The organism is Arthrobacter sp. NPDC055585, assembly GCF_053619115.1.
Map to the genome: position 1 here is coordinate 580,437 of NZ_JBSHIT010000001.1, position 225,609 is coordinate 806,045.

Below are 225,609 nucleotides of genomic sequence, written 5' to 3' on the forward strand. Positions count from 1 at the left end.
CGTTGTGGAACCCTCACCCACGTCCCGGCGCTGGGGCGCTGTACTGTCCGCTGCGGCGATTGCCCCTTCGGTGGTGCACGGAGCGGTGATGGTGCTGGGCACCGTGCTTGCCTACACACAGCACAACCAGGCTTTGGAACAGACACTGGACGCAGCGGTGATCCCGCTGAGATGGATCATGGTCGCGGTGCCTGTCCTCCTGTTCCTGGTCCTCGTCTGGCGCATAAAACGCAGCGGCGCGGTCCGGGCACAGGGTGAGTCCGAAGGGTCTGTTGGGAAGTAACTGCGCGGGCGGCCACACGGCGTAACGTTCCGGGGTTTCTCCCAGATTCGGCCCATAGGGTGGACGCTCCACTCCGGCCACCAACACCGAAGGATCCCGATGTCCCCCGCTGCCACCGCAGAGACCACCAAGACCATCGACGCCCACACCCTGAAGTCCCTGCTCGAGGACACCCCGGCCCTCACGGTCATCGACGTCCGGAACCCGGCTGAGTTCGAGTCCGCACACATCCCGGGCTCCCACAACATTCCGCTGCCCATGCTTTCGGCGCACACTGTTGAGCTGGCCGCCCGGCTGGATGACGGCGTCGTACTGCTCTGCCAGTCCGGTGTACGTGCCAAGCAGGCACATGAGCGCCTCGCCGCCGCCGGGCTGCAGGGCGGGCAGGTGCTCACCGGCAGCGTGGACGACGTCGAGAAGGCCGGCGGTTCCGTGGTCCGCGGCAAGCAGGTCTGGGACATGGAGCGCCAGGTGCGCTTCGCTGCCGGAAGCCTCGTAGGCCTCGGCCTGCTCGCCGGACGCATCGCATCCCCGAAGTTCCGGGTGCTGGCCGGCGGCATCAGCGGCGGCCTGGTGTTCTCTGCCCTTTCCAACACCTGCGCCATGGGCAAGGCCCTGGCCTACCTGCCCTGGAACCAGGGCGCTACCGAGCCGTCCTGGGAAGAGATCCAGGCGAACCTGGACCGCTAGCGGGGGTTCGCGGCAGCTGCCGCAGCACGGTACCGGTCCAGGACTTCAGGGGCCGGCTCGGCAGCCACCGTGGCAGCACCGGCTAGCGGCCACTCGGGCCAGGCTCCGGACAGAGCCGCGGCCGCCTGCCGGGCAGCACCGTTGGCCACATATTCATCCGGAACCGGAACAGTGACCGGCTGGCCGAACACAGCCGAAATCGCCTGCTGCAGAGCTTCGGACCGGGCCGCGCCGCCCACCAAAATGATCCGCCGCACCTGTGTTCCGGAACCGGTGAGGGCAGCCAGCCCGTCCGCCAGCGAGCAGGCAATCGCCTCCACCGCGGCCCGGGCCAGGTTGGCCGGGGTGTAGTTCTGCAGCGTCATCCCATGCAAGGAACCCGTGGCGGTGGGAAGGTTGGGGGTCCGCTCGCCTTCAAAATAGGGAACCATAGTCAGGCCTCCGGCACCGGACGGCGCGGACAGGGCCAGTTCGGAGAACGCCGGCAGATCAACGCCGAGCAGCGCCGCCGTGGCATCCAGCACCCGGGAGCCGTTCAGGGTGCAGGCCAGCGGCAGGAAGTTCCCGGCAGCATCGGCGAACCCGGCCACCAGACCGGATGGATCCTGGGTTGGTGTGTCCGTCACCGCGAACACAGTGCCGGACGTGCCCACCGAAACGACGACGTCGCCCAGGTCCGCGCCGACGCCCAGTGCGGCACCGGCGTTGTCCCCGCTGCCGGCCGCAATGAGCTGGCCGGACGGAGTGCTCAGTCCCGACTCCAGCGGGTCCAGGACCCGGGGCAGCACCGGAACATGGCCAAGGATCCCTTTCAGGACCTCGGGCAGGTACTGGCCCAGGGCTGGAGACCAGTAGCCGGTGCCCGAAGCGTCGGAGCGATCAGTGCAGAGCTTTGCAAGGCCTTCAGCCCCGCTTCCCGGACCGAAGCCGGCGAGCCTCCAGCTGAGCCAGTCATGCGGCAGGCAGACGGCGGCTGCGCGGGCAGCGTTCTCCGGTTCGTTCTCGGCCAGCCAGCGGAGTTTGGCCGCGGTAATGGAGGCTACCGGAACCGTTCCCGTGGCCTGGGCCCAGTACCCGGCGCCGTCCATTCCGGATTCCCGCCCGGCCTCGGCGATCAGGCTGCGGGCGGCGTCGGCTGACCGCGTGTCATTCCACAGCAGTGCCGGGCGCACCACGGCGCCGTCCTCGTCCAGGCACACCATGCCGTGCTGCTGTCCGGATACCGCAATGGCTGCGGCGTCGTCGATTCCGCCCGCGGCCCCAACGGCTTCCTGCAGCGCATCCCACCACGTTTCCGGATCAACTTCCGTCCCGGGTGCGTGCCGGGCAGTGCCGCGGCGGAGCACCTCGCCGGTAGCCGCGTCGCGGATGACGACCTTGCAGGATTGGGTGGAGCTGTCCACTCCGGCGACCAGGGGCATGGGTGCACCTTTCGAAAAGGCAGAAACAGGCAGGAAAAAGCGGGCGGGCCGGCGGGAAACCGGAAAGGGCGTCAGGCCTTCGGCGGACGGCAGCGGATCGCTGACAGGGTGCCGGTCAGCTTCAGCTCACCGGCCGCGAAGGGCAGCAGAACCGTGTCACCGGCGGACAGCGGCCAGCTGCCCTCAGCGGTGGACAGTTCTCCCCCGCCGTCCAGTGCCACCAGGATGCTGAAGCCGGGCTCAAGCACGGTGCTGCTTTCGACGTCGATGCGCTCGGCACGGAAGTACGCTGCGGAAGAAGGTGCCAGGGTGGCGCTTCCCGATCCGCCTCGGACCACCAGGGCATCGACGTCGCCGGCGTCCAGTGCCCGGGTATCCGTGGCCTGCAGGGCCGTGTCGAAACCCAGCCCCAGGTGGCCCTGCGCGGGGCCATCAATGGCGAAGTCCTTCCATTCGAGCAGGATGGAAAGGTCCTCGGGTTCCTGGACCTCGACCAGGAAAATCCCCTCGCCGATTGCGTGGGGGCAGCCCGGCGGAACATAGACGCTGTCACCGGGGTTAACGTCCACCCGGTGCATGGCTGCCAGCATGGCCGGAATGTTCTGTTCATCCACCCAGCTGCGGAGTTCCTCGTCGCTGATTTCCCGGTTGAAGCCCAGGTAGACGGCGCCGCCCTCCAGGATGTACCAGGCTTCGGCCTTGCCGTGCCGGCGGTCCAGGTGCTCGGCAGCGAAGGCACCTTCAGGGTGCAGGTGGACGGGCAGCCGCTGCCCGGCGTCGAGCAGCTTCACCAGCAGCATGGTGTCCGCTCCGTAGCGGTTGACGTGCTCCTCGCCGAGCCAGGCGACGGGGTCGGCGGTGATCTCGTCGCGCAGCAGCCGGGCGGGTGCGGTTTCGCTCAGGCCCAGGACGGGCTCACCGAACAGGGTGGTGGTGGAACCTACCCAGTCCTCGGGGACCCGGTCTCCGGCGGCGGCAGTTCCTCGGAAGCCGCGGATCTTTTCGCCGCCACGGTAAAAGCGGTCGGCGGGCTGGTTGCTGGGAAGGAAAATTGGTGCAGTCACTTGGTTCCTGGGGTTGGTTCGTTCGGACGGGCAGGGTGGGTGCCGGTGCCGCGCTGCAGCAGCCGGGTGGGCAGCACCACCGTTTCAGGGGCAAAATCCTCGCCCCGGATTCTTCGAAAGAGCAGCTCGGCGCCCAGGGCTCCAAGCGCGTAGTTGTCATAGCCAACAACGGTCAGGGGCCGGGGCATCAGCTCCGAGAGGTAGAAGTCGTCAAAGCACACCAGCGGCTCGCCGCGGCCGTGGCTCCACAGTGAGCGCAGCGCGCCCAGGCCGGAGCGGTTGTTGCCGCAGAAGAAGGCGGTGGGCACGTCCTGCCCGGCAAGCACCGAGTCCATCCGTGCCTCGGCCTGTTCGGGGGCCCCGACGTTATGGATCACCGTGGCCTGGGCAAAGTCGAGGCCGCGTTCGCCATACGCCTGCCGGACACCTTCGAGGCGTTCGCTCATGGTGGTCATCTTCAGGGTGTCCACCAGGATCCCGAGCCGGGTGTGCCCCTGGTCCAGCAGCATTCCGGCGGCGGCACGGGCACCGCCGAGGTTATCCAGCACCACCGCATCCGCCGAGAGGCCTTCGGGGCGGCGGTCCAGGAACACCATGGGCGTTCCAAGGTCCATTTCAGTGCGGAGTCCGGCGTGGTCACCCGAGGTGGGTACGATCAGCACCCCGTCCACCCGGCGGCGGCAGAGGTCCTGGACGGCTTCGAGCTCCTCATCTGCGTTCTCTCCCGAGTGCGCCGTGATCATCTGGAACCCGTTCCGGCGGGCGACGTCGGCTGCCGCGGCGGCGATGGTCGAGTAGAACTCGTTGCGCAGGTCCTTGATCAGCAGCCCGATGGTGGCCGTGTGGCCTCCGGACCGCAGCACGGAGGCAGCGAAATTGGGACGGAAGCCCAGCTCCTCCGCCGCCTGGCGGACACGGGCGCTCAGTACCGGGTCCACGGTGGAAACACCGTTGACAACCCGGGAGACGGTTTTTAGGCTCACTCCCGCACGGCGGGCGACATCGGTCATGGTGGCACGGCGGTTCTGGCCAGGCGGTTCCTGCACCATGGCTGACTCCTTCCTTGCACTCTGCGACGAGGGGTGACGACGATGTTAGACAACGTTGTCTTACCTGTATAGCATTGCGAGACAACGTTGTCAGAATGGCGCAGATTACTTCGCACTCTTGGAACTGCTTTGGTTACGGAGCACCCGTGGACGAGCGGTCCGCTGCCCCAGGACACGTCAGAATGAGACTACAAAGGAGTATCTACATGAAGGCACTGAAAAGCGCCTCGCTGCTTGGGGCCCTGGCCCTGGCCGCGGTTTCCCTCTCAGCCTGCACCGAGGACCTGAACGCTTCTTCTTCCGGGGGCGAACAGAGCACGGAAGTTACCTCCGTTGGCCTTATGGTCCAGGACCTGGGCAACCCGTTCTTCGCCTCCATGAAGAACGGCGTGGAAAGCGCTGCCGAAGAACTGGGCGCCACCTTCACCGCACAGGACGGCCGCCAGGACCTCGCAGTTCAGAACGACCAGATTGATGCGTTCATCCAGCAGGGCATCGACGTCCTCCTGATCAACGCCGTCGACTCCGAGGGCATCGGCCCGGCCGTCCAGCGTGCACGTGACGCCGGCATCACCGTCGTCGCCGTTGACGTAGGAGCCAAGAACGCCGAAGCCACGGTCACCACCGACAACGTGCAGGCCGGCCGGCTCGCCTGTGAAAGCCTGATCGAGCAGATCGGCGGCAAGGGCGACATCCTCATCATCGACGGCACGCCCACCACCTCCATCCAGGACCGCGTGGCAGGCTGCGAAGAAGCACTCGCCGAAGCTCCTGAGGTGAAGGTTGTTGGCCAGCAGAACGGCAACAACGGCCGTGAGCGTGCCCTGACCCTGGCCACGGACATGATCACCGCTTCCCCGGGCATCGTCGGCATCTTCGGCGTCAACGATCCCTCTGCCCTGGGCGCCAACCTTGCCGCCCAGCAGGCCGGCAAGACCGACCTGATCATCACCGGCGTCGACGGCTCCCCCGAGGCCGTGGAGGAAATGGGCAAGGCCGCCTCCATGTTCAAGGGCACCGCCGCACAGGACCCGAACCTGCTCGGTTCCACCGCCCTGGAAATGGCCGTGAAGCTGCGCTCCGGAGAAACCCTGGAAAACGACACCGTCCTGGTGCCGAGCTCCATTGTTGATTCCTCCAACCTCGCGACTTACAAGGGCTGGCAGTAACCTCCGCGCCGGCGGCCGGATTCCGGCCGCCGGCGTTTCCCACCGCACCAACAAAGGCTGCAATGCAATGACTAATCCTTTACTGCGCATGAGCGGAGTCAGCAAGAAATTCGGCGGCGCCGTAGCCCTCGATGACGTCCACTTGGAACTCCATGCGGGCGAAGTTCACGCGCTGATGGGGGAAAACGGCGCCGGCAAGTCCACGCTCATGAAAATCCTCTCCGGCGTCTACACACCCGACGCAGGCACGATTGAGCTGAACGGCGAGCAGGTCTCCATCACCAGTCCCCGTGATGCCCTCTCCAAAGGCATCGCCATCATCCACCAGGAACTGAACACCGTTCCGGACATGACGGTGGCGGAAAACCTGTCCCTCGGCAGCGAACCGGGCCGCGGCGGACTCCTGGACCGGAAGGTGCTGCGCCGCTCCGCGCAGGAGAAGCTTGACCGGATCGGCGCGAACGTCCCGGTGGACCTGCCGATCGGCCGCCTCTCCGTGGGTATGCAGCAGATGGTGGAAATCGCCCGCGCCGTGGCGGAAGACGCCAAGATCCTGGTCCTGGACGAACCCACTGCCTCGCTCTCCCAGGCCGAAGCCGACCGGCTCTTCGAGCTGGTGGAGGACATGCGCGGCCGGGGCATGGCCCTGGCCTACATCAGCCACCGCATGGAAGAAGTCTGGAAGCTTTCGGACCGGATCACCGTCCTGCGGGACGGCCGCTGGGTTTCCACCACCAGCCGGGACGAAGCAACCCCGGCAGACATCGTGAACCGGATGGTGGGCCGCGACGTCGACAATCTTTACGTCCACGAGGACCGGGAAGCCGGCCCCACCGTCCTGTCCGTGCGCGGGCTGACCAACGGCCGGGGAATCGGTCCCGTGGACCTGGACATCCGCGCCGGCGAAGTTGTGGGCCTTGTTGGCCTGGTCGGCGCCGGACGCACCGAACTCGCACGCATGATCTTCGGAGCAGATCCCAAGACCGGCGGCACCATCAGCATCGATGGCGAAGAAGTGCGGATCAGTGAGCCGCGGGACGCCATCCGCCACCGGATCGGCCTGCTGCCCGAGAGCCGCAAGGAGCAGGCACTCTTCCTTGACATGTCCATCCGCGACAACGCCGCCATGACCACTTTCGGCCGCTTCAGCTCCGCCGGCGTCATCAAAAAGCGCCGGGTCCGGGATGCGGTCAAGAAAGAGGTCGCCTCACTGCGGGTGCGCAGCACTTCAATCGACCAGCTGGTGAGCGGCCTTTCCGGCGGAAACCAGCAGAAGGTTGTCCTTTCCCGCTGGCTGATGCTCGAACCCAAGGTGCTCATCCTCGACGAGCCCACCCGCGGCGTCGACATTGGCGCCAAGCAGGAGATCTACCGCATCATCGACGACCTGGTGGCCCAGGGCGTCGCGGTGCTGGTTATCTCCTCGGACCTGCCGGAGGCGCTGGGCATCAGTGACCGCGTCTTCGCTGTCCGCGACGGCCAGCTGGTTCAGGAATTCAGCCGGTCTGAAGCAACCGAACAGTCCGTGATGATGTACGCCACCGGCGTCGCCACCGAAGGATCCGCCGAATCCCAGCTTCTGGGGGAAAAGTAAAATGTCCACACTCACTAAGAACCCATCCTCCTCCGCACCCGTTGCCAAGAAGGGCCCCGACCTGCCCTGGCTCTGGGACCGCTACGGCATCCTGGCTGTGCTGGTCCTGCTTGTTGTGATGATGAGCATGTTCGCGCCGAACTTCCTCAGCGTCGACAACGGCCTGAACGTCGCCCGGGCGGTCTCCATCAACGCGATCCTCGCCGCAGGCATGACCCTGGTGATCCTCACCGGCGGCATCGACCTGTCAGTGGGATCCGTGGTCGCCCTGACCGGTGTCAGCTCCGTCCTGCTCTGGACCGCCGGAGCCCCTGCCATTGTGGCCGTCCTCGGCGGCATCGTCGTGGGCGCCGCAACCGGCCTGGTGAACGGCAGCCTGATCGCCTATCTGGGCCTCCCGGCGTTCATCATCACCCTGGGCGCCCTGACGTACATCCGCGGTTTCTCCTACTCCCTCACCGACGCCCAGCCGCTGATCGCCAGCGACCTCGGTTTCCGTGCCCTCGGTAACGGCGGTATCGCCGGCATCCCGACGCCGGTGGTCCTGATGCTTGTTGTCTACGCCGTCCTCTGGTTCGTCCTGGAACGCACCAAGTTCGGCCGGCACATCTACGCAATCGGCGGCAACCGCGAAGCTGCCCGCCTGGCCGGCATCAAGGTCAAGTGGACCCTGGTACGCGTCTACCTGATCATGGGCGCCTGCGCCGGCCTGGCCGGCGTTATCTTCGCCGCCCGGGTGGAGAGCGGCCAGCCCCGCGCCGGTGAAGGCTACGAACTGGACGCAATCGCCGCCGTCGTCCTCGGCGGCACCGCCCTTGCCGGCGGCCGCGGCCGGATTGTGGGCACCCTCATCGGTGCGCTGATCATCGGTGTGCTCAGCAACGGCCTGGTCCTGATGAATGTTCCGTTCTTCTGGCAGCTGGTCGTCAAGGGTGCGGTAATCGTCCTCGCCGTCGGCATTGACGGGCTGAAGAACTTCAAGCGCGCCTAACCCCGGCGTCCTGACCGCAGGCCTGTCCCCTGTTCCGGCAGGGGGCAGGCCTTTCGCACCCCCACGTTCAAGCCCCTTCGCCTCCGCGATCCTCCTCCCCCAGGACCTCCTCCATGAACCTTGAAGACAGCTACGTCATTGGTGTTGACTACGGCACCCTCTCCGGCCGGGCCGTTGTGGTCCGGGTTTCCGACGGCGCGGAACTCGCCGACGCAGCATATGAGTATCCGCACGCGGTGCTCACTGAGACCCTGCCCGGCGGCGGCGTGCAGCTGCCGCCCGAATGGGCTCTGCAGGTACCCGCCGACTACATCCAGGTGCTGCAGCGCGCCGTCCCCGAGGCTGTGCGCCGCGCCGGCATCGACCCCGCCCGGGTGATCGGGCTGGCCACCGACTTCACCGCCTGCACCATGGTGCCGGTAACCTCCGGCGGCGTGCCGCTGTGCGAGGTGCCGGAGTTTGCCGGCCGCCCGCACGCCTACGTCAAGCTGTGGCGCCACCACGCCGCCCAGGGCCAGGCGGACCGCATCAACGAGCTCGCCGCTGCACGCGGCGAGAAGTGGCTCTCCCGCTACGGCGGGCTGATTTCCTCCGAGTGGGAATTCGCCAAGGCCCTGCAGCTGCTCGAGGAAGACCCGGAAATCTACGCGGCCATGGACCACTGGGTCGAGGCGGCCGACTGGATCGTCTGGCAGCTCACCGGTTCCTATGTCCGCAACGCGTGCACCGCCGGCTACAAGGGCATCTATCAGGACGGGGCATATCCCTCAGCGGACTTCCTGCGCGAACTGAACCCGGACTTCGCCGGTTTCGTCACCGACAAGCTCGAGCACACGATCGGGCAGCTGTCCGGCCGCGCCGGCGCCCTGAGCTCGGAAGCCGCAGCCTGGACCGGCCTGCCCGCAGGCATCGCCGTCGCCGTGGGCAACGTGGACGCGCACGTCACCGCCCCGGCGGCCAAAGCCGTGGAACCCGGACAGATGGTCGCCATTATGGGCACCTCCACCTGCCACGTTATGAGCGCCGAGGGCCCGGCGGACGTCCCGGGCATGTGCGGCGCCGTCGACGGCGGCATTGTGGAAGGCCTGTGGGGCTACGAAGCCGGCCAAAGCGGTGTGGGCGACATCTTCGGCTGGTTCGTCCGCACCTGCGTGCCGGCGTCGTACGTCAGCGCTGCAGCCGAGCACGGCCTTGGCGTCCACGAATACCTCACCGAGCTGGCCGCGCAGCAGGCCATCGGCGAACACGGACTGCTGGCACTGGACTGGCACAGCGGAAACCGCTCCGTGCTGGTGGACCACGAACTCTCCGGACTGTTCGTGGGCCAGACCCTGGCCACCCGGCCGGAGGACATGTACCGGGCCCTGCTCGAGGCCACGGCCTTCGGCACCCGGGTGATCGTGGAAGCCTTCAATGACAGCGGCGTTCCGGTGCGCGAACTGACCGTGGCCGGCGGGCTGCTGAAGAACCCGCTGCTGATGCAGATCTACTGCGACGTGCTGAACATGCCGATCTCCGTCATCGGATCCTCCCAGGGCCCTGCCCTGGGCTCCGCGATCCACGCGGCCGTGGCCGCCGGAGCGTACCCGGACATCCGCACCGCCGCCGAAACCATGGGCAACGTGCGCCGCAACGCGTACCTGCCGGACCCGGACAGCGCCCGCGCCTACCAGCAGCTCTTCGACGAGTACCGCCTGCTGCACGACTACTTCGGCCGCGGCGGCAACAACGTTATGCATCGGCTCAAAGCCATGCGCCGCGCGGCGGTTGCCGGGCGGACCGCTTCACAGACGGGAGTCTCCTGATGAACACCGCATCATCCACCGCAGGCGTGCCCGCGGCTTTCCGCGACGACGTCGACCGCCTGAAGGCAGAGGTTGCCGCACTGCACGCGGAACTGGTTGCCAACGAACTGGTGGTCTGGACGGCGGGGAACATCTCCGCCCGCGTCCCCGGCGCAGACCTGATGGTCATCAAGCCCAGCGGCGTGGCCTACTCCGATCTCACCGCGGACGCCATGGTGGTAACCGACCTGTTCGGCACCCTGGTCGAAGGTGATTTCGCCCCCTCCTCGGACACGGCGGCACACGCCTACGTCTACCGCCATATGGAGGACATCGGAGGTGTGGTGCACACCCACTCCACCTATGCCACCGCCTGGGCGGCGCGGGCAGAACCCATCCCCTGTGTGCTGACCATGATGGGCGATGAGTTCGGCGGAGAAATCCCGGTGGGCCCGTTCGCACTTATCGGTGACGACTCAATCGGAGAGGGCATCGTCCAGACGCTTGCCGCCTCGCGTTCCCGGGCCGTGCTGATGCAGAACCACGGCCCGTTCACCGTGGGCAAGGACGCCCGGTCCGCGGTGAAGACCGCCGTCCTCTGCGAGGAAGTGGCCCGCACGGTGCACATCTCCCGGCAGCTCGGCGAACCCAAGCCGATCGAACCGGCCATGATCGATTCCCTGTATAACCGCTACCAGAATGTCTACGGCCAGCACTAGGAATTCTTCCTGGCGCCAAGGCGCAGAAGGAGCCCGGGGCACATGCCCCGGGCTCCTTCTCTTTTCCCGCTGTCCGCCCGGCCGGCGTTACCCGCCCGCAGACACGCCGGGCGGACGCACAGCCTGAACCGGCGGCGCCTGCCGGGCGAAGCCGGTGGCCTGTTCAAAGGCCCGCGCCACCTGGAGCAGTTCAAAGTCCTCGTTGTGGTTCATCACCATCTGCATGCCCACCGGCAGTCCCCCGGAGCTGAATCCGGCGGGCATGGAGAGCGCCGGCAAACCCGTGGCGGAAATGACGCACGCGGCACGCATCCAGTCCAGGTAGGTCTCCATCCGGACGCCGCTGACGGTGTCCGGCCAGCGCAGGCCGGCATCAAAGGGCAATACCTGGGCCGCCGGAGCCAGCAGGACGTCGAACCGGCTGAAGAAGTCCTGCACAGCCAGGTGCAGGCGGGTGCGGGCCGCAGCTGTGTCCGCCAGATCCTGCGCGGTCAGGGCAAGGCCTTCCTCCACATTCCAGTGCACCTCCGGCTTGACCGCTTCACCGTGTTCCCGGACCAGCGGGCCAAAGGCCTGGACGAATTCCAGTGCGCGGGTATTCCGGAACACCGTGTCCGCCTCGCGCAGGTCCGGGCAGGCCTGCTCCACGCGGGCGCCGAGCTGCTCGAAAACGGCCAGCTGTCCCTGAAGCACCTCCAGCACCTCAGGTTCCACCGGGATTCCCAGCCCGAAGTCCGGGGTCCACGCCACGCGCAGCCCGGTCAGGTCCCGGTCCAGCGGCCGCGCGAAGGCCCCGGCTTCCAGGGCGGCTTCAGGCGGCCGCCGCCGGTCCGGCCCGGCAACGGCGCTGAGCATCAGCGCGACGTCGGCCACTTCCCGTGCCATGGGGCCGCTGCGGCTCAGCCAGCTGTACACGTCCTTCACCGGCCAGGCAGGGACCGTGCCGGCCGAGGGGCGGAAACCCACCACGTTGCAGAACGAGGCTGGAATCCGCAGTGAACCGCCCATGTCGCTGCCGTCGCTCACCGCCTGGATCCGGGCTCCCAGCGCGGCCGCGGCTCCCCCGCTGCTGCCGCCGGCACTGCGGTCCGGCGCATACGGGTTTGTGGTGGTGCCGAAAACCTCGTTGAAGGTATGCGACCCCGCGGCGAACTCCGGCACATTGGACTTCCCGGTCGTGACAACGCCGGCTGCCTTGAGCCGCGCGATGATCAGCTCATCCTCGTCCGGCACGAAGTCGCGGAACAGCGGCGAGCCCTGGGTGGTGCGCAGTCCGCGGGTCGCGTGGGTGTCCTTGTGGGTCATGGGCAGCCCGTGCAGCAGCGGCAGCCCGTTCCCGCCCGTCTTTGCGGTCTGTTCGTCCGCGGCGCGCGCTGCCTGCCAGGCGGCGTCGGGATCCAGGGTGACAACGGCGTTGATCGCCGGGTTCACCGCCTCAATCTGCTCTAGGTGCGCAGCCAGCGCTTCCCGGGCGGAGAGCGTGCGGGCGCGGATGGCGGCGGTCAGTTCTACCGCCGACATCGCCTGGACCGACTCGGTGGACGGCGTAGGGGCCATGCCTACCCCTGCTCCGCCGTGCCGGTCCGGCCAAGGATCGCCGCCAGCGCAGCGGTAAGCCCGGTGCCGAGCGTCGGCTCAACCTCGGGAGCGAATTCCGGCGAGTGGTTTCCGGCCACTTCTTCGCCTGCTTCCAGCCGTTCCGCGCGGGTGGAACCGAACATCCAGTAGACGGAGGGCACTCCGATTGCCTCGGCCAGCAGGCCGAAGTCCTCGCTGCCCATGACCGGCGGCACCTCGCGGACGTTCTCCGCCCCCAGGGCTCCGCGCAGGGCAGCGGTTGCTTCGGCAGCGGCAGCGGGCTCGTTGTAGCACCGCGGGAAGCTGGAGATCTCCTCGATCACCGGTTCCGGTGCGCCCGACGCCGCTGCCTCCGCGGCGAGGATGCGCCGCAGTGCGCTGAGCACCTGCTCGCGGACCGCCGGTTCGAAGCTTCGCACGTTGAGCGTGAACTCGGCGCTGCCCGGGATGATGTTTTCCTTCAGGCCGCCGTGGAACGTGCCCACCGTGATGACTGCGGATTCACGGGCCGGCACTTCCCTGCCCAGGATGGTCTGGATCCGCACGATCATGTGCGCCCCCAGCACGATCGGGTCGATCGACTTCTCCGGCTGCGAGCCGTGCGCCTGCCGGCCCAGGACCGTGACCCGCCAGGAATCTGCCATGGCCATGGCGGTGCCGCTGCTGATTTCAATTCCGCCGGCGACGCCGGGCCACACGTGCTGGCCGTAGATCACCTCGGGCTTCGGTGCACGGTCCCAGAGTCCATCCTCGACCATCGCCCGGGCGCCGGCCGCAGTCTCTTCGCCGGGCTGGAAGATGAACACAACGGTCCCCGCCCAGGCGTCCGGGGTGCGGGCCAGCAGCTCCGCGGCTGCCAGGGCCACGGACATGTGTGTGTCGTGTCCGCAGCCGTGCATTACCGGCACCGCGGTGCCGTCTTCCAGCGTGCCGGTGGCAGTGCTGGCGTACTCCAGGCCCGTGTTCTCCTCGATGGGAAGCCCGTCGGTATCTGCGCGGTAGCCCACCACGGGACCGTCACCGTTGCGCAGGATGCCAACGACGCCGGTGCCGCCGCAGGTGAAGACCTCAAGTCCCAGCTGTTCCAGCCGTCCGGCCAGGAACCCGGCGGTCTCGGTTTCCTGCATGGACAGTTCCGGGTGGGTGTGCAGGTAGCGGTAGGTTTCATGCAGCTTCTGCTGGTCCTCGGCGCCGTAGCCGAGGGAGTCAAGCAGTGCGTTGGTGTCTGTGGATGCGGTGGTGCTCATGGAGATAAACCTTTCAGTTACGGGCGGTGGCCCGGTCAAATGCGGAGCCGGCCTACCGGCGTCGGGGGTCAGTTAACCAGTTCGGCTTTGCCGGCGGCAGCGTTCCGGTCCCGGACGAACCAGGCCAGCACGGCGGTGACCACCACGCTGATGCCGGTGGCCAGCTTGGCCAGGGCCGGAACAAGCGGAACCAGGACAAAGATGACCAGGAGCGCCACGCCTACGGCAACGATGGTGATGCGGGGCTGCTTGGCGGAAACCACCAGCTGCACGATCACGGCGCCGATGATGGCCGGGAAAATGTAGATGCGGGTGACTTCCATGACTTCCAGCGGAACCAGGCTCAGCAGCCAGGTGCCCAGCAGGCCCACGAAAATCAGCATGGACAGCACGTGCACCATGGCGGCGCCGCAGATGGCCATGATGGCGGAGAAGTCGGCCTTTTTGGTGCCGGACTTCGCACCGATGGTTGCCTGGGCAACCATCGCGGCGGGCAGCAGCTTGTTGGCCAGGTTCCCGATCATAAACGCCTGGTACATCGCGGCCGGTCCCAGCACCGGGTAGTAGGTGATGGGTTCAACGAACCAAAGCACAAAGAACGAGGCGCCGACGGCGAGGGCCGCCGTGAGCACCATGGTGCCCGTGACCCCGAGGTCGGCGAAGAATACAAGGTAGGCGGGGCCGGCCAGAGAGAGCAGCAGGGCTGCGGTCATGGTCAGCTGGCCCCACCGGGAGGTGGTGCGGTCGAATTCGGCGAGCGCGGAGGCCTGGGCGCCCGTGGCGGTGTTGGACATAAGCCGTTCTCCTTCGAGGGTGGGGGTAGTTAGGCGCCGGCGGTGTGGGCGAGGTAGGCGATGACCAGGCCCAGCACAATGGAGATGCCAAGTCCCCACTCACGAAGCCAGGGCGCCTGCAGCCGCTTGGCCAGGAACAGGCACATGCCCATGACGGCGGCGGACGCGGCGACGGTCAGCATATGCACGCCGCTCTTGGGCAGCTCAGCGACGCCCAGGCTGGCGAACGCGCCCAGCAGGGCAGCAGTGGGGATGATTGCCATCAGGCCCGGGTTTACCTTGCGCAGCTTGGTGTCACCGCGGCGAAGCAGCGGGGTGAAGATCAGGCAGCAGACCATCCACATGGCGCCGGACAGGCTCATGGCGGTGAAGGCCACCGCGTATACGGTCTGGGTGTAGTCCGCGCCGCCCAGTTCTGCGCCCATGGTGCCGGCGGCTATGGAGGCCGACGCCGTTTCGGTGGCGGCGGAGCCCACCAGCCCGATCCGGGTCAGGACGGCGGGGGTGCCGAACAGGGACAGCAGCGCAATGCTCACCAGCACCACAGCCAGCGACGGTCCGGTGGCGGCCACCGCTCCGGCCCGGAAGGAGGCACGCAGCTCGGTCTTGGAGATATCTGCTGCCGGTCCGGCCTTGGCTGCGGCCTTCATGTAGATCAGGCTCTGGATGATAACGACGGCGAACACTGCCAGCGCGAACACCCAGAGGATGGGAATGTTGGCGATGGCCAGGATGTCGGTCGAACTGCCGTCACGGGCGGGAACGAGACGCATGGGGGGGTGCTCCTTTAGGACGAGGCGGGTGACAGGTCGGTGGTGTCCAGGCGGACGAGGGTGTCTGCCAGGACCTGCACGCCGGTGGTGATCCGGTCGGTGCTGGTGAATTCCTCGGGACAGTGACTCCTGCCTCCGGCCGAGGGAACAAAGATCATGCCCATGGGGGCGAGCCGGGCCATGTGCACCGCATCGTGGGTGGCGCCGCTGGGGATCGGCGCCCATTCGATGCCGGCGGCGTCGGCGGCCTGTGCGGCCAGGTCCTGCACACTCTGCGCGGCGCGGACCACCTGATTGTCGGTGCTCCAGCTGAGGTCCGCCTCGACGCCGTGGTCTGCGGCCTTGGCTGCGATCTCGGCTGCCAGCCGGGCGCGGGTGCCGGCCAGCCAGGTCTCATCAACGCTGCGGACCTCACCGTGCAGGCGCACCAGGGACGGCACTACGTTCGGCGCGGGTGAGGCGTTCTCCAGCCGGGTGACCGTAGAGACACCGTGCTGGGGCGCCCCGCAGCCTTCCTGCCGGACGGCCAGCACTGCCTCTGCAGCAGCAACCATTGCGTCTCGCCGGTCCGTCATGGGCCGGGTGCCGGCGTGGTCCGGGGAACCGGTGAAGCTGGCAACCAGCCGCTCGATGCCGGTGATGGCGGTGACAATGCCCAGCGGCAGTCCGCGTTCCTCCAGGACCGGGCCCTGCTCGATGTGCAGCTCAACGTAGGCATGCGGACGGCGCTCGCCGGTCCAGGGCACGGCGGAGAGCAGCGCCGCGGGGTCGATGCCGAACGTCTCATAGGCGGCGGCCAGGGACCGCCCGCGGTAGTCGGTGCGCTCCAGGTCTGCGGCGGTGAGCTCTCCGGCCAGGGCCCGGCTGCCCAGGCAGCTGAGCCCGAACGGGTTGGATTCCTCCCCGAGGAAGTCCACCACCAGCAGGTCCCGCTGCAGTTTCACGCCCCGTTCGGCGAGCAGCTGCACGGCTCCCAGTGCCCCGAGGACGCCGACGACGCCGTCGAACCGTCCGCCGCCGTCCACCGTGTCGGTGTGCGAGCCGGTGACCAGGGCGGGTGCTGCCGGGTTGGTGCCGGGCAGCCTGCCCACCAGGTTGCCGGCCGCGTCCTGGTGGACTTCCAGCCCGGCCTTCCGCATCTGCCCCGCGGTCCAGGCCCGTGAGGCGCGGTAGGGCTCGCTGAACACTTCGCGGGTCCAGCCGGGCCTGTCACTGTCGCTGAAACCGGAGAGCTCGCCGACGGCGTTCTCCAGCCATGCGTCCAGGCCTACGGCCGTTGCGGCGTCGTGCATGCTTTTCCTCCAGCGTGGTAAATGCAATCGATTGCACAAACATTTCCAAAAAAGCCGGGCCTGCGGTGCCTGTGCTTGTCCGGCTCGGATGTGTTGCCACAGTTCCACGCCGGGACAATCCGCGTCCAGTAATTTTCCGGATATCGCCGAATATTTCCCGCATTATGTTGCGCCATGTAAATTCTTTTGATCAGAACGATTAACTGGCACCTGCCGGTCACCGACGCGGTTTACACTGGCCTGCATTCGGGAGCGCCGCGGGTGTCCCAGCGAGAGCCATCGGAGGCCAGGACATCAGCACCCAGAACGGTCCCGGGCAGCACCCGCCCAGCCTGCAGGACGTCGCCCGGCTCGCCGGGGTCCACCCCTCCACCGCGTCGCGGTCCCTGGCGGAGTCTCCGGTACGGATCAGCGCCGCCACCGTTGCACGTGTGCGCGCCGCAGCCCGGGATCTCGGTTACCGGCCGAATGCTTCGGCAGCGGCATTGCGGACGGGCAGCTCCCGGCTGATCGGGGTGCTGGTGCACCGGCTCACGGACCTGGCCCTGTCCACCATGTACGCCGGAGTGGATGCTGCTGCCACGGCCGCAGGCTACAGCGCAGTGGTTGCGAACGGACTCGATGATCCCGCGGTCCGCCATGAACGCGTGGACGCCCTGCTGGCGCGCGGTATTGACGGGGTGATCCTGGCTGATGCGCGGCTGGATGACACTGTGGCCGAGAGGCTTGAGCGCCTTGGCGTTCCCTACGTCCTGGCCATGCGCACCCTGCCGGGCCATGCCAGCGTCAGTACCAACGATGTGGAAGGCGGCCGGCTCGCCGCACGCCACCTGCTGGAACTGGGCCACCGCACCGCAGCCGTGGCTGCCGGCGACGCACTGACCAGCACCGGCCGGGACCGCACTGCCGGTTTCCGCCAGGCATTCGCCGACGCCGGGCTGCCGATTCCGGACCGCTATGTGGCGTCCACCGGGTTCGGCGTTGCGGCAGGACACCGGGCCGGGGAGCTGATCTGCCGGCAGGACCCGGCACCGAGCGCAGTGTTTGCAGTGGATGACCTCACCGCAGTGGGCGTGATCGGCGCACTCCGTGATGCCGGGCGCAGCGTGGGAACCGACGTCGCGCTGGTGGGCTACAACGACGTCGAGCTGGCGGCGGAGCTGCCGGTGCCCCTCACCTCGGTGCGCTCGGACCGGGACCAGATGGGACGGCTTGCAATGCAGCTGCTGCTGGACCGGATCGCTGGCCGGCCAGTTCCCTCAACCCTGCTGCCTCCGCTGCTGGTTCCCCGTGCGTCGACGCTGGGAGCCTCTGTGCCGGGCGTGACTCCGCCGGCCTGAGGGCGGGTTGGTTCGGCAGCCAGGCGCGGGGGCAGGCTCCCCCAGGGAGCCTGCCTCATCTGTTGCGCTGTCAGGCGGGCAGGTCTGCCGCGAAACCGGAACGCTTCACGTACCGGCCTCCGGGCGTGCCCTGGATTTCCCCGTCGCCGAAGACCCGGCTCCCACGCAGATACGTATCCGTCACGGCGGCGGTCAGCTCAAAGCCCTCGAACGGCGTGTAATCCTGCGTGGAGAGTGAATCTTCGGACCGGACCGTGTACTGCACCGTGTCATCGACCAGGCAGAAATCGGCGTCGAACCCGACGGCGAGGTCCCCCTTACCGGGCAGCCCGTAGCGCTCGGCCGGGTTGCGGGAGACCAGCTCGGCGATCCGGTTGTAGGACAGTCCGCGCTTGCGGCCCTCGGAGATCATGCCGGGCAGGAGGTACTCGGCGCCGCCGAAACCGGACTTGGCAAGGAACACGTCGTCCCGGGGATCGCCGAACTTCGTTTCGTCCTTGCAGCAGGCGTGGTCTGAAGTGACCCAGGAGAAGTTCCCGGCAAGCACGTGCTCCCAAAGCACTTCGACGTCTTCCGGCGAGCGCAGCGGGGGGTTGACCTTGCCGCCCATGTTCGCCGTGTTGTAGTCGGCCAGCAGGTGGCCCACCGTCACTTCGCGGCGGAAGTTGATGTGCGGGAAGGTCTGCTGCATCATCATGGCCGCTTCGATGGCCTTGCGGGAGGACAGGTGCAGCAGGTTGATGTTGGGCAGTTCAGTCTCATACGCCAGGTAGGACGCGATGGTGATTGCCAGTCCCTCCGAATGCGGCGGGCGGGAGGCGCTGTAGGCTTCGAGGCCCTTCAGCTGCCCTTCTGCCTGCACGATCTTGGTGTAGGCACGCATGATTTCCGCGGTCTCGCAGTGCAGGGAGAGGGAAATCTGGTCAGCGATGTCCGCGTACCGGGGATCCCGGCGGGCCTTTTCGATGGCCCGCATCACGAATTCGAAGTGCGCGTAGTCGTAGGAGTCTTCCGGCGGAATCATCAGGAACTTCCCCTGGTCGCTGGAGCTGCCGTGCAGTCCGTGGATGCCGTAGAACATGAAGATCTTGAAGGAGGGCACACCCATGTCCAGCAGGTCCGGGATCTCCTCGATGTGTTCCTTGAGGATCGGGGCGACGTGGAAACCGTAGTCGATGTACGCCCGTCCGTCGGCAGCTTCCAGGATCTCCGGGAAGATCTCCTTGTAGGGCCCGGACTTGTTGAGGTAGTAGGCGCCGGTGCGGATATACGTGATGCCGCTGGTGACGCCGCCCTGTGCGCTGGCCCGGCTTTCACTTTCCGTGTCCTCGCCCAGCTCGTTGTAGATGCCCCAGTGCTGGTGGACGTCCACCACGCCGGGGAACAAGTGCCGGCCGCCGCCGTCGAGCACCTCGGCGGCATCCGCTTCATTGAGTCCGGCCTGGATGACGGCAAACTTTCCGTCCTTGATACCCAGGTCCAGGGCCTCGGTACCGTCTCCTCCGGGGCGGACTACCTGAACGTTCTTTACCAGCAGGTCATACGCGCTCATCTTTTCCTCTTTCTTGTGCTGACAAACTCTTGGAAAAACTAGTGGTGTTCCGGGCTCTCGGGCGGGTGTTTCAGGCCGTTTCCGGGTCGATCCCCTGCAGGTCGCGGAACAGATCCCCCGTGTTGGTGCACTCCGGCAGGGAACGGCAGGCCTCCTGCAGCCGCTCAATCGCCTTTCCGCTGAGGGCGCGTTCTGCGTTGTCCCGGAACTTCCGGCCCAGGTCTTCGAAGTCCAGCGGACGGTCCGGGCCCCCGCGGGTGGTGAGTACTTTCTCCGTGACCGTACTGCCGTCGATGAGCCGGGCGGTGAGCACGGCGGGGAACTGCATCGGGAAGATGGCGGTGCACTCGTCGTCGGCGACCACGTCCACCTTGGCCATGATGGAGCGCCGCAGCTCCTCGTGCGCTAATTCGTCGGTGTAGTCATCCAGCCCCACTTCCAGACCGCTGCCGCCTACCAGCCCCGCGGCCACGGCGTATGGCCCGGAGAACTGGGCCATGTACCCGGTCTCGGGTTTCTGCTTGACTGCCAGCGGTTCGCCGATGGTGCGCAGGTTCGGTGCCGGCACGCCAAGCGTCAGGGATTCAATGTCCTCCGGCCGGATGCCCCGCCGGCGCAGGTTGGCCCCGGCGTCCACGGCGGCGTGGGTGAAGTGGTTCGCGGGATACGGCTTGAAGAAGATGCCCGGGATGGACCACTCCTCCCCAAGCCCCGAGGTGACGGCGTCCGGGTCATACTGTCCGTGCAGCCATGCCTGGAAGAAACCGAACCGGCCTTCGAGCACGGTGGGCGGCCCGGTGAGCCCGTACCGCACCAGTTCAACGGCAGTGACAGCCGAATGCGCCGCCCAGCCGCAGTGGATCCGCTTTACCGTTCCGCCGGTGCGGTTGGATTCGATGATGCCAGCGGCCATCGAGGCCGCCACGCCCAGCGCGTTGGTTACCAGTTCGGCGTTCTCTTCAAGGGCCGCGACGCCGGCGGCCGCGCCCATTGCACCGCAAATGGACGTGGCGTGCTGTCCGTGCTCAAAGAAGGTGGAGTTCCCGGCTTCCTCGTCATATCCGGCCATGCCCAGCCGAACGCAGATCTCCAGCCCGACGGCGATGCCGCGGATCACGTCCCGGCCGCCGTATCCCCCGGCCTGGGCAGCTGCCAGAACCGCCGGGACAACGGTGGCACTGGGGTGCAGCACCGACGGCAGGTGGGTGTCGTCATAGTCCAGTGAATGGGCCAGTACCCCGTTGACGAATGCCGACTGGCTCGCAGGCAGCAGGTCCGGCACTCCCACGGCCGAAGCCTGGGCAGTTCCGCCCTGCGCGGTGGCCCACCGCCGGGCAGCCCGGCTGGTGTCCAGCGACGCCGCGGCCGCCGCGATGCCCAGGATGTCCAGTACCCGGGCCGCCACGGAGTCCACTACTTCGGCGGGCAGGTCCTCGTACCGCAGGTCTGCGGCGAACCGGCCGATGCGCTGTGCCAGGGTTCCGTCCACGGTTCCCGGTGCGGGAGCTGCTGCGGTGCTCATGCGGACACCAGCGCCAGCGGGCGGACGGGGGAACCTGTGGCCCCGTAGATGTTCAGCGGTACCAGAAGGAACGTGAATTCGAGGATCCGGCGTTCGGAAAGTACTTCCAGGTCCATCGCCTCGATGATGTAGATGCCGTGCTCCACCAGGAAGACCCGGTGTGCTGGGAGCGTGGCGTGGCCGCCGCCGGGGGCGAGCCGTTCGAAGGCAATGGTGTCCGCGCCGGCGGCGTGGATGCCGGCGGAGGCCAGCCACTGGGCCGCGGATTCGCTGATGCCCGGAACTCCTGATTCCCCTCCCACGTAGGCACCTCCCTCCGCGAAGCGGCGGCCCCAGCCGGACCGGATGAGCACAACGTCCCCGGGACGCAGGTCCAGGCCTCCGGACTCGAGGCATCCCTTGAGGTCCTCCACGGTAATTTCGTAGCCGCCGTCCAGGATCTCCTGCCCCAGGTGCCGGGCGGCGTCGAGCAGGATGCCGCGGCGCACCATCGGTTCGATGGTGTGGACACCGTGTTCGACATACTTCCCGCCCAGGCAGGACTGCCCCGCGTCGGCTCCGCCGTGGAGTTTTCCGTCCTGGCTGACGTGCGCCAGCGCATCGATATGCGTGCCAACGTGGGTGCCGGTGCTGATCAGGTCATTGGCGGCGCTGCCGCCGTCCTTCCGGACCATGTCGCCATGCCGCCGCGGCAGCGTGTGCCAGAACTGGGGATGGTTCGGCGATTGGGGCATTCCCACCCTCAGCTGCCGCCCCAGGTCCACGGACACAAGTCCTTTTTCAACGGCTTCGAGCAGTGCATCACTCATTTGACGGTTTCGCTTTCCCTGAGACGTTCAATATCTGTTTCCCCGTAGCCGATCTCGCGAAGGACCGCATCGGTGTCCTCTCCCAGCCCCCGACCGGTGAAACGGATCCGGCCGGGCGTCCGGCTCATCCGGAACAGCACGTTGTGCTGCAGCACCGGCCCCAGGTCCTGGTCCTCGACTTCCAGAAGCATCCTGGTCTGCCGGATGTGCGGGTCTTCCACGATGTCCCGCGCGTCATACACGGCTGCCACGGCGGCACCGACGGCGGAGAAGGCCTCCAGCACGTCGTCCCGGTTCCGGTCCGCCACCCAGTCACCCACGTAAGCGTCCAGTTCATCCACGTGCTGCGCCCGTGTGCTTCCGGAAGCGAACCAGGGCTCGGTGATGACCTCCGGATGGCCCACCAGTTCCATGACTTTCTCCGCGATTCGCTGGGCGCTGGTGGACACTGCCACCCATTTGCCGTCCTTGGTGAGGTAGGTGTTACGCGGGGCGTTGTTGGTGGACCGGTTGCCATGCCGCTCGCCGATGACGCCCAGCTGCTGGTACATGGTGGGACCCGGGCCGACGGCGGTGAGGATGGGTTCCAGGATGCTGAGGTCAATGACCTGCCCCTCCCCGGTGGCATCCCGGTCCCGCAGCGCCATCAGCACGGCGGAGGAGGCGGCGATTCCGCAGATGCTGTCCGCCAGGCCGAAGGCCGGCAGCGTGGGAGGTCCGCCTTCCGGGCCGGTCAGGTGCGCGAAGCCGCTCATGGCTTCCGCGAGGGTGCCGAACCCTGCACGGGACGAGTAGGGGCCCTCCTGCCCGAAACCGGTCAGGCGCACCAGCACCAGCCCCGGATTCAGTTTCGCCAGGACCTCCGGTCCCAGGCCCCAGCGTTCCAGGGTTCCGGGACGGAAGTTCTCCACCACCACGTCCGCGGTGGCGGCCAGCCGCTTGAAGACCTCCGCGCCGTCGGGCCGGCTGAGGCTGAGCCCCAGAGTGCGTTTGTTCCGGGAGATTTCCTTCCACCAGATGGGCACACCGTCCTTGCTTTCACCGTGGCCGCGCATGCTGTCCCCGTACTGCGGGTGCTCAATCTTGATGACTTCTGCTCCGAAGTCGCCCAGGATCTGGCAGCACAGCGGCCCGGCCAGAATGGTGGAGGCGTCCAGGACCCGCAGTCCCGCCAGCGGCCCGCTGGATGCTGTCCCCTCCGGGCCGTCTGCGCCTCGCTCCGTGTTCTCTGTTTCCGCAGCTTCGCTCATGGTGCCTCGTTCCGTTCTTGGTGCTGATGTCTCATGCGTCGTGTCCGGCTGCCGTGCCGTGTAGCTCGGCGGCGTGTTCGGCGGCCAGCAGGGCCAGGCCGAGTGCGGGCAGCAGGCCGTTGCCGGCCAGGTAGCCGCCGGCCCCGTGCCCGGAGATGCCGTTGGCTGCTCCGCCGGAGGCGTACAGTCCTGGAATCGGCGTGCCGTCAGGGCGGACGACGGCGGCGTTGCCGTTCACGCGCAGCCCGCCCTGGGTGTGGAAAAGGGCCGGTTCGACGGCGACCGCCCCAAGCTCCCCTTCCAGCGGCGCTTCCCAGAAGGTGCGGCCAAACGGATCTCTTCCGTTCCCGCCGGCGACGAAGCTGACCGCATCGACGGTGCGGCGGAGCCCCGCTGCGTCGATCCCGGTGAGGGCCGCAAGCGCATCGGCGTCGGCGCCCCACTTCAGCCCGCCGGACTCAACCGTGTCCCGGAAGTCCTGGAAGCTCTGGCAGGCCTCGAAGATTCGCCGGTCCAGGATGATCCAGGCTTTGCCCCCCGCATGGCGCAGGGATTCGACCGCGTATTCGGAATAGCCCGTAGTCTCGTCGCCGAACCGCTCCCCGGACGCGTTGACCAGATAGCCGCCGTGCATCACGGTTGCCCAGCCGGCCAGGGTGGCTGAGGGCATGGCCAGGGCTGCATGCCCCTGGTAGGCGTCCAGGTAGGCGGTATCCGCGCCAAGTTCCACCCCGATGCGCAGCGCGTCACCGCGGGACTCTTCACTGCCGTAGTACTGGGCCCCGGCGATTTCCGGCAGGTGCTTTTCTACGAGTTCCCGGTTGTTGCCGAAACCGTTGGTGGCCAGCAGCACGGCACGTGTGGGGATCTCTTCCAGCCCGTCAGGCGTCTGAACGGTGACCCCGGCGACGGCGCCGTCCCGCACCGTAACGCCGGTGAGGCGGGCCGGTACATAGATATCGATGAGGTCTTCCTCGGCGACCCTGTCCAGCAAGAAGTCCAGCAGCGCGGTGCCTATGCGGCCGGGGATGGTGTGGCAGCGGTGGACGGAGTGGCCCGGATATTCGAAGTCGGTGACCACGTCCAGCGGAAGGGACAGGTCTTTCCCCATCCATTCCAGCAGCCGGCCGCTGACGCCGGCGAGGGTTTTGGCCAGTTCGGGATCCGCGGTGCCTCCGGTCTTCGCCATGATGTCCGCCTGGAACTGCTCGGGGCTGTCGGTGATGCCGGCTGCCGCCTGCCAAGACGTCCCGGCGCCGGGAATCATGGCGGTGGACATGGCGGTGTTGTTGCCCCGGCGGAAGTGTTCATTCGCCTCCACCACCAGGACGGACAGTCCCAGCTGGGCAGCCCGCAGCGCCGCGGCCAGTCCGCCTCCGGCACCGGCAACTACCAGGTCCGGTCCTTCCAGTGCTTCCTCGCTCATGTGGGATCTCCTTCAAATTGCAGGTCAGTGAAAGCGCCGGCGGTATCCGCGGCATCCGGCAGTCGGTGTACGACGCCGGCAACCCGCTGGGCGCTCCGGGCACCCAGGAGGGCGGAGAGTTTCGCCTGCACGCCGGCTGCGTCCAGCGGATGGAAGTCTGCGTCCCCGCGCGGGTTGGGGGATTCGGCACGCGAGACCCGGCCGTTCGCCCACCGGATCTCGAGGCAGCTGCGGCGCTCGCCGGGGAGCAGTGCGTCATACTCCGGTGAGGCCTGGACGGTGACTTTCTCCGCCAGCGTGCGTGCCGTGCCGGCACCCGGGTGCTCCGGGTCCATCGTTGCCGGGGTTACCTCGCCCTGCAGCAGCGCCACGGAGAGAACGAACGGGTAGGAGAACATGCCGGAAAGGCGGTTGTCCGGCTGGATGCCGAACAGGGGCGCAGCGAGCGAATGGGTGATAACCCGGATCTGGTCGATAGAGTCCGCGCTGACGGCTCCGCTGCGGTCTGCGGTTTCCTCCCGGAGTTCCAGCGCCAGATCCACGGCGCCGTGGGTAAAGGAGCAAGAGGAGTGCAGCTTGGAGTAGCCGCGGCTCAGCAGCCAGTCCGTCCCCAGGTCCCGGACCAGGGCTGTGGGTTCAAGCGTTCCGGCCAGCCCGCCCAGCACCGCGGCAGCTGCCCCGGAGTTGCCGACCACGCCGGCGGCGGAGAGCCGGGCGGCGTGCAGGCCGGCGAGGTTTGCGCCGCCGGCCCAGAAGTTGCGGGTGAAGTTTCCGTCCAGGACCAGCTGCCAGGGCGCAGCGTTGACCAGTCCCGCTGCGGCATCCATGGCTGCGGCCACGCGGCTGGCCGGCAGCCCGGAAATCAGGGCAGCGGCACAGGCTGCCCCGGTGGCGCCCCAGTGTCCGTGCGGATGCCAGTCCGGGTGCCTGGTCATGGCCTGCCCGAAGCGTGCGGCCACTTCATACCCGGCGGCCACCGCGGTCAGGAAACGCTGCCCGGAGACCGTTTCCCCTTGCAGCTGGGCGGCAGCCAGGGCGGCGAAGACCACGTGCACGGCGGGGTGTCCCTGGGCGTGTTTGTTCCCTTCGTCCAGTTCCAGGCAGCAGGCGCCGGCGGCGTTGAGCAGCGCTGCCTGTTCTGCGCCGAACGCTGCGTCGGTACCCAGCACGGGCCTTGTTCCGGGTTCGGAGCGCCAGGCGGCGAGCACGGCACGCATCTCCGGCGTGCGGTTGCCGGCGATGGTGACGCCGAGCAGGTCCGTGAGCATCACCGGGAGGCGGTCGAGCACCGGTGCGGGCAGCGTGTCATAAGTCAGTTCCGCGGCGAAACCTGCCAGCTGCCGGACCGCATCCTGCACCGTTTCGGCGCCGGCTGCAGCCGGAGCGCCGGCCGGCACCGCCGTCATGGTGTGGCCCCCGCCGGGGTTTCCCCCGCGCCAGCTCCGGCACCGGCCAGGACACCGATCAGCCGCAGGGCCAGGGCGGTTGGATCCACCAGTGCCGGTCCGCCGGCTGGCAGCTGTCCCAGGTTCACCGCTGAGCAGGCGTTGATGGCGTACCCGGCGGGCAGCTTCGGAAGGGCAGCCGCCACGGCGGCGGTCCAGGCGTCGTCGTCGGCGATGTCTTCCAGGGACAGTCCGAGGACCGTCACCGGCCCCACCCCCACGGGTCCGTATTCACCGGCCTTGCGCTGCAGTTCCCGGGCAATCGCCTGATTGCGGGCCACCGCGCTGATGCTCCCGCCGGCGCCGCCCAGGACACCGAGATTCAGCCGGAGCAGGCCCAGGACGGGCACCGGCAGGTCCGCGGTGCCGGACCCCACACCGGGGTCCAGCACGCAGTCGGGCAGGAACGCGTCGAATTCCTCCGCCTGGCCGTCGTCTACCGCGGAGCGGAACCAGCCGGTGACTGCTGCTTCGGAGGCGGCGACGTCGTCGTCGGTTTCCAGCGCGTGCGGCACCCCGGTGGGCCTGCCGCCCAGGTTGTGCAGCTGGACTTCCACGCCGGCCGGAGCCAGCGCGTCATACCGCCGCTGCCGGCGGAGCAGCTCCTGGTCCGGAACTGAAATCGGGGTGACTGCGAGGATGCGCACCGTGGTCCTTTCGTTAATGGGGTTCGGCTGCGGAATCACATGCCCAGATACGCTTTACGTACCTCCGGGCTGTCCCCGAGTTCGGCGCCGGTTCCTTCCAGGACAATCGAGCCGCTCTCCATCACGTAGGCGCGGTCGGAGATAGCCAGGGCCTGGGACGCGTTCTGCTCCACGATCAGGACGGTGACGCCGGTGGCCCGGATCCGGGTAATGGCATCCAGTACCTGCGCCACGAGGTTCGGTGCCAGCCCGATGGACGGTTCATCCAGGGTGAGGACGGCTGGCCGGGCCATCAGCGCACGGCCGATCGCGAGCATCTGCTGCTGGCCGCCGGACATGGTGTCCGCCCGCTGGGCCCGCCGTTCCTTCAGAATCGGGAACAGGTCATAAACCTGCGCCAACGAGTCCGCGATGGAGGATTTCGGTTGCGTGTAGGCACCCATGGTGAGGTTCTCGTGGACCTGCAGGTTGCCGAACAGCGCACGGTCCTGGGAAACATGCACCAGTCCCCCGCGCACAATCTGGTCTGCTCGGCGGTTGCCGGCCGGTTCGCCGCGGAAACGGATGCTTCCCCGGGATACCGGGATCAGTCCGGCCACGGCGCGGAGCATGGTGGTTTTCCCGGCACCGTTGGCGCCGATCACCGAGACGATCTCCCCCTCGTTTACCTCCAGGGACAGGTTGTGGAGGATTTCCAGCCGCCGGTAGCCGGCGCATACGTCGTCCAGTTCCAGGATCACGAGTAGTCCTCCCCAAGGTAGGCGTCGATGACCTGCTGGTCGGCAATGACTTCCTCCGGCTCGCCGAGGGCGAGCTGGCGGCCTTCGTGCATCACCAGCAGGCGCTGGGACAGCGCCATGACGGCCGCCATGATGTGTTCCACGAACATCACGGTCACGCCCTCGGCGTGGATGCTGCGCAGCAGTTCGATGATGGGGGCGCGTTCGGTAGGAACCAGCCCTGCCAGCACCTCGTCCAGCAGGATCATCCGTGGTTCCAGGGCCAGGGCGCGGGCCAGTTCCAGCCGCTTTAGTCCAGCGGTGGGCAGGGTCCCGGACATCGAATACATGTACTTGCCCAGTCCCACCCGTTCAATCACCTCCGCAGCATGCGCCCGGGCCTTCAGGGGGGAACGGTGCCTGGCGTGGGAAGCGATCGCCACGTTCTCCAGCACAGTCATGCTTTCGAACGGACGCATCAGCTGGAACGTGCGGACCAGTCCAGCGGCGGCCACCCGGTCTGCTGGCCAGCCGGTGATGTCCGTCCCGTCGAAGACGATGCGTCCCGTGGAGGGAGGCAGCTGGCCGGCAAGGACACTGAAGAGTGTGGTTTTACCGGCCCCGTTGGGTCCGATGATGCCGAAGAACTCGTTCTCGGTGATGCCCAGACTGGTTTCGCCCAGCGCCTTCAGCCCACCGAAGGACCGGGACACTTCTTCCAGGGTCAGGAGGCTCATTTGCGCAACCTTTCGCGGATGGTGCCATAAATGCCCTTAGGCAGGAAAATCACAATCACGATCAGCAGGACGGCGTAGACCGCCACATCCAGACCGCTGGTTCCCTGCAGGAACTCAAGGAAAGGCGGAGGGTTCCGCAGCACTTCGGCGACAATTTCGGACAGAGGGCCCACCACGGCGGCTCCGATCAGCGGGCCCCAGATGGTTCCGACGCCGCCAATCACCGCCGGGATGATCGCCTCGGTTGTGACGTGCAGGCCGAAGGCCTGTTCCGGGCCGACGAACAGGAAGTACTGGGCATAATAGGAGCCGGCAACGGCAGTGATGGCGCAGCTCAGGGCAACCGTGAGGAGGCGGTACTTCATGACCTTTACCCCGAGGGATTCTGCTGCTGTGGCATCATCCCGGATGGCCTGGGTGAACTGCCCTGCGCGGGAACCCGCGAACCAGATAGTCACCGCCATCGCCAGGCCCAGGATCCCCAGCGGAATCCAGAAGTAGAGCTTGGAATCCTGGTCAAACTGCAGCATCGCCCAGGATTCCTCCGGCAGCAGCGGAACGTTGATGCCGTCGGTCTTGTTCAGGAAACCCAGGTTCTGGCTGAGCAGGTAGAACATCTGCGCGAAGGCGAAGGTCGCCAGGGCGAAGTAGGAGCCGGCAAGCTTGTAGCGCAGGCAGAAATACGCGATCAGCAGCCCGACGCCTGCGGCCATGACGGCCCCGATGACCATGGAGATCCACGGGGAGACCCCGAACGCGGTCAGCAGATAGGCGTCGGTGTAGGCGCCGAGTCCGAAGAACACCGCATGCCCGAAGCTGAACATTCCGCCGTAGCCGCTCATGAGGTTCCAGCCCACGGCCATAATCGCGAAGATCAGTGTGCGTACCGCTACCGGGACAGCGGATTCGGGCAGGATATACGGGACGAAAAACAGTGCAGCCAGCACGATGACCAGCGCGATGTACTGCCGCCGTGTCCCGGTGCTGAACGCACCGGCCCGGCGAGGGAGTGCAGGTGCGGGGCTGGAGGCTTTGGTGGTGGTCATTGCTTGGCTCCGAACAGTCCCTGGGGACGCAGAAAGAGAATGAGGACGAAGATCCCGAAGACGAGGATCAGCGAGCCGCTGCCGGGCAGGTAGAGGGAACCGACCGTCTGCAGGATGCCAATGAACAGGCCGCCCACGAGTGCTCCGGGAATGCTGCCGAGACCGCCGAGCACCACGATCACGAAGGCCAACGTGGTGAACTGTTCTCCGGCCGACGGGACCAGCGTGGTGAAGGGCGTGATCAGTCCGCCGGCTACGGCCACGGAGGCCGCGCCCAGGCCGAACGTCAGCGCGTAGATACGGCGCACGTTGACGCCCACCAGTGCCGCGCCGGTGCCGTTGGCGGCGACGGCGCGGATGGCCAGGCCCATGGAGGTGCGGCGCAGGACCAAGGTGAGCGCTGCGGCAACCACCATGGCGCCGGCGAACGCGATGATCCGCTGGATGTCTGCCTGAGCGCCCAAGATCTGGATGTTCCCGCTGATCCCGGCGTCCACACTCTTGGGCCTGCCGCCGAAGATCATGAGCAGCACGTTCATGATCAGCAGGGACAGTCCCAGGGTGACCAGCAGGGGACGCTCATGGCTGACGTCCTCCGTAAGCCTATTCAGCAGCATCGACTGCACCAGCCAGCCAAAGCCGAACAACAGCGGGATGGTCAGCACCACAGCCACGTAGAGATTGATCCCGAGGTTTCCCTGCAGGACGTAGACCAGGTACATGGCAAGGGTAAGCATGGCGCCCTGGGCGAAGTTCACGATGCCCAGCACACCGAAGATGAGGGTCAGTCCCAGGGAGACCAGGGCGTACACCCCGCCGAGCAGCAGCCCGGAGACCAGATACTGGGTTACCAGGGCCGGAGGCCGGTCCCCCACCAGATAGACCAGCACCAGGCCGGCGACGGTCAGACCGGCCACGAGCAGTGCCTTGCGGGAGCTGCCGGACATGAGCGGGTTTGGCCGCTTGGCCGGGACTGCCGTGTCCGGGGAAGCGTGGGATGTAGCCATGGTGCCTGCTTCGCTCACTTGCCGCTGCCGGCAGGGAAGACGAGGTCAGCCGTGGCGAACTCGGTGGGGAAGACCTGCTCCACCTTGCCGTCGAGGACCTGCATCACGATCACGGTGGCGTTGACGTTCTGGCCGCGCTCATCGAATTCGATTGGGCCGTCAAAGGCCAGCAGCGGATCGTCCAGGCTCAGCCCGGCGATTGCTTCCCGCAGCTCCTCGGGGTCATCGGAACCGCTGGCTTCCAGCCCCTTGGCGATGGTTTCCACCGCCTGGTAGGACAGCATCGACGCGGTCTCCATCGGCTTTCCGTATTTTTCCTCGAACCGCTCACGGATGTCTGCAGCGCGCTCGCTGGTGGCGTTGTAGTGGTAGTTCGCGCTCAGCACCTCCGTGCCGGCGTCGCCCGCTGCTTCAGGGAAGGACGTGTCATCGAAGGCACCGCTGGCGATTCCGAACACGGCCTTGGTGTCATTGCTCATGGAGCCAAGCGCCTGTGCCACCAGCAGGTTGTCCGGGTAGTAGCCGGTGACGGCGATGATGTCCGGGTTGGTGGCCAGTGCCTCACTCACCTGGGTGGTGGCGTCGGAGAAGTTGGCCCCGCTGTAGGTGATCTCCTTGGTGATCTCGATGCCCAGGGTCTCGGCCTCGCGTTGGAAAGCGTCAAAGACGCTGTCTCCGAATGCGCCTTCGATGTGGATGTAGGCAGCAGAGTCGATCGGCTCTCCAGTCTCCTCCCCCATCGCGGCCAGGGCCTGGGCTCCGGACCGGCCCATGCTGCTGGCGTCAGGCTGGATGCGGAAGGTGTACTGGTAGTCCTGCTCCAGGATCTTGTCATCCACGGCGACGTCGATGACCAGGGGAACCTTGGAACGCTCGGCTACGGAGGCAACGTTCTGGGTGACGTCCGACTGATAGGTCCCCACCAGGGCGACGGCGCCCTCGCTGATCAGCCGCTGGGCTTCGCTCTGGCCCACCTGGGCCTGGCCCTGGCTATCGCCGTCGGCGAGCACCAGCTGCGCACCGCCCAGGGACTCGATTCCACCGGCGGCGTTGATGTCTTCGACGGCCATCTTGGCGCCGTCGTTCATGAGTCCGCCGACCCCCGCGAGATTGCCGCTGAGCGGGTGGACGGACCCGATGGTGATGGTTTCCACGTCTGCCTCAGTGCCGGAGTTCTCCGAGGAGCACGCCGTGAGCGCCACCATACCTACGGTGAGGACTACTGCGGCCAAAGTTCTCTTGTTCATTGGGGTGGTTCCCTTCGCTCGGACGGTGAGGGGTTCCGTCCAGCGGAACGGTTGTGTGGTTCGCTGTTCCGCTGGTCGGACCGAAAATCATGGGACTAGGTGCAGGTTTTGACCCATTCTGCATGGATGTGACGTGGATTACCAGCAAAACGATGAAATTAATTTGATAGAAACATTCCGCTCAGAGGAACACTCACATAGAGTGTGTTCCGGAAAGGACTACACATGCCCGTAAAAAACGCCGTTGAGCAGCCCAGCACCTCAGGAGGAACCGAAGCCGCCGACCGAGTGGCTGATGTGCTTCTGCTGTTCAGCCGGGCCGAGGCCCCCCTAGGCGTGTCACACATCGCCCGCTCCCTGGGCCTGAGCAAGGCCGTAATCCACCGCATCCTGCAGTCACTGAGCTCCCGGGGGCTCCTATCCACCACCGACGCCAGCGGCACCTATTCCCTGGGACCTGCTGCGATCGGCATGGGTAATCGGGCCTGGAGCCAGCTCGATTTCCGCACTGTGGCCGCACCTGTCCTCCGACAGCTGAGGGACGCCACCCGGGAGACGATCACCCTCTCCGTGCTGGCTAACCACTCCCGCATTTACCTGGACCAGTTCGAGTCCCCGCAGGAAATCAAAATGGTGGTGGACATTGGTGTACGGCACGCCCTGCATTCAGGGGCTTCCAGCCGCGCCATGATCGCGTTTCTTCCAGACGTGTATGTTCAGGAAGCGGCCGCGGAGCTGGCACGGCTGAAACCCGATTTCAACGAGGATGCCTACCGGGAACAGCTGGCCGGAGTCAGGGTCAACGGATATGCCACCTCGTTCAATGAACGCAATATCGGTGCTGCCTCGGTTGCCTGCCCGTTCTTCGACCGGGCCGGGAACGTCTTGGGCGCTATCAGCTGCTGCGGCCCGATCTTCCGGTTCACCGAGAAGGAAATCGCTACCCATGCAACGAAGGTCCTGGCTGCTGCGCGGCAGATCACGGACCTCCTAGCGAGGTAGGGCCGCCATGACTCCCCAGCCCGCTCTGCCCCGCTCCTTCCTCTATGTGCCGGGCAACCAGCCCGGTTTGTTCCCCAAGGCAGCCGCAGGAGCCGCGGATGCAGTGATCCTCGATCTGGAGGACGCAGTGCCTGCGGCGGAGAAGGAGTCCGCACGCTCCGCCGTCGGCCGCTGGCTCGCAGCGGAAGACGCAGCGGCCGGTCCGCAGTGGTGGGTCCGCGCAGCGCCTGAGAATCTTGAGCAGGACCTCACCTCCGTCGCTTCGGAGCACCTGAGCGGGGTCGTCCTGGCCAAGTGCAGTACCGCGGGGCTTCAGCATGCCGAAGAGCTGGTCCGCAAACTCGAGGACGCCGGGCGGCTGATTCCGGGGGCAGTTCGCCTCATCGGACTGCTTGAAGATGCCGGCGCATTGCTGGAAGCCGAAGCGATTCCGCAGCTTGGCCGGCTGGCCACGTACGGAATCGGCGAGGTCGATCTGCTGGCTGATCTGCGCATCGCCCGGCTCCCGGAAACCGATGGTGCCATCGATTCCCTGCGCACCCGTGTGGTGGTTGCCTGCGCGGCGGCAGGATTGGCCGCCCCTTTGGCTCCCACTTCCACGGACTTCCGGGATCTCGAGGCCTTTGAACACAGCGCGGTGCACCTGCGCAGCCTCGGGTTCCGCTCCCGTACCGCCATCCATCCCGGCCAGGTGCCAGTCATCAACTCCGTCTTCACCCCTGACGAAACGGACATTCAAGCCGCCCGGGAACTGCTGGAGCGTTTCACCGGAGCGGGCAGCGGTGTGGCAGTGGACGCCGAGGGCAGGTTCATCGATGCCGCGGTGGTCCGGGCCGCGCAGGAAACCCTGGACCGCGCCTAGCGCCAGCGGAGCCCCGGTCCCGCAACAATCAGCCTCAGATTGTTGAACAATCGAGCGTGATCGCGCACACTTGGAGGACCCCGTTCCCGAGGCACCAAAGGACTTGCCATGCCGATCATTGACCTGAACAGCGACGTCGGCGAATCGTTCGGCAACTGGGAAATGGGTGACGACGCCGCCGTCTTCGAGTCCGTTTCCTCCGCCAACGTTGCCTGCGGCTTCCACGCCGGCGACCCCTCCGTCATCGCTCAGACCTGCCGCGACGCCGTGGCAGCCGGCGTCACCATCGGCGCGCACGTGGGCTACCGGGACCTGGCCGGCTTCGGCCGCCGCTTCCTGGACTGCTCCCCCACGGAACTGGCCGACGACGTGCTCTACCAGCTCGGTGCCCTGCAGGCCCTGGCCCAGCACGCCGGCGCGGACATCCAGTACGTCAAGCCGCACGGCGCGCTCTACAACACGATCGTCCACCACGAACACCATGCCCAGGCCGTGGTTGACGCTGTGCGCGCCTTCAACAAGGAGCTGCCGGTCCTGCTGCTGCCCGGCGCAATCGCCCTGGACAAGGCCGCGGACGCCGGCCTGCGCGGCGTCGCGGAAGCCTTCGCGGACCGCAACTACAACCCGGACGGAACCCTGGTTTCCCGCCGCGAGCAGGGCGCCGTCATTCACGACGCGGACCAGGTCACGGCCAACATGATCCGGCTCGCCACCGAAGGCACGATCATCGCGGTGGACGGTTCCGAGATTCCGATGAACGCCGAATCCATCTGCGTCCACGGTGACACTCCGGGAGCCGTCGCGATGGCCCGCGCCGTGCGTGCCGGTCTGGAAGAAGCCGGCGTCACCATCCAGAGCTTCGTATGAGCGGCATGCACGCCGCAGATGCACCCGCCGGGACACTCACCGGCATCCGGCCGGCCGGCACCCGCGCCCTCCTCGTGGAACTCGGCTCGCTGACCGACGTCGTCGCCCTGCACACACAGCTCAAAGCGCATCCGCTTCCCGGCCAGGTGGACGCCCTCGCGGCAGCCACCACCGTCCTGGTGCGGTTCGCCAGCCGACGCGACGCCGTTGCCGGCCTGCCGGCGCTGCAGGCCTTGGACTTCGCCCACGCCGATTTCGGCGAACCGCGCACCGTGACCATCGAAACGGTGTACGACGGCGCCGACCTCGCCGAGGTAGCCCGCCTCACCGGCCTCTCCGAGGAAGCCGTGGTCAATGCCCACACCGGCACACCCTGGACCGGCGGCTTCGGCGGTTTTGCACCCGGTTTCACGTACCTCACCGGCGGCGATCCGGCGCTGAACGTCCCCCGCCGTTCCAGCCCCCGCACCGCCGTTCCCCCGGGTGCTGTGGCCCTGGCCGGGGACTACTCTGCGGTCTATCCCCGCGAATCCCCCGGCGGCTGGCAGCTCATCGGCCGTACCGCTGCCGCCATGTGGGACCTCAACCGTGAAAACCCTGCCTTGATCCTCCCCGGTGACTCTGTCACCTTCCACCCTGTCCGAGAATTCATCACCGCGACCATTCCCTCCCCCTCAACTTCAGGTGCTGAGGCCCTGGGCGATTCAGCGAGCGGTAGCGGCGATTCCGTGAGCCCCGCATCGCCGAGCGAGGAACGAGCGAACAGCGAAGGCTCAGGGTTCCCTCTCCGAGCTTGCGAGGAGGAGGGCGGAGCCGCAGCGCTAAGGGGCGATGGAATCGCCGCTACCGCCCTCGAGATCAGAAACCCAGGCCTCCAGTCACTGATCCAAGACCTCGGCCGCCCCGGCTATGCGGACCTGGGCGTCTCCGCCGCCGGCGCCGCAGATCCCCGTGCAGCCCGTCAGGCTAACCGGCTGGTCGGCAATCCGGCCAATGCCGCCGTCATCGAGAATCTCCTGGGCGGACTGGAGCTCACCGCCTGCGGCGATGCCGTGCTGGCCCTGACCGGTGCCGAGCTGCCCGCGAGCATCACCGATCCCGCCGGGGAGCGCAGCCGGCCCGCCCCGCACGCCGCACCGTTCGCCCTGCTGGACGGGGAAACCCTGACCCTCGGTATTCCGGTCCGCGGTGTGCGTGCCTACCTCGCCGTCCGCGGCGGAGTGGATGTGGACCCGGTGCTCGGCAGCCGCAGCACCGACTCGATGAGCGGCATCGGTCCGGCACCGCTGGCCGCCGGGACTCTCCTCCCGGTTGCTCCGGCCGCCGGAAACCTGCACGTCGGGGAGCCTGAGCCCCCGGTCCTGGCCGCTGCGGGCAGCCCGGGCAGCCTGGGGAACGGAACCGAACCGGCCCTGCTCCGGATCACTGCCGGCCCCCGGCAGGACTGGTTCAGCAAGGATGCCGCCGCCGCGCTGGCCGCCCAGACCTGGCTCACCACCAGCGAATCGAACCGGATCGGCGTCCGGCTGGCACTGGATCCTGAGGATCCGCAGGCAAGCCCGCTGGCCCGCAGCCGCGACGGTGAACTGCCCAGCGAAGGCGTGGTTGCCGGGTCGCTGCAGGTGCCGCCGTCGGGCCTGCCCGTACTCTTCCTCGCCGACCATCCTGTGACCGGCGGCTACCCCGTGGCCGCCGTCGTGATCCCGGAAGACCTGCCGGTGGCCGCCCAGCTGCCGCCCGGACACCCCGTGAACTTTATGTTTGTTGACCCCGATACCCTCGCCCCGAACACCGCGGAGCCAGCGGCCGGACTGTTTCCCGAAGGAACCGAATGAACACCCGCATGAAAAAGGTCCTGATCGCCAACCGCGGCGAGATTGCCGTCCGCGTGGCCCGCGCCTGCGCCGACGCCGGCATCTCCTCCGCCGCCGTGTACTCGGACCCCGACGCCGATGCGCTGCACGTACGCCTGGCCGACGAAGCGTATCCGCTCGGCGGTGCCTCCGGAGCCGACACCTACCTGAACATTCCCAAGCTGATCGACGCCGCCCGGCGCGCCGGTGCTGACGCCGTGCACCCCGGCTACGGGTTCCTTTCCGAGAACGCAGACTTTGCGCAGGCGGTGCTCGACGCCGGACTCACCTGGATCGGCCCGTCCCCGCAGGCTATCCGCGACCTGGGCAACAAGGTCACGGCACGGGAGATCGCCGTCCGCGCCGGTGCACCGCTGGTACCCGGTACCGAAGGTCCGGCGGAAAGCGCCGAACAGGTTCGTGCCTTTGCCGAGGAACACGGCCTGCCGGTAGCCATCAAGGCGGCCTTCGGCGGCGGCGGGCGCGGCATGAAGATTGCCCGCCGGATGGAGGACGTGGAAGACGCCTTCGAATCCGCGGTCCGCGAGGCCGTCTCAGCGTTCGGCCGCGGCGAGTGCTTCGCCGAACGGTTCCTGGACAAGCCGCGGCACGTGGAAGCGCAGGTGCTGGCAGACACGCACGGCAACGTCGTCGTCGTCGGCACCCGTGACTGCTCCCTGCAGCGCCGGAACCAGAAGCTCGTGGAAGAAGCCCCGGCCCCCTTCCTCACCGACAAACAGCGCACCACTATCCATGAATCCGCCAAGGCCATCTGCCGGGAGGCCGGCTACACCGGTGCCGGAACCGTGGAATACCTGGTCTCCCCCGACGGACTGATCAGCTTCCTGGAGGTCAACACCCGGCTCCAGGTTGAACACCCGGTCACCGAAGAGACCGCCGGCGTGGACCTGGTCCGCGAGCAGTTCCGCATCGCCGACGGCCTGCCGCTGTCCATCACCGAGGATCCGGCCCCGCACGGGCACGCCTTCGAGTTCCGGCTCAACGCCGAGGACCCGGCCCGCGGGTTCCTGCCCGGTCCCGGACCGGTGGAAGCCTTCGAACCGCCCACCGGCCCCGGCATCCGGATGGACACCGGGGTGCGTTCCGGGTCCGTGGTGCCCAGCGAGTACGACTCGCTGATGGCCAAGCTGATCGTCTGGGGCGAGGACCGTCCGCAGGCCCTGCGCCGCGCGAAGGCTGCACTGGACGAGCTGGTGATCCGCGGTGTTCCCACCGTGGTACCGTTCCACCAGGCCGTGGTCCGCTCCGAGGCTTTCAACCGCGAGGGCGAGCTGGGCGTCTACACCACCTGGATCGAATCCGAGTTCGCTGAGCCGCTGGCAGCCTCCCCGCACATCGCCGCTGCGGCCGGCACCGCCCGCGAAACCATCACCGTGGACATTGACGGCCGCGCCGTCGCCGTCGGCCTGCCCGCCGCGCTGCTGAACGCGCTGCGTTCCGGAGGCAGCGGCACCGCTGAGACTGCCTCCGGCGCACCGGACACCGCCGACGCCGCCCGGCTGGCCTCGCCGATGGCCGGGAACCTGGTCAAGTGGCTCGCTGAAACCGGCGCAGACCTGGCCGAAGGAGATCCGGTTGCCGTGCTGGAAGCAATGAAGATGGAAACCACCGTCCGCGCCCACCGGGCCGGCAGCTTCACCCGGGCTTCACTGGAACCCGGTGCCGCCGTCGGCCGCGGGGATGCCCTGGGCGAGATTGGCTGAGGCCATGTGTAACAGGGCCGGCGGGTACACCGCCGGCCCTGTCCAAACCGCTAGGTTGGATGGATGCTTCTGAACCTGGACGAATACGCCGCCCAGCGTGCCTCACACGCCAACATCACGCTCTGGGCTGCGGAAGTGCTGCGTGGACAGATTGCCGCCGGAGCACTGCTGCCCGGCACCAAGCTCTCTGAACAGCAGCTCGCCGCGACCCTGAACATCTCGCGCAACACACTCCGCGAGGCCTTCACGGTCCTCAGCAGCGAGGGTGTTGTCAGCCGGTATCCGAACCGCGGGGTCTTCGTCGCGTCGCCGGGTGAGGATGCCGTGCGCCGGATCTACCAGGTACGCCGGATGCTGGAACCGGCAGCGGTCCTGTGGGGTCCTGAGCTGGACCTCGAGAGGCTGGACAGCGTGATTGCCGCCGCGCGGGAAGCGAAGTCCCTCGGGTCCGTGCCGCAGATGGCGGCCGCGAACCAGGCCTTCCATGAGGCGGTCATCGCCATGTCCGGCAGCTCCCAGCTGCAGGAGATGATGTCCCGGGTGCTGGCGGAGATGCGCCTGGTCTTTTACGCCATGCGCAGCGAACCGGATTTCCACTCACATTATGTGGAACAGAACGCGCGGCTCGTGGAACTGCTGCGCGGCGGGAAGCGGAAGAAGGCAGCGGACATGCTGCTCGGCTACCTCGACGCCGCCGAGGCCGAGCTGCTGGAACACCTGGCAGCGGACGGCCGGTAGCCGCCCGCCGCACAGGCCGGATTCCGCTAGGGCACCAGGTAGGCGCTGTCCCGGGCGTCAGTGATCAGCATGTGCCCCGGCGCGTGGCCGATGGCAAGGGACGGCTTCGACTCCATAACCGCGGCCTGCGGTGTGACCCCGCAGGCCCAGAACACCGGCACGTGGCCCGCCGGGATGTCCACCGGGTCGCCGAAGTCGGGCCGGCCCAGGTCCGTAATGCCGATCTCGGCCGGGTTGCCCACATGCACCGGAGCGCCGTGCACAGCCGGGTAGCGGGACGTGATCCGCACGGCGTCGGCCACCTGGGAGGCGGGCACCGGGCGCATTGAAACCACCAGCGGACCGGCCATGTCACCGGCCGGTTCACAGCGCACCGACGTGCGGTACATGGGCACGTTGGTGCCCTGGTCGATGTGCGCGATCCGGATGCCGCCCTCCTGCAGCGCAGCCTCGAAGGTGAAGCTGCAGCCCACAATGAACGTGACCAGGTCATCACGCCAGTAGGCGGTGATGTCCGTCGGATCCGCGGTCTTCTCCCCGTCCACGTACACCGTGTACCGGGGCACGTCAGTGCGGATGTCACCGCCGGCCAGCAGCGGACCGCTGGTCTCCCCGGCGTCGAGCACCCCCAGAATGGGGCAGGACTTGGGATTGCGCTGAGCAAAGAGCAGGACGTCGAAGGCCTGCGCCTTGGGCACAATGATCAGGTTCGCCTGCGCGTTTCCCGCGGACCAGCCCGCCGTCGGCGTCACCAGCCCGTTCCGGAACAGTTCCCGCGCCTGCGCCGGGGACAGCGCTGCGGGATCTGCGACGGCCGGATTGGCGGCAGCGGTTTCGTTGGGCTGGTCCATGGGATTGTCCTTCCGTGGTGGGTGGGATGGGCCTACTGCCAGAGGGCAGCGAGGCCGGAGAGTGAGTTCCAGCCAAGGAACAGGGTCAGCGCCCACGCCAGCACACCGATGAACAGGAGCCATTTGGGGTAGTCGTAGCCGTTAAGCAGGTCACGGCGCCGCCAGGCTGCCCAGAGCAGGATGCCGAAGCCCAGCGGCAGGATCAGGCCGTTGAACGCGCCGGCGAAGACCAGCAGGGTCTGTGGGGCCTGGCCGAGCAGCAGGTACGCGGCGGTGCAGAAGGCAATGAATCCCACGGTGATCAGGCTGCGGGTTCGGTCCTTGGTAGCGGGGGTGGTGATGAAGGAAACCGAGGTGTACGCGGCGCCGATCACCGAGGTCAGTGCGGCGGCCCAGAACACAATGCCGAACATGCGCAGGCCGATTTCACCGGCTGCGTGGCGGAAGGCGTCGGCAGCGAGGTTGTCTCCGGCCAGGGTGACGCCTCCGGCCACGACGCCCAGGATGGCCAGGAACAGCAGCATGCGCATGACGCCGGTGACGATGATGCCCAGCAGCGAGACCCTGGTGATGTCCTTGACGTGGCCGGGCCCGGTGGTGCCGGAGTCCAGCAGGCGGTGCGCGCCGGCGTAGGTGATGTAGCCGCCTACGGTTCCGCCGATCAGCGTGGTGATGGTCAGGAAGTCCACCTGCTCCGGCAGTACGGTGTTCTTCAGCGCCTCACCGACCGGCGGTGCCGCGGAGATCGCTACGTAGATCATCAGCAGGATCATGACGGCGCCAAGCGCCACCACGATCCGGTCCAGGGCCAGTCCGGCTTTTTTGGACAGGAAGATGAAGATCGCGACGGCGGCGGAAATGGCCCCGCCTATCTTGGTGTCCATGCCGAGCATGGCATTCATGCCCAGGCCGGTGCCGGCGATGTTGCCAATGTTGAAGACAAGGCCGCCGATGAAGACCAGGCCGGCCAGCAGCCAGCCCGCACCTGGCAGCACCTTGTTGCCCAGGGTCTGGGCGCGCAGCCCGGAGACGCCGATGATGCGCCAGACGTTCATCTGGACCGCAATGTCCACCAGGATCGAGACCAGGATCGCGAAGGCGAAAGCCGCCCCGAGCTGAACCGTAAAGACGGTGGTCTGGGTGATAAAGCCAGGTCCGATGGCGCTGGTGGCCATCAGGAACATGGCTCCGAGGAGGGCCGTTCGCTTGGCGTTCGGCCGGACCTTCACTTTCGTCGGCGTGCTGTCCATGGATTGTTTCCGATCACTGGAGAAATGTGGGGGGCGCCACATGGGCTTCCAGCAGTCTAAGGGTTGTTGAACAATCCACCACCCTTTTTGTTCAACAATCTGGGGTTTCTTTACATGCTTTTAACATGTGTCACAGTGGTGTCATACTCGATGGCGCGCCTTCGGCCCCGGATTCTGAGGCTCAGGCCCACAGCTGACTGAGCCCGGCGAGCGAGTTCCAGCCGAGGAACAGGGTCAGCAGCCATGCCAGCACGCCGGCAATGAGCAGCACCTTCGGATAGCGGTATCCCTCCAGCAGGTCCCGGCGCCGCCAGGCCACCCAAAGAAGAATCGCGAACCCCAGCGGCAGGATCAGCCCGTTGAATGCACCGGCGAACACGAGGAGGGTCTGCGGCGGCTGTCCGGCCAGCAGGTAGGCCGCTGCGCACACAGCGATGAAAGCGACGGTCAGGAGATTTCGCACCCTGGGGCTCGTGCTCTGCCGGGTGATGAAAGTGACCGATGTGTAGGAGGCACCGATCACCGAGGTCAGCGCCGCGGCCCAGAAGACGATGCCGAACATCCGAATGCCGACCTCCCCTGCCGCAATGCCAAACGCCTCCGCGGCGAGGTTGCCGCTGCTCAGCTCCGCCCCGCCGGCAACCACGCCCAGGATCGCCAGGAACAGCAGCGTGCGCATCACCCCGGTCACGATCACGCCGAGCAGGGCGGCCCGGGTAATGGGGCGGATGTTGCCGAGGCCTGAGTTGCCGGCATCGACCATCCGGTGGGCACCGGCGTAGGTGATGTAGCCGCCCACGGTTCCGCCAATCAGGGTGGTGATGGCAAGGAAGTCCACCTGCTCCGGCAGTACCGTGTTCGGTCGCGGTCAGTGTACGGCCCCGGCCGTGAGCCGGGAAGCTACAAGCGGTCCGGAACCCTCCCATATCCGGGTTCTCCGGCCCAGCCTGCGCGCCCCCGTCCAGGCAAGACGACGACGGCGCGGGGCCGGCCGCGCGCGGACCGCGCCCGGGCGGTGTTCACCGCCTCCCGAATACCGATCCGCAGCGCCGGCCCGTGGCCCGGCAGCAGCAGCGAGGCGTCCAGCCGCGCCAGGGTGAGCATCGCGCGGTCCACGCCGGCGCCGTCGTGGTGGAACATGGTGTGCAGCAGCTGCGGACCGGTGCGGCCGCTGATCCGGTGGCCGGTCACCAGCGCGTCCCCGGTAATCACTGCCCGCGCTCCGGGCAGCAGGAAAGCAGTATGCCCCGGCGTGTGCCCGGCAGTCGGCACCGCCACCGGGCTGCCGGGCAGTTCAGCGAGACCGGCATCGGTCCAGGTCTGGGCCTCGGGAATCGCCACCGGGGTGAGCCCGCCGGCGCCGAGCACGTGGGCACTCCAGGCCAGCACCCGGGGACGCCAGGCACGGGCGAGCACCTGGCCGGGAGAAACCTGTGCCTTTTCCCGGCCGCGCAGCAGCGCGAGTTCGGCGGGACCGCAGAGCACCGGCGTGCCATACTCCCCGGCGAAGTGAGCGACCGCCCCGGTGTGGTCCACGTGGGCATGGGTGACCAGCACGGCCGAGGCCGCGGCCGGTTCCAGCCCGGCCTCGCGGATCGATGAGAGCACCAGATCCAGATCCCCCGGATACCCTCCGTCCACCAGCGTGAACTCGCGGTCCCGGCGCAGGATGACCCAGTTTGATGCCGGTCCCTGCGCAAAGACCACGTCCCGCGCGGGCTCGCTCAGTGTGTAACCTGGCTTGTTCCGCATGGCAGCCTTCCGTTCGCTTTCCCATCCCCGACCCGCATGAGCGTCGCACCGGGAACCGGTACGGTCAATGCCCGGCAACCGGCGGGCCACCGCCGCTATTCCCCTCCCCCGGTGCCGCAGACCGCCGGTATCCGCTGGGCGTAAAACCCAGCACCTCCCGGAACACCTCAGTTAGGTGCGCGTGGTCGGCATAGCCCAGCTCAGCAGCGACGTCAGCAATACCAAGGCCCGGACTGGTCCGCAGCCGCTCGGCCGCCTCCTGGAGCCGGTAACGGCGGATCATTGCCAGCGGCGGCAGCCCAACATACTTCCGGGCCAGACGCTGCAGGGTTCGTGCTGAAACGCCGAGCAGGGCAGCAGCCTGGTCCACGCGGGTCAGCGGCGGGTTCTGCTCGATCAGCTCCTCCAGCCGGTTGACCAGCAGTCCTTCCGGAGCGGGCTCCGGCACTGTGGCCTCCAGCCAGGCCGACGCCGCTGCAGCAGCCGCCGCGCGGTGCGTGCCGCCGTCGTCGTTTTCCTCCGCCACGGACATCGCGCGGGTGACGTCCTGCCGCAGCTCGGGCAGGTCCAGGGCTGTGCTGCTGTCTTTCAGCGCGCCGGGATCGGCACAGAGGAACGGAACGGCTGCCGGACGCAGCAGCAGGCCAACGGCCCAGCCGCTGCCGGTCAGGTCCCGGTAGGAACGGCGGGTCGAGGGACCGTAAAGCCGCACACCGTCCGGCTCCACCACCAGGTTCAGTGCGGGAAAGGGCAGGACCTCCTGCCGGGATGTCCGCCCGGGGGCCAGATCCCATTCCGGAATCCAGAACCATCGAACGCGGTCAGACAGCCCGGCCGGGGCGGGGATTCGGTGGAAGGAGGGTAGCCGGGCTGGATACAGCGGCCCGCGCCAATGCTCCTCCATCTGCATCTCCTCTGCCCACCGCGGGGAACCCTGTCGCAAATATCCAAGCCACGGGTCCGTGCCGGTTCCTAGCCTGAGTCCATGACTACAACCCAGAACCAGTCCCTCAACAACCAGCCCGGCGCCACCGGCAAATACACCACCGACGGCGTGCCCCACGGCCTGACCAGTCTCACACCGTTTGTTGCCGTCCCGCGAGCAGCTGACGCGATTCGTTTTTACCAGGACGTCTTTGGCGCCAGAGTCGTGGACGTGACCGAGATGAACGGCGTGACCGTCCACGCTGACCTGGACCTCGGCAGTGGGCACCTTCAGCTGGGCGAACCCAACCCGGATTACGGATTGGTGAACCCGCCGGAACCGGACGCAGCGTGTTATTCGCTGGGTTTCTACTGTGCCGACGCGGACGCTGTGGTGGCCCGGGCCGAATCCGCCGGAGCTGTCATCCGCGAGCCGCTGGCCACGTTTGCCTCCGGCGACCGGTTTGCCAGCATCCGCGATCCCTTCGGGATTCGGTGGACCATCATGACCAGGGTTGAGGACCTGTCAGAGGAGGAAAGCGCGGCCCGGGTCGCCCAGTGGGCGTCGCAGCAGGGCTAGGAAGACTCAGGCACCCACCCGGGCCGAGAGCATCCGCTCGATGCTCTCCGCGGAGAGCGCATACTGGATGGCCAGCACCGCGGCACCGCGCATCCCGGCGTCCAGCCCGGACACCGACTGCACTATCCGCAGATGCTGGGTGGCCAGGGGCATGGTGCGGGAGTAAACGACTTCCCGCACCCCGGCAATAAAGTGCTCGCCGGTCAGTGCCATTGACCCGCCGATCACGATCACGGCCGGGTTGATCATGGACAGGCAGGCGGAGAGGACCTCGCCCACGTCGCGGCCCGCCTGCCGGACTGCGTGGACGGCGTCGTGGTTACCCTGGTTCACCAGCGCCACCACGTCCCGGCCGTCCTGGGCCTGAAGTCCGGCTTCCTGAAGCTTCGCCGCCACTGCGGGTCCGGAGGCCAGCGCCTCGAGACAGCCGTAGTTCCCGCACCGGCAGAGTTTGTCCCCGCCGCCGCTGACCCGGATGTGGCCGATGTCCCCGGCTACGCCGTCGGCGCCGCGGAGCAGTTCGCCGTTGCAGATAATTCCGGCGCCAATGCCGGTGGCGACCTTCAGGAACACCAGATCCGCGACGTCGGGCCAGGCGGCCTCCCGCTCCCCCACTGACATCACGTTGACGTCATTGTCCACCACGACGGAAACGCCGAAGTGCGTACCCAGGTAGGCGGGCACATCAAAGCCGTGCCAGCCGGGCATGATCGGCGGGTTGATGGGCCGTCCGGTCCGGTGCTCCACCGGGCCGGGAACCCCGACGCCGACTGCGAGCAGGTCCCCCCGCGTCCTGCCTGTTTCGTCCAGCAGCTGATTGCCCAGCTGTGCCACGGTGTCCAGCACGGTTTCGGGTCCGGCGCTGACCTGCAGCTCCTCGGTGACCGCCGCCAGCGTGCTGCCCGAGAGGTCACAGATTCCCAGCCTCAGGTGGGAGGCACCGATGTCCACTCCAAGGACCACCATGTTTCCGGTGTTCAGGGCGAACCGTGAGGAGGGCCGGCCGCCGGTGGAGACGGCGTCCTCGACGGGAGCCACCAGTCCGATTTCCATCAGGGCTTCGAGCCGGAGCACGATGGTCGACCGCGCCACTCCCACGAGATCCGCCAGCTCCGTCCGGGTGCGGGGCTGCCCGTCGCGGAGCAGCTGGAAGAGTTCACTCGCTCCGGAGACCACGGAAGCGTTCCTTATATCGACCACCGAGCAATTCAAGCACAGGAATCGGCGTTACTGTGTCGCCCTGGTCCGGATCCGGCACCCGGCCGCCTCATATCGAGCCCTTCCGCCGGTTCCCCCGAACGGCGAACCGCTGCTGCAGCAGCACGGCCACCACAATGATGACCCCCTTGGTCACGTTCTGCACCGAGGTGTCCAGGTTGTTCTGGGTGAAGACATTGGTCAGGGTGGCGAACAGCAGGACGCCCAGGACAGTGCCGACGATAGTGCCGCGGCCGCCGACGAGCAGAGTCCCTCCGACCACAACGGCCGCAATGGCGTCCAGCTCATACAGCGTCCCGTGGGTGGACGTGCCCGCCGTGGTGCGGCCCATCATCATGATCGCTGCGATACCGACCGTGATGCCGGAGAGGACGTAGAGCCAGACGATGTGCCGCTTGACCTTGATCCCGGCGAGACGGGCTGCTTCCAGGTTGCCGCCGATCGCCACCGTGCGCCGGCCAAACGTGGTGCGGTTGAGCAGGAACCAGCCAGCGGCAGCCACGATCAAAAAGATCCAGATCAGCAGCGGAATGCCGAGCACGTTGGACCGCATCACAGAGGTGAAGTCCCGGTTGATGACAATCTGCGTGCTTCTCCCGGAAATCAGCTCCGCCAGGCCGCGCGCGGCCACCAGCATGGCCAGGGTCGCGATAAACGCCACTACGTTCCCGTAGGCGATGATCACGCCGTTGATCAGTCCGGCCAGTGCTCCAACAGCCAGCGCCACTGCCACCATCAGCAGCCAGCTGCTGTTGGTGGCGGCGGCCTGCACCGCCGCGAGGCTGGCCACCACGCTTGCCAGACCCATGACCGATCCCACGGAAAGGTCGATTCCCCCTGCCGTGATCACGAAGGTAACCCCAATGCAGATCACCCCGATGATCGAGGCCAGGCGCAGGATGGTCAGCATGTTGTCCACGCTGAGGAACTGCGAGCCGCCGGTTGCAGCGCCGACTGCAATCAGCAGTCCCAGTGCGATGATCAGGCCCAGGTTGCGGACCCCGGCTCCTCCCATCAGCTGCCGCACTCCGCGCTGCCGGGCTGCGGCGGTTGCGCCGCCGCCCTCTGAGGACGGCTGGAGCGTCGTTGTGTTTTGGTCGCTCACTGGGAGTTTCCTTTCAGGACGAGGTCAAGCACGGAATGCTCATCGATATCTTTCGCGTCGCTGACGGCCAGCATGCGGCCGGCGTCGAGCACCAGGATCCGGTCAGCGAGTCCAATGACTTCCTCGATCTCGCTGGAGACCACCACAATTGCCACCCCCCGGGCAGCCAGCCGGCGGATCAGGGCGTAGATCTCCGCTTTGGCGCCGATGTCCACCCCGCGGGTAGGTTCATCAAGCAGCAGGATCCGGGTCCCGTGGATCAGCCAGCGGGCCAGCAGGACCTTCTGCTGGTTGCCTCCGGAGAGGGTGCGGGCCGGGCGGTCAGTATCCGAAGGCGAAAGCTGCAGCGCGGCGGTTTGTTCCTGCGCGGCCCGTTTCTCACCGCGTTCGTTGAGCAGCCCGCGCCGGGCAAACCGGGCGAAGGTGGACAGGGTGGCGTTCTTATAGATCGGTTCATCCAGGAGCAGGCCCTGGCTTTTGCGTTCCTCCGGTGAGAGCCCGATCCCGGCCCGGATGGCGGCGGCCACGGATCCCGGCGGAAGCTTCCTGCCCTCCACACTCACGCTGCCGGCGGTGGCTTTGCGCGCCCCGTAAACGGTTTCCAGGATTTCCGACCGTCCGGAGCCGACGAGCCCGGCCAGTCCGAGGATCTCACCGGGCCGGACCGAGAAGCTGATGTCCCGGAAGGAACCCGCCAGTCCCAGGCCGTCCACCTCCAGCAGCGCGGGGCTCTCGGCAACCGGTTTCCGCGACGGGAACACGTTCACTGTGTCCCTGCCCGTCATCAGCTTCACCAGTTCTGTGCGGGACACCGACTTCACCGGCAGGGATGACGCGGTGCTCCGTCCATCCTTGATGACAGAGAGGCGGTTCCCGATTTGGTCTATTTCCTCCAGCCGGTGGGAAATGTAGACCACCGAGATCCCCTCCCCGGTGAGCTGGCGGATCACCCGGAACAGGTTGGCCACCTCACCGGAATCGAGGATCGCGCTCGGTTCATCCATAATGATCAGCCGCGCGTTGCGGGACAGTGCGCGGGCCATGCTCACAATCTGCTTGCCTGCCGCTGACAGGGTGCCGACTTCCGTGCCCGGGGAAAGGTCTTCATGGCCCAGGCGGGCCAGGAGTTTGCGTGCCTTGTCTTTCGCATCGCGCACCCGCAGCACACCGGCGCGGGCGTCCTCATGACCCAGGAAAATGTTCTCCGCCACATTCAGTCCGTCCACCACGTCCAGCTCCTGGTACATGGTGGCGATGCCCAGCTCATGGGCTGCGGTGGGATCCGCGAGCTGCACCGGCACGCCCTTCCACCGGATTTCACCGCCGTCGGGCTGATGGACTCCGGAGAGCGACTTGATCAGGGTGGACTTTCCGGCACCGTTCTGGCCGAGAACACAGTGCACTTCGCCGGGAAGTACCTGCAGATTGACACCCTGCAGGGCACGCACCCCGGCGAAACTCTTGCTCAGGTTCCGGACCTCAAGCAGCGGTTTTGCGGGTGCTGGGACATCACTGGCCATCGACATGGAACGGAGCTTACACACTTATGTCGATCGCTGACAGTATCTTGCAGTTTTTTCGACAGACTTCTGTTAGTGTGACGCCCATCACGACGAGGTGCGGGGCATTTCAGGTGCCGGCTGGCCTCTTGGAGAAGGAAAGATCATCAACAGAGGAGAAAACCATGCAGGCACTGCGCATGACGGGCCGGAGGCAGCTCGTAACCACCGCGGCGTTTATCGCCGTCGGCGGGCTCGTCCTCACAGGATGTTCCAGCGGCGGAGAAACCAGCAGCGAACCGACGAATAACTCCGTGGAAGGAAACGAGGCCGAGGGCGACACCGTCGTCATCGGCTTCTCCGGACCGGCTGCAGACCACGGCTGGCTCGGAGCGATCAACTCCGCGGCACTGGCCGAAGCGGAGAAGTACCCGGATGTGGAGCTCCGCGTGGCGGAAGGGACCAATGACGCCAACCTGCAGATCAGCCAGGTGGAACAGTTCATCAACGAGGGCGTGGACGCGATTGTGCTGCTTCCCACGGACGGCGCGGCCCTGACATCGGTGGCCATCCAGGCGATGGAAGCCGGGATCCCGGTCATCAACGTGGACCGCGAGTTCTCCAGCCCGTTCGCAGCGCGCACCACCGTCCTGGGCGACAACTACGGCATGGGCGTCAGCGCAGGCACGTACATCTGCGAGCAGGTGGGAGACCAGCCGGACGCAGTCGTCGCTGAAATCGCCGGCATTGATTCCCTGCCCCTCACCCAGGACCGCAGCGCCGGCTTCAAGGATGCGCTCGAGGGCTGCGGCCTGGAAGTCAGCAACCGGGTGGCTGCAGACTTCACCGTCCAGGGCGGTGAAGCAGCGACGTCCCAGCTGCTCGCCGCAGCTCCGGAGATCGACGCCCTCTGGAACCACGACGATGACCAGGGCATCGGCGTCCTGGCCGCCATCGACGCCGCCGGCCGCGATGAGTTCATCATGGTGGGCGGCGCCGGATCAGCCAACGCGATGCGCGAGATCCAGTCCGGTGACAGCGTGCTGAAAGCAACCATCATCTATCCCTCCACCCAGGCTGCAGACGGGATCCGTCTGGCCCGCCTGCTGGTGCAGGACAAGGCCATGAGCGACCTGGTGGAGATTGAAGTCCCCAACCGCGTGGTCCTGTACGCGCCGGTGGTCACCAGCGAGAACGTGGATAAGTACCTGCCCACTGCGTTCGAATCCTAGATCCGTCTGCTGCAGGGCGTCCCGGCCAACCCGGGTCGCCCTGCCGGGCGGAGTCCAGGAACCATTCCCGCCGCGGGAACCGCGGCAGCTAGGAGAAAGACATGAGTAAACCGCTGAGGATCGCACTGGTGGGACACGGGTTTATGGGGGCAGCGCATTCCCAGGCCTGGCGGGTGGCACCCCGGTTCTTCGACCTTCCGCTGCAGCCTGAAATGGCCCTCCTGTTAGGGCGCGATGCCGAACGCACCGCAGCCGCTGCCGGCAAATGGGGGTGGCAGGAGAGTTCCACGGACTGGCGCCGGGCGCTGGAACGGGATGACATCGACGTCGTCGACATCGTGACCCCCGGTTCCTCACATGCTGAAATCGCCATCGCTGCGCTGGACGCCGGCAAGCACGTGATCTGTGAAAAGCCGCTGGCCAACACCGTGGAGGAGGCCAGTGCAATGGCCGACGCCGCTGCCCGGGCCGCACGCTCCAGCGTCCAGGCGATGGTCGGGTTCACCTACCGGCGGCTGCCCGCCGCCACGCATGCGCACAATCTGGTGGCCGGAGGCGCGATCGGCGACGTCCGCCAGGTCCGTGCCTCCTACCTGCAGGACTGGCTGGTTGACCCGGACGCACCGCTGTCCTGGCGCCTGGAACAGGACAAGGCAGGATCCGGAGTACTGGGTGACCTGGGCGCCCACATCATCGATCTCGCCCAGTACGTGACCGGACGCAAGCTCGCGGAAGTCAGCGGCACCCTGGAGACCCTGGTTGACAGCCGTCCGCTGCCGGATTCAACCGGTACCGACGGAGGTTTGGGCGGCCCGCGGGGCACCGGCACGGACCGCGGCGCAGTGACCGTGGACGACGTCGCGCTGTTTGCCGGCCGCTTCGAAGACGGGGTGCTGGCCACCTTTGAGGCCACCCGGATGGCCACGGGACGCAAAAACGCGCTGCGGCTGGAAGTCTCCGGCACACGCGGTGCACTCAGTTTCGATTTGGAGGACCTGAATTTCCTGGAGTTCTACGATTTCACCGCGCCTCTTGACCGGCAGGGTTTCACCCGCATTATGGTCACCGAACCCGTTCATCCCTATGTGAGCGCCTGGTGGCCGCCCGGACATTCACTGGGCTATGAGCACGGCTTTGTTCACCAGGTACGCGATTTCGTGGACGCCGTGGCCTCCGGGAGCCAGCCCTCGCCGTCGTTCGCTGACGGCCTGCAGGTCCAGGAAGTCCTGGACTCAGTGACCCGCAGCGCCGCCAAATCCAGCATCTGGACCCCGGTGGGCTAAGGCCCCACCCAACCACTAGGCGAAGGAGCCTGCCATGTCACGACCGATTACGTTGTTCACCGGCCAATGGGCCGACCTGCCGTTTGAGGAGGTGGCCCGGCTCGCGTCCGAGTGGGGCTACGACGGACTGGAGATCGCCTGCTGGGGCGACCATCTTGATCCCTGGCGGTGGGATGAGGACGGATACGTCCAGAGCCGCCGCGACATCCTGGAGAAGTACAACCTCCAGGTCCACGCCATCTCCAACCACCTCAAGGGCCAGGCCGTCTGCGACGACCCGATTGATCAGCGGCACCGGGACATCCTGTCCGACCAGGTTTGGGGCGACGGCGATCCCGAGGGGGTCCGCCGGCGCGCGGCCGAGGAAATGAAACACACTGCCCGCCTGGCCGCTGCCCTGGACGTAAAGACCGTTGTGGGCTTCACCGGTTCCTCGATCTGGAAGTACGTCGCGATGTTCCCGCCGGTCTCAGCCGACGCCGTCGAGGCCGGCTACCGGGACTTCGCGGACCGGTGGAACCCGATCCTCGATGTGTTCGACGAGGTAGGTGTCCGGTTCGCCCACGAAGTCCATCCCAGCGAAATCGCCTATGACTATTGGACGACTGTCCGGGCCCTCGAAGCGATCGGCCACCGTCCGGCGTTTGGCCTGAACTGGGATCCCAGCCACTTCGTGTGGCAGGACCTGGACCCGGTGGGCTTCCTCTGGGACTTCCAGGACCGGATTTACCACGTGGACTGCAAGGACACGAAGAAGCGGATGACCAACGGGCGGAACGGCCGGCTCGGGTCCCACCTGCCCTGGGCTGATCCGCGCCGCGGCTGGGACTTTGTCTCCACCGGCCACGGTGATGTGCCCTGGGAAGACGCCTTCCGCATGCTCAACAGCATCGGCTACGACGGCCCCATTTCGGTGGAGTGGGAAGACGCCGGGATGGACCGGCTGGTTGGAGCCCCGGAGGCTCTGGCCTTTGTCCGTTCCCTGGCCATGGATCCGCCCGACGCCGCGTTCGACGCCGCGTTCTCCTCGCGGTAGCCGGCCCTGAGACGGTAACGGTCCCGCGGCTTTGAGCCGCGGGACCGTTTCTATGTGCGGGTTACGGCAGGCGCCAGTAAACGTCCTCGGCGTCCACAGCGAGGATCATGCGCAGGCCCAGCCGGCTGTCTTCGCCCAGAGCGCTGTCCGGAACGTCGAAGCACATCTCATGGGTCACCGAGTCGCCCTTGCTGAGCAGGTCCTGATCAGCTCCGCGCATGCTCAGCTCCACGGTGCAGCCCAGGACGGTGTAGATCCGGTTGTCTGATCCCACGAACTCCGGAGCGAGGTCCAGCCAGGGGCGGCCTTCTCCCTCGCCGTTGTAGACGGCGCTGAACCGGGCGATCACGTAGTTGTGGTCCGGATCCCCGGCGGAAGGTGCGCGGTCAAGGACCTCTGCGGTGGCATCCCGGTCCAGTTCGGTGAGGGTGACGGTGTAGTCGCCAACCGTCGTTTCTTCACCCGCGGCGCTGGCCGGTGCGGCAACAATCTCCGCGATGAAGTCTTCTGAGTACTCGTAAGTGTAGTCATTTTTCTCGGCTTCGGAGAGCTCCTCAGAGCCCTCGATGAACTCCTCGAAGGACTCTCCGCCAATTTCGGTACCCACCTCGGATTCAGCTTCCCAGAGACCCGCGTCCTGCAGTGAGTCGACGACGACGGTGTTCACCACGATCGCCGCAATGAGGGACACGCCGGCCACGGACAGCGCAGCGATGGACAGCGGCTTGGACACGTTGCGGGCCTTGATGCCCTTGACCAGGGCGGGGATCCCCAGACCCAGCGCGACGATCGCCAGCGGGAAGGCCACGACGTTGAAGAACGGAATCCAGCAGATCATCAGTGCCAGAATGGCGAGCACCAGTGCAGCAATTGCCAGGCCCTTCCCGGGGGTGGAGGGCGGCGGGCCGTAGCTGGGGTAGCCCGGCTGGCCCGGGTGGCCCGGGTATCCGGGGTACCCGGACTGGCCCGGGTAGCCCTGCTGGCCGGGATAGCCCGGGTAACCCTGCTGGCCCGGCTGGCCCGGCTGGGCCTGCTGGGCCTGCTGGCTCTGTTGGCCGGTCTGACCCGGATAACCGGAATTCCCGCCCTGGCCGACGGACGGACCGGAACCCGGGTAGCTGGGGTAGCCGGAAGCCGGCCCCTGATCGTTGGCTGGCCCGCCGGGAACCGGGGCATAGGGGTTGTACCGCGGAGCGGGCGCTTCCGCGTCGTTCGTGTACGGCAGGGAAGGCCCTGAGAATCCTGAAGGCGCGGCGAACCCGCCGTACGGGTTCGTCTCCGGGACGGCGTTGTCCTGGTTCTGTCCCGGGTTTTCCTGCGCTGAACCGGGTGCTTCAGGCTGGCTGCTCTCGGCCTCCCGGGCCTGCGGCGGCTGCGGAGTTTCCGGCGGCTGAGGCATCCCCTGAGGCGCCTCCTGCCCCTCCGGCGGCTCGATGCCCGTGCCGTCTTCCGGCCGGCTCTGGTCCCTGTCCATGATGTTCCCCCAATAAACGTGTTGTGGTGTTCTAGAGACTGCGTCCCCCAAATGGAAGCCGCCTGTCTTTATCCTAGCCAAACCGGGTATGGCTCCGGATTGTGTTACCCACAGGCAGGGCCCGCCCCGCGGAATGCGGAACGGGCCCCGATGCAGCGGCGGAGGCTAGCTGAGAGCTGCCACGGCGGCGTCGTAATCCGGTTCGGTGGTGATTTCGGGAACAAGCTGCGAGTGCAGCACGGTGCCGTCCGCATCAAGAACGACGACGGCGCGGGCCAGCAGGCCCTGAAGCGGACCTTCGCTCTGGATCAGGCCGAAGTCCTCGCCGAAGCTGCTGCGGAAAGCAGATGCGGCCACCACGTTGTCGATGCCCTCTGCACCGCAGAAGCGGCCGAGCGCGAACGGCAGGTCCTTGGACACGCACACCACGGCCGTGTTCTCGAGGCCGGATGCAATCTCGTTGAAGCGGCGGACACTGGCAGCGCAGACGCCGGTGTCCACGCTGGGGAAGATGTTCAGGACCACGCGGCGGCCGGAGAAGGCCTCGCTGGATACCTCGGACAGGTCTGTTCCGACCAGCGCGAAGGCAGGGGCGGAGGTTCCGGCGGCGGGAAGCTCACCGGAGGTGTGGACGGGGTTCTGCTTAAATGCGGTAGTTGCCATGCATTGTGTTTATCACGTTCGCGCACGCCGGCATGGCTCGGTGACCTGCGGAAACGTTCTGCGGCGGAAATCGGCTGAAAAAGTTCCGGGCCAGGGGTTCCCTCCCGGGTGCGCGGTGTTTTACTGAAAGTGGTTCCTTAAGGCGGGACCAGAACAGGTCCACTTGGCCGGGACCAGTAGGTTCATCGGCCGGACCTTGGAACGACTCCCTGGCCATGGCTGGGGAGCCGTTCCGTTAAGGGGTTATTCGGCTTAGAGGGGTATGCCTCCGGTTCAGGGCTCCGTCAGAAGCCGGAGCAGTGCGTCCCCGGGAGGAGTTCCGTTGAGCACGTATCCCCCGGCGAACTGCTGCCGGTAGGTTGCAGGGTTGTGGGAGGCAATCGTCCTGGCGTTGCGCCAGAGGCGGTCCAGCTGCCGGCTGGTGGATGTGGCCGACGCTCCGCCTACCTCAAAGATCCGGGACACTGCTTCCAGCACCAGCCGGATCACGGTGGGCTGCACCCCGAAGACGCAGGCATCCGCCCGGGCCAGGGCGTCCCGGACCGTGTCCGGTGCAGCTGCATAGGCCTCGTCAACCGACTGCGCTGCTGCCAGCACCGCCGGCTCCAGTGTCCGCACCGTCCCGAAGACCTCCCCGATGACCTGCAGCGCTACTGGATCCTGCGCCGGCGGAACCTGCGGGTTGAAAAGGTTCCGCTGCCGGCTCCGGACAAAAGCTGCTGACTCCTCCAGCGCTGCGCCCGCGATGCCGGCGAGCGCAGCAAGGTGCACCAGCTGATAGACCGCGTGCACCGCCGTCGGCTCCAGCGTCCGTTCCACCACAAAACCGGCTTCCACCTCAGCGCCGGTGAAGACTGTGGTTCCGGACCCGGTGAGCCGTTGCCCGAACCCGTCCCAGTCGTTCCGGATCTCAACCCCGGGCGCTCCGGTACGGACCATAACGGTCACCAGCTGAGCCCCGGACGTCCCGGCACTCTCCAGGACTCCCGGCCCCGCTGCGGCACTGACCAGGATCCAGTCGGCGAAGATCGAGCCGGTGGTGTAGTACTTGGTGCCGTTCAGCACCAGCCGGCCGTTCGCGTCCCGGCTTACCGTGGTGGCCTGTTCGGCAAAACTTCCGGTCTTCTCACTCTCCGCGTTCCCCACCAGGGCCCCGGCTGCCAGTTCGGCGATCCAGAACTTCCGGTAAGCATCGTCCGGGTGCGCCAGCACGGACTCGGTGAAGCCAATGTGTCCGCGCAGTGCCTGTACCAGGTTCGAGTCGGCGCTGCCCAGCCGGATCAGCAGCAGCACCAGCGTCTGCACACTCACGCCGTACCCGCCGTCGGTTACCGGCAGCCGCAGCCTGCCAAACCCCGCATCCCGCAGCCAGCCGATCTGCTCATACGGCAGCTGCTGCCCGGCTTCCCGCTCCAGCGCCCCGGCACGGATCCGGTCAAAGACCGGCTGGAAATGCGCCAGTGCCTCCTCCCCGGTCCAGGCCGCGGTCCGTGCCTGAGTCAATGCAGTACTCACAGTGTGCCTCCATCAGATTGCGCAGGCCGCGCCGTGCCGGGTCCCAGGGACGGCAGTGACGCGAGCAGTTCGCGGGTATACGGTTCGCGTGGCCGGTTGAAGATCTCCTCGGCGGTGCCGGTCTCCACCGCCCTGCCGTCCTTCATCACCAGGACGCGGTCACTCATGTGGTGGATGACGCCCAGGTCGTGCGAGATAAACAGGTACGCCAGCCCAAGTTCCTGCTGCAGTTCTGTGAGCAGGTCCAGGACCTGCGCCTGCACTGAGACGTCCAGCGCCGAGACTGCCTCATCCAGGACGACGACGTCGGGCTCCGGCGCGAGTGCGCGGGCTATTGCCAGGCGCTGGCGCTGGCCCCCGGAGAGCTGCAGCGGGTGCTTGCCCAGATGCTCGAGCTGCAGCCCCGCCTGGCCGGCCAGTTCCGCGGCCCGCGCCTTCCGGTCTGCCGGGTCCGGAAAGTCCTCCGGGGACAGCGCATCGAGCAGGATCCGTTCCGCGTTCCAGCGCGGGTCGAAGGAGCTCAGGGGATCCTGGTACACCGCGGTGACCAGGCGTCGCCGCGGCCGCCGCGCCGCCGTGCTGAGCGCAGACCAGGGCTGCCCGTCGAGCAGGACCGCCCCGGCATCGGGCTCCTCCAGTGCCAGCGCCATCCGGGCGGTGGTGGATTTCCCCGAACCGGACTCGCCGACGATGCCCAGGGTTTCCCCCCGGTGCAGGTCAAAGGACACGGAATCGACGACGGCGCGCCGCACCCCGTCCGGTCCCCGGTACTCCTTGCGCAGGTCACGCGCGGAGAGCACCGGCGCCGCGGCACCCGCTGCAGAGCCGGGCCCGGCTCCGGCTCCGGTGGCTGGGCGCATCCGCCGTCCTGCCGCCGCCGTCCGTTCCCTGGCCGCCGGAGCCAGCGGGGTTCCCCGGGTATGTTCGGAGGGAACGGCTGCCAGCAGGGCTTTCGTGTACTCATGCTGGGGACTGTGCAGCACCTGCTCTACGGGTCCCTGCTCCACGATTGCCCCGCCCTGCATCACCGCCACTGTGTCCGCCAAAGCCGCGACCACGGAGAGGTCATGGCTGATCAGGATGATCCCGGTGCCCCGCCGTAACATGTCCCCCAGCAGCGCCAGGATCTGCGCCTGGACGGTGACGTCCAGGGCAGTGGTGGGTTCATCAGCGATCACCAGCCGCGGGTCGAGGGCGATCGCCGAGGCGATCAGTGCCCGTTGCCGCAGCCCGCCGGAAAGCTCATCGGGCCGCTGGCGGGCCCGCAGCTCCGGCTGGGGGACGCCCACACTGGCCAGCAGCTGAACCGCCTTGGCGGAACGGGTCCTCGGGTTGCCCCAGCCGTGCAGGCGCAGCGCCTCCTCGATTTCCCGGCCCACCGGCCGCAGCGGATCCAGCGAGACCAGTGCATCCTGCAGGATGAACCCGATGTCCTTGCCGCGCACCGAACGCCAGGCCCGCTCTCCCAGCGCGGCGGCGTCGTGCCCTGCCACCTGCAGACGCTCCGCCTGCACGGCTGCGGTTGCCCCCGGCAGTCCGGCGAGGGTCCGGGCGGTTACGGACTTGCCGGAGCCGGATTCCCCGACGATCGCCAGGCACTGCCCGGCCCCGAGGGACAGGGAAACGTCCCGGACCACCGGCCGGACAGGGGCACCGCGGCGGGATCCGGTGGCGAAGGAAACGGACAGGTTGCGGACGTCGAGCAGAAGCCCGGTGTCCGGTGCCTGCAGGGTGTGGAGTGGCTGGTCGGCCAGGATGGTGCTCATGCGGATGCTCCTTCGAGTCGGCGCTGCAGGTAGTTGCCCAGCGAGGTGGCGGCCAGCGCGACGGACACAATGGCCAGGCCTGGCATCACCTCCAGCCACCAGGCGCGGGTGATGAACATGCGTCCGGCGTCCAGCAGGGCACCCCACTCCGGTGAGGGCGGGGCCACGCCGAGTCCCAGAAAGGCCAGCCCAGAGGCCCAGACAATTGACTGCCCGACGCCGAGGGTCAGCACGGCGACCAGCGGCCGCATCGCGTTGGGGAAGACATGCCGGCGCAGGACGTCCCATCTGCTGTGTCCCAGCGCGTGGGCCGCCTGTACGTAGCCCGAGGTCCGCACGGCCAGCACCTGGCCGCGGATCATGCGGGCGTACCCGGGTGCCGTGCCCAGCCCGACGGCGACGATCTGGGTGGTGACGCTGGCTCCGTAGATGGTCACGAAGAGCATTGCGAGCAGCAGTACCGGGAAGGCGAACAGCACTTCCAGACCGCGGCTGATCAGTCCGTCCACAAACCGGCCGCCAAGTCCGGCGCTGACGCCGAGCACCGCTGCCGCTGCCATCGCCAGCGCGGTGGCGCCCAGGCCGATCAGCAGCGATTCCCGGGTTCCGTAGACCACCCGGGTATAGAGGTCGCGTCCGGACTGGTCAGTGCCGAACGGGTGCGGCCAGCCCGGCGTCTGGAGTGCGACACCCAGGTCGATGGCCAACGGATCCCCCGGTGCCAGCAGCGACGGTGCGGCCGCCGCGAGCAGGAAGAAGGCCAGGACCGCGGCGGCGAGCGCAGGCGCAGGCGGGATCCGCGGCAGCCGTCGGGTCCGGGCCGGACTCGTAAGGGGTGGGCCGGGGACGGGAAGCTGTGTTGTGCTCATGCGGTCTTCAACCTCGGATCAATTCGGGTGTAGGCGATATCCACCAGCAGGTTCGCCAGGACATAGACGGCAGCAATGAGGATGACGATCCCGCAGACCACCGGCAGGTCACGTGCGTTCACCGCAGTCACCAGCACCTTGCCCAGTCCGGGACGGGTAAAGATGTTCTCGGCGATCACCGCGCCGGAGAACAGTGATCCCAGCGCCCAGCCGGAAAGGGTGACACCCGGCAGCACCGAATGGCGCAGTGCGTGCCGCAGGCGAACCGCGGTGTCGCCCATGCCCCGCATCCGGGCAGAGAGGATAAACGGCTGGTCCAGGGATTTCTCGAACTCGCGCCGGGTGACCTGGCCCAGGAACCCTGCCAGCGGTATGCCCAGGGTCAGTGCTGGAAGGATCAGTCCGGCCAGTCCGGTGCCTCCCACCACGGGAAACAGCCCGAGATTCAGGGCCAGGACCACCAGCAGGATCACACCGAGCCAGTACTGCGGCAGTCCAGCCGCGACCGCTTCGATGCCGGAGGACACCGCGGAGAGGACCCGGCTGCGCCGGGCCGTACCGATGATCATGGCCAGGGACAGAACCCAGGCCACCAGCAGGGAGGCGAAGGTCAGCAGGATGGTCGGTCCCACCTGGTCCAGAATCACCTCCGTCACCGGCTTGTGCAGCTGGTAGGACACCCCGAGGTCCCCGGTTGCCAGCCCCTTGAGGAAGTTCACGTATTGCACGGGCAGCGGATCATCGAACCCGTACTTGGCGTTGACCGGTGCCAGTTCCTCGGCCGTGCGTTCCTGGATCTGCCCGGTGAGCTGGTTCAGGAGCAGGGTGGCACGGTCTCCCGGCAGCAGTGCCTGGATCAGGAAGGTGAAGGTGGCTGCAGCCCAGAGCACCCCCGCGGCACCGAGCAGCCTGCGCAGGATTCTCATTTGGTGAAGTACGCGTCGTGGAAGACCGGCTCGCCCTGGGAGGCTTCGAGCCAGACGTCCTGCAGGTTCGGGGCAGCGGCGATTGAGGCGGTCTGGGTGTACAGGCCCACCGCGACCGCTTCGTCGCTGAGCCGCTGCTGGGCCTGTGCGTAGAAGGCATTGGCTTCCTCCGGGGTGGCCGCAGAGTTGGCCTGCAGGATCAGGTCCTCAATTTCCGGATTGTTGTAGAAGGTGGTGTTGGAATAGTTCGGGCTTTCGGGCAGGTTCTGCCGGAAGTTGATGTGCAGGATTCCAGCTGTGGGACTGGTCCAATACCCCAGCTGTGCGTCGTAGCTCTCCGGAACGGAGTAGGTGCCGCCGAACAGGTCCGACTGCGTCGCCGGAATCAGGTTGACCTTGAAGCCCACCGGTTTCACCTGCGCCTGAAGGTTCTGCAGGGCGGTGACTCCTTCCGCCGTCACAATCGAGTTCAGGCCAAAGACAATGTCGATTTCAAGTTCCTGGCCGTCCTTCACCCGCACACCGTCCGCGTTGCGCTCACCCCAGCCGGCGCCGTCGAGCAGGGCATTGGCTTTGTCCTGGTCATAGGGGTAGTCATCGGCCACGTCCGGGTTGTAGCCCGGGGTGCTCTGGCTGACCGTTCCGTTGCCCTCGAACGGCACGACGCCGAGGAACGCCGAGTCCACCACGGCCTTGCGGTCGGCACTGTAGGCGAATGCCTGCCGCACGGCGGTGTCCGTGAACGGGCCGTTGACGGTGTTCAGTGACAGGGTGACCGGCCGGCCGGGCGTGATGTACTGCTGGAGATTGAAGGCAGCCTTCGCGGTTTCGAAGTCCACGGTGGGGACCTCTCCGATCACATCGGTTTCCCCGCTGGCCAGCGAACCAAACCGCGAGGTGTTGTCCTGGATGAAGGACCAGACAATGCTGTCCACGTACGCCGGTCCCTGGTGCCTGGCATTGGCCGGCGCGGACGCGTAGTCCAGGTTTTTGTGGAACGTGACGGATTCTCCGCGCTTCCACTCCCCCACCGTGAACGGGCCGGACCCCACCGGCGCTTCGCAGTTCTCCTGTTCGCTGCGTTCGGTGAGGGCTGTGGGTGACTGGATGCCGAAGTAGCCCTGGCTGAGGGCGGAGAGCAGCGGCGCATATGGTGCGGAGAGTTTCACCTGGACTGTGGTGGCATCAACGGCCGACGCCGACTCGTAGTAGTCGCCGATGTAGGCCGCCACCGTGCCGTTGCCTCCGGACACCCAGTAGTCGAAGTTCGCGGCCACCGCTGCGGCGTCCAGGGGTGTGCCGTCAGTGAATGCCACACCCTCCTTCAGTGTGAACGTCCAGGTCAGCTGGTCCTCGCTGACGCTCCACTGCTCTGCCAGCCAGGGCACGATGCTGCCGTCTTCGGTCTGGGAGACCAGCGAATCCAGGACCTGGCGCGACAGGTAGGCCTGCTGCACCCAGCCGCCGTAGATGCACGGTGCCTCCTGCAGGTGGGCGTAGCGGATGGTGCCGCCGTCCACCCGTTCACCGGTACCGGCACCGGTGGTCCCGGAGGCCGCACTGCAGCCGGTGAGGAGCAGCGCTGCAGCGGCAGCGGCAGCGGCAGCTTTTCCGGCGGTGTGCCGGACGGGGCGGATAGTGGAAGCCATGGTTTCTCCTTGGACGGGCAGCTGAACCGGGTCATCCGGCGTGAACTGGCCCCAGTTCAGCGCAGCGCCCGTCCGGGCTCCAAGGTTGTGTCACCGCGCTTCGTTCCGTTGCGCAGGAGACGCAATGTTTCGACCCATAACGCCATACACCGGAGCGCGGCGTCACGTTCCTGCAGCCCGTGCCGCGGCGGCTGCCATCATCGGTGCACGCTTACCGTCCCGACCATTTCCCCAAAGGAATCCCATGAGCAAGCCGCTGCACTTCAATGCGTTCGTCATGAACACCGCTTCGCACATCCACCACGGCCAGTGGCGCCGGCCGGATGCCGGCCAGGTGGAGTTCAACAATGTGGAGACCTGGATCAATCTGGCGCAGACGCTGGAGGCCGCCAAGTTTGACGCCATGTTCTTCGCCGACGTGACGGGCCTGTACGGGGACGCCGATGCGGACTTCGACGTCTATCTGCGGGAGGGCCTGCAGATTCCCAGCAATGACCCGACCGTGCTCCTCGGCGCCCTGGCCGTTAGCACCAGGCACCTGGGCCTGGCGCTGACGTCCAACGTCATGCAGAACCATCCGTTCAACTTTGCCCGGCAGGTGTCCACCCTCGACCACATTTCCGGCGGGCGGGTGGCGTGGAACATCGTCACCGGGATCGGAGACAACGGTTCGCGGAACTTCGGCCTGCCGCAGCTCGTGGACCACACGGAACGCTATGAGTGGGCCCAGGAATACGTGGATGTGGCGTACAAGCTGTGGGAAGGATCCTGGGACGACGGCGCGCTGCTGAAGGACCGGGAACGCGGCCTGTACTCGGACCCGGCCCGGGTCCACAAGATCTACCACCAGGGAGCGCGCTACCGGGTGGAGGGCCCCCACCTGCCTTCACCGTCCCCGCAGCGGACGCCGCTGCTCTTCCAGGCCGGGTCCTCGGCGTCGGGCCGCGCCTTTGCCGCCCGGAACGCTGAGGCTGTATTCCTTGGTTCCCCGACGCCGCAGACAGTTGCCGCGCAGATCGCCGACACCCGCCGGCAGGCCGTGGAGTACGGCCGCCGGGCTGAGGACATCAAGTTCTTCCAGGGGCTGTCCTTTGTTATCGGAGACACCGAAGCCGAGGCACGCGAAAAGGCCGGGGAATATGACCGTTACGCAAGCGTGGACGGATATGCCGCCCACGCGGCGATCGTGGACAAGTCCGGACGCGTCTATCCGCCGGAAACCCCGCTCTCGCAGGTGGATTCGAACACCAGCAAGGGTTTCGTTGAATGGATCTCCAAGTCGATCACCGACCGGGAGCCCGTGGTCGGTGACATCGCAGGCCGGCAGACGCGTGCCAGCCGCATCGTTGGCACGCCGGAGCAGATCGCCGATGCCATTGAACTGTGGCAGGCAGCCGGAGTGGACGGCATCAACGTGATGAACTGGGTACTCCCCGGATCATTCGAAGAGTTCGCGGACAAGGTTCTGCCGGTACTCCGGGACCGCGGCCTCGCGCAGACCGAATACACCGAAGGCCCGCTGCGGCAGAAGCTCTTTGGCGCACCGTTGCTCAACGATCGGCACCCGGCTGCCGCCTACCGGGGTGCGTTCACCAACGGTCCGCGCAGCTGGGCCGAAGCGGGCGGCGCCGTCGAGGCACGGGCCGCCGGGTAGTCCTGTCTACCCCGCGCCGACTATGAGCATTGTCCCGGCGAAGATAATGCCGCTCAGGATCAGGGTGACGAACGTGTAGCCCAGGATTTCGCGGATCTTCAGCCCGGCGACGGCCAGCAGCGGGATAGCCCAGAACGGCTGGATCATGTTGGTCCACTGGTCGCCGTAGGCAATCGCCATGATTACCACTGACTGGTCCACCTCCAGCGCGTCTGCTGCGTTGGCGAACAGCGGTGCCATCACGGCGAACTGGCCGCCGCCGGAGGGTATGAACATGTTGAGCAGGCCCGCGGCAAGGAACGTCCACAGGCCCAGGGTCGCAGGCGAGGAGATGTTGATAAAGAACTCGCTGATGATGTCCACGAGTCCGCTGACGCTCATCATGCCGATGATCCCCGCGTAGAGCGGGTACTGCAGCAGCACCTCACCCACGGTGCGCCCGCCGCGGGCGATGAGATCGGCCAGTTCGCGGGCGTTGCCGACCAGCAGCATGATCAGGCACAGGAACGTCCAGTTAACGATGTCCAGGGTCAGGGTGAAACCGTTGTTCCCGAAGTGCAGCACCAGATAGATGCCCAGCAGCACACCCAGTGCCAGAGTGAAAACACGCAGGTTTTCAAGGCGTTCGGCGGGGGTCTTGCGGATGTCTTCCTTCGACGCGGCCGCGGCCCCCGGGCCGGCCTTCCGGGCGCGCCGGCGGCCGGCGGACTTGGCCGTATCAGCCTCCGCCTCCGCAGCATCGCCTTCCGCAAAGACGTCGTCGGGGGCGACGACAATCAGCTCGGGCTGTTTTGGCGCCAGCAGCATCATGGCACCCGCAACGGCCACCAGGGTGACCAGGGCGGCGATGATGTTCCAGGAGGAGAACGTGGTCTCGGTGATGTCGACCAGGCCGCCGGGAAGCGTCGAATATGCTCCGCCCTCTGTCGCAGCGTTCAGCGGCCCGGAACCGGAGTAACCCATGTGCCAGACAACAAATCCGCTGTAGGCCGACGCCACGAGCAGCGGATAATGGAGCTTGATTCCGCGGTTTCTGGCCGCGCGCGCCACCTCAACGGCCATCACACCGCCAACGATCAGTCCCAGACCGAAGCTGATCAGTGAGGCGATGCCCGCGATGATGGTGACGAACCCGTAGGCCTGCCGCGGCGTTTTCGGCACCGATGCCACGCGGATCAGCAGCCGGTGCACCGGCCGGGTATTGGCGAGAGTGAAGCCCAGCAGCAGCACCAGCGCCACCTGGGTCATGAATGAGAGCAGCCCGGTCAGCCCCTCACCCCAGCCGAGCACCAGCTCGTCAGGAGCGACGTCGGTCATTGTCAATGCCATAATGCCGACGATTCCGGTCAGGATGACTGCCAGGATCAGAGAGCCGGGAAGCCATCGCTCTACGAAACGGCTGATGGGCCTGGAGAGGGTCTGCAACATCGTTGTTGTCCTTCCTCTAATAGGCACAGGCCTATCGGAGACTGGGAGGGACCGGGGCATAAGCGCCTTGGACGGTGTCCGGGACAGACAGTCTCATCGACACGTTCAGTTGTGTCAAACATCATATTCGGTGGTTGGCAAGGCTGGATGAGGGCGATCGAAGGATCGGCGGGAAGCCCCGCTACTCCCCCGTAACGCCGTCGAGCAGTTCCCGGATGATGTCCAGGTGCCCGCAGTGCCGCCCGGTTTCTTCAACCATGTGGACCAGTACCCAGCGCAGGTTGTGGCCGGCACTGGAGTCGGCTTTGCACATGTCATCGAGGCCGTAGCGTGCGGCGGCTTCGCGGGACTCGGCGCAGGCAGCCTGGTAATCAGCGATGATCTCGGCGAGGCTGTCCTGCTCGGTGACGCGGAATTCGGCGTCGGGATCCTCGCCGGTCCAGCGGGTGGGAATGCCGGTCTGCCCGTCCAGCTGCGCCCGGAACCACCAGCGTTCAACGTCGGCGAGATGCCGGAGCAGGCCCGACACGGTGAGCAGGGAGGGCAGCACCCGGCGTGCGGCGTCGGCGTCGCTGAGCCCCTGGGCCTTGTGGACAACGCTGGCGCGCAGGTAGTCCAGGAATCCGTTCAGGGTTTCCCGCTCATCAGCGGCGTCCGGCGGATCGATTCGTTCATAATTAAGCATGCGGCCAGCGTAGCCGCGCATTTATTAACGCTGGAAAAGCCCCGCCGTCACAAACCTGCAAGCCGCAGCACCAGTGCCCCAAGCATCAGCACCGCTCCTGCACCGGCCACGATCCATGCGGCGGTCCGGGTGGTCAAGCGCATCCATGACCTGCGCCGCGTCGCTGCCGAGTACAAGCCGGTGAGAAGCAGGATCAGACCCGCCATTCCCACGTAGCCGGGAGCTCCGTTGTCTTCGCCCTGCGCCAGAACAAAGAGGAGCAGAACCAGCCCCAAGGCGAGGCTGGGCCAGTGGAATCCGGTTTCATGCCGTGCACCGGCGGTGTGGCTGTGATCCATTGAGCTCATGGTCCTTCCTTTCCCGCTGCAGCGGGCCCAGGTATGCGCCCAGCCGGAAGAAACCACGGTACTCCCCGAGCCCAGCTGCGTCGCCGGGAGCCCCCTGTGAAGTTCCTGAATGGCCCGGACAAAGCGCCCGGATCGGGCACAGGAATTCTCAGCCCGACCCCTTGCAGGACGTTCTTCACGGGCGTACCTTCATTCGTAATCAACCGGAAGGTTGATCAACAAACAAGTGGATAACACCGACGCGAACGTTGGCACGCAGATGAACGAAGACCCAGAAGACGTCCTGCTCGACCGGGCCTTTCTGGCCCTGGCCGATCCGGCACGGCGGCGGATCATCGCCCGGCTTTCCCGGGGCCCCGCCACGGTCAACGAACTCGCCGAACCCTTCGAAATCAGCAAGCAGGCGGTTTCGAAGCATATCCAGGTCCTCGAGCAGGCGCAGCTGGTCACGCGAACCCGTGACGCACAGCGCCGGCCCGTCCACCTGAACCCCGCACGGCTGGAGGCACTGACTGCGTGGATTGACCGGTACCGGCTGGTCATGGAAGGGCAGTTCCGCAGCCTTGATGCTGTGCTCCATCAACAGGCCGCCGAGCGCGGCCGGCAGGCAAAGGACAAACCGCAATGACCAACGCACTGCAGCTCTCCGTCCCCGACGGCGTCCCCTTCATCGACTACTCACGCGAGATCGACTTTCCCGTGGCGGACGTGTTCCGTGCCCACGCGGATCCGGATCTGGTCAGCCAGTGGCTCGGCCCGCGCGGCACGAAGATGGAAATGGACCATTACGACTTCACCACCGGCGGTACCTACAAGTACACACACACCGGCCCCGAGGGCATCCCGTACGACTTCACCGGCATCTTCCACACCGTCCGAGAGAACGAGTTCGCAATCCAGACCTTCGAGTTCTCCGGTTACCCCGACGTCGTCAGCCTTGAATTCAACACCTTCGAGGACCTTGGTGACGGGCGGACCCGCATCACCGTGCACTCCGTCTACCCCACCCAGGAAGCGCGGGACGGCATGGCCGCCTCCGGCATGGAGGAGGGCATGACCGATTCCTACTCCCGGCTGGAGGAGCTCCTTGGCAGCCGGACCGATGTTCCGCAGGAGGCATCATGACCAACGCACTGGAAGTCACTCTTCCCGACGGCGCCCCGTACATCGACTACACCCGCGAGTTCGACTATCCGGCACTCGACGTCTTCCGTGCCCACGTCACGGCTGACTCCTATGCCGGGTGGGTGGGCCCTGATGGTCTGGAGACCCGGATCGATGCGTTCGAGGCCACTCCGGGCGGCTCCTACCGGTTTGTCCAAAGCGACGACGACGGCGAGTACGCCTTCCGCGGCGTCTTCCACAACATCCGGCCCGGGGAATTCATCCTGCAGACCTTCGAGTACGAGGGGTATCCGGACCAGGCAAGCCTGGATTTCCTGCGGTTTGAGGACCTGCCCGGCGGCCGGTCCCGGCTCAGCGGACATTCGGTCTACCCATCGGTCCAGACCCGGGATAACTTCGTGTCCTCGGGTATGGAATCGGGCATGGCCGCCGGCTATGACAAGCTCGAGCAGCTGCTCGCGTTCGCCACAGCCTGACGCCATACGACCCACCTTTGGAGGAACCATGGATTGGACCCTGGAAGTCATCCGCGTACCGGTCAGCGACCTGGACCGCAGCATCGCGTTCTACTCCGACCAGGTTGGCTTCGACCTGGACCACCACACCGTCAACGAGCACATGGCCTTCGCCCAGCTCACTCCCCCGGGTTCGGGCTGCTCGATCGTCATCGGCAGCCTGCCGGGTGAGGAGCAGATGGAACCCGGCTCCCTGAAAGGGCTGCAGCTGGTGGTTCCGGATGGCCAGGCCGCGCACGAGGAGCTTCTCTCCCGCGGGGTGGAGGCCAGCGACGTCACCGTCATGGACGAGCGCGACGGCGGAACGCTGTTCGGTTTCTCGGACCCGGACGGCAACTCCTGGGTGGTGCAGCAGATCAAGACCCGGGCGGAGCATCCGCTGATCCCCTACAGCGCACGCCCGCAGCTGGGCGAGGGCATTTAGGGTCGGGGCTGCGGAAGCGGGCGGAGCCGCATCAGCCCACCAGGGCTGCTGCGACCCGCCCGATTCCGTACTCGAAGGCCCGGTCCAGGTCCCCGCCGAGCCGGAACGCGCCGGCCAGTTCCATGGTGATGAATCCGGTCAGCCACGCCGTCATAAACCGCGCAGCTTCCAGGGCATCGGTCTCCCCCACGGCCTCCCGCGCCGCAGCCAGGACCGGTTCGCTGGCCCTGGCCAGGTCCTCCGCGGAGGCCGTTCGCGTCTGGATCAGCCGGAATTCTTCCGGATGCTCCTGTGCAAAGGCCCGGTAGGTACGGGCCAGGCCTGCCAGCGAGTCCTGGCCCTGCAGCCGCTCCCGCAGGTCTTCCAGCGTGGCCGCGGCAATCAGGCCAAGCAGAGCATCGCGGTCCCTGACCCGCTTGTAGAGCGAAGGAGCCCGGACGCCCACCCGGCCGGCCACAGCATTCATGGTGACGTGCTCGGGGCCGCCGTCTTCCAGGGCGGCGCGGCCTGCTGCGACGATGGCTTCAAGGGAAGTGCGCTGCGGCGTCGGCATGGGTTCTCCTGAGAATCTTTGGCTATTGACATTAGCCATCATAGCTAATTAGGTTAGCCATGTAAGCCGGACACGCCGGCAAACCAGAGGAGCCACCATGAAACTCACACCTCAAGTGCACCGGATCGGCAATGACATCGTCGCCGCCTACCTGGTGGTGACCGACGACGGCATTACCGTCATCGACGCCGGCCTCGCGGGACATTGGCGGGACCTGGAACACGAGCTCGCCGAACTGGGCCGGAAGCTGGAAGACATCCGCGGCGTTGTCCTGACGCACGGGGACACAGACCACATTGGCTTCGCCGAGCGGCTGCGCCTGCAAACCGGCGTGCCGGTGTACATCCACTCTGCTGACGCTGCCCGGGCACAGGGAACCCAGCCGTACAAGCCGGCTCCGGGTTCGGCGGGCGGCATGCGCCCCGGGCCGCTGGCACGGTTCCTTGCCTATTCCATGCGCAAGCAGGGCTGGCGCACCACCTACCTCAGCGACGTTGTTCCGGTTGCGGACGGCGACGTGCTGGACCTTCCCGGTTCGCCGCGCATCATCGGACTTCCCGGCCACTCCCCCGGCAGCGTGGCGGTCCACGTTCCCGAAGCGAAAGCGCTGTTCGTCGGCGATGCCCTCACCACCCGCAACGTACTCTCCGGCAAAAGCGGACTGCAGCCCTCACCCTTCACGGACGATCCTGCCCAGGCGCTGGAAACGCTGGACAAGCTCACCTCCTTGACGGATGTGGAGTGGGTCCTGCCAGGCCACGGCACACCGTGGAATGGTCCGGTCAGCGAGGTGGCCGCTTCCGTTCGCGCCGGGGCCTAGACAGAAACCTCCACCGGCCTGGCCGGAGTCAGACCACGGATCAAACCCCGGGATCAGCGGCCCTTGCCCGGCGCGTTTCCGTTCCCCTTGCCCGGTCCGTGCTCGTGACCCTTGCCTGGCCCGTGTTCGTGACCCTTGCCGGGACCGTGCCCCTTATCCGGATTCCAGGTGCGGTCGTTGACGAACTCGGCCGGACGGTACTTGATAAAGTCCGCCTCGCCGAGCCCCAGTGATTCCGCGAGCCGGTCCAGTTGCCGCGGCTCGGCAAGGTTGGCCCAACGCCCGGTTTCCAGCCGCTGGTCCATGGCCAGCACAGCAGCCATACGCTCGGCGTCCGTAAAGGTGCAGTGCCCGGTGCGCTCGATGAACGACTGCCGCAGCAGCGGCGTCGCCCGCGCTTCCCGGACGGTTTCCTCATATTCCTCCATGTATTCCACCGGTGCCAGGATGTCCGCCAGGGTATGCATGGTGAGCACCGGGATCTGCAGGTCTCCCTGGGGTGTGGAGGTGCGGTCCATCCACTCCAGCGCCTCTTCGTTCGGTTCGATGTCCGCCGACGAGGTCAGGGTGCGCAGGTCCCGGTTCAGCTCCAGCCCGGCTGCCCGGTAGAGCGCGTCCACCTGCTGCCGCTGGGCGGACTGCTGCAGCAGCGCCCGGTAATCCACGCCCTCGTTCCAGCCGCTGTCCCCGTCTGCCGCGGTGACGATCGAGACGCGGGATCCCACCACAAAGGGAATGGTCTGCAGCAGCCAGCCGTACTGCGCTTCCTGCTGCGCCGCGTAGTCCCGCGGCGCGGGTGCGGTGTCCCCGTTGAACCAGGTGGGGGTGTTCATCAGGGCCGCCGCAAGCGCCAGCCGTGCCCGTCCTTCGTCAGTGGTCTGTGCCTGCTGGACAGCCTGCATCAGAGCCGTGATGGTCACCCCGGCTTCCTCCGGTGTCCGGAAGCCGGTCAGCTGCAGATCCTGTCCCGGCAGCAGCAGCTCGGCGAGCGCGTGCACCCCGTCCAGCTGGTAATTGTTCAGGTTGATGCCGCCGCCCAGCAGCCCGCAGGTGCTCACCGCTCCGTCCACGCCGCTGTCCGGTGTCTCCGCGATGAGACTGCTGACCAGCCCGCCCATGGAGGTGCCGAAAGCGATGGTCCGCTCCGGTTCCCCGGCTTCTGAAGAGAACGCGGCCAGGGTGTCCAGCTGGTCCTGCACCGCAGTGCCCAGCGCCCAGCCGGCGCTGGCGTACGACGACGCCGCTACCGCGAAGCCGCGGTCCGTCAGGGTCTGCGCGGTCGAGTCAAACCCCGGATCCCAGGCAGGGTTGTCCGGTCCGGGACGGAAACCATGGCTGTAGAGCACCAGCTTTCCGTTCCAGTCATCGGGCACTTCCGCTGCCCAGGTGGCTCCGTTGGCGAGTGTTCCGCCCAGTTCGGTTACCGGTTCTGCCGCCGTGGCCGTCGCCGGTGCCGCTACCAGGGCCAGCGTCACGGCCATCCCCAAAGTTGTCAGTTTCCGCATGCGTTGTTCCGATCCTTCCTGCGCCGTTGCAGTTCTTCGCCTCTTCTTCGCCCCCGCTGCGGCCATCCTTTCCGACGGCAGCGAAACAGGCAAGGAAAAAGCAGGTACGGATCGTGGTGGTGCCGGGTTAGAGCACGCCGATGTCCTCATTCCAGAGCGTCGGGTAGTCGGTCATGAACTCCTCCATGAGCAGTGCGCAGGCCGGGTCGTCCAGCACATCCACCTGCACGCCTCGTTGGCGCAGCAGGTCCTCCGCTCCACGGTAGCTCCGGTTCTCTCCGATGACGACGCGCGGAATCCGGTAGAGGAGGATCGCTCCGGTGCACATTTCGCACGGGGACAGCGTTGTGACCATGGTGGCCCGTGAATAGGAGCCCGCAGGGAGCCGGCCGGCGTGTTCGAGGCAGTCCATTTCGGCGTGCCGTATAACGCTACCCAGCTGCTGGCGGCGGTTGTGCCCGGTCGCCACAATAGTGCCGTCTATGAACAGGGCGGCGCCTATGGGAATTCCTCCCTCTTCCTTGCCCTTCCGGGCGGCGTTCAAGGCAGGCAGCAGCAGCTCCGATGTCATTTCCCCACAGTAGGGTGCAGCGTTCCGGGGCGGAAGGCCCGTAGGCTCAGCCGGTCCGGGACAGGCGTGCGTCCGCCACCAGCTCCCGGACGGCGGGCGCCACCTCCGTGCCGAACCGGGTGATGCTGCCGGCATCATCGGAGGCCAGGACGAACCCGGAGATCCCATACTCGACCGCCATTTCGGCCAGCTCTTCAGCCCATTGGGCTACAGGTCCCTGCAGCAGTCCCCTGCCTGTTGGCTCGAACGAACCGCTGATATTCAGCAGCCGGCGCACTGCGGCCGGGTCCCGGCCGACGGAGGCAGCGCCGTCGTCAATCGCCGCGTTCAGGGGTACCAGATCGGCCGGTCCGCCGCGCAGATAGCCCAGCGAGGGCAGCCAGCCGTCCGCCTCCGCACCGGTGAGGCGCAGCATCCGCGGCTTATAGGCACCGAGCCAGATGCCGACGTCGTGCGCCGGCGCCGGCCCGCGCTTGGCCCCGTGCACCTGGTGGATCTTCCCCTCCATCCGCAGCGGGGCCGTCTCCGCGGTATCCCAGACACCGCGGATGATCCGGATTGCCTCCTCCAGGCCTGTCACCGCATCCCCCGGGGACAGCCTTTGACCGCCGGCTGCAACGATCGCGTCCCAGAATGCGCCCGTCCCCAGTCCCAGCTCCAGCCGTCCGTCGCTGAGCAGGTCCAGGCTCGCTGCGCTGCGGGCCACCACCACAGGCTGGCGCAGCGGGAGGTTGAGTACGTCCGGCAGCAGCCGGATCCGGCTGGTGCGTGCGGCGGCGTAGGACATCAGGGTCCAGGTGTCCAGGAACCGCGGCTGGTACGGGTGGTCCTGGAACGCGGCGAGGTCCAGTCCTGCCGTCTCAGCAGTGACGGCCAGTTCCACGGCCTGCCGGGCAGGCGCGGCAACGGGAGTGATAAAGGCTCCAAAGAGCAGGTCGCGGCCGTAGTCGGGCATGTTCTGGCTCCTTCGGGAAGGCTGTCTGCCGGGTGCCCGCCAGTCTAGCCCCGGGTCCGCTGATGCACGCCGGAGTTTGTAGGCTGGAAGGCGTGCTTCCTCTTTCTCCCTCTCCCGCCGGTGCCGGCCGGTTCGCTCCCAGTCCGTCCGGCGAACTGCACGTCGGCAATCTGCGGACGGCGCTGCTGGCCTGGCTGTTCGCCCGCAGCAGCGGCCGCCGGTTCATTCTCCGGGTAGAGGACCTGGACCGGGCCCGCGCCGGCGCCGAGGCGGTTCAGCTGCGTGATCTTGCCGCCGTCGGCCTGGACTGGGACGGCGAGGTGATCCGCCAGTCCGACCGCACTGCCGTGTACCTCGAAGCCGTCGAGAAGCTACGGGCCCAGGGCCGCGTCTATGAGTGCTTCTGCACCCGCGCGGAGATTTCCGATGCCCCGCGTGCCCCGCACTCCCCTCCCGGCGCGTACCCCGGCACCTGCCGCAACCTGTCCGAGGCTGACCGCGAACGACGCCGCCGCGAACGTCCCCCTGCCCTGCGGCTGCGCGCCGATGTGCAGGAGTACACGGTCCATGACGCCCTGCTCGGGCCGTACACGGGAGTGGTGGATGATCTGGTGCTTCTGCGCAACGATGGTGTTCCGCCCTACAACCTTGCCGTCGTCGTCGACGATGCGGCCCAGGGAATCGACCAGGTGGTGCGCGGGGACGATCTCCTCTCCTCTACACCCCGGCAGGCCTACCTCGCTGCCCTGCTTGGGTTGCCGCCGGTCGAGTACGTCCATGTGCCGCTGGTCCTCTCAGAGAGCGGGAAGCGGCTGGCCAAGCGCGACGGCGCCGTCACCCTGGGCGCCCTGGCGGACCTGGGGATTTCCGCACCGGAGGCAGCGGCGATGATCCTGGGCTCGCTCGGGCTTCCCGGCACCCTCCCTGAAGCGCTGGAGGTTTTCGATCCGGGCCGGCTACCGCGGGAACCGTGGATCTTCACGCCACCGGCGGCTCCCTCCGCTTCCTGAGATCCGGGGTGGTGCGCCGTCCGGACTTGGGTGTTAACTGGGGCGCATGCCTCTGACCGGTGAATATGCCCCCAGCACCTCCAAGCGCTCCCGCGACCAGGCCGAGGAAATCGAGTCCTCCGGCGGCACCCGCGGCACCACCCTGAACGGACGCCCGGTGATCCTGCTGACCACCAAGGGCGCCAAGAGCGGCAAACTGCGTAAAACTCCGCTGATGCGGGTGGAGCATGACGGCGATTACGCGGTGGTCGCCTCGATGGGCGGGGCACCGAAGCATCCCGTCTGGTACTTCAACATCAAGGCCCATCCGCACGTGGAACTGCAGGACGGGCCGCAGAAATGGGACATGACGGCACGCGAGGTTACCGGTGAGGAAAAGGCCGTCTGGTGGGAGCGGGCGGTCGAGGCCTATCCGCCCTACGCCGATTACCAGGCCAGGACCGACCGGGAGATTCCCGTGTTTGTTCTCGAGCGGATGGAAGTGGCCTAGGACGCTTCCCCGGACCCGGCAGGCAGGTCCAGCTGCATCCAGCTGACGTCATGCCAGGCGCCGTGCTTCCAGCCCACGCGGCGGAACACGCCAACCGGCTCGAATCCCAGTGCGCTGTGCAGCGCCTCGCTGGCTGGATTGGGCAGTGTCATGCCCGCAACCGCGGAGCGGAAGCCTCGGTGTGCCAGTCGTTCCAGCAGTGCTGTGTAGAGTGCTGACCCCAGTCCGCTGCCAGTGGCGGACCGGGCCAGGTAGATGCTGGTTTCCGCAGTCCGGCTGTACGCTGCCCGGCTGCGCCAGGTGCCGGCGTACGCGTAACCGGCCACCACGCCGTCGTGCTCTGCCACCAGCCACGCGTGCCGTATCTGCGCTGCCGCAATCCGCCGTGCCATCTCTTCCGCTGCGGGCGGTTCCGTCTCGAACGATACTGCCGTGTCCCTGACGTAGGGGGCATAGAGCGCTGCGCACGCGGCGGCGTCGGAGGCAGCTGCATTCCGGATAGTGGGTTCCATGAGCGGAATCGTAGCCGGGGCCAGCCTCAAAACGTCCCGTCAGAGTGCGACTGTCCGTGTAAACCACAGCCGGTACCGGAAGCTGCCGATCCGGAAAGTGAAGACGGGCGAGTCAACCTTGGCCCGCCTGGTGCGTCCTGCCGTTCGAGGCAGCAGGTCCTTGCGCCGCAGCTCCTGTCTCAGGCGTTCCGCGGACTGTATCCGCTCCGCATAGTCGAGTTTTGCAAGTTCAATTTCAAGCAGGCCCATGTCCGTCATTCCTCTGCGTTCTATCCGCGTCCGGGCTGTCCGATTCCTGCGAATCCCGGTGCGGAACTGCCTCTACGCTAGGCCCGCCCGGGAAACCCTTCGACGGACTTCAGGACAGCTTGGGTCCGCGATAAAACGCCATGCGGACACCTTTGGTCCTCATAGCCTGCAGACGCTCAGCGCAGCGTCAGGAGGTGCAGCCGACGCCGTCGCCGTCGCCGTCGAACTTCGGGTCCCAGCCCGGGTCCCCGGGACGGATGGGCGCTGCGCCCGCAGCCTTGACCGCGGCGCAGTTGGCGTAGACCGGCGTCGTGTTCCCCTGTCCTTCCGCCGGGCTATCCGCAGCACCTCCGGTATGTGCAACTTCAGCGGTCCGTGGGGCGGTGCCTTCGCGTGCCGGCACCGGTTCGTCCGGGCAGGATGCCAGGACTGCGGCAATCGCGTCGTGCTCCGCCTGGGTCATCCAGAGCCGGTATTCGGCTTTGACCGCCGTCTGGCGCGCAACGTACTCGCAACGGAACCCCTTGTTGGCCGGCAGCCAGGTGGCGGCGTCGGAATCCGATTTGGCTCCGTTGGCGGGGCCGTCGGCCGCGAAAAGGTTCAGCGGGTCGTTCGCCAGCTGGCGGCGTTCTTCCGCGCTGAGCTGCTGTGCACCCTTCTGCCAGGCGTCTGAGAGCGCCACCACGTGGTCGATCTGCACTGCCGTGCTGGTGGTGTTGCCCCGGACGAAGCTGATGACGGTGCCGGTATACGGGTCCGCAAACGTGCCTGAGGCGACCACACAGTCCTTGGTTCCCGGCTTGAAGGTTTCCTCCGTCAGGTCCCGGGCGAGGATGTCGTTGCGGGTATCGCACCCGTTATGGTCGACGTCGGCCCAGGCCGGTCCGAATTCTTCTCGGCTGTAACCGGTTTTCGGTGCCCGGCCCTTGATCGGGATGCCGCCAAGCTGTTCCAGGGCAGTTCCCGCCTGGACCTGCACCTCGGCGGGCGGCGGTGCGGCAGCTGACCCGGTTTCCTGCGGAACGCAGGCGGTGCCGAAGAGAATCAGGGGAAGCGTGGCGGCGGAAAGCAGGGCAGAGCGCAGGTATTTCATCGCCATCAATTATCCGGACTGTGTGCCTGATTCCCGCGCAGGCTCGCGGGCTGCCCTTCCGCTGCGGCCCGCGTGCCGCGTAGATTCGCAGAAGGACACCACTCTCGCAAGGAGATTCTTATGGCCACAGGCAAGAACGGTTCCCGGTCCGGGACCAAAACCGACGACGAGCTGGCTGAGAAACTCGATGTGCCGGGGACCGCGTCCGACGGCGCGAGGAGCAGTGTCTCGGTGGACTACGCTGCCGAACTTGATGAGCTCGGCGAGCTGGATTCGAAGACCGGCAAGGTCCGGGACAAGGTCGACGACGCCTGGCGGCACAACTACCCCTATGACAAGAAGCTCAGCCGGCGCAGCTACGAGAGGCAGAAGCGCCAGCTGCAGATCGAGCTGCTCAAGATGCAGCTGTGGGTCAAGGACACCGGGCAGAAGATGCTCATCATCTTCGAGGGCCGTGATGCAGCCGGTAAGGGCGGGGCGATCAAACGATTTAATGAGCACCTGAATCCCCGCGGTTCCCGTGTGGTGGCGCTGGAAAAGCCGACGGACCAGGAGCGCACGCAATGGTACTTCCAGCGCTACATCGCCCGGCTTCCCAGCGGCGGGGAGATTGTGATGATGGACCGCTCCTGGTACAACCGTGCCGGCGTCGAGCGCGTCATGAACTACTGCACGCCGGCCCAGTACCTGGAGTTCATGCGGGAGGTCCCGGAGCTGGAACGCATGCTCGTGAATTCAGGCGTACTGCTGCGCAAACTCTGGTTCTCCGTGGGCCGTGCCGAGCAGCTGGCCCGGTTCGCTGCGCGGGAGACGGACCCGGTGAAGCAGTGGAAGCTCTCCCCCACCGACCTCGCCAGCCTGGATAAGTGGGATGACTATACCCAGGCGAAGGAAGCAATGTTCTTCTACACGGATACCGGTGATGCGCCCTGGACCGTGGTGAAGTCAAACGACAAAAAGCGCGCCCGGCTTGAAGCCATGCGTTTTGTCCTGGACAGTGTCGACTACCCGAACAAGGACAAGAGCGTGGCGCGTGCTCCGGATCCGCTGATCGTGGGTCCGGCGGCGAGCCATTATGAGGAAGGCGAGGAACCCGACGGGCTGTTTCCGGTAGTGAAACCGCAGTCCTGAGCCGGAATTGCCTAGAATGAAAAGGTGACTGCCACCCCGGAAACCGCATGAGTTCGCGCCTGCACAGCCTCGTCATCGAATCGTTGGGGCGGCGGATTGTTTCCGGTGAGCTTCACGCCGGGGACACCATGCTCTCGGAACAGCTCGAGGCGGAGCTGAACGTCTCCCGTTCCGTAGCCCGTGAGGCCGTCCGGGTGCTCCAGTCCCTGGGTTTGGTGGAGACTGTGAAGCGGGTTGGTATCCGCGTTCTGCCGGAGACTTCGTGGAACGTTTTTGATCCGTATATTGTCCGGTGGAGGCTTGCCGCCAAGGCGGGCAAGGGCGCTCAGCTGCGTTCACTGACTGAGCTGCGCTCCGCCGTCGAACCCGCGGCCGCTGAGCTCGCGGCCCAGTACGCTCCGGAAGACATGGCCGCTGAGCTGATGGCTGTTGCCGCGAAGATGCGTGCTGTGGGCCGGGCCGGGGATCTGCAGCAGTTCCTGGAGCTGGATATTCACTATCACGCGCTGGTTCTTGCCGCGTCCGGGAACGAGATGTTTGGCCAGATGCAGTCAATGATCGCCGAGGTGCTGCGTGGTCGGACGGATTACGGCCTGATGCCGTCGCGGCCCCATGAGGAAGCACTGCAGTGGCACGTCGACGTCGCCAACGCCATTCAGGCCGGTAACCCCGATGCTGCACGCGAAGCAATGGACCAGATCATGCGCCGGACCAAGTCCGAAGTCGAGGGTGTCTGGAGCGATGAACCACGCATCTTCACTCCGCCGGAGCGTCCGGGGGCTGTGGAGGGTTAGTTGTTGCTGGGTCGCGGGAGCTGAGGCGCGGGCGCGGGGCGGCGTGGGCGCGGCGCAGCGCGGCGCGGGGTGCTTGGCGCGGCTGGCGCAGCGCGGCTGGCAGCGCGGGGCGCCGGGTGGGGTGCCTGGCGGGCTGGCGGCGCCGGAGCGGGCTGGCTGGCGCAGGCGCCGGGGGGGTGCTTGGCGCGGCTGGCGCGGGGTGCCGGGCGGGCCGGCGGCTGAGAGGGCGCCGCTGGCGGTTGGCGGCTGAGCGCGCCGCATCCCGAAGGCAACCACCTGATCTTCTCCTCCCCAACAACCGAATGTCCCCGCACCAAGAAGTCGTTATCCACATTCCCACGCAGTACTGGCCTCGGTCATGCGACGCGTTCATAGCCTGTGGAGCATGTTGGAAATGGAAGCAGCACCCTCAATGCGGCATCCAGCGGTGTCCGATCCGATGGTCGGGCTGTCCGGGCCTTTTCCGCCGAGGTCGCGCCGTCCAGTTGAGGAAGATCAAGCAGGAGCGGCGGAGGAACGTTCAACGTGCTTACTCCCTACGTCTTTACTGCCTGCGTCCGTGCCCGCCGCCCAAGGACTGTTGGACAGCCTGAGCGCGTGGCTGGAATGTCTTCGGAATCCGGCGACAGCCGATGGTCTCTCCGATGCCTGGTCAGATCCCTATCTGGTGGATTTGATGCGGGCGTTGGAGGAGCTGAAGTCTGCTGCTGCGGCGGTGCAGGCCCGTGCTGCTGCTGTGTTTGATGCTTCCCAGCGCCGGGCGCAGGCCCGTGCCGGTGTTCCGGCTGGCCAGCTCGGCCGCGGTGTCGGAGCACAGGTTGCCCTGGCCCGCAGGGATTCCCCGCACCGCGGCAGCCGGCATCTGGGGTTCGGGAAGGCCCTGGTCCACGAGATGCCTCACACCCTCAAAGCCCTGTCCTTGGGTGTGCTCAGTGAATGGCGGGCAACCCTTTTAGTGCGGGAAACAGCGTGCCTGGATGTGCAGGACCGGCACCGGGTCGATGAACTGATCTGCGCTGATCCCTCCAGTCTGGAAGGAGTAGGCGACCGGAAACTCATTGCCAGGATCCGGTCGGTCACCCAGGCCATTGATCCTGCCTCGCAGGTCCGCCGCAATGCCAAGGCGGTGGCTGACCGGTATGTCTCCTGCCGTCCGGCCCCGGACACCATGTCCTACCTGACCGGTCTGCTTCCGGTCGCGCAGGGTGTTGCCGTGTACGCCGCGTTGTCCCGGGCCGCGGACTCCCTGCGTGCCACCGGGGACGAACGCGGACGGGGCCAGATCATGGCGGACACCCTCGTCGAACGCGTCACCGGCCAGACAACAGCAGACCGGGTCCCGGTTGAGGTGCAGCTCGTGATCACCGACCGGACCCTGCTCTCCGAGATCCTCATCCCGCAGAGCCAAGCGCCGCAAGACCAGGGCTCAGAGCCACGGGCACCGCACGGCACGGACTTCATTCCGGGCTCTCCCCGCGCGAGGGGAAGAACGGGCGATGCTGGCGTGACAGGCTCAACCGGCGGGCCTGGAGCGCCCAGAGGGCACAGGGAAGCGCCCGCGTACTTCCCCGGCTACGGGATCGTGCCCGGCGCCTGGGCTAGGGAGCTGATCCGCTCGGCACTGGGTATTAGTGAAAGCCGGGCGGCCGCACTGCCAGGTGCAGGCCGACAACCTTCACCGCCAGGCGAAGGCCCATCCGGCCCACCGTCTGAGGACGCATCGGGGTTGCCAAACCCAAGGCCAGCCAGCCGGACAACCTCTCCGGATTCGGGACCGGAACCGCAGGAACTGTCCTTGGTGAGCCTGCGACGCCTGTATCTGGACCCGGTCTCCGGAGAGCTAACCGCGATGGAATCCAAAGCCCGTGCGTTCCCTGCCGGACTGGCACGACTGATCCGCACCCGGGACCAAACCTGCCGCACACCCTGGTGCGACGCGCCCATCCGGCACATCGACCACATCCAGCCCCACGCAGAAGGCGGACCCACCAGCTACACCAACGGACAAGGACTCTGCGAAGCCTGCAACCACGCCAAAGAAGCACCCGGGTGGATCGCAACAGCAATCCGGTCAGGACGTCCCGGCCCTCCGGCCAAGCACACCGTCCGTATCACCACTCCCACCGGCCACACCTATGAATCGACCGCACCGCCGCTTCCGGGCGGCCGGACCTAGCGGCCAGCTGCCTCACCGCCCGCCTCAGCCGCCCGTCTAGCCCGCCCGCCTCAGCCGCCCGTCTAGCCCGCCCGCCTCAGCCCGTCTCAGTCACCGAAGCGCAGCAGAACCTTGCTGCTGACCGACGCATCCCGAGCCACTTCGAACGCCTCCAGTGCATCCTCCACAGCAAACTCGTGGGTAATTACCGGGTCGGCCTGCAGGCTCCCGTCGGCGAGGGCAGTAATGACCTCATCGATCTCATCGTTGAACCGGAAGGACCCCACCAGCTCCAGCTCGCGGGTAATCGCCAGGGAGATCAGCGCAGGCTGCTCACCCGAAGGCAGCAGACCCACCATGACAACCCGGCCGCCGCGGGTCGCACCCTGCATGGCAGACATCAGTCCGCGGTAACTGCCCGAGGATTCGAAGCAGATATCGGCATCCACTGCAGCAATGTCCTCGGCATCCGTCGCGAGCAGGCTGCGGTCAGCACCGACCGCACGCGCGGTCTCCAGCGGAAACTCGTGCATGTCAGTAGTGATAATCTCGCCGGCACCCCGCGCCCGAAGCACAGCAGTAATGAGCGCACCTATCGGACCCGAACCGGTTACCAGCACACGCTTGCCCCGCACATCCCCGGCCCGGGAAACTGCATGCCAGGCAACGGCGGCAGGCTCCACAAGCGCAGCACGCCGCAGCGGCAGGCTCTCCGGCAGCACCCGAAGCATCCGTACCGGCAAATTCACAAACCGGGCAAAAGCACCCTCCGTATGCGGGAATCGGGCAGCACTGCCCAGGTAGGTGCAGCCGGGCGAAAGGTTCGGCCGGTCCGCAGGATACCGAGACCCGTCTCCGGGACCCGGAGTCGCCGGATGCACCGCAACGGCAGTCCCCTCGGCCGGCCCAGTTCCGTCGGCAGCAGCGCGGACAACCCGGCCCACAACCTCGTGGCCCAGCAGCATCGGCGCCTTCAGGGTCGACTCCCCCGCAGCACCGTGCTGCCAGTAATGCAGGTCGGACCCGCAGACACCGCCGTACACGATCTCCACAACGGCTTCGTCAACCGACGGGGTGCCAGGCTCAACCGGTTCAACCCGCAGGTCACCGGCTCCGTGGGCGACTACTCCAAGAACAGATTCCATGATTACCTTTCACACCACCGTGGTCATGCCGCCGTCAATGAAGACGACCTGCCCGTTGACGAAGTTCGACGCATCCGAAGCCAGCCAGATCGCCGGACCCACAATGTCCTCCACGCTCCCCCAGCGATGCGCCGGAGTCCGGCCCAGGATCCAGGAGTTGAACGCCTCGTCATCAACCAGGTTCTGGGTCATTTCGGTGTGGATGTACCCCGGGGCAATTGCATTGATCTGCAGTCCCTCGCCGGCCCACTCAGCGGTCATGGCACGGGTCAGGTTCCGTATTCCGCCCTTGGACGCCGTGTACGGCGCGATGGTCGGCCGGGCAAGATCCGTCTGCACGGAAGCAATGTTGATGATCTTGCCCCGACCGCGCGGAATCATGTGCCGGGCAGCTTCCCTGCCCACCAGGAACGCACTGGTCAGGTTGGTGCGCATTACGCGCTCCCAGTCCGCGACGTCGAGCTCCAGCATCGGCACGCGGTGCTGGACACCGGCGTTGTTCACCAGAATCGAAAGCGGCCCGACTTCCCGCTCAACCCAGGCCACGCCGTCGGCCGCCTGGACAGCATCGGTGACGTCAAAGCGGCGGGCAAAGATCCGGTCCTCGCCGAACTCCGCGGCCAGCGCAGCCCGCGCACCTTCCAGCCGGTCCGCGTCCAGCCCATTCAGGACGACGACGGCGCCAGCACCTGCCAGCCCGCGGGCAATCGCGTTGCCGATGCCCCGGCTGGAGCCGGTCACCAGGGCAACCCGCCCGGAAATATCAAACATGTCTGCAGCCATGGCAGCCGCTCCTCTCCGGCACCAAAAGAATCCGGGTGCCAAAACGGCCGGGAGCAGAGCTGCTCCCGGCCGGATGGATGTACTAGAACCCTGAGGCGACCAGGTAGATCGCCAGCGCCAGGATGAAACCGACGACGCCGATCAGCGCCTGGCCTACGGTCCAGGTCTTCAGCGTGGTCTTGGTGTCCATCTGGAAGAACCGGCTGACCAGCCAGAAGCCGGAGTCGTTGACGTGGCCGGCGAACACCGAACCTGCAGCCAGAGCCAGCACAATCGCAACGGTCTGCACAGCGTTGAAGTCCGGGTTGTCCAGGACCACGGGCTGCACCAGGGCGGCAGCGGTCGTGAGGGCAACGGTGGCCGAACCCTGGGCAACACGCACAATCGCGGCGATCACGAAGCCGGCCACAATGACGGGCAGGCCGACGGCATCCAGGGAGTCGGCAATAGCGTTGCCGATGCCGCTGGCACGCAGCACACCGCCGAACATACCGCCGGCACCGGTGATGAGGATGATGGAGCAGACCGGGCCCAGGGCGGAATCCACCACGGTCTCGATCAGGGTGCCCTTCTTGCCCTGGCGGCGGCCAAGCAGCCACATGGCCAGGAAGACGGTAACCAGCAGCGCAACCGGTGTCTCACCAAGCATGCGCAGCACCTGCACCCAGGTGTCATCCAGCGAGACCAGCTCAGCGGTGGCAGCCATGTTGAGGCCGGTGTTGAGGAAGATCAGCACGAACGGCAGCAGCAGGAGGGTGATGATCGTGCCCAGGCTGGGCGAAGAGCGGAACTCGGACTCAACCGACCCCTTGGGGGCATCAAGGATGGAGGGCACGGGGATGTTGAACTTGCGCCCCAGGAAGTGGCCGAACAGGTAGCCGGCCAGGTACCAGGTGGGAATCGCGACGAGCAGGCCGAAGATTAGGACCAGTCCGACGTCGGCGCCCAGCAGGCCAGTGGCGGCCACGGGGCCGGGGTGCGGAGGCACAAAGATGTGCATTGCGGAGAAGGCCGCAGCTGCAGGGAAGGCATAGGTCAGCAGTGAGCCGCCCATGCGGCGGGCAACAGTGAAAATGATCGGCAGCATGACCACAAGGCCTGCGTCGAAGAAGATCGGGAAGCCAAAGAGCAGGGAGGCCACCGAAAGCGCCAGGGAAGCACGCTTCTGGCCGAACTTGTTGATCAGCGCGTTGGTGAGTACTTCAGCTCCGCCGGAGACTTCCAGCATGCGGCCGAGCATGGCGCCCAGACCGACCAGCAGCGCCACGCTGCCCAGGGTGGAACTGAAGCCGCTCAGCAGGGTGGGCACAATGTCCCCGGCCTGGACACCGGTTGCGACGGCGGTCAGGAGGCTGACCACAATCAGCGCCAGGAAAGCGTGGATACGGAATTTCATGATCATCACGAGCAGCAGGGCAATTGCTGCGACGGCGATCAGCAGGAGGCCGGGGGTACCCAGCGTCCAGTTGAGCTCAAGATCGGTCATCGTTGTCCTATCAGGATGGGGGGTTCGTTGCCGGGGGTCAGGATCCGGCAGGGGGAATGGCAGCAGCGGCGGTGTCCGCCATTTCGTCCAGGGTCAGTGTGATACTCAGCCGGATTCCGGCCTCGTCCTCGCCGAGGGGCTCCAGGGTGGCGAACTGCGAGTCCAGCAGGGTCGGCGGCATGTACTCGTGGTCGCGCCGGCTCAGCCGTTCAGCAATCAGTTCCCGGGATCCTTCCAGGTGAATGAATTGCGTGTCCGGCGCATAGGAGCGGATGAGGTCGCGGTACTGGCGTTTCAGGGCCGAGCACGCCACCACGATGGGGGTCCCTTTTTCCAGCCCCGCAGCCAGCTCACGGCCGATTGCGCGCAGCCAGGGCTCACGGTCTTCGTCCGTCAGGGGATGCCCGGAGGCCATCTTCGCCTTGTTGCTCACCGGGTGGAGGTCATCGCCGTCCAGGAACGGAAGTCCCAGCCGGGCAGCCACGGCCTGACCGGCAGTGGACTTGCCGGAGCCCTGCACTCCCATCACCACAAGCGGGGGATATTGCTTGTTCGCCAACGACATGGCAAAACTCCTCAGACGCGCCATTACATCTGATTTGGTCGTGGCCGGGCCAGTAATAAATCAGATTTATCAGGACCAAGATAGCACAACACCGCAGCCAGGAAACGAGTATCTGCCGATGCGCACACCCTGCGCAGGCGCGTGGACCGAGCGACTCCCGGATTTGATACCCCCGCGGGTATTTTGATTTATACCCTAGGGGGTATTACCGTAGTAGTACCCCGATCCCCCAAAGGAGTACCCATGCTTATCGAACGCATTTACGACGAAGACCTGGCACAGGCCAGCTACTTCATCGGCTGCCAGCGCCTGGGCGAGGCGATCGTCGTCGACGCCCGCCGCGACGTCGCCCCCTACCTTGAGCTCGCCGCTGCGAACGGCATGAAGATCACCGCGGTGACCGAGACCCACATCCACGCCGATTACCTCTCCGGTACGCGTGAACTCGCCGCCGCCACCGGGGCGCAGATCTACATCTCCGGTGAAGGCGGAGCCGACTGGCAGTACGGCTTCGAGGGCACCCGGATGTACGACGGCGATGCCATCACGATCGGTAACCTCACCATCAAGGCCCTCCACACTCCGGGCCACACCCCCGAACACCTCTCCTACCTGGTCACCGACGGTGCGTTCACCGACCAGGCCGGCTACCTGCTCTCCGGCGACTTCGTCTTCGCCGGTGACCTCGGCCGCCCCGACCTGCTCGACGAAGCAGCCGGCGGCATCGACACCCGCTTCGAAGGCGCCAAGCAGATGTTCGCCAGCCTGCGGGACAAGTTCCTCACCCTGCCCGACTACGTACAGGTGCACCCCGGCCACGGCGCCGGCAGCGCCTGCGGCAAGGCGCTGGGCGCCATCCCCTCCTCCACCGTGGGCTACGAGCGCCTCTACGCCTGGTGGGGCAAGTACCTGGCAGCCAACGACGAGCAGGGCTTCATCAATGAACTCCTCGACGGCCAGCCCGAGGCCCACGCCTACTTCGCCCGCATGAAGAAGCAGAACAAGCAGGGCCCGGCAGTCGTGGGCCCGCGCGAGCCGCTCGCGGAACTCCCCGCAGCCGACGTGGTTTCCCGCCTCGAAACCCGGGAGGCCACCTTCGTGGATACCCGCAGCGTCCCGGAGCTCCACAAGGGCACCGTCCCCGGCGCACTGCACATCCCGGCCAACGGCAAGACCGCCAGCTTCGGTGCCTGGGCCGTAGACCCCGAATCCGAGCGCACCCGCCCGCTGGTCCTGCTCACCGCAGACCAGGACCAGGCCCACGCAGTACGGGATTCACTGGCCCGCGTTGGCATTGACGACGTCGCCGGCTTCGTCACCAGCCTCGACGGACTCCCGCAGGAAGCCCCGGCCACCATCTCCGCCACGGAGCTGGATTCCTTCGACGCCGCCATGGTGCTGGACGTCCGTGCCCGCACCGAGCATGCCGCCGGCAACATCCCCGGCTCCCACCAGCTGCACGGCGGACGCGCTCTCTGGAACCTCGATGAGCTGCCGTCGGAGGGCAAGATCGTGGCGTACTGCGCTTCCGGTATGCGCAGCTCGATCGTCGGCAACGCCCTGCGCAACGCCGGGTACGACGTCGTCGAGCTTGAAGGCGCCTACCCCGCCTGGGCTGCCGCGCACGCGTCGTAATCCCAGCACCTAGACATGAAACTGCCCCCGGCTGCACCAGCGGCCGGGGGCAGTTTTATGTCCTACGTCCGCTCCACCCGCAGCCGCACCACCCGCAGCGCAATGCCCGCAGCGAAAACCCCGAGCCCGGCCAGCACCGACGCCAGCGGAAGGGTCAGGGCCAGCCCCGCACAGGACACCGCGCCCAGGACCTGCAGCGCCCGGGGATAGCGCCGGTCGGTCACCGGCTGGGTCAGGGCGGCAAGGTTGGCCACGAGGTAGTAGACCAGCACGCCGAAGGATGAAAAACCGATGGCTCCGCGCAGGTCGGCGACCAGGAGTACCAGGCAGATGACGACGGCGAGCGCCACCTCGGCGCGGTGCGGCACCGAATACTTCGGATGGATTCCGGCCAGCCAGGCGGGCAGGTCTCCGCCGCGGGCCATGGCCAAAGTGGTCCGGCCCAGACCGGCGATCAGTGCCAGCAGGGCACCGAGGGAAGCCGCGGCGGCGCCGATCCGCACTACGGGCCCGGCCCAGGCCAGCGGGCCGGCATCAACAGCGGCAGCGAGCGGTGCGGGTGTGGCGGCAACGCCGTCGGGTCCCAGGGCGGCCAGCAGCGTCACGGCGACCACCGCGTAGATCGCCAGGGCCAGGCCGAGCGCCAGCGTAATGGCGCGGGGAATGGTGCGCTGCGGATCGCGCACTTCCTCCCCCATGGTGGCGATCCGCGCGTAGCCGGCGAACGCGAAAAAGAGCAGTCCGGCGGACTGCAGGATCCCGTACCACCCTCCGGCCAGCAACCCGTCGGAGAGGAAACTCCCGGCGTCGGGCCCGGTGCCGGTCCAGGCAGCCGTGACCCCCAGGGCAAGGGCCGAAAGCACCACGGCAACAATGATCCTGGTCAACAGGGCGGTGCGGGTGATGCCGCGGTAGTTGACGGCGGCCAGGAGCACGACGGCGGCAACCGCCACGGGCCGTTCCCAGCCGGCGGGTGCCGCATAGGCTGCGAAGGTCATGGCCATGGCGGCCGCGCTGGCGGTCTTGCCAATGACAAAGCCCCAGCCGGCAAGGAAACCGGGCCAGGGCCCCAGGCGTTCGCGCCCGTAAACGTAGGTACCGCCCGAGGCGGGATAAACAGCGGCCAGCTGAGCCGAGGAGGTGGCATTGCAGAAAGCCACCAGCCCGGCCACGGCCAGGCCAATGAGCAGTCCGGATCCGCCGGCAGCCGCAGCGGGGGTGAACGCGGCAAAAACGCCGGCGCCGACCATGGACCCGAGTCCAATAAGGGTGGCGTCGGCGGTGCCGAGCCGGCGGGCAAGGCCCGGCGGCGAAGGTTGAGGACCGGAGGCCGGCGGCCGGCGGCCGGGGTTCGTTGCCCATACGGCAAGTATCCCCCGGCCGCCGCCGTGTTACATGCCCAGGATCTCCTGGACCAGCACGAACGCACCCATGGCCAGCACAAACCAGCCGAACGCCTTGCGCAGGGCGGCCTCGGGAATCCGGCCGACCAGCTTCGCGCCGATGAGCGAACCAACAATGGCCATGCCCGTCACGGCCAGGGTCATGCTCCAGTCGATCTGCACGGTGGTCAGGTAACCGGCCAGTCCGGCGAAGGACTTCATGGCAATGACCACCAGGGAGGTGCCCACGGCCATGGCCATCGGCATACCGCCCAGGAGGGCGAGGGCCGGAACCACCAGGAAGCCGCCGCCGGCGCCAACGAGGCCGGTCACCAGGCCCACCACGGCGCCGTCAGCAAGGATGCGCAGGATCGGCAGGTCGGAGTACGCCTTGTCCGGATCGACCTTTTTCCGGCCGCGGAGCATGGCGATCGACGTCGCGATCATCATGAGGGCAAACGCGATCATCAGAATCACTGAGGGAATGCGGCTGCCGAGCAGGCCGCCGCCAAACGCGCCGGCCATGCCGGCGGCACCGAAGATCAGGCCGGTCTTCCAGCGCACGCGGCCGTTACGGGCATGCCCGATCACGCTGACGGCGGAGGTCACGCCCACCACGAACAGCGAGGACGCGATGGCTTCCTTGGCGCCGAACCCGGCCACGTAGACCAGGATCGGCACCGTCAGGATCGAACCGCCGCCGCCCAGCAGGCCAAGCGAAAGCCCGATCAGCAGGGAGAGGCTGAGCACCAGAACCAGGGTGGATGTCATGAGGCTGCGGGTCCGCCCTGCTTGGGCAGCGTCTGGATCGCGGACTCACGGGTGGGCTCGGAAGCGGTCTTGTTCCACGGCATCTTGGCCAGAGCCGCGCCCATGGCGCAGGAGTTAGTGGCTGCAGAGAAAGTCAGGCCGGCACCGATGCCGCCGGCGAGCATCCGCAGCTTCGGGGAGACAAAACGTCCGCCGGCCAGGCCCAGGACGACGGCGGAGCCTGCCACCATGCGCACCTGGCGTTCCAGGTCCCAGCGCTTCTGGCCGCGTACGACGTCGCCGCCCGCAGCTGCGAAGGCGGGAACACCGCCGGTGAGGACGTGGGCCGAATCGAGGCCGGCACCGCCCAGGCGGGTGCGGGCCTGCTCGGCACGCGTGCCGGACTGGCACACGAGCACCACACGCTTGCCCAGGCGCTCGGCCAGTTCATCGGTGTGCTCGGAGAGCAGCGGCAGCGGCACATTGTAGGAACCGCGGATATGCATGGCTTCGAACTCGGCGGCGAAGCGGACGTCAATGATGATCAGGTCTTCCGGGTCCTTCATCCAGGTCCGGAGGGTCTGGGCATCAACAGAGGTTACGGCCGCAGAGGTGTTCGCAGTCATGGGGATCCTTTCGAGGAAAACGGGGGAACCTCCACGATCGCATATACCCATGGGGGTATGCAAAACACCCCCGGGGGTATCTTTCGACCACTCCCCCTTCTCCCCCGGTTCCCAATCTGCGAATGTTGCCCCATGGAGACGGTGCTGCTCGGCCTCGCGGTGGGGTTGGCGGTGGGCGCCGTCGTGGGGCTGGTGGGAGCCGGCGGCGCGATTATCGCCGTGCCCGCACTGGTCTATGTGGTGGGACTGGAGCCGGCCGAGGCTGTGCCCACATCCCTGATCGTCGTCGGGCTGGCATCACTGGCAGGCGTAGTACCTCGGCTGCGCCGGGACGTGAGCTGGGCTCTGGTGCTGATGATCGCCGTGCCGGGAATTCCAGCGTCTTGGGCCGGTGCTGCCGTGGGGGAACTCCTGGATCCAGACTGGCTGATGCTGTGCTTTGCCCTGATCATGATCGTGGCGGGCATCCGGATGCTGGCCAGCACCCGGAACTCAGCACCGTCAGCGCGGTCCGCGGAACAGGGCGGCTGGGGCGGACTGTCGCTGCGCGGCATTCCGGTGGGGCTGGTGGTCGGGTTCCTCACCGGACTGCTCGGCGTCGGCGGCGGCTTCCTGATCATCCCGGCGTTGACACTGCTGCTGGGTGTTTCGATGCCGCGGGCCATTGGCACCTCGCTGGTGATCATTGCCATCAATTCAGCGTCGGGATTCGCGGCGCATCTGGACGGCCTTTCCATCGACTGGACCCTGGCGCTGAGCTTCGCCGCGATGGCGATGGTCGCTTCCCTTGCTGCCGCACGGCTGGCCCACCGACTGAATGAAGCCTTGGTGAGCAGGATCTTCGCGGCCGTGATCTTCACAGTCGCCCTGGGTGTCCTGGTGCAGACGGTACCGAAGCTGCTGCCGGCGGAAACTGCCGCTGCACCGGCAGACCCGCCCGCTGCCAGCGCGAGCCTCGCGGCGAGCAGACTGAGCTTCGGGGAGCGCAGCCTCAATGTCCTGGTGGAGAACCACACCGCGGAGGACTTGGTGATTAGCGCAGCCCAGCTGGAGAGCCCGCCCTACACCGGCCCCGCATTGTGGACGCCCGCCGACGGCGACGCCACCACCCTGCGGCCAGGCGGCAGGGTGGCACTGCCGGTGGAGCTGCCGGAGGCGGCCTGCGGGAATCACGGCCCCGCCTTTGACGCCGCCGTGCGCCTGGAACTTGGTGCGGCGGGTGAACTCGTGGTCCCCGCCGCTGATCCGTACCGGACGGTGGCCGAGGCGCACGGGCGGGACTGCCTGCAGCAGGAGGTTGACGCCGTCGCCTCCTTTTCCCTGGCACCGGAACTGGAGGTCGCAGCTGACGGCCGCAGCGCCGCCGTCCGCGTCCTGGTGACCCCGAGCGGCGGTTCCGGCATGGTCAATGTGCGGATCGGCACGACGACGCTGCTCAGCGAGGCGCCGGACCACCCGTGGCCGCGGGAGATCAAGGTGGATGCCGCTGACGAACCGTCCGTGCTGGAGCTGCAGGCAGTTCCGGCACGCTGCGACGCGCATGGACTGGCTGAAGACAAGGCCGGAACGAGGTTTCCGCTGGAGGTGGGAACCGCCGGCACGCGCAACGGGCAGCTGCGGCTGGAACCGCCGGCGGAGTTCACGGCTGCGGTGTACGGTTTTGTCCGCTCCGCTTGTGCGGTACAGTAACCGGCGGTCCGGAGAATAGGTGCACGCAGATCACGCCATTGTGATCTGCGTTACAGGTGATGTTACCAAGTGGGCGGAGCAAAAGGCCAAACGGCGCCGGCTCCTCCGCTGTGACCTGCAGCAACGTCCGCGCGTGGGGAGTGTCGGGGGTGCGTGAGACGATAAAACCATGCCTGCAACCATGCCCTTGATAGATGTCACCGACATCATCCGGGTGGTCGGTGGTTCCGCCTTCCAGCGGGGACAGGGCTACGCAAAGGGCGGGGCCGTGGAGTCCCTGGATTGGGACGCCGCAGGCGGTGTGCTGCGCGCCCGCGTCCGCGGGCATTCGAGCACGCCGTACAACACCATGCTGGTCCTGGAAGCCAAGCGGCAGGGCGACTACCGGCTGGTGGACAACCACTGCAGCTGCCCGGTGGGCTACGACTGCAAGCACGTTGCCGCCGTGGCGCTGCACAGCAACACCGAGCACCTGATCAGCCGGCAGGAACTGCGCCCGGCCTCCTCGCAGCCTGCCGTTCCGGCCTGGCAGGCATCACTGCAGGGACTGCTGGACGGCACCGCGGGCGCCGAACCGGCTCAGGTAACGCCGCTCGGGCTGCAGTTTGAACTGCGCCGGCGCGACGGCGGAGCGTCCGGCGTATGGGGGCCGCCTGCCTCCCGGCGGAGCGTCCGGGCACCGGCGTGGCGGCTGGGTGTCCGTCCCGTGGTCCGCAACGCCCGCGGCGCCTGGGTGAAGAACAACCTGGCCTGGACCAATCTTGCCTACCAGACCTACGGCCTGAAGCTGGATCCGGAGCAGCACCGCTGGTTCTCGCAGTTCCCGGCCCTGCACCGTTCCAACGGCGTGAGCTACTTTGGCCAGAACGACTCCTGGCTTTATCTGGATGACTTTGCCAATCCCCTGCTGTGGCAGCTGCTGGCGGAAGCCCGGCGGCTGGGCATTGAGTTCGTCGGAACCAAAAAGGACATCAGCGTGCACGTGGGCACCGAAGCGGTCCTGGCACTGGACGTGCGTGCCGCCCAGACCGAGCAGGCAGCGCCGCTGCAGCTGCTGCCCAGCCTGGAAATCGACGGACAGCCCTACCCGCTGGATACTGCCGGGATCATCGGCAGCCACGGACTGTACGTGCAGTCAGCCGGCGGCCTGATCCTGCTGGCGCCCAGCCCTCGCACCCTGACCGAACAGGACCGCACCCTGCTTGCCGGCAACGCCCCGGTCACCATCCCCGAATCAGACACGGCCCTCTTCCTGGAAAAGTTCTATCCGAAGCTCCGCCAGGTCATTCCGGTCACCAGCAGTGACGAATCCGTGCAGTTCCCCGAAGTTGAACCGCCCATCCTGGTGCTCACGGCCGGGTTCCAGCCGGAGGATGAGCTGGCGCTGGAATGGGAGTTCGAGTACCGGCAGGGCTCTTCTTCAACCCGCATGCCGCTGGACAGCAGGCCCTCCCCCGCAGATCCTGCTGCGCGCGACGTCGGCGCTGAGACAGAGCTGCTGGACACTGCCCGGCAGGTGCTGGGCAGGGCCCCGCACAACACCGTCCTGCATGAGATCGAGACCGCCGAGTTCAGCGAATACACCCTGCCCAAACTGCAGAAGGCAGACGGCATCCGGGTGGACATCCTCGGTGAGCGGCCGGACTACCGCGAGCTGACGTCCGCACCCCAGCTGAAGATCACCACCGTTGAAACGGAACGCCGGGACTGGTTCGACCTCGCGGTGATGATCACGGTGGAAGGCCGGCAGGTGGCGTTCGCCGACGTCTTCAAGGCGATCGCCAAGGGCAAAACCAAGATCAAGCTGGTGGACAACACCTATCTATCGCTGGACCGGCCTGAGTTTGAGCGGCTTCATGCCCTCATCGAGGAAGCCCAGGCCCTGCAGGAATGGGACACGGGAGAGCTGGGGATCAGCCGGTACCAGGCCGGGCTCTGGGCCGATTTGGAAGAACTGGCCGAGGAAACCGAACAGGCAGCGGCCTGGCGCAGCGCCGTCAGCGGGCTGCTGGAACTTGAATCCGTGGAGCCGACCCCGCTGCCGGCCGGACTGCAGGCAGAACTCCGTCCGTATCAGGTGCAGGGATATAACTGGCTGGCGTTCCTCTGGGAACACGGACTTGGCGGTGTCCTGGCCGACGACATGGGCCTGGGCAAGACCCTGCAGACCCTTGCTTTGATCGCCCGCGCCCGCGAAGTTCAGGCCGACGGCGGAACACCCGGCCGTCCGTTCCTGGTGGTGGCGCCGACGTCGGTGGTTCCCAACTGGATCTCCGAGTCCGCGCGCTTCACTCCGGGGCTGCGCACCGTCTCCATTCCCGATACCAGTGCCAAGTCCCGCCGCAAGCTCGGCGACCTGATCGCCGGAGCGGACATCGTGGTCACCTCCTACGCGGTGTTCCGCCTGGACTTCGCTGCCTACCGGGCCCAGAACTGGGACGGACTGATCCTGGACGAAGCGCAGTTCGTGAAGAACCGCACCACCCGCGCCAACCAGTGCGCCCGGGACCTGCCGGCACCATTCAAACTTGCCATCACCGGCACCCCCATGGAAAACAACCTGATGGAACTCTGGTCCATGTTCGCGATCGTGGCGCCGGGCTTGTTCCCCTCCGCGCGGAGGTTCGCTGAGGAGTACCAGCGGCGGATCGAGAAGTCCCAGGACATGGCGCAGCTGGGCAAACTGCGCCGCCGGATCAAGCCGCTGATGCTGCGCCGCACCAAGGAAGCCGTGGCTTCGGACCTGCCGGCCAAGCAGGAGCAGGTGCTGGAAGTGGACCTCACCCCCAAGCACCGCAAGATCTACGAAACCCATCTGCAGCGCGAACGGCAGAAGCTGATGGGCCTGATTGAAGACATGGACCGCAACCGGATGATCGTGTTCCGGTCACTGACCCTGCTGCGCATGCTCAGCCTGGACGCGTCCCTGGTTGATCCGGAGACCACCGGCGTTCCGTCTGCCAAGCTCGATGCCCTGCTGGAGCAGCTGGAGGACGTGACGGCAGAAGGGCACCGGGCGCTGGTCTTCAGCCAGTTCACCTCCTTCCTGAAGCTGGCGGCGCAGCGGCTTGAGGAGGCCGGAATCGCCTACACCTATCTGGACGGTTCCACCCGCAACCGGGCAGAAGTCATTGCCGCGTTCAAGGATGGACAGGCGCCGGTGTTCCTGATCAGCCTGAAAGCCGGCGGCTTCGGCCTGAACCTGACCGAGGCTGACTACGTGTTCCTGCTGGACCCCTGGTGGAACCCGGCGACGGAAGCCCAGGCAGTGGACCGCACGCACCGGATCGGACAGAAACGCTCCGTCATGGTGTACCGGATGGTAGCCCGCGGAACCATCGAGGAAAAGGTCATGGCGCTCAAGGAACAGAAGGCTGCGCTCTTCTCCTCCGTGATGGACGACGACGCAGTGTTCAGTTCCGCGCTCACCGCCGAGGACATCCGCGAGCTGCTGCAGTAGGCCCGGGGCACGTCCGGCGCCACACTGCCGCGTGAAATCGGGCACGGCATTCTGCCCGGGATCGGCACCGTTCTGCGCCAGCTGAGGTAGTGCGCCAAATTCTACACTCTGTAGAACTCGGTAGCGTGGAACCATGAGCCTCAAGGAAGCCGTCCGCCCCGTCGAAGCACCTCCGGCGGACAGCGATGAACTGGTGCACGTCTTCTGCACGCCCTGCAAGCGGCGGGCCATGCAGCACGCCCGGCGGCCCAAGCCGTACTGCGGAAAGGTGATGCCGAACCGGCCGCTGCGCAGCGACAACTCCCACCTGCCGGTGTGTGTGGTCTGCGTTGAACTGGCCCGCTCTGCTCCCTGCCCTTCCTGCGGAATGCAGGCGCGGATCTAGGGGGCATTCCCAGCACCGGCCTCGGTTTGTACAGTGGGTGGATGGCTACCGAGGAACGTCCCATAGGATTCTGGCTCAAACTTGTGGATCAGCTGGTCGACGAGCAGTTCGGCGCCAGCTTCGAGGAACACGGTCTGACCCGACGGCAGTGGCAGATGATGAACCTACTGACCAACGGACCGGCCACCGGCCCGGAGCTCTCCGACCAGCTACGGCCCTTTTTCCCTCCGGTGGAAACCGGCTCCTCCGCCGAGCTGATTGACGAGCTGGTGGACAGCGGCTGGGTGGCAGTGCGCGAGGGCGAATACTCCCTGACCGACCTTGGTTCGCGCAGCCTGGAGAATCTCCGCGGCGCCGTCGAACGGATCCGTGAGCAGCTCACGGAAGAGGTATCCGAAGAGGAATACACCGCCCTGGTCTCCGTGCTGAAGCGCATGGCAGGAAACCTTGGCTGGAGCGAAACGCCGGAGCGTCCGGCCCGGGACACACCAGGCATGTAGCCGCAGTGGTCAGGATCCGGCCGGGGTGAGCCGGGACAGGTGCCGCATCAGTGTGCGGGCCGTGCCGTCGTCGAGCACCAGGTCCGTGATCACACCGGCCCGCAGGGCCGCAATCAGACCCGGCACCTTGTGGTCCCCCGAAACGACGCAGAGCCGGCGGGGAATCCGCTTCAGCTCCTGCGGGGTGGGCCCGGAGGCGCGCCGGTTCAGTCCGATGTCCGCGTAGCTGCCGTCCTCGCGCAGGAACACCGTGCACACGTCGCCAACCACCCGGTGCGCCGCGAACTCACGGAACGCGTCCTCAGTGAGATAGCCGCCGCTGTACACCTCTGAGGGTGACGGGCCCTCGAATGCACCCACGCTGAACACCGCCAGATCCGCCTCGGCACGTACCGCCAAGACGCGCCGCACCGTGGATTCCTGCCACATCAGTTCCCGAGTCCGCTCATCGTCGAAGAAGGCAGGCGCCGGAAACTGGATCAGCGCGGCGTCGAAAGTGGCCGCCATCCGGGGCAGCAGTCCGGGGGACGCGTTCAGCTGTGCCGACCTGGCACTCACCGCGCCGTTCATCTGCACCACGACCGCGTCCCTGGTCAGCTTCGGCTGGAGCGCAGCCGCGACGGCCGACGTCGTGGTGCCCCAGGCCACCGCCATGGTCATCCCGTCGGCGAACCAGTCATGGATCAGCACCGCGGCGTGCCGGGCGGCGGCATCAAGCCGTTTGGCGTTGGACGCCGTGGCCGGTACGGCGGCCAGGTAGGCAGTCACGCCGAAGGATTTCTGCAGGGTCCGCACCAGCTCGCTGCGCGTGTCCACCGGAGCCGAGAGCGTGATCCGGACAATGCCCCGGTCCCGCGCAGCCTGCAGCATCCGCGAGACGGTGGAGCGGGAGACGTTGAACCGTTCCGCGACCGCCTCCATTGTTGCGCCCTGTACGTAGTAGAGCTCTGCCGCCCGGTACAGATCGGCATCTTCGTGCATGGCATCTCCTTCGACGGTGCACGTCCGTGCATCTACTTTGATCGTACTCCCAGAGGGGACCTAATGTTCGACGAAGACTCCGGGCCCATCGGCCCGGCCCGAAAGCGAAAGGCCGCCACATGTCACCTCGCCTGCCCTCCCCCGCGAACCGCGACGCCGTCCTGGACGAGCTCGCCGATGGTCCCGAACTCGACGTCCTTGTCATCGGAGGCGGGGTAACCGGCGCCGGCATCGCCCTGGATGCCGTCTCCCGCGGCCTGCGCACCGCCATCGTCGAAGCCCAGGACTGGGCCGGCGGCACCTCACAGTGGTCTTCCAAGCTGGTCCACGGCGGCCTGCGCTACCTGCAGCAGCTGGACTTCAAGCTGGTGGCCGAGGCCCTGCGCGAGCGCGAGCTGCTGCTCGATTCGCTGGCTCCCCACCTGGTCAAGCCCGTGCCCTTCCTCTACCCCATCACCCACCGCGGCTGGGAGCGCCCCTACGTTGCCGCCGGCATCGGCCTCTACGACACCATGGCGCACCTCGGCGCCAAAAACGCCACCATGCCCATCCAGCGCCATCTCGGTATGAAGGGTGTCAAGGAAGCCTTCCCGGACATCAAGGACGGCTCCATGGTCGGGGCCATCAAGTACTGGGACGGGAAGGTCGACGACGCTCGCCTGGTCCTGACCCTGGTGCGCACCGCTGCCCGTCTGGGCGCCAAGGCCGTGACCCGTGCCAAGGCTGTGTCCTTCCCGCAGGATGCCTCCGGCCGGGTGTCCGGTGCTGTGATCCGCGATCTGGAGACCGGCCGCGAGCGCACCGTCCGTGCCAAGGCCGTGATCACTGCCACCGGCGTCTGGACCGAGAAGACCCAGGACCTGGCCGGCGCCGACGGCGGGCTGAAGGTTCTGGCTTCCAAGGGAATCCACATCATCGTGCCGCGCGAGCGGATCGCCGGCGAGTCCGGCCTGATCCTGCAGACCGAGAAGTCCGTGCTGTTCGTGATTCCGTGGGAGCGCTACTGGATCATCGGCACCACTGACACTCCGTACCACCAGGAACTCTCGACGCCGGTGGCCACGAGTGCGGACATCGACTACGTCATCGAGCACGCCAACGTGGTGCTGGACAAGCCGCTGACCCGCGACGACGTGATCGGCACCTACGCCGGCCTGCGCCCGCTGCTGCAGCCCGGTACCAAGGGCGACGAGCAGTCCACAAAGATCTCCCGCGAGCACACCGTCACCGAGATCCTGCCGGGCCTGGTCGCGATCGCCGGCGGCAAGCTCACCACCTACCGGGTCATGGCCGAGGACGCCGTGGACCTGGCCCTGGGCGCACGCGCCAAGGAGCTGCCTTCAGTCACCGCCAAGACCCCGCTGCTGGGCGCCGACGGTTACCTGCCGCTGACCCGTCAGGCCGCCGCGCTGGGCGCGAAGTACGGCTGGACGGAGCGGCAGGTCATCCGGATGCTGGACCGCTACGGCTCCGCCATCACGGAGATCACCGAACTCGTGGACGAACAGCCCGGCCTGGCTGCCCCGCTGCAGGGCGCCCCGGCCTACCTGCGTGCGGAAATCGTGCACGGCTGCACCCACGAGGGTGCCCTGCACTTGGAGGATCTGTTCGACGTGCGGACCCGTCTCACCTGGGAGGCTCCGAACCATGGCCTTGCCGCAGTCGAGGAAATCGCCGATCTGGCCGCTGAAGCGCTGGGCTGGGACCAGGTACGCCGCGACGCCGAGGTGCGGGCGTACCGCGACCGCTGCGAGGCCCAGGACGCAGCCGCAGCCATCGAAGACGAGCCCACCGCCGCAGCCGTGCGCTCCGAGGTGCCGGATGTTGTCCAGGCGGTAGCGCTCGCCGCCCGCTGATGCTTTCGGGGGCTAGTGCCCCTTGAACGCCTCAGCCAGCCACCAGGCCCCGCCGTCGGAAGCAATCTTGGCATCGATGATCAGCGGTGCGGTGCGCGGGCCGTCCAGCCAGCCGGTCACGGCGGCCAGGTCGGCTACGGTGCGGACGGTTATTCCGTCCGCACCGTAGCCGCGGGCAATTGCGGCAATGTCCGTGTCCGGGAAGGTGACGGTTTCAATGTCCGTCCCGCCGCCGTCGTTCTCCGCGCCGTCGTTCTCCGACCCGGCGCCAAAGTGATGGACCTCCGCGCCGTAGGCGGCATCGTTGTAGACGATCACCACCAGCGGAAGTCCCAGGCGCACTGCCGTCTCGAGTTCGGAGATTCCCATCAGGAATCCGCCGTCCCCGGTACCCAGGACGGGCAGCCGGTCCCGGCGGGCCAGCGCCGCGCCGATGGCGGTGCCCAGGCCCAGGCCGATTGACTGGAACGCCTGGGTGAAGCAGAAACCGTACTCGTCCGGGACGGAAAGATGGGTGGAGGGGTAGCCCATGAAGTTGCCCGAATCCACGGAAACCAGCCGTTCGGCGGGCAGCAGCGCATCCAGTTCCAGGCTGAGCACCCGCGGATCGATCCGGTCCGGTGTGGAGAGATCTTCCACCGGTACGTCCTGCCAGCGTGCGCCGGCAGCGATGCGGGCAGCAGTTTCGGGCGTCCGGTACTTCACTGCAGGCTCAGGAACCGTGGCCTTCAGCTCGGCGAGCACGTCGGCAGCCGTTGCCGCGCAGTCGCCGATCACGCCGAGATGAATCTCCCGGTTGGCGCCGAGCGCTGAGTCTTCCAAATCCACCTGGACCACCACTGCGTCCTTGCTGATCAATGAGCCATGGCGCATGGTCCACATGTTCAGGGTGCAGCCCCAGCCGATGATCAGGTCTGCTTCGCGGATCAGCGCTGCGGTCTCCGGGGTGGAGAAGCCGCCGGAGATGCCTAGGTTGAACTCCTCCCCTTCGAACAGGCCGTTCGCCACCGCGGAGGTGGCCAGCAGCGCTCCGGACTGCGCGGCCAGTGCCTTGAGCTCTTCGCCGGCGTCCCTGGCTCCGCGGCCGGCGACGAACACCGGGCGCTTCACCGTGGAGAGCAGGTCGGCCAGCCCTCGCACCAGGCCGGGGGCTGGACGGACGAATCCGGTGGGTGCCACCGGGGGCACCCGATCGGGAGTGGTCTCGGGAACCGGCTGCGCCTGGATGTCGAGGGGAACACTGAGGACCACAGTCCGGCGCTCGTTCTGGGCGGTCCGGAATGCCCGGACGGTGTCAGCCACGGCGCTTTGCGCTGAGTGCACCCGTTCAGGGACGGCGCCCAGACTGCGGGCCAGGCCGTCCTGGTCGATCCGGAAGTTAGACCGCACGGCCGATCCAACGGCGTCGGCGGTCAGGACAATCAGAGGGGTCCGGGACTTGGCGGCTTCACCGATCCCGGTGGCGGCGTTGGTCAAGCCACAGCCCTGGTGGGTGGTCAGGATCGAGACCAGGCCTGACATGCGGGAGTAGGCGTCGGCCATGGTCGAGGCGCCGCCTTCATGCCGTGCGGCCGTAAACGGCACACCGTTCTCCCGCAGCGCGTTGGTCAGATGAAAGTTTCCGCTGCCCACCACACCGAAGGCGTGGGCGGCGCCGAGCTGCGCCAGGGTGCGGCCGACGAGCCCGGCAATGTTCATCTGGTTCATCTGGTGACTCCTGTTGTTGCTCGGGTGCGGTCTATTCAGAATCCTAGGACTGTGCGGCTGCCCCGCCCCAAACGGCCCCGCGTCATGTAGCGACCCACGTGAGCCGCGTAATCGGCTTCCCCGGTATTCTCAGGCAAACGTTTTTCAACTGTGGACAGGAAACGAACATGTCTCTTCCCAGCACTGAACCCGGGGTGATCCAGAACCTGATCGGAGCCCTCGACGGCGGCGCCCTGGAGGTCGTGGACCTCACCGCACCGCTCTCCGCCGGCATTCCCACGCTGAAGCTGCCCGACCCGTTCGTGAACCTGATCGACTTCAGCCTGGAGCAGGTCTCGGCCTTCGACGAGCCGGGTCCGTTCTGGAAACACAACAACATCCACACCGGCGAGCACATCGGCACGCACGTGGACGCGCCGTCGCACTGGATCACCGGACGCGACGGCGACGACGTCTCCCAGATCCCGGTCCGCCGGCTGGTGGGTCCTGCCGTCGTGATGGACTTCAGCGCCGAGGCGTCAACGGATCCGGACTTCCTGGTGGAGCCGGAACACATCCGCGCCTGGGAAGCCGAGCACGGTGCCCTGCCCGAGGGCGCGTGGCTGCTGCTGCGCACCGGCTGGGACAAGTTCATTGACGACGCCGATGCCTTCCTGAACTTCGACGACACCGGTTCCCACACTCCCGGCATCTCCGCGGCATGCGCGAAGTGGCTGGCCGAAGAGACGCCGATCGCCGGCCTGGGCGTCGAGACGGTGGGGATCGACGCCGGCAACGCGGGGGCGTTCGATCCGCCCTTCCCCGCGCACTACTACCTGCTGGGCAACAACAAGTACGGCGTGACGCTGCTGCAGAACCTGGCCAAGCTCCCGGCCACCGGTGCCATGGTGGTGGTTTCTCCGCTGAAGATCGTGGGCGGCACCGCCAGCCCGGCCCGGGTCCTGGCGTTCGTGGAGCGCTAGTAGCCCTTAGCCGGGTCCACGAGGCCTTCGGGCGGATCGCCGTTGCGGAAACGGCGGACGTTCTCGCGGACCCGGTTGGCCAGGAGCGGGCGGATCATTGCCTCAGTTTCGGCGGTGTGCGGAGTAATCAGGGCGTGCGGCTCAGACCAGAGCGGGTGTCCGTCCGGCAACGGCTGGGGGTCGGTGACGTCCAGCGCCGCTCCGGCCAGGCGGCCCTCCGCGAGCGCTGCCGTCAGTGCCTCCGTATCTACCAGCGGGCCGCGGGCAATGTTCACCAGCACGGCGTGCGGCGGCAGCTGCGCCAGGCGCCGCGCATCGATCAGGTGCGCGGTGGTGGCGGTCATCGCCGCGGCAAGGATCACGACGTCGGTGCCGCCCAGGGCGTCGTCGAGCCCTTCGTCGGTGACCGTGCGCTCCGCGCCGGGCACCGGCTCGTTCTGGCTGCGCACCACAGTGATGTGCGGGGTGAAGACGCTGACCAGGCGCAGGATCTCCCGGCCGACTCCGCCGGCGCCCACTATGACCACCCGTTTGCCGTGCAGGGACGTGCCCTGCGGCGGGCCCCACGCCTTCGCCCTGGCGAAGGTGGGCACTGCACGGAGCATGGCCAGCGTCAGGGTCAGCCCGTACTCCCCCACCGGCTGGCTGTAGGCCCCCTTGGCGCTGCTCCAGCGGATCTGCGGATACTGGCGCATCAACGGAACCCATTGATCCGCGCCGGCCAGGTAGACCTGGATCCAGCGGATCCCGGGGTGCTTCCTCAGGACCGTCTCCAGGTGCTCCAGCGGCTCCCCCGCCAGGACCACCAGCCCCGAGGTCGCCTCCGACAGCGGCGCGGTGACGCCGCCGCCGTCGCGCACGGCGTCACCCAGGTGGGTGGGCGGTTCGGGAAGGATGGTGATGACCGGTGAAGCGTCCATGGCATCAGCCCCTGCTCGTTGCGGTGTTGGCCTTTCAGCAGTCTAGGTCTGGTCCTTGTGCTGTGTCAGTGCTGCGAAGCCGCTGGGCTCCCGGGAACCGCCTTCTTCCTCCAGCGCGTCGGCGAGCACCTGCACCAGGTGCCGGGCAGGGAGCTGCGCCAGATCGGCAACCTGTGTGCGGCAGCTGAAGCCGTCAGCCAGGACGGCACGCTGCGGACTGGCCGCGGCCTTGCGGAGGATGCCGTCGCGGGCGATCTTCTCGGAAATCTCGTAGTGTCCCTTTTCCATCCCGAAGTTTCCGGCCAGGCCACAGCAGCCGGAGGAGACCTCGACGTCGCACCCGGCCTTTTCCAGCAGGGCGAGGTCAGCTCCGTATCCCATGACGGCATGGTGGTGGCAGTGGGGCTGGACCAGCAGCGGTTCCTGGACCGCCGGCGGCGTCCAGCCGATGGACTCAAGCAGTTCAGCTACGGTTTTGGTGGCCCGTGAGAGAGCCAAAGCGCGCGGGTCCTCAGGCAGCAGCTCAAGGATGTCTGATCGCAGTACGGCGGTGCAGGACGGTTCCAGCCCCACGATTGTCCGTCCGGCCTGAACGTGCGGGTGCAGTACATCCAGGGTTTTGGAAAGCTTCGCCCTGGCCGCCGCAAGCTGCCCCGTAGTGATGAGCGTCAGTCCGCAGCAGGCACCCGGACCGGCAATCCGCACCTCGCATCCGGCTGCGGTGAGGATCTTTACTGCTGCCTGGGCAACCTCCGGACTCAGGGCATCGGAGAATGAATCCACCCAGAGCAGCACCGGGTGCCGGGAGCTCCGGGTGGCTGCAGGCACCGGCCGGCGCGCCTGCGGCAGTGCACGGAACGGACGGTTCGGGAGACTGGGCAGTCCGCGCCGGGGATCAGCACCGGCAAGCTTCATTGCCAGCCTTCCGAGGCCGGGGATTCTTCCGGCCAGGTTCACCAGGGGTGCCACCGGACCTGCCAGCCGCAGCCAGGCAGGAAGCCGGCCAAACGTGTAGTGGGTCCAGGGCCGCAGCCGGCCCTTGTAGGTCTGGTGCAGTGCTTCGGATTTGTACATGGCCATGTCGATGCCGGTGGGACAGTCGTTGGCACAGGCCTTGCAGCTCAGGCAGAGGTCAAGCACCTCGTGGACCTCGGGAGCACCCCACCCGATCTCGACAACCCCGCCGTTGAGCATCTCCTGGAGCACGCGTGCCCTCCCGCGCGTGGACTCGGCCTCGTCCCGGGTCGCCTGGAAGGAAGGGCACATGAATCCTCCCTCGGACCGGAGGTCTGCTCTGCATTTGCCTACTCCCACGCACCGGTGGAGGGCATCGGTGATGCTCCCGCCGTCATGCAGGAACGCAAACCCGTCCCCCGCGCGGAGTTCCACAGCCTGCGGACGCCGCAGCTGCGCATCGAGCGGATCCGGATCCACAACCACACCGGGGTTCAGGATGTTCCCTGGATCGAAGAGTGCCTTGAACGCGGCGAACGCGGCGATGGCCTCCGGCGAGTACATAACGCCCAGCAGCTCGCTGCGCGCCCGGCCGTCTCCGTGTTCGCCGGACAGGGAGCCGCCAAAGGACGCGGCGAGCTCAGCTGCCGCCGTCAAGAAGGCACGCATTGCCTTGCCGTCCGCTTCCAGGGGGAAATCGATGCGCAGGTGGATGCACCCGTCACCGAAGTGACCGTAGGCCAGCCCGGATAACCCGTGTTCGGCCATCAGAGAGGTAAGCGCCCGCAGATAGTCACCCAGGTGTTCCGGGGGGACTGCGGAATCTTCCCAGCCGGGCCAGGCCTGCAGTCCTTCAGCTGTCCGTCCTGCCAGCCCGGCGCCGTCGGCCCGGATCTGCCAGAGCCGCTGTGCCTCGGGGCCGGAGGGGAGAACGACGGCGTCCAGGGCACCGCCGTCGCGGACCATCGCCTGGGCTGCCTCGACGGCTTCGGCGTCGGTGGCGCCGCCAACCTCCACCATCAGCCAGCCGCGGCCTGCTGGAAGGTCGGGCATGTCTTTGCCTGAGCGGCGGACGCTTTCCACCAGTACGCTGTCCAGCCCTTCCAGCGCCAGGGGCCCGTGCGGGAGGAGACCCGGTACTGCGTCTGCGGCTGCCGCCATGTCCGGGTACCCCAGTACTGCCAGGGCCGGCGCGGGTGACCGCGGGACAAGCCGCACCCGTGCCTGGAGGATGACTCCGCAGGTTCCTTCCGTGCCGGTCAGTGCCGCTGCGAGATTCCGGCCGTTCTCCGGGAGGAGGTGTTCCAGGCTGTATCCCGAAATCTGCCGGCTGAACCTGCCGAATTCAGTGCGGATGGTCTCCAGCCTGGCGAGCATGAACTGTTCCAGCCCGGGGACCTGGTCGAAGCTTCCCTTGCCGGAACCAAGTTCAACTACCCGCCCGTCCCCGGTGAGCAGTCGCAGGCCCAGGACGTTGTCCGCCGTCCGGCCGTAGGCCAAACCGTGCGGACCACACGCGTTGTTGCCGATCATCCCGCCGATGGTGCACCGGGTGGCCGTTGACGGGTCCGGTCCAAAGCGCAGGCCGTGTGCAGCCGCCGCGGTCTGGAGATCGCTGAGAACCACACCCGGCTGCACCACTGCGGAGCGGGATTCTGGATCGATGGAGATGATCCTGTTCATGTAACGGCTGAAATCCAGCACAAGACCCGGCCCCACCGCGTTGCCTGCACAGGAGGTTCCGCCGCCCCGGACCGTGACGGGTACGCCGTGGCGCCCAGCGGCATTCACGGCAGCGCGGACGTCGTCTTCGTCCCGGGGCAGGATGACGGCGAGAGGAGCGATCCGGTAGTTGGAGGCATCGGAAGAATACTGGGCGCGGCGGGACGCGCCGTCGTCAACTTCTCCTTTGAGCGCCAGGCGCAGATCGGACAGCAGTGCGGCCACATCCGGTGGGGTTGCCGTGGAAGCCATATCTCAGCGCCCGGTGGAAAGTGCTGCTGGAATTCCGCTGGTGCGCAGCGGCTTACCACGCAGTTCCATGGCCACGCGGACCCGTTCCTGAGCCAGCGCACGTGCTGCCTCGTGGCTGGTTCCGCCGCGGCGGAAGGATTCTTCCAGCACCTGGTTGGTGTTCGCCCGCAGTTTCGCGGAAACAGCCGTGAAGATCTGCTCCGTCTCCGGCCGGAACGCAGAGTATCTGGCGTCCATGGCGAACGCTGCGCTAACCACCCCGCCGGCGTTGGCCACGAAATCCGGAATGACGGTCACTCCGCGTGCATGCAGCAATGCCTGGGCCTCCGGGGAAGTAGGCAGGTTGGCCCCTTCCACCAGCAGGCGCGCCTTGATCCCGTCGGCGTTCCGAGTGGTGATCACGTCCTGCAGCGCCGCCGGTACGGCAATGTCAGCATCCACGAGCAGCTCCGTGCCGGACTGGATTTTCAGGTGCGGCAGGAAATCCACCAGCGCATCGCCCCGGTCCTCGCGCAGCTGCAGCAGCAACGGAACATCAAGCCCCGCCGGATCATGGAGGGCACCGGCGGCGGTAGAGACTGAAACCACCGTGTAGCCCAGCGCGTGCAGGCGTCCGGCTGCGGCGTGGCCCACCGCGCCAAACCCCTGCAACGCTACCCGCCGCCCCTCCAGCCCGATGGCAGCGGCTGCCTGGTCCACTACCTCGGCCACCCCGTATCCAGTGACGCCGAGCTTGTCATACGGGATTCCACCCAGTTCATAAGGAGTTCCCACAGCGGCACCGCGGTCCCCCAGCTCATCATTGATGATGGCTGCGTCGTCCTCGGTGAGTCCCATGTCCAGGCCGAAGACGTATTCTGCGGGCACTTCGTTACTGAGCCTTCGGACGAAGGCCCGCAGGATCTCCTCCTTGTACGGGGACTGCGGATCCGCCTGGATTCCAGCCTTGGCCCCGCCGTAGAACAAGTCCACACCGGCCCATTTCCAGGTCATGACCCGTGCAAGGCGGGCGATTTCCCCCACCGAGACCGTGGGCATCATCCGGGTCCCGCCCTTGCCCATGCCGCGGGCAGTGTTGTCGATGACCAGGACACCTTTCATACCGGTCTTACTGTCGCTGACCGCGACCACCTTTTCCGGTCCCCACTCGTCCATCAACTCGAAAACATCTGCCACTTGAGACCTGCTCCTTCAACGTAACTGGCTGGATGGTCAGAGACCGGGGTTAGAGGAATTCAACGCCCTGGGCCAGCGGAAGCTGACCGGAGTAGTTGACGGTATTGGTGGCCTGGCGCATGTAGGCCTTCCAGGAATCCGAACCGGATTCCCGGCCGCCGCCGGTTTCCTTCTCGCCGCCGAATGCCCCGCCGATCTCGGCGCCCGAAGTGCCGATGTTCACGTTGGCGATTCCGCAGTCCGAGCCGGAGGCAGAGAGGAAGCGTTCGGCTTCCGTCTGGTCCTGGGTGAACACCGCGGAGGACAGACCTTGGGGAACCGCATTGTGCAAGGCGATTGCCTCGTCAAAGTCGGAATAGGTCATGACGTAGAGGATTGGGGCGAACGTTTCATCGTGCACCACGGCGCTCTGCTGAGGCATCCGGACAATCGCGGGCTGCACGTAGTAGGCATCCGGGTAGGTCTCGGCCAGCACCCGCTCTCCTCCGGTAAGGACGGTGCCGCCCTCAGCCCGGGCCTGGCTGAGCGCATCCTGCATGGCCTGGAAGCTGCCTTCGTTGATGAGCGGACCCACGAGGTTCTTTTCATCGAGTGGGATTCCAATGCTCAGGCTGGAATAGGCCGCCACCAGTTTGGCAGTCAGATCCTCGACGATCGATTCGTGCACGATCAGCCGGCGCATGGAAGTGCAGCGCTGACCTGCGGTTCCGACGGCGGCAAACACGATGCCCCGCAGCGCCAGGTCCAGGTCCGCGCTGGGGGTGATAATCGCTCCGTTGTTTCCGCCCAGTTCCAAAATGGTGCGCCCGAAACGCTCGGCTACCTTCGGGGCAATCTCCCGGCCCATACGCACCGAGCCGGTCGCGGAGACCAGGGCAACCCGCTCATCCTCAATGAGGCGCTGCGCGCCGGAGCGGTCCGTAACGATCAACTGGTGGATGCCAGCGGGGGCACCGCTTTCGGCAACTGCGCGGGCAAGCAGCGCATCAGCAGCCAGGGCTGACAGCATGGTTGTACCCGAGGGCTTCCACACCACGGTGTCACCGGCGATCAGTGCCAGCGCGGTGTTCCATGAGTACACGGCCACCGGGAAGTTGAAGGCGGAAATCACGCCGACGACGCCCAGCGGATGCCAGGTCTCCATGAGTCGGTGGCCCGGCCGCTCGGAAGGCATCGTCTTGCCGTAGAGCATGCGGGACTGGCCCACGGCAAAGTCGCAAATGTCGATCATCTCCTGGACTTCGCCAAGCGCTTCCGAGGTGATCTTCCCCGCTTCAGCCTGGACGATTGCCGCCAGGTCATCCTTGTGAAGGGTCAGCAGTTCCCCCCACCGCTTGACCACATTGCCGCGAACCGGTGCGGGTACCTGGCGCCAGGACAGGAACGCCTCGTGGGCTGCCGCAATTGCCGCATCCACCTCCTCGTCAGTGGTGTTCCGCAGCCCAGCCAGGGCCTCGCCCGTCAGCGGTGAGCGGGTTCCCCGGTCTTCCCCGAAGGCGTCGTCGGCAACACCGCAGGCGGCGAGGGCATCCTGGACCCGGCGGGCCAGTTCTGTGGTCTGGGTGGTAGAAGTCATGCGTGTTCCTGTTCTGTGCGGCTGGCGCCTGGCGCCAAACGGGTGTGTGGAATCGTTTTGGTCTTTCAGCTGCCGGCGGCGGCCGTGGCGGTGGTGGCGGACGGAACGATGTCGACGCCGAGCGCCTCGGCGAGCGCCCTGACGGAGTCATCCTGCTGCTGCTGGTACAACTCGTAGGGATCATGCACGGGACGTCCGATAATCTCCGACATCCGGCCCATGTCGTAGTCCGCCGCCTGCTCGGCCTCGTTCTTCGACCCCTCATCCGTGAGGTTGGACTGGAAAATCCCGGCCGCTGAGCGCGGCAGGAAATCCTCGTAGACGATCGGTTCCGGAACGGCAGCACCGGCACGGATCAGTTCGGGAAGGGTCAGGGGTTCGTGGGGAAGTCCGGCGGCTGCCTCCTGGTTGGCCGTAAACGTGAAGAACGCCAGGCCCCGGGCGGCCAGTTCCGCTTCCGAACGGGGCAGGTTTTCTTCCCAGACGGCCCGGGCCGCACTTTGGCGGTCCAAGGCCGGGTCCTCCTGGAGCCGGGCATCCACGGCAAGGACCATCCGGTCGTACAGGTCGCGGCCGGCAGGAGTCAGGGCAATGCCGCGGGCTTCCACCTCGCCGAAGCGGACACGCAGTTCCCCCTGGCGGACCGAGCCGTCGGGGTAACGGAAGAGCCGCTCCTCGCCCAGCGCCCGGAAGGACGTCTGGCGGAGCAGCACATCCGGGCCGTCCCAGCGCGGCGGGCCCTGGATCTCATCGATCATGGTGATGCCCAGGGCTTCCATACCGGCGTAGAGGGCGTCGATGTCCAGCACCCGGGGGGTGAGGTGGTTGATGTGGGTACTCGCCACACCGCCAATGTCCGAGGCAACGGCAGAGATGGCCTCCAGGCGCCGGTACCAGTCGTGGTCCACCGGATCCGCGGACAGCTCGAATGCCGCCGTCGCCAGCTCCAGGAGCCGCTGGGCCTGGGGTTCCCCGAGTCCTCCGTCCGCTGCCGCCTGGTCAGCCAGATCGAGCAGTTCGCTGCCAAACAGTTCCCGGCGGGCGAAGAAATCAGCGAGTTCCGCCTGCAGCCGGTCATCGAAGAACCGTGAGTCTTCAACTGCGAGCATGGACGTGAAGACGCGGAAGGGATTGCGGGCCAGCTCATCAGGGGTGATGGGCCGGAAGGCTGTTGAGACCACGGGAACCGCTGATGTGGAGGCATCGCGCAGATCGTAGAATCCCACGGGGTACATGCCAAACGCAGCAAAGATGCGTGCCACCTGTGCCATCTCACGTTCGGAGCCCACCCGGATGGCGCCGTGCCTTTCCGCCGTGACCCGGTCAATGCTGCCCAGGCGCTCTGCGTCCGTCCCGTGCTCCAGCAGGTAGGCCTGGTTCACCTCGGTGGAGACGTCCACCAGTGTGTTGTAGGCCGGGACCTCGGTTCCGTACATGGTTGATAGCCTGCGGGCGAACTCTGCCCTGAGCTGCCAAGGCTGTTGAAAACCCATCTTCATCCTTTCTGGGATTTGCCGATCCGGGCCGCCGTGGTCCGGAATCAAATGATGTGGACCTCGCGCACCAGCGCTTCGTTCTCGTTGTGGAACCTCGTAACCGAGAACGTTGAAACATCCATAAAGCCCGGCCGGCCCAGGTAAAGGTCCCGGACGAGTTCCCCGACAGCGGGACCCTGCAGGAACCCGTGGCCGGAAAAACCCGTCGCGTAGAAGAATCCGGAGACCTCGTCTGAGGCCCCGATGAGCGCGTTGTGGTCGGGAGTGTTCTCGTACAGTCCTGCCCAGCCGAACTCCAGGTCGGGCTCGGCCAGCGACGGAGCGCAGATGCGGGCTGCCGCGTTGAATTCACCCAGCCACTCAAAGCTGAAGTCCCGGCCGAATCCCGGCGCCTGCTGGTTTGAAATGCCCAGGAGCATGCCGTTGCGGTAGTTGTGGAAGTACATGGTGGTGGACAGGTCCAGGGTGAACGGCACCTCAGGATGCGGCTGCCGCTTCTGCCGGGTCATGCCGATCTGCCGGCGGACGGGGGTAACGGGCAGCTCCACTCCCACCATTTGACCCACGTGGCGTGACCAGGCGCCGGCAGCGCAGATCACAGCTTCAGTGCGGATCTTCCCGCGGTTTGTGGTGACGGAACGGATCGACCCGCCTGCTGTTTCCACGGCCAGGACCTCGGTGCCGGTATGGAAGGACACCCCGGCGGCCTTGGCTGCGGCCGTGTAGGCGGCTACTGCCCGCGCTGGCTCGGCATAGCCGTCCTGCGGAGAGTACGACGCCGCGACCAGCGCTTCGGGGTTCAGGAACGGGTTGATCTGCGCGGCCTCGGCAGGGGAGATCATCCGGCTGTTGGTGCCGAAGGAGTTCTGGACCGCAACGCTGGCCTCACAGTCCAGAACCTCGGCCTGGCTGCGGCACAGGAACAGGTAGCCGACCTCGCGCAGTCCAATGTCCGCACCAAACCGCTCTCCGAACCTCTTGTAGGCATCCAGGCTGCGTTTGCCCAGTGCGACGTTCGCTGGATCGGAGAAGGTCGCCCTCACACCGCCCAGCGGTTTGGCCGAGGAACCGGAGCCGAGTTCTGCCCGCTCGATAACCGCTACGCCGCGCACGCCGGCGGCCGCCAAATGATAGGCGATGCTGACTCCCATGATGCCGCCGCCGATAATCACCACGCTGGCGTGGTCCGGCTGCGCTGGTTCGTGGGAGAGGGATACCACCTGGTTCGCCAAGGCGTACCTCCTTGAGGGAAAGGAAATGCCGTTGCAGCGATCCAACAGCACTGGAAGATGAGAGAGAACCGTAAACCGCAAAGTTGAGCCGGTGAGAGGATTGAAGCTCGCCCTATTGGTTACGGGTTATATATAACACTTTAGAGGCAGGGCGAAGAAGATCAAGCTAAAGTTTCTGTTCAATAGTCTTTAGGAAAGCTAAACCTTGGAGCCTGAATGCGTAATTGGACGCTCGGCCAGCTCAGGATGCTCGCGGCCGTTGCCGAGAACGGCTCCATGCGCGGCGCTGCTGAACAGCTCGGCTATACGGTGGGTGCCATTTCACAGCAGATGTCAGCCCTCCAAAAAGAAGCCGGGCAGGCACTTTTTATCCGCGATGGCCGGCGGCTGGTCCTCTCAGATGCCGGGCGAATCCTGCACCGCCATGTGCTGGGAATGCTGGCGGCGGAACTTGAGGCTTCAGCGGCCCTGGACGGCCTCGGTTCAGGAATCGACTCCGTGGTCCGGCTCGGAGTATTCGGTTCTGCAGCCATCGCCTGCGCTGTCCCTGCACTGCAGCAGCTCACCCGCACCGATCCCCAGCTGCGGGTCGAACTCCTGGAGGTGGCTCCGGACCAGGCCCTCCCCGCAGTCCTGTCCGGGAGTGTGGATGCAGCCCTTGCTCTTGGCTACAGCAACCTGCCGGGCGAGGATCCGGCAAAGGTTATTTCCCGCCCGCTTATCCGGGAGGAACTGGCAGTAGTATCGGCGCCCGGATACAACGGGACGGGCAGCCTCCGGTATGACGAGGCCACCGAATGGATTCTTCCCGCGGCAGATTCCCTGTTTGGGCGTGCAGCGAGGCTGGCACTGGCCGCTGACGGAATCACCCCGGCAGCGGTGCATACCGTCACTGATACAGCGCTGGCCCTTGCGCTGGCCGCAGCAGGCATGGGAACAACAGTGGCCACGGCTTCGATGCTGGCCCTGCATCCCGGCACCACCGCAGTCTCTCCCCTGGCGTCCGGCGCCAGCAGGTCCATCAACGCCCTCGTCCGCCCGGCGATGCTTCAGCGCACCAGTGTCGAGCGCCTGCTGGGCGCCATGAGTGAGGCCGCGGCCCTCGCCGGCTAGGGGCGGGCGTAGGAGAGGTGTTCCACCATCAGGGTCTGAAGCACGTCTGCGTTGCCGGAGATCAGCGCATCGACGATGGGCAGGTGCTCCTCCGCGCTCTGGGCAAGGACACCGCGCTCAGAGAGGTGGTAGGAACCACGCACCCGGCTTTGATCCCGCAGGTTCTCCACGATGCCGTACAGCCGCCGGTTCCCCAGCAGACCAACGATGCCCATATGCAGCGCCTGGTCGGCATCAAGGTATTCGCGGATGTTTCCGGTCTTCGCGGTATCCAGGACCTCCTGCAGCAGGGCGCGGATCTGGACCTGTTCCTGATTGGAGAGCCCGCGCTGCGCTGCCTGGACTACTGCCGGAACCTCTACCAGCATGCGCAGGTCATAAACTTCCTGCCGATCCTCGTCCGTCATTTCGACGACCCGGAATCCCCTGTTGCGCACCACTTCGAGCAGGCCTTTCCCCGCCAAATCCATCATGGCTTCGCGGACCGGACTGTTGGAAACACCCAATTGCGCAGCGAGTGAGTTCGCCGAATAAATCCGCCCGGGTTTCATCTCCCCGGACAGCAGGGCCGACCGCACGACCCCCAGCGCCTCGTCCTTGAGGGTGCCCCGGTGGAGGGTGCGCCCGTGAAGTCCAATCACGGGGGCCGTGTCACTTTCGAGCATGATGATTTGCTCCTTATCTACTCGCACTCAGGATAAGCACATTCGGCGTTCACAAACCGGAACCGCCTGCGCCATAAACCAAAAAACCTTGACATATGTCGCACCCTGCCCTGAGAGTTATCGACAACCGGTTGTGTATTACAGGTCATATCTCACTCTACTCCCCTAAGGACAGAATCATGGCTAAACGCACTCTCGCCCTTGCCGTCACCGGCTTTGCAGTTCTTGCGCTTACCGCCTGCGGCAGTACCTCCACCGCTTCCTCGGTAGCAAACGACTGCGTGCCGCAGCACGACGTCGAAACCCTCCAGGAGGGCGTGCTCACGGTCGCCGCCCCTGAATTCCCGCCCTTTTCCTCTGTTTCCAATGGCAAGGCCACCGGAGCGGACGCCGATCTGATCGCGCAGTTCGCCGAAGACAACTGCCTGGAAATCAAACTCGAACAAACCTCCTACGCGGGAACAATTCCCGCGGTGCAGAGCAACCGCGCCGACGTCGCAATCGGGTGCTACTACCGCACTGCCCAGCGCGCCGAGATCGTGGACCTTTCCGCCCCCGTCTACACCGATGACATGGCATCCATCTCCGCGGACGGCGTTACCTCCATTCCGGAAATGGAAACCCTCAAAGTAGGCACCGTGGACGGCTACCTCTGGGTTACCGACATGAAGGCAGTACTTGGCGACGCACTGACCATCTATCCCAGCGCTGTGGAAATGCAGGCAGACCTGAAGTCCGGACGCATCCAGGTTGGCCTCGACGGATTCGGTTCCGCAGCCCTGATGTACGCGGACTCAAAGGACTTCTCGGTTGAAGTAGTTGATCCCGATGACCGGGTCATCGCCTCCAAGGAAGCGGCACAGATCGGCTTCCCGCATACAAAGGGAAACTCAAGCCTCACCGAGGCACTCGACGCCAGCATCGAAAAAATGAGGGAAGACGGCACAGTTGCAGAAATACTGACCGCCAACGGCCTTCCGGAAACCGCCGCCGAAACCGGCGAACCCCGGCTGATCCAGTAACGCGCCGGAGTACTCCATGAACACCGCATCTCCCAGGTTCATCGACGGCCCCCGGCTGCGCATGACCCTCAGCCCATCAGGGGCAGTCGACGCACTGCACGCCGCGCTGGCTGCCGGCCTCAATCCGGAACAGGACTCACCGCGGACACGGGTAGACCTCCCGGCGGGGCAGTTCCTGCAGATGCCCTCCGCCTGGGACGGTGCGGCAGGCACCAAGCTGCTAACCATCAGCCCGGATAATCCGTCCCGGAATGCCCCAGTGATCCAAGGCCTCTATGTCCTTTTCGGAGGCCCGGACAACGCACCCCAGGCGGTGCTGGACGGAATCGAGCTGACAAATCTCAGGACATCTGCGGTTTCTGCGCTCGGTGCGCGGCTGCTTCTGGGAACCGGACCGCTGAGACTGACGGTCTTTGGTACCGGGGTGCAGGCCTGGGAGCATATCCGGACGTTCCACGACGTCTTTGGCATCCGGGAAGCGGCCGTCGTTGGACGGAATCCTGCGGCGGCCGCCTCGCTCGCAGCCCGGGCGCAGAAGGAGCTGGGAATCACCGCCCTGGCGGCAGAGGCCGGCAGCGTCAAAAAGGCAGACGTAGTGATCTGCTGCACGGCATCCCGTGATCCGCTCTTCGAGTCGGACCTCATCGGCCAGGACACGGTTGTCATAGCAGTGGGATCCCACGAACCCGATGCCCGCGAACTGGATGAGGCGCTGATGGGGCGCAGCGCCGTCGTTGTCGAATCCCGGGACTCGGCACTCCGCGAGGCCGGAGACGTCATCCAGGCAATCCGCCTGGGAACACTGGCAGACCCGCCTGACTTGATCACCCTCGCCGATCTGGTGACCGGCCAAAGAACCCGTCCGAAGGGCATGCCGGTGGTGTTCAAAAGCACCGGCATGCCCTGGGAAGACCTTGCCGTGGCCCGCGCAGTGGCCGCTGCGGACCTGGACCAACCGGTCCGCACCACGAAGTAAAAGGATGGATACCCCATGTCCCGTATCGCTCCCGTCTCGACCAACCTGGTAGTACAGGTCCGGAACCTCGCCAAGGCCTACGGGGACCACGTAGTCCTGCGCGATGTCTCGCTGAAGGTGCCCGAAGGTTCCGTTACAGCCATGATCGGTCCCAGCGGTGCGGGCAAGAGCACCGTGCTGCGCTGCATGAACCTGCTGGAGAAACCGGACAGCGGCGAAATCGAAATCGACGGCCACCTCATAAATGCCGGCGCCAAGGTCTCAGCCAGGAACCTGGCAGCACTCCGGCGCAGCGCCGGCATGGTCTTCCAGCACTTCAACCTGTTCCCCCACATGTCCGTACTGCGCAATATCAGCCTGCCGCAGGAACGCGTGCTGGGCCGGAGCCGGGACGAAGCCAATACCAAGTCCATGGAACTGCTGACCCGGATGGGCCTGGCAGACAAGGCCGACCAGTACCCGGCCAGGTGCTCCGGCGGACAGCAGCAGCGCATCGCGATCGCCCGGGCGCTGGCACTCGGCCCCAGGGTGATGCTTTTCGACGAGCCGACGTCCGCGCTGGATCCGGAAGTCGGCGTCGAGGTCCTTGAGGTGATGAAGGAACTGGCGTCCGAGGGCATGACCATGATCGTGGTGACCCACGAAATGGGATTCGCTGCGAACGTGGCCGATGAGCTGGTGGTCATGGCCGACGGCGGCATCATCGAATCCGGTGAGCCTCACCAGGTCATGAGCGATCCGCAGCACGAACGGACACGCCGTTTCCTGCGTGCCGTCCTGGAGCGCTGATCGTATGCAGATGCTTCAAGCCATCCTCATTGGCCTGCCAATGACCATCCTCGTGACAGTGCTTGCGCTGGCGCTGGGTACGGTTGCGGCCTTGCCGCTGCTGGCGGGACTGCGCAGCGGCAACCGCCTGCTGTGGCTCGTGTGCCGCGGAATCATCGACCTGCTGCGCGGCATCCCGCCGGTCGTCTGGCTCTTCATCCTGTACTACGGCGTCTCAATTGGCGCGGTGCGGCTTTCAGCCCTCCAAGCGGGAGTCATCGGCCTGGGACTCGTCTCGGCTGCGTACCTTGCGGAGATTTTCCGCGGCGCGATCACGTCAGTGCACAGCGGGCAGTGGGAGGCATCCAGCGCGCTTGGCTTCACCCGCGTCACCCTCTGGCGCCGGGTAGTTGGCCCCCAGGCCTGGCGGACAGCCATCCCGTCCTACACCACCTACGGAATCGGCCTGCTCAAGGACTCATCCATCGCGTCCACCATCGGAGTGGCGGAAATCGTGTACATGTCCAACCAGTACGCGCGCCAATCAGGGGAAGGCATCCTCATTTTCTTCATTGCTGCCGGCGTCTACATCGCCCTGAGCCTGCCGCTGGGTGTGCTGTCCCGGCACCTGGACACCAAGATGCGGAAGGTGGTGGCCCGGTGAACGGACTCTTCCCTGATGTGACGGCTCTTCTGCCCACCATGCTCGGCGGTCTCCAGACCAGCCTGGTGCTGACAGTGTCCAGCCTGCTCCTTGGCCTGCCGCTGGGGCTGCTGCTGTCTTTCGGCGTGACCGCGCCCAACCGGGCCTTCCGGCTGATCTCCGTGTTCTTCGTCGAAGTGGGACGCGGCGCTCCGGCGCTGGTCCTGCTCCAGCTGATGTATTACGGGCTGCCCAACGTGCAGATCACCCTGTCTTCGCTGGTCTCTGCCTGCCTGGCCCTGACCTGGACCACGGCCGCCTACACGGCAGAACTGATTCGCGGGGGAATCCAGGCTGTGCCCGCCGGAGAGGTGGAAGGGGCCGATGCCCTGGGCCTGAGCACACGGGACCGGCTGCGCTTCATCGTCGTTCCACAGGGACTGCGGATCGCACTGCCCTCGCTCATGGGATTCGCCGTCCTGCTCTTCCAGGCAACGTCTCTTGCCTACACGGTTGCGGTCCCCGAACTCATGAGCCAGGCCTATTCAACGGGTTCGTCCACCTTCAAGTACCTCCCGGCCTTCATCGCCGCGGGACTGCTGTACGCGGCGATCTCCATCCCCGCCACCTGGCTTTCGGTACTGGCCGAAAAGCGCATGAGCCGACACCTCTAGGAGCACAGTGACACCCGTTTCCCGCACCGCACCCGCCAGCGCCGTGATTGTCGGCGCCGGAATCGTGGGCTTGTCCACCGCCTGGTACCTGCAGGAGCGCGGCGTCGCCGTCACGGTCGTTGACGCCGGGAGGGCGGGTTCCGGCGCAAGCTGGGGCAACGCCGGCTGGGTAGTGCCGGGCATGGTGACACCCCTCGCGGAACCCGGGGCTTGGAAACACGCGGTCGAGTCCATCCTCCGCGCCGATGCTCCGCTGCATATACCCCTGCAGGCGGATCCCGGCCTGCTGCGTTTCCTGGCCAGGTTCAGCCGCAATATGACAGCTGCCCGCTGGCAACGCACGGCGCAGGCCCTGGCCAGGCTCTGCACCCAGGCAGACCAGGCTTTCAAGGAATTAGGGCACGACGGCGCTGTTCCGGCGGTCACCGAAGCCCCCTACGCCGTCGGGTTCCGCCGTGAACGCGACGCGGAGCATTTCCGCGCACACCTTGCCGATCTGGCAGGCCTCGGCCAGCCCCTGAGCGTCGGGCCGGCTGCCGAAGTGCCGCAGTTCTCGCCGGAGGTCACTGCTTCCCTGACCGTCCTGGGGCAGGGTTACGTGGATCCGGGCGCCTTCGTCCAGTCCCTTGCCGCGGCGGTCCGCAGCAGGGGCGCCGTCATCTCAGAAGGCTGGCGGGCAGTAACCACTGCTGAAAGCCCGGACGGCGTCCAGGTGGTTTCCGCCCACGGAGCGGCCCTGCAGGCCGATGTGCTGATACTTGCATCCGGCGCCTCGCTGCCAAAACTGGGCCGCCAGTGGGGACTGAGGGTTCCGCTGCAGGCGGGGCGAGGTTACTCCTTCACCGTGGACGCCGATGCACCGCTCACCGGCCCGCTGTACCTGCCGCAGGAGCGAGTGGTCGCCACCCCTTACCAGGGCGGAATCCGAATCGCAGGCACCATGGAGTTCAGGAACGCCGACCACCCCGTGGAGAACGCCCGCGTGGAATCCATCATTGCCGCTGCCTCGCCCATGCTGAGAGGCATCGATTGGGGTTCTGTCCGCGACATCTGGGTTGGCTCCCGTCCAGTGACCTCGGACGGACTGCCCGTGCTGGGCCGTCTTCGTTCGCCCAGGGTGTTCGCTGCTGGCGGGCACGGAATGTGGGGCGTGGCCCTTGGCCCGGTCAGCGGCAGGCTGCTGGCGGAGTACATCGTTGAGGGCACCGGAGCAGACGAACTCTCTCCGTATGCTCCCCTGCGCCGGTAGGCCGGTAGGCCTAACCCTGGGGCTGGATCCGGGCCAGCAGCTGCTCGAACGGCAGCGATTCGCCCGGATCCCGGCGCGGCCGGGAGGCCGGCGCGTCACCGAGCAGGGCCACCAGCTCAGCAGGGCGTGCGGCTCACTCCACAGCGGGTGCCCGTCCGGCAGCGGCTGCGGGTCGGTGACGTCCAGCGCTGCTCCGGCGATGCGGCCCTCGGCGAGCGCCGCCGTTCTCCAAGTGCTCCAGCGGCTCCCCCGCCAGGACCCACCAGCCCCGAGGTCGCCTCCGACAGCGGCGCGGTGACGCCGCCGCCATCGCGCACGGCGTCAGCCAGGTGGGTGGGCGGTTCGGGAAGGATGGTGATGACCGGTGAAGCGTTCATGGCATCAGCCCCTGCTCGTTGAGTGCGCCGTAACAGGCCGCGGACCCATCATGTTAACTCTGCGTTACAGGATTGAGGCGCACAGTTTTCGTGATCCCGGTAACGCCGCGCCAATCCGGCAGACATGCAGCATGCATCAGAAAAATCGATGACTGGTATGCGTAGGGAGCGGTTGTGCTTATTTTCGTCCCCCGAAGATACTTGAATTCCCCACAGAATCGGCTGCCCGCCTCCATGGCAGCCGCGTGCCCCAAGGAGATGCAATGAACAGACGCCGCCTACCGGCACTGCTAGGCACTGCAGCACTGGCCCTCGTCCTGACGTCCTGCGGCAGCGCCGAAGCAGCCGATGAAACCGGCCTGCCCGGGCTCATCGAGAACGGGAAACTCACCGTCTGCAACTCGGATTCGAACTACGCACCCATGTACTCAATGGAGAACGGCGAATTCGTCGGCGTGGAGCCTTCCCTCGCCGAGGCAGTGGCCGGGGAACTCGGCCTCGAGGTGAGCTTCACCCGGATGGCTTTTGCCGGCGTCATCCCGGCCATCCAGTCCGACCGTTGCGACATGGCGATGGGCGCATTCTTCCTGACCCCTGAACGGCTGGAGGCCATGAAGGGCCTGCCCTACCTGGCCGCCAACGTCGCACTGATCTTCCCCGAGGGAGAGAGCTTCGCCGGGCCGCAGGACCTGGCCGGCAAGACCGTCGCCGTGCAGCGCGGTTCCGTCCAGGCCAGCACGATCGAAGCGGTCAGCGCCGACCTCGAGGCAAACGGCAGCGAGCCGATCACGGTCCAGAACTACGACGACCCCGTCACGGCGGTCAACGCGGTCATGAACGGCAAAGCCGACGCCGCCGGCGAGACCGAGGTCTTCGCTTCCTCCTTCTTCTCAGAGGAACGCACGGGCCTGGATTACGAACCCACCTTCTTCCCGACCGGATCCGTCACCGGCTTCCTTTATAAGAACGCGGACCTGGAACCGGCCCTAACCTCCGCCATGGACAAGCTGCGGACCGACGGGACGCTCGCGGGCATCCTCGAAGAGTTCAATTTGAGCCCCGAGTCCATCTCCGACGGCGCGTAGGTCCGGCATGGAATTCGATGTCACCCTGTTTCTGGAGGCGCTGACCTCGCAGGCCTTCCTCAAAGGCGCGGCACTGGCCCTGGGACTGGCCTTCCTGGCGCAGTTCCTGGGTTCCGTCCTGGGACTGGGAGTCGCGCTGCTGCGGCGCAGCACCTTCCGTCCGCTGGCGCTCTTCGCCCTCGGCTATGCCTGGGTCTTCCGCGCCTTGCCGGTGCTGCTCCTGCTGATCCTGGCCTGGAACGCCCTGCCCCAGATGATCCCGGCCCTGCGCGGATCCTGGTACACCCCGTTCCTGGCGGCCCTGCTGGCGCTGACGGCGCATGAGACGGCCCTGATGTCCGAGGTCTTCCGCTCCGGGCTGGGTTCGGTGAACGAGGGCCAGCGCCTGGCCGGCCGTGCCCTGGGGTTCGCACCGGCAGGCACCTACCGTTGGATCATCATGCCGCAGGTCATCCGCACGATCCTGCCCCCGCTGGGCAACCGGATCATCCTGCAGGTGCAGATCACCAGCCTGACAAGCGTCATCGCCATGGAAGAGCTCATGACCGCAGCCCAGAACGAGGTCACCCGGACCTTCCGGTACGCGGAGTTCTACAGTGCGGCCGCTGTCTACTATCTGGCGATCGTCAGCGCGCTCATGCTGGTCCAGCACTACATCGAACGCCGTTACCGGTGGACCTCCGCTAAAGCTGCAGCGCAGCCAAAGAAGACCGAAGTGAGTGTGTGAACATGAGCCAGACAACCCTGCCCCGCACCACTACGGCGGTCTGCGAAGTACGCAACCTGCGCAAGAGCTACGGCGCAACCGAGGTCCTGAAGGGCGTGGATCTGTCCCTGCAGCACGGCGAGGTCAAAGCCGTACTCGGGCCCTCCGGCTCCGGCAAGTCCACCATGCTGCGCCTGGCCGCTCTCCTGGAGCACGCGGACGGAGGCGACGTCCTGCTGAACGGCGAGCGTGTCGGCGTGGACGGCCGCGGCCGGCCGCTGCCCGAGGGCAAGCTGGCCCTGCAGCGCCGCCCGCTGGGCATGGTCTTCCAGTCCTTCAACCTCTTCCCGCACCTGAGCGCCCGGGAGAACGTCATGCTGGCGCTGCGCCGGGTCAAAGGCATCCCGGCCTCGGAGGCCGGGGACATTGCCGACGGGATGCTCGAGCGCGTGGGCCTGACGGACCGCCGATCCGCCTACCCCTCGGAGCTCTCCGGCGGCCAGCAGCAGCGGGTAGCCATAGCCCGGGCCCTGGTGATGGCTCCGCAGGTTCTGCTCTTCGACGAGCCGACGTCGGCACTGGATCCCGAACTGGTCCGCGAAGTGCTGACGGTGATGGAATCCCTGGCTGCCGACGGCATGACCATGATGGTCGTGACACATGAGCTCGGCTTCGCCCGGCACGTCGCCAACAGCGTGGCCGTGTTCCACCAGGGCCGCATCCTGGAGGAGGGACCGCCAGAGCAGGTCTTCACCGACCCGGCCGAGGAGATCACCCGCCGCTTCCTCCTGCAGGCCCTCTAGCCGCCCGTGGCCGGCCTCCATCCCACTTTCGGGGGCCGGTCCCGGGTTTCCATCCACACCCCGCACACCCTTGAATCACAGCGCCCTTGCTTCGGCAACGGCGGCCGTTCCGCGTACCCACTTGCAACAGTTTTATCGATAACACTTTGCGTTTGAATCCGTTTTATTTCTGTTTCAGAGTCCCGGAGGATGAACACCATGAGCCTCGCACCCACCGATCCCCGCCCGGTCCTACCGGCACCCGTCCAGAGCGAAAACTACGCCCGGGAGGCCTTTATCCGCGCCATGGGCGCCGCAGCCACCTCGGTCACCATCGTCTCCACCGACGGCCCGGCCGGCCGCTGCGCCCAGACCGTCAGCGCCATGGCCTCGGTCTCAGCCGATCCGCCCTGCCTCCTGGTCTGCGTAAATGACAAGAGCCCGCTGGCCGCGGCCGTGCTGGCCAATGGCACGCTGGCCGTAAACGTCCTCGCCGACGGTCAGGCGGACGCCGCCCAAACCTTCGCCGGTCAGTCCGTTGACGGCGGGGCGCCCTATGACTTCGCCCGGCACCAGTGGCAGGCAGGCGCCCTCGGCCAGCCGCAGCTGGCGGGCAGCAGCGCCGTCTTCGAGTGCCGCCTCGTCGGCGCCCACCGCTACGGCACCCACCACGTCTTCATCGCCTCGCCGGCCGAGAGCGTGCCCGGGGCACCGGATGCGCAGCCCATGACTTACCACGCCCGCCGTTTCGGCACCCATTCACCGCGGGCCTAGCCCGCTTTCCGGTTTCGCGACCCACGAAAGAGAGAGAAACACATGATCCGCACCGGCGAGGAATACCGCCAGTCCATCAACACAGGCCGGGACATCTGGATTGACGGAGAGAAGGTTGACGACATCCTCAACCACCCCGTCTTCAAGCCCGCCATCAACGTCCGCGCCCGGATCTACGACATGGCGCACGAAGACGGAACCCGGGACATCATGACGTACCAGGAGAACGGGGAAACCAACTCGATCGCGCACAAGCGGCCGTACTCCGAGCAGGACTGGCTGGACAAGCGCCGGGCCGTCGAAGCAGTCATGGACGACGTCAAGGGCGTGGTGACGCGCGTCGGCGACGCGACCATCGGCGAGATGTGGTCCCTGTACGACGGCCGCGATGTCCTGAACGAGGTCAATCCCGCGTACTCGGAGAACATCAGCCGACATCTGGATGACGCCGTGACCGCTGACCTCTTCCAGGTCTCCGCCAACACCGACCCCAAGGGCGACCGTTCCCGTCCCCCGCACGAGCAGGATCCGGACATGCTCCTGCACGCCGTCGGCGAGACCTCGCGCGGCATCATCGTCCGCGGCGCGAAGTACGAGACCGCCGCCGCCTACGCCAACCGGGCCTTCGTCAAGCCGACCATCGCCAACTGGGGCAACTCCGAACTCTCCGAATACGCGCTGGGCTTCTCCCTGGACATGAACACCCCCGGCCTGAAGTTCATCTGCCGGTCCGGCTTCGCCGGACGGCAGAAGCCCGAAGACTACCCGCTCTCCAACCGGGTGGACGAAGTGGACACCCTAGTGGTCTTTGACGACGTCGAAATCCCGTGGGAAGACGTCTTCTTTTACCAGCACACCAAGGCCGCCACCTACATCCGCCAGACCCTGCACCGCTACAGCGCCTACCCCTTCGTCCTGCGCGTCATCCGACTCGCCGACATGCTGATCGGCACCGCCCTATGGAACGTGAAGCAGACCGGCCTAGACAAGGTCCCGGCCGTCCAGGAGAAGCTGGCCCGCCTCGCCTGCTACCGCGAAGGCATCCACGCCCACCTGACGGCGGCCGTCAAGCTGGGCGAGACCAGCCCAGGCGGGCTCTACATGCCCAACCAGTCCCTGCTCTACTCAGGACGCATCCTGGCCTCCAGCCAGCTGCCGGAAATGATGCACCTGGCCCGCGAACTCTGCGGCGGCCAGATGGTCCTGACCCCCGACTACGCATCCTTCCAGCACCCGGAGACCGGGCCGTGGCTAAACAAGTTCTACAGCGTGAACGAGAACTGGGTGGCCGAAGACCGCCGCCGCCTGCTGGCCTACGCCCGGGACCTGCTGAACAGCGACTACGCCGGACACCGGGTCACCTTCCAGCTCTTCGCCCAGTCCCCGCCGTTCGCGAACGCCGATGCGCTCTACCGTTCCTTCGACTGGAACCACTCCCTGGACGTGGTCAAGGAAGCGGCCGGGCTCTCGGACAACATCCTGCCCGAGCGCTACGCCAGGGACCTGGCGCTGGCAGGCCCGGAAGCCTAAGAATGACCATCTCCATCGTTGCCCGCTGCGCCGACGGTTCCGCCGTCGGTGCAGCGGTCACCTCCTCGAGTTTCTCCGTGGCCGCCCGCTGCATCCGCTTCAATCCAGCCGCCGGCATCTCCTGCTCGCAAAGCATCACCGACCCCCGGCTCGGGGACAAGCTGCTCGCCAGCCTCGCCCAGGGCGACGACCCCGCTGCCGCTCTCGAGACGCTGGCGGAAAGTGAACCGCACTTCGAGTACCGGCAGCTCACGGTGATGGGCTTCAACGGCGCCCACGCCGGTTACAGCGGCCCAAAGGTCCTGGGCCGGCACGCCGTCCTAGAGGGCGGAGACCACATGGTCGCGGGCAACATGCTGGCCAACCCCGAAGTCCTTGCCGCGGTTTCGGACGCCTTCCGTGCGGACACGGCCGCGCCGATGGCCCTGCGCCTGGTGCACGCGCTCCAGGCCGGGCAGGACGCCGGCGGAGAGGTCCGCGAGCTGCGCTCTGCCGGGGTCATGGTGCTCGCCGGCGATGACTGGCCGGTAGTCGACGTCCGGGTGGACTGGGAAGATCAGCCGCTCGCCCGGCTCTCCGACCTCACCTCCATGTGGCTGTCCGGCTCGGCCCGCTACCGGGCCAGAGCATATGATCCCCGGGAGGCATACCGCGAGATTAGCGGGCAGCTTGAGGCCGAAAACGGCTAGGAAGGAACGCATGAGAGACGCCGACGATGCAGATCTGCTCCAGCGCGGAACCCAGGACGACCCGGGCTTCACGCTGACCCAGCTGCGCTACTTCGCGATCGCCGCTGAAACCGGCAGTATGACGGCCACTGCGCGCGCCATGCATGCCTCCCAGTCCGCCGTCTCCAATGCCATCGCCCAGCTGGAGAAACACCTGAGAGTCCAGCTGTTCCTGCGCCACCACGCACGCGGGCTCACTTTAACGCCCGCGGGTCGGGAATTCGTGCTGCAGTCCAGGGACCTCCTAGCCCGGGCCAACGACATGCTCTCCCTGGCCAGCGGCTTGGGTGACAGCGTCGAGGGCGAGGTGAAACTCGGCTGCTACCACACCCTCAGCCCGTTCTACCTGCCCCGAATCCTGAAACAGGTCGGGGAAAACTACCCGCTTCTCTCCATCCGCGTCCTGGAGGGAGAGAAGCGGGATGTCTTCGAATCGCTGCTCACCGGTGAAGCCGAAATCGCATTGACGTACGGCAGCGAGGTCCCGGGCATGATCGCAACCGAGGCGCTGGCGGTCTCCGCACCGTATGTCATCGTTCACGAGCGCCACCGGCTGGCCCTGCGCTCGCGCAGACGCCGCATCACCCTAGCCGAGCTGGCGCAGGACCGGATGATCCTACTTGATATGCCTTTCCCGGGCCGCTATTTCCTGGACATCGCTGAGAACAATGGCCTACGGCCGCAGATTGCGTTCAGCAGCCCCAACTTTGAAACCGTTAGGTCCATGGTCGCGGCGGGCCTGGGCTACTCCATCCTTAACCAGCGCCCGGTGCATGACCTGACCTACGATGGCGGCCGTGTCGTCGCTCTAGAGCTGGAGGACACTTTTGCCCCAGTTCCGCTGGTGATGGCCACCGTCCGCGGATCCCGGCTCACCACCCGGGCTGAGACCGTTGCTGCGCTGCTGCGCGCCGCAGTCCCGTCCATTGCCGACGAACTGCTCCCCCCACGCCCTGCCGGCCGAGCCTAAAACGCTGCCGTCCCCGAAGGAGAACGATCGTGTTGCTGTCCGATGCCCGCGACCACTGGCGCCGAAGGACCGAGGAACTGACCCGTGACCTGGAACGGTTTGTCCGGACCGAGAGCGGTTCCGTTGACAAAGCGAACGTGGACCGAGCCGCGGATCTCTTCGCCGGCGAACTGACCCGGCGGAACTTCGCCCGCCGCATCATCAACAATCCCCGGGGTGGCAACCACGTTGCAGCCACCCGAGCCGGAAGCGGCCGGGGTGCCGTGGTGCTCCTGCTCCATCTGGACACCGTCTGGCCGGCCGGGACCTACCCGCCGCCCCTTTTCCGGGTCTCCGGGGACCGGGCCATGGGGCCGGGCATCCTGGACATGAAGGCCAGCTGGGTGGTGGCCTTTGCCGCCCTCGACTTCCTTGACGGTGCCGGGTGGGCCGGCCCAGAGCGGCTGACGGTGGTCGCCACCGGGGATGAGGAACTCGGCAGCATCCACGGCCGCACCGTGGTCGAAGAGCACGCCCGTAACGCGGATGCTGCCTTGGTCATGGAACCCGGACGGGCCGACGCTTCCCTGGTTGGACACCGCGGCGCGGTGGGAGCGCTGAAGGTCCGGATAACGGGGCGCAATTCCCATGCGTCCTCGGACGATCCAGGAGCCAGTGCGCTGATCGCTGCGGCGAGAATGGCCGCGGCGATCGAATCCGCCAGCGACCGAGCAGCGGGCCGCATCCTGAATGTCGGAGAGCTGCATGCTGGGACGGCCCGCCAGGTGGTACCTGACAAAGCGGAGTTGAACATCGACCTTCGTGCCGCGACGGACTCCGATGCCTCAGACCTGCTACGCCACGTGCGTCAGGTCCTCGCCTGCCCGACCGTCCCCGGGACATCCGCCGAACTGAGCGGGGGCATCACTAGGCCGGCTTATCCCGGTTCCCTGGACCAGGAGCCCCTGCAGGGAATCGTCCGGCGCTGCGGCGCGGCGCTGGGACGGGACATCCGCTTCGCCTCCACCCGGGGAGGATCCGACGGCAACTTCACGGCCGCCCTAGGCATACCTACCGTGGACGGCTTGGGCGCCGATGGCGGCGGGATCTGCACGGCGGATGAATATGTTGACCTACCGGCGCTGCCGGAGAAGATCGCGCTGCTCTGCGGCACCCTCGATGCCCTGGCCGGCACCGGCATATTCGCCTCGCCGGCTGCAACGGCCACCGCCCTGCAGGACACAGTCGCATGAGGATCGCCTATGCCGCCCTGGGCGGAACCATTTCCAGCACGGGCGTTCCCGGCGGTGGCGTCCGGCCCGTCCTCGATGCCGGGCGCCAGCTGGCTGGCGTGGACCTCCCTGCCGGGGTCAGCGTCGAGGCACACAGCCTGGAGATGCTGCCTTCTGTGGAACTTACTTTGGACAGGATCGCCGGTATCTCCCGGTCCCTGTCCGCACTCGTGGCGGACGGAGCCGACGGCATCGTCCTCTCGACCGGCACCGATGCGTTGGAAGAGGTTGCCTGGGCACTGCACCTGACCTGGCCCAGTAATGTACCACTGATCGTCACCGGTGCCATGCGTCCGGCTTCCGCCGTCTCCCCCGACGGCCCGGGGAATGTCGCTGATGCCGTGATCGCCGCCGCCTCCGAGCTGACCCGCGGCTTGGGCGTGCTGGTTTGCTTCGCCGGCGAACTTCACCCGGCAGGTTCCGCGGTGAAGACCCACACTTTCTCAGTGGCCGGCTTTTCCTCACCGGGCGCCGGTCCGCTCGGTTTCGTGAGCGAGGGCCGCGTGCTGCTCGGAGCGCACCCGGCTGCCCCGCGTCCGGGCCTGCCCCTGGCGGCGGAGCATCCCCCGGTGGCACTGCTGCCCTTCAGCCTCGGGGACGACCCGCGGCAGCTAGCTGCAGTCGAATCCCTGGGGTATGCGGGGCTGGTCCTACAGGGCTTCGGGGCAGGCCATGTCTCCTCCCGATGGGCGGAGACAGCCAAGGAACTCGCTGCCCGGATGCCTGTTGTCCTTTCCACCCGGGTTCCGGCTGGGCCCGTACTCCGGAACAGCTATGGCTTTCCTGGTAGCGAGCGGGATCTCTTAGGCAACGGCCTCATCGGTTCCGGGACTCTGGGCGCTCACAAGGCCCGGGTGCTGTTGTCCGTACTGCTGGGAGCTGGCCGCAGCCCGGAACAGATCCGGGCATCGTTCTCCGCCTTGAGCGGACAGGCATAGCCCTTAACCGCTACTGGCGGGGCTGGATCCGGACCAGCAGCTGCTCGAACGGCAGCGATTCGCCCGGATCCCGGCGCGGCCGGGAGGCCGGCGCGTCACCGAGCAGGGCCACCAGCTCAGCAGCCGCCCGCTGTACCCGGTCATCCAGGGCGGAGATGCCGTCGCCGCCGGCGCCCCAGTCATCAGGTGCCGCGTAGACAGCAGTAGGCGCAACCCGTGCCCGCAGATAGGCGAAAAGCGGACGAAGGGCGAAATCCAGCACCATAGAATGCCGGGCGCTTCCGCCCGTGGCTCCGGCCAGGACCGGCTTGGCATCCAGGGCGTCCCTATCCATCACGTCAAAGAAGGACTTGAAGAGTCCGCTCATGGAGGCACTGAAAACCGGCGAGACCGCGATCAGGGCATCGGCGTCGGCCACTTCATTGAGCAGCGCTTCGAGCTTGGGCGCCGCGTAGCCGGAGACCATCGCGTTGGCGATGTCCACTGCATACTCACGCAGTTCGTAGGTGGTAAGCACGGCATGGTGTCCCATCTCCTGAAGCCGTGCCTGCGCGGCTGCACCCAGCTGGTCGGCCAGCATCCGGCTCGATGACGGAACACCCAGCCCGGCGGTTACGGCAACAATCCTGCGTTCGGCCACAACAGCCACCTTTCCTCGCATCCAATAGATACATGTTATTGCATCTACTTAGCGAACGGGGTGCCGCACCGAATAATTCCCTCCCCTGCCTAGGATGAGCGCATGAGTCCAAATCCGTTTGCCACTCCCGCAGTCCTTGAAGGCAGCACCGTCCGGCTGGAACCGCTGTCCCCCGGCCATGTTCCGGAGCTGACCGAGGCGGTGAAGGACGGGGAGCTCTGGAACCTCTGGTACACCCGGATCCCCACCCCCGAGGGCATGGCCGCCGAAGTGCAGGCCCGGCTGGAGCAGCAGGCGGCAGGCACCATGGCTCCCTGGGTGATCCGGCGCCTGGACACCGGGACGCTGTGCGGCATGACCACCTACATGAACATCAAGGCAGAAAACCGCCGGGTGGAAATCGGGTCCACCTGGCTGGCCGCCAGCGCGCAGCGGACACTGATCAACGCGGAGACGAAATACTTGCTGCTCTCCCGCGCCTTCGAGGAGCTGGACTGCATCGCCGTCGAATTCCGCACGCACTGGCACAATCACCCTTCCCGGGCCGCGATCGCCCGCCTCGGCGCCAAGCAGGACGGCGTGCTGCGCTCCAACGAACTCTGGCTGAACGGGTCCCGCCGTGACGTGGTGGTGTTCTCCATCCTGGACAGCGAATGGTCCTCGGTGCGGCTGGGACTGAAATACCGGCTGGCTCGCGGCTAACCCGCCAGCGACGCATAGACCACGTAATTGTCATCAAACGTGCCGGTGGCCGGATCAAACCCGTCGCAGGTGATGAGCCGCAGTTCCGCGCCATCGGTATTGCCGTAGACCTCAAGGGTTGGAAAGCTGTCCTTTCCGTACTGTTCTGCCCGCTCCACCGCGAACTGGACTGTGCTCCCGTCTTCCCTGCCCACTTCAATCAGCTCGCCTGGCTGCAGAGCGCGCAGATCAGCAAAGACTCCGGGGCCCCCGCCGGAGGCATTGACGTGTCCCAGCAGGACTGCGGGGCCCGGCTGCCCGGGAACAGGGGAACCGGTGTACCAGCTTGCCGGAGCTCCCGGTCCTTCCGGGGGTACCTCCAAGGAGCCGTCTTCACGCAGACCCAGATGCAGCAGAGAGCTCTCAGTTCCCGTGGCCGGTATCCGCAGGCTCTGCGGAAGTGACGGCGCGGGCGCTGCCGCAGCCGATGGGCTGGAGCTGCCGCCAGCCGGCGACGGCACTGCCGCCGCGGACGAAGATGAAGTGGAGGGGCCGGGTTCCAGTTCCGGAGCCTGCGCCGTCGAACACCCGCCCAGGACCAGGAGAAGAGACGCCGCGCAGGGGAGAAATCCTGCGCGGCGTCCACGGCTGCTTCCCGTCACTGTAGGCCCCCCGGGAAACAGCCGGGCTCCGCTGCCGGGTGCTTAGCCACGGGCACGGCGGCGGGCCAGCATTGCACCGGCGAGTGCCAGCACTCCTGCTCCCATCCCGGCAGCTGCCAGGGTGGAGCCGTCCACAGCGCTGGCGGCGGGAGTTTCCGCTCCCGTGTCAGCTCCGCCCTCAGGCATGGCACCCATCTGTGAGACAGCCACCGTGCCGCAGGCAGCCGGCAAGGTTGCGGCTGCGGGCAGCGACGGGTCCAGGTCTGACATTTTGGCAGCCGCGGCCTCCGGCATCTTGGACGGATCCACGCCATGGACCACCACAACGGCTGAACCGTTTTCCAGGGACTGGGCGGTTTCCGGATTCACTTCGAAGGTCCGCTCGTAGGTGTAGGCAGAGCCGCCCGGGAAGCGCTCGACGGCGAGGCCGGAGTCCGCACTGGTGTCACCTTCGGTGGTCAGGGAGGTACCGATGTGGCCGTAGTAGGGGTGGCCCTCGGTGGTGTTGACCACGCCGTCGCCGTCGGTGTCCGCATCGGGTCCGGGGCAGACGCCCTGCGCGGCAATGTGGATGTGCTGGGCATGCGGGAAAGGACCATCCATGAAGGTCTCAGCCGCGCCGGACACATTGACGGTCACCTTGGCTTCGGTGCCGTGCACCTCAACTATGGCCTGGCCGGTGGTACCGGAGTTGTTCAGGGTATTCAGCGTCGCCTGCCCGGACCAGGAATCCGGTCCGTGGGCCATGGCCGGCGTAGTCGTGAGGGCCAGGGCGCTTAGGGCGAGGGTGGGAACGGCGAGCAGCCGGAGCTTTGTATTCATGATCGGTTTCCTTCGTCGTGATGAGTCTGTAAATCGGTGTGAATGCGTAAGTAGTTCGGAGCCGATCGTCATTCGGATGGGTCGGCTGCCAAAAAACTTTCAGTCCGGTCCCGGCGATGGAATCCGGCTGGCATCCCCGGGCCCGGATATGGCAGAGTTCACGTCCATAGCGCGTCCGCGGACATTCCCCGCCGATGCCAATGCCGAAGGGACAAGCAGTGCAGGCCGATGACTGAGCCGGGTGGAGCTCCGGGTGAACAGCACGGCGTTCCTACGCTCGGCCGCATGGACCCGGACCTTACGGACCTGGTGCACCGCAGTGCAGGCGGAGACGAAACGGCCTTCGCAGCCCTCTACGACGCAACCTCGGCGAGGGTTTACGGTTTAGCTATACGGATAACCCGCTCTCCCGAACTGGCGGCCGAGGTGGTCCAGGAGGTCTATTTCATGGCCTGGGAGCAGTCGGAGCGCTTTCAGCCATCCCGCGGATCCGTGCTGGGGTGGCTGTGCACTATGGCCCACCGGAGGGCCGTGGACCGGGTCCGCCAGGTCGTCAGCGAACGGGACCGGGAACAGACCTACGAAGAGCAGCGGCCAAAAGCAGACCAGACCTGGGAGGAGGTGGAGCAGTCCATGGCTGCCCAGGAAGTACGTGACGGGCTCGGGGCGCTCACCCCGCTCCAGCGCCAGGCCGTTGCCTTGGCATACTACGAAGGATGCACCCACCAGGAAGTGGCCCGGCAGCTGGACATACCGCTGGGCACCGCCAAAGCCCGGATCCGCGATGGCTTGAACAGTCTTAGGTCCGCATTGGGGGGACGGCGATGAACGAACAGCTCTACGGCGACGCACTCCATGAACTGGCTCCGCTTTTCGCCATCGACGCCCTGGAACCGGATGAGCGGGCGGCTTTCGAACAGCACCTGGCCGGCTGCGCCCGCTGCCAGGCCGAGGTGGCCGATTTCTCCGAGGTCTCTGCCCATCTGGCCGTCGGCGCAGCGCAAGAACCTCCGCCTGAGCTGCGCGCCTCGGTGCTTGGCGCTATTCACGGCACCCGCCCGCGGCAGGTCCCCCGCCTGGGTGAAGACCCCGGACCACCGGCGAAACCGGCAAACCCTCCGGTTCCCCTCCACACCCGCAGGCGGCGGCGCCCGCTGCTGCTGGCCGCTGCCGCTGCCGCGCTTCTGCTCCCGGCAGCCGGGCTGGCTGGCTGGGCCCTGGGCACACAATTCGAACAGCAGCAGGAGCAGGAACAGGCAGCCGATTCACAGCAGCGCCAGGACCGCCTGCTTGCTGCCCCGGATCTGTCCGTTCAGCGCCTGGACGTGGACGGACAGCCCGCAACCCTGCTGTTCTCTGAAGAGCAGGATTCGGCACTGTTCGTCGCGGAGGAACTGCCGGACCCCGGCGCGGACCGTGAGTACCAGCTCTGGCTGCTGGAAGACGGCACCCCGATCCCCGATGTGCACTTTGCCGGAGGTGAAGTCAGGGTGTGGCTCACCGGTGAGGTCTCACGGGCGGGAACCGTGGCCCTCACTGTCGAACCATCCGGCGGTTCCACCACGCCTACGTTCCCCCTCGTAGCGGCTGCGGAAATCTGACCCGGGTTAGTCCTTCCGGAGCAGGTTAGCCGGGGAGACATAAAGCAGATTTCCGCCTTAGTGGGGAGGTCAAGCGCGGATTACGGAACTAGGCTGGCTTCGTTATGCGCCGGTGCTAGCCGGCACTCACACCGCATTGCAGACACCTATGAGGGGAATTATGTCCGAGCAGCAGCCTCCGGCAAACAACTACAGCTACAACGCATACGCCGGTAACCAGCCAGCGGCAGCGCCGCCGGCTCCCGTGCGTCCCAAGCAGGTTGACCTGGGTTTCTGGCTGCTGATCGCAGCAGCCGTCGTCTCGGTCATCAGCATCCCGGTGACGATCGCTTGGATGGACTCCACGGAATTCCGCGACACCATTATGTCCACGAGCACCGGAGCCATCAGCGAGTCCGACGTCGATGCGGTCATCGCGATCACTGCGGTAACAACCATCTTCTTTGCAGCCGTCAGCATTGCAATCGCCCTGCTGGTAGCCCTCTTCATCCGCAAGGGGCACAACTGGGCGCGCATCGTTGCCACGGTCTTCGCGGCCCTGGGAATCTTTGGCCTGACCAACCTGACCATGGCCGGCGGACTGATGGCCGTACTGACGGTCCTCAGCGTCCTGCTGCCCATCGTTGCCGTCGTGATGCTGTGGATGAAGCCCTCCACTGAGTACTTCAACGGCGCCAAGGCCTACCGCCAGTTCAAGAAGTACAACCCGGGAGCCTAGTCTTCCGGAATAGTTAAAGAGGGGCCGGTACCGCAGCTGCGGTACCGGCCCCTTGCTTTGTCCGGTCCAGTGTCAGCGCGCTGCAGCCCGCCCCGCCGCTCGACCGCTGAACAGGCAGCCGCCCAGGAAGGTTCCTTCCAGCGACCGGTAGCCGTGCATTCCTCCGCCGCCAAACCCTGCAGCCTCCCCGGCCGCGAACAGGCCCGGAACCGGGTTCCCGTCCGCTCCCAGCACCCGGGAATCCAGATCGGTTTCGAGCCCGCCGAGCGTCTTGCGGGTCAGCACGGAAAGCCGGACGGCGATCAGCGGCCCGTCCTTCGGATCCAGGATCGGGCGAGGCACCGCGGTGCGGATCAGCCGGTCCCCCAGATAGGACCGCGCACCGCGGATCGCGGTGACCTGCGCGTCCTTGCTGAACGGGTTGGCGATCTCCCGGTCCCGGGCCTGCAGTTCGGCCAGTACAGCGTCAGCAGAAAGCACCGGGGCCGCGCCGTCGGTTGAGGATTTCGCCAGATCATTCATGGCCGCCACCAGCTCCGGAACGCTGCCGGCGGTGAGGAAGTCCTCGCCATGATCCAGGAACTTCTGCACGGGTCCGGGCACGTCTGCGGTGGCCCTGCCCACCACGCCCCGGAGGGATTTGCCGGTCAGGTCAGGGTTCTGTTCGGATCCGGAGAGCGCGAATTCCTTCCGGATGATCGCTTTGTTCAGCACAAACCAGCTGTAGTCGTAGCCGGTGTGCCGCAGGTGCTCCAGTGTCCCGAGTGTGTCGAAACCCGGAAAAAGCGGCCCGGGCAGCCGGTTCCCTGCCGCGTCCAGCCAGAGCGATGACGGACCCGGCAGGATGCGGATGCCGTGGTTCGGCCACACCGGATTCCAGTTTCGAATGCCCTCCACGTAATGCCACATCCGGTCCGGGTTGATCACCCGCCCGCCGGCACCCTGGGCAGCCTGGATGCCGCGCCCGTCCACATGTCCCGGAACCCCGCTCAGCATCGTCCGGGGAGGGGATCCCAGGCGCTGCGGCCATGCGGCGCGCACCAGGTCATGGTTCCCTCCGATACCGCCGGTGGTGACAACGACGGCGCCGGCAGAGTACTCGAACTCGCCCTCCACAATGCGCGTTGCCTCCCGTCCACGCGGCGTCGTCGTTCGCTGGAAGACGGTGCCGCGCACTCCGGTGACTGCGCCGCCGGTGCTCACCAGGGATTCCATGCGGTGGTTGCAGGCAAGCCGCACCAGGCCGCGCTCGACGCCGCCGCGCACCTTGGCCAGGAACGGCGCGGTGATGCCGGGCCCGGTTCCCCAGGTGATATGAAAGCGCGGCACGGAGTTTCCCGGCCCGGTGGCACCGTAGCCGCCGCGCTCGGCCCAGCCAACCACCGGGAAAACCCGGTGCCCCAGCTGGTGCAGCCAGGCGCGCTTTTCCCCGGCCGCAAAATGAACGTAGGCCTCTGCCCAGCGCCGCGGCCAGTAGTCTTCTTCCCGGTCGAATCCTGCGGTCCCCTGCCAGTCCTGCCAGGCGAGCTCAACTGAATCCTTGACGCGCAGGCGGCGCTGTTCGGGGGAATCGACGAAGAAGAGACCGCCGAAGGACCACCAGGCCTGGCCGCCCAGGCTCTGTTCGCCCTCCTGCTCAACCAGGATCACTGAGCGTCCGGCGTCCACTAGTTCGGCCACGGCTACCAGTCCGGCAAGTCCGGCACCGACCACGATGACATCTGCGTCTCTTCGCTGCATCCGGCAAACGCTACCGGCAGGTACATACTCCTGCCTAGGGATGCGCAGGTGCCGCAAACCCTGTCGGCAGCGCAGACAGGTTCCTAGACTGGAAAGGCAGATGCCGTAACCCAGCTATGGAGGCACTCATGAGCACCACCCCGAATGACGAAGACCGGACCCACAACGAGGACCCGTCAGAAGGCGAGGAATCGACCCAGACCGACGCCGGACGGGACCATTCCCAGAACGCGGCGGAAGGCGACGAAGGCCAGTCATAACAAAAGGCCTCCCGTTCCCGGCGTCCTGTGCGGCGTCGGGAACGAAAGGCCTTTTTAGAGAGACCCTGGGGGCGGAGCGAGGTCAGGAAGCCTTCGCCCTGCCCGTATTCCGGTTGGCATCTGCCACGACATCGGCGTCCTTGCTGTGGTCCACGACTGGCCCGGTTCCGGCAATCTCGCGCAGCTGCTCAATGCCCGCTGCTGCAGCTTCCTTGGTGGGGAACATCGCGGACACTGCCATGAGTGCTCCGTCGCCGGAAATGAGCTTGATCCGGAATGCGCCGTCGTGGGCGTCAACCAGCTTAAAGTAGCCCGACATCTCTTACCTCCTTGTAAGGGGTACCTTCTGTGCCATTAATAGTAAGCCGACTGATGGATTTTGGGACCCCTTCCCCGGCAAGTGTGGAAGGACGATGCAGGATCGAGACCTTGGCACGCCGCAGCTAGCGGTTCCGGGATGTCCCGGTGGTCAGCGCCTGGAGGATTTCTTCCTGGGTTGCGGGCAGCGACGTCAGCAGCGCGGCCAGCATCCGGGCCTGCGCCGGTGCCAGGTCCCCGCCGGGAATGGCGCCTGCACGTACCAGGTCCAGGCCGCCGCCTGCGCCGTAGGCAGGAACCACCGGACCGGCTGGCACCCGGCTGCACAGGATCACCGGACAGCCGCCGCGCACCGCGTCCTGCACCGCCTCGGCGAAGCCCTCCCCCGCGTTGCCCGCTCCCGTTCCAGCCAGAACGACGGCGTTGGCCCCCATGTGGACGGCGTGGCTGAACAGCTCCGGGTCCGTTCCCAAGGCACAGACAATGATGTCAACCCGTGCGTTGTCGAAGTCTTCACCCGGCATCGGCAGGGGTGCCGGGCGGACCGGTATGGCGGTGACGTGCAGGGTGCCGGCGATGAAGTGCGCCACGTCCACTCCCCCGGCGAAGGGATTAGCAGCCACGGTGTGCACTTTCCTGGCGCCGCGCGCGGACTGCACCTGGCCGGCAAAGGAAATCAGCACCCCCGCGCCTCGCAGGCCGGCTGAGGCAGCGGCGGTGACGGCTTCCTCCAGATTGGCCGGGCCGTCGGCCACGGGGCTGTCCGCCGGGCGCTGCGCTCCGGTGAAGACCACGGGTTTGGGAGAGTCGTGGACCAGGTCCAGCGCGAAGGCCGTCTCTTCCATGGTGTCCGTGCCATGGGTGACAACGACGCCGTCAACGCCCTCGTCTGCCACTGCGGCGCGGACCGCTTCGGCCAGGACACGGACATCCGCGAACCGCAGCCGGAAACTGTTGGCATTCGTAATGTCCCGGACGGAATAACTGTGCCGTCCTGACAGGGACGCCGCGAGATCCTCCGCACGGCCGGCTGATGCTGCGCCGTCGCGCCCGGTGCGTGACGCAATGGTCCCGCCGGTCGCCAAGATTCTGATGTGGGCCATGGAACAGCTGTCCTCTCGCCGGCATCCACAGCCAACATATGCCTGCTGCGGACCCGTTGGCTAGGAGGTCCCGCTTTCCGGCTGCGCCCGGCAGCAAACCTGTCCAGGGACCTAGACTGGCGGCATGGCAGATACGGTCTCCGCGGAACAGCGCAGCCGCAATATGTCCCGCATCCGGTCCAAGAACACCAAGCCGGAGCTGAAGGTCCGGCGGCTGCTGCACCATGCCGGTTACCGTTTCCGCCTGCATGGGGCCGCTTCCGGAGGACCGCTGCCCGGGAAACCTGATCTGGTCTTCGCCGGCCGGCGCAAGGTCATCTTTGTGAACGGCTGCTTCTGGCACACCCACTCCTGTCCCGCCGGAACCCATGCACCGGCCACCAACCCCGAATTCTGGGCTGCCAAGCGGGCCCGGACCGTGGCCCGGGACGCCGCGGCGCTCCAGGCTCTCTGGGCCGCCGGCTGGGAGGCGCTGGTGGTGTGGGAGTGCGAGCTGCGCGACCCCAGCGCACTGGAGTCGGAGCTCTTCGCCTTCCTCGGGCCGCCCGGCACTCCGGTGTCTGCACTGGAGGAAGACGGACCTCGTTAGACTCAACAGACACACTGCACCCAACCTGAGGGAATTAGCGATGACCGAAACCTCCCGGCCGCTGCGCGGCGTGCTCTTCGATGTGGACGGCACCCTGGTGGATTCGAACTACCTGCACACCGTCGCCTGGTGGCAGGCCTTCCGCCGGCTCGACTATGACATCCCCATGGCCAATATCCACCGGGCCATTGGCATGGGCGGGGACAAGCTCATTGGCCACCTGCTCGGCAGCGACCCGGAACCCGAGGTGGAAGAGAAGCTCGATTCCAGCCACGGAGCGATCTTCTCCACCTCCTGGCCGGCCCTGCGGGCCTTCGACGGAGCCGGCGACCTGCTGCGCGAATGCGCGTCCCGGGAGCTCGCCGTCGTACTTGCTTCCTCCGCCTCCGAACCGGAGCTGCAGGCCCTGCGCCAGGCAATTGACGCCGATGACGCCATTACCAGCGCCACCAGCTCCTCCGATGCAGATGAGAGCAAACCTGCTCCGGATATTCTTCAGGCGGCTCTGGACTCTTCGGATCTGGACGCTGAAAACACCGTGTTCGTGGGCGACTCCGTCTGGGACGTCAAGTCCGCGGCCGCCCTGGGGATTCCGACTATCGGCCTAACCTGCGGCGGCACCAGCGAAGCGGAACTGCGCGACGCCGGAGCTGAGCAGGTCTACGCCTCACCGCGTGACCTGCTGGAGAACCTGCAGGACAGCCTGCTGGGCCCTTCCGGGTCCCGCTGAACCGCTTTCGAGAGAGGACCGCGCCATGACCACCGAACCTACCGGACCCGCCAACGACGCCGAGGATCCCCTGGGCCCCAGCATTCCGCAGCCCGAACCGACCGGCTCGCCCCGGACCCCTGGCACGGCTGATGAATCAGCCGGAAACATCCGCGAGGAACAGGGCACGCATGCTCCCGGAACCGTGCCCGCCGCGCACTCCGGCGGGCAGGACTCCGCCGAAGCAGCAGACGGACGGCGTCGGGAAGACGCACTCAACGAGCCTGACTCCGCTGACAGTTAGGCACGTGACCGTGCCGCAGCAGGCGCTGCCGGGAACCCGCTTCGCGGCCGCGCCGGACGGGACCGCCCTGGCCTGGTCTTCGGCCGGATCAGGGGAACCTGCGGCCAACGGAGAACGGCTGGCGCAGCTCATCCCGGGCGCTGTCCTCAGGATTCTTGACGGCTCCCGGCACGGTTACTTCCTGGAGCGCCCGGACGCAACGGACGCCGTGCTGGATTTCCTGGCGGCGCATCCCCTGTAGCGGGGCGGGCGGCGCCGGGTGGGCCCGCTAGGCCAGCCCGGCCCGGCGGAGCGCCTCTGCCATAGCGCTCTCCGGTGCTGCCGGGGTGCGCCGCGGCGCGTTGCCGGCTTTGCCGTCCTTGGGCTTCCCCCCGCCCTGCGGATTCCGGCCGTTGCCCGGGTTCTTTCCCTGCGGCCGCTTTGGCTGCGGCCGGGAAGCCCCGGACCGCCCGTTCCCGGTGCGTTCGCCGGCCGACGGCGCGTCGTCGTCCAGGCGGAGGGTGAGCGAAATCCGGTTCCGCTCCGGATCAGCTTCCATCACCTTGACCTTGACCACCTGGCCGGACTTCACGACGTCGTGCGGATCGGAAACGAAGGAGGAGGACATCGCAGAGATGTGAACCAGTCCGTCCTGGTGAACTCCGATGTCCACAAACGCACCGAAGGCCGCCACGTTGGTGACAACGCCGTCGAGCACCATGCCCGGCCGCAGGTCTGCCACCTTTTCAATGCCTTCGGAGAAGGTTGCTGTCTTGAACGCCGGGCGAGGGTCCCGGCCGGGCTTGCGCAGCTCGGACAGAATGTCCAGGACGGTCGGCAGGCCGGTGGAATCATCAACGAACGCGGCGGGATCGAGGCCTGTCAGGTCTGCCCCGGCAGGGCTCATCTCGGCCTTGGCGGCGGAAAGGATACGGCGGGCGATTGAATAGGATTCGGGGTGCACGCTGGAGCCGTCCAGCGGTTCGGTGCCGCCGGTGATCCGCAGGAAGCCGGCACACTGTTCGAATGCCTTCGCACCAAGCCTCGGGACCTTCATAAGGTCTGTCCGGCGGGCAAACGGACCATTGGCATTGCGGTGGGCCACAATGTTCTCGCTCAGCAGCGGCCCGACGCCGGCAACCCGGCTCAGGAGGGCGGGCGAGGCAGTGTTCACGTCCACGCCTACTGCATTGACACAGTCCTCTACCACCGCGTCCAGTGACCGGTCCAGTTTCGCGGCCGTCACATCGTGCTGGTACTGGCCCACCCCGATGGACTTCGGATCGATCTTCACCAGTTCGGCCAGCGGGTCCTGCAGCCGGCGGGCAATCGACACCGCGCCGCGCAGCGAGACATCCATGCCCGGGAGTTCAGCCGCGGCCAGCGCTGACGCTGAATAGACCGAGGCTCCGGCTTCGGAAACCACCAGCTTCTGCAGCTTGGCGTCGGGCACCAGCCGCATCAGCTCGCCGGCGAGCTTGTCCGTTTCGCGGGACGCTGTCCCGTTGCCAATCGCCACCAGCTCCACCCGGTGCTTCTTCACCAGGTCAGCCAGCCGTACCAGGGCCTCGTCCCATTTGCGGGCCGGGGCGTGCGGGTAGACCGTGTCCGTGGCAATGACCTGTCCGGTCCCGTCCACTACCGCCACTTTGACCCCGGTGCGCAGTCCGGGGTCCAGTCCAAGGGTGGCGCGGTTGCCGGCAGGCGCTGCCAGCAGCACGTCACGCAGATTCGCCGCGAAAACACGGACGGCCTCAGTCTCGGCGTCCTGGAACAGACGGACCCTCAGGTCAACGGACAGTTTGGCAAGAATCCGGCGCCAGGCCAGCTGCACGGTCTGCTGCAGCCACGCTCCGGCGGCTCCCCCGCCGGAGGCGACACCGAGCCGGAACGCTACGGAGTTTTCAAACCGCTGCCGGGCGGCCGCCAGTGCTTCCGCGTCCGCAGGGTCAGCTTCAGCCAGGCCCAGCTCGAGGATGCCCTCTTTCTCCGCACGCAGCAGGGCCAGCACGCGGTGGGACGGCATGCCGGAAGGAGCCTGGGCAAAGTCGAAGTAATCCGCGTACTTCTGCCCCTCGGTTTCCTTGCCCGGCCGGACCTGCGAGCGCAGCCGGCCCTGTTTCCAGAGCTTCTCGCGGGCTTCGGTCAACAGATCAGCGTCCTGGCCGGCACGCTCAACGAGGATCGCCCGGGCACCGGCCAGTGCTTCAGCGGGGTCGGGAACCGCGTCATTCAGGTACCGGGCGGCTTCCGTCTCCGGTACCAGCGAGGGATTGGACAGCAGGGCATCGGCCAGCGGTTCCAGTCCGGCTTCGCGGGCAATCGCCGCCTTGGTCCGCCGTTTGGTCTTGTACGGAAGGTAGATGTCCTCCAGCCGGGACTTGGTCTCCGCAGCTTCCACCGCCGCACGCAGTTCACCGGTGAGTTTGCCCTGCGCTTCAATGGCTTCCAGGACCGCACGCCGGCGGTCATGAAGTTCACGCAGGTAGCGGAGCCGTTCGTCGAGTTCGCGCAGCTGCGTGTCATCGAGGGTGCCGGTCACTTCCTTGCGGTACCGGGCGATAAAAGGCACCGTGGAACCGCTGTCCAGGAGCTCGACGGCGGCACGTACCTGCCACGGCGCCACGCCCAGTTCTGCAGCGATCTGTGCATAAATACGCGCTGCGGCATCGGTGCCGGAGGGCGCAGGTTCGAGCTGGCGGGAGGGCTGCGGGGCGTTGGTGAGACTCACCCGCCCAATTGTTCCCCATGACCGCCAAAAGCGGCCAACTTGGGAATCGGACCGCTCCGCGAACCAAGGAACTTCCCTGACACATTGGCACATGATTGGCGGAACCGGCTCGACCATGGGGTAGAACATAGGGATGCCGCCCGCCGAAGGCAGGCGGCATTTCAACGTTTCAATGGAGAAAGGTCGAAAATGACTCAGATTGCCCCGCTGTCTCATTCCCCTGCCCCAGGGCCGGAGGTGAAGAGCGCCGGCCATGTCATTGTCGATTCCCTCATTGCCCACGGTGTAAAGCGCACTTATGTGGTGCCCGGAGAGAGCTTCCTGGACGTTCTGGACGGACTGCACAACAGCCCGGTCGAAACCGTGGTCTGCCGCCACGAAGGCGGCGCTGCGTACATGGCAGAGGCAGACGGAAAGATGAACCAGCTTCCCGGCGTCGCCATGGTGACCCGCGGTCCCGGAGCCGCCAACGCCCACGTTGGCCTGCACACCGCCTGGCAGGATTCAACGCCGATGGTGCTTTTTGTGGGACTTATCCCCTTCGAGCACCGGGACCGTGAAGCATTCCAGGAGTTCGACATCAAAGCCTGGTTCGATACCGGCGCCAAGCGCGTGATGGTGCTGGACCACCCCGAGCGTGCCTCGGAAATCGTTGCTGAAGCCTTCTTCGCCGCCATGAGCGGCCGCCCCGGCCCCGTAGTCATTGGCCTGCCGGAAGACGTCATCCGCAAAGAAGTCTCCTCCGCCCTGCACCCGCCCATTCCGGTGGCGCCGGGCGGCATGACGGTCACGGACTGGAAGGCGCTGCAGGCTGCGCTCAAGGAGGCGGACAAACCGCTGTTCGTGACCGGCGGCAATGACTGGACGCAGGAGGGCGCGGACACCCTCACCCGCTGGCTGGAGGAGCACCACCTTCCAGCCGCCGCGGAATGGCGCTGTGAGGGAACCATTTCCTTCGACTCGCCGTCCTACGTGGGTCCGATCGGCTACGGGCGTCCCAAGCCCACCTACGATCTGCTGGAAGAAACGGACCTGCTGGTCTTTGTGGGCACCGTCCCCGGCGACGTCATCACTGACGGTTTTGTGGTCCGCCAGGACTGGGAGAAGAAGAACTTCCTGGTCACCATTGATCCCTCGCTGCGCGGCCGTTCCGGCCCGGTTTCCTACCAGATTGTTGCCAAGCCGGACGTGTTTGTACGGGATCTGGTCATGATGGACCTGCCGGTGAAGGGCGAGTGGAAGGCCTGGACGTCCCGGATGCGCGGTGAGCAGGAGAAGTTCGCTGCCCTGCCTCCGGCCGAGCCGTCTGCAGGCCAGGCCCGGATGGACACCCTGATGGCCAACCTGGTGCCCACCCTCCCCGAAGACGCCATGATCACCCTCGGCGCCGGCGAGCACACCAACTGGGCACACCGCTACTTCCCCACCCGCCGCTACGCGTCGATGCTCAGCGCCCGCAACGGTTCCATGGGCTACTCGGTGCCGTCTGCCATTGCGGCGTCGCTGGCGCATCCGGGTCGCCGGGTGGTTACGATCGCCGGTGACGGTGAGTTCATGATGAACGGCCAGGAGCTGGCTACGGCAGCGCAGTACGGGGCCACTCCGCTGGTGGTGGTGATGGACAACCAGGAATACGGCACCATCCGCACCCACCAGGAACGCCACTACCCGGACCGGATCTCCGGCACGCAGCTGAAGAACCCGGACTTCGCGCTGATGGCGCAGGCGTTCGGCGGCTTCGGTGTGCGTGTGGAGAACGACGCCGATGTGCCTGCCGCGGTCGAGGCTGCGCTGCAGGCGATCGATGAAGAGGGCAAGTTTGCGCTGATCCACCTGATCGTGGAGCAGCGCGTCAAGGCCTACTAAGCCGGATTCGGGCGGCCGGGCCTGGACTTCGCCCCTCTTCCCGGTTCAACTATTCGTCGTCACTGCTCAGCACCCGCCTGCGGGTGCTGAGCAGCTGTACCTCGGGCCGGTAGGCAACCAGCCGTTCAGCGCTGTCCAGGACTTCAACCACGTGCGCCCGGTCCGCCGCCACAATGCCAATGCCTACCTCCGCCCGCCGGTGAAGATCCAGCTGGCCGGTCTCAGCAGCGGACACAGCAAACTTTCGTGCCAGCTCAGCCACCAGAGGCCGGACCAGCGAGCGCTTCTGCTTGAGCGAATGGACATCCTCGAGCAGCAGGTCGAATTCAAGGGTCCCTGTCCACAAGGTTCCCATCCTTGCCCCGGATTGGGATCTGTCAACGTACGGCTTAGGAGCTGAGGGTTCAACGGGGACCCGTGCGGTGTTACGTTCGAAAACATGACGCCGTCCCGGACCGTGCGTTCCCAGCCAGTTTCTGCACCGACTTTCCCGGCAGCACCGCATGCATAACCACGGTGATTTCCCGGCAGAGTCCCTCTTCCTGATTCCCGCCGTCGCCGCAGCAGCGGCGTATTGGGCCGGTGCTCTCTCGAAGAAATCCGGCACTTGGCCCTACCGGCGGCTGGTGTTCTTCCTTGCCGGGATTCTGACCGTGCTGCTTACGGTGCTTGAGCCGCTGGCCGGCTGGGCGCACCGGGACTTCGGTGCCCTGGCCCTCTCACACGTCCTCGCTGGAATGGCCGGACCGGCCCTGCTGGTCCTCGCCCGCCCGGTGGATCTGGCGCTGCGGACCCTGGATACCGTCCCGGCCGCCCGGCTGCGCCGCGCTGTGAGCTCTCCGGCGGCACGCGCCCTGACCCACCCGGTGACCGCCACGGTGCTGGTGGCAGCCGGCATGTGGGCCATGCTCCACACCGCGTTGCTCCCTGCGATGCAGCAGTCCATGCCGGTGCACTGGCTGGTGACGGCGTACCTGGCGGCCACCGGCTGCCTGTTCACGGCCGCCGTCCTGAACTGCGGTCCGGTGCCGCGCAGCTTCCGCCTGCGGGCAGCCGCGCTGGCCGCCGCCACCGTCGTACATGCCGGCTCCGCCGCCTGGCTGCTGGTCTTTCCACCCGCGAGCTCCGGCAGCATCCAGCCCGGAGCGCTGCTGCTCCTCGTCTCCGGCCTGGCCGTCCAAGCCGTCCTGGCGTTGATTATGCTGGGGCAGCAGCGGAACACCGCCCGGCTGCTGCCCCAGCGTATGAAGCCTAGGAACGCCTAGAGGACCTGTGGGAAACCCAGATCGATTTCCGACGTCGCGGGGTCCGGCCAGCGAGTGGTCACCACCTTGCCGCGGGTGTAGAAGCGGATCGAATCCGGACCGTACATGTGGGTGTCTCCGAAGAGTGAATCCTTCCAGCCGCCGAAGGAGAAGGACCCCACCGGGACCGGAATGGGCACATTCACGCCCACCATGCCCGCCTCCACGTCGAACTCGAAGGCCCGGGCGGCACCGCCGTCGCGCGTGAAGATCGCGGTGCCGTTGCCGTACTGGTTCTCGTTGACCAGCTGCACTGCATCGGCGTAGGTGGGCACCCGGACTACGGAGAGGACGGGACCAAAGATCTCGTCGTCGTAGGCCTTCATACCCGGCTTCACATGATCCAGCAGGCTGACGCCCAGGAAAAATCCGTCGCCGTCGAACGCCGTTTCCCGGCCGTCCACCACCACGGTGGCACCCTCATCCGCGGCGCCGGCAACGTAGGAGGCCACCTTGTCCCGATGCTCGGCGGTGATCAGCGGACCCATCTGGGAGGACGGGTCGGTACCCGGCCCGATCTTCAGATCCCCCATCCGCGAGCGCACGGCTTCCACCAGGTCATCGGCGATCGAGCCCACCGCCACCAGCACACTCACGGCCATGCAGCGCTCCCCCGCGGACCCGTACGCTGCCGAAACGGCGGCGTCGGCTGCCATGTCCAAATCGGCGTCGGGCAGCACCACCATGTGATTCTTCGCCCCGCCCAGGGCCTGGACCCGTTTGCCGTGCTCCGCTGCCCGCCGGTAGATGGTGCGGGCAATTGGGGTAGACCCCACGAAACTGACTGCCTTCACCCCGGGATGCTCCAGCAGCACGTCCACGGCTTCCTTGTCCCCGTGCACCACGTTCAGCACCCCGTCCGGCAGGCCGGCTTCAGCGAAGAGCTCAGCAATGAACACCGAGGCGGACGGGTCCTTCTCGCTCGGTTTGAGCAGGACGGTGTTGCCGCAGGCCAGGGCACTGCCGATCATCCACAGCGGCACCATGGCCGGGAAGTTGAACGGGGTGATACAGGCGACCACACCCACCGGCTGGCGGATGGAGTGGACGTCGACGCCGGCGGCCACCTGTTCCGAGCGCTCCCCCTTCAGGCTCAGGGCGAGCGCGGAGGCGAATTCAATGTTCTCCAGGCCGCGGGTGATCTCCCCTTCGGCGTCAGAGAGGACCTTGCCGTGTTCGCTGGTGAGGATTGCGGCGAGCTCGGTCTTGCGTTCGGTAAGCAGTTCGCGGACCTTGAAGAAGATGGCGGTGCGGCGGGCCAGCGAGGTTGCCCGCCAGGCAGGAAGTGCTTCCTGCGCTGCCTGGATGGCTTCTTCGACGCGGGCCGCGGAGGCGAGCGCCACCTCTTTTTCCTGGGCACCGGTCGCGGGGTTGAACACCGGACCGTACCGCTCGGCTTCAGGAACCTGCTTGCCGTTGATGATGTGCGGAATGCGCTGCATGGGATCTCGTTTCGTTTCGGCGCCGCTACGGCGCGGGGACCTGGTCCTGGGAGCCGGCCAGAGAGCCGTCCACCAGTTTCACGATCATGGAACAGTCCTTGCCGGCGTGGCCGGCGTCGATCAGCCGGGCGAAGAGCTGCTGCACGTGCTCGCCGATTTCAAGCGGCGTACCGGTGTCTGCGGCGGCGGCGATAGCCAGGTTGATGTCCTTGTTCGCCAGCTCGGCGGTGAAGGTCGGCTCAAAGTCATTGTTCGACGCCGCGGTCTGGACTACGCCGGGCACCGGGTACCAGGTGCGCAGCGCCCAGCTGTCTCCGGAAGAGACGGAGGCGATGTCCCAGAACACCTGCTTATCCAGGCCCAGCCGGTCAGCCAGGACTGCGCCTTCCGCCGTTGCCGCGAGGTTGATAAAAAGCATGAGGTTGTTGCAGATTTTCGCCGCCTGCCCGGTGGTGGGCCCGCCGGTGGGAATCACGTTGCCTGCCATGGGCTCGATGAACCCGGTGGCATCAGCCACGGCGTCCTGGGCTCCGCCGACCATAAAGGTGAGCGTTCCGGCCTGTGCACCGCTCATCCCGCCCGAGACCGGGGCATCCACGAACCGGAAGCCGGCGGCAGCAGCGGCGTCGTGCAGAGCCTGCGCGGATTCGACGTCGATCGTCGAGGAGTCAACCAGCAGCGTGTCCGTGGAGGCGCTGGCCAGGACACCGTCCGGTTCAAGGTACACCGCACGCGAATGCTCTCCCTTGGGGACCATCGTGAACACCACGTCCGCTCCGGCCACTGCCTCGGCGATGCTGCCTACGGCCTGTACCCCTGCGGCTTCGGCGGTTGCCACGGCCCGCGGGCTGAGGTCAAAACCGTGTACGTTGTGACCTGCCTTCACCAGGTTTGCTGCCATGGGGGCACCCATGTTGCCCAGTCCGATCCATCCCACTTCCGCCATCGCTAAGCTCCTTTGCCTAGTTGGTGCTGCCTGTGTTGTGCTGCTGATTGTGCTGAGCCTGTGCCGCGCGTCCGCCGCGGAACCAGCGTGGCACCGCGCTAGAGTGCGTTCAAGACCAGAATCCACAGACCCCATGTGCACCCGTGCACAACGGGGAGAGGAGGAACGGCCCTGGACACCGTCAGCCGTCTGCCCAGCCCCGATGACCTGCTGATTCTTCTCACCGTGGCCCGGCTGGGCCGGTTTACTGCCGTCGCGGAAACGCTCGGGACCACCCACACCACCATTTCCCGGCGGATCACCGCGCTGGAAAAGCAGCTTGGCGGCCGGGCCCTGGCCCGCACTCCGCAGGGCTGGGAGCTGACCGTGCTCGGCGCCCAGGCCGTCCGCGCGGCCGAAGCCATCGAGGAAAGCCTCGGTGCCCTGCGCTGTGCGCTGGCGGACGACGCCGATCCGCTGGCCGGGGTGGTGCGGATCAGCACCGTAGACGGTTTCGGTGCCGAGATTGTGACGCCGGCGCTGGTCAAACTGCAGGCCTCGCATCCGAACATCAGCGTTGAAATGTTCTCCGCTACCCGCAAGGTCAGCCAGAACCGATCCGGTGTGGACCTGGAGGTGGTGGTGGGCCACACTGACGTCCGTACCGCGCAGGCCATTCTGCTGGGGCACTATGTGCTGCGCCTGTACGCGGCCGAGGGTTATCTGCGCCGTCACGGCACCCCCGGTGTTCCCGCGGACCTGGCCAAGCACTGCTTTGTGTCCTACGTTGAATCCGCGCTGCTGGTCGAGGAGCTGGGCCATCGTTCCACCGGCCTGCCGGAGCCTCGTTCGAGTTTCCAGGCGACCAGCATCTTTGCCCAGGTGGAAGCCGTGAGGCGGGAAGCCGGCGTCGGGCTGCTGCCCAACTTTATGGTGGCCGGCCGGGACGGTTTCGTGCCGGTGCTGGCGGATTCGTTTGAACGCCGGCTGCCCATCTGGGCCGTGGCCCGGCCCGAGGCCCTGCGCTCTGCCCGGGTCCAGGCCGTCATCAAAGCCATTCATGCCGAAGCCGCTGCCCGCCGGGACCTGCTGGATTTTTGACGGACAGCGGCTGCGAATCATCTCTGGGTTAGTTATCCACAGCGGAGGAGCTGCGCTTTTCTTCCTTGGCCTTGGACGCGGCGAGCAGGTCGGCCGTGCCCTGCGCGTCAGCGGCGTCGACGTCCTGCAGCGAGATGCCGTTCGTCTCCCGCAGCAGCAGCACCGAAACCGCTGTGACGATGCACGCGCCCAGCAGGTACAGCGCCACGGGCGTCGAGGAATTGAACTCGCCCAGCAGCCAGGTTGCGATGATCGGAGCCAGCGAGCCGGCCACGATTGAGGTCACCTGGTAGCCCAGCGAGACACCGGAGTACCGCATCCGGGTGGGGAACATTTCCGCCATGATCGACGGCTGGCCGGCATACATCAGGGCGTGGAAGAGCAAGCCGATGGTTACCGCCGCGAGGATCATCAGGTCATTCGCCGTGTCCATCATCGGGAAGGCGAAGAAGCCCCAGGTGGCACCCAGCACGGCGCCGGCCATGTAGACCGGGCGGCGTCCCAGGGCATCCGAGAACTTGCCCACCACCGGAACCGCACAGAAGTGGATGAAGTGCGCTATGAGCAGCAGGAGCAGTATTCGGGAGGTGTCGGTTTCCACCACGACCCGCAGGTAGGTGATGGAGAACGTGACCACCAGGTAGTACAGGATGTTCTCCGCGAACCGCAGGCCCATGGCGGTGAAGACACCGCGCGGGTAGCGGCGGAACACTTCGACCACACCGTACCCCTTGGCTTCTTCTTCAACTTCCTTCTGGGCTTCCAGGAAAATCGGTGCGTCGGAAACCTTGGTGCGGATGTAGTAGCCAACCAGCACAATCACCGCCGAGAGCCAGAAGGCCACCCGCCAGCCCCAGCCCAGGAACGCCTCGTTGCTCAGCGTCGAGGACAGGATGAACAGGACGCCGGTGGCCAGCAGGTTGCCCATGGGGACCGCGGACTGCGGCCAGCTGGACCAGAAGCCGCGGGACTTGTTCGGGCTGTGCTCGGCTACCAGCAGTACGGCGCCGCCCCATTCCCCGCCCACTGCAAAGCCCTGGACGAAGCGCAGGGCCACCAGCATGGCCGGAGCCCAGTAGCCGATCGAATCAAACCCGGGCAGGCAGCCCATCAGGAAGGTGGAGACGCCCACCAGAATGATGCTCAGCTGCAGGAGCTTCTTGCGGCCAAACTTGTCCCCGAAATGGCCGAAGACAATTCCGCCCACGGGCCGCGCCACAAAACCGACGGCGTAGGTCACGAACGCGGCGATGATGCCGTCCAGTTCGGTGTCTGCATTGGGAAAGAACAGGTGGGCAAAGACCAGGGTCGATGCCGCCGCATACAGGAAGAATTCGTACCACTCCACGACCGTCCCGGCCATGGACGCCACAACGACCTTGCGCAGCCCTTCCGGCACCGGCGTTTTCTTGCGGCCGGTCCGCTGGGGATTATTCGTGCTCATCCGCTATCTCCTTAGGTGTCCTCGTTGACACTGCAGCCGGGGCAGGCGCGGGGCGTCCTGCTGACTAGGCAAGAGTATGGTGCCCGCGGGGCCGGCCGCTCAACGGCAAATACCGCATGGCGTATCTGCACAAATGCACAGGCCCTTCAGCTTCGGCAGCGGCCCGGCCGGTACCCGCCCCAATACCCGGGCCGCCCGACGCGCCGGTGCACCACGCCGCGCCATTGTGCCTTGAAGGTAGTTCACCTAACAATGGAGGATGACAGTTACGCTCAGATCACTGGAAACTGCTGTCCCTTCTACTGTCCTGGTGCAGGACCAGGTCCGCGACGTCTTCGCCGCACAGCCCGGGCTGACCCGCCTGGGCGCCCGGCTTGTGAACACCTGTTTCAACGGCGCGGACATCGACACCCGCCGCACCGCCCTCGAAGAGCTGACCCTGACCTCCACGGCGGAAAATCCGCAGTTCTTCGATCCGCAGACCGGGCTGCTGCTGATGCCCTCCACCAAGACCCGCAACGACATCTTTGCCACCGAAGCCACCAAACTCTTCATTGAAGCCGGCACCAAAGCTGTGCAGAACTGCCCGGGGATCAGCCCGGAAGACGTCACCCATGTGATCACCGTCTCCTGTACCGGGTTCTTCAATCCCGGACCCGACTACAAGCTGGTGCGTGCCCTCGGCCTGAACCCCTCCGTGCAGCGCTACCACCTCGGTTTTATGGGCTGCTACGCAGCCTTCCCGGCCATGCGCGCCGCCAAATCCTTCTGCGACGCCGATCCCGACGCCGTCGTCCTGGTGGTCAGCGCCGAGCTGTGCTCACTGCACGTGCGCTCCTCCAATGACCCGGACATCATCATGGGGTCCTCACTCTTCGCCGACGGCGCCGCCGCTGCCGTCATCACCGCCCGCGACCTGCCCGGCGAGAGCCCGGCGATCGTGCTGGACCACTTTGAAACCACCCTCACGCCGGTCGGTGAGGAATCAATGGCCTGGAATATTGGTGACCACGGCTTTGAGATGGTGCTGGGCACCTACGTTCCGCACATCATCGACGACCACATTGTGGGCGCGCTGGAACCGCTGCTGGCCCGGGACCCGTCGCTGGAAGGGCAGGCGTACAACGACATTGAGCACTGGGCCATCCATCCCGGCGGCCGCAGCATTCTGGACAAGGTGGAAGCGAAGCTGGAGCTCAGCGAGGAACAGCTGGTGCCCGCCCGGGAAACGCTGCGCAACTTCGGCAACATGAGCTCGGCTACGGTGATGTTCGTGCTGAAGAACATCCTGGAGCAGCCTTTCTCCGGCGGGAACGAGCGGATCTGCTCCATGGCGTTCGGCCCCGGACTCACCGTTGAAACCGGCCTGTTCACGCGGATTCCCGGGACCGGTGCCGCAGCTGCAGCAGACGCGCTGGCCGCTGAGCCGGTTCCCGCCGCCGTCGGATAGCGCGGTGAGCCTGCTGGAAACCGGTCCTCCCCCGTTCCTGCCGCCCCGGATGGACCGGCGCGCCGTGGAGGCCGTGGAGCAGATGGACCGCCCGGACTGCGACCCGGTACTGCTGGAACGAACGTATGCGCAGTTCCCGCTGATCAACGCCGTGGTCTCCGGCTGGCGGCGCAACTACCGCAGGTATGTGCGGCCTGTGCTGGCCGCGCAGGGCGGTGGCACCGTGCTGGATATTGGTGCCGGCGGCGGTGACCTGGCCCGTGCCCTGGCCCGCTGGGCACGGCGGGACGGCCTGGCCGTGCAGGTGACCGGCATCGATCCGGATCCACGCGCCCACGCGTACGCCTCCGGCCGGCCGGCACCGGAGGGGTGCAGCTTCCGTGCCGCACTGAGCTCAGACCTGGTGGCTGAGGGCGAGGTGTTCGACGTCGTGGTCTCCAACCATGTGCTGCACCATCTGGACGCTGCCGCGTTCGCCGGCATCCTGGCCGACTCCGAAAAGCTGGCCGGATCACTGGCCCTGCACAGCGACATTGAACGCAGCCGGTGGGCCTACGGGCTCTTCTCCGCCGGCACGCTGCCCTTCTTCCACCGGTCTTTCATCCGCCAGGACGGTCTAACGTCGATCCGCCGCAGCTACACCGCACAGGAACTTGCGGCGGCGGCGCCGCCCGGCTGGGAAATCCGTCGCCAGCACCCGTGGCAGAACCTGCTGCTGCACCCCTCCCCCGGCACCCCTCGGGGCGGGCAGTGAACGCACCGGACGTCGACGTCGCCGTTGTGGGCGGCGGACCAGTAGGCCTGGCACTGGCCATCCTGGCCGTACAGAAGGGGCTGCGGGTGCGTGTCCTGGAAGCCCGCACCGTGCGCAGCTCCCATTCCCGTGCCATCGGCATCCATCCGCCGGGCATGGCCGCCCTGGAAGGGACCGGAGTCACTGCGCAGCTGGCAGCCGAGGGAGTGCAGATCCGTACCGGTTCCGCGCGCGCCCGGGACACCGAGCTGGTCTCCATCAGCTTCGCGAAGACCTCCACTGCCTATCCGTATGTGCTGGCGCTTCCACAGGAACGCACTGAAACGGTGCTTCAGGCGCGGCTTGAGGAACTGGACCCGGACGCGCTGATGCGCGGGTACCGCGTTACCTCCCTGCACGACGACGGCACCGGGGTATCCCTGGCCGGCACACACGCCGGCGGGGACTTTTCCCTGCGTGCTTCCTGGCTGGTGGCGGCCGACGGCGCCCGCTCGGCAGTGCGCGGCCTGCTGGGCATACGGGCCGCCGGCACGCTGCTGCGCGACTGCTACCTGATGGGCGATTTCCCGGACAACACCGGGGACGGACCGGTAGGCGTGCTGTACCTGGAGCCTGCAGGAATCGTGGAGTCTTTTCCGCTGCCCGGGGGCAAACGCCGCTGGGTGGCGCATACCCGGACCCTGCATGCCGACGCCGATGCCAAGGACCTGGCGCGGATGGTGGCAGCCCGCACGGGCCGGTCCCCGGACGCGGCGGCGAGCACCATGCTCAGTGCCTTCGCGGTCCGGACAACTTCCCTGAAGCGGCTGGTCCACGGACGCACGGTCCTGATTGGCGATGCCGCCCACGAAGTCAGTCCGATCGGCGGGCAGGGCATGACGCTGGGCTGGGTGGACGCCGCTGAGCTTGCTCCGCTGCTGGCGGCAACAGTCGGTGGAGCAGACACGGAAGCACAGCTGGCTGCCTTCGACCGGCGGCGGCGGCGCGCCGCCGTCACTGCCTCCGTCCAGGCCAGGCTGAACATGGCGCTGGGACGCCCGCTGCCGGCACCGGTGATGCGGGCCCGGAATACGGTCCTGGCCCGGCTGTTCCGGTCCCGCACCCTCAGCGACGCGGTGGCCCGCCGCTTCACCATGCAGTAGCGGGGCTTAGCGCTTGCTTTGGTCCAGAGTGACGGTGCGCAGGTCCAGGCGGCGCAGTACGCGGTCCACGGCTTCCGGGTCCATCCCGGACTGACGGCGTGCAGCGAGGACTTCCTTCCGCGCTGCTGCAAGAGCCTCGCGCTGGACCGTATCCATGACTTCCAGCGTGGCCTTGAGCTGGAGCATCTTCTGCGGATCCGCCTCCGAATCACGTTCCAGGATGGAGTGCAGGGAGGACATCCTGCGGGCCAGGGCCGCCCGCCGCTCCGGCGGCAGCTTCTCCGCTGCCTTGGACCGCTTCATGGTTTCCATGGCCACGCGTTCGGCGCGCCGGGCGAGGTCACGTTCCTGCCGGGCGACGGCGCCGTGGTCGCTGGGCAGTTTCAGCCGGCGCATCAGCCACGGCAGAGTCAGGCCCGGCAGCACCAGGGTGACCAGCAGCACTGATCCGGCGGCAACGATCATAAAGTTACGGCCCGGCAGCGCTTCTCCGGCCAGCGTGGTGGCTGGCATTGCCAGGGCGAGCGCCAGGGTAGCCAGGCCCCTCATCCCGCACCAGGTCAGGACAAGGACTTCCTTGAGTGAGCCGGGCACCCGGTTGCGGCGTTCGGTGCCGCCGAACCGGTACAGCCCGTACATCCAGAGGAAACGCACCAGCACCACGGCCGCGCAGACCGCAGCGACACCGGGGATGTAGCTGAAGATTTCGCGGCCCTCGTCCTCAATGACGTACCGCATTTCGATTCCGACCAGCCCAAAGGCAACGCCGGTGGTGAGCAGCTCCACAACCTCCCAGAACGCGGTACGGGTAAGCCGCTCCTCGGAGTCCTGCGGCCGGGCACGGCGGCCAAGTTCCAGTGCGGTCACAACGACGGCGACAACTCCGGAGAAGTGCACCTCTTCAGCCATGATGTACACGGCATAGGGCGCCACCAGGGTGACAGCGGAACGCGCCACCAGATTCGGCACGAAGCGGTTGAGCGTGCCCACCAGCCAGCCCATGGCCAGGCCCAGCACCACGGCTCCTGCGGCCCCGATCAGGAAGCTCGGAACGATCGACCAGCCGACTTCCCCGCCGCTGACAGCCGCTGTCACGGCGGCCTGGAAGATCACGATGGCGATCGCATCGTTGAACAGTCCCTCGGTCTGCAGGACGGTGATGAGCCTGCGGGGCATGTTGACCTTGCCGGCCACGGCTTCAACGGCCACCGGATCAGGCGGGGCCACAATCGCCCCCAGGGCAATCGCCGCGGGCACGCCCAGCGCCGGAACGATCGCCCATGCCACGCCCGCCACCACGCCCACCGTCACGGCAACCAGGGCTACCGCCAGCAAAACCAGCGAGCGCCAGCGCAGCCGGAACACTGACCAGGAGCTGCGCTGGGCAGCGGCGTAGAGCAGCGGCGGCAGGAACAGCGGCAGGATGAGCTCGGGATCAATGTGGATCTCCGGAATCATCGGCAGGAAAGCGAACAGCGCGGAGAAGATCAGCATCAGCACCGGATACGGAAGCCGGACCCGTTCACCGATCCCCACCACCAGTACCGTGCCGAACAGCAGACCAATCAGCAGGATCAGGAAATCCATCGGGTCCGCCTTCCCGCGGCACCGCTGCGTCCAGTTGCCTTCACCGTCGACCTCCTATAGTTGCCTAAGGTAACTTTACCGTCGGCAACTGGGAGGTTTCCGGAGGTTTAGCTGCCCAGGTGTGTTGGAGCGAAGAGCCGCAGCAGCGTCGGAACCACCACCACATTCGGCCCCTCCTGCGCAAAGGACGCTTCCAGTGCCTGCCGCACGCCGGCGGGATCGGTACGGCGCGCCGGGACCCCGAAGGATTCGGCGAGCTGCACAAAATCCGGTCCGGCCAGTTCCGTGGCCGTCGCCTTGCCGAAGGCGTCCACCATGTATTCGCGCAGGACGCCGTAACCGCCATCGTCCACGATCAGCCAGGTGACGGGAAGATCATGCTGGCGGGCGGTCGCCAGTTCGGCGATTGAATACATGGCTGAACCGTCGCCGGAGACAGCCAGTACACGTTCCCGGGTTCCCACCGCGGCTCCCAGGGCACCGGGATAGCCGTAGCCCAATCCGCCGGCGCCCTGCGCCGAATGGAACTGCCCTGACTGGGCGTCCCAGCAGCTCCAGGCCCAGTAGGCAGCGATGGTCATGTCCCAGAAGGTCTGCATGCCGGACGGAACCGCGGCGCGGATGTCTGCCATGAACTTCCGCTCCAGTCCCAGATCCTGGGCATCCAGCCTGGCGCTGATCCTCGAAAGTGTCTCGGCTGTGGTTTCTTCGGCAGTTTTTCCGTGCCAGTCCGGAGCCGCCGGCGGAACCGGCAATGCGGCGTCGAGCGCGGCCAGGGCCTGGCCTGCGTCGGCGCGGATACCCAGTGCGGGTCCGTTGGACTCCAGCACCCGCGGCTCGGCGTCAATCTGGATGATGCGTCCGCGCGGGGCGAAGGTGAAGTAGTTGGAAGTGACCTCGCCCAGGGACGAGCCGATTACCAGCAGGACGTCGGCGTCCTCCAGCAGCTCCGTGGCGTAGCGGTCCTCCACCCAGGACTGCAGGGACAGCGGGTGGTTCCAGGGAAATGCACCCTTGCCGCCGGGTGTGCAGATCACCGGTGCGTGCAGCTTTTCCGCCAGCGAGAGCAGGGATTCCTCAGCCCCGCCGCGGCGGGTGCCGCCGCCGGCTATGACGGCCGGGCGTCTGGCCGCAGTCAGCCATTTCACGGCCTCGGTGACCAGTTCGCTGCGCGGCGGGTTATCGAAGGGCTCCGCGAGTGCGTCCTCAACGGCGGGAACCATCACTGGGCCCAGCAGTACGTTCTGCGGCACTTCGACCCAGACCGGTCCCATGGGCGCGGAGATCGCTTCGGTCCAGGCGTCCTGGATGGCGGAGGGAATACCGGAAGCATGCTGGATCAGTCGCTGGCTCTTGGTGACGTTGCCGGCAGAGGCCTTCTGGTCATCGAGCTGGTGCAGCATGCCGCGGCGCCGGGCACCGAGTCCTTCGATGGGGATCTGGCTGGCCACCACCACCATGGGAACACCGGTGGCGTACGCTTCCTGCAGCCCGGCCAGTGAGGTCAGTGCTCCAGGTCCCGTGGAGAGGAACAGGACGCCGACTGTTCCGGTGGCACGCGTGAAGCCGTCCGCGGCGAACGCGGCATTGTTCTCCACCCGGGAGGACACAAACTCCAGCGTGGAACGGGAGAGTGCGTCAAACAGGCCCAGGGCGTGCTGGCCGGGGATGCCGAAGACCGTGGTCGCACCGAGCGCTTCCAGGGTTTCCACCACCAGGTCCCCGCCGTTGCGCACCGCGGTTCCGGATTCGGTGCTCATGAGTCCATGCCCATGAGCGTGATGAGGTCGTAGGCCACGTGGGAGGCGGCGACTGCGGTGATGTCCGCGTGGTCGTAAGCCGGCGCCACTTCCACCACGTCCGCGCCGATGAGGTTCATGCCGCGCATTCCGCGCAGGATCTCCAGCAGTTCGCGGCTGGTGATGCCGCCGGCCTCCGGGGTTCCGGTGCCCGGGGCATGGGCCGGGTCAAGCACATCGATGTCCACGGAAATGTACAGCGGCCGGTTCCCGATCCGATCACGCAGCTTCGAGACGACTTCGTCAACACCCTGCCGGAACACGTCGGAGCTGGTGACGATGCCGAATCCGAAACGGCGGTCATCCTCCAGGTCCTTCTTGCCGTACAGCGGTCCGCGGGTACCCACATGGGAGATCGCTTCGGTGTCCAGGATCCCCTCCTCCACCGCGCGGCGGAACGGCGTGCCGTGGGTGTACTCGGCCCCAAAGTAGGTGTCCCAGGTATCCAGGTGCGCGTCAAAGTGCAGCATGGCCACGGGTTCCCCGGCCCGCTCGGCCGCGGCGCGCAGCAGCGGCAGGGCGATGGTGTGGTCCCCGCCCAGGGTCAGCAGCCGGGTGCCGCCTTCAGTCAGGTCCAGGGCACCGGCCTGGATGGTTTCGATCGCCTCATCGATGTTGAACGGGTTCACCGCCAGGTCACCGGCGTCCGCGACCTGCAGGTTGGCAAACGGGGAGGTGTCCTGCGCCGGGTTGTAGGGGCGCAGCAGCCGGGATGCCTCACGGATGTGGTTGCCGCCAAAGCGGGCTCCGGGCCGGTAGGAAACACCGGTGTCGAACGGCACGCCAACCACGGCGACGTCGGCCTTTTCCACCTGGTCCAGCCGCGGCAGCCGGGCGTAGGTCGCCGCCCCGGCATATCGGGGAACCTGGGCGGCGTCGATCGGCCCCACCTTGCCGTTGGAGTTGATGCGCGGCTGGTTCGAGGACTTATCCACTGGTGTGTTTCTCCGGTTCGCTGAGGGCTGCGGCCCGGGTCAAGTGCGGGCCGTGAAGTTATCTAATAGGAATCAAATGTTTATCGGAAGGCTAAAGTGGAACACCCGTCGGCGTCAAGACTAGGCTGTGACTATGGCGGACAGGGTTTCCTATGCGAACAATGATGGAATGAACTACGACGTCGATGTCCTGATCGTGGGTGCGGGACCCACCGGGCTGGCTCTGGCAGCCCAGCTTGCCGGCTACGGAACGAGCTTCAGGATCATCGACCGCAGGCAGGGTCCCTCGACCCAATCCCGGGCACTGGCCGTTCAGCCGCGCACCCTGGAGGCGCTGCGGCCGTTCGGGATCAGTGCCGAGATGGCCAGAGGCGGTACACCGGCCCACCAGCTGCATCTGCACCTGCCCGAAGAGACGGTCCAGATTGGCCTGTTCGACATCGGCATCGAAGATTCCGCCCACCAGCAGCTGCTCTTCCTGCCCCAGTCCGAAACCGAACGGATCCTGCTCACCTATCTGGGCACCCGCGGAGTGCGTGTGGAGCGCGGGGCTGAACTGCTCGAGCTCGAGCGCCTGGACCCGGAGGATCCCTTCGCCGGAGTGGAGGCACGCGTACAGCGCCAGGACCGCGGCATCGACAGGATCAGGGCCCGCTACGTGGTGGGTGCCGACGGCGCCGAAAGCACCGTACGCCGCCGGGCCGGCATGGACTTCCGCGGCTCCGGCTACGCAGACACCTTTGTGCTGGCAGACCTGGAAGTTGACGGCGCTGAGCCCGGCGCGGTGCACGCCTACCCCACCGACGACGGCTTTATGGTGCTCTTCCCGCTGGGCCAGCCGGCGTCCTGGCGCATGATCAGCCTCAAGGAACGCGGAGACAACAGAGCAACCACCCTCGAGTACCTACAGGGCATCGCGGACAAGTTCTCCGGAGGCGGCCTCACGCTGCATGATCCGAAGTGGATCAGCACCTTCCGGCTTTCCCACCAGATGGCTGAGTTCTTCCAGTCCGGTTCCGTGTTTCTGGCCGGCGACGCCGCGCACGTGCATTCCCCGGTGGGCGGACAGGGTATGAACACCGGCATCCAGGACGCCCTGAACCTGGGCTGGAAGCTGGCACTTGGGGCGCAGGGCCTGGCTGCCGACGAGCTGATTGACAGCTACGACGCCGAACGCCGTCCAGTCGCACGCGGAATCGTTGGCTTCACGGACCGGCTGTTCAAGCTCGCCACCAGCCGCAGCGCCTTGAAGAAGCTCCCCCGCACCAAACTGCTGCCTGCCCTTGCACCGTCCCTGGCAGCCAGCGAGCGCCTGCGCAGCCGGGCGTTCCGCACCATGTCCCAGCTGGGGATCCATTACCGCGGCAGTGCCATGACCGCCTCCGGCGCCAACCGGCTTCCGGCAGTGCTGGCCTCCGGACCTCGGCCGGGCGACCGTCTGCCGGACGCCGTCGTGCATTACCAGCAGAAGGAACGCCGCCTGCAGGATCTGGTGTCCGCTCCCGGCTTCCACGTACTGCTCACCGGTCCGGGCTGGCCGGAAGACACCCCGCAGCAGCTGCACGCTGCGCTGGCCGGACTTGGCCGGCTGCTCAGCGTCCAGCGGCTGGTGGTCGGCAGCACGCTCACGGCTTCCGGGCCCGGCATCATCGAGGATGTCAGCGGACTGGCCTTTGAACGGCTGGTCCTCTCACCGCGGCGGCCCGAGGTTCTGGTCATCCGTCCCGACGGATACATCGGCTACCGTTCCTCCGGTACCGACATCAACGGTGCGGTTGCGTACCTGGAACGGCTTACCGGACCAGGCGCACGGTCTTCACTTCAAAGGGCCTGAACCCCAGCTCCCAGCGGCCGTCTTCCCTCCGAGACAGTTCTGCCTCCGCATCCGCCGGACGCTCAAGCAGATCGGTCTGCACGGCTGCCCTGGCCGGGAACCCGGCAGTCAGGACCGCCGCTGTGTGGCCGCCAAGGGATTCGTAAAGGCGCAGAACAACATCGCCTGAGCGGTCATCGGCCAGCTTCACGGCCTCAACCAGCACACTGCCGGGAGTGAGCACTGCCAGCGGGGCGGCGGCGGCCCCGCCGGCACCACTGACCGTGCGCAGCGGAAGGTTCAGGCGGTATCCCTCCTGCACGGCCTCAGCCACGGTTGCGTCCGGCCGCAGCGAGAAGCGGAATGTGTGCCGTCCCTGGTCGGCGCCGGGGTCCGGAAAGAGCGGCGCCCGCAGCAGCGAGGCGCGCAGCAGGGTTCCGGTGCCGGCGTCCCGGGAACCGGTGCGGGAGATGTCGTAGCCGTACGTCGAGTCGTTCGCCAGGGCCACTCCCCTGCCGTGCTCCCCGGCATGAACCCAGCGGTGGGCAGGTACCTCGAAGCGGGCATGGTCCCAGGACGTGTTGGCATGCGTGGGGCGCAGGATGTGCCCGAACTGGATTTCCGCAGCGGCCCGGTCTGCGAGCACAGCCACCGGGAAACCGAGTTTCAGCAGTTTCTGCTGTTCCTGCCAGTCCACGTCGATTTCCAGGTCCAGGGCCCTGCCGTCCGGGCTCAGGGAGATCCTCTGGCGCAGCGAGGACCGGCCAAACGCGCAGTTGCGCACCAGCTGCTCCCCCTCATGCGTGAGCTCTCCGCGGAGGGAGACTGCGCCGGCGCGGTCCGCGGCGTCGACGTCCCAGGCATCCCACTGGTTGGGAGTGTCGCGGAAGAGCTGGAAATGGTTCGCCTCTTCGCCCGGGACCACCAGCTCGCGGCCGCTTTCCCCGCGCAGCGAGAGCAGGGTGCCGGTGGGGCTGAAACGGGCGGTGAGGTGCTCCGAGGAGAGCTCCCAGCCGCCGTCGTGGGCCTGGAGCCGCGCAGGCGCCGGCACCGCCGGTTCAGCCGCCGCTCCCATCGCCGGGATGCCGCGCAGTGCCACAGGTGCCGCGTTGAATACCAGGACTCCGTTCCCTTCCCCGGCCAATGCCCGCTGGGCCCGGGCTATGATCCGCTCCAGGTGTTCCGCCGTTTCCGCGTACGCCCGTTCGGCGTCCCGGTACACCCAGGCGATGGAAGAGCCGGGCAGGATGTCGTGGAACTGCCCCAGCAGGACTGACTTCCAGGCAGCTTCGAGCTCCTGGTAGGGGTAGGCCGTGCCGCAGCGGACGGCAGCTGCCGCTGCCCACAGCTCGGCTTCCCGGAGCAGGGACTCACTGCGCCGGTTGCCGCGTTTGGTCCGGGCCTGGGATGTGTAGGTGCCGCGGTGGAACTGCAGGTACATTTCCCCGGACCACACCGGCGGATCCGCATAATCGGCCTCCGCAGCGGTGAAAAACGCCTGCGGGCTGGACAGTTCCACCCGCGGGGAGCCTTCCAGCGAGGCGGTGCGGTGTGCAGCGGCGAGCATCTCCCGGGTGGGCCCTCCGCCGCCGTCTCCCCAGCCAAAGGGAACCAGGGAGAGGTTCGTGGCGCCCTTTTCGCGGAACTGACGCTCGGCGCGGGCCAGTTCCTGCCCGGTGAGCGCCGAATTGTAGGTATCCACCGGCGGGAAGTGGGTGAACACCCGGGTGCCGTCGATCCCTTCCCAGAGGAAGGTGTGGTGGGGCATCACGTCGGATTCGTTCCAGCTCAGCTTCTGGGTGAGGAACCAGCGGGAACCGGCAACCCGGATCAGCTGCGGCAGCGCACCGGAGTAGCCGAAGGAATCGGGCAGCCACACATCCAGCGGCTCAACGCCGAAGGCTTCCAGGAAATACCGCTTGCCGAAGGTGAACTGCCGGACCAGCGACTCCCCGGAAGGCAGGTTGGTGTCCGCTTCGACCCACATGCCTCCCGCCGGGACAAAGCGTCCTTCTGCGACCCTGGCTGCCACGCGGGCAAAAAGCGCCGGATGGTCTTCCTCGAGCCAGGCGTACTGCTGGGCGGAGGACGCCGTGAAAACGAAGTCCGGGTCCGTCTCCATCAGTGCCAGCACATTGGCGAAGGTACGTGCCACCTTGCGGCGCGTCTCACGCACGGGCCACAGCCAGGCACTGTCAATGTGCGCGTGTCCGACGGCGTGGATGCGGTGCGCGCTGGCCGCCGCCGGCGCGCTGAGGGCGGGTTGGAGCAGGTTCCGTGCTGCTGCCGCGGTGCCAGAGACGTCCTGCGGGTCCACGGCGGCAGCGGCACGTTGAAGGGCCCGCAGCAGCTCATGCCGGCGCGGGGAGTCCATGGGCAGTTCGTGCATAAGACCCCAGAGCACGGAGAAGTCCTGGGCCAGCTCGTGGACCTGAACATCCAGCAGCGCGGTGTCTGCGCGGCGGAACGTGTAGAGCGGGTCGCTGCCGGCTGTGTCCGGGCTGCCCAGCGGCGTAGGGAGGAAGCTGAAGTCCCCAATGACGTTCGGGGTGGCGGCAGCTTCCACCCAGAGCAGCAGTGCACTGCCGGGTTCCCGCGGCAGGGGCACGGCCATGTTGGTGGATTCAAGCGCCTTGAGGACATTGCCTGCACTGTCATAAACGAGGCCTTCGGCCTGGAAGCCGGGCATGTCGGTGCTGAACCCCAGGTCTATCAGCGCTTCGGGCACAAAGCCCGGCTCGGCGTCGGGCACGGTGCCGGTGAGGCGGAACCAGGTGGTGCCCCAGGGCGAACCCCAGCGGTGCCCCGGGGAAACCGGCGTGTAATCCTGTGCGGTGGCCTCCGCGAAGGTCACCGGTTCCGCGGGGCAGTTCCAGGCAGCGGCCTGCAGGGGTGCGGCGGAGGTCCAGAGATGCTGCGGCAGGCGCTGGGCCAGGAAACGGGCAATGCGGCGTTCAGTGAGCTCGCGGTCCGGGTGCATGCGCCCACTCTGCTCGCCGTGGCACCCGGTTGGGAAGGGCGCTAGGCAGAGCCGGGGCTGACCAGCGTCCAGATCACCACGGCGGAGGCGTTCGGGTCCGGGTTGCGCCAGGAATGCGGTTCCTTGCCGGGGAAGGTCACGGTGTCACCTGCGGTGAGGTTCATGGTCTCCGCGGTGAAAATCAGTTCAAGCCGTCCCTCAGCGACATGGAGCACCTCAACGTCGCAGTCCACCGAGTACAGGTCCGATTCGCCGGTTCCGCCGGGCACGATCTCCGAACGGATCACCTGGACCCGGCGTTCCGTGCGCGGGGTGATGAGGCGTTCGTTGATGCCGTTGCCGCCCAGATTGATTCCCGGGGCATCGGGCCAGCGGACGAGCGTGGTCTGGGGCGGCAGGAACAGATCCCCAATGGAGATGGAAAGCACCTGGCACAGGGTGACCAGCGAGGCCACCGACGGCGAGGTGAGGTCCCGTTCCACCCGGCTGAGGAAACCCTTGGTCAGCCCGGTGGAATCTGCCACCTGCTCGATGGTGAGATGGCGCGCCTGCCGGGCGGCCCGGATCCGGGAACCGATGGCAAGGGGCGCGTTGCTTGGTTCGACCGAAAGAGCCTTCATCAGCGCAGCCGTCCTTTCATTCCCTCTCCAGCTGCCCACCCGGGGACCCGGACGGCAGTACGTGCCGCCGCTCCGCCATAAGTCGCGGCGGCTGCGGCACATTTCACCCTAATTGACCCGCAGCTTAGGTGCGCATTAGCGTGAGTAAACAATAGTTTTCAAACATCAAACGCCGGTGTTTGCCGGCTCCCAGTACCGCACCGGGTCCGGACGGTTAATCCCCTGCCCGTCCGGCCCCGGTGCTTCCCTTATCCGGGGCGTCCTGGTCCTGCTCGGGCGAGGCAACCTCCGCCACGTCCTGGGGATCTCCGGTGTCCTCCCCGATCCAGACCTTGATCACGGCCCAGCCGACGGCGGCAATCGGAACCGAGAGAATCGCGCCGATGATGCCGGCCAGGATGGTTCCGGCGGTCAGGGCCAGCAGGATGACCAGTGCGTGGATGCTCAGCGTCCGCCCCATAACCACGGGCTGCAGGAAGTTGCCCTCAAGCTGGTTCACCGCGATGATCACGATGATCACGATCAGGGCCACGAACGGCCCGTTGGCCACGAGGGCAATCAGCGCAGCAAGGATCCCGGCAGCGGTGGCGCCCACCAGCGGAATGAAGGCGCCAACGAAAACGATGACGGCGAGGGGCAGCGCCAGCGGCACACCGAGGATAAACAGTGCCGCGCCAATGCAGACGGCGTCCACGGCGGCCACGATCGCCGTGCCGCGGACATAGCCGCCCAGTACCTCCATGGTGCGGGCACCGGCGAGAGCGGCTTTCTGCCGCCGTTCACCGCGGAACCAGCGCAGGATGAAGGCCCAGATCTTCTCCCCGTCCTTCAGGAAGAAGAACAGCACCACGGCCATCAGGACAAATCCGGTGGCGAAGGAGCCTGCCGCCGAAATCCCGGCGATGGCTCCGTTGCCCACGGTGGAGGAGGTCGCGAAGTCCAGCACAGTGTCCCGGGCATCGGAGATCGCCGCGTCGTCGAAGGCGAAGGGTCCGCTCTGGACCATTGAGTAGAGTTCGTCGAATCCTGCCACTGCCTGGTCCACCAGGGTGGACCATTCGCTGCGCACGGCGAAGACGATTCCGGTGACCAGCCCGCCGAACACGACCAGCAGCAGCAGGAAGGACGTGCCGGTGGCAAGCGCCCCCGGCCAGCCTTTTCGGCGCAGCCAGTTCACAAAGGGTGCGATGGCAGCTGCAAGGATCAGGGCGAGCAGCAGCGGAATGACCACCAGGGTCACCTGCCGCAGGGCGTAGACAGCTACGCCCACCAGCAGCAGGACCAGCAGCAGCTGGGCGGAGCGCAGTGCGGCGTGGCCTAGGCCGTCGCTCCAATATCCCTGCAGCCTTCTCGGCTCGGGCACGTTCGGTCTGGAGCCGGGCTGGCTGTCCATGGATTTCCCCCGTCTAGGTTGTAGGTCCGGCCTCGTGGCCGGCTCCCTTGTGCAGCAGCGACTCTTTGACGTGCCGCCGGAGCACCTTTCCGATGAGCGAGCGCGGCAGGTCCGGGATTTGCACAATCCGGCGCGGCACCTTGTAGGCAGCGAGTTCGGCCCGCACATAGGAGCGCAGCTCATCGGCGTCGAACGTCATGTCCGGGCGGGCGACCACTGCGGCCACCACGTCTTCTCCGCCACCGGTCCGGGTCAGGCCCACGACGGCGGCTTCGGCTACGGCCGGATGGCGCTTGAGCGCTTCTTCGACCTCGGAAGGAGAGACGTTGAAGCCGCCGGTGATGATCAGTTCCTTGATCCGGTCCCGGATGGTGACAAAGTCGTCGTCGTCCACCGAAACGATGTCCCCGGTGCGGAACCAGCCGCCGTCGAGCAGCGCAGCCCGGGTTTCGGCCGGCTTGTTCCAGTAGCCCTGGAAGACCTGCGGTCCGCGGATCAGGAGCTCGCCGGCTTCGCCGCGGTGGCGTTCCTTCGTGGGATCCTCGGGATCCACCACCTTGATGTCCGTCAGCGGGAACGGAACGCCCACAGTCCCGGCCTTCCGCGTGGGGCCCATGGGGTTGCCCAGAGCCACCGGCGAGGTCTCGGTCAGGCCGTATCCTTCGATGAGATAACCGCCGGTTGCCTTCTCCCAGGCATCCACCGTGGCCGCGGGAAGGTTCATGGCTCCGGAGATGGCGAAGCGGACTCCCTTGAGGGAGATGCCCTTCTCCTGCGCTCCGGCCACAATCCGGTCATAGATCGGCGGGACCGCGGGGAGGAAGGTGGGCGGAGTCTTCTTTGCCGCCTTCAGGACCAGATCGACGTCGAACTTCGGGAACAGCACCAGCTTGGCACCGATGCTCATCGCGAAGGTGAGGCTGAGGGTCAGCCCGTAGGCGTGGAACATCGGCAGCACACCGTAAACGGTTTCCTTGCCCATGCGCAGACCCGGAATCCATGCCCTGCCCTGGGCAGCATTTGCCATGAGATTGGCGTGGCTGAGCATCGCCCCCTTGGGGTCCGCCGTGGTGCCGGAGGTGTACTGGATCGCTGCGAGGTCTTCCGCCTTCGGATGCGGATGGCGGCGCGGCAGCGGCCGGTGGTCCAGCAGTTCTTTCCAGGGAACTATCCGGCGCCCGGCGCTGCGGGGTTTCTTTTCCGGAGCCAGGGCGCTGCGGCTGCGGCGGGCAGCAGGAAGGGGAAGCTTCAGTGCCAGCCGCGTGGTGCGGGGCATGGCACTGATCAGGTCAATGGACACGATGGTGCGCACCGGGATGTCCGCCGGGAGGGACTGGATCCGGTCCGCAACCTTGTCCCAGACAATGGCAACTGTGGCGCCGTGGTCCTCGAACTGGTGGCGGAGTTCGCGGTCTGTGTACAGCGGGTTGTGCTCCACGACCACTGCCCCGAGGCGGAGCACGGCGTAGAAAGCCACCACGTGCTGCGGCGCGTTGGGAAGGACCAGAGCCACGCGGTCACCGGGTCCGACGCCGAGGCGTTTCAGGCCGGCGGCAGCACGCCGGATCTGCTCGCCCATTTCGCGGTAACTGGTGGTGGCCCCGAAGAACTGCAGGGCCGGCTTGGAACCGTACCTGCTGATGGAATCCTCCACCATGTCCACCAGCGATCCTTTGGGGAGCTGGAGATTCTGGGGCACACCTTCGGCGTAGTGGCGCGTCCACGGCCGGTGAAAGTCAGGGAATCCCTTGGAAGCTTTACTCACGGTTTGAACTCTATCCGTTGCTGGACCGTGCTCACGTACCCGGCCCGGGGGTGGAAGACCTGCATTATTTCGTTCGCTCTCCTGGGAGGATTCCGGCTGGTCTGGGCTACACTGAAAAGCTGAAGGGGAGTAGCTCCGGTATACCTCCAATCTTAGTTTCGGCTCCGGCCGCATCGAAAATTGGATTGGTTCCGAGGCCTGTCGACATACTGGCTGCACCAGCAGCCCGGCAGTCCACCCGCGGTGCATACACCGGGGCGAGCGAGACCTTCGGCCAGTTATCGATGCTGGCCGGAGCCTCCCTGTCTGCTCCGGCCATGACCAGGAGCAGAAGTGAAGAACCCATCAGCTCACGGGGATTCTCCCCCTGAGCGGCCCCAGCCCAGCCCGGCCGAGCGCCGCCGCTGGCGGCAGTATCTTGCCGACGAGCAGGCCGAAGCAGCCACCTACCGCTATCTTGCCGAGCGCCGCGAAGGCGAAGAGCGGGACATCCTGCTGGCTCTGGCCGAGGCCGAGGGCCGGCACGAGGCGCACTGGCGCCAGCTGCTGGGCCCCGACGCAGACAAACCGATGCGCCCGTCCCTGCGCAACCAGCTGCTTGGCCTGCTGGCCCGGCGCTTCGGGTCCGTGTTCGTCCTGGCCCTGGCCCAGCGCGCCGAAGGCCGTTCCCCCTACAGTGACGACCCCAATGCCACCAGCGCCATGGCCGCCGACGAGCAGATCCATGAAGAGGTGGTGCGCGGCCTGGCGACCCGGGGACGCACCCGCCTGTCCGGCAACTTCCGGGCCGCTGTCTTTGGCGCCAATGACGGTCTGGTCTCCAACCTGGCCCTGGTCATGGGCATCGGCGCCACCGGCGTCTCCAGCACCTTTGTGCTTTTCAGCGGCATCGCCGGCCTGCTCGCCGGAGCCCTGTCCATGGGTGCCGGTGAGTACGTATCCGTCCGGTCCCAGCGCGAACTGCTTGAGGCTTCGAAGCCCACTCAGGTGACCCTGTCCGCCGCGAAATCCCTGGATATCGATGCGAACGAACTGGTCCTGGTTTACCGGGCCCGGGGAATGTCCAAGGAAGCCGCGGAACACCGCGCGGCGGAGCGAATGGGCCTGTACTCCTGCGACTGCGACCCGTCACTGTCCCTGCAGCCGGAGAAGATGGAGGAAGCCGGCACGGACGAACACGAGACAGTCGGAACCGGCCTCGGAGCGGCCATTTCAAGCTTCTGCTTTTTCGCCTCCGGCGCCATCATCCCCGTCATCCCGTACCTGTTCGGGATGGGCGGACTTGCCGCCGTCGTGCTCTCCTGCACACTGGTGGGAATCGCACTGGTGCTCACCGGCAGCGTCGTGGGCCTGCTCTCCGGAGCTTCCCCGCTGAAGCGCGGACTGCGCCAGCTGGCCATCGGCCTTGGTGCCGCAGCGGTGACCTACTTGCTGGGGATGGTCTTCGGAACCTCTGTCGCCTAGCCCTCCGCCCCATCGAGATTACAGAAACTGCCCGTATGAGCGCTCATACGGGCAGTTTCTGTTCTCTCGAGCGAAGGTTGGGCTAGCGGGAGGTTGGCGCGCTGACCTGCCGCAGCTCCGTGGTGCTGGGGCCGTTGCCCTCATCCTCGGTGCTGATCAGGACGTTGCCCTCGCCGATCGCCTCGGGCATTACCTCGGGTTCCAGGCGGGTTGCCAGCGGCTTTTCCTTGATGAACAGGCACAGGATCGTTGCCACTACGGCCATGGGAACCATAAAGAGGAACAGCGGAATCAGGGCCTCGTTGTAGGACCGGATGATGATGTCCTGGATTGCCTCCGGCAGTTCGTGGACAAGCTTCGGGGTCAGCGAATTGCCGCCGCCGGTCGCCGCCGCAGCGCTGGCCGGGAGCCGGTCGGCGAGCAGGTCGGAGAGCCGGTGCGCGAACAGGCTGCCGACGACGGCGGATCCCAGGGTTGCGCCGATCTGGCGGAAGTAGTTGTTCGCTGCGGTGGCGGTGCCCACCTGCCGCATGGGGAAGGAGTTCTGCACCACCAGGACCAGGATCTGCATGTTCAGGCCCAGGCCAAGGCCCAGGACACCGATGTACACGCACAGCTGCCAGACCGGGGAGTCGGCGGTGATGGTTCCCATCAGGAACAGGGCCAGGACCATGATGGCGGAGCCGGCAATGGGCATCCACTTATAGCGTCCGGTCTTGGAGACCAGGGAACCGGAGAGCACCGAGCTGAACAGCAGGGCGCCCATCATCGGGATCATCAGCATGCCTGCCTCGGTGGCGCTGGCGCCGGTGGCCATCTGCAGGTAGGTGGGCAGGTAGCCGATGGCACCGAACATCGCCACGGAGGTAAGCAGGCCCGAGGCGGTGGAGAGGTTGAAGTTGCGGTCGCGGAAGAGCTCCATGGGAATGATCGGTTCCGCGGTGCGGCGCTCGACCATCACAAAGACGACGGCGGAGAGAATGGTTCCGCCGATCAGGCCCAGGATTACCGGATCGGTCCACTCGTAGGTGCTGCCGCCCCAGCTGCTGACCAGCACCAGGCCGGTGGTGGCCAGGGCGATGAAGACCATGCCCCACAGGTCGATCCTGGGACGGGAAGTCACTGCGCGCGGCTTGAGGAAGAACAGGGCACCGAGCAACGCCAGGACACCCACCGGAATGTTGAACCAGAACGTCCAGCGCCAGCCCGGGCCTTCCGTGAGCCAGCCGCCGATCAGCGGGCCGACTACCGAGGAGAACGCAAACACGCCGCCCATCCAGCCCATGTATTTCCCGCGCTCCCGCGCCGGAACGACGTCGGCAATGATCGCCTGGGAGAGGATCATCAGGCCGCCGGCGCCAATGCCCTGGATAACGCGGGCAACGATCAGCCAGGTCATGTCCGGGGACAGCGCACCCACAACGGAACCGGCCAGGAAAATGATGATTGCGGCGACCAGCAGGTACTTGCGTCCGATCAGGTCGCCCAGCTTGCCGTAGATCGGCATCATCACGGTGGAGGCCAGAATGAATGCCGTGATTACCCAGAGCATCAGGTTGGCGCCGTTGAGTTCACCCACGATGGTGGGCAGTGCGGTGCCGAGGATGGTCTGGTTCAGCGCCGAGAGGAGCATGGCCAGCACAAGTGCGGTAAAGACAAGCACCAGGCTGGGTTGTTTCCCGTTGCCCGTAGGCGCTGCTGCGGCAGCTGTTTTTGTCATAGGAGTTCCTTGAAAACGTCTCTGAGGAGTTCCAGGCCCTGGTCAAGGGCCTGGAACTGTGCGGTGGAAGTGGGGGTAGACCAGGTTTTCTGCATCACGTAACGCATTTGGGTGCTGGCAGTGAGCACGATCGTGAAGGCGACGTCGTCGACGTCGTGCCCCTGCCAGGGTGAGTCTGCCGGCTTCTCTCGCCAGCGCCGGGATTCGGCCAGCTGGCTGCGCACTGTCTCGAGGACAAGCTGCTCGACCTTGAGGATGTACTGGTACCGGCGGTGCCGCAGGTGGGGGTAGGACTCGTAGATCCGTCCGCGGAGCTCAGCGGAATCGTCACCGCCCTGGATGGTGCGCAGGACGGAGAGCATCAACCGGCTGACTTCGGAGAGGAGGTCGCCTTCAATGTCGAAGGCTGCCAGCGTGTCCGGCTCCACTGATGGCTCCGTCAGGCCCAGGACGGCGTCTTCCTTGCACGGGAAGTAGTTAAAGAAGGTCCGGGCCGAGACACCTGCCTCGTCCGCCACCAGCTCTATGTTTACCCCTTCCAGACCGTCTTCGAGCGCGCGCCGGGCTGCGGCGGCATGCAGTGCAGCCCAGGTCTCGGCGCGTTTACGGTCGCGGAGGGAAAGTAGTTGACTCACCGAACTACTTTGTCATCAGTAACAAATTTTCACAACTGCAAAATTGCAGTTGTGCAAGGAATCACAGCATGCTGCGGAACTTCTAGGGTTTGAGCATCACCTTTACAGCCTGGCGCTGGTCCATGGCTTCATAGGCTTTGGGGGCATCGTCCAGCGGAAGGACTGCGTCGAAAACCCGCCCCGGATGGATCTTTCCCGCCAGCACGTCCTCAAGCAGTTCCGGGAGGTAAGTGCGCACCGGAGCCATTCCGCCGCCCACCGTGATGTTCTTAGCGAACAGGACTCCGATCGGCAGCTCCGCTCCCCCGGCCGGTACACCTACAAAGCCAACCCGGCCGCCGGGGCGGGTGCAGCGCAGGGCCTGGTCCATCGACTCCGCCGTTCCCACACACTCCAGCACGGCGTCCGCCGGTACTCCGCCCAGCAGTTCCCGAACCCGGGCAGCCCCTTCCTTGCCGCGTTCAGCCACTACGTCGGTAGCTCCGAACTCACGGGCAAGTGCCGCCCGGTCCTCGTGCCGGGACATGGCGATGATCCGGCCCGCTCCCAGCCGTGACGCGGCGAGCACGGCACACAGCCCGACGGCGCCGTCGCCCACCACCACAACCGTGGCCCCCGGGGCAACGCCGGCGCTGACCGCAGCGTGATGGCCGGTTCCCATAACGTCTGAGAGGGTCAGCAGGTCCGCCAGGAGGGCATCCCCGGGATCGGATACACCGGGAACCTTGACCAGGGTCGCTTCGGCGTTGGGTACGCGGACGGCTTCGCCCTGGGCACCCTGCACGTAATCACCGTGGGTGTCGTTGCTGCCCCAGCCCACCAGCTCCTCACAGGCTACGGTGACGCCGGATCGGCAGGGCGCGCATTTGCCGCAGTTGCCGGTGAAAGGCGCAATGACAAAGTCACCGGGCGTCAGGGACGCAACGTCCGCTCCCACGCTCTCCACCACGCCTACGAATTCATGCCCGATGGCGCGCGGCTGCGGGGTCTCCCGGATTCCGCGGTACGGCCAGAGGTCCGATCCGCAGACACAGGCGGCACTTACCCGCACCACAGCGTCACCGCCGCGAAGCACCTGCGGATACTCCCTGTCCTCAACGCGGATGTCGCCGGGACCGTGAATGATGGTGGCGCGCATGGCAGCCTTCCTGTTAGCGGGCGTAGGTTCGCATACCAGCCTAACGCCGCCCGCGAAAGCCACCCGCATGGGTAGTTCTCCCCATGTCCACTTCCGCGGTTCCGGTCTAGCGTGAGGGTGAGGGCAGAGCGAAAGCCCTCGGGCGATAGCCAGGGATCGGCTGCACAGCAATCGCAGCTAACACGCAGAACAAAGGACGGATGGAAGATGCTTAGGCATTGCAAGGGGCTTCCGGCCCGGCTGACTCCATGGCCGCGGCTGCCGCGCACTCTGTGCCGCCGCAACTGGAACCGTATCCCGCGCTGCGTGAACGCAGCATAGGACGGACTACTCTCGACAGATTTTCTTCTCACCGGCACAATGCCGCAGATGAGAAGGCCAGATCCACGCTCCTTGTGCGTCGTAGCCGCCGGGATCGTGCTGGTAGCGGGCTCGGCTTCCCCCCAGCCGCCTGCTGCCCCCGCCGCCGGTCCCCCAGCCGGCGGCGCCGAACTTACCGCCGCTGAAATCGGCGAGGCACAGCAGGACACCGCAGAGGCAGTTCTCGGGGCACTGGGCCCCTCCGGATGGACCGGACCGGACGGCAGCGGCGGCACCGCAGACCTTCCGGCGCCGCGCCCGGTTAGCTGCTCACTGCCCATTCCCGCGGCCGGATCCGGGTCAGGCAGCGGGACCGTCCCCACGGCAGGAGCCCGGCGGCACCTGCTTTCCCTGCAGCTCAGCGGCCCGCCGCCCGCTTCACCGGAAGCTGCCCGGGACCAGGCACAGGCAGCACTGCTCTCGGCCGGCGCCGAGATGCTCTCAGCCCAAACTCCGGGCCCCGGCGCTCCCCCGGAAACCGAATTCACGTTCACCGCAGCTCTGGCCGGCGGGCTGGTGGTCTTCACCGCCAGCGAATATGCCCAGGAACTGCGCATCACCTCCGGCTGCTCGGCCGACCCGGCGCTGGCAGCTGCCGCAGGCAACCCAGCGACCTGAGCACCGCCGCACCGTTGAGCCCAAAGAAGAAAACTTTCCGCCTGCAGCGCCCGCCATGCCGCGAAGGCTTGCCGCGGCATCGTTAGGGCTCCTAGTCTCTGGCTAACCTACTGGCCGGTAGCAATGATCCGGCTGACAAAGACGTCAGAGAAGAAGGCCCCCATGCGAAAACTCTCAGGCCTGCTTGCCGCAGGCACCCTGGCAGCCGTCTCATTCCTCGCGGCTCCTCCCGCTTCCGCACAGGCAGAACCGGCTGCTGCCGCTGCACCGGCACCCAAGGTACGCACCGACGTCGTCGTTCCTTCCTTCGACGGGACGCCGATCCACACCAACTTCTTCCCGGCACTGGGACTGCAGGCGGGCGAGAAAGCTCCCACCGTCATGGTGGGTCCCGGGTTCGGGCTGCCCGGAAGCCGCATCCCGTCCACGACCACCAGCACGCTGATCGGCTCCATCGGAATCGCGCCGCTGCGGGAAGCCGGGTACAACGTGGTGACGTGGGATCCGCGCGGGTTCGGCCTCAGCGGCGGGGAAGCATATGTGAACAACCCCGCCTATGAGGGCCGCGACGGGCAGGTACTTATCGACTTCATTGCCGGGCAGCCGGAGGCGGAACTGGACGCGCCCGGCGACCCGGTGCTGGGCATGGCGGGCGCTTCCTACGGCGGCGGCATCCAGTTTGTCCTCGCCTCACTGGACAAGCGGGTGGACGCCATTGCCCCGACCATCGCCTGGAACAACCTGACCACCAGCCTGTACAAGGCCGGGTCATTCAAGTCCGGCTGGGGCACACTGCTCTGCCTGGAAGGAACGGTGACCGGGCAGCTTGGGGAACTCGTCGGCAACAGCGGCGCACTGGCCGCTCCCGTGCGGAAGGCATGCCGTGAAGGGCTGGGTTACCCGAATACGCTCAGCCCGGAGTCCGTGGCCTACTTCGAATCCCTGACCCCGCAGAGCATGTTCACTTCGATCACGGCTCCCACCCTGATCATCCAGGGCACTGTGGACACCCTGTTCACCCTCGATGAAGCCACCCGGAACTACAACCTGATCAAGTCCACAGGAACCGAAGTGAAGATGCTGCAGTTCTGCGGCGGGCACGGTCTGTGCTCTTCCGGAGTGGCCGGGCCGGACCGCATCACCGGAGCGGTACTGGACTGGTTCAGCAAACATCTGGACGGCAGCGGCGTTTCCACCGGACCGGGATTCGAGTTCATCGACCAGCTCGGAACCACCCGGGCGGCTGAAGGTTACCCGGCCCCGGTGGGGTCCCTGACCGGCTCGGGCAAGGGAACCCTGCTGCTCTCCCCCGCTGCCGTCAGCGGCGGAGTCATCGCTGCGGCGTGGGCGCCGGTGGCCGTCAACGCTCTGGTAACGCCTCCGGCAGCGGCCACCCAGGTCTTTGGGGCACCGCAGCTGACACTGACCTACCGGGGTACATCGCGGACCCCGAACACGCATGTGTATGCCCAGATCATCGACAAGGCCCGCAGCTCGCTGGTGGCCGGGAACCAGGTGACGCCGGTCCCGCTGATCCTGGACGGCACCGAACGGACCATCACCGTTCCCCTGGAGGAAATCTCCTACTTGGTGACGCCGCAGAGCAGGCTGGTGCTGCAGGTAACCCCCAGCTCCTCGGTGTACACCTCGCCGAAGGTCACGGCCCTGACGTCCTTCACGGCTGCTGTTTCGCTTCCGGTGATCGGCAACTACCCGGTGGTGCCGTAGCTGCAGGCCCCGCGGGTGCCGCCCGGATTCCGGACGGCACCTGCGGCCCTGCCAATCCCTGCTAGGCCTTGCGCAGCGTCAGCTCGACCTCTTCCAGTGACAGTCCGCGGGTCTCGGGCATAAACCGCCGGACGAACAGCACGGCACAGATGCCCAGCGCCACGAAGATGAAGAACGTGTTGGAGATGCCCAGGGCCGCCATCAGCATGGGGAAGGAGAAACCGACTGCGAAGTTGGCCATCCACTGCACAAAGACGGAGAGGCCAATACCCAGGCCGCGGACGCGCAGCGGGAAGATTTCCGCCAGCATCAGCCACGTCACGGGCGAAACCGCACCCTGCTGGAAGGCCAGGAACAGAACGGTTAGGGACAGGACGGTGAAACCGCGCGCGGTGCCTTCAGGCATCAGGATCGAAGCGGCGCCGATGAGCGCCAGTGTGCTGGTGGTCCCCAGCAGGCCGGTAATCAGCATGGGACGGCGGGCAACCTTCCCCAGCAGCCAGATGCCAAGCAGCGCAGCAGCCACGGAGACCACACCGTTGGCGATGTTGGCGGTCAGCGCGGCTTCCGTGCCGAATCCGGCGTCGGCCAGGATCTGCGTGCCGTAGTAGATGATGGCGTTCACGCCGGTGATCTGCTGGACGATTGAGAGGCCCATGCCGATCAGCAGGACGCGCAGCAGCCATGGTTCGGCGAAGTCCTTCAGCCGGCCGGTGCGTGAAGTCCCGGCCAGCCCTTTGATCTCCTCGGACTCGGCCTGGGCTTCCTCGGCACTGCGGATCTTCTGGAGCGCGGTCAGCATTTGCGCGTACCGGCCCTTGGACCCGAGCCAGCGAGGGCTTTCGGGGACAAAGTTCATGCCGATCCACAGTGCGATGGCCGGAAGGGTGGCCACGAGCAGCATCCAGCGCCAGACGTTGCCCTCCTCGCCCCAGAGGTTGCCGATGACGGCGTTGCAGACGAACGCCGCCAGCTGGCCGGTGACGATCATCAGCTGGTCCCGGGTCACCAGCTGGCCCCGCCGGGACGCGGGAGCGAGTTCGGCCAGGAACATGGGTACGACGGCGGAGGCACCGCCCACTGCCAGGCCCAGGACCACGCGGGCCAGCACCATCAGGCCGACTCCGGGGGCTGCAGCGGTTCCGGCTGCGCCGAGCATAAACACACCGGCCAGAATGAACAGCAGCCGCCGCCGTCCCAGCCGGTCAGCGAGCTGTCCGGCGCCTACGGCGCCGAAGGCCGCACCGAAGAGGAGGCTGGAGGTGATCAGTCCCTCAGTGAAGGGGGTCAGGCCCAGATCGTCCTGCATGTAGGGCAGGGCTCCGTTGATTACCCCGGTGTCGTAGCCGAAGAGGAACCCGCCGAGGGTGGCGATCCAGGTGGCGCGGCGCAAAGCCCGGCGGTGACCTGCCGGTGCCGCAGGGGCGGTGGCAGCTGGGTTGGAACTCATCGATTTGTCTTTCTGATGTTGGACGCACAAAACCCCCGTGCACCGGAAATTCCGGGCACGGGGGTGTGCTGGTGGAGCTTAGAGCGAAGCGTAGACTTCGCGCAGCAGCTCAGCGGTCTCGGACGGCGTCTTGCCGACCTTCACGCCTGCTGCTTCGAGTGCTTCCTTCTTGGCCTGTGCGGTTCCTGCGGAACCGGAGACGATGGCGCCGGCGTGGCCCATGGTCTTGCCTTCGGGAGCGGTGAAACCTGCCACGTAGCCGACAACCGGCTTGGTGACATTGGCCTTGATGAAGTCGGCTGCGCGCTCTTCGGCGTCGCCGCCGATTTCACCGATCATCACGATCGCCTTGGTCTCGGGATCAGCTTCGAAAGCTGCGAGGGCGTCGATGTGGGTGGTGCCGATGATCGGGTCGCCGCCGATGCCGATGGCGGTGGAGAAGCCGAGATCGCGCAGTTCGTACATCATCTGGTAGGTCAGGGTGCCGGACTTCGAAACGAGGCCGATCGGGCCCTTGCCCGTGATGTTGTTCGGGGTGATGCCAACCAGGGCTTCACCCGGAGTGATGATGCCGGGGCAGTTCGGGCCGATGATGCGGGTGACCTGGTTGCCGTCGGCGTCGACCTTGGACTGGGCGTGGGCCCAGAACTCGGCGGAATCCTGTACGGGAACACCTTCGGTGATGACCACAACGAGGCCGATGCCGGCGTCGATTGCTTCCATCACGGCGTCCTTGGTGAAGGCCGGCGGAACGAAAACGATCGAGACGTCAGCTTCGGTCTTTTCCATGGCCTCGGCCACGGTGCCGAAGACGGGCAGCTCAACATCGCCGTGGGTCACGGTGGTGCCGGCCTTGCGGGCGTTGACGCCGCCAACAACCTGGGTCCCGGCCTTGAGCATCAGGGCGGTGTGCTTGGTGCCTTCGCCGCCGGTGATGCCCTGAACGATGACCTTGGAGTCCTTGTTCAAGAAGATAGACATGTGTGAATTCTCTTTCTGGGGATCGGCTCGGTCAGCGAGCTGCGTTGGCGAGCTCGGCAGCCTTGTCGGCGCCGTTGTCCATGGTGGTGGCGAGGGTAACCAGCGGGTGGTTGGCCTCGGCCAGGATGCGGCGGCCTTCCTCGACGTTGTTGCCGTCCAGGCGGACGACCAGCGGCTTGTTGGCCTCGTCGCCGAGGATCTCCAGCGCCTTGACGATGCCGTTGGCAACAGCGTCACAGGCGGTGATTCCACCGAAGACGTTCACGAAGACGGACTTGACCTGCTCATCGTTGAGGATGACGTCCAGGCCGGCGGCCATAACGGAAGCGGAGGCTCCGCCGCCGATGTCCAGGAAGTTGGCGGGCTTGACGTTGCCGTGCTTTTCGCCTGCGTAGGCAACGACGTCGAGCGTGGACATGACCAGGCCGGCACCGTTACCGATGATGCCAACTTCGCCGTCGAGCTTGACGTAGTTGAGGTCGTTCGCCTTGGCCTTGGCTTCCAGCGGGTCGGCTGCGTCCTTGTCTTCGAGCTCTGCGTGGCCTGCCTGGCGGAAGTCAGCGTTCTCATCCAGGGAGACCTTGCCGTCCAGAGCAACGATGTCGCCTGCACCGGTCTTGACCAGCGGGTTGACCTCCACGAGGGTGGCGTCTTCCTTGGTGAAGACGTCCCAGAGCTTCAGGATGGCGTTGACGACGCCTTCGCGCAGTTCCGGAGCGAAGCCGGCTGCGTCGACGATTTCTTCGGCCTTGGCGGTGTCGATGCCCACGGCGGGATCAACGGCAACGCGGGCAAGGGCGTCCGGGCGCTCGACGGCGAGCTGCTCGATTTCCATGCCGCCTTCGACCGAGCACATGGCCAGGTAGTTGCGGTTGGCGCGGTCCAGCAGGACGGAGAAGTAGAACTCCTCGGCGATGTCCGCACCCTGGGCGATCATGACCTTCTTGACCGTGTGGCCCTTGATGTCCATCCCGAGGATGTTGCTGGCGTGCTCGAAAGCCTCGTCAGCGGTCTTAGCCACCTTGACGCCGCCGGCCTTGCCGCGGCCGCCAACCTTCACCTGGGCCTTGACGACTACAACGCCGCCAATCTTCTCGGCTGCAGCTTTGGCTTCTTCAGGAGTGTGCGCCACGATTCCGGCAAGCACGGGTACTCCGTGCGCCTCAAACAGATCGCGCGCCTGATATTCAAACAGGTCCACGGGCTAGTGTCCTTCTACGTCGAAGTAGGTTTACAGATCGATCAGCTGATCGAGAAGCAGATGCGTGAAGCCGGGCTGCCCCATTGGCACTTTAGTCCCTAAGCGCTCGGGGCCCATCACAGACTACCTCTTTAGTGATGAAGGGCACAGTTCTATCATTTGTAGAAAATCCGGCTCTCAGTTATGGGGCCCTAATTGTGTTATGACTCTTTGGTCAGCGGCGCGTAGCGCAGCAGGAGCCGCTTCTCGCCGACGTCGAACTTCACCTTCGCAACAGTCTTGTCTCCCGAGCCTTCAACGGACAGCACCTGGCCGTGCCCGAAGGAGGTGTGATTAACCTTGTCCCCCACAGCCACGGAGATGACTTCCTTCTGCGGCTGGACCCGGCCCATGGCTTTGGAGACGGGGGCGGCGGCGATGCTGCCGCCGGTGGAGGATGTGCCGGCACCCCAGTGCGAGCCGCTGTAGCGGCTGGAGGTGACGCTTCCCCCGCCGCCCCAGGTGGGGCGGTCCATACCTTCGCGCTTCCATTCGATGAGTTCGGAGGGCACCTCCCCCACGAACTGGCTGGCCGGGTTGTACTGGCTCTGCCCCCACATGCTGCGGACTTCGGAGCGGGTGAGGTAGAGCCGCTGCCGGGCTCGGGTCAGGCCCACGTAGGCCAGTCGGCGTTCCTCTGCCAGTTCGGCGGGGTCGGTGGCCGAGCGCTGGTGCGGGAAGATGCCCTGTTCCATACCGGTTAGGAAGACCACCGGGAATTCAAGGCCCTTGGCGGTGTGCAGGGTCATCAGGGTCACCACACCCTGGCGCCGGGATTCCTCGACGGCTGCTGCCACTTCCTCGGCAGAGCCTTCCGGGGCGTCCGGGATCTGGTCCGCGTCCGCCACCAGGGAGACCTGCTCCAGGAACTGCTCCAGGGTCCCCTCCGGGTTGTCGCGTTCGAATTCGCGGACGACGGCGACCAGTTCCGCCAGGTTCTCCACCCGGGATTCGTCCTGCGGGTCGTTGCTGGAGCGCAGCTGGGCCAGGTAGCCGGTCTGTTCCAGCACCGCTTCGAGGGCCGCGGAGGCTCCGGAACCTGTTGCCACTTCGGCCAGGTCGTCGATCAGTTTCACAAAGCCGTTGACCGCGTTCAGCGAGCGCGTCGCGAGGCCCGGAGCGTCTTCAGCGCGGCGCAGGGCGGCCATGAAGCTGATCCGCTCGCGTTCGGCCAGGGCAGCCACGGAGTATTCCGCGCGGTCACCGATGCCCCGCTTGGGTTCGTTCAGGATGCGGCGCAGGTTCACGACGTCGTCCTGGTTTGCCAGCACGCGCAGGTACGCCAGCGCGTCCTTGATTTCCTTGCGTTCGTAGAAACGGGTGCCGCCCACCACCTTGTACGGCAGGCCAACGCGCACCAGGACGTCCTCAAGCGAACGTGACTGGGCGTTGGTGCGGTAGAAGATGGCGACGTCGCCGGGCCTCAGGTTCTCTTCATCCTGCAGCCGGTCGATTTCCTCCGCGATGAAGCGGGCTTCTTCATGTTCGTTTTCCCCAACGTAGCCAACGATCTTGGGGCCGTCTCCTTCTGCCGTCCAGAGTTTCTTTTCCGGACGGTTGGGGTTCCGGGAGATTACCGCGTTAGCGGCGGAGAGGATGGTCTGGGTGGAGCGGTAGTTCTGTTCCAGCAGGATGGTGCGGGCAGAGGGGTAGTCCTTCTCGAAGTCCACAATGTTGCGCACGTCCGCACCGCGGAAGGCGTAAATGGACTGGTCCGAGTCGCCCACGACGGTCAGCTCAGCCGGCGGAATGTCCAGGTGGCCCTCGCCCTCCACACCCACCAGTTCGCGGACCAGCGCGTACTGGGCGTGGTTGGTGTCCTGGTACTCGTCCACCAGGATGTGCCGGAAGCGGCGGCGGTAGTACTCGGCCACGCCCGGGAAGGCCCGGAACATATAGACGGTCTGGGCGATCAGGTCGTCGAAGTCCAAGGCGTTGGCCTGGCGCATCCGCTGCGTGTACCCGGTGTAGACCTGGGCGACGGCCTGTTCGAAGGGATCCGAGTAGTTGGCGCTGGAGGCATAGGACTCATCGTCAATGAGTTCATTCTTCAGTCCGGAGATCTTGTTCGCGATCGCCTTGGGGGCGAACCGCTTCGGATCCAGGTCCAGTCCCTTGGCCACCAGGGTGATCAGGCGCAGGGTGTCCGCGGAGTCGTAGATGGAGAAGTTTGAATTCATTCCCACGGCCTTGGCCTCGCGCCGCAGGATCCGCACGCAGGAGGAGTGGAAGGTGGAGATCCACATGGTCTTCGCGACGCCGCCCACCAGGGACTCGATGCGCTCGCGCATTTCCGCTGCAGCCTTATTGGTGAAGGTGATCGCCAGGATCTGGCCAGGGTTGGAGCGTCCGGTGGCCAGCAGGTAGGCGATCCGGTGGCTGAGCACCCGGGTCTTGCCCGAGCCGGCGCCGGCCACGATCAGCAGCGGCGATCCGGCATGCTTGACCGCTTCTTCCTGCTGCGGGTTCAGCCCGCGCAGAAGATCCGCGGCGCGTGCCTCGTCCACCCGCCCCGAACCGGTGCGGGGGTGCCCGCTGCTTGCTGCGCTGTCCACTTCCGCCTTCCGGCCGGATTCTTCCCCGGCCGTTTCCGCTTTCGGGTCAGCGGAGGCCTTGGTCTTGGCGGGCGTGGAAAAGTACGGATCAAAGAGATAGTCCATGGTGGTTTTAAGTCTAGGTGCTGGCCCGGACATTTTCCCGGACGCGCATTCCGTCCGGGTGGGCCCTGCGGCCTAGCTTCCCGCCAGCCGGTTCTGGATCTCCCGCACCGCTGCGGCTGGACCGGCAATATGCCAGCGAAATCCGTTGACTTCCAGAACCGCAGTGGTGCCCCCGGCGGCCTCAACAATCGCCTTTCCCGGCAGCCAGTCCCATTCCGGGCAGCTGTGCTGGAACCATGCCCCCAGCCTGCCCGAGGCAACCGAGCCCAGATCGCAGGAACCTGATCCGAGCATCCGCAGGGTGGCAGCTCCGGACGCTGCCCTAGTCCAGGGGCCGGCCACATCATCACGGCGCAGCCAGGTTGGGTGCAGGTAGGTTCCCGCGCTGAGCCGGTCCAGGGCTGCGTCAGCCGGTGGAGCCACTTTCTCCCCGTTAAGGGTGGCCGGCCGCCCCGGGCCGCCCAACCAGAGGCGGTCCTCCTGCGGCTGGTATACCGCGCCCAGCAGCACCTGTTCATCCTGGCCCGCCGTGCCCGTTTCGGTGCGCAGGGCCAGCGCGGAACACCAGTAGGTGGAGCCGGAGAGGAAGTTGTAGGTGCCGTCCACCGGATCAATGACCCAGGTCCGTCCAGACGTTCCCTCATGACTGGCGCCTTCTTCGCCCAGGATCCCGTCTTCCGGCCGCTGCCGGCGCAGCGTCTCGAGGACCAGCTTTTCCGCTGCCTGGTCCGCCGCCGTCACGACGTCGGACACGGAGGTTTTCTGCTTGCCTGTCAGTCCCTCGCGGCGCATGGCCAGGGCAAGAGCGCCCGCCTCGCGGACCAGGGACTCGGCCAAGACAAAATCTTCTTCGGTGGCATTGGCAGTCATGCCCGATAGCCTAACCGGCCTGCGCCCCTGCAGAGGCCCGGACGGCTCCGGGAGGACTCCGCCATACTGGAGCCATGGGTAAAACTCCGGCACAGCGCGCCGCCAAGCACGGCGACAAGGCACAACTTCCGGCAGGGCAGCAGGTCCCCGCCAATCCAACAACGCAGCGGACGCCGCAGCAGGCCAAGACCAACGCCAATTTGGTCGTGATTGCCGCGGCGGCCACCGCGCTGTTTATGTTCTGGTACTACCACTTGCTGGTGCTGAACCAGATGACCCAGCTTTCGGGCGGCCTGGCCATGCCGGACTCGCTGATCGGCGGGTACGACATGGAGTACCTGGCCGCCCTGCGCTCGGCAATGGATGCCGATGCGCTGGGCCAGCTCAGCTACGTCCACAAGACGGCGGGTACCCTCTTTCCCCTGATATTCGGATTCGCCTGGCTGCTGATCATCGGCCTCAACACCCAGCGCCGTTCACTTCGCTGGGTGCTGTGGGCCGCACCGATCCTCTTTGTCATCGCGGATCTCTGGGAGAACGTCGCCATTGACGGCGTTCTGGGGTCTGCGGAGCTAGCGGCCGGTGACGCTGGCCTGGCCAGCATCCTCACGGTCTCCCGCTGGGTCCTCCTTGGTCTCAGCCTGGTGGCGTCCGTGCTTGCCGTTTTTAGCTCCCGGACGGCTCGGCCACCAGAACTTGTCACCGAGGACAAAGACTAGGGCCGGCACGATCACGGTCCGGACGATCAGGGTGTCGAACAGGACACCGATTGCCACCGTGAGTCCTACCTGGGCAAGCGTGACCAGCGGCAGCACACCCAGGACCACAAACACTGCGGCGAGCAGGATGCCGGCACTGGTGATGACGCCGCCGGTGGAGCGCAGCGCGGCCAGCATGCCCTTCTTGGTGCCCATGGTGGCGGCGTTTTCCCGGGCCCGGGTGACGAGGAAGATGTTGTAGTCCACGCCCAGGGCCACCAGGAACAGGAAGCTGTACAGCAGGGTCAGCGTATCCAGGGCAGGGAAGCCCAGGACGTTGACAAACAGCAGCCAGCTGATGCCGCTGGCGGCGAAGAAGGTCAGCAGCACCGAGGCCACAAGCAGGACCGGTGCAACGAGGGACCGCAGCAGGGCGACGAGCACCAGGAACACCAGCAGGATCACCAGGGAGACCACCAGCGTCACGTCGTGCGTGTTCGCATCCAGCTGGTCAACCCGCTCGGCCGCTTCGCCGCCTACCAGGGCTCCGTAGTCCGGGTTTTCAGCGAGGTCTGAGCGAAGGTCCCGGATGAAGGTGTTGGCCTCATCGGTTCCTGCTTCGTAGGTAGTGATCAGGTCGATCCGGGTCAGGCCGTCATGCTCGCTGCTGATGGTGGCGTTGTCCACGCCGTCCACGCTGCCCAGCTCCTCGACTGCGGCTTCTGCTTCGTCCGAGTTCACCAGCACGATGACCGGGAAAGTCGAACCGGCAGCGAAGCCCTCTTCGAGGGTCTCTGCCGCAGTTACCGCCTCCGGCTTGTCCGTAAACTGCTCATTCTCGCTCAGGCCAATCTTGGCGCTGAACAGGGCACTGGCCATGACCAGCAGAACGATGACGGCGATGCCGGCGATTGTCTTCGGCTTGCGGGCGGTCGCGTCGCCGAGCTTGCCCCAGAACTTGCCTTCGCGCGCCGGGTCTCCCACCTTCGGAACGAACGGCCAGAACAGCTTCCGGCCCAGCAGTACCAGGGCAACGGGCAGAAGGAAGAGTGCACTGAGGATGGCAAAGACGATGCCCAGTGCGGCCGAGAAGCCGAGTCCCCGGTAGCTCATGGTGTCAGTGAAGAGCAGGGTCAGCAGGGCCAGGATAACGGTGCCGCCGGAAGCAATGATCGCTTCCCGGGTGCGGCTGAGGGCCTTGCCCATGGCTGCGTAGACGCTTTCATGGATACGGAGCTCTTCGCGGTAGCGGGCGATGAGCAGCAGCGCGTAGTTCGTCGCGGCACCGAAGACCAGCACGCTGGTAATGCCCACGGCCGAAGGATCAACTTCGATTCCGGCGATTGGTGCGAGCACGTCCACCATGCGCAGGGAAAGCTGTTCGATGGTTGCCACGATCGCCAGCGGGACAATCCACAGCCACGGAGAACGGTAGGTAATGATCAGCAGCAGCGCCACAACGGAGGCAGTGACGGCAAGGAGAGTGAAGTTGGCTCCGGCGAAGACGCCGGCCAGGTCCGCAGTGAAGGCTGCGCCGCCGGTGAGTTCGGCTTTCAGCCCCGCCGGGGCGGCATCGGAGACGGCTTCGCGCAAGGCGGCGACTTCCTCGCCCACGGCATCGCCGTCGTCGCTGGCTGCCTGCAGCGTGACCGGAATGATGGCTACTACGCCGTTCTCGGAAACCATTGGAGGTACCTGGGCGGGCGGAGCCTCGACGCCGGCGTCCGTGGCGGCCGCAGAGATGTCCGCGATGCCCGCAACGTCCGATTCGCTCATCTCGCCGCCGTCTTCGCGGGAAATGACGATCAGGGCAGTGGACTGCTGCGCGTCAGGGAACTCCTTGAGCAGTTCCTGCACCTGGGTGACCTGGTACTTGTCGCTGAGCTGGCCAACAGTCGAGGACTCGTTCTCGGGGACCGGAATGGCAAAAAGCCCCACGATCACGACGAGGCCAAGGAACAGCGTGACCAACGCTGCCCTCGCCGATTTAACTATCTTCGCGCTCATGGGGATACTCCAGAGGTATAGGCGGTGTAAGCAAGTAACTAGAGAACAAAGTATCTCTTATTTAGAGATACTTCAACGTGGAGCTACTATGTGGGAGTGGAGATGAACGCGCTGCGGCGGGAGATCGTGGAGGCCGTCCGGGGCATGGGCCTGGACGGCCAGCTCGTGGCGGACGCCTTCGCCCATAAACATGGGCTGAACTCCACGGACATGCGTGCGCTCACCCTCGTCATGGAAGCTGAGATGCGCGGGGTGCCGCTCACAGCCGGACGGCTGAGCACCCTCCTGGGCACCTCCACGGGGGCCACCACTGCCGTGATTGACCGGCTGGAGCAGATCGGCCACATTCACCGCGCGCGCTCGGAAGCGGACCGGCGGAAGGTTACCCTGCACTTTGAACCGCTGGCCCGGGAACTCGCCGGTGCCTATTTCGGACCGCTGGGAGCTTTGACCGCGGACGTCATGGACCGTTACTCGGAAGCTGAGCTGGAAACAGTCCACGGCTTCCTGACCGGAATGCGTCAGGCCTACGACACCTATCTCCAGCGCCTGGAGGCCGCCGACGCGGACCAGTCCGCTCCCCCGTCCCCGCCGCAACACGCCTGACCCGCCGTCGGCGCAGGCCGCGGGGCACCTGGTCACGAAAACAGGTAAGCTGTTTATCGCTGCCGGACGCCGGCAGCGATGCCTCCGTAGCTCAGTAGGATAGAGCGGCCCTCTCCTAAAGGGCAGGTCGTCGGTTCGATTCCGGCCGGGGGCACTTTTTTATGCCGTAGCCCCTTCACCGGCTCCCTCGTTCTCGTTGAGGGAGAACTGGGTGTTGTAGAGCTCCGCATAGCGTCCACCCTTTGCCAGCAGCTCGCTGTGGGTGCCCTGCTCGGCTATCCGGCCGTCCTCGATCACCAGGATCCGGTCCGCATTGCGGATGGTGGAGAGCCGGTGCGCAATGACGACGGCGGTGCGTCCCTGCAGCGCTTCAGTCAAGGCCGCCTGTACCGCAGCCTCCGAGGTCGAGTCCAGGGCGGCCGTGGCCTCATCCAGGACCACGATGCGGGGCTGGGCAAGCAGGAGCCGGGCAATAGTCATCCGCTGGCGCTCACCGCCGGAGAGCCGGTAGCCGCGCTCCCCCACCATGGTTTCGAGTCCGTCGGGCAGCGAGCGGATCAGGTCCTCCAGGCGTGCCCGGCGCAGCGCGTCCCAGAGTTCTTCCTCGCCGGCGCCGGGGTTGGCCAGCAGCAGGTTGGAACGAATGGTCTCGTGGAAAAGGTGTCCGTCCTGCGTCACCATGCCCAGCGCAGACCGCATTCCCTCGAAGCTCAGGTCACGGACGTCCGTGCCGGAGAAACGCACCGCCCCGGCATCGACGTCGTAAAGCCGCGACAGCAGCTGTGCAATCGTTGATTTGCCGGCGCCGGAACTGCCCACCAGGGCCACGGTCTGCCCGGGTTCCACCCGGAACGAGACATCGTGCAGCACATCCTCACCACCCCGGCTGTCCAGAACGGCTACATCCTCGAGCGAGGCTAGGGACACCTTGTCCGCCGTGGGATAGGCGAACGTAACGTCCTCGAACTCCACGCCCAGCGGGCCTTCGGGAACCGGCGCGGGGTTTTCCTTCTCACGGATCAGCGGCTTCAGGTCCAGGATTTCGAATACCCGCTCAAAACTGACGACGGCGCTCATGATTTCCACCCGCGCGTTCGCCAGCGACGTCAGTGGCGCGTAGAGCCTGGTCAGCAGCAGGGCCAGCGTCACCACGTCGCCCGTGTTCAGGGTGCCGTTCAGGGCGAACCAGCCGCCCAGGCCGTAGACAAGTGCCAGCGCCAATGCTGAAACCAGTGTCAGAGCCGTGACAAAAACGGTCTGCATCATCGCTGTCTTAACACCGATGTCCCGTACGCGGGCCGCCCGGACGGCAAACTCAGTAGATTCCTGGTCCGGCCGGCCGAACAGCTTGACCAGTGTGGCGCCCGGCGCGGAGAAGCGTTCGGTCATCTGGGTGCCCATGGACGCATTGTGGTTCGCGGCTTCACGGCGCAGCGCCGCCAGCCTGCTTCCCATCCGCCGGGCGGGGATCAGGAATACCGGCAGCAAGAGCATGGCCAGGATGGTGACCTGCCAGGAGGTTGTCAGCATCACGATCAGCGTAAGGACCAGCGCAACGAGGTTGCTGACCACCCCTGAGAGGGTGCCGCTGAAGGCCTGCTGGGCTCCTATGACGTCATTGTTGAGCCGGCTGACCAGGGCCCCGGTGCGTGTACGTGTGAAGAAGGCGATGGGCATCCGCTGCACGTGGTCAAAGACGGCGGTGCGCAGGTCAAGAATTACCTGTTCACCGATCCGCGAGGAGAACCACCGCGTTGCCAGCGAAACCCCGGCGTCAGCCACGGCCACAACGGCTATCAGTACTGCCAGCCAGATCACCGTCTCAACCGATGAACGGGCCACGATCGCATTGACGACTTCACCGGCCAGGACGGGGGTAGCCACCGCCAGGAAAGCACCGCCGGTGGAGAGAATCAGGAAGCCAATCAGCTGCCTGCGGTACGGCGAAGCGAAAGCCAGGATCCGCCTGAGGGTCTCCCGTGAAATCTTCCGGTCACTGCCTTTTGCGGTGGAGATCTTGTAGAGCGAGCTCCAAGCCGCGCCTTCCATGCTCATCTTTGTAACTTCCTCACGTAGCGCTGCTTCCAGCGTAGTAGCTCCCACGGTCCGCGGCCGCCGGGCATAACGCCCCCTGGCGGCAGCGAATTCCCCGCAATACACCCGCTGCAGGGACACGCATGCATGTGTGCCGCACCACGGGTAACAGAAGTCACCCTGGGATACACTGCAAACTGCCTGCAACGATCCGGGCCCCTTGAACGAAAGGCCGCTATGCCGACGGCGCCCACCCATGAAGGGATGTCTACGGACAGACTCAGCGAGGACTTCCCCGCGCTGGTCGCTGTCAGCGATGCCTCACTGCAGGCGGACGTCGAAGCAGCCCTGGGCCGCGCGTCGCTGCGCCCGGTCTCCCGGGCGGAGGCCACCGAAGACCCCCTGCCCGTCCTTGCCGTGGTGGACACCCAGGCAGTAACCGCCGCCGGCCCCGACCTGCGGCGCTGGCTGCTGCCCGTTGCGGACGGTTCCGGACCGCCGGTCATCCTCATCACCTCCGGTGAGCTGCTTGACGTGGAGGACATGGTCCGGCGCGGCATCACGGATTTTGTCCTGAGCCCGGTTTCCTCCGATGAGCTCTCTTACCGCGCCGCGCTGATCCGCGCGGAGTCCCTGGCCGTCCGGCGCCGTCGGGAAGTCAACGCCAGCCTGCGGGGAAAAACCCGCATCATCTCCGCGGCGGTCCGTGCCACCAATGACCCGCACGTGATGGCCGACGCCGTCGTCTCCGGCCTGGGTGATGCCTTCGGGGCAGACCACGTCCTGCTGACCACGTTCCCGGATGAGCGGGTGCCGGCACTGGAGAATGGCTGGAGCCGTCCCGGGACCAGCGCCCGGATACCGGTTCCGGACCCGGGACAGGCCTTCGAAGTGGCGCGGCTGCTGTGGGAGAACGGAAAGATGCTCGCGGCGCGGGACCATCTCGATCCTGAATCGGACACCCATCCCATCCTTTACCCGGAGCCCCGCGAGGCAGGCCTGCGAACCTCCGTGATTGTGCCGCTGGGTCACGGTGACCGCCCGTTTGGCATCATCTGGCTCGCCGGCGAGTATGCCGAGCGGGTCTGGACCCCAACAGAGCTCTCCCTGATCCAGCATGTCAGCGGCAACCTGGCGCACGGCCTGGTCCAGGGCCACCTGATCACAGCCCAGCGCACGGTCCTGGCCCGGCAGCGTGAGCTCGACCGGGAAAAGACCGACTTTGTGGCCACCATCAACCACGAACTGCGCACTCCGCTGACGTCCATCACCGGTTACCTGGACCTGATCCTGGACAGCTCCGGAGGCGAAGTCTCGCCTGAGGTCGCCCAGATGCTGGAGATCGTGGGCCGCAACGCCAACCGGCTCAATCACCTGATCGGCGACCTGCTGACCATCTCCCGTGCCGATGCCGAGGAAACCCGGCTGGACGTGGAGGAGCTTGTACTGCGGGATCTGCTGGATCAGGTCATCGCTTCGCTGACCCCCGCGGCTGCCAGCCGGAACATCTCCCTCACACTGGATGAAACCGACCCCGAGCTGCGGCTGGACCTGCGCCTGGACGGGGACCGCGAACAGCTGGAACGCGTCTTCTCAAACCTCATCTCCAACGCAGTGAAATTCACCCCGCCGAACGGCACGGTCCGGGTGGAGGCATCGCTTGCAGACCCGGCCGACGGCACTGCACCGATGATCCGGGTGTGTGTGCGGGACACCGGAATCGGCATTCCTCCGCAGGACCTGCCCAAGCTCTTCAGCCGCTTCTTCCGTGCCTCCAACGCCACGGCAGCGGCCATCCCGGGAACCGGCCTGGGGCTCTCGATTGTCCAGGACATCGTCAACCAGCACGGCGGCAAGCTCTCCATCGCCTCCGAAATGGGCAAGGGAACCTGCGCCGAGGTTATGCTCCCGGCCAGTTAGCCTTCCGCAGCTGCGCCGACGGCAACCTGGGCCTGGATCCGCTCCGGAAAGCAGTAGCAGTTCAGCGAACTGCCGCGGCTGAAGCCCACCAGCGTCATTCCCGCGTCACGGGCCAGTTCCACGGACAGGGACGACGGCGCCGAGACCGCTGCCAGCACCGGGATACCCGCCAGCTGCGCTTTTTGAACGAGTTCAAAAGATGCCCGGCCAGATACCTGGAGCACGGTTCCGCGCAGCGGCAGCATACCGGCGCGCAGCGCCCAGCCCACCACCTTGTCCACGGCGTTGTGCCGTCCCACGTCTTCGCGCAGGCACAACAGCTCACCTTCGGCAGTGAACAGGCCTGCTGCGTGGACCCCTCCGGTCTTCTCGAACAGGGCCTGGCTTTCCCGCAGCCGCTCGGGCAGGGCTGCCAGGACCTCCAGCGGCACGCGCACGCCGTCCCCGGCTACGTCGAAGTGGGAGGATTTCCGCACTGCTTCAATGGAGGCGGTACCGCAGATTCCGCAGGAGGATGAGGTATAGACGTGCCTCTCCATGCCGGTGTCCGGAAGCGGAGTGCCGGGGCGCAGCTGAACATCCACCACGTTGAAGGTCTGCTGCCCTTCCTCATCCACCCCGGCGCAGTAGCGCAGTGAAATCAGTTGGCCGGCCTCCCAGATAACGCCCTCAGAGACCAGGAAACCGGCCACCAAATCGAAGTCGTCGCCGGGAGTCCGCATGGTCACGGTGAAGGAACGGCCCTGGAAACGGATCTCCAGCGGCTCCTCTCCGGCCAGCACATCATCGCGCCGGCTCACCGTCCCGTCAGTGCGGAACCTCGTTATGCGGGCACGCCGTGAAACCCGTCCCATCCCATCGCTCCTCAATAAGTCTTAGACTGGCCTCACTTCAGACTAGGTGATTTCCTACACAAGGACGTGGTGGCTGTGCCAAGCAAGGCTCCAAAAGATGGAATCGACGAATCAGAGCTGAGGGTTGGTGACCCCAAGACCCATGCCGTGGGCCTTCCGGCGGTAATCAATTCACTGCGCATTTCCTTCGACCAGATGGGGGCCATGCGCAGCGCCAAGACGCTGCTGAACGTGAACCAGAAGAAGGGCTTCGACTGTCCCGGCTGCGCCTGGCCTGAAGGGGACAAGCGCCACGCCGCGGAGTTCTGCGAAAACGGCGCCAAGGCCGTGGCTGAGGAAGCAACCAAACGCAAGGTTCCGCCGGAGTTCTTCGCCGAACACTCGATTGCGGACATGCTGGAAAAGGACGACTACTGGCTGGGCCAGCAGGGCCGTCTGACCCACCCGATGGTGCTGGAGGCCGGGGACACGCACTACCGGCCGATCAGCTGGGACGCGGCATACGACATCATCGTCGAGGAACTCGCTGCCATGGACAGCCCGGACCAGGCGGTGTTCTACACCTCGGGCCGCACCTCCAACGAGGCAGCCTTCCTGTATCAGCTCATGGTCCGCGGGCTGGGCACCAACAACCTGCCGGACTGCTCCAACATGTGCCACGAGTCCTCCGGATCGGCGCTGACGGAAACCCTCGGCGTCGGCAAGGGTACCGTCAGCCTGGATGATGTGCAGGGCTCGGACCTGATCATCGTTGCCGGACAAAACCCCGGAACCAACCACCCGCGAATGCTGACCGCGCTGGAGCGGGCCAAGAAGAACGGCGCCACCATCGTGGCCGTGAATCCGCTGCCCGAAGCGGGCCTGCTGCGTTTCGACAACCCGCAGACGCCGTCGGGCATCCTGGGCACGAAGTTCGGCGGCGGAACCCAGCTGGCGGACGACTTCCTGCAGATCCGCCTGGGCGGTGACCAGGCGTTGTTCCAGGGCCTGGGCAAGTACCTGCTGGAGCAGGAAGAGGAACACGGAAACGTCTTCGACCACATTTTCATCAACTCCTATACCGACGGACTTGATGCCTACCTGGCGGAAATCCGGAAGACGTCCTGGGATGAGATCTGCCTGGCCAGCGGCCTGACCCGGGCGCAGATTGAAGCCACGGGCGCCCGGATGATTGCTTCCAAGTCCACGGTGGTGTGCTGGGCCATGGGCCTGACCCAGCACAAGCACTCCGTGGCGATGCTCCGCGACATCGTTAACGTCCTGCTGCTGCAGGGCAATGTTGGCAGGCCGGGCGCCGGTGTGTGCCCGGTGCGCGGGCACTCAAATGTTCAGGGTGACCGCACCATGGGCATCTTCGAGCGGATGCCGGAGGCGTTCCACGACAGGCTCGACGCCGAATTCGGCTTTGCCTCGCCGCGGCGCCACGGGTTCGACACCGTCAATGCGATCCGGGCGATGCGTGACTCCAAGGTCCGGGTGTTTATGGCGATGGGCGGCAACTTCATCCGCGCGACTCCGGATTCAGCAGTGACAGAGGATGCGCTGCGCAACACGGCGCTCACGGTCCAGGTATCCACGAAACTGAACAAATCGCATCTGGTGCATGGCCGGCGGGCACTGATCCTCCCCGCGCTTGGCCGCACTGACCGGGACACGCAGGCCGGCGGAGACCAGCGGGTAACGGTGGAGGATTCGATGAGCGCGGTGCACGCCTCGCAGGGCAGGCTGGACCCGCCGGGTCCGCAGGTCCGGTCCGAGGTTGCAATTGTCTGCGAGCTCTCCGAACGCCTGTTCACCGGTTCAAAGGCTCCCTTCCGGGAGAACGCACCGAAGCTGGACTGGATCGGCGCCCGCGCCGACTACTCCCTGATCCGCCGGCACATCGAGAACGTTATTCCCGGATTTGAGGGCTTCGAGGCCAAGATCAAGCACGGCGGCGGAGGGTTTGTGCTGCCCAACGGCCCGCGTGACGGACGAAAGTTCGCAACGGCAACTGGCAAGGCGCGTTTCACGGCCAATGAGCTGGATTATCCGAAGGTTCCGGAGGGACGGCTGATCCTGCAGACCCTGCGTGCCCACGACCAGTACAACACCACCATCTACGCCAAGGATGACCGTTACCGGGGCATCTACGGCGGACGGCGGGTGGTGTTCGTCAACGAGGCTGACCTGGCAGCAGCCGGGATGAAGGACGGTGACATGGTGGACATGGTCTCCGAATACGAAGACGGCGTCGAACGGCGGGCCGAAGCGTTCCGGGCGGTTGCCTACAACACCCCTGTTGGGTGCGCAGCGGCCTACTACCCGGAAGCAAACGTCCTGGTGCCGCTGGACTCCGTTGCCGAAGTCAGCGGCACCCCAACGTCCAAGTCAGTGATTATCCGGCTGGAGGCTGCTTCACCGGCCACGGCAGAGGCAGCGCACTGACGGACTGGTCGGCAGTGCAGCCTTCTTCCGGGAGCACCATGATGGCGTCGGCCTCAGCCAGCCCGCGGAGCATGCCCGAACGGAAGTACTGAGAGGGCACGGCGCGCCCGTCCTGGATCCGGCAGGGAACCAGGCGGGTGCGCCCGGGCAGCGGGGCCACGTCCACCCCGGCCAGCACATGGTATTCCCGGGCGGATGCGGCACCGCGCAGCCCTTCGAGCAGCGGCTGAAGCACGGTGAACACTGCCATCATGGCTGCCAGCGGGTTGCCTGGGAGTGCAACGACGAACCGTCCGTCCTGCAGCCGGGCCAGCAGCGTGGGGTGGCCCGGCCGCATGGCGATACCGTCAATGACCAGCTCCGCATCCACTGCTTCCAGTGCACGCCGCAGATGGTCTGCGTCTGAAATCCCCGTGCCACCGGTGGTCACAAGTACATCGCCGGATGACATGGCCAGCGACGTCTCGTCCACTGCATCGGTGCTCAGTGCGGCAATCACATCATCCAGCCGGTCCGGAAGGCGGCGGACGGCATCCACTCTGCCGCCGAGCATCTCCACGAGCCGGGGCAGCTGCGGCCCAAAGGTGTCCCGCACCTGTCCGGAATCCGGCAGCCCGGATTCGATGACCTCGTCACCGGTGAACAGCAGCGAGACACGCGGTGCGCGCAGCACCGGCAGGGTGTCATGCCCGCACACCGCGGCCAGGGCAATGTGCGCCGGGTTCAGGACCGTGCCGGCTGCGATCGTGGTTTCACCGGCTGCAGCTTCTTCGCCGGCAGGGCGAATGTGCTCCCCCAGCCGCGGTTCGTCTTCACGGGCAGTGGCCGCGCGGCGCAGCGTCGCGGGCTCGGCAGGGTCCAGCACCCCGTTCTCTGTCCGGAGGATCGCTTCCGCCCCCGCCGGAACGAGTCCGCCGGTCAGAATCGAAACAGCTTCACCAGACTGCAGCGGACGGCGGCCGGATTCCTTATGGATCTGCCAGGGTTCAGGATCGGGTTCGGGTACCACTATGGTCCAGGGTTCGGGTCCTGCCACGGCCCACCCGTCCATCGCGGAGGAAGCGTAGTGCGGCACCGGCTGCAGGGCGACGGCATCGGAGGCCAGGGTATGCCCCAGGGCCTCAGCGAGGGGAACCGTCTCGAACGGCAGCGGGCGGGCCGCGGCATAGGCGGCTTTGCGGGCCTCTCCCCAGGATGTGTTCGGCTGCAGGGGCAGGATTACAGGCAGGGTACCGTTCACTTTGACTCCTTCCGGTCTGCTTCCGCGTCGCATTCGCGCTGGGCCGCCCGGATGGCTGCCCGCATGGCAACCGTTTCATCGGCCTGGCCGGACCCGGCGGCCAGACCCGCAGCCAGACCGGCGACGAAGGTTGTCAGGGGTGCTGCCGGACGCACCACGTTGTGGGCAGCAGCCGCAGCCAGGTCCAGCACCGCGTTGATATCCACCTGCGTTCCGTCAAGCTCAAAGGCCTGCAGCAAGCGCTGCGTCCAGTCCTCGAGTTCCTGCTGCTGGGTTCCCATCTTGTGGCTCCTTAGTCCTTGGCGGCAGCTGCGGATCCGGGTGGCACGCCTGCGGCCCGTGGCCCGGCCTGGATACCCCATTTCCCGGCATCTGCCCAAGTGTCCACGTCCGCCGTGCTTCCCTCCGGAACGGCAACCTCTCTCCACTGCACCCTAGCAAGCATGCTGAACATTGAGAGATCTGCGAGTCCCTCCGCGCGTGAAGCTACGGCTTCGGCAAGGTCCCCGGTGCGGTACAGGGCGGCCAGAGGCTGCGTCTTTCCGGCACTGTCCACCGCCAGCACGGACTGGCTTGGATCCTCCGCCGCCGCAGCCAGCAGCGCAGGTACGGCCAGATGTGCCTCCGGCATGTCGCAGGCAAGCAGCAGAGTCCAGGGACTGCGGGTATCCCCGGTCTGTGCAGAGATTTCCGCCAGCGCACCCACAGCGGCTCCCACGGCGGCGGCAGGACCTGAGAACGGCGGATCCTCCCTCACAATGATCCCGGAATAGGCAACGCCGTCGAGCAGCGTCTGAAGGGACGGCGGTCCCGCTACCGCCGTGCGCACAGCGCCGGCAGCGGCACGCAGAGTACGGACCAGCAGCGGCTCCTGCTCCAGGAGGAGGCCCGCCTTCGGTTCTCCGCCGAGCCGTGAGGAGCGGCCGCCGGCAAGAATAACGGCGTCGAACCGCGTGGCTGCACCGGAGTTCATGCGGCGGTATCTCCCAGGAACGGGCTCCACTGTGCCGCCGGCTGCTCCAGCTCCCGGATCTGCCAGCGGGTGCCGCGCGGGGCACGCGGCGTAAACCGGAGCTTCCAGCCCAGCTGGTTCAAGGTTTTGTCGCCTTTCTTGTTGTTGCAGCGCAGGCAGCAGGCCACGAGGTTCTCCCAGCTGTCCTGCCCGCCGTGCGACTTTGGCACCACGTGGTCCACCGTCGCCGCCTGCTTCCCGCAGTACGCGCAGGAGTGTCCGTCGCGGCGCAGGACTCCGCGGCGGGTAGCTGCGGTTGAATCACGGTACGGGATGTTTACGTAGCGGTTCAGGAGGATCACGGACGGGCGGCCAAAAACATCCCCGGGACCAACAACCGGGTCCCCGCTCTCCGCCAGCACGCTGGCCTTGCCGGTTAGGACCAGCACCAGCGCGCGCCGGAAGCTGACCACAGCCAGCGGTTCGTAGCCCGCATTCAGAACCAGGGTTCGCATGCACGTTCCTCTTCGCCTGCCCGCCGGCGGGAAGAAACAGCGTCAACCGGCCCTGCGGTACTTCGAATGTTCACTGCAAGGGTAAGCCGCGGAACGCAATCCCGCCATTAAACCGGCCCGGGTTCACGCCGAATGCCGGGGCTGAGCGGCACGGCGGCTTCGGCTCCGGCGAGGAGCCGGTCCCGGAAAGGCAGAAGGACCCTGCCGTTTCCCGGCAGGGTCCTTCACTGTGTCAAAACTGTGGCTCTTAGCCTCCAACGCGGATGTATACGCCGCCGGAACCAAGTTCTGCGGGAGCAACCACGGTCTGGTTCCCGAAGAAGCCGCCGTGGACGGCCTGGCCGTTGCCCACGTAGACAGCGATGTGGGCCAGGCCCATGCCGCCGTCGGCGTAGTAGATCAGGTCGCCGGGGACAGCCTCGGCAGCGCTGACCGTGCGGCCCAGCGAGAGGTAGCCTGCGGGCCAGTCGTGGAAGTTGATGCCGGCAGCTGCCAGTGCATTGGTCACCAGCATGGTGCAGTCCTGCATAACACCGAGCTGTGCGTAGGCTGCAGCGGCGATGGTGGCTGCTGTGCCGGACGCTGCAGCGGGTGCTGCCGGAGCGGCGCTCTGCGCGGCGGCCGGGGTGGCTGCTGCCGTGCCGTTGCCGGCGGGAGCCGCAGCGGCTTCATCTGCAACAGCAACTTCCTGGGACTGGACAGTGACCTCTGCGGGCTCGGGTGCCACGATCACGCCCGGGACCGGGGTCAGCGTCAGGTCGGGACCGATTGCGTCGGCCGGAACCTGAAGCGGAATAGAGGACAGATCCAGCTTGCTGGTCTGTACGTCGCGGGATGTCTCCGGGCCGGCTGCGGTAGCAGCTACGCCCGTGCTCAGTACCAGACCCGAGGCAGCTGCAATAACTGCGGCCTGGCGTCCGACGTTGCCGGCGCTGCTGACAGCGTCTGCAAGGGCGGACAGGGAGTTATTGCGCTGCACGGGCGCACGGTGACGCGCACGCTCAGTTGACGTGGTCATGAGAGGTTTTTCTCCGTTGTTTCTGGCAACTGGGCGTCAGCTGACGCGGACGAAGCTTGCGCCGGGAAGATCAGACAGGGAGTGCAGTCCGGTGTTCATGCCGTTGAGGCCACCGCTGATGACCTGGCCGTTGCCGACGTAGATCGCAACGTGGCCGCCGGTGATGACGAGGTCGCCGGGCTGCGGGCTGCCAACAACGGTACCGAAGGCGAAGAACTGTCCGGGAGCCAGGTCGCCGACGGACTTGCCGACCGAGCGCAGTGCATTCTCAACCATGGCGGTGCAGTCCTGTGCTACGCCGATCTGGGCGTAGGCGGAAGCCACCAGGCCGGCAGCTACTCCGCTGGCGCTGGCTTCTGCGGGGGCAGGAGTGGAGGAAGCGGTGCTGACGTTGCCGGCTGCGGGTGCGGCAGCCGGGGCCGGAGCAGCGGCCTGCTGTGCGGCGACAGCTTCCTGCTGGGCAGCGGCAGCAACGGCTGCGGCTTCCTCAGCAGCAGCCTGCTCTGCGGCTGCAATCTGTGCGCGGGTCTCGGCTCCGGACAGCGAACCGGCCAGCGGCTGGACCGGAAGTTCGAAGGGTGCCTGCTCGGAGACCGTAACGGTCCCGTTGGAGGTCACAACGTTGAGGGGGGTGGCTTCAAGAGCCTGGCGGTCGGTGGAAACCGGAGCTGCCTGGGCCGGCATACCTGCGGCCAGGACGAGGCCGGAAGCAGCGACAACCACGGCGGCCTGGCGGCCGACGGATCCTGCGTTGGCGGTAACAGCTTTGGACAGCGCGGTAAGCGTGCTTACCGGCGCAGTGGCGGCACGACGGCGGCCGGAATTGACTGATGACACAGTTTTTGCCTCTCCCAACGCCTGCGAGGTGAGCTGTCGGATTCGGATGGGAGTCACCCGGTTGCTGGACTGCTAAGTCCGGCAACTTAACCCCTAGGGCTTCTTGCGAAACCCGAAATTGGTTCCCCCGCCTCTGCCATGCGATTTTGCGAACGGATCTCGGACAGTGGCAGAGCTCGGCGAACTGTTCGAGAGTGCCTGATCTTTGGCGAATCAGGCACGGTGACGAGAATATAACAACATCAAGGAAATGTCACGCTCAGGTCACGAAAGGGTATTGCCGCGGTCACAACCAGCCGAGGGGATCGACAGGATTGCCGTTTACGAGTACTTCAAAGTGCAGATGGCAGCCGGTGGAGGCGCCCGTGGTCCCGCTGGCGCCCACCAGGTGCCCGCGCTCCACGAAGTCCCCGACGGACACGCTGATCGCTGACAGGTGGTTATAAGTGGTCTCCACACCGTTGCCGTGATCGACCACGACGCGGTTACCGCCGCCGTACTCATGCCAGCCGGCCGACTTGACCGTTCCGGCTGCTGCGGCGGTTACCTCGGTGCCGCAGGCTGCGGCGTAATCCTGGCCGGTGTGAAGCTCCCCTGCCGTGCCGGTGATGGGGCTGACCCGGTAACCGAAGGAAGAGGTCTGCACCAGCTCCGACGTCAGCGGAGCAGCGAGCGTTCCCTTGGCCGCAGCCGGGGTCACATCGGTTCCTGCGACCGTGAGCCCGCGCAGCTTGGCATCGGGGTCGAACTTGGAGGTCAGTGCTGCCCGGTCAAAGTCCAGGACTGCGTTGGGGTCTGCGGAAACCGGCGCCGGAGCTGCAGTCAGCTCCGGAGTGGTGGCCGGGTCCGTGGCTGCCGCCGTCGTGGGCATGGCCACGGTCAGGACGAGCCCGGACGCGGCAGCCGTGATGGCGAACTTCTGGGCGGTGCCGCCCATGGGACGGTGGACAGGTTCGGCGCGGCGTCTGCCGGCCGGCCGTCCGGCGGTGCGTGGACGCAGCTCAACGGCCGGTGTTTCGGCCCTGCGCCTGCCCGAAGCAGCATGCTTCGACAAGTGTTTCCCTCTCTACAAAGCCTGCGAAGTTAGCTGTCGGATTCGAGTAGAGAAACTCGGCCCCCGATGCCCGGGACCATCCAGGAAACAGATGGTCCTGCGCTGCTCGAAGGCTTCACCCCAAGGCAGTAGTGCTGCCGGTTGGTGGGTCCTCCGCCCCTGCCTGCGAACGGTTGCACCTGCGGTCCAGTGGCAGGGTTCGGCTGTTGGACCGGTAAGCGGTGTTGTTGCTGTAGTCAGATGCCACTATAGGGGCAAAAGGCCAAAAGATACCATTCCGTTACCTGGAGAGGCAGAAGGTCACGAAGCGGGTGCGGAGACAAATACGTGCGAAGCGACCTCGGCGGGGAGCTCCAGCGCACCCTCGATGCCCGGCACACGGACCGAAATGTAGCCGCCCACAACCTCAGCTGTGATGGTTGCTCCGGGCCGCAGCCCGGCCTCATCCAGCTGGGTCAGGAGTTCGGGGTCCACCTGGATGGGTTCGGCCAGCCGTTCGAGCACCATCGGCTGCCCGGAGGTGACAAGCTCGACGGCGGAGAGCAGGTCCCGGTAGGCAATGGCCGGCGGCACTGCGGCCTCTCCGCCGAGGGCTTCCAGTCCGGGAATGGGGTTTCCGTACGGGGATTCGGTGGGCTTGCCCAGCAGGTCATACAGGCGGCGTTCCACACGTTCGCTCATCACGTGTTCCCAGCGGCAGGCTTCGTCATGGACGTAGGCCCAGTCCAGTCCAATCACGTCCGCGAGCAGCCTTTCGGCCAGCCGGTGCTTGCGCATCACTTCGGTGGCACGGCGCCGGCCCAGCTCAGTAAGTTCAAGCTGCCGGTTCCCGGAGACGACTACCAGTCCGTCACGTTCCATCCGCCCGACGGTCTGGGAGACGGTTGGCCCGGAGTGGCGCAGGCGCTCGGCAATGCGCGCCCGCAGAGCCACGATGTTCTCTTCTTCGAGCTCAAGGATGGTTCGAAGATACATCTCAGTTGTGTCGATGAGGTCCGTCATGACCGTACCGCTCCTAGCAATCGTGCGGAAGTGAATACCCGCAGCGGCACAGAACGCGCCGCCGGTTCCGTTCCCACGTTAGCCCATCGGCTCAAAACGGGGAGAATTATCCGCTTCGCAGGAGCAAAAGCGCTAGCCCGGTCACAATAGGACCGGCACGGGCGCCGGGTGTTGAATAGAAGAGTACGTTGAAGCACCCTGCCAACCCGCTTGGAGCATACAGAAAATGGGCGAACCCGCCGTTACGATTCCCGCAGAACTTCTTCCCAAGGACGGGCGGTTCGGCGCCGGCCCTTCCAAGGTCCGGCCCGAGCAGATCCAGGCCCTGACCAGTGCAGGTGCCAAGCTGCTTGGCACCTCCCACCGGCAGGCACCGGTGAGGAACCTCGTGGGAAGCGTCCGCGAGGGACTCTCTTCCTTGTTCTCCGCCCCCGAGGGCTATGAGGTTGTCCTCGGCGTCGGCGGCTCCACTGCCTTCTGGGACATCGCTTCCTTCGGCCTGGTGGAAAACAAGGCACAGCACCTTTCCTTCGGCGAATTCGGTTCCAAGTTCGCCGCTGCTACCAACAAGGCACCTTTCCTGGCGGCCTCCAGCATCATCAAGTCTGAACCCGGCACCCGCCCGGAAGCAGCTGCCGAACAAGGCGTTGACGTCTACGCCTGGCCCCAGAATGAGACCTCCACGGGCGTAGCCGCTCCGGTCCGCCGGGTTGCCGGCGCCGACGACGGCTCCCTTGTCCTGATCGATGCGACGTCAGCGGCCGGCGGCCTGGCCGTGGACCTGGCTGAAGCGGATGTGTACTACTTTGCCCCGCAGAAGAACTTCGCGTCCGACGGCGGGCTGTGGCTGGGCATGTTCTCCCCTGCTGCCATCGAGCGCGCCGCCAGGATCAACGCTTCCGACCGCTGGATCCCGGATTTCCTGAACCTTCAGACAGCGGTGGACAACTCGCGGCTGAACCAGACCTACAACACCCCGTCCCTGTCCACACTGGTGACTCTGGACGCGCAGATCCAGTGGCTGAACTCCAACGGCGGCCTGGACTTTGCTGCGGCCCGCACTGCCGATTCCGCCGGCCGCATCTACTCCTGGGCAGAGAAGTCAGGCGTCGCTGCGCCGTTCGTTGCCCGCGCCGAGGACCGGTCCAACGTCATCGCCACCATCGACTTCGATGAGTCGATTGATGCCGCAGCCATCGCCAAGACCCTGCGGGCCAACGGCATCGTGGATGTTGAGCCGTACCGCAAGCTTGGCCGCAACCAGCTGCGCATTGCCACCTTCGTCGCCATTGAGCCTGATGATGTCAGCGCTCTGCTGCAGTGCATCGACTATGTGATCGAGCATTCCTAACCGCTGGATCAGCTGACGGCGGGCACGAGCCCGTCCCGACGAGGATCCCGGCGCCGTTACTGCGGCCTGGGGTCCTCGTCGTTTATGCGCTTCTCCGTCGCGTCGCTGGTCAGGTAGAGCCGCCGCCGGACCGAACGATCGTAGTGCAGGCGCAGGTGGTGCGCACGCCAGGCCCAGACCAGGCCGATGACGGCGGTGATCAGACCGGATGCTGCGGCCACGCCGAGGCTCCAGCGCGGACCGAAGGCATTGGAGACCCATCCAACGATCGGTGCGCCCAGCGGCGTGCCGCCGAGGAAGATCGCGAAGTACAGGGCCATGACCCGGCCGCGCATTACCGGTGTGGTGGTGGTCTGGACGTAGGCGTTGGCACTGGTCATCAGAGTCAGCGCGAACAGGCCCACCGGGATCAGGGACAGGGCAAAGATCCAAAGCGTCGGGGAAAGTGCGGCAACCGTGCAGGCGGCGCCAAAGGCACCGGCTGCCCCGAAAATAAACCGCAGCCGCGGCCGCTCGCGGCGCGCTGAGAGCAGGGCCCCGGCGACGGAGCCAATTGCCATGATTGAGTTCAGCAGCCCAAAAACCCCGGCATCCTGTCCAAACTCGGTCCGTGCCATCGCGGCGATGTACACGGCGAAGTTCAGGCCGAAGGTTCCCACGATGAAGATCGCCACCAGGACCATGACCAGATCCGGACGGTACCGCACATATTTCAGTCCGGCCCGGATCCGTCCCTTGCCCGGCGGTGCCTTGGGCAGCACCCGGAGTTCGGAGGAACGCATCTTCAGCAGGGCAAGGACCATGGCAGCGAAGGTCACCGTGTTAATAAGGAAGACCCAGCCCGGCCCCACCGCCACGGTCAGCAGGCCGGCCGCTGCCGGGCCAATCATGCGGGCACCGTTGAAGGAGGCACTGTTCAGTGCGACGGCGTTGGGCAGGTTCTCCTCGCTGACCACCTCGGAGACAAAACTCTGGCGCGCGGGGGCGTCCACGGCGGAGACCACGCCCAGCGCCAGGGCGAACGCGTAAACGTGCCACAGCTCCGCATGCCCGGAGAGCACCAGCAGGCCCAGTCCCGCACCAAGTGCAGCCATTGAAACCTGGGTGGCCAGCAGGACCCTGCGCCGGTCATAGGTATCGGCAACAAGGCCCGCCCAGGGCGCGAGCAGAAGCTGCGGGCCCAGCTGCAGCGCCATGACGATTCCCATGGCTGCAGCGTCCTGGCTGGTCAGGATGTCATAGACCAGCCAGTCCTGGGCGGTGCGCTGCATCCAGGTTCCAATGTTCGAAACCAGGGCTCCAAGGAACCAGATGCGGTAGTTGAAAATTCGAAGCGAACGGAACATTTAGGTTCACTTCTCCCTTCCGGGACAGCGAACCAAGTTCCGTGCACTCACCGATTATTCGTCCTCCATGGCCGCAGGCGCTGCGGCATCCTCTTCCGTCTGCGCTGCCTCTGCCGTACCGGCGTCAGGCTCTTTAACCCCAGCGTCCGGGGCAGTTCCAGTCTGCTGACCGTCCACAGTTTCCGCGGCGGCCCCGCTTTCCTCGGCAGCTACGTCCTCGGGACGCACCCGCTGGGACCACGGCACCCACTCAGGCGCCAGGATGGCATCGGCTGAGGGCAGCAGGCCTACTTCGCAGACCGTGGCCACCTTGCCGCGGGGCACCCTCGCCACCGTGGCGTACCATTCCCAGCCCCGGTAGCCGGGACGGTTGGCACGGAACCGGTGGGTTACCAGCCGGTCTGCCTCGGGCACGGCGCTGAGCCACTCCCCCACCTGCTCTTCCGGTGCGACTTCCAGCAGCCCTGCCCGCGCGCTCTCTACGGCAGCTGCCAGCACTGCGTCCGGCTTGGACGGCTTGCGCGGAGGCTTCCGCGAGAGAGCAGGCTTAGGCGTTGGTTCGGTATCGGTCGCGTCGGTAGTTTTCACTCGGTGGTTCTGCCCCTATGCATCAAGGTCGTCGGCAACGGCCCGCAGCACCGCAGCCACCTTGGTGGCGTGCTTCTTTTCGGGGTAGCGTCCCCGGCGCAGTCCGTTGGAGATTCCGTCCAACAGTTTAATAAGGTCTTCGGTAATCACTGCCATATCGTCAGCGGGCTTCCGCGTAGCCTTGGCCACCGACGGCGGCGCCTCCAGGATCCGGGCAGAGAGCGCCTGCGGGCCCCGGCGGCCGTCAGCCACGCCAAACTCCATCCGGGTCCCGGGCTTCACCTCGCTCACACCAGCGGGAAGAGCAGAAGCATGCAGGAAGACTTCCTGGCCGTCGTCAGTGGCCAGGAATCCAAATCCCTTGCCAGTGTCGAACCACTTGACCTTGCCGATGGGCACTTCGCTTACCTCGTTCTTAGCTCTTGGGTGCGGGCTTTCGACCGCATCTGGTGATGAAGGGGTGGTACGTCCGCGCGTATCCGTCTTCCGGCCTTCGATCGGGCCGGCGGCGGATGCCTGTTGAGATACTACGGGGAAGTGTCTTCCCTTTAGAATATCCCGAGCCCCCTAATCCGTGGCCCGTCCCGCTTTGGGTGCGCGGTTTTTTAGCTGTTAGCGTTAAAGACCATGGAGCACATGGGTTCAACCCCCGCAAAAAGCCGCGCTGACTTCCCTGAAAAAACCAGGCGCTCACCGCTGCGGATGCTGGTGACGGCACTGGCCGGACTCCTGGCCGTGGCCGGCGTCGGCAGCCTGGGGGCTCTGCTGCTTGAGGCGCTGCGCGGCGAGGTTATCTGGCCCGGATTCGCAGCCGGAGCGTTCTATGCCCTGCCCCTCGCCTTCCTCATGATGGCCGGGCTGGTAATTGACTCAATCGTGCGGCGGCGCCGGGGCTGACCCGTTTGTTTTCGGTCCCACTCGGGTAACGTATTGGACGATGTCCGCGATCCGAGCCTTGGCCGAAGACCTTGCAGCGCGCAGTGACGAACAACTGCGTGAGCTCCTTCTCGCCCGGCCGGACCTGGCACTGCCGCCGGTACCGGATTTCCAGGCACTGGCCGCCCGCGCTTCCACGCGCATCAGCGTACAGCGGGCCCTTGAAAAACTCACGGCTCCCCAGCTGCAGGTCCTTGAAGCGCTGGACCTCACCACCAATGAGGACTCACACCTCAGCACCACGGCCTCCTGGCTGAAAGCCTCCATCTCCGGCTCCACCATCAAGGCGCTGGACGCAATCCTCAGCTACCTGCACAGTCTGGCCCTGCTGCGCCGCGCAACGCCGCACCCCGGCGCCCCGAAGGCCGACGCCGGACGCAAGTTCTACCTGCCGGTTTCCGTGCTGGGCGAAGCACTGGGCGCGTATCCTGCAGGGCTCGGCCGGCCTTATTCGACACTGGCTGCCCAGCAGCCGGAGTTCGGGCAGCGCCTGGTGGGCATCGTGGACGGACTCCGGCAGCGCGGGCTGCCCATCGAGAAGGCTGACACGCCTGCCACGGCTGCGCACTCACTCCATCACCTGGTCTCGGACCCCGCCGGCTGGGAAGCCCTGCTGGCCGACGCCCCGCCCCAGACCCACGACCTGCTGAGGCGTTTCAAGTACTCCCCGGTGGGCACCATTCCGCGCAAGGCGGCGATTAGCCGCGCCGTCCTGGACAACCCGTCTCCCACTCCTGTTGAGTGGCTTGTTGCACATGGCCTGCTGGTACCCCTGGATGCCCTCCATGTTGAGCTTCCGCGGCCGGTGGGACAGGCCTCGCGCGGCCACGTGATCGTCTCCGATTTCCAGCTGGATCCGGTTCCGCCCAAGCCCCGGCCGGTACCTCATGCCCTTCGTGACAACGCGGCGTACGGTGCGGTGGCAGAGACTCTCCGCCTGGTCACTGAGCTGCTGGCAGTTGCCGCTGAAGCGCCGATCGGAACCCTGCGTTCCGGCGGCGTCGGGGTCCGGGAAGTCCGGCGCGTTTCGGAAGCGCTGCGGCTGGACGGGATGGCCACGGCCTGGCTGCTGGAGCTTTCCGCGCTTTCCGGACTGCTTGTCCTGGACGCTGCGACCTCCCGCTGGGGCACGGCGGAGAGCGACTGGCACACCATGGACCGCGAACTGCAGTGGCAGCACCTGGTGGAAGCCTGGCTGGAAGCCGAACGGGCGCCGTCGCTGGTCGGAGCCCCGCTGCCGGGCGGGGGTTCAGTCAACGCCCTGGCCGGCGAGCTGTCCCGCCCCGATGCCCCGCTGGTGCGGCGGCGCATGCTGGAGATGTTCGCGTCCCTGACCGAGGCGGAGTCCGTGGAGGAAGGACACTCCGGCGCCTACGACGCCGAAGACCTGATCAGCGCACTTACCTGGTACCAGCCCAGACTGCAGCGCCGTTTCGCCCGTTTGGTCCCGGGAATCCTGAAGGAAGCCGCGCAGCTGGGACTGATCGGCTCCGGCGCCCTGACCGAACTGGGCCACGCCGTCGCGGCCGGTGAGCTGGAGCGTGCTTCGGGCCGGCTTCGGGAGGTGCTTCCGGAGCCGCTGAGCTCCTTCCTGCTGCAGGCAGACCTGACCGCGGTGGCTCCGGGATACTTGGACCCCAAGGTGGCCAGGCAGCTGTCCCTGGTGGCCGACGCCGAGGGGCAGGGTCCGGCAACGATCTACCGTTTTTCCTCGGACTCGATCCGCCGCGCCCTGGACGCCGAGCTGGACGCGGCGTCGATCCTGGAGTTCCTCGCCCACTATTCAGCCACCGAAGTGCCGCAGCCGCTGCGCTACCTGGTGGAAGACACCGCAGCCCGGCACGGCCGGCTGCGGATCGGCGCAGCCTGGTCCTACCTGCGCAGTGACGACGAAACCGGGCTGAACGCCCTGATGGCTGATCCGCGTGCCGGTGCCTTGGGACTAACCCGGATCGCTCCGACCGTGATCGCCTCGGCCGCGACCCCGCAGGAACTGGCCCTGGCCATCCGCGGCCTGGGCTACGCACCGGTCATGGAGGGGCGTGCGCGGGAAGCTTCCGGTTCCCATGCCCGCCCGCCGGTTCCGGCGCCGTCGTCCTCTTCCACCCGCGTAAACCAGTGGGAACTGACGGAGGATGACCTCGACGCCCAGCTGGCTGCGCTGCGCGGCCGCGGCCCCGCCGTGGCCGCCAAGGGAGATGAAGCCGTTCCGCTGGTCGGCCTGGAAACCCTGCGCAAGGCCATCCGCACCAAAAGCTCCGTACGGATGGGCGTCGTGGACAGCCAGGGGAATGAACGCCAGGAGATCTTCGTTCCCCTGTCCGTAGGCGATGGCCGGGTACGGGTCTTTGACCCGCGCCGGGACGTGGAGCGCGTAGTGTCGATACATCGGATAATGGATGTGGAAATAGTGGAGGGCAGCCCAGCACATGGTTGATGGACCGTTGATCGTCCAGAGTGACAAGACCATCCTGCTGGAAGTGGACCATCCCCAGGCCGTCGAGGCCCGGCACGCGATTGCAGCCTTCGCTGAACTTGAGCGCGCGCCGGAGCACATCCACAGCTACCGCCTCACCCCGCTGGGACTCTGGAACGCACGCGCCGCGGGACTGGACGCCGAGCAGGTGCTGAATACACTGCTCACCTATTCCCGCTTCCCGGTGCCGCACACGCTGCTGGTGGACATCGAGGAAACCATGTCCCGGTACGGGCGGCTGCGGCTGGAGAAGGACCCGCAGCATGGCCTGGTGCTGCGGACCACCGACTATCCGGTGCTTGAAGAAGTGCTCCACGCCAAGAAAATCCAGCCGCTGCTTGGTCCGCGGATCGACGGCGAAACGGTAGTGGTGCATTCTTCCCAGCGCGGCGCCCTGAAGCAGCTGCTGCTCAAGCTGGGCTGGCCTGCGGAAGACCTGGCCGGATACGTGGACGGCACTCCGCACCCGATCCTGCTGAACGAGGACGGCTGGGCGCTGCGCCCTTACCAGAAGCTCGCCACCGAGAACTTCTGGGCCGGCGGGTCGGGTGTTGTGGTGCTGCCCTGCGGCGCCGGCAAGACGCTCGTCGGGGCTGCCGCCATGGCCACCAGTTCCACCACCACACTCATCCTGGTGACCAACACGGTTTCGGCCCGCCAGTGGAAGGACGAGCTGCTCCGCCGCACCTCCCTGACCGAAGACGAAATCGGCGAGTACTCCGGTGCGGTCAAGGAAGTCCGCCCGGTGACGATCGCCACCTACCAGGTGCTAACGCTCAAGCGCGGCGGCCTGTATCCGCACCTTGAGCTGCTGGATGCCAACGACTGGGGCCTGATCATTTACGACGAGGTCCATCTGCTGCCGGCTCCGATCTTCCGCATGACCGCTGATCTGCAGGCCCGGCGTAGGCTGGGGCTCACTGCCACGCTGGTCCGCGAGGACGGCCGCGAAGGGGAAGTGTTCTCGCTGATTGGCCCCAAACGCTACGACGCACCCTGGAAGGACATCGAAGCGCAGGGTTACATCGCGCCGGCGGAGTGCATCGAGGTGCGGGTTGATCTGCCCCGGGATGAGCGTGTTGCCTATGCCATGGCCGAGGACGGTGACAAATACCGTCTGTGCTCCACCTCCGAAACGAAATCCAAGGTTGTCCAGGACCTCGTCCGCCGGCATGAGGGCGACCAGATCCTGGTGATCGGGCAGTACATAGACCAGCTCGATGAGCTCGCAGAACGCCTGGACGCCCCCGTTATCAAGGGTGGAACACCGGTGAAGGAGCGCCAGCGGCTCTTCAGTGATTTCCGGGAAGGAAAGCTGAAGACCCTGGTTGTGTCCAAGGTGGCGAACTTCTCGATCGATCTGCCCGAAGCGTCAGTGGCAATTCAGGTCTCCGGGTCCTTCGGCTCGCGGCAGGAAGAAGCCCAGCGCCTGGGACGCCTGCTGCGGCCAAAGTCCGACGGCCGGGCAGCGCACTTTTACACCGTCGTCGCGCGGGACACCCTGGACCAGGACTTCGCGGCCAAGCGGCAGCGTTTCCTGGCTGAGCAGGGCTATGCCTACTCGATCCAGGACGCGACGGACATCGGCAAGCCCGCCTCATAAGCTCAGCCTGCGTCACATAATGGCGCCCCGGGATTCGCAGCGGTTATCTTGAAACTGCTTCCGGGCGCGCATCCCGCGCGGCTTCGGACATTCTCGTCCCGCCGAGCCGGATGTAGCCAATGCCGCACTTCGCCGTAGTCCCGGGCCCTCCGAGCCCCAACCCGCGCGTCCTCTCCCGCAGCAGGCTGCTGCAGGCGCTCGACGCCGCTGCGGCCACGCCACTGACCATTCTGCGCGGACCGGCCGGCGCTGGAAAAACCACCCTGCTGCAGGACTGGGCAGCTGCCGGGGACCTGCCTGCGGCATGGGTCTCCGCCCGCCGGAGCGGTTCGCCGCAGGCCAACCGGCCAGCACCGGCAGCACCGTTCCTCGCCGCCGTGTTCGGCGGACTCTTCGGAGGTTCCACTCCCGGCCATCTTGCCCTGGTGGACCAGGCAGCGCAGGCCGCTGCCGCGGGAGCAGGACTCGGTGCCGCTCTGCACACCCTCGCCCGGCTACCGGCCCGGAAACTCCTGGTGGTAGAGGACCTGCATCTGGCTACCGGGTTTCCAGCCGAGGATCTCCTGCTGGAACTTCTCCGTGCGATGCCCGGCCTTCGGATCGTGGCCAGCACCGCTGCACTGGGGGGCATTGAAAAGAGCAGGGCCCTGCTGGAGCTGGACATCACCGTAATAGGCCCGGATCTGCTTGCGTTCACTGCGCAGGAATGCGCGGCCGTGCTGGCCGGAACAGGGCTGGAGGATCAGGCAGAGGAAATCCGGGGCCTCACCGGAGGTTTACCCCGGTGGGTCCGGTTCCTCGCCCTCACGGCGGCCCCGCCCTCCCGGTTCCGGTCCCGGCAGCTGCTTCCAGCCGTCCTGGAAACAGCTGACCGGGATCTCACGGAGCTGCTCTCCCCTCCCCGCATCACAGCCGCCGCCGGCGATTTCCTGCTCGCCGCCTCCGTTCCCGGGTCACTCCCGCCTGCGCTGGCAGAGCGGCTCTGCGGTGGCCGGAGCGTGGAAGCCGCGGCCGCCGAAGCTGAGCAGGAAGGTTTCCTCACCCGGACACACGACGGCGAATCAGCCGTCATTCCCCTGCTGCGCAGCGCTGTCCTTGCCCGGGGGCGCAGGATGTTTCCCGAGCGCGTCCGTGAGCTGGAAGAGACCTGCGGAAGGTATTTCCTGGAAAACGGGCAGCCGCTTGAGGCTCTCGGCCACGCGATACGCGCAGACACCCTGGATCTGGCGACGGACGTCATTCGACGCAGCGCCCTTGAGCTGTTCACCTACCATGGCCCGGAGACCAGGAAACTCCTTGAGGAGATTCCGCTCCTGAAACTGGCACGCCAGCCTGCCCCGGCGCTGGCCCTCGCCGTCATCTACAACTCCTCAGCGTTCCGGCGCATGCGGGGAACCGAGCTGACGCTGCTGGCGCTCTCCGGCGCCCGCGCCCTCTACCGGTCAATGCCGCAGGCTGAGCGGCTGCTGCTGACCTTGGTGGAGGCAGTGGCGCTGCGGGGATGCGGGCAGCTCCCCCGTTCCGCGGCACGGGCTGCGGCAGGCCTGCAGGCCTACGCAGAGATGCCGCTGGCCGAACGCGGGAGAATTGGCCCGCTCGAATCCGTTGCCGTTGCCCATCTGGGGATCTCCCTGTGGCGGACCGGCGCACACGGGGACGCCGAAGCGGCATTCACCCGGGCCGCGTCAATTGCCGCTGCCCAGGATCAGGCCGACTACGAGGGCTACTACCACTCCCTCACCGCCTGCCTGTCCGCCGAAACGGGCGATCTGTCCGGCGCTGCCCATTTCCTGCAGCTCTGCGCCGGCCTGGCCTGGGGCAGGGATGAGGTACACCCCTACGCTGAGACGCCGCTCCGGCTGGCCGAGGCGATGGTCGCCTTGGAATCGGGAGACCACACCGCAGCCAAAGCGGCCCTGGCCCGTGTTCTGGACCAGGCCGGTTCGATGGAATTCTGGCCAAGGGTCCGGTATCTGGATGCCATCGCAGACCTCGCGGCAGGCAAAACGGCCACGGCCCTTGCCCGGCTGGAAGACCTGCTCTCCCGCCCCAAGGAGCTGCCCCCGGTCAGCGAACCTGAGCGCGCGCTCCTCATTCGGGCGCAGTCACTGCTCCTGCTCGCATCGGGGCTGCCTGGCCAGGCCCTCACGGCTGCCGGGCGCCTGCCAAAGAGGTCCGGGGAGCTGGTGACGGCGCGCATCCACCTTGCAGGCGGGCAGCCGGGAAAGACGCTCAGCGCTGTCTTGGGTCTGCGCTCGGAGGGCACGGTCCGGCAACAGGCAGAGGCAACGGGGTTATCCGTTGCCGCCCGTCTGCAGCTGGAACCCGGGATTACCCCCGGGCTGATGCTTGAGCTGGCCCGCCTATCGAACCTGTACACCGCCCACGGGCTGAGGCTGTCCACGTCCCTCCTGCCGGCTGCCGACCTGGAACGCGTCCGGCAGGCAGCAGCACAGGGCGGGCTTGACGTGGGACTGGAGTCCGGTCAGGAAAGTGTCATCGGAAGCACCCAGGGCCTGGCGGAACTGACTCCGCGTGAACTGGCCATCCTGGGCTCGCTCGTCCAGACGGGTTCACTGGCAGAAATTGCACAGCTGCACTTCGTCTCGGTGAATACGGTCAAGTCCCAGATCCGGGGACTGTACCGCAAGCTCGGAGTATCCGGCCGGGAGGATGCGCTCAAAGAGGCCCTGCGAAGGGGCGTCCTTTAGGCACTGGAACACGGAATCCAGGCTCCCCCGAGGGGGAAGCCTGGATTCCGGACCGCGGCTGTCCGGGATGTTGGGGGCCTTGACTGCCGCGATATGCCGGAGGACTGGCGGTTTGGGGCCCGGCAGCGCTCCGGCGGTCCTTTGGGTTGTGCAGAACCTGCCGCCTCAGCTCGGAGGCGCCGGATTCCGCTCCTGCCGGCAGAAGCTAACCGGCCAGTGTCCCGCGATTACTGCACGTGTCAGCACGGAGGGCAGCTCATCGGCTGCTCCCTGCCCGGACACATCCGGCGGGGCAGGCATGCCGGCAGCGGCGGCCCGTTCTGCCAGCTGCACACCGGCAGCACCGGCATGGTGTGCGGGGCGCCGTGTGGGCTCGGAGGTAGTTCGCTGCATCTTCGTTCCCTTGATCTTCAGTTCCAGTGCTTGTCTGCTCTCATTCAATGCTCGCCGCCGGAAGGGCACCACGGCGTCCCACTGCAGACGTTCATCCCGAACTTCACCCCCGGGCGAAGCACCCCAAGCTCACGCTATTCATCCAGCGGACGCTGAGTTAGCATTCAGGAAACCATCAGCCAAATGCTAGAAACTAGGACACGTGACTAAATCTGCGCCTGAGGCCAGGCTTCTTGTTGTCGATGACGAACCCAACATCCGCGAGCTTCTGTCGACGTCGCTGCGCTTTGCCGGCTTTGACGTCGTTGCCGCTGGAAACGGCCGTGAAGCGCTGGCCGCGGTTGATGAGCACAGCCCGGACCTTGCTGTCCTGGACGTCATGCTGCCGGATATGGACGGCTTTACGCTCACCCGCCGCCTGCGCGCGGCAGGGCGGCATTTCCCCGTTGTCTTCCTGACGGCACGGGACGATACCGAAGACAAGGTCACCGGGCTCACCGTGGGCGGGGACGATTACGTGACCAAGCCGTTCAGCCTCGATGAGGTTGTGGCCCGGATCCGCGCCGTGCTGCGCCGCACCCAGCCGCTGGATGACGACGACGCCGTGATCCGCGTGGAAGACCTGGAACTCGACGACGATGCCCACGAGGTGCGCCGGGGCGGGGTGACGATCGAACTCTCACCCACCGAGTTCAAGCTGCTCCGCTACCTGATGCTCAATCCGAACCGGGTGCTGTCCAAGGCCCAGATCCTGGACCATGTGTGGGAGTACGACTTCAATGGAGACGCTTCGATCGTGGAGTCCTACATCTCCTATCTGCGCCGCAAGATCGACAGCAGCCCGGATGCGCCGGCCCTGATCCAGACCAAGCGCGGCGTCGGCTACCTGCTGCGCACGACGGAGAAGCGATAAGCCTTGCTTCGCCGCTGGAAGTCGGCCTCGCTGCGGTCGCAGCTGGTGGTCATCATGGCCGTCCTGATGGTCGTCACCGTGACCATCACCGGCCTTGCCACGATCTACGTCCTGCGCCAGATCCTGATCAGCCGGCTCGATACCGACATCCAGGACAATGCCGGCGCAATTTCGCGCTATCTGGTCTCCGGCAGTCCCACCACGGACGCCTCGCTATTCCGGTTCTACGGGCTCTACCTCGACGAGGACGGAACCCACGGACCGGAAACCCATTCAGAGCCGACCTTCGACACTCCGGTCATTGACGATCTCACCGCCGCGGATGTGGATGCCAAAGGCGGCCGCGGTTTTGACGTACCCGGCACGGCCCCCGGCAGCAAGGGCTGGCGGGTTATGGTCTTCCACATCGCCAACTTCCCCGGCTCGATCGCCGTCGCTGTCCCCCTGGACTCCGTGGCCGAAACCGTGGATGAGGCCGCCTCCCTTGTCTTCTCCGTGGGACTGCTGGGCACACTTGGAGCCACCGGCATCGCCTACTGGGCCGTGACACGCCAGTTCCGCCCGCTGAGCCAGGTGGAGAAAACTGCGGCTGCGATCGCAGCAGGCGACCTCTCCCGCCGAGTGGAGGTGGGCAATCCGGCCACCGAGATCGGACGGCTGTCCCGTTCCCTCAATGCCATGCTGGCCCACATCGAAACCGCCTTCGCGGCCCGCACTGCCTCAGAACAAAAGATGCGCCGGTTCGTCCAGGACGCCTCGCATGAACTGCGGACGCCGCTGGTCACCATCCGCGGCTTCTCCGAGCTCTACCGGCAGGGCGCCCTGCAGAAACCCGAAGACGTCAGTGCTGCCATGGGCCGGATAGAAAGCGAAGCCAAACGCATGGGCCAGCTGGTAGAGGACCTGCTGACACTGGCCCGGGTGGATGAACAGCGCCCGCTTGAATACGGCCCCGTAGACCTGATGATCCTGGGCAACGACGCCGCCCTGGACGCGCGGGCCAGCGCTCCTGACCGGGAAATCCGGGTGATTGGCCTGGACGGGAATTCACCGCGCAGCGCGCCCACCATGGGTGATGAGGCAAGGCTGCGCCAGGTGGTGGCCAATCTAATGACCAATGCCCTCCGCTACACGCCCGCCGGCAGCCCTATCGAGGTTGCCGTTGGTGTGGCCCCGGTGATTCACGACCGCATGGACGCCGTCCTGGAAGTCCGGGATCACGGGCCAGGTATCTCCGAAGAGGACGCCGCACGGGTCTTTGAACGCTTCTACCGGGCGGATTCGTCACGCTACCGCGAGACCGGCGGAACGGGACTGGGGCTGGCAATTGTCGCAGCCCTGGTAGCCCAGCATGACGGCACGGTCCGGCTGACCGAAACCGAGGGAGGCGGTGCCACCATGTCCATCCGCCTGCCGTACATCCCCGCAGACGGGACCGCCGAGCACGAACCCGGCGAGGGCGAAGAAGAACAGCCTCCGCAGCCCTAGGTCGAAGCGAAGGATGCCGGAATGTCCTTGTCCCCCGCGCATCTCTGTTCCTCCACAATAGGCCCAGCAGCCCGCAGGACGTCCTGCAGTCCCCCGCGTGAGTGTCGGGGCGCACCCGTCCCCGCCGGGCCCCTAGCGTTTTGCTGCAGGAGCGCAACCAGGCGTTCCCGAACAACCGGAGGGAATTCCATGGCGGGCTTTTTCGTCGACAGCGACGTCCTGGCAGCAAAGAGCGCCGAGGTGCGCGGAACCATCGACCGGCTGCAGGCCGAAATCAACACCATGCAGGCCGGCCTCGTGTCCCTCGGGGAATCCTGGCAGGGACAGGCATCGGCAAACTTCCAGCTGCTCATCACTGACTGGCGGGCCACGCAGGCACGGGTGGAGGAGTCCCTGGCCAGCATCAATCAGGCGCTGGCCTATGCCTCATCCCAGTACGCGGATACGGAGGCAGCCAACACTGCACTCTTTATGCGCTAGGCAGCAGGACTGCGTCGACCCCGGGCAGCCGGGGCAGCCGGCGCAGCCGGAGCAGCCGGAGCAGCCGGAGCAGCCGGAGCAGCCGGCGCCGTGTGCCGGGCGGCACCCGCGCAGCACAAACAACAGGAGCGCGGCACCCGTGTCGGGTACCGCGCTCCTATGTGGAAGCACTCAGCCGGAAGAGCCGGCCGGGGGTAAGGGCTTAGAAGCCGCCCATTCCGCCCATGCCGCCCATGTCATCTCCGCCGCCCATTGCCGGTGCAGCCTTTTCGGGCTTGTCGGCAACGACTGCTTCGGTGGTGAGGAACAGGCCGGCAATGGAAGCCGCGTTCTGCAGAGCCGAACGGGTTACCTTGACCGGGTCATTGACGCCGGCAGCCAGCAGGTCTTCGTATTCGCCGGTAGCGGCATTCAGGCCAAAGCCTTCAGCCAGACCGCGGACCTTGTCCGCCACGACGCCGGGCTCGAGGCCGGCGTTGAAGGCAATCTGCTTCAGCGGTGCGTCGATGGCAACCTTGACGATGTTGGCACCGGTAGCCTCGTCGCCTTCCAGAACCAGGTTTGCGAAGGCCTTCTGGCCTGCCTGGATCAGGGCGACGCCGCCGCCGGCAACAATGCCTTCTTCGACTGCAGCCTTGGCGTTGCGCACGGCATCTTCGATGCGGTGCTTGCGTTCCTTGAGCTCAACTTCGGTTGCGGCACCGGCCTTGATGACTGCAACGCCGCCGGCCAGCTTGGCCAGGCGCTCCTGCAGCTTCTCGCGGTCGTAGTCGGAATCGGAGTTCTCGATTTCGGCGCGGATCTGGTTGACGCGGCCGGCGATCTCTTCGGGGTCGCCTGCACCTTCAACGATGGTGGTCTCGTCCTTGGTGACAACCACCTTGCGGGCCTTGCCCAGCAGGTCCAGCGTGGCGTTCTCCAGCTTGAGGCCAACTTCTTCGGCGATGACCTGGCCACCGGTGAGGATGGCGATGTCAGCGAGCTGCGCCTTGCGGCGGTCGCCGAAGCCCGGAGCCTTGACGGCAACAGACTTGAACGTGCCGCGGATCTTGTTGACCACCAGGGTAGCCAGGGCTTCGCCCTCAACGTCTTCGGCGATGATCAGCAGCGGCTTGCCGGACTGCATGACCTTCTCGAGGACAGCAACCAGGTCCTTCACGGAGGAAATCTTGGAGTTGACGATCAGGATGTACGGATCTTCAAGGACCGTTTCCTGGCGCTCTGCGTCAGTAACGAAGTAGCCGGAGATGTAGCCCTTGTCGAAGCGCATACCTTCAGTGAGCTCAAGCTCTAGGCCGAAGGTGTTGGACTCCTCGACGGTGATAACGCCTTCCTTGCCAACCTTGTCCAGCGCTTCAGCGATCAGGTCGCCGATCTGCTGGTCGCCGGCGGAGATGGAAGCCGTAGCCGCGATCTGTTCCTTGGTCTCGATTTCCTTGGCGGAAGCGAGCAGTTCGGCCGTAACGGCTGCGACTGCCTTCTCGATGCCGCGCTTCAGGCCCAGCGGATCAGCGCCGGCAGCAACGTTGCGCAGGCCTTCCTTGACGAGTGCCTGAGCCAGGACGGTTGCCGTGGTGGTGCCGTCGCCTGCGACGTCATCAGTCTTCTTGGCAACTTCCTTGACCAGCTCAGCGCCGATCTTCTCGTACGGGTCGTCCAGCTCGATCTCCTTGGCGATGGAAACGCCATCGTTGGTGATCGTGGGAGCGCCCCACTTCTTCTCGAGTACGACGTTGCGGCCACGCGGGCCGAGGGTGACCTTGACGGCGTCGGCGAGGGTGTTCAGGCCCCGCTCGAGGCCGCGGCGTGCCTCTTCGTCAAATGCAATGATCTTGGCCATAACGGCTATCGTCCTTCCGGAACAGTCATGCTTGGATGTTGCATTCCTGGCTGGAGTGCCCGCGACGGACGGGAACGGGTGCACGATCTCTTTACGCGCATCCCGGGTCCCTCACCCCAGTGGCTTGCTTGTTCACTCAACGCCGCTGACTTAGCAGTCAGTCCGCAAGAGTGCTAACTCAATAATTAGCACTCCCATCCTTCGAGTGCAAGCAGTCACGGTCCCCTGTGACCGGGACTGTGCCCCGTTTGTGCATGCCCTGCAAAAACGCGGCGGCGAATCTGCGGGCCCTCACCCCCGCTGCCCGTGCGGCGGCGTAGATTGGGAACTTCACGGTCCCGTTATGCCAGGACCGGATCCGACCATCAAACGCTGAGGAGCAGGCTATGGCGCCGAACCAGCCACCGAACCAACCTTCTCCCCTAGACGGTGAGGAAGACCGCAGCCCGAACGCGCCCCAGGCCCATGGCGCCAGCGCGGCTCCGCCGCCGTACGGCAGGCCACCGGGCGAATACGGACAGGGCACCGGGAACGACGGCGGCGCGCCTGTGTCCGGGGAACGGCAGCAGTCCGGCTACCCGCAGGGCGGGTACACGCAGGAGGGCAACCCGCAGCCCGGCTATTCCCAGGGCGGCTACCAGCAGCCCGGGTACTCCCAGGGCGGGCAGTCCTACTATCAGCAGGGACCGCCGCCGGGCACGTACCAGCAGGGTTATGCGCAGGGGTACCCGCCGGGATACCCGACTCCCTACGGCTGGGCCGAACCGAAGTCCCGGCTTGCTGCCGGGCTGCTCGGCATTTTCCTCGGCGGGCTTGGCATCCAGCGCTTCTATCTCGGCTACACCACGCTGGGAATCGTGCAGCTCCTGGTCACCATCTTCACGTTCGGGTTCGGGGCCATCTGGGGTTTTGTGGAAGGAATCATGATCCTGGCCGGCGCACAGTCCTTCCGGACCGATGCCCGGGGTGTTCCGCTCCGCGAGTAGAGCCCAAACGAAAGTGAGCCGGCGGCCTCTCGGGGCCGCCGGCTCACTTTTGTGCAGGTCTTCCTGCGCGGGCCAGCTGACTAGACCGTGCGGACGTCTTCGGCCTGCGGCCCCTTCTGTCCTTCACCAATTTCGAACTCGACCCGCTGGCCTTCTTCCAGTGTCCGGTAGCCGGCGGACTGGATAGCAGACCAGTGGACGAAAACATCAGTCTGGGCTTCATCAACGGTGATGAAGCCGTAGCCCTTTTCCCCGTTGAACCATTTGACGATCCCCTGCGCCATACTCTTTCTCCCCTTTTAGGTTCCGCTCCCGCGATGGTGTTCCACGGCAGCAGCCAAACGGGAACTGCAGGCGTTTGACCTGCTCAACCCGTGCGGCTGGCCCTTACTTTAGCCATCGGCTGCGGCGTCACCCATGGGGTAGAGGGATAGTTATCGAGTCTTAACTAAAGTCTCACTGGAAGCCCGGGCCGGCCACGACCGTCACCAGCGAAAACTCGGGAGAATCGGTGAGCGTCGGGATGCCCAGAAGTGCGGAGAGCTCTTCGGCATTGGCGCGCTGGGCTTGACCGTTGTAGAAGATGACCGAGGTCTGCAGCGGTGCGCCGCCCCAGTTAGCGACCTGCGCCGTCGTCCATCCGTCTGCGCCGATCCGCGCGGAGATTCCGGCGCCCAGACCGGAGATGCCGCTGGCGTTGAGCACAACCACCGGCTGTGTACGGTCAGCTTCCACGGCCTCGGGTGTGGGCTCCGGCGTTGGAGTCGGCTCCGGCGTCGGCGTGGTGGACGGAACCGGGGAGGCACTGGGGCTCGGTGACTGCCCGGTGTCCGCCTCGGGGGTGGCAGAGCCGGACTCGGAGACTGCCGGGCTGGCGCTGCTGCCTTCCCCGATTCCCAGGCGCGGGAGCACAAAGTACGCGGCCAGGCCCACCAGGAGAGCCAGAACACCCACGGTAATGATCAGGCCCACTCCGGAAGAGCGTGCCGGAATAAGCCGCTCACGGTGGACACCTTGGCGGGTCGAGGTCTCCGGGACCTTGTCGAACTCATCCCTGGGGTATTGGCTCATGGCTGCGTTGTCTGTCCTTGGTATCTGTGGGAAGTCCTACGCGTCCGTACCCATGCGGCGGGCAGTACGCGCGCGCTGGCGTGTAGTACGCAGTCTACGCAGCCGCTTAACCAGCATGGGATCGTGCGCGAGTGCTTCCTCGGTGTCGATCAGGGCGTTAAGGACCTGGTAGTAGCTGGTGGCAGAGAGACCAAAAAGATCGCGGATCGCCTGTTCCTTGGCTCCGGAGTATTTCCACCAGGAACGTTCCAGGGCCAGCATCTGCTGGTCCCGCTCGCTGAGGGGACTCTGGGGATCGACCGCGCCCTCAAGTGAAAACGCCGCGGCGTCGGCTGATCCTGCCAATCTTGGTCCCCGTTTCCCGGTGCACCCGGACGCGGGTACGGTCCGGGCAAAGAGTCTGCTTCCAGATGCAATCCTAAACCGGAATAACATCGTTGTCATTCAGGCCCAGGCGGGCCCCGGCTGGGATCCTGGCCCGTAATGCCGAACACTGGAGGGGTGCAGAGCAGTGATGAACCAGCCCTTTTTGATCTCACCCCCGGCCGTAACGGAGGGGAACCGGACGTTGAGCCTCCCGTACCCTTCACCAGCGGGAGCTCACTGGCAGAGCTGATGGACCCGGAGTGGGCCGTAGCCCTGGCACCGGAAACACCCCTGATCCACCGCATCGGAGACGAACTGCAGCGGCGAATCAGCTCCGGGACGCGGATCCTTCCCTCCCCCGCGAACATCCTGCGCGCCTTCACGCTTCCGCTGGAGCAGGTCAAGGTGCTGATCATCGGCCAGGATCCCTACCCCACCCGGGGCCACGCCGTGGGACTCAGCTTCTCCGTCGACCCCTCAGTGCGCCCGCTGCCGCGTTCTCTGGTGAACATCTACAAGGAACTGAAGGAGGACCTGGGGATCGACCCGGCGCCGCACGGAGACCTTAGCGCCTGGGCGGACCAGGGTGTGCTGCTGCTCAACCGCGCCCTCAGCGTCGATGCAGGGCAGGCCAACTCACACCGGAGCATCGGCTGGGAATCTGTCACGGATCTTGCCGTACGCACCCTCGCAGCCCGCCGCCGGGCGGACGGTTCACCGATGCCGCTCGTGGCGATCCTCTGGGGGCGGCAGGCGCAGGCGCTGTCGCCGCTGCTGGGCAGCACTCCGCGGATCGAATCGGCACATCCCAGTCCACTCTCCGCCTCCCGGGGATTTTTCGGATCCCGCCCGTTCAGCCGGGCCAATGAGCTGCTGAAACAACAGGACGCATCCCCGATTGACTGGAGACTGCCCGGGGTACGGTAGAACAACCACCCCGTCCGAGGAGAACACCGCAATGCCTGATGCCCCCGCCACCCGTACGCCGGCACCTGCCCGGCGCGCCCGGCCGACGCACACCATGACGGTGCTGCGCCGCGAACAGCTCTCACCCCATATGGTGCGCATTGTGGCAGGCGGCCCCGGCTTCGACACGTTCACCCCGAGCAGCAGCACGGATGCCTACTGCAAGATCTGGTTCGGCCCCGACGGCAGGCCGCTGGACGGCACCGTTCCCCTGGAACAGCTGCGCGAGCAGACCCCGCGCGAGGAGTGGCCCGTGTCGCGGACCTACACCGTCCGCTGGGTCGACACCGCCCGCCGCGAACTGGCTATGGACTTTGTGATCCACGGCGACGAAGGCCTCGCCGGCCCGTGGGCCAATGCGGCGCAGCCCGGAGATGTCCTGACGTTCGGCGGGCCCGGAGGCGGCTTCGCTCCCGATCCTGCTGCTGACTGGTATCTCTTCGCCGCTGACGAGTCCGCCCTTCCGGCTACCGCCGCCGCACTGGAAGCGCTGTCCGCGGATGCGGTGGGCCACGCTTTCATCGAGGTTGAAGGCCCGCAGGACGAACAGCAGCTGACGCACCCGCAGGGCATTGTGGTGACGTGGCTGTACCGGGGAGCTGACGCTCCGGCCGGCCGCCTGCTCATTGCCGCCCTTGACGCGCTCCCCTGGCATCCCGGCGCGGTGCAGGTCTTTGCCCATGGTGAGCGTGAGGCCATGAAGGGCCTGCGGGACATATTCTTTACCCGGCATAAACTCGACCGCAGCGCAGTCTCGCTTTCGGGCTACTGGGCCGCCGGCCGGACCGAGGACACTTTCCAGGCCGAAAAGCGCACGCCGATCGGCAAAATCCTCTAAGCCCGCGGCGGGAATCAGCGGCGGCGGTTGCGCCGGTCGTTCCCGTTCAGGTTCCGGGTCAGGGGCCGGGCAAGGTTGTCGCCGAAGACCACTCCGCCGGCGATCGCCAGGATCACGGTCAGGGCATTGAACAGGCCGATCACGCCGCCGGAAATGTCATCCAGGCCAATGCTCAGCCCGTACATCGAGCGGAAGATGCTCAGGCCCGGGAAGAGGAACAGAATCGCCGGCACAGCGATGACCAGCTGCGGCGCCCCCATCCGCAGCGCCACGATCCGTGATGCCATGCCGATGACGATCGCAGCGATCGCCGGTGTAAGTCTGGGCCCGATCCCAGCGGCCTCAGAGGCTACGGAGACCAGGAATCCTCCGACGCCGATGAGTACGGTGGGCAGGACAAGGTTGGCGGGCGACTGTTCGGTGATGCTGATGGTTGCCAGGGCAACGGCCAGCAGCAGAACAGTGACGGCAAACGGATACTGCGAGGCCGCGACCCCGGTCACTTCCAGCCGCGGCATGCCCACCAGCGCCCCGGCCACCAGTGCGACGGCGATGCCGGCCACGATTGCGCCGAACGTCAGGAACGCAGAGAGGAAACGGCCCGCGGCTGTCACCGGGAAGCCGTTGATGGCATCCTGCACTGCTGAAACCAGGCGGCCGGTGGGCAGCATCAGCAGGATCCCGCCGGCCACCACAATTCCGGGGGCTATGTCCAGTTCTGCCCTGTCCGTGGCGTCCAGCCACCAGAACAGCATGGCCAGTGCGGTAACCAGGAACCCGCTTGCTGCGGTGGTGAAGAAGTCCGGAACACGCCAGCGGCCCAGTATCCGCTGCAGCAGGCTGACCAGGATGGTACTCACAAAACCCACGGCAGAGCCCAGCGGGCTGCCGCCGATGAACGCGACGATGGCAGCCGCGAAGAGACCGGCCGAGAAGGTTACGGCCCAGCGCGGGAAAGGCTTGGGCTGGTGCACAATTGCGTTCAGCTGCTGCGAGGCTTCGGCGCGGGAGACGTTCCCGTCGACGATGTCCGTCACCAGGCGGTGCACCAGGGCCAGTCCGGCGTAGTTGTTGGTCCAGGAACGGACCACCCGCATTACGGTGATGGGTGTCTGGTCCTTGGGCGAGTAGTTGAGGAGGACGGACTGGTTGGTGATGTCCACCTCGATGTTTTCCAGTCCGTAGGCGGCGGTCACGGCGATCATCGCCGTTTCGACTTCCAGTGCGCCTGCCCCGTAGCGGAACATGGTCTCTGCCATGCCCAGCGCCAGGTCCAGGGTCTTGCGGGCACTGGCGTCCGGCCCGCCGGAGCGGACCCGCGGATTGGCATACGGGCTGCCGGCCAGCCGTTCCACGATGGACATGGCCTGGGTGGGCGGTGTCTCCCCCTGCACCAGGCGGCGCAGCACCCGCCGCGCGGCAGCGGAGGATGAGTCGGCCCGCTGGGCTGCAGAAGGGCTGTGCTGGCGAGGAGTGGTCTTGCGGGCGCGGGGTTTCCCCGAGCGCGGGATTGTTCCCCCCGGGCGGCCGGCTTTTGGCTCAGCGCCGGCGGGTTTGCGGGCAGCCCCGGCTTTGGAGGCTCCCCTGGGCATCCGCGGCACGGAGGACGTAGCGGGCGGCGGCTTCGGTTTGGTGCTGCGCAGGCCACCCGGTCCGGGTACGGCTGGCAGGGCACTGGCCGGCGTCCGCACTGCAGACTGTTCCGTGCCCGGGGCAGCCGCAGGTGTCCGTCCGCGGTCCTTCTCGTCCCGTTTCCCGGGCACCTTGATGATGGGGATCAGTCCCGCCACCGGCTCCGGTGTGGGCGCAGGCCTGCGGCGGTCGTCGTCGTTATCCACGGTGTCCACCCCTGCTTCCCTCCTGGTGAATGCGGTTTAGTAGAACGGCTGGTGGTGGCGCCGCCAGTAAATCTGGCGCGTCACGCGTTCGCCGATGGTGTTCCAGATCCGGTACCGCAGCGGGTCCAGCACCATGTCCCAGCAGCCGGTGAAGTCGGTAACGGTCTTGGAAAAGCTGGTCTTGAACAGGCCCAGCCCGTGGTGCGGGTGTTCCTTGTTCTTCAGCTCGCTGCTGGGCGGGGTGCCGCAGAAATCGTATTCCTCGATCCCAAAGTCTTCCTTGAGTTCGGTCAGTGCTGTCCACTGCACCAGATGCGAGTCCCCGTACTGCTTGCGGCGCGGCTTGGAGCCGCCGTCCTTGTACGTTCCCTTTTTGCCGTACGCGATGACGAAGGCACCCACGCTGGGTTCACCGTTTTCATCGAACGCGAAGTAGAAGCGGCCCTGGCCTGCAGCCACAAAGTTGGACCAGAACCGCTGGTAGTACTCGTAGGAACGCATCCGGGCGTCGGAGCGGTCCTCAATGTGGCTCATGAGCTTGTACATGGTCCGCATGTTTTCTTCGGTGGGCTCCACGCGGCGCACGTCGGCGCCTTCGCGGATGGCCCGGCGGACGGCGTTGCGGGCACGGGAAGAGATGTTCTTCAGGATCTGTTCGGTGTCCGGGGTGGTGTCCAGCAGCGCGGTGGAGTCATTGGGCTGCAGGTTGAACGTCTTGACGAAGCCCGCGGAGGTGAACAGATCACGGATCTCATCGCCGTCCACAATGTCCGGCTCCACCTTCAGCGCGAAGACACGGCGGCGGGTTTCCTTGATGAACCGGCCCAGCGCACGGCCCATGGCCGGCACGTCCTCCGGTGCTGCGGCATCGGGCCCCTTGATCAGGTACCAGAGGCTGCCCAGCAGCGGGACCTTCTTTTCGATCGCCAGGTTGTACGAGGTGTATTCCGGGCAGCTGAAGACCACATAGATCGGGTTCCAGCCGTGGTGTGACTTGACCTCAGCGTACGCAGCGGACTGCAGTACGTTGCCGCCGTTGGGGTTGGACTGGACCAGCTTGTCCCACTCCGCAACCTCATCAGCGGTGGCCAGGCGTGCACTAAAGTCTCGCAAAATTCCTCAACTAGTCCTCGTTGGTGGATCATTCTTCCGCCCCCGCTCGGAGCACCGGCTCCGGGCCGTTTCCAAGTCTATCCGCCGGGTGGACGGGCCCTGCACGGCATTGGCCCGGCGCGCCGGGTGGCGCCAGCCACGCTGTGCGGGAATACCCCGCGTTCCGGCGCGGTTGTGCGCAACAATAGATGCATAAGCATATTTACGACGACGAAGGCGGCGGCAGTGGCACAGCACATAGAACTTGGACTGGACACGTTTGGGGACGTGACGCAGAACGGGGACGGAGCGAAGCTGCCCATGCCCGAGGTTATCCGCAACGTTGTGGCCGAAGCAGTGCTCGCCGATTCCGTGGGACTGGACTTCATCGGCATCGGCGAACACCACCGGGACGACTTCGCGGTGTCCTCGCCGGAGACAGTACTGGCTGCCATTGCCGGCCAGACCAGCCGCATCCGGCTTGGCTCCGCCGTGACGGTGCTCTCCTCCGATGATCCGATCCGCGTGTTCGAGCGCTTCGCAACCCTGGACGCGGTTTCAAACGGCCGGGCAGAGGTCATCCTGGGCCGTGGTTCCTTTACCGAATCCTTCCCGCTGTTCGGATTCGACCTGTCCGACTACGAGGTCCTGTTCGAGGAAAAGCTTGACCTGTTCACCAAGCTCCTGAACGAGGAGCCCGTCACCTGGGAGGGCAGCATCCGCCCGCCGCTGCGCAATGTGCAGGTGTACCCGCCAACACAGGACGGACACATTCCCGCCTGGATCGCGGTCGGCGGAACCCCGCAGTCCGTGGTGCGGGCCGCGCATTACGGACTGCCGCTGATGCTGGCCATCATCGGCGGCGAGCCGGCACGGTTCACCCCGTTCGTTTCCCTCTACAAGCGTGCGCTCAAGGAGTTCGGCAAGCCTGCCCTGCCCATTGGCGCGCACTCCCCCGGCTACGTTGCTGCCACGGACGAGCAGGCACTGGATGAAGCCTGGCCGCACTATGCACAGATGCAGAACCGCATTGGCCGCGAGCGCGGCTGGCCGCCGGTCTCCCGGGCCGAGTACGAGGCGGGTGCCGGCCCTGAGGGCGCCCTGTTCATTGGTTCCCCCGAAACCGTCGCGGACAAGATTATCCGGACGGCCCGGACCCTGGAGCTCTCCCGCTTCGACCTGAAATACAGTCTGGGCACCCTGCCGCACGAAAACCTGATGAAGTGCATCGAGCTTTACGGCACCCAGGTGGCTCCGGCCGTCCGCGCGGCCCTGGCCGCAGACGGAGAATAGAACTAGGCATCGGCCGGGAGGAACCACCGTGTTCGTGGTTCCTCCTGTGCCAGCCCGGCTGCCCGCTCGATATTCTTGCGGTCGGCACCCGTGAGCCGCTGGTGTTCCTGGCGCATGTACTCCCGCCAGGTGGGAACGTCATAGACCTCACGGAACTGGCTGGAGTCGGTGACCGAGTGCACCAGCTCCCAGGTTGTCGCCCCGGTCCGCAGCCGGGAGAGCCGCACTTCACGCATGGCTTCCACAAATTCCGAAGCCTTCTCCGGGTCCAGCTCGTACGCCACCAGGATGGTCACGGGTCCGGCACCCGGATCCGGCTCGGACTCAACTTCCAGTCCCAGGTCAGGTTCGGGAACGCTGCGGTCCAGCTGCCCGGCACCGGGCAGCAGCGGCAGCGGTACAACGCTGGCGGCAACCAGCAGGAGGACGACGGCGGCACCGGCCAGCACCGGGGCGTAGCCGAACGCTGTGGCCAGCGAACCCCACAGCACCGACCCAAGTGCCTGCGTTCCGGTGAGCACCATCAGGTACACGGCGAGTCCGCGTGCACGAACCCATTCCGGCAGGGTGAGCTGCATGGCGCTGTTAAGCGTGGAAAGCGTGTTGATCCAGGCCATTCCGGCCAGGACCAGCAGGATTGCCAGCGGAATGGGCGGCAGGTAACCGGCAGAGAACACTGCCGCACCAAAGACGGCAGCGGAGGCCCCCAGCAGCACAGTGTCCGGAAACAGCCTGCGGGTCCGCACCAGGAGCGCCACTCCCAGGATGGCCCCGGCGCCCAGCGCTCCGAGCAGCAGGCCATAGCCGGAGGACCCCAGGCCCAGATGCCCGTTCACGGCAACCGGGAGCAGCGCGTAGAGGGCACTGGCCGGAACCAGGAACAGGATGCAGCGCAGCAGGATGCGGCGGATCCGCGGTGCCGCCCGGATGTAGCGCATCCCCGCTGCCAGTGCCTCCCCCAGGTGTTCACGGTCCTCAGGGCTCTGCGGTGCACTGCGCCACAGGAAGACAGCCAGAGCCGTCCCGAGGAAAGACAGCGCGTTGAGCCCAAACACAAAGGCCGGTCCGGCGGCCGAGACCAGTAGGCCGCCCAGGGCCGGCCCCACGGCCCGGGCGGCGTTGACGGCCACGGACCCGAGCGCAGACGCTGACCGGATCTGCTCGCGCGGAACCAGCGACGGGGTCACAGCCTGCCAGGCGGGGGAACTGAGCGCGACGCCGCAGCCGATCAGGAACGTGTAAAGCAGCAGGGAATCCGGTCCCAGCAGGCCCAGGGCGGCGATGACAGTGAGCAGGCAGCCGGCACCGGCGGCGAACAGGTTGCTGCCCAGGATCAGCCGCCGCCGGTTGAAGGCATCGGCCAGGACGCCTGCCACCAGGCCAAGGAGCAGCGCCGGGGCCAGCGACGCCGACTGCACCAGGGAGACCAGGACCGGGCTCGCTCCGCTCTCGACGAGGTACCACTGCGCGCCGACGGTCTGCATCCAGCTGCCGACGTTGGATCCCAGCTGCGCCAGCCACAGGATCAGGAACCACCGGTATCGAAGGGGTGCCCAGGGAGATTCCATCGGATTCCTCCGTCGGTGGCGGCGCTCCGGGGCCGGGGCCTTGTCCGCGGGACCAGTGCGCCTCACTGGCAGGGTAGGTCCGCCGCCCTGCGGAGTCCAGAGCACGGCCCTGCCGGGAGTATGCTGACACCGTGTCACCAAAACTGGCCCCCACTGAAGATGCGGGCCCGGAAAGGAAATCCCCCATGTACGTGGTAGTCAACACCCTGGAAATCACGCCTGATACAGCCGAAGCCTTTGAGAAGGCCTTCATCGACAGCATGGCGCATCTTGAAGGCGTTCCGGGTCTCGGCCGCAGCACTCTAATGCGGCCCGAGGGTGCCTCCAACACCTACCTCTCCACCATGGAGTTCGATTCCAGGGAGAGCTTCATGGACTGGCTGAAGTCGGATTCATTCAAGGCTTCGCACTCGGACGACCAGGCTCCCGGAATGCAGGCACCCAATGCTGTGGCTTCCTACACCGTCATTAAGGACACCGCCCTCACCGACGCTTAGCAACATGTGCCGGGGTGCCGCCTACCAGCCGTGCGCCCCGGCAAAACCCTTCCACAGCCGGCGAAAGTGCTTCTCCGACCGGCGTGCGCGCTGCTCCTCGACGGCGTGCAGCCGGCCATAGGTGAATCCGCTGCCGCCGCGGCCCGGATGCGCACCCAGCCGGACCAGGAGTTCGCGCGTAACCACACTGTCCTGGTGCTCACCGAGCGCCTTCTGAACGCTTTCTGCTGCTTCCACCATGGAGGAGGCATGCCCGCCGCCCACCGGCACATATGCCTCGGCGGCGTAGCGCAGCCGTTTTGCGTCCTTGCGGGCTTCATGGAAGATCTCTGCCCGCCGCCCGTCGTCGTGCTCCTGCCGTGCTTCACGGACACGGCCCCGCAGCCGGCGCAGGTCGCGGCGGATCAGCCGCCTGCCGACTTTCCGGGCCGGCTTACCTGCCGGGCCGGTGAACTGCGGATCCGCCAGGAGCGCGCCGAGTTCCTCCACCAGCACCGCATAGCGCTCTGCGTCCAGTTCGCGGTGAATGGCCTTGACCGCATCGTTGTAGCTGCCAGTGAGCTCCGCATCGATCCGCTCGGACACCGGCCCCCGCACCAGCTCAGCCGGCTGGGCAGCTACCAGCTCCTGCAGCCGGTGGCGCATCACCTGGGCATCGCGGGCAGCGCCCAGGACCTGGGCAAGCCATTTGAGTTCAATGCGGATCCGTTTGGCCGGCTCCTCAGGCAGGAGTTTGCGGTAGCTGGCGAGCACTGAGCGCAGCCGGCGGGTGCTGACCCGCATCTTGTGGATCGCATCGGACTCCCCGGCGCGCAGCCTGTGCTCCTGCCGCAGCATCTCCGCGTACTGCTCCGAAACGTATGCCAGCAGCGCCTCCCCGGCTGTGCCGCCTCGTCCTGCCACGGGGGCGGCTGGAAGGTCGGTTGCGGAAGCCATGGCTCAGTATAGGCAGGCGCGCCCCGTGCGGGGCAGACCCCCTGTACCCGGATACGGGCACCGCCGTAGCATCAGCTGTACCGGCCCGGAGCCGGAACAGCCGCCGCCCGAGCCCTCCTGGAGGCCAGGACCATGAACTCGATGCGCTACGTCAAGCTAGGCCGGTCAGGAGCCACCGTTTCGGCAATCGGGCTGGGCTGCCTGAGCTTCGGAGACCCGGGCCGGGGAACACACTCCTGGACGCTGCGGGAGGAGGAGTCCAAGGCCTGCATCCGCCGGGCCCTGGAACTGGGCATCAACCTCTTCGACACCGCCAATGTCTATTCCGCCGGCGACAGCGAGCGCATCCTGGGCGTGGCCCTGCGCGAGTACGCCCGCCGGGAAGAGGTTGTCATCGCCACCAAGGTTCACGGGGAAATGGCGCCCGGACCCAACGGCTGGGGGCTGTCCCGCAAGCACATCCTGTGGCAGGTGGAGGACTCGCTGCGCAGGCTCGGCACCGACTACATCGACCTGTACCAGATCCACCGCTGGGACAGCTCCACTCCGCTGGAGGAAACCCTTGCCACCCTCGACCAGCTGGTGAGGGACGGAAAGGTCCGGTATCTGGGTGCCTCCACAACCTACGCCTGGCAGTTCGCCCGGGCCCTGGACGTGCAGCGGCAGAACGGCTGGACACCGTTCATCACCATGCAGGACCACTACAACCTGATCTACCGCGAGGAGGAGCGGGAAATGTATCCGCTCTGCCTCGAAGAAGGCGTAGGCGTGCTGGCCTACTGTCCGCTGGCTCGCGGCCGCCTGGCCCGGCCGTGGGACGGGGAGAGCCGCCGCAGCGGGCACGATTCCCTGGCCGACTCCATGTACGGAGCGCATGAGGAGACCGACCGCCGGATTTCCGATGCACTGGGAACCGTGGCCGGGGCTCACGGGGTGTCCAGGGCACAGGTTGCCCTGGCCTGGGTGCTGGGCCACCCCGTGGTCACAGCTCCCCTGGTCGGTGTCACTTCCCTGGCGCAGCTCGACGACGACGCCGCGGCCCTGGACCTGGAACTCACCGTTGAGGACCAGGCGCTGCTCTCAGAGCATTACGTGCCGCACGGCGTCGTCGGCTTCTGAGCTAGCCTTTCACCGCACCGGCTACCAGCCCGGATGCGATGTAGCGCTGCAGGAACAGGAACAGCGCCATGACGGGCACTGCCGCCAGCACCGCGCCCGCAGAGAAGACACCCCAGGTCCGGGACTGGTTATCCCCCACGAAGGAATAGAGCCCGACGGCGAGGGTCTGGGTGTCCGGGTCATTGAGCACAATCGAGGCGATCATAAACTCCCCGGTGGTGGTGATGAAGGTCAGCAGTCCGACGATCGCCAGGATGGGCGTCACCAGGCGCAGGATGATGGTGAAGAAGATCTGGAAGTGCCCGGCACCGTCAATCCGCGCCGCCTCATCCAGGGTCTTGGGTACGGTGTTGAAGAACCCGTACATCAGGTAGGTGTTCACTCCGAGTGCTCCGCCCAGGTACACCATGATCAGGCCCAGCTGGCTGCCCAGACCCAGCCAGGGAACTATGTCGGAGATCTCGGAGAGCAGCAGGAAGATCGCCACCACGCCGAGCATCTGCGGGAACATCTGAAGCAGGAGCAGGCTCAGCAGTCCCATGCGCCGTCCGGTGAAGCGCATCCGGGAGAAGCAGTAGGCGGCGAGCGCGCCGAGGAAGACGGTGGCGGCGCTGGTAACCAGGCCGATCACCAGGGTGTTCATAAACCAGCGGGCAAATGGCTTCTGCGGGTCCGTAAACAAGGCCTGGAAGTTGTCGAACCCGATGTCCCTGAACAGGCCGCTGGAGGCAACCAGCGTTCCGGTGGGACTCAGCGCGGCGGAGAGGACGTAGGCCAGCGGAAGCAGGGCGAAGGCCGTCATGACCAGTCCCACCAGGTGCCGCCAGCCGGTGTCCTTGAACCAGGCACCGAAGCTGCGCCGACGCACCCTCAGGGGCGGGGTGCCGGCGGTTTCGGCGGCGGGGCGGGGAGGAAGGGCGGTGGAGGTGCTCATGAGTTCACTTCTTCCAGCGACTTGGTCTGCCTGAAACTGATGGCGGAGATGACGGCCACGATGATGAAGATCAGGATCGCCAGCGCGCTGGCGAGCCCGTAGTCACGTCCGGTGCCCTGGCCAAAGGCGACCTTGTACACCACGGTGATCAGCAGGTCCGTGGCACCGATGTCCTGGCTGGTGCCCGGGAAACGCGGACCGCCGCCGGTCAGCATAAAGATCACGTTGAAGTTGTTGAAGTTGAACGCGAACGTGGAGATCAGCAGCGGGGCGGTGGAGACCAGCAGCAGCGGCAGTTTGATGGACCGGAAGATCCGCCACGCTCCGGCGCCGTCCATCCGGGCTGCCTCGTTGACTTCCTCCGGCAGGGACTGCAGGGCACCGGTGCAGACCAGGAACATATAGGGGAAGCCCAGCCACGTGTTGACCAGCAGCACGCTGGCTTTGGCGAGCCAGGGATCGTTCAGCCAGGGTATGGAGGCGCCGCCGAAGAAGGTGCCGTTGATGAACCCGAATTCCTGGTTGAGCATGCCGGACCAGACCAGACCGGCAAGGAAGGCCGGGAACGCGTACGGCATGATCATCAGCACGCGGTAGATTTTCTTGCCCCGGAGGGTGGGGTGGTTGAACGTGATGGCCAGGAAGAGCCCCAGCCCGAAGCACAGTGCCACGGAAGCAACTGCGAAGGTAAAGGTCCAGCCGATCACGCTCAGCAGCGGCCCGCGGAGCTCAGGATCGGAGACGGCGCGCTGGAAGTTCTCGAAGCCGACGTTGATCTTCCAGCCGGTGGCCAGGCGCTCTCCGTCATCCGAGACGAAGGAGCCTTCTCCCCCGTCCCGGTAGACGGTGCCGGTTTCGGAGTTCGTGAAGGTATCGGCTGCCTCGTCATAGACCAGGACCGGTTTGTAGACGTAGGCGTTGGACCCGTCGGCGGTGGCCAATGTGCCGTCGTCGAGGTCCTCGGAGAACGGGACCTTGAGTGCCAGGATTTCGGACTGGCGGTTCAGCAGGTCGTTGAAAGCGAGGGTTTCATACCCGTCGACGCCGGTCGCCTTTCCGGTACTGTCCGTCTGCGCACCGCTGACCTCTTCCAGCGGCATCTCGGCGCCGCCGAGCTGGACCCCGCCCTCCGGATCAGTGACCAGCAGGAACAGCTCGCTGCCCTGTTCAAGGACGGAGACTGCGTAGGCCGGGGAATCGGGCACCCGCTGCTGCGCGGTCAGGGAGATGGCCGCGACGGCGTCTTCCTTGGTGCTGTTGTGTCCGTCGCCGTAATTGGTGAACGCCACGTAGCCGCTGTAGACGACCACAAAAACCTGGAAGACCAGCAGGAACAGCACTCCCGGCGCCAGATACTTTGCGGGCAGCCCGCCCCGGCGCAGGTAGATCCAGTTGATGATCACCGTGACGGCTGATGCCACGCCGAACACCACCCACTCCTCGTTGAGGAACAGGGCCATCAGGACGTAGACGGCAAAGGCGTCCACGAGTCCGAGCAGCACGATCTTGGCCAGGGTCCCGGCCAGCGAGTCGGGGCTGCGGCGCCGGGGCCCGGCAGGTGCGGGTCTAACGGGTCGGACGGGTGTGTCCGTTGAAACGGCCATGATGTTCTCCTACAAGTGGCCCGAACCGGGATTGCTCCCTGTCCGGGCCACTAAAGCGGGTGCGGCTTGGTTGGTGCCGTTATTTGCTGATCTTGGACTCGATGTTGGAGACCATGGTGGGCCAGGCGGTGGCCGGGTCTGCTTCTCCCTTGATCAGGGACAGCTGCGTGCCTCCCCAGTCAGCCCAGACAGCTTCCATTTCCGGGATGGCGGGCATCGGCACGCCGTTGGCGCCGATTTCACCGAAAGCAGCAACGATCGGATCCGATGCAGCCTTTTCGAAGGAGGCGGTCAGGGCAGGCGGGCGTCCGCCGGCGTCGAACATGGAGTCCTGGACCGCTTCGGTGGTGAGGTAGTTCAGGGCGAATTCGTTGGCGGCCAAGGCGTTCTGGCTCTTGGCGCTGATGAAGAAGCCGTTGACGCCAACGAACGGCTGGGCGGGTGAGTCACCGGCGGTCGGCAGCGGGTCGACGGCCAGGTTGATGCCTGCGGCGACGGCGTCGGGAACGTTCCACGGGCCGGTCAGCAGGTAGGGGGACGCGCCGGCGTTGAACTTCTCCTTGGCGATGTCCGGGGTGATGCTGGAGTTGAAGATGCGTTCGCCGGTATCTCCCCAGGCCACGAGCTTCTCGGCGAATTCGACGCCGCCGGGGTTGCCCAGTTCAAGCTTCGAAGCGTCGTAGCTGCCGGACTCATCGGTGCCAAACACCGGAACGCCCATGGAGGTCTGCAGCGGGTAGAGGTGGTACGGGTCGCCCTGCTTGGGGTCCATCTGCACCAGGAACGGGAACTCCGCCTTGCCCTCGGCCACGGCGGCCTTGCCGTTGGCGATGACTTCATCCATGGTGGCTGCCGGTTCAGAAACGATGTCCGTGTTCCGCAGCAGGCCGATGTTCTCAATCGAGTAGGGCACCCCATACGTGTTGCCCTCATAGGTCATGGCGGCAACGGCGCTTTCCTGGAACTGGCTGGCCTTGTCGCCGAGTTCGATCGGGGCCACGACGCCGTTCTGGACGAACTTGCCCAGCCAGTCGTGCGGACCGACGATCAGATCCGGGCCCTTGCCGGTGGGAACCTGGGTGATGAAGTCGTCCGATACCTGCTGGAAGTCCTTGGTCACCAGCTTGACCTCAATGCCGGTGTCCTCCTTGAAACGCTCAGTGACCTCGGTCAGCGCGGGGGAACGCTCGGCGTCCACCCACATAGTGAGCGTGGTTGCGCCGGCGGACGCGAGGTCACTGGATTCGGTCCCTTCGCTGGAGTCGGATCCGCCGCCGCAGGCGGTGAGGACGAGGGCAGCGGTGACCGAGACGGCACCGAGAGTAAAGGTACGGCGGCCAAAGCCCGCCGCACCCGTTGTGCGCACCTTCATTGGTGTACCTCTTCTGTTTTTCAGGCCCCGGAATGCCGGGGAGGTAAATGGTGCCTGCCCGTGACCCGGACCATGGCATGGACGCAAGTGTAAGCGTGTGCGCACTGTGCGTCCAGTCACAGTTCCCAGTAGGCGAGAACACACACTCTCCACCGCGGAGAATCGCTATCAGAGCAGGCCACCCCGGGAAATACGTGCGACGGACTTGTTCAGACATTTTGTGGAAGCGTTTGCATTCTGCGGAGGAACGTCCTCTAGGATGCAAGGCATGCTCAGCACTATCGCCGTCCCCACCGTCCAGCTTCCCGGCGCCGGCCTGGTTCCGGTCCATGAAGCCTCCACCGAACGTGAGAGGCAGTGGTGGCGCTCCTCGGTGATCTACCAGATCTACCCCCGTTCCTTCCGCGACCTGCGCGGCGACGGCATCGGCGACCTGCCC

Annotated in this window: 200 protein-coding genes, 1 tRNA gene, 4 pseudogenes and 2 riboswitches (2 of these 207 running past the window's edge); of the genes and pseudogenes, 91 read left to right on the forward strand and 114 right to left on the reverse strand. The window is 66.3% G+C overall.

Features of this window, described 5'->3' with window-relative positions:
• Positions 1-283 carry the 3' portion of a hypothetical protein gene (locus ACWGQ2_RS02480; protein ID WP_452013981.1) on the forward strand. 275 nt of this gene lie to the left of the window's left edge, so the window shows 283 of its 558 coding nt (coding positions 276-558); the start codon falls outside the window, past its left edge; its stop codon occupies positions 281-283.
• A 99-nt stretch (positions 284-382) separates the two neighbouring features.
• Complete coding sequence (locus ACWGQ2_RS02485; RefSeq protein ID WP_452013983.1) at positions 383-973, forward strand: rhodanese-like domain-containing protein; 591 nt, start codon at positions 383-385, stop codon at positions 971-973.
• Here the strand turns inward: ACWGQ2_RS02485 and ACWGQ2_RS02490 are convergent.
• The 3 genes from ACWGQ2_RS02490 to ACWGQ2_RS02500 form a co-directional block, all read right to left on the reverse strand.
• Positions 970-2,394, reverse strand: coding sequence for a xylulokinase (locus tag ACWGQ2_RS02490; protein WP_452013985.1), 1,425 nt, complete (start codon positions 2,392-2,394; stop codon positions 970-972). The two genes, ACWGQ2_RS02485 and ACWGQ2_RS02490, sit on opposite strands and share 4 nt — an antisense overlap.
• Positions 2,395-2,465: 71 nt before the next feature.
• Entirely contained in the window at positions 2,466-3,458 is a 993-nt protein-coding gene (locus tag ACWGQ2_RS02495; protein WP_452013987.1) for a class I mannose-6-phosphate isomerase, read from the reverse strand.
• Positions 3,455-4,507 carry a LacI family DNA-binding transcriptional regulator gene (locus ACWGQ2_RS02500; RefSeq protein WP_452013989.1) on the reverse strand — a complete coding sequence of 351 codons (1,053 nt, stop codon included), beginning with the start codon at positions 4,505-4,507 and terminating at the stop codon, positions 3,455-3,457. Before ACWGQ2_RS02500 ends, ACWGQ2_RS02495 begins: the two co-directional genes overlap by 4 nt.
• A 206-nt stretch (positions 4,508-4,713) precedes the next feature.
• On the opposite strand from ACWGQ2_RS02500, the gene ACWGQ2_RS02505 reads away from it, so the two are divergent.
• The 5 genes from ACWGQ2_RS02505 (at position 4,714) to ACWGQ2_RS02525 (ending at position 10,764) form a co-directional block, all read left to right on the forward strand.
• Positions 4,714-5,676: an ABC transporter substrate-binding protein gene (locus ACWGQ2_RS02505; RefSeq protein ID WP_452013991.1), complete on the forward strand. Its 963-nt coding sequence runs from the start codon at positions 4,714-4,716 to the stop codon at positions 5,674-5,676.
• A gap of 67 nt (positions 5,677-5,743) precedes the next feature.
• A complete protein-coding gene (locus ACWGQ2_RS02510) occupies positions 5,744-7,270 on the forward strand; it encodes a sugar ABC transporter ATP-binding protein (protein ID WP_452013993.1) in 1,527 nt (508 codons plus the stop codon).
• Position 7,271: 1 nt separating this feature from the next.
• Complete coding sequence (locus ACWGQ2_RS02515; protein ID WP_452013995.1) at positions 7,272-8,261, forward strand: ABC transporter permease subunit; 990 nt, start codon at positions 7,272-7,274, stop codon at positions 8,259-8,261.
• A gap of 113 nt (positions 8,262-8,374) precedes the next feature.
• Positions 8,375-10,066: a ribulokinase gene (gene araB, locus ACWGQ2_RS02520; RefSeq protein ID WP_452013997.1), complete on the forward strand. Its 1,692-nt coding sequence runs from the start codon at positions 8,375-8,377 to the stop codon at positions 10,064-10,066.
• Positions 10,066-10,764, forward strand: coding sequence for an L-ribulose-5-phosphate 4-epimerase (locus ACWGQ2_RS02525; RefSeq protein WP_452013999.1), 699 nt, complete (start codon positions 10,066-10,068; stop codon positions 10,762-10,764). Before araB ends, ACWGQ2_RS02525 begins: the two co-directional genes overlap by 1 nt.
• 87 nt (positions 10,765-10,851) lie before the next feature.
• On the opposite strand, the gene ACWGQ2_RS02530 is transcribed toward ACWGQ2_RS02525, so the two are convergent.
• The 5 genes from ACWGQ2_RS02530 to ACWGQ2_RS02550 form a co-directional block, all read right to left on the reverse strand.
• Entirely contained in the window at positions 10,852-12,321 is a 1,470-nt protein-coding gene (locus ACWGQ2_RS02530; RefSeq protein ID WP_452014001.1) for an amidase, read from the reverse strand.
• A 2-nt stretch (positions 12,322-12,323) separates the two neighbouring features.
• Positions 12,324-13,589 (reverse strand): amidohydrolase, encoded by a 1,266-nt coding sequence (locus tag ACWGQ2_RS02535; protein ID WP_452014003.1) that lies wholly within the window; start codon positions 13,587-13,589, stop codon positions 12,324-12,326.
• Positions 13,590-13,657: 68 nt separating this feature from the next.
• Positions 13,658-14,383 (reverse strand): hypothetical protein, encoded by a 726-nt coding sequence (locus ACWGQ2_RS02540; RefSeq protein WP_452014005.1) that lies wholly within the window; start codon positions 14,381-14,383, stop codon positions 13,658-13,660.
• 29 nt (positions 14,384-14,412) lie between these two features.
• Positions 14,413-15,156: a DUF5058 family protein gene (locus tag ACWGQ2_RS02545; RefSeq protein WP_452014007.1), complete on the reverse strand. Its 744-nt coding sequence runs from the start codon at positions 15,154-15,156 to the stop codon at positions 14,413-14,415.
• 14 nt (positions 15,157-15,170) lie between these two features.
• The gene (locus ACWGQ2_RS02550; protein ID WP_452014009.1) at positions 15,171-16,448 is read right to left on the reverse strand and encodes a M20 family metallo-hydrolase; all 1,278 of its coding nucleotides are present in this window, start codon (positions 16,446-16,448) and stop codon (positions 15,171-15,173) included.
• Between the two features lie 332 nt (positions 16,449-16,780).
• Between ACWGQ2_RS02550 and ACWGQ2_RS02555 the strand changes: the two genes are divergently transcribed.
• Positions 16,781-17,788, forward strand: a complete 1,008-nt coding sequence (locus ACWGQ2_RS02555; protein WP_452014498.1) for a LacI family DNA-binding transcriptional regulator — start codon at positions 16,781-16,783, stop codon at positions 17,786-17,788.
• Positions 17,789-17,858: 70 nt separating this feature from the next.
• Here the strand turns inward: ACWGQ2_RS02555 and ACWGQ2_RS02560 are convergent, their stop codons facing one another.
• The 12 genes from ACWGQ2_RS02560 to ACWGQ2_RS02615 form a co-directional block, all read right to left on the reverse strand.
• On the reverse strand, positions 17,859-19,340 hold the full coding sequence (locus ACWGQ2_RS02560; RefSeq protein WP_452014011.1) for a dihydroorotase: 1,482 nt from the start codon (positions 19,338-19,340) through the stop codon (positions 17,859-17,861).
• A 70-nt stretch (positions 19,341-19,410) separates the two neighbouring features.
• Positions 19,411-20,862, reverse strand: coding sequence for an MmgE/PrpD family protein (locus ACWGQ2_RS02565; protein ID WP_452014013.1), 1,452 nt, complete (start codon positions 20,860-20,862; stop codon positions 19,411-19,413).
• On the reverse strand, positions 20,859-21,671 hold the full coding sequence (locus ACWGQ2_RS02570; protein WP_452014015.1) for a cyclase family protein: 813 nt from the start codon (positions 21,669-21,671) through the stop codon (positions 20,859-20,861). Before ACWGQ2_RS02570 ends, ACWGQ2_RS02565 begins: the two co-directional genes overlap by 4 nt.
• Entirely contained in the window at positions 21,668-22,921 is a 1,254-nt protein-coding gene (locus ACWGQ2_RS02575; protein WP_452014017.1) for a CaiB/BaiF CoA transferase family protein, read from the reverse strand. Before ACWGQ2_RS02575 ends, ACWGQ2_RS02570 begins: the two co-directional genes overlap by 4 nt.
• 31 nt (positions 22,922-22,952) lie before the next feature.
• On the reverse strand, positions 22,953-24,347 hold the full coding sequence (locus ACWGQ2_RS02580) for an FAD-dependent oxidoreductase (RefSeq protein WP_452014019.1): 1,395 nt from the start codon (positions 24,345-24,347) through the stop codon (positions 22,953-22,955).
• On the reverse strand, positions 24,344-25,753 hold the full coding sequence (locus ACWGQ2_RS02585; RefSeq protein WP_452014021.1) for an MmgE/PrpD family protein: 1,410 nt from the start codon (positions 25,751-25,753) through the stop codon (positions 24,344-24,346). The genes ACWGQ2_RS02580 and ACWGQ2_RS02585 overlap by 4 nt, the downstream gene beginning before the upstream one ends.
• Positions 25,750-26,439, reverse strand: a complete 690-nt coding sequence (locus tag ACWGQ2_RS02590; RefSeq protein WP_452014023.1) for a hypothetical protein — start codon at positions 26,437-26,439, stop codon at positions 25,750-25,752. The genes ACWGQ2_RS02585 and ACWGQ2_RS02590 overlap by 4 nt, the downstream gene beginning before the upstream one ends.
• Before the next feature lie 35 nt (positions 26,440-26,474).
• Positions 26,475-27,179: an ABC transporter ATP-binding protein gene (locus ACWGQ2_RS02595; protein ID WP_452014025.1), complete on the reverse strand. Its 705-nt coding sequence runs from the start codon at positions 27,177-27,179 to the stop codon at positions 26,475-26,477.
• Positions 27,176-27,895: an ABC transporter ATP-binding protein gene (locus tag ACWGQ2_RS02600; protein ID WP_452014027.1), complete on the reverse strand. Its 720-nt coding sequence runs from the start codon at positions 27,893-27,895 to the stop codon at positions 27,176-27,178. Before ACWGQ2_RS02600 ends, ACWGQ2_RS02595 begins: the two co-directional genes overlap by 4 nt.
• A complete protein-coding gene (locus tag ACWGQ2_RS02605) occupies positions 27,892-28,941 on the reverse strand; it encodes a branched-chain amino acid ABC transporter permease (RefSeq protein ID WP_452014029.1) in 1,050 nt (349 codons plus the stop codon). Before ACWGQ2_RS02605 ends, ACWGQ2_RS02600 begins: the two co-directional genes overlap by 4 nt.
• Positions 28,938-29,948 (reverse strand): branched-chain amino acid ABC transporter permease, encoded by a 1,011-nt coding sequence (locus ACWGQ2_RS02610; RefSeq protein WP_452014031.1) that lies wholly within the window; start codon positions 29,946-29,948, stop codon positions 28,938-28,940. The genes ACWGQ2_RS02605 and ACWGQ2_RS02610 overlap by 4 nt, the downstream gene beginning before the upstream one ends.
• Before the next feature lie 14 nt (positions 29,949-29,962).
• Complete coding sequence (locus tag ACWGQ2_RS02615) at positions 29,963-31,195, reverse strand: ABC transporter substrate-binding protein (protein WP_452014033.1); 1,233 nt, start codon at positions 31,193-31,195, stop codon at positions 29,963-29,965.
• A 225-nt stretch (positions 31,196-31,420) separates the two neighbouring features.
• Between ACWGQ2_RS02615 and ACWGQ2_RS02620 the strand changes: the two genes are divergently transcribed.
• From ACWGQ2_RS02620 to ACWGQ2_RS02645, 6 genes are all read left to right on the forward strand, one after another.
• A complete protein-coding gene (locus tag ACWGQ2_RS02620) occupies positions 31,421-32,197 on the forward strand; it encodes an IclR family transcriptional regulator (protein WP_452014035.1) in 777 nt (258 codons plus the stop codon).
• 7 nt (positions 32,198-32,204) lie between these two features.
• On the forward strand, positions 32,205-33,059 hold the full coding sequence (locus ACWGQ2_RS02625) for an HpcH/HpaI aldolase/citrate lyase family protein (protein WP_452014037.1): 855 nt from the start codon (positions 32,205-32,207) through the stop codon (positions 33,057-33,059).
• A gap of 108 nt (positions 33,060-33,167) precedes the next feature.
• Positions 33,168-33,926: a LamB/YcsF family protein gene (locus tag ACWGQ2_RS02630; protein ID WP_452014039.1), complete on the forward strand. Its 759-nt coding sequence runs from the start codon at positions 33,168-33,170 to the stop codon at positions 33,924-33,926.
• A complete protein-coding gene (locus ACWGQ2_RS02635) occupies positions 33,923-35,761 on the forward strand; it encodes a 5-oxoprolinase subunit B/C family protein (protein WP_452014041.1) in 1,839 nt (612 codons plus the stop codon). The genes ACWGQ2_RS02630 and ACWGQ2_RS02635 overlap by 4 nt, the downstream gene beginning before the upstream one ends.
• Positions 35,762-35,769: 8 nt before the next feature.
• Positions 35,770-37,503: an acetyl/propionyl/methylcrotonyl-CoA carboxylase subunit alpha gene (locus ACWGQ2_RS02640; protein ID WP_452014500.1), complete on the forward strand. Its 1,734-nt coding sequence runs from the start codon at positions 35,770-35,772 to the stop codon at positions 37,501-37,503.
• 63 nt (positions 37,504-37,566) lie between these two features.
• Positions 37,567-38,241: a GntR family transcriptional regulator gene (locus tag ACWGQ2_RS02645; RefSeq protein WP_452014043.1), complete on the forward strand. Its 675-nt coding sequence runs from the start codon at positions 37,567-37,569 to the stop codon at positions 38,239-38,241.
• 26 nt (positions 38,242-38,267) lie between these two features.
• Here ACWGQ2_RS02645 and ACWGQ2_RS02650 read toward each other — a convergent pair whose 3' ends face one another.
• The 5 genes and pseudogenes from ACWGQ2_RS02650 to ACWGQ2_RS02670 all read right to left on the reverse strand — a co-directional run bounded on the left by ACWGQ2_RS02650 (position 38,268) and on the right by ACWGQ2_RS02670 (position 42,998).
• A complete protein-coding gene (locus ACWGQ2_RS02650) occupies positions 38,268-39,092 on the reverse strand; it encodes a putative hydro-lyase (protein ID WP_452014045.1) in 825 nt (274 codons plus the stop codon).
• Between the two features lie 32 nt (positions 39,093-39,124).
• The gene (locus ACWGQ2_RS02655) at positions 39,125-40,342 is read right to left on the reverse strand and encodes an NRAMP family divalent metal transporter (RefSeq protein WP_452014047.1); all 1,218 of its coding nucleotides are present in this window, start codon (positions 40,340-40,342) and stop codon (positions 39,125-39,127) included.
• A 181-nt stretch (positions 40,343-40,523) separates the two neighbouring features.
• Positions 40,524-41,201, reverse strand: a pseudogene (locus ACWGQ2_RS02660) (divalent metal cation transporter); the annotation flags it as partial.
• A 41-nt stretch (positions 41,202-41,242) separates the two neighbouring features.
• Positions 41,243-42,094, reverse strand: coding sequence for an MBL fold metallo-hydrolase (locus tag ACWGQ2_RS02665; RefSeq protein WP_452014049.1), 852 nt, complete (start codon positions 42,092-42,094; stop codon positions 41,243-41,245).
• A 64-nt stretch (positions 42,095-42,158) separates the two neighbouring features.
• The gene (locus tag ACWGQ2_RS02670; RefSeq protein WP_452014051.1) at positions 42,159-42,998 is read right to left on the reverse strand and encodes a helix-turn-helix domain-containing protein; all 840 of its coding nucleotides are present in this window, start codon (positions 42,996-42,998) and stop codon (positions 42,159-42,161) included.
• A gap of 81 nt (positions 42,999-43,079) precedes the next feature.
• Here ACWGQ2_RS02670 and ACWGQ2_RS02675 point away from each other — a divergent pair, with 81 nt between their 5' ends.
• Complete coding sequence (locus ACWGQ2_RS02675; RefSeq protein ID WP_452014053.1) at positions 43,080-43,598, forward strand: VOC family protein; 519 nt, start codon at positions 43,080-43,082, stop codon at positions 43,596-43,598.
• Between the two features lie 6 nt (positions 43,599-43,604).
• Here the strand turns inward: ACWGQ2_RS02675 and ACWGQ2_RS02680 are convergent, their stop codons facing one another.
• From ACWGQ2_RS02680 to ACWGQ2_RS02690, 3 genes are all read right to left on the reverse strand, one after another.
• Positions 43,605-44,774, reverse strand: coding sequence for an ROK family protein (locus ACWGQ2_RS02680; protein WP_452014055.1), 1,170 nt, complete (start codon positions 44,772-44,774; stop codon positions 43,605-43,607).
• A gap of 91 nt (positions 44,775-44,865) precedes the next feature.
• Positions 44,866-45,921, reverse strand: coding sequence for an ABC transporter permease (locus tag ACWGQ2_RS02685; RefSeq protein ID WP_452014057.1), 1,056 nt, complete (start codon positions 45,919-45,921; stop codon positions 44,866-44,868).
• Positions 45,918-47,447, reverse strand: coding sequence for a sugar ABC transporter ATP-binding protein (locus ACWGQ2_RS02690; RefSeq protein ID WP_452014059.1), 1,530 nt, complete (start codon positions 47,445-47,447; stop codon positions 45,918-45,920). Before ACWGQ2_RS02690 ends, ACWGQ2_RS02685 begins: the two co-directional genes overlap by 4 nt.
• A gap of 158 nt (positions 47,448-47,605) precedes the next feature.
• Here ACWGQ2_RS02690 and ACWGQ2_RS02695 point away from each other — a divergent pair, with 158 nt between their 5' ends.
• The 3 genes from ACWGQ2_RS02695 to ACWGQ2_RS02705 all read left to right on the forward strand — a co-directional run bounded on the left by ACWGQ2_RS02695 (position 47,606) and on the right by ACWGQ2_RS02705 (position 50,971).
• Complete coding sequence (locus tag ACWGQ2_RS02695) at positions 47,606-48,652, forward strand: substrate-binding domain-containing protein (protein WP_452014061.1); 1,047 nt, start codon at positions 47,606-47,608, stop codon at positions 48,650-48,652.
• A 101-nt stretch (positions 48,653-48,753) separates the two neighbouring features.
• A complete protein-coding gene (locus ACWGQ2_RS02700; RefSeq protein WP_452014063.1) occupies positions 48,754-49,935 on the forward strand; it encodes a Gfo/Idh/MocA family protein in 1,182 nt (393 codons plus the stop codon).
• A 34-nt stretch (positions 49,936-49,969) separates the two neighbouring features.
• On the forward strand, positions 49,970-50,971 hold the full coding sequence (locus ACWGQ2_RS02705; protein WP_452014065.1) for a sugar phosphate isomerase/epimerase family protein: 1,002 nt from the start codon (positions 49,970-49,972) through the stop codon (positions 50,969-50,971).
• Positions 50,972-51,032: 61 nt separating this feature from the next.
• On the opposite strand, the gene ACWGQ2_RS02710 is transcribed toward ACWGQ2_RS02705, so the two are convergent.
• From ACWGQ2_RS02710 to ACWGQ2_RS02740, 7 genes are all read right to left on the reverse strand, one after another.
• Positions 51,033-52,445, reverse strand: a complete 1,413-nt coding sequence (locus ACWGQ2_RS02710; RefSeq protein ID WP_452014067.1) for a hypothetical protein — start codon at positions 52,443-52,445, stop codon at positions 51,033-51,035.
• A gap of 165 nt (positions 52,446-52,610) precedes the next feature.
• On the reverse strand, positions 52,611-53,108 hold the full coding sequence (tpx, locus tag ACWGQ2_RS02715) for a thiol peroxidase (RefSeq protein WP_452014069.1): 498 nt from the start codon (positions 53,106-53,108) through the stop codon (positions 52,611-52,613).
• Positions 53,109-53,381: 273 nt separating this feature from the next.
• Entirely contained in the window at positions 53,382-54,623 is a 1,242-nt protein-coding gene (locus tag ACWGQ2_RS02720) for an acyl-CoA dehydrogenase family protein (protein WP_452014071.1), read from the reverse strand.
• Positions 54,620-56,389 carry a dipeptide ABC transporter ATP-binding protein gene (locus ACWGQ2_RS02725; protein ID WP_452014073.1) on the reverse strand — a complete coding sequence of 590 codons (1,770 nt, stop codon included), beginning with the start codon at positions 56,387-56,389 and terminating at the stop codon, positions 54,620-54,622. The genes ACWGQ2_RS02720 and ACWGQ2_RS02725 overlap by 4 nt, the downstream gene beginning before the upstream one ends.
• On the reverse strand, positions 56,386-57,258 hold the full coding sequence (locus ACWGQ2_RS02730) for an ABC transporter permease (protein WP_452014075.1): 873 nt from the start codon (positions 57,256-57,258) through the stop codon (positions 56,386-56,388). Before ACWGQ2_RS02730 ends, ACWGQ2_RS02725 begins: the two co-directional genes overlap by 4 nt.
• Positions 57,255-58,184 (reverse strand): ABC transporter permease, encoded by a 930-nt coding sequence (locus tag ACWGQ2_RS02735; protein ID WP_452014077.1) that lies wholly within the window; start codon positions 58,182-58,184, stop codon positions 57,255-57,257. Before ACWGQ2_RS02735 ends, ACWGQ2_RS02730 begins: the two co-directional genes overlap by 4 nt.
• Positions 58,181-59,833: an ABC transporter substrate-binding protein gene (locus tag ACWGQ2_RS02740; protein ID WP_452014079.1), complete on the reverse strand. Its 1,653-nt coding sequence runs from the start codon at positions 59,831-59,833 to the stop codon at positions 58,181-58,183. The genes ACWGQ2_RS02735 and ACWGQ2_RS02740 overlap by 4 nt, the downstream gene beginning before the upstream one ends.
• Before the next feature lie 244 nt (positions 59,834-60,077).
• Between ACWGQ2_RS02740 and ACWGQ2_RS02745 the strand changes: the two genes are divergently transcribed.
• Positions 60,078-61,487 carry an LLM class flavin-dependent oxidoreductase gene (locus ACWGQ2_RS02745; protein WP_452014081.1) on the forward strand — a complete coding sequence of 470 codons (1,410 nt, stop codon included), beginning with the start codon at positions 60,078-60,080 and terminating at the stop codon, positions 61,485-61,487.
• A gap of 6 nt (positions 61,488-61,493) precedes the next feature.
• On the opposite strand, the gene ACWGQ2_RS02750 is transcribed toward ACWGQ2_RS02745, so the two are convergent.
• The 3 genes from ACWGQ2_RS02750 to ACWGQ2_RS02760 all read right to left on the reverse strand — a co-directional run bounded on the left by ACWGQ2_RS02750 (position 61,494) and on the right by ACWGQ2_RS02760 (position 63,947).
• The gene (locus tag ACWGQ2_RS02750; protein ID WP_452014083.1) at positions 61,494-62,915 is read right to left on the reverse strand and encodes a short-chain fatty acid transporter; all 1,422 of its coding nucleotides are present in this window, start codon (positions 62,913-62,915) and stop codon (positions 61,494-61,496) included.
• Between the two features lie 181 nt (positions 62,916-63,096).
• A complete protein-coding gene (locus ACWGQ2_RS02755) occupies positions 63,097-63,600 on the reverse strand; it encodes a DinB family protein (RefSeq protein ID WP_452014085.1) in 504 nt (167 codons plus the stop codon).
• Between the two features lie 47 nt (positions 63,601-63,647).
• Positions 63,648-63,947 carry a hypothetical protein gene (locus tag ACWGQ2_RS02760; protein WP_452014087.1) on the reverse strand — a complete coding sequence of 100 codons (300 nt, stop codon included), beginning with the start codon at positions 63,945-63,947 and terminating at the stop codon, positions 63,648-63,650.
• Between the two features lie 259 nt (positions 63,948-64,206).
• Between ACWGQ2_RS02760 and ACWGQ2_RS02765 the strand changes: the two are divergent.
• The 4 genes and pseudogenes from ACWGQ2_RS02765 to ACWGQ2_RS02780 all read left to right on the forward strand — a co-directional run.
• A pseudogene (locus ACWGQ2_RS02765) lies at positions 64,207-64,524 on the forward strand (ArsR/SmtB family transcription factor); the annotation flags it as partial.
• A 47-nt stretch (positions 64,525-64,571) separates the two neighbouring features.
• A complete protein-coding gene (locus ACWGQ2_RS02770) occupies positions 64,572-65,072 on the forward strand; it encodes an SRPBCC family protein (protein ID WP_452014089.1) in 501 nt (166 codons plus the stop codon).
• Positions 65,069-65,548, forward strand: coding sequence for an SRPBCC family protein (locus tag ACWGQ2_RS02775; protein ID WP_452014091.1), 480 nt, complete (start codon positions 65,069-65,071; stop codon positions 65,546-65,548). The genes ACWGQ2_RS02770 and ACWGQ2_RS02775 overlap by 4 nt, the downstream gene beginning before the upstream one ends.
• 28 nt (positions 65,549-65,576) lie before the next feature.
• A complete protein-coding gene (locus ACWGQ2_RS02780) occupies positions 65,577-66,011 on the forward strand; it encodes a VOC family protein (RefSeq protein WP_452014093.1) in 435 nt (144 codons plus the stop codon).
• Between the two features lie 31 nt (positions 66,012-66,042).
• Here ACWGQ2_RS02780 and ACWGQ2_RS02785 read toward each other — a convergent pair whose 3' ends face one another.
• Positions 66,043-66,564: a TetR/AcrR family transcriptional regulator gene (locus ACWGQ2_RS02785; RefSeq protein WP_452014095.1), complete on the reverse strand. Its 522-nt coding sequence runs from the start codon at positions 66,562-66,564 to the stop codon at positions 66,043-66,045.
• A 97-nt stretch (positions 66,565-66,661) separates the two neighbouring features.
• On the opposite strand from ACWGQ2_RS02785, the gene ACWGQ2_RS02790 reads away from it, so the two are divergent.
• Positions 66,662-67,384, forward strand: coding sequence for an MBL fold metallo-hydrolase (locus ACWGQ2_RS02790; protein WP_452014097.1), 723 nt, complete (start codon positions 66,662-66,664; stop codon positions 67,382-67,384).
• A gap of 53 nt (positions 67,385-67,437) precedes the next feature.
• Here ACWGQ2_RS02790 and ACWGQ2_RS02795 read toward each other — a convergent pair whose 3' ends face one another.
• From ACWGQ2_RS02795 to ACWGQ2_RS02805, 3 genes are all read right to left on the reverse strand, one after another.
• Complete coding sequence (locus ACWGQ2_RS02795) at positions 67,438-68,889, reverse strand: alpha/beta hydrolase (RefSeq protein WP_452014099.1); 1,452 nt, start codon at positions 68,887-68,889, stop codon at positions 67,438-67,440.
• 127 nt (positions 68,890-69,016) lie between these two features.
• Positions 69,017-69,460 carry a nucleoside deaminase gene (locus tag ACWGQ2_RS02800; RefSeq protein WP_452014102.1) on the reverse strand — a complete coding sequence of 148 codons (444 nt, stop codon included), beginning with the start codon at positions 69,458-69,460 and terminating at the stop codon, positions 69,017-69,019.
• A gap of 46 nt (positions 69,461-69,506) precedes the next feature.
• Positions 69,507-70,415: an LLM class flavin-dependent oxidoreductase gene (locus ACWGQ2_RS02805; RefSeq protein WP_452014104.1), complete on the reverse strand. Its 909-nt coding sequence runs from the start codon at positions 70,413-70,415 to the stop codon at positions 69,507-69,509.
• 62 nt (positions 70,416-70,477) lie between these two features.
• On the opposite strand from ACWGQ2_RS02805, the gene gluQRS reads away from it, so the two are divergent.
• Both gluQRS and ACWGQ2_RS02815 read left to right on the forward strand, forming a co-directional pair.
• The gene (gluQRS, locus tag ACWGQ2_RS02810; RefSeq protein WP_452014502.1) at positions 70,478-71,425 is read left to right on the forward strand and encodes a tRNA glutamyl-Q(34) synthetase GluQRS; all 948 of its coding nucleotides are present in this window, start codon (positions 70,478-70,480) and stop codon (positions 71,423-71,425) included.
• A gap of 46 nt (positions 71,426-71,471) precedes the next feature.
• A complete protein-coding gene (locus ACWGQ2_RS02815; RefSeq protein ID WP_452014106.1) occupies positions 71,472-71,915 on the forward strand; it encodes a nitroreductase family deazaflavin-dependent oxidoreductase in 444 nt (147 codons plus the stop codon).
• On the opposite strand, the gene ACWGQ2_RS02820 is transcribed toward ACWGQ2_RS02815, so the two are convergent.
• The 3 genes from ACWGQ2_RS02820 to ACWGQ2_RS02830 form a co-directional block, all read right to left on the reverse strand.
• The gene (locus tag ACWGQ2_RS02820) at positions 71,912-72,427 is read right to left on the reverse strand and encodes an N-acetyltransferase family protein (RefSeq protein ID WP_452014108.1); all 516 of its coding nucleotides are present in this window, start codon (positions 72,425-72,427) and stop codon (positions 71,912-71,914) included. The genes ACWGQ2_RS02815 and ACWGQ2_RS02820 overlap by 4 nt on opposite strands.
• Before the next feature lie 39 nt (positions 72,428-72,466).
• Positions 72,467-72,676, reverse strand: coding sequence for a hypothetical protein (locus ACWGQ2_RS02825; RefSeq protein ID WP_452014110.1), 210 nt, complete (start codon positions 72,674-72,676; stop codon positions 72,467-72,469).
• A 187-nt stretch (positions 72,677-72,863) separates the two neighbouring features.
• Positions 72,864-73,775 carry a GmrSD restriction endonuclease domain-containing protein gene (locus ACWGQ2_RS02830; RefSeq protein ID WP_452014112.1) on the reverse strand — a complete coding sequence of 304 codons (912 nt, stop codon included), beginning with the start codon at positions 73,773-73,775 and terminating at the stop codon, positions 72,864-72,866.
• A gap of 114 nt (positions 73,776-73,889) precedes the next feature.
• Here ACWGQ2_RS02830 and ppk2 point away from each other — a divergent pair, with 114 nt between their 5' ends.
• The 3 genes from ppk2 (at position 73,890) to ACWGQ2_RS02845 (ending at position 77,870) form a co-directional block, all read left to right on the forward strand.
• Positions 73,890-74,900: a polyphosphate kinase 2 gene (gene ppk2 / locus ACWGQ2_RS02835; protein WP_452014114.1), complete on the forward strand. Its 1,011-nt coding sequence runs from the start codon at positions 73,890-73,892 to the stop codon at positions 74,898-74,900.
• A 47-nt stretch (positions 74,901-74,947) separates the two neighbouring features.
• Positions 74,948-75,694, forward strand: coding sequence for a FadR/GntR family transcriptional regulator (locus tag ACWGQ2_RS02840; RefSeq protein ID WP_452014116.1), 747 nt, complete (start codon positions 74,948-74,950; stop codon positions 75,692-75,694).
• Positions 75,695-76,274: 580 nt separating this feature from the next.
• On the forward strand, positions 76,275-77,870 hold the full coding sequence (locus tag ACWGQ2_RS02845; RefSeq protein WP_452014118.1) for an HNH endonuclease: 1,596 nt from the start codon (positions 76,275-76,277) through the stop codon (positions 77,868-77,870).
• Between the two features lie 86 nt (positions 77,871-77,956).
• On the opposite strand, the gene ACWGQ2_RS02850 is transcribed toward ACWGQ2_RS02845, so the two are convergent.
• From ACWGQ2_RS02850 to ACWGQ2_RS02865, 4 genes are all read right to left on the reverse strand, one after another.
• Positions 77,957-78,994 (reverse strand): L-idonate 5-dehydrogenase, encoded by a 1,038-nt coding sequence (locus ACWGQ2_RS02850; protein WP_452014120.1) that lies wholly within the window; start codon positions 78,992-78,994, stop codon positions 77,957-77,959.
• Positions 78,995-79,003: 9 nt separating this feature from the next.
• Positions 79,004-79,777 carry an SDR family oxidoreductase gene (locus ACWGQ2_RS02855; RefSeq protein ID WP_452014122.1) on the reverse strand — a complete coding sequence of 258 codons (774 nt, stop codon included), beginning with the start codon at positions 79,775-79,777 and terminating at the stop codon, positions 79,004-79,006.
• A gap of 82 nt (positions 79,778-79,859) precedes the next feature.
• Entirely contained in the window at positions 79,860-81,263 is a 1,404-nt protein-coding gene (locus ACWGQ2_RS02860; protein WP_452014124.1) for a GntP family permease, read from the reverse strand.
• Between the two features lie 37 nt (positions 81,264-81,300).
• Positions 81,301-81,789: a gluconokinase gene (locus tag ACWGQ2_RS02865; RefSeq protein ID WP_452014504.1), complete on the reverse strand. Its 489-nt coding sequence runs from the start codon at positions 81,787-81,789 to the stop codon at positions 81,301-81,303.
• Between the two features lie 282 nt (positions 81,790-82,071).
• Between ACWGQ2_RS02865 and ACWGQ2_RS02870 the strand changes: the two genes are divergently transcribed.
• Positions 82,072-83,463 (forward strand): MBL fold metallo-hydrolase, encoded by a 1,392-nt coding sequence (locus tag ACWGQ2_RS02870; RefSeq protein WP_452014126.1) that lies wholly within the window; start codon positions 82,072-82,074, stop codon positions 83,461-83,463.
• Between the two features lie 62 nt (positions 83,464-83,525).
• Here ACWGQ2_RS02870 and ACWGQ2_RS02875 read toward each other — a convergent pair whose 3' ends face one another.
• Genes ACWGQ2_RS02875 through ACWGQ2_RS02885 form a run of 3 tightly spaced genes read right to left on the reverse strand, consistent with a single transcriptional unit; the run spans position 83,526 to position 86,221 of the window.
• Positions 83,526-84,836, reverse strand: coding sequence for an APC family permease (locus tag ACWGQ2_RS02875; RefSeq protein WP_452014506.1), 1,311 nt, complete (start codon positions 84,834-84,836; stop codon positions 83,526-83,528).
• Positions 84,837-84,854: 18 nt separating this feature from the next.
• Positions 84,855-85,616, reverse strand: coding sequence for a sulfite exporter TauE/SafE family protein (locus ACWGQ2_RS02880; RefSeq protein WP_452014128.1), 762 nt, complete (start codon positions 85,614-85,616; stop codon positions 84,855-84,857).
• On the reverse strand, positions 85,613-86,221 hold the full coding sequence (locus ACWGQ2_RS02885; protein WP_452014130.1) for a rhodanese-like domain-containing protein: 609 nt from the start codon (positions 86,219-86,221) through the stop codon (positions 85,613-85,615). The genes ACWGQ2_RS02880 and ACWGQ2_RS02885 overlap by 4 nt, the downstream gene beginning before the upstream one ends.
• A gap of 132 nt (positions 86,222-86,353) precedes the next feature.
• On the opposite strand from ACWGQ2_RS02885, the gene ACWGQ2_RS02890 reads away from it, so the two are divergent.
• From ACWGQ2_RS02890 to ACWGQ2_RS02905, 4 genes are all read left to right on the forward strand, one after another.
• Positions 86,354-87,910, forward strand: a complete 1,557-nt coding sequence (locus ACWGQ2_RS02890; protein WP_452014132.1) for a sulfite exporter TauE/SafE family protein — start codon at positions 86,354-86,356, stop codon at positions 87,908-87,910.
• Between the two features lie 169 nt (positions 87,911-88,079).
• Positions 88,080-91,370, forward strand: a complete 3,291-nt coding sequence (locus ACWGQ2_RS02895) for a DEAD/DEAH box helicase (RefSeq protein ID WP_452014134.1) — start codon at positions 88,080-88,082, stop codon at positions 91,368-91,370.
• Positions 91,371-91,503: 133 nt separating this feature from the next.
• Positions 91,504-91,755, forward strand: a complete 252-nt coding sequence (locus ACWGQ2_RS02900; RefSeq protein WP_452014136.1) for a hypothetical protein — start codon at positions 91,504-91,506, stop codon at positions 91,753-91,755.
• A gap of 41 nt (positions 91,756-91,796) precedes the next feature.
• Entirely contained in the window at positions 91,797-92,255 is a 459-nt protein-coding gene (locus ACWGQ2_RS02905) for a MarR family winged helix-turn-helix transcriptional regulator (protein WP_452014138.1), read from the forward strand.
• 9 nt (positions 92,256-92,264) lie between these two features.
• On the opposite strand, the gene ACWGQ2_RS02910 is transcribed toward ACWGQ2_RS02905, so the two are convergent.
• Positions 92,265-93,236, reverse strand: a complete 972-nt coding sequence (locus ACWGQ2_RS02910; protein ID WP_452014140.1) for a sugar-binding transcriptional regulator — start codon at positions 93,234-93,236, stop codon at positions 92,265-92,267.
• 119 nt (positions 93,237-93,355) lie between these two features.
• Here ACWGQ2_RS02910 and ACWGQ2_RS02915 point away from each other — a divergent pair, with 119 nt between their 5' ends.
• Entirely contained in the window at positions 93,356-95,092 is a 1,737-nt protein-coding gene (locus tag ACWGQ2_RS02915) for an FAD-dependent oxidoreductase (RefSeq protein ID WP_452014142.1), read from the forward strand.
• A 12-nt stretch (positions 95,093-95,104) separates the two neighbouring features.
• Here the strand turns inward: ACWGQ2_RS02915 and ACWGQ2_RS02920 are convergent, their stop codons facing one another.
• On the reverse strand, positions 95,105-96,799 hold the full coding sequence (locus tag ACWGQ2_RS02920; protein WP_452014144.1) for a thiamine pyrophosphate-binding protein: 1,695 nt from the start codon (positions 96,797-96,799) through the stop codon (positions 95,105-95,107).
• Between the two features lie 167 nt (positions 96,800-96,966).
• Here ACWGQ2_RS02920 and ACWGQ2_RS02925 point away from each other — a divergent pair, with 167 nt between their 5' ends.
• Positions 96,967-97,761 carry a cyclase family protein gene (locus ACWGQ2_RS02925; protein ID WP_452014146.1) on the forward strand — a complete coding sequence of 265 codons (795 nt, stop codon included), beginning with the start codon at positions 96,967-96,969 and terminating at the stop codon, positions 97,759-97,761.
• On the opposite strand, the gene ACWGQ2_RS02930 is transcribed toward ACWGQ2_RS02925, so the two are convergent.
• The 6 genes from ACWGQ2_RS02930 to ACWGQ2_RS02955 all read right to left on the reverse strand — a co-directional run bounded on the left by ACWGQ2_RS02930 (position 97,758) and on the right by ACWGQ2_RS02955 (position 107,089).
• Entirely contained in the window at positions 97,758-98,681 is a 924-nt protein-coding gene (locus tag ACWGQ2_RS02930) for an NAD(P)-dependent oxidoreductase (RefSeq protein WP_452014148.1), read from the reverse strand. The two genes, ACWGQ2_RS02925 and ACWGQ2_RS02930, sit on opposite strands and share 4 nt — an antisense overlap.
• A 42-nt stretch (positions 98,682-98,723) precedes the next feature.
• Complete coding sequence (locus ACWGQ2_RS02935) at positions 98,724-101,609, reverse strand: FAD-binding and (Fe-S)-binding domain-containing protein (RefSeq protein ID WP_452014150.1); 2,886 nt, start codon at positions 101,607-101,609, stop codon at positions 98,724-98,726.
• Between the two features lie 3 nt (positions 101,610-101,612).
• Positions 101,613-102,785: a Glu/Leu/Phe/Val family dehydrogenase gene (locus ACWGQ2_RS02940; RefSeq protein ID WP_452014152.1), complete on the reverse strand. Its 1,173-nt coding sequence runs from the start codon at positions 102,783-102,785 to the stop codon at positions 101,613-101,615.
• A 49-nt stretch (positions 102,786-102,834) separates the two neighbouring features.
• Positions 102,835-104,361, reverse strand: coding sequence for an L-piperidine-6-carboxylate dehydrogenase (gene amaB, locus ACWGQ2_RS02945; protein WP_452014154.1), 1,527 nt, complete (start codon positions 104,359-104,361; stop codon positions 102,835-102,837).
• A gap of 65 nt (positions 104,362-104,426) precedes the next feature.
• Positions 104,427-105,860 (reverse strand): 2-oxoadipate dioxygenase/decarboxylase, encoded by a 1,434-nt coding sequence (hglS, locus tag ACWGQ2_RS02950; RefSeq protein WP_452014156.1) that lies wholly within the window; start codon positions 105,858-105,860, stop codon positions 104,427-104,429.
• Positions 105,861-105,901: 41 nt separating this feature from the next.
• Positions 105,902-107,089 carry an NAD(P)/FAD-dependent oxidoreductase gene (locus tag ACWGQ2_RS02955; RefSeq protein ID WP_452014158.1) on the reverse strand — a complete coding sequence of 396 codons (1,188 nt, stop codon included), beginning with the start codon at positions 107,087-107,089 and terminating at the stop codon, positions 105,902-105,904.
• A gap of 216 nt (positions 107,090-107,305) precedes the next feature.
• On the opposite strand from ACWGQ2_RS02955, the gene ACWGQ2_RS02960 reads away from it, so the two are divergent.
• The gene (locus tag ACWGQ2_RS02960) at positions 107,306-108,202 is read left to right on the forward strand and encodes a LysR family transcriptional regulator (RefSeq protein WP_452014160.1); all 897 of its coding nucleotides are present in this window, start codon (positions 107,306-107,308) and stop codon (positions 108,200-108,202) included.
• Here ACWGQ2_RS02960 and ACWGQ2_RS02965 read toward each other — a convergent pair.
• Positions 108,199-108,867, reverse strand: coding sequence for a GntR family transcriptional regulator (locus tag ACWGQ2_RS02965; RefSeq protein ID WP_452014162.1), 669 nt, complete (start codon positions 108,865-108,867; stop codon positions 108,199-108,201). The two genes, ACWGQ2_RS02960 and ACWGQ2_RS02965, sit on opposite strands and share 4 nt — an antisense overlap.
• A 179-nt stretch (positions 108,868-109,046) precedes the next feature.
• Here ACWGQ2_RS02965 and ACWGQ2_RS02970 point away from each other — a divergent pair, with 179 nt between their 5' ends.
• The 6 genes from ACWGQ2_RS02970 to ACWGQ2_RS02995 are packed head-to-tail and all read left to right on the forward strand — an operon-like array spanning position 109,047 to position 114,199.
• Entirely contained in the window at positions 109,047-109,889 is an 843-nt protein-coding gene (locus ACWGQ2_RS02970) for a substrate-binding periplasmic protein (protein ID WP_452014164.1), read from the forward strand.
• Between the two features lie 16 nt (positions 109,890-109,905).
• Positions 109,906-110,865, forward strand: coding sequence for an ornithine cyclodeaminase family protein (locus ACWGQ2_RS02975; RefSeq protein WP_452014166.1), 960 nt, complete (start codon positions 109,906-109,908; stop codon positions 110,863-110,865).
• Positions 110,866-110,880: 15 nt separating this feature from the next.
• Positions 110,881-111,654, forward strand: coding sequence for an amino acid ABC transporter ATP-binding protein (locus ACWGQ2_RS02980; protein WP_452014168.1), 774 nt, complete (start codon positions 110,881-110,883; stop codon positions 111,652-111,654).
• Between the two features lie 4 nt (positions 111,655-111,658).
• Positions 111,659-112,297, forward strand: a complete 639-nt coding sequence (locus ACWGQ2_RS02985) for an amino acid ABC transporter permease (protein WP_452014170.1) — start codon at positions 111,659-111,661, stop codon at positions 112,295-112,297.
• On the forward strand, positions 112,294-112,950 hold the full coding sequence (locus ACWGQ2_RS02990) for an amino acid ABC transporter permease (RefSeq protein WP_452014172.1): 657 nt from the start codon (positions 112,294-112,296) through the stop codon (positions 112,948-112,950). The genes ACWGQ2_RS02985 and ACWGQ2_RS02990 overlap by 4 nt, the downstream gene beginning before the upstream one ends.
• Before the next feature lie 7 nt (positions 112,951-112,957).
• Positions 112,958-114,199 (forward strand): NAD(P)/FAD-dependent oxidoreductase, encoded by a 1,242-nt coding sequence (locus ACWGQ2_RS02995; protein ID WP_452014174.1) that lies wholly within the window; start codon positions 112,958-112,960, stop codon positions 114,197-114,199.
• A gap of 114 nt (positions 114,200-114,313) precedes the next feature.
• Here the strand turns inward: ACWGQ2_RS02995 and ACWGQ2_RS03000 are convergent.
• Positions 114,314-114,418: pseudogene (locus ACWGQ2_RS03000) on the reverse strand (NAD(P)-dependent oxidoreductase); the annotation flags it as partial.
• Positions 114,419-114,839: 421 nt separating this feature from the next.
• On the opposite strand from ACWGQ2_RS03000, the gene ACWGQ2_RS03005 reads away from it, so the two are divergent.
• The 9 genes from ACWGQ2_RS03005 (at position 114,840) to ACWGQ2_RS03045 (ending at position 123,360) form a co-directional block, all read left to right on the forward strand.
• Complete coding sequence (locus ACWGQ2_RS03005; protein ID WP_452014176.1) at positions 114,840-115,661, forward strand: transporter substrate-binding domain-containing protein; 822 nt, start codon at positions 114,840-114,842, stop codon at positions 115,659-115,661.
• Between the two features lie 7 nt (positions 115,662-115,668).
• The gene (locus ACWGQ2_RS03010; RefSeq protein ID WP_452014178.1) at positions 115,669-116,388 is read left to right on the forward strand and encodes an amino acid ABC transporter permease; all 720 of its coding nucleotides are present in this window, start codon (positions 115,669-115,671) and stop codon (positions 116,386-116,388) included.
• 2 nt (positions 116,389-116,390) lie between these two features.
• Positions 116,391-117,170 (forward strand): amino acid ABC transporter ATP-binding protein, encoded by a 780-nt coding sequence (locus tag ACWGQ2_RS03015; RefSeq protein WP_452014180.1) that lies wholly within the window; start codon positions 116,391-116,393, stop codon positions 117,168-117,170.
• Positions 117,171-117,368: 198 nt separating this feature from the next.
• Positions 117,369-117,923 carry a flavin reductase family protein gene (locus tag ACWGQ2_RS03020; protein WP_452014182.1) on the forward strand — a complete coding sequence of 185 codons (555 nt, stop codon included), beginning with the start codon at positions 117,369-117,371 and terminating at the stop codon, positions 117,921-117,923.
• A 42-nt stretch (positions 117,924-117,965) separates the two neighbouring features.
• Entirely contained in the window at positions 117,966-119,453 is a 1,488-nt protein-coding gene (locus ACWGQ2_RS03025) for a 4-hydroxyphenylacetate 3-hydroxylase family protein (protein ID WP_452014184.1), read from the forward strand.
• Between the two features lie 2 nt (positions 119,454-119,455).
• Positions 119,456-120,142 (forward strand): DUF1028 domain-containing protein, encoded by a 687-nt coding sequence (locus ACWGQ2_RS03030; protein WP_452014186.1) that lies wholly within the window; start codon positions 119,456-119,458, stop codon positions 120,140-120,142.
• A gap of 10 nt (positions 120,143-120,152) precedes the next feature.
• On the forward strand, positions 120,153-121,151 hold the full coding sequence (locus ACWGQ2_RS03035) for a LysR family transcriptional regulator (RefSeq protein ID WP_452014188.1): 999 nt from the start codon (positions 120,153-120,155) through the stop codon (positions 121,149-121,151).
• A gap of 29 nt (positions 121,152-121,180) precedes the next feature.
• Complete coding sequence (locus ACWGQ2_RS03040) at positions 121,181-122,383, forward strand: M20/M25/M40 family metallo-hydrolase (protein WP_452014190.1); 1,203 nt, start codon at positions 121,181-121,183, stop codon at positions 122,381-122,383.
• The gene (locus tag ACWGQ2_RS03045) at positions 122,380-123,360 is read left to right on the forward strand and encodes an asparaginase (protein WP_452014192.1); all 981 of its coding nucleotides are present in this window, start codon (positions 122,380-122,382) and stop codon (positions 123,358-123,360) included. The genes ACWGQ2_RS03040 and ACWGQ2_RS03045 overlap by 4 nt, the downstream gene beginning before the upstream one ends.
• Positions 123,361-123,370: 10 nt before the next feature.
• On the opposite strand, the gene ACWGQ2_RS03050 is transcribed toward ACWGQ2_RS03045, so the two are convergent.
• Complete coding sequence (locus ACWGQ2_RS03050; protein ID WP_452014194.1) at positions 123,371-124,000, reverse strand: FMN reductase; 630 nt, start codon at positions 123,998-124,000, stop codon at positions 123,371-123,373.
• A gap of 102 nt (positions 124,001-124,102) precedes the next feature.
• Here ACWGQ2_RS03050 and ACWGQ2_RS03055 point away from each other — a divergent pair, with 102 nt between their 5' ends.
• Entirely contained in the window at positions 124,103-124,702 is a 600-nt protein-coding gene (locus ACWGQ2_RS03055; protein ID WP_452014196.1) for a GNAT family N-acetyltransferase, read from the forward strand.
• On the opposite strand, the gene ACWGQ2_RS03060 is transcribed toward ACWGQ2_RS03055, so the two are convergent.
• Both ACWGQ2_RS03060 and ACWGQ2_RS03065 read right to left on the reverse strand, forming a co-directional pair.
• A complete protein-coding gene (locus ACWGQ2_RS03060; RefSeq protein WP_452014198.1) occupies positions 124,699-125,202 on the reverse strand; it encodes a class F sortase in 504 nt (167 codons plus the stop codon). The two genes, ACWGQ2_RS03055 and ACWGQ2_RS03060, sit on opposite strands and share 4 nt — an antisense overlap.
• Positions 125,203-125,385: 183 nt before the next feature.
• Entirely contained in the window at positions 125,386-126,165 is a 780-nt protein-coding gene (locus ACWGQ2_RS03065; protein WP_452014200.1) for a hypothetical protein, read from the reverse strand.
• Positions 126,166-126,393: 228 nt separating this feature from the next.
• Here ACWGQ2_RS03065 and ACWGQ2_RS03070 point away from each other — a divergent pair, with 228 nt between their 5' ends.
• The 3 genes from ACWGQ2_RS03070 to ACWGQ2_RS03080 all read left to right on the forward strand — a co-directional run bounded on the left by ACWGQ2_RS03070 (position 126,394) and on the right by ACWGQ2_RS03080 (position 128,484).
• Positions 126,394-126,993, forward strand: a complete 600-nt coding sequence (locus ACWGQ2_RS03070; protein ID WP_452014202.1) for a sigma-70 family RNA polymerase sigma factor — start codon at positions 126,394-126,396, stop codon at positions 126,991-126,993.
• Positions 126,990-127,766 (forward strand): anti-sigma factor, encoded by a 777-nt coding sequence (locus tag ACWGQ2_RS03075; RefSeq protein ID WP_452014204.1) that lies wholly within the window; start codon positions 126,990-126,992, stop codon positions 127,764-127,766. Before ACWGQ2_RS03070 ends, ACWGQ2_RS03075 begins: the two co-directional genes overlap by 4 nt.
• 160 nt (positions 127,767-127,926) lie before the next feature.
• Positions 127,927-128,484: a hypothetical protein gene (locus tag ACWGQ2_RS03080; protein ID WP_452014206.1), complete on the forward strand. Its 558-nt coding sequence runs from the start codon at positions 127,927-127,929 to the stop codon at positions 128,482-128,484.
• 72 nt (positions 128,485-128,556) lie between these two features.
• Here ACWGQ2_RS03080 and ACWGQ2_RS03085 read toward each other — a convergent pair whose 3' ends face one another.
• Positions 128,557-130,224 carry an FAD-binding dehydrogenase gene (locus ACWGQ2_RS03085; RefSeq protein WP_452014208.1) on the reverse strand — a complete coding sequence of 556 codons (1,668 nt, stop codon included), beginning with the start codon at positions 130,222-130,224 and terminating at the stop codon, positions 128,557-128,559.
• Positions 130,225-130,352: 128 nt separating this feature from the next.
• Between ACWGQ2_RS03085 and ACWGQ2_RS03090 the strand changes: the two genes are divergently transcribed.
• Complete coding sequence (locus tag ACWGQ2_RS03090) at positions 130,353-130,484, forward strand: hypothetical protein (RefSeq protein ID WP_452014210.1); 132 nt, start codon at positions 130,353-130,355, stop codon at positions 130,482-130,484.
• Between the two features lie 82 nt (positions 130,485-130,566).
• Here the strand turns inward: ACWGQ2_RS03090 and ACWGQ2_RS03095 are convergent, their stop codons facing one another.
• Entirely contained in the window at positions 130,567-130,803 is a 237-nt protein-coding gene (locus tag ACWGQ2_RS03095) for a YegP family protein (protein WP_452014212.1), read from the reverse strand.
• Positions 130,804-130,927: 124 nt separating this feature from the next.
• Positions 130,928-131,905, reverse strand: a complete 978-nt coding sequence (locus tag ACWGQ2_RS03100; protein ID WP_452014214.1) for an asparaginase — start codon at positions 131,903-131,905, stop codon at positions 130,928-130,930.
• A gap of 124 nt (positions 131,906-132,029) precedes the next feature.
• On the opposite strand from ACWGQ2_RS03100, the gene ACWGQ2_RS03105 reads away from it, so the two are divergent.
• The 4 genes from ACWGQ2_RS03105 to ACWGQ2_RS03120 are packed head-to-tail and all read left to right on the forward strand — an operon-like array spanning position 132,030 to position 133,748.
• Positions 132,030-132,494: a very short patch repair endonuclease gene (locus tag ACWGQ2_RS03105; protein WP_452014216.1), complete on the forward strand. Its 465-nt coding sequence runs from the start codon at positions 132,030-132,032 to the stop codon at positions 132,492-132,494.
• 40 nt (positions 132,495-132,534) lie between these two features.
• Complete coding sequence (locus ACWGQ2_RS03110) at positions 132,535-133,224, forward strand: HAD family hydrolase (RefSeq protein ID WP_452014218.1); 690 nt, start codon at positions 132,535-132,537, stop codon at positions 133,222-133,224.
• A gap of 25 nt (positions 133,225-133,249) precedes the next feature.
• Positions 133,250-133,507, forward strand: coding sequence for a hypothetical protein (locus ACWGQ2_RS03115; RefSeq protein ID WP_452014220.1), 258 nt, complete (start codon positions 133,250-133,252; stop codon positions 133,505-133,507).
• Positions 133,508-133,511: 4 nt separating this feature from the next.
• A complete protein-coding gene (locus tag ACWGQ2_RS03120) occupies positions 133,512-133,748 on the forward strand; it encodes an alpha/beta fold hydrolase (RefSeq protein ID WP_452014222.1) in 237 nt (78 codons plus the stop codon).
• 27 nt (positions 133,749-133,775) lie between these two features.
• Here the strand turns inward: ACWGQ2_RS03120 and ACWGQ2_RS03125 are convergent, their stop codons facing one another.
• Entirely contained in the window at positions 133,776-136,217 is a 2,442-nt protein-coding gene (locus ACWGQ2_RS03125) for a Tex family protein (protein WP_452014224.1), read from the reverse strand.
• Between the two features lie 189 nt (positions 136,218-136,406).
• Here ACWGQ2_RS03125 and ACWGQ2_RS03130 point away from each other — a divergent pair, with 189 nt between their 5' ends.
• Positions 136,407-138,083, forward strand: a complete 1,677-nt coding sequence (locus tag ACWGQ2_RS03130; protein WP_452014226.1) for a thiamine pyrophosphate-dependent enzyme — start codon at positions 136,407-136,409, stop codon at positions 138,081-138,083.
• Positions 138,084-138,132: 49 nt separating this feature from the next.
• Here ACWGQ2_RS03130 and ACWGQ2_RS03135 read toward each other — a convergent pair whose 3' ends face one another.
• Positions 138,133-138,429: a DUF503 domain-containing protein gene (locus tag ACWGQ2_RS03135; RefSeq protein WP_452014228.1), complete on the reverse strand. Its 297-nt coding sequence runs from the start codon at positions 138,427-138,429 to the stop codon at positions 138,133-138,135.
• Positions 138,430-138,586: 157 nt separating this feature from the next.
• Between ACWGQ2_RS03135 and ACWGQ2_RS03140 the strand changes: the two genes are divergently transcribed.
• Positions 138,587-139,348, forward strand: coding sequence for a cytochrome c oxidase assembly protein (locus tag ACWGQ2_RS03140; RefSeq protein WP_452014230.1), 762 nt, complete (start codon positions 138,587-138,589; stop codon positions 139,346-139,348).
• Here the strand turns inward: ACWGQ2_RS03140 and ACWGQ2_RS03145 are convergent.
• Both ACWGQ2_RS03145 and mmsB read right to left on the reverse strand, forming a co-directional pair.
• Positions 139,345-140,829, reverse strand: a complete 1,485-nt coding sequence (locus ACWGQ2_RS03145) for a CoA-acylating methylmalonate-semialdehyde dehydrogenase (protein WP_452014232.1) — start codon at positions 140,827-140,829, stop codon at positions 139,345-139,347. The two genes, ACWGQ2_RS03140 and ACWGQ2_RS03145, sit on opposite strands and share 4 nt — an antisense overlap.
• Before the next feature lie 25 nt (positions 140,830-140,854).
• Entirely contained in the window at positions 140,855-141,910 is a 1,056-nt protein-coding gene (gene mmsB / locus ACWGQ2_RS03150; protein WP_452014234.1) for a 3-hydroxyisobutyrate dehydrogenase, read from the reverse strand.
• Here mmsB and ACWGQ2_RS03155 point away from each other — a divergent pair, their 5' ends adjacent.
• Positions 141,911-142,855, forward strand: coding sequence for a LysR family transcriptional regulator (locus ACWGQ2_RS03155; protein ID WP_452014236.1), 945 nt, complete (start codon positions 141,911-141,913; stop codon positions 142,853-142,855). It abuts the gene before it with no gap.
• A gap of 28 nt (positions 142,856-142,883) precedes the next feature.
• Here ACWGQ2_RS03155 and ACWGQ2_RS03160 read toward each other — a convergent pair whose 3' ends face one another.
• The gene (locus tag ACWGQ2_RS03160; protein ID WP_452014238.1) at positions 142,884-144,299 is read right to left on the reverse strand and encodes an MFS transporter; all 1,416 of its coding nucleotides are present in this window, start codon (positions 144,297-144,299) and stop codon (positions 142,884-142,886) included.
• Positions 144,300-144,558: 259 nt separating this feature from the next.
• Here ACWGQ2_RS03160 and ACWGQ2_RS03165 point away from each other — a divergent pair, with 259 nt between their 5' ends.
• Genes ACWGQ2_RS03165 through ACWGQ2_RS03175 form a run of 3 tightly spaced genes read left to right on the forward strand, consistent with a single transcriptional unit; the run spans position 144,559 to position 147,645 of the window.
• A complete protein-coding gene (locus tag ACWGQ2_RS03165; RefSeq protein WP_452014240.1) occupies positions 144,559-145,749 on the forward strand; it encodes a type III polyketide synthase in 1,191 nt (396 codons plus the stop codon).
• A gap of 4 nt (positions 145,750-145,753) precedes the next feature.
• Positions 145,754-146,503, forward strand: coding sequence for a class I SAM-dependent methyltransferase (locus ACWGQ2_RS03170; protein ID WP_452014242.1), 750 nt, complete (start codon positions 145,754-145,756; stop codon positions 146,501-146,503).
• A complete protein-coding gene (locus ACWGQ2_RS03175) occupies positions 146,449-147,645 on the forward strand; it encodes an FAD-dependent oxidoreductase (RefSeq protein ID WP_452014244.1) in 1,197 nt (398 codons plus the stop codon). The genes ACWGQ2_RS03170 and ACWGQ2_RS03175 overlap by 55 nt, the downstream gene beginning before the upstream one ends.
• 6 nt (positions 147,646-147,651) lie before the next feature.
• Here the strand turns inward: ACWGQ2_RS03175 and ACWGQ2_RS03180 are convergent, their stop codons facing one another.
• The 3 genes from ACWGQ2_RS03180 to speB all read right to left on the reverse strand — a co-directional run bounded on the left by ACWGQ2_RS03180 (position 147,652) and on the right by speB (position 151,966).
• Positions 147,652-149,232, reverse strand: coding sequence for a Na+/H+ antiporter (locus tag ACWGQ2_RS03180; protein ID WP_452014246.1), 1,581 nt, complete (start codon positions 149,230-149,232; stop codon positions 147,652-147,654).
• Between the two features lie 107 nt (positions 149,233-149,339).
• Positions 149,340-150,992 carry a thiamine pyrophosphate-binding protein gene (locus ACWGQ2_RS03185; protein WP_452014248.1) on the reverse strand — a complete coding sequence of 551 codons (1,653 nt, stop codon included), beginning with the start codon at positions 150,990-150,992 and terminating at the stop codon, positions 149,340-149,342.
• Positions 150,989-151,966 (reverse strand): agmatinase, encoded by a 978-nt coding sequence (gene speB / locus ACWGQ2_RS03190; RefSeq protein WP_452014250.1) that lies wholly within the window; start codon positions 151,964-151,966, stop codon positions 150,989-150,991. The genes ACWGQ2_RS03185 and speB overlap by 4 nt, the downstream gene beginning before the upstream one ends.
• Positions 151,967-152,099: 133 nt before the next feature.
• Here speB and ACWGQ2_RS03195 point away from each other — a divergent pair, with 133 nt between their 5' ends.
• Positions 152,100-153,800, forward strand: coding sequence for an FAD-dependent monooxygenase (locus ACWGQ2_RS03195; RefSeq protein WP_452014252.1), 1,701 nt, complete (start codon positions 152,100-152,102; stop codon positions 153,798-153,800).
• On the opposite strand, the gene ACWGQ2_RS03200 is transcribed toward ACWGQ2_RS03195, so the two are convergent.
• From ACWGQ2_RS03200 to ACWGQ2_RS03215, 4 genes are all read right to left on the reverse strand, one after another.
• Positions 153,760-156,759, reverse strand: a complete 3,000-nt coding sequence (locus tag ACWGQ2_RS03200; RefSeq protein WP_452014254.1) for an alpha-mannosidase — start codon at positions 156,757-156,759, stop codon at positions 153,760-153,762. The genes ACWGQ2_RS03195 and ACWGQ2_RS03200 overlap by 41 nt on opposite strands.
• A gap of 41 nt (positions 156,760-156,800) precedes the next feature.
• The gene (locus ACWGQ2_RS03205) at positions 156,801-157,379 is read right to left on the reverse strand and encodes a helix-turn-helix domain-containing protein (protein ID WP_452014256.1); all 579 of its coding nucleotides are present in this window, start codon (positions 157,377-157,379) and stop codon (positions 156,801-156,803) included.
• 214 nt (positions 157,380-157,593) lie between these two features.
• Entirely contained in the window at positions 157,594-158,772 is a 1,179-nt protein-coding gene (locus ACWGQ2_RS03210) for an AI-2E family transporter (protein ID WP_452014258.1), read from the reverse strand.
• Between the two features lie 13 nt (positions 158,773-158,785).
• The gene (locus ACWGQ2_RS03215; RefSeq protein WP_452014260.1) at positions 158,786-160,537 is read right to left on the reverse strand and encodes a long-chain-fatty-acid--CoA ligase; all 1,752 of its coding nucleotides are present in this window, start codon (positions 160,535-160,537) and stop codon (positions 158,786-158,788) included.
• Between the two features lie 333 nt (positions 160,538-160,870).
• On the opposite strand from ACWGQ2_RS03215, the gene ACWGQ2_RS03220 reads away from it, so the two are divergent.
• The gene (locus ACWGQ2_RS03220) at positions 160,871-162,001 is read left to right on the forward strand and encodes a VIT1/CCC1 transporter family protein (protein ID WP_452014262.1); all 1,131 of its coding nucleotides are present in this window, start codon (positions 160,871-160,873) and stop codon (positions 161,999-162,001) included.
• A gap of 82 nt (positions 162,002-162,083) precedes the next feature.
• Here ACWGQ2_RS03220 and ACWGQ2_RS03225 read toward each other — a convergent pair whose 3' ends face one another.
• From ACWGQ2_RS03225 to ACWGQ2_RS03235, 3 genes are all read right to left on the reverse strand, one after another.
• Positions 162,084-163,721 carry an MDR family MFS transporter gene (locus ACWGQ2_RS03225; protein ID WP_452014264.1) on the reverse strand — a complete coding sequence of 546 codons (1,638 nt, stop codon included), beginning with the start codon at positions 163,719-163,721 and terminating at the stop codon, positions 162,084-162,086.
• The gene (locus tag ACWGQ2_RS03230) at positions 163,718-164,356 is read right to left on the reverse strand and encodes a TetR/AcrR family transcriptional regulator (RefSeq protein ID WP_452014266.1); all 639 of its coding nucleotides are present in this window, start codon (positions 164,354-164,356) and stop codon (positions 163,718-163,720) included. The genes ACWGQ2_RS03225 and ACWGQ2_RS03230 overlap by 4 nt, the downstream gene beginning before the upstream one ends.
• An 82-nt stretch (positions 164,357-164,438) precedes the next feature.
• Positions 164,439-165,494: a zinc-dependent alcohol dehydrogenase family protein gene (locus tag ACWGQ2_RS03235; protein WP_452014268.1), complete on the reverse strand. Its 1,056-nt coding sequence runs from the start codon at positions 165,492-165,494 to the stop codon at positions 164,439-164,441.
• Positions 165,495-165,887: 393 nt separating this feature from the next.
• On the opposite strand from ACWGQ2_RS03235, the gene ACWGQ2_RS03240 reads away from it, so the two are divergent.
• Together ACWGQ2_RS03240 and ACWGQ2_RS03245 are read left to right on the forward strand one after the other, a co-directional pair.
• The gene (locus ACWGQ2_RS03240) at positions 165,888-166,472 is read left to right on the forward strand and encodes a hypothetical protein (protein WP_452014270.1); all 585 of its coding nucleotides are present in this window, start codon (positions 165,888-165,890) and stop codon (positions 166,470-166,472) included.
• Positions 166,473-166,634: 162 nt separating this feature from the next.
• A complete protein-coding gene (locus ACWGQ2_RS03245) occupies positions 166,635-168,200 on the forward strand; it encodes an alpha/beta hydrolase family protein (protein ID WP_452014272.1) in 1,566 nt (521 codons plus the stop codon).
• A gap of 61 nt (positions 168,201-168,261) precedes the next feature.
• Here ACWGQ2_RS03245 and ACWGQ2_RS03250 read toward each other — a convergent pair whose 3' ends face one another.
• The 5 genes from ACWGQ2_RS03250 to ACWGQ2_RS03270 form a co-directional block, all read right to left on the reverse strand.
• The gene (locus ACWGQ2_RS03250; RefSeq protein WP_452014274.1) at positions 168,262-169,650 is read right to left on the reverse strand and encodes a sugar porter family MFS transporter; all 1,389 of its coding nucleotides are present in this window, start codon (positions 169,648-169,650) and stop codon (positions 168,262-168,264) included.
• Between the two features lie 78 nt (positions 169,651-169,728).
• Positions 169,729-170,631, reverse strand: coding sequence for a succinate--CoA ligase subunit alpha (sucD, locus tag ACWGQ2_RS03255; protein WP_452014276.1), 903 nt, complete (start codon positions 170,629-170,631; stop codon positions 169,729-169,731).
• 31 nt (positions 170,632-170,662) lie between these two features.
• Positions 170,663-171,832: an ADP-forming succinate--CoA ligase subunit beta gene (gene sucC / locus ACWGQ2_RS03260; protein WP_452014278.1), complete on the reverse strand. Its 1,170-nt coding sequence runs from the start codon at positions 171,830-171,832 to the stop codon at positions 170,663-170,665.
• A 200-nt stretch (positions 171,833-172,032) separates the two neighbouring features.
• Positions 172,033-174,531, reverse strand: a complete 2,499-nt coding sequence (pcrA, locus tag ACWGQ2_RS03265; protein WP_452014280.1) for a DNA helicase PcrA — start codon at positions 174,529-174,531, stop codon at positions 172,033-172,035.
• A gap of 72 nt (positions 174,532-174,603) precedes the next feature.
• On the reverse strand, positions 174,604-175,401 hold the full coding sequence (locus ACWGQ2_RS03270) for an inositol monophosphatase family protein (RefSeq protein WP_452014282.1): 798 nt from the start codon (positions 175,399-175,401) through the stop codon (positions 174,604-174,606).
• A 74-nt stretch (positions 175,402-175,475) separates the two neighbouring features.
• On the opposite strand from ACWGQ2_RS03270, the gene ACWGQ2_RS03275 reads away from it, so the two are divergent.
• Positions 175,476-176,120, forward strand: coding sequence for a hypothetical protein (locus ACWGQ2_RS03275; RefSeq protein WP_452014284.1), 645 nt, complete (start codon positions 175,476-175,478; stop codon positions 176,118-176,120).
• An 18-nt stretch (positions 176,121-176,138) separates the two neighbouring features.
• Here ACWGQ2_RS03275 and ACWGQ2_RS03280 read toward each other — a convergent pair.
• Positions 176,139-178,106 (reverse strand): annotated as a pseudogene (locus ACWGQ2_RS03280) (MMPL family transporter); the annotation flags it as partial.
• 102 nt (positions 178,107-178,208) lie between these two features.
• Here ACWGQ2_RS03280 and ACWGQ2_RS03285 point away from each other — a divergent pair.
• Positions 178,209-178,712: a MarR family winged helix-turn-helix transcriptional regulator gene (locus tag ACWGQ2_RS03285; protein ID WP_452014508.1), complete on the forward strand. Its 504-nt coding sequence runs from the start codon at positions 178,209-178,211 to the stop codon at positions 178,710-178,712.
• Between the two features lie 80 nt (positions 178,713-178,792).
• A tRNA-Arg gene (locus tag ACWGQ2_RS03290) sits at positions 178,793-178,866 on the forward strand.
• Positions 178,867-178,871: 5 nt separating this feature from the next.
• Here ACWGQ2_RS03290 and ACWGQ2_RS03295 read toward each other — a convergent pair.
• Complete coding sequence (locus tag ACWGQ2_RS03295) at positions 178,872-180,767, reverse strand: ABC transporter ATP-binding protein (protein ID WP_452014286.1); 1,896 nt, start codon at positions 180,765-180,767, stop codon at positions 178,872-178,874.
• A gap of 243 nt (positions 180,768-181,010) precedes the next feature.
• Between ACWGQ2_RS03295 and ACWGQ2_RS03300 the strand changes: the two genes are divergently transcribed.
• Positions 181,011-182,666: a sensor histidine kinase gene (locus ACWGQ2_RS03300; protein WP_452014288.1), complete on the forward strand. Its 1,656-nt coding sequence runs from the start codon at positions 181,011-181,013 to the stop codon at positions 182,664-182,666.
• On the opposite strand, the gene fdhD is transcribed toward ACWGQ2_RS03300, so the two are convergent.
• Positions 182,663-183,520: a formate dehydrogenase accessory sulfurtransferase FdhD gene (gene fdhD / locus ACWGQ2_RS03305; protein ID WP_452014290.1), complete on the reverse strand. Its 858-nt coding sequence runs from the start codon at positions 183,518-183,520 to the stop codon at positions 182,663-182,665. The two genes, ACWGQ2_RS03300 and fdhD, sit on opposite strands and share 4 nt — an antisense overlap.
• Before the next feature lie 75 nt (positions 183,521-183,595).
• Between fdhD and ACWGQ2_RS03310 the strand changes: the two genes are divergently transcribed.
• On the forward strand, positions 183,596-185,947 hold the full coding sequence (locus tag ACWGQ2_RS03310; RefSeq protein ID WP_452014292.1) for an FdhF/YdeP family oxidoreductase: 2,352 nt from the start codon (positions 183,596-183,598) through the stop codon (positions 185,945-185,947).
• Here ACWGQ2_RS03310 and ACWGQ2_RS03315 read toward each other — a convergent pair.
• The 8 genes from ACWGQ2_RS03315 to ACWGQ2_RS03350 all read right to left on the reverse strand — a co-directional run bounded on the left by ACWGQ2_RS03315 (position 185,898) and on the right by ACWGQ2_RS03350 (position 192,565).
• The gene (locus tag ACWGQ2_RS03315) at positions 185,898-187,187 is read right to left on the reverse strand and encodes a molybdopterin molybdotransferase MoeA (RefSeq protein ID WP_452014294.1); all 1,290 of its coding nucleotides are present in this window, start codon (positions 187,185-187,187) and stop codon (positions 185,898-185,900) included. The genes ACWGQ2_RS03310 and ACWGQ2_RS03315 overlap by 50 nt on opposite strands.
• Complete coding sequence (locus tag ACWGQ2_RS03320; protein ID WP_452014296.1) at positions 187,184-187,468, reverse strand: DUF6457 domain-containing protein; 285 nt, start codon at positions 187,466-187,468, stop codon at positions 187,184-187,186. Before ACWGQ2_RS03320 ends, ACWGQ2_RS03315 begins: the two co-directional genes overlap by 4 nt.
• Before the next feature lie 11 nt (positions 187,469-187,479).
• A complete protein-coding gene (gene mobA / locus ACWGQ2_RS03325; RefSeq protein WP_452014298.1) occupies positions 187,480-188,160 on the reverse strand; it encodes a molybdenum cofactor guanylyltransferase in 681 nt (226 codons plus the stop codon).
• The gene (locus ACWGQ2_RS03330) at positions 188,157-188,654 is read right to left on the reverse strand and encodes an HNH endonuclease (protein WP_452014300.1); all 498 of its coding nucleotides are present in this window, start codon (positions 188,652-188,654) and stop codon (positions 188,157-188,159) included. The genes mobA and ACWGQ2_RS03330 overlap by 4 nt, the downstream gene beginning before the upstream one ends.
• 247 nt (positions 188,655-188,901) lie before the next feature.
• A complete protein-coding gene (locus tag ACWGQ2_RS03335; RefSeq protein ID WP_452014302.1) occupies positions 188,902-189,672 on the reverse strand; it encodes an NlpC/P60 family protein in 771 nt (256 codons plus the stop codon).
• Between the two features lie 36 nt (positions 189,673-189,708).
• Positions 189,709-190,509: an NlpC/P60 family protein gene (locus ACWGQ2_RS03340; protein WP_452014304.1), complete on the reverse strand. Its 801-nt coding sequence runs from the start codon at positions 190,507-190,509 to the stop codon at positions 189,709-189,711.
• Between the two features lie 4 nt (positions 190,510-190,513).
• Positions 190,514-190,670, reverse strand: a riboswitch (cyclic di-AMP (ydaO/yuaA leader).
• Between the two features lie 125 nt (positions 190,671-190,795).
• Positions 190,796-191,563, reverse strand: a complete 768-nt coding sequence (locus tag ACWGQ2_RS03345) for a M23 family metallopeptidase (protein WP_452014306.1) — start codon at positions 191,561-191,563, stop codon at positions 190,796-190,798.
• Between the two features lie 3 nt (positions 191,564-191,566).
• A riboswitch (cyclic di-AMP (ydaO/yuaA leader) is annotated at positions 191,567-191,778 on the reverse strand.
• 85 nt (positions 191,779-191,863) lie between these two features.
• On the reverse strand, positions 191,864-192,565 hold the full coding sequence (locus tag ACWGQ2_RS03350) for a metal-dependent transcriptional regulator (RefSeq protein WP_452014308.1): 702 nt from the start codon (positions 192,563-192,565) through the stop codon (positions 191,864-191,866).
• Positions 192,566-192,791: 226 nt separating this feature from the next.
• Here ACWGQ2_RS03350 and serC point away from each other — a divergent pair, with 226 nt between their 5' ends.
• A complete protein-coding gene (gene serC, locus ACWGQ2_RS03355) occupies positions 192,792-193,916 on the forward strand; it encodes a phosphoserine transaminase (RefSeq protein ID WP_452014310.1) in 1,125 nt (374 codons plus the stop codon).
• Between the two features lie 56 nt (positions 193,917-193,972).
• Here the strand turns inward: serC and ACWGQ2_RS03360 are convergent, their stop codons facing one another.
• From ACWGQ2_RS03360 to ACWGQ2_RS03370, 3 genes are read right to left on the reverse strand one after another with little or no spacing between them, the layout of a single operon-like run.
• Positions 193,973-195,262: an MFS transporter gene (locus ACWGQ2_RS03360; protein ID WP_452014312.1), complete on the reverse strand. Its 1,290-nt coding sequence runs from the start codon at positions 195,260-195,262 to the stop codon at positions 193,973-193,975.
• Positions 195,263-195,316: 54 nt separating this feature from the next.
• Complete coding sequence (locus tag ACWGQ2_RS03365) at positions 195,317-195,850, reverse strand: DUF3027 domain-containing protein (protein WP_452014314.1); 534 nt, start codon at positions 195,848-195,850, stop codon at positions 195,317-195,319.
• A 15-nt stretch (positions 195,851-195,865) separates the two neighbouring features.
• Positions 195,866-196,249, reverse strand: coding sequence for a cold-shock protein (locus ACWGQ2_RS03370; protein WP_091607783.1), 384 nt, complete (start codon positions 196,247-196,249; stop codon positions 195,866-195,868).
• Between the two features lie 237 nt (positions 196,250-196,486).
• Between ACWGQ2_RS03370 and ACWGQ2_RS03375 the strand changes: the two genes are divergently transcribed.
• The 4 genes from ACWGQ2_RS03375 (at position 196,487) to ACWGQ2_RS03390 (ending at position 203,576) form a co-directional block, all read left to right on the forward strand.
• The gene (locus tag ACWGQ2_RS03375; protein ID WP_452014316.1) at positions 196,487-196,747 is read left to right on the forward strand and encodes a hypothetical protein; all 261 of its coding nucleotides are present in this window, start codon (positions 196,487-196,489) and stop codon (positions 196,745-196,747) included.
• 40 nt (positions 196,748-196,787) lie between these two features.
• Positions 196,788-199,223, forward strand: coding sequence for a helicase-associated domain-containing protein (locus ACWGQ2_RS03380; protein WP_452014318.1), 2,436 nt, complete (start codon positions 196,788-196,790; stop codon positions 199,221-199,223).
• Positions 199,216-200,865: a DNA repair helicase XPB gene (locus tag ACWGQ2_RS03385; RefSeq protein WP_452014320.1), complete on the forward strand. Its 1,650-nt coding sequence runs from the start codon at positions 199,216-199,218 to the stop codon at positions 200,863-200,865. Before ACWGQ2_RS03380 ends, ACWGQ2_RS03385 begins: the two co-directional genes overlap by 8 nt.
• Positions 200,866-200,984: 119 nt before the next feature.
• Positions 200,985-203,576 (forward strand): LuxR C-terminal-related transcriptional regulator, encoded by a 2,592-nt coding sequence (locus tag ACWGQ2_RS03390; protein ID WP_452014322.1) that lies wholly within the window; start codon positions 200,985-200,987, stop codon positions 203,574-203,576.
• Positions 203,577-203,741: 165 nt separating this feature from the next.
• Here ACWGQ2_RS03390 and ACWGQ2_RS03395 read toward each other — a convergent pair whose 3' ends face one another.
• Positions 203,742-203,969: a hypothetical protein gene (locus ACWGQ2_RS03395; protein WP_452014324.1), complete on the reverse strand. Its 228-nt coding sequence runs from the start codon at positions 203,967-203,969 to the stop codon at positions 203,742-203,744.
• Positions 203,970-204,171: 202 nt separating this feature from the next.
• Here ACWGQ2_RS03395 and ACWGQ2_RS03400 point away from each other — a divergent pair, with 202 nt between their 5' ends.
• The 3 genes from ACWGQ2_RS03400 (at position 204,172) to ACWGQ2_RS03410 (ending at position 206,850) form a co-directional block, all read left to right on the forward strand.
• Positions 204,172-204,882, forward strand: a complete 711-nt coding sequence (locus tag ACWGQ2_RS03400; RefSeq protein ID WP_091607814.1) for a response regulator transcription factor — start codon at positions 204,172-204,174, stop codon at positions 204,880-204,882.
• A gap of 3 nt (positions 204,883-204,885) precedes the next feature.
• Positions 204,886-206,370 carry a sensor histidine kinase gene (locus ACWGQ2_RS03405; protein ID WP_452014326.1) on the forward strand — a complete coding sequence of 495 codons (1,485 nt, stop codon included), beginning with the start codon at positions 204,886-204,888 and terminating at the stop codon, positions 206,368-206,370.
• Between the two features lie 189 nt (positions 206,371-206,559).
• Positions 206,560-206,850 carry a WXG100 family type VII secretion target gene (locus tag ACWGQ2_RS03410; protein WP_452014328.1) on the forward strand — a complete coding sequence of 97 codons (291 nt, stop codon included), beginning with the start codon at positions 206,560-206,562 and terminating at the stop codon, positions 206,848-206,850.
• A 202-nt stretch (positions 206,851-207,052) separates the two neighbouring features.
• Here the strand turns inward: ACWGQ2_RS03410 and groL are convergent, their stop codons facing one another.
• Positions 207,053-208,690 carry a chaperonin GroEL gene (gene groL, locus ACWGQ2_RS03415; protein ID WP_452014330.1) on the reverse strand — a complete coding sequence of 546 codons (1,638 nt, stop codon included), beginning with the start codon at positions 208,688-208,690 and terminating at the stop codon, positions 207,053-207,055.
• 386 nt (positions 208,691-209,076) lie between these two features.
• On the opposite strand from groL, the gene ACWGQ2_RS03420 reads away from it, so the two are divergent.
• The gene (locus ACWGQ2_RS03420; protein WP_452014332.1) at positions 209,077-209,676 is read left to right on the forward strand and encodes an NINE protein; all 600 of its coding nucleotides are present in this window, start codon (positions 209,077-209,079) and stop codon (positions 209,674-209,676) included.
• Between the two features lie 80 nt (positions 209,677-209,756).
• On the opposite strand, the gene ACWGQ2_RS03425 is transcribed toward ACWGQ2_RS03420, so the two are convergent.
• From ACWGQ2_RS03425 to ACWGQ2_RS03435, 3 genes are all read right to left on the reverse strand, one after another.
• Positions 209,757-209,960: a cold-shock protein gene (locus ACWGQ2_RS03425; RefSeq protein WP_066301805.1), complete on the reverse strand. Its 204-nt coding sequence runs from the start codon at positions 209,958-209,960 to the stop codon at positions 209,757-209,759.
• Between the two features lie 172 nt (positions 209,961-210,132).
• Positions 210,133-210,747 carry a LytR C-terminal domain-containing protein gene (locus tag ACWGQ2_RS03430; RefSeq protein WP_452014334.1) on the reverse strand — a complete coding sequence of 205 codons (615 nt, stop codon included), beginning with the start codon at positions 210,745-210,747 and terminating at the stop codon, positions 210,133-210,135.
• Positions 210,748-210,783: 36 nt separating this feature from the next.
• Complete coding sequence (locus ACWGQ2_RS03435) at positions 210,784-211,092, reverse strand: DUF3263 domain-containing protein (protein WP_452014336.1); 309 nt, start codon at positions 211,090-211,092, stop codon at positions 210,784-210,786.
• 138 nt (positions 211,093-211,230) lie between these two features.
• Between ACWGQ2_RS03435 and ACWGQ2_RS03440 the strand changes: the two genes are divergently transcribed.
• Both ACWGQ2_RS03440 and ACWGQ2_RS03445 read left to right on the forward strand, forming a co-directional pair.
• Positions 211,231-212,040: a uracil-DNA glycosylase gene (locus ACWGQ2_RS03440; RefSeq protein WP_452014338.1), complete on the forward strand. Its 810-nt coding sequence runs from the start codon at positions 211,231-211,233 to the stop codon at positions 212,038-212,040.
• Positions 212,041-212,071: 31 nt separating this feature from the next.
• Entirely contained in the window at positions 212,072-212,917 is an 846-nt protein-coding gene (locus ACWGQ2_RS03445; RefSeq protein ID WP_452014340.1) for a siderophore-interacting protein, read from the forward strand.
• Positions 212,918-212,931: 14 nt separating this feature from the next.
• Here ACWGQ2_RS03445 and ACWGQ2_RS03450 read toward each other — a convergent pair whose 3' ends face one another.
• Positions 212,932-214,509 carry a threonine/serine ThrE exporter family protein gene (locus ACWGQ2_RS03450; RefSeq protein WP_452014510.1) on the reverse strand — a complete coding sequence of 526 codons (1,578 nt, stop codon included), beginning with the start codon at positions 214,507-214,509 and terminating at the stop codon, positions 212,932-212,934.
• 282 nt (positions 214,510-214,791) lie between these two features.
• Positions 214,792-215,868, reverse strand: a complete 1,077-nt coding sequence (locus ACWGQ2_RS03455; RefSeq protein ID WP_452014342.1) for a lipid II:glycine glycyltransferase FemX — start codon at positions 215,866-215,868, stop codon at positions 214,792-214,794.
• A gap of 225 nt (positions 215,869-216,093) precedes the next feature.
• On the opposite strand from ACWGQ2_RS03455, the gene ACWGQ2_RS03460 reads away from it, so the two are divergent.
• Entirely contained in the window at positions 216,094-217,140 is a 1,047-nt protein-coding gene (locus tag ACWGQ2_RS03460; protein WP_452014344.1) for an LLM class flavin-dependent oxidoreductase, read from the forward strand.
• 2 nt (positions 217,141-217,142) lie between these two features.
• Here the strand turns inward: ACWGQ2_RS03460 and ACWGQ2_RS03465 are convergent, their stop codons facing one another.
• Positions 217,143-218,708 (reverse strand): MFS transporter, encoded by a 1,566-nt coding sequence (locus ACWGQ2_RS03465; RefSeq protein WP_452014346.1) that lies wholly within the window; start codon positions 218,706-218,708, stop codon positions 217,143-217,145.
• A gap of 185 nt (positions 218,709-218,893) precedes the next feature.
• On the opposite strand from ACWGQ2_RS03465, the gene ACWGQ2_RS03470 reads away from it, so the two are divergent.
• Entirely contained in the window at positions 218,894-219,205 is a 312-nt protein-coding gene (locus ACWGQ2_RS03470; RefSeq protein WP_452014348.1) for an antibiotic biosynthesis monooxygenase family protein, read from the forward strand.
• A 21-nt stretch (positions 219,206-219,226) separates the two neighbouring features.
• Here ACWGQ2_RS03470 and ACWGQ2_RS03475 read toward each other — a convergent pair whose 3' ends face one another.
• Entirely contained in the window at positions 219,227-220,141 is a 915-nt protein-coding gene (locus tag ACWGQ2_RS03475; protein ID WP_452014350.1) for a CHAD domain-containing protein, read from the reverse strand.
• 141 nt (positions 220,142-220,282) lie between these two features.
• Here ACWGQ2_RS03475 and ACWGQ2_RS03480 point away from each other — a divergent pair, with 141 nt between their 5' ends.
• Entirely contained in the window at positions 220,283-221,260 is a 978-nt protein-coding gene (locus ACWGQ2_RS03480) for an aldo/keto reductase (RefSeq protein WP_452014512.1), read from the forward strand.
• A gap of 1 nt (position 221,261) precedes the next feature.
• On the opposite strand, the gene ACWGQ2_RS03485 is transcribed toward ACWGQ2_RS03480, so the two are convergent.
• From ACWGQ2_RS03485 to ACWGQ2_RS03495, 3 genes are all read right to left on the reverse strand, one after another.
• A complete protein-coding gene (locus tag ACWGQ2_RS03485; protein WP_452014352.1) occupies positions 221,262-222,194 on the reverse strand; it encodes a sugar ABC transporter permease in 933 nt (310 codons plus the stop codon).
• A complete protein-coding gene (locus ACWGQ2_RS03490; protein WP_452014354.1) occupies positions 222,191-223,798 on the reverse strand; it encodes an ABC transporter permease subunit in 1,608 nt (535 codons plus the stop codon). The genes ACWGQ2_RS03485 and ACWGQ2_RS03490 overlap by 4 nt, the downstream gene beginning before the upstream one ends.
• Before the next feature lie 79 nt (positions 223,799-223,877).
• On the reverse strand, positions 223,878-225,170 hold the full coding sequence (locus ACWGQ2_RS03495; RefSeq protein WP_452014356.1) for a sugar ABC transporter substrate-binding protein: 1,293 nt from the start codon (positions 225,168-225,170) through the stop codon (positions 223,878-223,880).
• A 268-nt stretch (positions 225,171-225,438) separates the two neighbouring features.
• On the opposite strand from ACWGQ2_RS03495, the gene ACWGQ2_RS03500 reads away from it, so the two are divergent.
• Positions 225,439-225,609: the start of a glycoside hydrolase family 13 protein gene (locus ACWGQ2_RS03500; protein WP_452014358.1), read on the forward strand. It continues 1,554 nt past the right edge of the window; the window shows 171 of its 1,725 coding nt (coding positions 1-171); the start codon lies at positions 225,439-225,441; its stop codon lies beyond the right edge, outside the window.

What these genes read in the sequence shown, in the direction of transcription:
- ACWGQ2_RS02485 (WP_452013983.1), top strand. Translation starts at nt 383, where the DNA reads ATGTCCCCCGCTGCCACCGCAGAGACCACCAAGACCATCGACGCCCAC.
- ACWGQ2_RS02490 (WP_452013985.1), bottom strand. Translation starts at nt 2,394, where the DNA reads ATGCCCCTGGTCGCCGGAGTGGACAGCTCCACCCAATCCTGCAAGGTC.
- ACWGQ2_RS02500 (WP_452013989.1), bottom strand. Translation starts at nt 4,507, where the DNA reads ATGGTGCAGGAACCGCCTGGCCAGAACCGCCGTGCCACCATGACCGAT.
- ACWGQ2_RS02505 (WP_452013991.1), top strand. Translation starts at nt 4,714, where the DNA reads ATGAAGGCACTGAAAAGCGCCTCGCTGCTTGGGGCCCTGGCCCTGGCC.
- ACWGQ2_RS02510 (WP_452013993.1), top strand. Translation starts at nt 5,744, where the DNA reads ATGACTAATCCTTTACTGCGCATGAGCGGAGTCAGCAAGAAATTCGGC.
- ACWGQ2_RS02515 (WP_452013995.1), top strand. Translation starts at nt 7,272, where the DNA reads ATGTCCACACTCACTAAGAACCCATCCTCCTCCGCACCCGTTGCCAAG.
- araB (WP_452013997.1), top strand. Translation starts at nt 8,375, where the DNA reads ATGAACCTTGAAGACAGCTACGTCATTGGTGTTGACTACGGCACCCTC.
- ACWGQ2_RS02525 (WP_452013999.1), top strand. Translation starts at nt 10,066, where the DNA reads ATGAACACCGCATCATCCACCGCAGGCGTGCCCGCGGCTTTCCGCGAC.
- ACWGQ2_RS02530 (WP_452014001.1), bottom strand. Translation starts at nt 12,321, where the DNA reads ATGGCCCCTACGCCGTCCACCGAGTCGGTCCAGGCGATGTCGGCGGTA.
- ACWGQ2_RS02535 (WP_452014003.1), bottom strand. Translation starts at nt 13,589, where the DNA reads ATGAGCACCACCGCATCCACAGACACCAACGCACTGCTTGACTCCCTC.
- ACWGQ2_RS02540 (WP_452014005.1), bottom strand. Translation starts at nt 14,383, where the DNA reads ATGTCCAACACCGCCACGGGCGCCCAGGCCTCCGCGCTCGCCGAATTC.
- ACWGQ2_RS02545 (WP_452014007.1), bottom strand. Translation starts at nt 15,156, where the DNA reads ATGCGTCTCGTTCCCGCCCGTGACGGCAGTTCGACCGACATCCTGGCC.
- ACWGQ2_RS02550 (WP_452014009.1), bottom strand. Translation starts at nt 16,448, where the DNA reads ATGCACGACGCCGCAACGGCCGTAGGCCTGGACGCATGGCTGGAGAAC.
- ACWGQ2_RS02560 (WP_452014011.1), bottom strand. Translation starts at nt 19,340, where the DNA reads ATGAGCGCGTATGACCTGCTGGTAAAGAACGTTCAGGTAGTCCGCCCC.
- ACWGQ2_RS02565 (WP_452014013.1), bottom strand. Translation starts at nt 20,862, where the DNA reads ATGAGCACCGCAGCAGCTCCCGCACCGGGAACCGTGGACGGAACCCTG.
- ACWGQ2_RS02570 (WP_452014015.1), bottom strand. Translation starts at nt 21,671, where the DNA reads ATGAGTGATGCACTGCTCGAAGCCGTTGAAAAAGGACTTGTGTCCGTG.
- ACWGQ2_RS02575 (WP_452014017.1), bottom strand. Translation starts at nt 22,921, where the DNA reads ATGAGCGAAGCTGCGGAAACAGAGAACACGGAGCGAGGCGCAGACGGC.
- ACWGQ2_RS02580 (WP_452014019.1), bottom strand. Translation starts at nt 24,347, where the DNA reads ATGAGCGAGGAAGCACTGGAAGGACCGGACCTGGTAGTTGCCGGTGCC.
- ACWGQ2_RS02585 (WP_452014021.1), bottom strand. Translation starts at nt 25,753, where the DNA reads ATGACGGCGGTGCCGGCCGGCGCTCCGGCTGCAGCCGGCGCCGAAACG.
- ACWGQ2_RS02600 (WP_452014027.1), bottom strand. Translation starts at nt 27,895, where the DNA reads ATGAGCCTCCTGACCCTGGAAGAAGTGTCCCGGTCCTTCGGTGGGCTG.
- ACWGQ2_RS02605 (WP_452014029.1), bottom strand. Translation starts at nt 28,941, where the DNA reads ATGACCACCACCAAAGCCTCCAGCCCCGCACCTGCACTCCCTCGCCGG.
- ACWGQ2_RS02610 (WP_452014031.1), bottom strand. Translation starts at nt 29,948, where the DNA reads ATGGCTACATCCCACGCTTCCCCGGACACGGCAGTCCCGGCCAAGCGG.
- ACWGQ2_RS02615 (WP_452014033.1), bottom strand. Translation starts at nt 31,195, where the DNA reads ATGAACAAGAGAACTTTGGCCGCAGTAGTCCTCACCGTAGGTATGGTG.
- ACWGQ2_RS02620 (WP_452014035.1), top strand. Translation starts at nt 31,421, where the DNA reads ATGCCCGTAAAAAACGCCGTTGAGCAGCCCAGCACCTCAGGAGGAACC.
- ACWGQ2_RS02625 (WP_452014037.1), top strand. Translation starts at nt 32,205, where the DNA reads ATGACTCCCCAGCCCGCTCTGCCCCGCTCCTTCCTCTATGTGCCGGGC.
- ACWGQ2_RS02630 (WP_452014039.1), top strand. Translation starts at nt 33,168, where the DNA reads ATGCCGATCATTGACCTGAACAGCGACGTCGGCGAATCGTTCGGCAAC.
- ACWGQ2_RS02635 (WP_452014041.1), top strand. Translation starts at nt 33,923, where the DNA reads ATGAGCGGCATGCACGCCGCAGATGCACCCGCCGGGACACTCACCGGC.
- ACWGQ2_RS02640 (WP_452014500.1), top strand. Translation starts at nt 35,770, where the DNA reads ATGAAAAAGGTCCTGATCGCCAACCGCGGCGAGATTGCCGTCCGCGTG.
- ACWGQ2_RS02645 (WP_452014043.1), top strand. Translation starts at nt 37,567, where the DNA reads ATGCTTCTGAACCTGGACGAATACGCCGCCCAGCGTGCCTCACACGCC.
- ACWGQ2_RS02650 (WP_452014045.1), bottom strand. Translation starts at nt 39,092, where the DNA reads ATGGACCAGCCCAACGAAACCGCTGCCGCCAATCCGGCCGTCGCAGAT.
- ACWGQ2_RS02655 (WP_452014047.1), bottom strand. Translation starts at nt 40,342, where the DNA reads ATGGACAGCACGCCGACGAAAGTGAAGGTCCGGCCGAACGCCAAGCGA.
- ACWGQ2_RS02665 (WP_452014049.1), bottom strand. Translation starts at nt 42,094, where the DNA reads ATGCGGAACAAGCCAGGTTACACACTGAGCGAGCCCGCGCGGGACGTG.
- ACWGQ2_RS02670 (WP_452014051.1), bottom strand. Translation starts at nt 42,998, where the DNA reads ATGGAGGAGCATTGGCGCGGGCCGCTGTATCCAGCCCGGCTACCCTCC.
- ACWGQ2_RS02675 (WP_452014053.1), top strand. Translation starts at nt 43,080, where the DNA reads ATGACTACAACCCAGAACCAGTCCCTCAACAACCAGCCCGGCGCCACC.
- ACWGQ2_RS02690 (WP_452014059.1), bottom strand. Translation starts at nt 47,447, where the DNA reads ATGTCGATGGCCAGTGATGTCCCAGCACCCGCAAAACCGCTGCTTGAG.
- ACWGQ2_RS02695 (WP_452014061.1), top strand. Translation starts at nt 47,606, where the DNA reads ATGCAGGCACTGCGCATGACGGGCCGGAGGCAGCTCGTAACCACCGCG.
- ACWGQ2_RS02700 (WP_452014063.1), top strand. Translation starts at nt 48,754, where the DNA reads ATGAGTAAACCGCTGAGGATCGCACTGGTGGGACACGGGTTTATGGGG.
- ACWGQ2_RS02705 (WP_452014065.1), top strand. Translation starts at nt 49,970, where the DNA reads ATGTCACGACCGATTACGTTGTTCACCGGCCAATGGGCCGACCTGCCG.
- ACWGQ2_RS02710 (WP_452014067.1), bottom strand. Translation starts at nt 52,445, where the DNA reads ATGGACAGGGACCAGAGCCGGCCGGAAGACGGCACGGGCATCGAGCCG.
- tpx (WP_452014069.1), bottom strand. Translation starts at nt 53,108, where the DNA reads ATGGCAACTACCGCATTTAAGCAGAACCCCGTCCACACCTCCGGTGAG.
- ACWGQ2_RS02725 (WP_452014073.1), bottom strand. Translation starts at nt 56,389, where the DNA reads ATGAGCACCATCCTGGCCGACCAGCCACTCCACACCCTGCAGGCACCG.
- ACWGQ2_RS02730 (WP_452014075.1), bottom strand. Translation starts at nt 57,258, where the DNA reads ATGAGCACAACACAGCTTCCCGTCCCCGGCCCACCCCTTACGAGTCCG.
- ACWGQ2_RS02735 (WP_452014077.1), bottom strand. Translation starts at nt 58,184, where the DNA reads ATGAGAATCCTGCGCAGGCTGCTCGGTGCCGCGGGGGTGCTCTGGGCT.
- ACWGQ2_RS02740 (WP_452014079.1), bottom strand. Translation starts at nt 59,833, where the DNA reads ATGGCTTCCACTATCCGCCCCGTCCGGCACACCGCCGGAAAAGCTGCC.
- ACWGQ2_RS02745 (WP_452014081.1), top strand. Translation starts at nt 60,078, where the DNA reads ATGAGCAAGCCGCTGCACTTCAATGCGTTCGTCATGAACACCGCTTCG.
- ACWGQ2_RS02750 (WP_452014083.1), bottom strand. Translation starts at nt 62,915, where the DNA reads ATGTTGCAGACCCTCTCCAGGCCCATCAGCCGTTTCGTAGAGCGATGG.
- ACWGQ2_RS02755 (WP_452014085.1), bottom strand. Translation starts at nt 63,600, where the DNA reads ATGCTTAATTATGAACGAATCGATCCGCCGGACGCCGCTGATGAGCGG.
- ACWGQ2_RS02760 (WP_452014087.1), bottom strand. Translation starts at nt 63,947, where the DNA reads ATGAGCTCAATGGATCACAGCCACACCGCCGGTGCACGGCATGAAACC.
- ACWGQ2_RS02770 (WP_452014089.1), top strand. Translation starts at nt 64,572, where the DNA reads ATGACCAACGCACTGCAGCTCTCCGTCCCCGACGGCGTCCCCTTCATC.
- ACWGQ2_RS02775 (WP_452014091.1), top strand. Translation starts at nt 65,069, where the DNA reads ATGACCAACGCACTGGAAGTCACTCTTCCCGACGGCGCCCCGTACATC.
- ACWGQ2_RS02780 (WP_452014093.1), top strand. Translation starts at nt 65,577, where the DNA reads ATGGATTGGACCCTGGAAGTCATCCGCGTACCGGTCAGCGACCTGGAC.
- ACWGQ2_RS02785 (WP_452014095.1), bottom strand. Translation starts at nt 66,564, where the DNA reads ATGCCGACGCCGCAGCGCACTTCCCTTGAAGCCATCGTCGCAGCAGGC.
- ACWGQ2_RS02790 (WP_452014097.1), top strand. Translation starts at nt 66,662, where the DNA reads ATGAAACTCACACCTCAAGTGCACCGGATCGGCAATGACATCGTCGCC.
- ACWGQ2_RS02795 (WP_452014099.1), bottom strand. Translation starts at nt 68,889, where the DNA reads ATGCGGAAACTGACAACTTTGGGGATGGCCGTGACGCTGGCCCTGGTA.
- ACWGQ2_RS02800 (WP_452014102.1), bottom strand. Translation starts at nt 69,460, where the DNA reads ATGACATCGGAGCTGCTGCTGCCTGCCTTGAACGCCGCCCGGAAGGGC.
- ACWGQ2_RS02805 (WP_452014104.1), bottom strand. Translation starts at nt 70,415, where the DNA reads ATGCCCGACTACGGCCGCGACCTGCTCTTTGGAGCCTTTATCACTCCC.
- gluQRS (WP_452014502.1), top strand. Translation starts at nt 70,478, where the DNA reads ATGCACGCCGGAGTTTGTAGGCTGGAAGGCGTGCTTCCTCTTTCTCCC.
- ACWGQ2_RS02815 (WP_452014106.1), top strand. Translation starts at nt 71,472, where the DNA reads ATGCCTCTGACCGGTGAATATGCCCCCAGCACCTCCAAGCGCTCCCGC.
- ACWGQ2_RS02820 (WP_452014108.1), bottom strand. Translation starts at nt 72,427, where the DNA reads ATGGAACCCACTATCCGGAATGCAGCTGCCTCCGACGCCGCCGCGTGC.
- ACWGQ2_RS02825 (WP_452014110.1), bottom strand. Translation starts at nt 72,676, where the DNA reads ATGGGCCTGCTTGAAATTGAACTTGCAAAACTCGACTATGCGGAGCGG.
- ACWGQ2_RS02830 (WP_452014112.1), bottom strand. Translation starts at nt 73,775, where the DNA reads ATGGCGATGAAATACCTGCGCTCTGCCCTGCTTTCCGCCGCCACGCTT.
- ppk2 (WP_452014114.1), top strand. Translation starts at nt 73,890, where the DNA reads ATGGCCACAGGCAAGAACGGTTCCCGGTCCGGGACCAAAACCGACGAC.
- ACWGQ2_RS02840 (WP_452014116.1), top strand. Translation starts at nt 74,948, where the DNA reads ATGAGTTCGCGCCTGCACAGCCTCGTCATCGAATCGTTGGGGCGGCGG.
- ACWGQ2_RS02850 (WP_452014120.1), bottom strand. Translation starts at nt 78,994, where the DNA reads ATGGAATCTGTTCTTGGAGTAGTCGCCCACGGAGCCGGTGACCTGCGG.
- ACWGQ2_RS02855 (WP_452014122.1), bottom strand. Translation starts at nt 79,777, where the DNA reads ATGGCTGCAGACATGTTTGATATTTCCGGGCGGGTTGCCCTGGTGACC.
- ACWGQ2_RS02860 (WP_452014124.1), bottom strand. Translation starts at nt 81,263, where the DNA reads ATGACCGATCTTGAGCTCAACTGGACGCTGGGTACCCCCGGCCTCCTG.
- ACWGQ2_RS02865 (WP_452014504.1), bottom strand. Translation starts at nt 81,789, where the DNA reads ATGGGAGTGCAGGGCTCCGGCAAGTCCACTGCCGGTCAGGCCGTGGCT.
- ACWGQ2_RS02870 (WP_452014126.1), top strand. Translation starts at nt 82,072, where the DNA reads ATGCTTATCGAACGCATTTACGACGAAGACCTGGCACAGGCCAGCTAC.
- ACWGQ2_RS02880 (WP_452014128.1), bottom strand. Translation starts at nt 85,616, where the DNA reads ATGACATCCACCCTGGTTCTGGTGCTCAGCCTCTCCCTGCTGATCGGG.
- ACWGQ2_RS02885 (WP_452014130.1), bottom strand. Translation starts at nt 86,221, where the DNA reads ATGACTGCGAACACCTCTGCGGCCGTAACCTCTGTTGATGCCCAGACC.
- ACWGQ2_RS02890 (WP_452014132.1), top strand. Translation starts at nt 86,354, where the DNA reads ATGGAGACGGTGCTGCTCGGCCTCGCGGTGGGGTTGGCGGTGGGCGCC.
- ACWGQ2_RS02895 (WP_452014134.1), top strand. Translation starts at nt 88,080, where the DNA reads ATGCCTGCAACCATGCCCTTGATAGATGTCACCGACATCATCCGGGTG.
- ACWGQ2_RS02900 (WP_452014136.1), top strand. Translation starts at nt 91,504, where the DNA reads ATGAGCCTCAAGGAAGCCGTCCGCCCCGTCGAAGCACCTCCGGCGGAC.
- ACWGQ2_RS02905 (WP_452014138.1), top strand. Translation starts at nt 91,797, where the DNA reads ATGGCTACCGAGGAACGTCCCATAGGATTCTGGCTCAAACTTGTGGAT.
- ACWGQ2_RS02910 (WP_452014140.1), bottom strand. Translation starts at nt 93,236, where the DNA reads ATGCACGAAGATGCCGATCTGTACCGGGCGGCAGAGCTCTACTACGTA.
- ACWGQ2_RS02915 (WP_452014142.1), top strand. Translation starts at nt 93,356, where the DNA reads ATGTCACCTCGCCTGCCCTCCCCCGCGAACCGCGACGCCGTCCTGGAC.
- ACWGQ2_RS02920 (WP_452014144.1), bottom strand. Translation starts at nt 96,799, where the DNA reads ATGAACCAGATGAACATTGCCGGGCTCGTCGGCCGCACCCTGGCGCAG.
- ACWGQ2_RS02925 (WP_452014146.1), top strand. Translation starts at nt 96,967, where the DNA reads ATGTCTCTTCCCAGCACTGAACCCGGGGTGATCCAGAACCTGATCGGA.
- ACWGQ2_RS02930 (WP_452014148.1), bottom strand. Translation starts at nt 98,681, where the DNA reads ATGGACGCTTCACCGGTCATCACCATCCTTCCCGAACCGCCCACCCAC.
- ACWGQ2_RS02935 (WP_452014150.1), bottom strand. Translation starts at nt 101,609, where the DNA reads ATGGCTTCCACGGCAACCCCACCGGATGTGGCCGCACTGCTGTCCGAT.
- amaB (WP_452014154.1), bottom strand. Translation starts at nt 104,361, where the DNA reads ATGACTTCTACCACCCAGACCACAGAACTGGCCCGCCGGGTCCAGGAT.
- hglS (WP_452014156.1), bottom strand. Translation starts at nt 105,860, where the DNA reads ATGAAGATGGGTTTTCAACAGCCTTGGCAGCTCAGGGCAGAGTTCGCC.
- ACWGQ2_RS02960 (WP_452014160.1), top strand. Translation starts at nt 107,306, where the DNA reads ATGCGTAATTGGACGCTCGGCCAGCTCAGGATGCTCGCGGCCGTTGCC.
- ACWGQ2_RS02965 (WP_452014162.1), bottom strand. Translation starts at nt 108,867, where the DNA reads ATGCTCGAAAGTGACACGGCCCCCGTGATTGGACTTCACGGGCGCACC.
- ACWGQ2_RS02970 (WP_452014164.1), top strand. Translation starts at nt 109,047, where the DNA reads ATGGCTAAACGCACTCTCGCCCTTGCCGTCACCGGCTTTGCAGTTCTT.
- ACWGQ2_RS02975 (WP_452014166.1), top strand. Translation starts at nt 109,906, where the DNA reads ATGAACACCGCATCTCCCAGGTTCATCGACGGCCCCCGGCTGCGCATG.
- ACWGQ2_RS02980 (WP_452014168.1), top strand. Translation starts at nt 110,881, where the DNA reads ATGTCCCGTATCGCTCCCGTCTCGACCAACCTGGTAGTACAGGTCCGG.
- ACWGQ2_RS02985 (WP_452014170.1), top strand. Translation starts at nt 111,659, where the DNA reads ATGCAGATGCTTCAAGCCATCCTCATTGGCCTGCCAATGACCATCCTC.
- ACWGQ2_RS03005 (WP_452014176.1), top strand. Translation starts at nt 114,840, where the DNA reads ATGAACAGACGCCGCCTACCGGCACTGCTAGGCACTGCAGCACTGGCC.
- ACWGQ2_RS03010 (WP_452014178.1), top strand. Translation starts at nt 115,669, where the DNA reads ATGGAATTCGATGTCACCCTGTTTCTGGAGGCGCTGACCTCGCAGGCC.
- ACWGQ2_RS03015 (WP_452014180.1), top strand. Translation starts at nt 116,391, where the DNA reads ATGAGCCAGACAACCCTGCCCCGCACCACTACGGCGGTCTGCGAAGTA.
- ACWGQ2_RS03020 (WP_452014182.1), top strand. Translation starts at nt 117,369, where the DNA reads ATGAGCCTCGCACCCACCGATCCCCGCCCGGTCCTACCGGCACCCGTC.
- ACWGQ2_RS03025 (WP_452014184.1), top strand. Translation starts at nt 117,966, where the DNA reads ATGATCCGCACCGGCGAGGAATACCGCCAGTCCATCAACACAGGCCGG.
- ACWGQ2_RS03030 (WP_452014186.1), top strand. Translation starts at nt 119,456, where the DNA reads ATGACCATCTCCATCGTTGCCCGCTGCGCCGACGGTTCCGCCGTCGGT.
- ACWGQ2_RS03035 (WP_452014188.1), top strand. Translation starts at nt 120,153, where the DNA reads ATGAGAGACGCCGACGATGCAGATCTGCTCCAGCGCGGAACCCAGGAC.
- ACWGQ2_RS03045 (WP_452014192.1), top strand. Translation starts at nt 122,380, where the DNA reads ATGAGGATCGCCTATGCCGCCCTGGGCGGAACCATTTCCAGCACGGGC.
- ACWGQ2_RS03055 (WP_452014196.1), top strand. Translation starts at nt 124,103, where the DNA reads ATGAGTCCAAATCCGTTTGCCACTCCCGCAGTCCTTGAAGGCAGCACC.
- ACWGQ2_RS03065 (WP_452014200.1), bottom strand. Translation starts at nt 126,165, where the DNA reads ATGAATACAAAGCTCCGGCTGCTCGCCGTTCCCACCCTCGCCCTAAGC.
- ACWGQ2_RS03070 (WP_452014202.1), top strand. Translation starts at nt 126,394, where the DNA reads ATGACTGAGCCGGGTGGAGCTCCGGGTGAACAGCACGGCGTTCCTACG.
- ACWGQ2_RS03075 (WP_452014204.1), top strand. Translation starts at nt 126,990, where the DNA reads ATGAACGAACAGCTCTACGGCGACGCACTCCATGAACTGGCTCCGCTT.
- ACWGQ2_RS03080 (WP_452014206.1), top strand. Translation starts at nt 127,927, where the DNA reads ATGTCCGAGCAGCAGCCTCCGGCAAACAACTACAGCTACAACGCATAC.
- ACWGQ2_RS03085 (WP_452014208.1), bottom strand. Translation starts at nt 130,224, where the DNA reads ATGCAGCGAAGAGACGCAGATGTCATCGTGGTCGGTGCCGGACTTGCC.
- ACWGQ2_RS03090 (WP_452014210.1), top strand. Translation starts at nt 130,353, where the DNA reads ATGAGCACCACCCCGAATGACGAAGACCGGACCCACAACGAGGACCCG.
- ACWGQ2_RS03095 (WP_452014212.1), bottom strand. Translation starts at nt 130,803, where the DNA reads ATGTCGGGCTACTTTAAGCTGGTTGACGCCCACGACGGCGCATTCCGG.
- ACWGQ2_RS03100 (WP_452014214.1), bottom strand. Translation starts at nt 131,905, where the DNA reads ATGGCCCACATCAGAATCTTGGCGACCGGCGGGACCATTGCGTCACGC.
- ACWGQ2_RS03105 (WP_452014216.1), top strand. Translation starts at nt 132,030, where the DNA reads ATGGCAGATACGGTCTCCGCGGAACAGCGCAGCCGCAATATGTCCCGC.
- ACWGQ2_RS03110 (WP_452014218.1), top strand. Translation starts at nt 132,535, where the DNA reads ATGACCGAAACCTCCCGGCCGCTGCGCGGCGTGCTCTTCGATGTGGAC.
- ACWGQ2_RS03115 (WP_452014220.1), top strand. Translation starts at nt 133,250, where the DNA reads ATGACCACCGAACCTACCGGACCCGCCAACGACGCCGAGGATCCCCTG.
- ACWGQ2_RS03130 (WP_452014226.1), top strand. Translation starts at nt 136,407, where the DNA reads ATGACTCAGATTGCCCCGCTGTCTCATTCCCCTGCCCCAGGGCCGGAG.
- ACWGQ2_RS03140 (WP_452014230.1), top strand. Translation starts at nt 138,587, where the DNA reads ATGCATAACCACGGTGATTTCCCGGCAGAGTCCCTCTTCCTGATTCCC.
- ACWGQ2_RS03145 (WP_452014232.1), bottom strand. Translation starts at nt 140,829, where the DNA reads ATGCAGCGCATTCCGCACATCATCAACGGCAAGCAGGTTCCTGAAGCC.
- mmsB (WP_452014234.1), bottom strand. Translation starts at nt 141,910, where the DNA reads ATGGGGTCTGTGGATTCTGGTCTTGAACGCACTCTAGCGCGGTGCCAC.
- ACWGQ2_RS03160 (WP_452014238.1), bottom strand. Translation starts at nt 144,299, where the DNA reads ATGAGCACGAATAATCCCCAGCGGACCGGCCGCAAGAAAACGCCGGTG.
- ACWGQ2_RS03165 (WP_452014240.1), top strand. Translation starts at nt 144,559, where the DNA reads ATGACAGTTACGCTCAGATCACTGGAAACTGCTGTCCCTTCTACTGTC.
- ACWGQ2_RS03180 (WP_452014246.1), bottom strand. Translation starts at nt 149,232, where the DNA reads ATGGATTTCCTGATCCTGCTGATTGGTCTGCTGTTCGGCACGGTACTG.
- ACWGQ2_RS03185 (WP_452014248.1), bottom strand. Translation starts at nt 150,992, where the DNA reads ATGAGCACCGAATCCGGAACCGCGGTGCGCAACGGCGGGGACCTGGTG.
- ACWGQ2_RS03195 (WP_452014252.1), top strand. Translation starts at nt 152,100, where the DNA reads ATGGCGGACAGGGTTTCCTATGCGAACAATGATGGAATGAACTACGAC.
- ACWGQ2_RS03200 (WP_452014254.1), bottom strand. Translation starts at nt 156,759, where the DNA reads ATGCACCCGGACCGCGAGCTCACTGAACGCCGCATTGCCCGTTTCCTG.
- ACWGQ2_RS03205 (WP_452014256.1), bottom strand. Translation starts at nt 157,379, where the DNA reads ATGAAGGCTCTTTCGGTCGAACCAAGCAACGCGCCCCTTGCCATCGGT.
- ACWGQ2_RS03210 (WP_452014258.1), bottom strand. Translation starts at nt 158,772, where the DNA reads ATGGACAGCCAGCCCGGCTCCAGACCGAACGTGCCCGAGCCGAGAAGG.
- ACWGQ2_RS03225 (WP_452014264.1), bottom strand. Translation starts at nt 163,721, where the DNA reads ATGACAAAAACAGCTGCCGCAGCAGCGCCTACGGGCAACGGGAAACAA.
- ACWGQ2_RS03235 (WP_452014268.1), bottom strand. Translation starts at nt 165,494, where the DNA reads ATGCGCGCCACCATCATTCACGGTCCCGGCGACATCCGCGTTGAGGAC.
- ACWGQ2_RS03245 (WP_452014272.1), top strand. Translation starts at nt 166,635, where the DNA reads ATGCGAAAACTCTCAGGCCTGCTTGCCGCAGGCACCCTGGCAGCCGTC.
- ACWGQ2_RS03250 (WP_452014274.1), bottom strand. Translation starts at nt 169,650, where the DNA reads ATGAGTTCCAACCCAGCTGCCACCGCCCCTGCGGCACCGGCAGGTCAC.
- sucD (WP_452014276.1), bottom strand. Translation starts at nt 170,631, where the DNA reads ATGTCTATCTTCTTGAACAAGGACTCCAAGGTCATCGTTCAGGGCATC.
- pcrA (WP_452014280.1), bottom strand. Translation starts at nt 174,531, where the DNA reads ATGGACTATCTCTTTGATCCGTACTTTTCCACGCCCGCCAAGACCAAG.
- ACWGQ2_RS03270 (WP_452014282.1), bottom strand. Translation starts at nt 175,401, where the DNA reads ATGACTGCCAATGCCACCGAAGAAGATTTTGTCTTGGCCGAGTCCCTG.
- ACWGQ2_RS03275 (WP_452014284.1), top strand. Translation starts at nt 175,476, where the DNA reads ATGGGTAAAACTCCGGCACAGCGCGCCGCCAAGCACGGCGACAAGGCA.
- ACWGQ2_RS03285 (WP_452014508.1), top strand. Translation starts at nt 178,209, where the DNA reads ATGAACGCGCTGCGGCGGGAGATCGTGGAGGCCGTCCGGGGCATGGGC.
- ACWGQ2_RS03295 (WP_452014286.1), bottom strand. Translation starts at nt 180,767, where the DNA reads ATGAGCATGGAAGGCGCGGCTTGGAGCTCGCTCTACAAGATCTCCACC.
- ACWGQ2_RS03300 (WP_452014288.1), top strand. Translation starts at nt 181,011, where the DNA reads ATGTCTACGGACAGACTCAGCGAGGACTTCCCCGCGCTGGTCGCTGTC.
- fdhD (WP_452014290.1), bottom strand. Translation starts at nt 183,520, where the DNA reads ATGGGACGGGTTTCACGGCGTGCCCGCATAACGAGGTTCCGCACTGAC.
- ACWGQ2_RS03320 (WP_452014296.1), bottom strand. Translation starts at nt 187,468, where the DNA reads ATGGGAACCCAGCAGCAGGAACTCGAGGACTGGACGCAGCGCTTGCTG.
- mobA (WP_452014298.1), bottom strand. Translation starts at nt 188,160, where the DNA reads ATGAACTCCGGTGCAGCCACGCGGTTCGACGCCGTTATTCTTGCCGGC.
- ACWGQ2_RS03330 (WP_452014300.1), bottom strand. Translation starts at nt 188,654, where the DNA reads ATGCGAACCCTGGTTCTGAATGCGGGCTACGAACCGCTGGCTGTGGTC.
- ACWGQ2_RS03335 (WP_452014302.1), bottom strand. Translation starts at nt 189,672, where the DNA reads ATGACCACGTCAACTGAGCGTGCGCGTCACCGTGCGCCCGTGCAGCGC.
- ACWGQ2_RS03350 (WP_452014308.1), bottom strand. Translation starts at nt 192,565, where the DNA reads ATGACGGACCTCATCGACACAACTGAGATGTATCTTCGAACCATCCTT.
- serC (WP_452014310.1), top strand. Translation starts at nt 192,792, where the DNA reads ATGGGCGAACCCGCCGTTACGATTCCCGCAGAACTTCTTCCCAAGGAC.
- ACWGQ2_RS03360 (WP_452014312.1), bottom strand. Translation starts at nt 195,262, where the DNA reads ATGTTCCGTTCGCTTCGAATTTTCAACTACCGCATCTGGTTCCTTGGA.
- ACWGQ2_RS03375 (WP_452014316.1), top strand. Translation starts at nt 196,487, where the DNA reads ATGGGTTCAACCCCCGCAAAAAGCCGCGCTGACTTCCCTGAAAAAACC.
- ACWGQ2_RS03380 (WP_452014318.1), top strand. Translation starts at nt 196,788, where the DNA reads ATGTCCGCGATCCGAGCCTTGGCCGAAGACCTTGCAGCGCGCAGTGAC.
- ACWGQ2_RS03385 (WP_452014320.1), top strand. Translation starts at nt 199,216, where the DNA reads ATGGTTGATGGACCGTTGATCGTCCAGAGTGACAAGACCATCCTGCTG.
- ACWGQ2_RS03390 (WP_452014322.1), top strand. Translation starts at nt 200,985, where the DNA reads ATGCCGCACTTCGCCGTAGTCCCGGGCCCTCCGAGCCCCAACCCGCGC.
- ACWGQ2_RS03395 (WP_452014324.1), bottom strand. Translation starts at nt 203,969, where the DNA reads ATGCAGCGAACTACCTCCGAGCCCACACGGCGCCCCGCACACCATGCC.
- ACWGQ2_RS03410 (WP_452014328.1), top strand. Translation starts at nt 206,560, where the DNA reads ATGGCGGGCTTTTTCGTCGACAGCGACGTCCTGGCAGCAAAGAGCGCC.
- groL (WP_452014330.1), bottom strand. Translation starts at nt 208,690, where the DNA reads ATGGCCAAGATCATTGCATTTGACGAAGAGGCACGCCGCGGCCTCGAG.
- ACWGQ2_RS03420 (WP_452014332.1), top strand. Translation starts at nt 209,077, where the DNA reads ATGGCGCCGAACCAGCCACCGAACCAACCTTCTCCCCTAGACGGTGAG.
- ACWGQ2_RS03425 (WP_066301805.1), bottom strand. Translation starts at nt 209,960, where the DNA reads ATGGCGCAGGGGATCGTCAAATGGTTCAACGGGGAAAAGGGCTACGGC.
- ACWGQ2_RS03430 (WP_452014334.1), bottom strand. Translation starts at nt 210,747, where the DNA reads ATGAGCCAATACCCCAGGGATGAGTTCGACAAGGTCCCGGAGACCTCG.
- ACWGQ2_RS03440 (WP_452014338.1), top strand. Translation starts at nt 211,231, where the DNA reads ATGCCGAACACTGGAGGGGTGCAGAGCAGTGATGAACCAGCCCTTTTT.
- ACWGQ2_RS03445 (WP_452014340.1), top strand. Translation starts at nt 212,072, where the DNA reads ATGCCTGATGCCCCCGCCACCCGTACGCCGGCACCTGCCCGGCGCGCC.
- ACWGQ2_RS03450 (WP_452014510.1), bottom strand. Translation starts at nt 214,509, where the DNA reads ATGCCCAGGGGAGCCTCCAAAGCCGGGGCTGCCCGCAAACCCGCCGGC.
- ACWGQ2_RS03465 (WP_452014346.1), bottom strand. Translation starts at nt 218,708, where the DNA reads ATGGAATCTCCCTGGGCACCCCTTCGATACCGGTGGTTCCTGATCCTG.
- ACWGQ2_RS03470 (WP_452014348.1), top strand. Translation starts at nt 218,894, where the DNA reads ATGTACGTGGTAGTCAACACCCTGGAAATCACGCCTGATACAGCCGAA.
- ACWGQ2_RS03475 (WP_452014350.1), bottom strand. Translation starts at nt 220,141, where the DNA reads ATGGCTTCCGCAACCGACCTTCCAGCCGCCCCCGTGGCAGGACGAGGC.
- ACWGQ2_RS03480 (WP_452014512.1), top strand. Translation starts at nt 220,283, where the DNA reads ATGCGCTACGTCAAGCTAGGCCGGTCAGGAGCCACCGTTTCGGCAATC.
- ACWGQ2_RS03485 (WP_452014352.1), bottom strand. Translation starts at nt 222,194, where the DNA reads ATGAGCACCTCCACCGCCCTTCCTCCCCGCCCCGCCGCCGAAACCGCC.
- ACWGQ2_RS03490 (WP_452014354.1), bottom strand. Translation starts at nt 223,798, where the DNA reads ATGGCCGTTTCAACGGACACACCCGTCCGACCCGTTAGACCCGCACCT.
- ACWGQ2_RS03495 (WP_452014356.1), bottom strand. Translation starts at nt 225,170, where the DNA reads ATGAAGGTGCGCACAACGGGTGCGGCGGGCTTTGGCCGCCGTACCTTT.